Here is a 225,563-nt window from a genome sequence, read left to right as displayed (position 1 = left end):
CCCCAACCTGACAGACGACATCTGGCTGCACGGCTGGGGCGAGGCCGCCATTGTGAATATCATCAACAACGGCAAGACCAACGAAATGCCGGCGCAGAAGGACAAGCTGACCGATGCGCAGATCAACGTGTTGACGGCCTACGTCTGGGGCCTGTCCAACAAGGCTGGCGGCGCCCGCTGATTACCTGTTTGCTGTGCGGCCGGCAGTCCCGCCATGGGTGGGACTGACGGCCGTTTTGTCGTTTTCAAGAAGGCCTGGCCTGAGCCATGCCCTCGCCTGGAGAACCTGGATCCATGAAGCCCGCTGACGGCCAGCCACCGCGCAAGAAAGTCATCCCCATCGTCCCTGCAGCGCAAGGCAACTCGCAAGGGGAGATGGTCTCGCTGTACGAGGCGCAAAAGAAGATTTATCCCCGCTCGATCAGCGGCCTGTTCGCGCGCTGGCGCTGGGCCATGGTGTACCTCACGCAGCTCATCTTCTACGGCCTGCCCTGGCTGCAGTGGGGCGAGCGCCAGATGGTGCTGTTCGACCTGGGAGCGCGGCGCTTCTACATCTTCGGCCTGGTGCTGTATCCGCAGGATTTCATCTATCTGACGGGCCTGCTCATCATCTCGGCGCTGTCGCTGTTCCTGTTCACGGCGGTGGCCGGGCGCCTGTGGTGCGGCTTTGCCTGCCCGCAGACGGTCTATACCGAGATCTTCATGTGGATCGAGCACAAGATCGAGGGTGACCGCAGCGCGCGTATGCGCCTGGACAACGGCCCGTGGACGTTCGAAAAAATCTGGAAGAAGACCGCCAAGCAGATCGTCTGGATCGCGGTGGCCTTCTGGACGGGCTACACCTTCGTCGGCTACTTCGTGCCGATCCGCGAACTGGGCGCTGAGCTGATGCAGTTCCAGGGTTCCTGGCAGATTTTCTGGGTGCTCTTCTACGGCTTTGCCACCTACGGCAACGCTGGCTTCCTGCGCGAGCAGGTGTGCAAATACATGTGCCCCTACGCGCGCTTCCAGAGTGCGATGTTCGACAAGGACACGATGATCGTGACCTACGACCCCGAGCGTGGCGAGCCGCGCGGGCCGCGCAACAAGACCGTGGACTACAAGGCCAAGGGCCTGGGCGACTGCATCGACTGCACCCTGTGCGTGCAGGTCTGCCCCACGGGCATCGACATCCGCAACGGTCTGCAGTACGAGTGCATCGGCTGCGGCCTGTGCGTGGACGCCTGCGACACCGTGATGGACAAGATGAAGTATCCGCGCGGCCTGATCCGGTTTTCCACGCAAAACGGCGTGGCCAACCACTGGACGCAGTCGCAGATGCTCAAGCGCGTCTTCCGCCCGCGCGTGCTGCTGTACTCGGGCGTGCTGGTGCTGCTGTGCGTCGCCATGCTGACCAGCCTGGTGGTGCGCACCCCCTTCAAAGTGGATGTCGTGCGCGACCGGGCAGCCCTGTCGCGCATCGTCGCCGGAGGCAAGCTGGAGAACATCTACCGCCTGCAGATCATGAACGCCACGGAAAAGCCGCAGACCTACACGCTCAGCGCGCGCGGACTGGAAGGCCTGGAGCTGGCTTCGGAGGCACAGGTGGAAATCGGCGCTGCCGAGTCGCGCTGGGTCTCGGTGCGGCTGCACATCCCCTACGGCTCGGCAGCCCCGGGCTCGCACACGGTGTACTTCGACATCCGCGCCGAGGCCACCGGGGCGCAGGTGTCGGAAAAATCCGTTTTCCTGGTGCCGCGCTGATGTGGCATCGATTTTCGGCCCGGATGGCCTGACGCCGATCCGGGCCTGAACGGCCCCGCCTGCGGGGCCTCAAGGACACAGCAATGGCTTCTCCAGCTCCTTCTCCCGTTACGCCCATGCAGGCTCCCGCCTCTCAGCCCTGGTGGAAATACGGCCATGTCTGGCTGATCATTGCCGGGCCGGCGATTGTCGTCGTGGCCGGCTTCTTCACGTTGTGGCTGGCCGTAAGCCAACCCGATCCGGTGATTGCCGAGGACTACTACCAGCGCGGCCTGGACATCAATAAGACGCTGGCCGAGGAAGGCCGGCAATCGAACATGCAGCCGGCCATCAAGGGCCGCAACCATGCAGCGACACCCGAGAAGGATCAGCCACGCTGAATCCAGTGCCTGCCTGCCCTGACCGGGGCGTTTTGCGGCCTGGTCTGACACAACATCCGGGTCAGCCACCTTGGCATGGCACGCCTTGCGGTGCTAGTCTTTGACGCATCGCAAGGAGGCTGATGATGCTAATGCAACGGATGATGTGGATTGCCTGGCCCGCCTTTCTGATGGCGGGCGTGATGGAGATGGTGGTCTTTGCCTTTGTCGATCCCGGGGCCTTGTACTGGTTCGATGAGCCGTTGCAGCTGTCGCGCCAGGGCATCTACACGATTGCCTTCTTCGTCTTCTGGGCGGTCATCATGGCCTCCAGCGCCCTGACCACGCTGCTGACCGTCTCGCCCTTCGAGATGAACCGCTGCCCGGTGCCCACCGGCGAGCGGCCCCTCGATTGCGCCAAGTACTCGCTGTGAATTTCTCCGGCCGGGGCAGCTCAGCCCCGGCTGAGGGCCGCCGCTATCGCCCTGCCGACCTCGGCAGTGCTGGCGTTGCCCCCCAGGTCAGGCGTGCGCGGGCCGCTGCGCAGCACGCTCTCGATGGCCTGCACGATGGCGTCGTGCGCGGCCCGGCCTGATCCTTCGCCGTGCGTCAGAAAATCCAGCATCAGCGCGCCTGACCAGATCATGGCGATCGGGTTGGCAATGTTCTGGCCGTAGATGTCGGGCGCCGAGCCATGCACCGGCTCGAACAGGCTGGGGAACTGGCGCTCGGGATTCAGGTTGGCCGAAGGCGCCAGTCCGATCGTGCCGGTGGTCGCCGGCCCCAGATCGCTCAGGATGTCGCCAAACAGATTGGTTGCCGCCACCACGTCGAAGCGCTCGGGCTGCAACACGAAGCGGGCCGCCAGGATGTCGATGTGCTGCTTGTCCAGGCTGACTTGCGGATGACGCTGCGCGGCCTCGTCGGCTCGCCTGTCCCACCAGGGCATGCTGATGGCGATGCCGTTGCTCTTGGTGGCCAGCGTGACATGCCGGCGCGCCCGACCGGCAGCCAGCTCGAAGGCGAAATCGAGCAGGCGCTCGGCGCCGTGGCGTGAATAGACCGATTCCTGGATGACGATCTCGCGCGGCGTGCCCTCGAACATGACGCCGCCCAGGGCGGTGTATTCGCCCTCGGTATTCTCGCGCACCACCACGTAGTCAATGTCGCCGGGCTTCTTGCCGGCCAGCGGGCAGGGCACGCCCTCGAACAGGCGCACCGGGCGCAGGTTGATGTATTGGTCGAACTCGCGGCGCATTTTCAGCAGCGAACCCCACAGCGACACATGGTCGGGCACCGTGGCCGGCCAGCCCACTGCCCCGAAATAAATGGCATCCATGCCGCACAGCTGCGCCTTCCAGTCGGTGGGCATCATCTGGCCATGCTGCAGGTAGTAGTCGCAATGCGCCCAGTCGAAGGTGTGCAGTTCCAGAGCGATGCCAAAACGCTGCGCCGCAGCCTGCACGGCGCGCAGGCCTTCGGGCATGACCTCGCGGCCAATGCCGTCGCCGGCGAGTACTGCAATCTGGAAGGGGCGTGGCATGGCTGTGGCCTCCGGAATGGATGGGCTTGTTGCTATAATAATTATAGCTGATTGCGCTTGCTATGTCTCGTTTTCAGGCATGAAACATGTTGAAAACGTTGACTGGCAAGCGCAAGCAGCTATCGATAAAGGAGTAAATCAGACTGCGGGTGCGGGTGCATCAGCGCGCCAGGGCAGCCTTGACGGCTGCCGAGACCTGGCCCATGTCGGCCTTGCCGGCCAGGCTGGCCTTGGCCGCGCCCATCACCTTGCCCATGTCGCCCGGGCCGCCGGCGCCCAGCTCGGCCACGATGGCACGCACGGCGGCTTCGATCTCCTCGGCAGACATGCGCTCGGGCAGATAGGCCTGCAGCACGGCTGCCTCGGCCTGCTCCCGCTCGGCCAGATCCTGGCGCCCGGCGGCCTCGAAGGCCGCGATGCTGTCCCGGCGCTGCTTGAGCAGCTTGTCCACCACGGCGACCACGGCGGCGTCGTCCAGCTCGATGCGCTCATCGACCTCGCGCTGCTTGATGGCGGCCTGCAACATGCGGATGGTGCCCAGGCGCTCGCTGTCCCGGGCGCGCATGGCTGTCTTCATGTCTTCGGTGATGCGGTTTTTCAGGCTCATGAACTGACTCTCCGAAAGGTGCAGAAGGTGTAGAAATGAAAAACAAAAAAACCCGCGCTCGGCGTCCCCAGCGCGGGTTTGGCAGGTGCCGGTCGCAGGCCGATCAGTACAGCTTCTTGGGCAGTTGCATGCTGCGCACGCGCTTGTAGTGGCGCTTGACGGCAGCGGCCTTCTTGCGCTTGCGCTCGGCAGTGGGCTTTTCGTAGAACTCGCGGGCGCGCAGGTCGGTCAGCAGGCCCAGCTTTTCGATGGTGCGCTTGAAGCGGCGCAGGGCCACGTCAAAGGGTTCGTTCTCTTTTACTCGGATGGTGGTCATCAGGTGGTTGATTCCAAAATTATGCCGCCAGAGGGTTGTCGGGAAGATCGGGCCCGAAAGCCATGGACGGCGGTTTTGCCCGTCTGTAACTAGTATTGGCCGACGGGCTTTTGCCAGCAAAGCCGGGCATTATAGCGTATCGACCCACGCCCCTCGCTGGGCCTCAGCGCTGCGCGCAGAAGCCGAACTCGGTGCTGGCGCCCGGTGCCAGGGTGCGGTTCCAGTCCAGGCCGATGGCGCCCAGCAGGTTGTCCTGCTGCAGCCACAGCGCGCTCCACAGGCTGTTGACGTGCCCCTCGATGGGCGTGATCAGCAGCCACTCGCCGGCTGTGGAGCCGGTGTTGCGCACCTTCACGCGCTGGCAGTAGCCCGTCCCCCAGTCGTTGTCCACGATGTGCTCGAAGGCGAACGCTGCCTCGACCGGGGCCTGCGGCGGGGCTGGCTGCGGCTCGGGTGGCGCCGGCGTCGAGGGCGCCGGAGCCGTGGGCGCGCCGCCGCCCACATTGCCCCACAGCCGCTGCAGCAGCTGCACCTTGTCGCTGCGTACCGTCTGCCAGTCGTCCTGCAGGATGCCGCCGGTGTCGCCGCTGTTGGGGTTCCAAGACCAGTAGAAGCCGCTGCGCATGTCCTTGGCGATCAGGTAGTCCACCAGCTTGTTCTGCCAGGCTACGTCGCCCGGATGGCCCTGGCCGTACTTGCCGCCGAACTCGCCCAGCATCAGCGTGTAGCCCTTTTGCACGAAGCGGCCGAACTGCTGCTCCCAGATGGCCGGCATGTTGTCCGGGAAGTTCGGCGCGCTGAAGTACGGCTGCTCATGGACATCGGGGCCGTAGGTGTGCGGCGTCAGCAGCAGCTGGCTGGCCGGGATGGCCAGCGGCTGGCACTCCAGCGGCTCGATGTTGCTGCCCCAGAAGTGGGGCTCCTGGCTGGAGCAGTGGGCGCTGGCGCCTATGCCCTCCACGGCGATCAGCCAGTGCGGCGCGATCGGCAGGATGCGGGCTGCGGCGCGCTCGGCGGCCAGGTTCCAGTCGGTGGCCGGGTTGCCTGTGCCCCAGGTGGCAGCGCCATGCGGCTCGTTCTTGATGTCCAGGCCGATGACGCCGGGCACCTCGCGGTAGCGCCGGGCGACGAAGGCCAGGTCATCGAGCCACTGCGCCTCGCTGTAGCCGGGCGTGTACCACAGCTCGCTGATGGTCTGGCAATCGGGGGTGTGGTGGTCGAGCAGCACGTACATGCCACGGCGGCTGAGCTCCAGCACCACGGCATCGAGCACCTGCAGCGAGTCCAGCCCCTGCAGGTCGGGGTTGCGGCTGTAGTCGATGGCTGATGGCACCACGCCCTGCAGCGTGGCCGGGCAGAACGGCAGGCGCACGGCGTTGAAGCCCTGCTGCTGCATCTGATCGATCATGTCCTGCCAGTTGCGCGCCCACAGGCCATGCACCACGTTGGTGGCGGTTTCGGCGCCGAACCAGTTCACGCCGCGCAACTGGATGCCGTTGCCAGCGGCATCGACGATGCCACCGGCGCGCGCCTCATAGCTCCAGGCGGGCAGGGCGCCCATCAACATGCTGGCCACCAGGGCCGCGCCGCCAAGCAGGCGGGAGACGGAGAAAGAGTGGGGAAACAAGGTCGAACGCTTGAAATACATGGTGCCCGTGGCGGTGGAGAGTGTCTGCGACGAAATCGCGGGCCGGGGATGCGCCCGCACGGAGCGCAGCCGCGATTGTCCCAGCCGGGCCTGGTTTGGCCCATTCGCTTTTGGCTAACGATTGACGCGAATCAATCGCCGCTGCGCAATGCGACCGCCCGGTGCGGCCGCTCAATGCGCCACCAGCGCCTGCGCGCAGGCCGCCGCGCTGGCCCAGGCCCACTGGAAGTTGTAGCCGCCCAGCCAGCCGGCGATGTCCACCACCTCGCCGATGAAATGCAGCCCGGGCTGCGCCTTGCACTCCAGGGTGTGCGCCGACAGTGCGCGCGTGTCCACGCCGCCCAGGGTGACTTCGGCTTTTTTGTAGCCCTCGGTGCCGGTGGGCGTCAGCTCCCAGCGGCCCAGGTGCTCGGCCAGGCGCGCCAGGGCCTTGTCGCTGGCCTCGTTGATGGGACGCTGCCATTCAGCGCTTTGGCTGACCCAGGCGTCGGCCAGCCGGGCCGGCAGCAAGCTGGCCAGCTCGTTGGCCAGCAGCCGGCGCGAGCGTGCCTTGGCCTGCAGCAGTGCCTCGCGCAATTGCTCCCGAGGCGCCAGGTCGATGGCCAGCGGCGTGCCTGGCTGCCAGTAGCTGGAGATTTGCAGCACCGCCGGCCCGGACAGGCCGCGATGGGTGAACAGCAAGTCCTCGTCGAAGCTGGTGCGGCCCTTCTTGCTGCCGGTGCTGATGGCCACCGGCAGGGCCAGCCCGGCCAGGTGGGCGTAGGGCGCCCAGGCCTGGCCGTCGAAGGTCAGCGGCACCAGGCCGGGGCGGCGCTCGACCAGCGGCACGCCGAACTGCTGCGCCACGCGGTAACCAAAATCGCTGGCGCCGATCTTGGGGATCGACAGGCCGCCGGTGGCAATGACCACCTGCGCCGCCTGCACCAGGCCCCGTTCGGTATCGATTTGATAGCTGTCAGCGCTTGTCCCACCTGGGTTTGAGGCCAAAAACACTATATTTTTGACGCTGCATGGCTGCCAGCGCTCGACGCGCCCGTCGGCGCATTCGGCCAGCAGCATGGCGATGATGTCCTCGGCCGAGCGGTCGCAAAACAGCTGGCCCTTGTGCTTTTCATGGAAGGCAATGCCGTGGCGCTGCACCAGCGCGATGAAGTCCTGCGGCGTGTAGCGCGACAGTGCGGCGCGGGCGAACTGCGGGTTGTGGCCGACAAAGTGGCGCTGCGGCGCCTGGGCATCGAGGCTGCGGTTGGTGAAGTTGCAGCGGCCCCCGCCCGAGATGCGGATCTTTTCCGCCACGCGCGCGCTGTGGTCGATCAGCAGCACGCGCAGGCCGCGCTGGCCGGCCCGGGCGGCGCAAAACAGGCCGGCAGCGCCGGCGCCGATGATGACGGCGTCGAAGAAAGGAGAAAGCTGGGGCACGGCAGGCAGCGGTGGTGCAAGGGGCGGCGATTGTCGCCCAGGCGCCGCTGCCGCTGCGCCTGGCCTCAGCGCAGGTACTGTCCGCCCGGGCCGATGACGGCGATGTCCACGTAGCGCGAGCCGTGGCGCTGGCCGGGGCCGAAGCGGTAGGTCATGCCGCCCAGGTCGAGCTGGCCCAGGCCCTCCATGGCGCGCGCCACCTCGGCGCCGCTGCTGGCCGCAGGGCCGGCGGCGCGCAGGCCTTCCAGCAGCACGCGCGCATCCAGATAGCCGACATAGCGGTCGTAGTCGGCTTCCAGGTTGTGGCGCTTCATGGACGCCTGGAACTCGCGCGTGATCTGCAGATTGGCCCGGCGCGGCGAGGGTGTCGAGCGTGCCACGGCCAGGCCGCGCGCGTCGTCGCCCAGGGCGCGGATGACCTGCGCCCCGGCGCCCAGCGACAGCGTGTACAGCGGCACCCCGACGTGCGCCCGGTGGGCGCGCACATAGGCCACCACGGGCGGGCCGGCGGCGATCATCAGCACCGCCTGGGGCTGCTTGGCCGCCAGCGCCCGGGCGGCGTCGGCGGCGTTGTCGCCCTTGCTGCGCACGGCCTGCGTGCCGACGATGCTGGCGCCCTCGGCGGCAATGGCCTGCTCGGCCAGTGGCAGCGTCAGCTTGCCGAACTCGTTGTCCTCGTAGGCGATGCCGATGCGCGTGGTCTGGATGGAGACCAGGTTGCGCACGATCTGGTGCAGCTCATCGACATAGCTCGGGCTGGTCGTGAACAGCCAGGCGCTGCCGGCAGTGCGCGGCGCCGGGCTGCCGGTATAGACGGCAATCAGGGGCGTGCGGGCGCGCTCCAGATAGGGCAGTAGGCCCATGACCTGGGAGGTGCCGGCCTGGCTGAACAGGGCGATCACGCCCTGTTGCTCGACCAGTTGGCGGGCGTTGTCCAGGGCGCGCTGGGCCTCGAAGCCATCGTCGAGCGTGACCAGGCGCACCTTGCGCCCGCCCACGCCGCCCTGGGCGTTGAAATCGGCCACGGCGGCGTCCTGCCCCTCGTGGATGGGCACCAGGAAGGGTGCCAGCGGGCCGCTCAGGGCGGTGGAGCGGCCCACCAGGATGTCGCCGCGCGCATCGCCGGAGCGCGCCGTCTGCGCCATGAGCGTCGGCACATGCAGCAGGGTCAGCAGGGCGGCGGCGCTGGCCGCCGCGCCACGCAGCACGCTGCGCCGGCCGTCATCGGGGGAGGCGCATGAATCGCGCTGTGGATCTGTGGGCACGCATGTCTCCTGAAGCTCCCGGGGAGCAGGTTGAGGCCGGATGCAGGCTGGCTGGCAGGCCGTGGCAGACCTCCAGCATGGCCCCCCAGCGGGCTGGGCGCCGATTGTTCCGGCATGTCCCCGGCTGCGGGGCGGGGAATAACCCGGGTGTGCTGATGCGTGCGCGACGCTCTCAGCCAGCCATGCACAGCGGCTGCGGCGCAGCGGCGCGATCCGCCAGCGCCTGCGCGCCGCGCACCACGTCGCCGATGACGATCACGCTGGGGCTGGCCAGTCCTTCGCGGACGATGCTCTGGTGCAGTCCGGCCAGCGTGGTCAGCGCCTGGCGCTGGTGCGCCAGCGTGGCGTGCTGCACCACGGCCACCGGGGTGTGTGCCGGCAGGCCGCCGGCCAGCAGGCCGTCCTGGATGGCCTGCGCGCCGCGCATCCCCATGTAGATGACCAGCGTGAGGCGTGCCTGGTGCGCCGTCGCGCCCAGCAGCGTCCAGTCGGTGGGGGCGCTGCCCGGCTGGCCCTGGCCGGTCAGCAGCAGCACGCCCTGGGCGTGTTCGCGCTGCGTCAGCGGCACGCCCAGACTGGCCGGCCCGGCCAGGCCGGCGGTGATGCCGTTGATGACCACCGGCTCGATGCCGGCGGCGCGCAGTGCCTGCACCTCCTCGCCGCCACGGCCAAAGATGAAGGGGTCGCCCCCCTTGAGGCGCACCACGCGCTCGCCGCGCTGCACCTGCGCCACCATGAGTTTTTCGATGAAGGCCTGCGAGGTGCTGGGCCGACCGCCGCGTTTGCCCACATGGACGATGCGCGCGCCCGGGCTGGCCAGGGCGACGATGTCCTGGCCCACTAGGTCATCGACCAGCAGCACGCTGGCGGCAGCGATGGCGCGCACGGCCTTGAGCGTCAGCAGCTCGGGGTCGCCCGGGCCGGCGCCCACCAGGGTGCAGCTGCCGGCAGAGGGGTGGAGGGTGGATTGCATGGCGTCGTTCGTCTTTCGGCGGTGGAGGAGCGCCAGTGAAGGCGGGGCCGATTGTGCGACGCGCGTGATGACGCCGGGTTATATGGTTCTGCAGCGTCAGATTTTAGATAAAAAATGCCCGAAACCCTTGCCAGGAAAGCGCTGGCAGCTATCAATAAGATAGTTTGTATTCACTCGCGATCTGCCGCAGCCACCTGCCACTGCCCGCCCAGCGCCCGGTACAGGGCCACGCGGTTGGCCTGCTCGGCCAGCTGCAGGGCGATCAGGCCGTGCTGTGCGGCGTACAGGGCGCGCTCGGCGTCCAGCACCGCCAGGTAGTTGTCCGCGCCCAGCCGAAAGCGTGCCTGCGACAGCACCAGCGTGCGCTGCGTGGCATCGACCAGCGAGCGCTGCGCGGCCAGCCGCTCGTCCAGCGTGGTGCGCTCGGCCAGGGCGTCCATGACCTCGCGAAAGGCCACCTGGATGACGCGCTCGTACTGCGCCAGGGCTGTCTCGCGCGCCACCTCGGCCACGCGCAGATTGGCCTGGTTGCGCCCGGCGTCGAAGATCGGCAGGCGAAGCTGCGGCGCAAAGCTCCAGGTGCCGTTGCCGCCGGCGAACAGGCCGGACAGGGCGTTGCTGGCCGTGCCGGCGCTGGCCGTCAGGCTGATGGAGGGGAAGAAGGCCGCGCGCGCCACGCCGATCTGCGCCTGGCTGGCGGCCAGCGTGTGCTCGGCAGCGCGCACGTCGGGCCGCGCCAGCAGCAGGTGCGAGGGCGCGCCCGCCGCCAGGGCGGGCAGGGCGGTGGCGGGTGCAGCCGCTTCGGGCAGGCGCGGGACGGCCTGCTGCGTATCGGGTGTCTCCTGTGTCTCCTGTACGTTCTGTGCGCTGTGCCCGTCTGGCCCCTCCGGCGCTGGCGGTGGCTGGCTGACGCTGGCCGGCAGCAGGTTGTCCGGCACCGGGCGACCGGCCAGCAGTGCCAGCGCGTTGCGCCCGCGTGCCACCTGCGCCTGGAAGGCGGCAGCGTCGGCGCGCGCGCCGTCCACCGTGGTCTGCACCTGCGCCAGCGTCAGGCCCGAGGCGGCGCCCAGCTCGTGCGTGCGCTGCGTCAATGCCAATTGACGTTCGCGCGTGGCCAGGGTGGCGCGCGCCAGTTGCAGGCGGCGCGCGTCGGCATCCAGGTTCAGCCAGGCCAGCATCAGCTCGGCAGCCAGGGCCACGCGCACGCTGTCGCGGCTGGCCTGGCTGCGCAGGAAGTCCTGCAGCGCTGCTTCGTTGAGGTTGCGCACGCGGCCCCAGAAGTCGATCTCCCAACTGGCCAGGCCGATGCTGGCGCTGTAGAGGCTGGCCGTGTTGCCGCGCCCGGCAGCGGCCAGGTCGTCGGCTGTGCGCGTGCGGCTGGCGCTGGCGGCGGCGCTCAAGGTGGGCAGGCGCTCGGCCTGGGCGATGCCGTACTGGGCGCGCGCGCGCTCCACCGCCAGCATGGCCACGCGCAGTTCGCGGTTGTCCGCTAGCGCCAGGCCCAGCAGGGTGCGCAGGCGCGCGTCCAGCACAAAGGACTCGCGGGCGGTCAGGCCCTTGGGCGTCCAGGCCGGCGCTATCGGGTCTGGGTCTGCGGTGGCCGCATCGAAGGTGGCCGGCACGGGCAGCGCTGGCGTCTCGTACGGCGGCGCCAGCGAGGTGCAGGCGCCCAGCAGCAGCGGTGCCGCCAGCAGCGCAGCGCGCAAAGCCGGGCGCAGGGCGCGGGCGGGAAGGGGCGGGAGCAGACGCAGCGCTGTCATGGCGTGGCACAAGAGGATGGGGCAGCGGCAGGCGCACTGCCGCGCGTGAACAGCCGGCGCACCACCAGGAAGAACACCGGCACGAAGAAGATGCCCAGCAGCGTGGAAAACACCATGCCGCCCAGCACCGCCGTGCCGATGGCCTGGCGCCCGCCGGCGCCCGCGCCGCTGCCCAGGGCCAGCGGCAGCACGCCGAAGCCGAAGGCCAGCGAGGTCATCAAAATGGGCCGCAGGCGCAGGCGCACGGCCTGCACCGTGGCATCGACCAGGCTGGCGCCGCGCTCCTGCAGCTGCACGGCGAACTCGACGATCAGGATGGCGTTCTTGGACGCCAGGCCCACGGTGGTCAGCAGGCCGACCTGGAAATACACGTCATTGGCCATGCCGCGCGTATAGGTGGCGACGAGCGCACCGATCACGCCCAGCGGCACGGCCAGCATGACCGACACCGGCACGCTCCAGCTCTCGTACAGCGCGGCCAGGCACAGGAACACGAACAGGATGGACACGGCGTACAGCATGGGCGCCTGCGAGCCGGACTGGCGCTCCTGCAGCGAGGCGCCCGTCCACTCGAAGCCGATGCCCGGCGGCATCCTGGCCATGATGGCCTCGACGGCAGCCATGGCGTCGCCCGAGCTGGCGCCGGGGGCGGTATTGGCCTCCATCTCCAGCGCCGGACTGCCGTTGTAGCGCATGAGCTGGGGCGAGCCGCTGCTCCACGCCGTGGTGGCGAACGAGGCAAAGCGCACCATCTCGCCGTCACGGTTGCGCACCGCCCATTGGCCGATGTCCTGGGGCAGCATCCGATACGGCGCATCGCCTTGCAGATAGACGCGCTTGACGCGGCCCTGGTGGATGAAGTCGTTGACGTAGCTGCCGCCCAGGGCGGCGGACAGCACGCCGTTGATGTCGGCGGTGGCCAGGCCCAGGGCGGCGGCCTTGCGGTCGTCCACCTCCACCTTCAGCTCCGAGGTGTCGTCAAAGCCGGTGGTACGCATGTTGGCCAGCTGCGGCACCTCGCGTGCGGCGGCGATCATGTCGTCCTTGGCCTGCATCAGCGCCTCGTGGCCCAGGCCGTTCAAGTCCTTGAGCACGAAGTTGATGCCGGCGCTGGAGCCCAGGCCGCGCACCGGCGGCGGCAGGGTGACGAAGATGCGCGCATCGCGGATGGAGGCCAGCGCCTGGTTGGCTGCGCGGGCGATCGATTCGGCGGACTGGCTGGGCAGCGGGCGCTCGGCCCAGGTCTTCAGGCGCACGAACATGCTGCCCGAGCTTTGGTTGCCATTGAAGCCCAGGATGGCGTTGGTGCTGAAGACCTCGGGCCGATCCTTGAAGTACAGCCGCACCTGATCCATGACATCGGCCAGCCGCGCATCGGTGGCGCCCGAGGGCAGGGTCACGTTGACGCGCACAAAGCCCTGGTCTTCGTTGGGCAGAAACGACGTGGGCAGGGTGCGGAACATGATGGCCACGGCTGCCAGCACCACGGCAAACAACAGCCCCATGCGCAGCGTGCGCGCGAGCAGCCGCGCCACCGCGCCCTGGTAGCGCGCCGCGCTGGCATCGAAGCGCCGGTTGAAGCCGTTGAAGAAGCGATCCACCCAGCCCAGCACCCCCGGGCGCGGCGTGCGCCCGGCCTTGCCGTGGGCGATGGGCCTGAGCAGCGTGGCGCACAGCGCCGGCGTGAGCGTCAGCGCGACGAACACCGACAGCGCCATGGCCGCCACGATGGTCACCGAGAACTGCCGGTAGATGACGCCCACCGAGCCGGCGAAGAAGGCCATCGGGATGAACACCGCCGACAGCGTCAGGCCGATGCCGACCAGCGCCGGCGTGATCTCGCGCATGGACTTGCGCGTGGCCTCCTTGGCCGGCAGGCCCTCCTCGCTCATCACGCGCTCGACGTTTTCCACCACCACGATGGCGTCGTCCACCAGCAGGCCGATGGCCAGCACCAGGGCGAACATGGTCAGCATGTTGATGGAGTAGCCCATGGCGGACAGCACACCCAGCGTGCCCAGCAGCACCACCGGCACGGCAATCGCCGGGATCAAGGTGGCGCGCAGGTTCTGCAAAAAGATGAACATGACCAGGGTGACCAGCAGCATGGCCTCGGCCAGGGTCTTGACCACCTCGTGCAGCGAGGCGCGCACAAAGGGCGTGCTGTCGGAGCTGACGAAGCCGGTGATGCCGTCCGGGAAATAGGGCGCGAGTTCGGCGATCTTGGCCGCCACGGCATCAGCCACCTGCATGGCGTTGGCGCCGTCGGCCAGCACGATGCCCAGGCCGGCGCCGGGCTGGCCGTTCAGGATGGAGCGCACCGTGAGGTTGTCGGCTTCCAGCGCCACGCGCGCCACGTCGGCCATGGTGACCACCGAGCCATCGGGCAGGGCGCGCAGCACGATGTCCTGGAATTCCTGCACGGTCTGCAGTTTGGAGCGCGCCGTCACCGTGGCGTTGAGCATCTGCCCGGGCACGGCGGGCAGTGCGCCGAGCTGGCCGGCGGAGACCTGCACGTTCTGCGCGTTGAGTGCGGCCACCAGGTCGGAGGGCATCAGCGCGTACTTTTCCAGCAGCTGCGGATCCATCCAGATGCGCATGGCGTAGTTGGTGCCGAACACCGTCACATCGCCCACGCCATCGACGCGGGCGATGACATCGACTACGTTGCTGGTCAGGTAATCGCCGATGGTGACCTGCGACACATGCGGGTCGGGCGAGGTGAAGACGTAGGTCACCAGGTAGTCCTGCCCGCCCTTGTTGACGAACACGCCCCGGCTTTTCACGGCGTCGGGCAGGCGGTTGAGCGCACCCTGCAGCTTGTTTTGCACCTGCACCTGGGCCACGTCGATGTTGGCGCCGGGGGCAAAGGTCAGCGTGGTGCGCGAGCGCCCCGCCGAGTCGCTGGTGGACTGCATGTACAGCAGGTTGTCCAGGCCCTTGAGCTGCTGCTCGATGACCTGGGTGACGGAGTTTTCCACCGTCTCGGCCGAGGCGCCGGTGTAGGTGGTGTTGATGGTCACGCGCGGCGGGGCGATGTCGGGGTACATCTCCAGCGGCAGCGTGAAGATCGACAGCGCGCCGGCCAGCATGGTGACGATGGCCAGCACCCAGGCAAAGACCGGGCGGTTGATGAAGAACTGGGCCATGGCGCGTCAGCGGGCCGGTTGCGCGGATGGGGCGGCGGGGGCGCTGGCCGGGGCTGCGCCATCCCCTGCGCCGTTGCTGCGCTGGTACGGCGTCCAGGGCACGGGCCGCACGGCATCGCCCGGGCGCACGCGCTGGCTGCCATCGACCAGCACGCGCTCGCCCGCGCTCAGGCCCGAGAGCACCTCCCAGCGCTCGCCCACGGCGGCGCCGGTGACGATGCGCCGGCGCTCGACCTTGTTCTCGGGCGTGACCACCAGCACGCTGGCATTGCCCGCCGGGTCGCGTGTGACGGACTGCTGCGGCGCCAGCAGCGCCTGCTCGCGCGTGCCGGTCTCCAGCAGCGCGCGCACGTACATGCCGGGCATCAGCAGGCCGTCCGGGTTGGGCAGCACGGCGCGCAGCGTGATGGCGCCGGTGGCGGGGTTGACCTGCACGCCGGCAAACTGCAGCCGCCCCGCGTGGGCGTAGGTGCTGCCGTCGTCGAGCCTGATGCTCACGCGCGCTGCGCCATCCTGGCCGCCCTGGCCATCGTCGATGCGCTGGATGCGGCCACTGGCCAGGTCGGCCTTGAGGCGCAGCAGCTCGGCGCTGGTCTGGGTGATGTCCACGTACAGCGGATCGGTCTGCGTCACCGTGGTCAGCGCCGCCGCCTGGTGGGCCGTGACCAGCGCGCCCGGGGTGACGGTGGAAGTGCTGGTGCGCCCGGCAATGGGCGACTTGATGCGCGTGTAGCCCAGGTTGATGCGCGCGGCCTGCACGGCGGCGCTGGCCACGGCGACTTCGGACTTGGCCTGCGCGGCGGCGGCCTGGCTGTCGTCGAAGACCTGGCGGCTGATGGCGTCGATCCTGACCAGCTCGGCATTGCGCCGGGCGTTGGTCTCGGCACTGGCCAGCAGCGTGCGCGCCTTGGCCAACTGCGCCTCGGCGGCTGCCAGGGCGACCTCGAAGCTGGCGGCGTCGAGCTGGTACAGCGCCTGCCCGGCGCGCACGTTGCTGCCCTCGGTGAACAGGCGCTTTTGCACGATGCCGCCGACCTGCGGGCGGATCTCGGCGGACAGGGAGGCGCTGGTGCGCCCGGGTAGCTCGGTGGTGAGGGTCTGGCGCTCGGGCTGGATTTGCAGCACGCCCACTTCCGGGGCGGCCTGCGCGGCTGGTGCGGCCGCGCTCTTGCCGCTCGGCTGGCAGCCAGCCAGGGCCATGAGCAGACCCAGCAGCGCCATGCCTGCGATCCGCCCTGGGGCAAGAAAAGCCTTGCCGGGCCGGCGGGTGCCGGAGTGAGCGAGCTTGGCAAGGGGCGGTGCAACCGTGCTGGCTGAGGTCTCTGGGGTCATGGATGGCTGGAGGCGAGGGCAGCAGCCCGGGGCGGGCTGTAGGCTGGCGGGCAAAAGGCCGTACTGTCGCACGCTCCGGCCTGGCAGGCTGCCACTGCCGGCGGGCTTCATCCTTCTTTACACGATCCGGCCCTGGTGCCTGCGGGTGGCGCTCGTGGGCAGGAAAATGCCACCGATATGCCTGAAATTTATGCAAAAAGCGGCTCAAGCCCTTGTCTGGCAAGCGTTGTCAGCTATCAAAAGGATATCAAGACAAGTGGGTTGCTTCGTCAACATTCGTGCTGGCTGTGGCCGGATTGGCAGATCGGGGGCGCGGCGCGCCTACCATGCGGCACCGATGCATCTCCAGGGCCTGACCATGAACACCTCTGTTGACAACACCAACACCCTCCCCCTGACCGAGCAGCTCATGCAGCATCTGCAGGGCCAGCCGCTGGCGCAGATTGCCGGCCAGCTCGGCATAGCTCCCGAGCAGGCGCGCAGCGCCGCCGCCCTGGCCGTGCCCCTGCTGCTGGGGGCGCTGGGGCGCAATGCCCAGCAGCCGCAGGGCGCGCAGGATCTGCTGCAGGCGCTGCAGCGCGACCACATGCCGCAGCCTGCTGCCGGGCTGGATCTGGGTGGCCTCCTGGGCTCGGTGCTGGGCGGCATGGCCGCTGGCCGCCCGGGCGGCGCTGGCCCGCTGGGCGATGGCGCGGCCATCCTGGGCCACATCCTGGGCGGCGCGCGAGCGCAGGCCGAGACCGGCCTGGGCCAGGCCAGCGGCCTGGGCAGCCATGCCGGCCAGTTCCTGCAGTTGCTGGCGCCCATTGTCATGGCCTTTCTGGCGCAGCGCGTGCGCGGCGCTGGCCTGGGCGCCGACGGCCTGGGCAGCCTGCTGGGGCGCGAGCAGGCGCACACGCGCCAGGCCAACGCCCCGGCCGCCGACCTGCTCACGCGCGTGCTCGACCAGGATGGCAATGGCCGGGTCGATCTGGGCGACTTGCTCAAACTCGGCGCCGGCTTGCTGGGCGGGCGGCGCTGAACGAGCGCTGCCGCGCCAGGCTCCTAGGAGGCTGTCGGACTTGGAGCGTCGATAGCGAAAATCGGCCCCAGCGAGCACAGTTTTTGCTGGATTTGCAGCCCAATAGCCGAGCTATTGGGCAAAAAGACGGTAAAAAATGGGCCGCTGCGGTCGATTTGCAGCCGACGAATTCCAAGTCCGACAGCCTCCTAGGGTTCGCAGCCGGTTGCGTTGGCGGCCCTGTCCGGTTAACACTGCGCCTTGCAAGTCTGCCCTTCGTTCTCTACAGCCACCGGGAGGTCTTCACTCATGACAACTGTTGCAGAAATCCTGAAAACCAAGCCCGACGCCCAGATCTACAGCGTCGCCCCGTCGGACAGCGTGCTCGCGGCGCTGCAGCTCATGGCCGACAAGGGCATAGGGGCGCTGCTGGTGCTGCAGGACGGCGCCATCGTCGGCATCTTCACCGAGCGCGACTACGCCCGCAAGGTGGTGCTGCACGGGCGCGCCTCGGGCGACACGCCGGTGCGCGAGGTCATGACCCACGCCGTGCGCTTCGTGCGGCCAGGGCAGAGCAGCGAGCAGTGCATGGCGCTGATGACGGAAAACCGCCTGCGCCACCTGCCCGTGGTTGACGAGGAGGGTGCGCTGCTGGGCCTGGTATCCATCGGCGACCTGGTCAAGAGCGTGATCTCGCAGCAGCGCTTCATCATCGAGCAGATGGAGCAATACATCACCGGGCGCTGATTTTCTCGCCCGTGCCTGCGCCGACACCACCGGATGCCCCGGCCTGCGGGCGTATCCTGTGGTGTTTTTCGTTGGCTTGCCGAAACCCGCTGCCCGGCGCCGACCGATGCCTGGCGGCCATGACCACATATGTACAAGGAGGTAGGGAGTGACTCACAGCATGGATAGGCGCCGTTTTGCCACGGGCGCTGCGGCCCTGGGTGCGGGCATTTGGCTGGGCGGCTGCAGCAAGGTGCCCGACACCGTCCGGATCGGCGTGGCACAGCCCCTGTCCGGGCCGCTGGCGGCGCTGGGGCAGGATCTGCTCAACGGCGTGCAGCTGGCGGTCAAGGAGCTGAACGCGGCGGGCTATTCGGTGGGCGGCAAGCGCGTCACGCTGGAAGTGCTGGCGCAAGACGACAAGGCCGATGCCGCTACCGGGCGCGCGGTGGCGCAGCAGTTGGTCGAGGCCGGTGTAGCTGCCGTCATTGGCCACCTGAACTCGGGCGTCAGCCTGGAGGCTGCGCCGGTCTATGCGGCCAGGCATGTGCCGCAGCTCATCATCTCGACCAACCCGAAGATCACCCAGCTGGGCCTGCCGACCACCTTGCGCATCGTCGCCAACGATGCGCTGCAGGCGCGCGCCATCGGCAACTTTGCCGCCACCCAGGTCAGCGGCTCCGGCTATGCTGTGGTCGATGACGGCACGCCCTACGGCAAGGGTCTGGCCGATGGCGCTGCTGCCGAGCTGCAGAAAGCGAAGAAGGACATCACCCTGCGCCAGAGCCTGGACGACAAGACGGTGGACTTCGCCGAGCTGGCAGGCAAGCTCAAGCAGGCGCAGGTGGGTGCGCTGGTATGCACGCTCAATGACTTCCAGGTTCTGGCGTTGCTGCAGGAGCTGGCCAGGATCGGCCACACCCGCATGGCGCTGCTGGGTGGCGATCTGGTCAAGACGGCCAGCATGATCCAGGGCGCCGGGCTGATCGATGAGATCTATGCCACCTCGCCAGTGCTCGACGTCACCGAATTCACCACCGGCCAGCAGTTCCTGCAAAAGTACATCGCCGCCTTCCAGAAACCCCCGGCCTACGGCGGCCACTACACCTATGACGCCATGTATGTGGTCAGCGAGGCCATGCGCAAGGCCGGCTCGGCCAACCCCGAGGACATCACCAAGGCACTGCATGGCCTCAACGGCTACGCGCCGGTGACCGGCACCATGACCTGGGACGAGCGCGGCGAGCAGCGCTATGGCGCCGTCGGCGTCTATGAGCTGCGCCGGGGCAGCTGGGACTTGCGCATGCGCTCGGATCGCTGGTAGGCGCCCTGGATGCAGGCCCTACACTCGCCGCCATGAGCGAGCTGATCCTGGGCATTGAATCTTCCTGCGACGAAACCGGCGTGGCCCTGGTGCGCACCAGCGCGCCGGGGCGCACGCCCGAACTGCTGGCGCACGCCCTGCACAGCCAGATCGAGATGCATCAGGCCTACGGCGGCGTGGTGCCCGAGCTGGCCAGCCGCGACCACATCCGCCGCGTGCTGCCGCTGACCCGCCATGTGCTGCAGCAGGCCAGCTGCACGCTGGCCCAGGTCGATCTGGTGGCCTACACGCGCGGGCCGGGCCTGGCCGGCGCGCTGCTGGTGGGCGCCGGCGTGGCCTGCGCGCTGGCGGCAGCGCTCGATCGCCCGGTGCTGGGCGTGCATCACCTGGAAGGGCATTTGCTGTCGCCCTTCCTGAGCGCCGACCCGCCGCAATTTCCCTTCGTCGCGCTGCTGGTCTCGGGCGGCCACACCCAGCTCATGCGCGTCGATGGCGTGGGCCGCTACGAGTTGCTGGGCGAGACCATCGACGACGCCGCCGGCGAAGCCTTCGACAAGTCGGCCAAGCTGCTGGGCCTGGGCTACCCTGGCGGGCCGGCGCTGGCGCGGCTGGCAGAAAAAGGCGACGAGCGCGCCTTCAAGTTGCCCCGTCCGCTGCTGCACAGCGGCGACCTGGATTTTTCCTTTGCCGGCCTCAAGACCGCCGTGCTGACCCAGGCGCGCAAACTGGGCGCGCAACTGCCTGAGCGCAGCGCCGACCTGGCCGCCAGCACGCAGGCCGCCATCGTCGAGGTGCTGGTCAGGAAGACCTTGAAGGCGCTGGATGCCACTGGGCTGCAGCGCGTCGTGGTGGCCGGCGGCGTGGGCGCCAACCGGCAACTGCGCACCCAGCTCGATGCAGCGTGCGCGCAGCGCGGCGTGCGCGTGCATTACCCCGAGCTGCATCTGTGTACCGACAACGGCGCCATGATCGCCATGGCCGCCGCCATGCGCGTGCAGGCTGGCCTGGCGCAGCCCCAGCGCGACTACCAGTTCGATGTCAAGCCGCGCTGGGCATTGGATGCCATTTCGGCCTCAAACCATTGACTGGCAAGCGCTGGAAGCTATATTTAAAATAGCAAAAGCAGAGGCCTGAAAACTGCCGGGCAGGTCGGCAGGACGCACAATCGGCGTCGCATCCCGTTGCCGATGACATCCATGTCCTGCCTGAACCGCCCTGTACTGCCTGCCCACTTCCCGCTGCGGCGTGCCGCGCCCCTCATATTGATCCTGCTGGGTGGCTGTGCTGCCCTGCCCGAGAGTGTCTCCGGCCTGGATCGCCCGCTGCCGGCCTTCACGCCCAACGATTTCGACAGCGCCAGCATCTACATGCGCCACATCCTGGCCTCGCAGGAGCAGACCTGCGAGGCAGCGCGCCGCGCCCTGCTCAGCCAGGGCTATGTGGTGCAGTCGGCCAGCCCCGAGCTGGTCACGGCGCGCAAGTTCTACCAACCCACTGCCGACACGCACTACACGGTGGAGATGCGCGTGGTCTGCGCTGCCGAAGATGGCCAGGACGGGCGCGCCTCGGCCTTTGCCAGCGCCGTGCAGGATCGCTACGTCATCAAGAAGGTCAACAACTCGGCCTCGCTGGGCGTGGGCGGGCTGGGCTCGGTTTCGCTGCCCTTCAGCGCCACCGAGGACAACCTGGTCAAGGTGGGCAGCGAAACCATCAGCGATGCGCGCTTCTACGCCAGCTTCTTCCAGCTCTTCGAGCGCTATGTGCGGGTGCTGCCCGCTGCCAGCGGGGCCGTGGTGCGCCCGCTGGCCAGCCAGACTCCCCTGCACGAGCGCGAGGCCGTGCCCCGGGACAGCCGGGAGCGGTAGGACTGCCGCCGTTGCCTAGAAAACCAGCCTTTCTGTCGGTTTCCTGCCGTCTTTTGACTGCTTTTGACGGCGTAGGCGCGTCAGTTGGCTGCTGATGGTGGAATTGCCTCCTGCGGTGGTCAAAAACCATTCTTTTGCCGGCAAGATGCGTCATTTGTCTTTAAAAATAGGATCATTTGCCTGTTTTTACCGACACTTGGTGCAGGTCGGATTTATTTGCCGCAAGGCGTGCAAAAGCCCGGTGCGGGCTTTCACAATCACTGCTGACCCGGCGCTCCATGCGCCATTTGCTTTTCATGAGCTTTCTTTTGCAGTGATTTGTCATGATCTTTCCTGATCGTCGTCTTGTTCTCCGGGCTGGTGCTGCTGCGCTGGCCTCTGGTTCGGCTCTCTGGCCAGGCCTGCTACGGGCTGCATCGGCCCAGGGCGGCCAGCCCATCAGGCTGGCCCTGGTGGAAAGCCTGTCGGGCAGTTTTGCCAACACCGGCGAGGCCGTGTTTCGCAATATCGCCTGGGCCGTGGAGCGGGTGAATGCGCGCGGCGGCGTGCCGCTGCCCGCCGCTGCCGCAGGCGCCCGGCCCCTGCAGCTGGCACGCTACGACAGCAAGGGCTCCAGCGAGGAGGCGCTGTCGGCGCTGCGTGCGGCCATCGACGACGGCGCGCGCGTCATCCTGCAGGGCAACTCCTCGGCCATCGCCTCGGTGCTGGTCGAGGCCATCAACAAGCACAACCAGCGCGAGCCGGACAAGCGCGTGCTGCTGCTGAACTACTCGGCGGTCGAACCCAGCCTGACCAATGACAAATGCAGCTTCTGGCACTTTCGCTTCGACGCCCACGCCGACATGCGCATGGCGGCGCTGATGGACGTGCTGCGCGAGGATGCCAGCCTGTCCCAGGTCTATCTGATCGGGCAGGACTACAGCTTCGGCCAGGCGGTGCTGCGCGAGGCGCGGCGCCAACTCGGTCAGTTGCGCCCGGATGTCGCCATCGCTGGCGAGGAGCTGCACGCCGTGGGCCGCATCAAGGACTTCGCGCCCTACGCCGTCAAGATCAAGGCCAGCGGCGCGCAGGCCGTCATCACCGGCAACTGGGGCAACGACCTGACGCTGCTGGTCAAGGCGGCGCGCGAGGTCGGCTGGAGCGGCATGTTCTACACCTTCTATGGCAACGCCCTGGGCGCGCCGGCGGCGCTGGGCGAGGCCGGCGTGGGCAAGGTCGTTGCCGTGGCCGACTGGCTGCCCAACATGCCCACTGCCGCCAGCGCGGCCTTCTACCGCTCGTTTCGCGAGCGCTTCCCCGACCCGCGCGATGACTATGTGCATATGCGGATGCAGCTCATGGTCGAGGCGCTGGCCCAGGCCATCGAGCGCGCCGGCAGCACCGAGGCCCTGGCTGTGGCGCGGGCGCTGGAGGGGGCGGATGTCTCCCTGGCCGGCCAGCATGGCCGGATGCGCGCCGTGGATCACCAGTTCCAGCAGCAGCTGGTGGTCGGCGTCATGGATCGGCTGGGCGCGCCGGGCGTGCAGTTCGATGTCGAAGGCTCGGGCTACGGCTTTCGCGTGGTGCGCCAGATCAGCGCCGAGCAGGCGCGGATGCCGACCAGCTGCCGCATGGTGCGGCCCTGAGGCTGGCTCAAGCCGTGCGCTGCCCGGGCCAGCGCAGACGCCGCCATTGCCGGCGCAGCTGTGGCAGGGCCTGGCGGGGCTGGGGCGCGTAGCGGGCCTGCTCCAGGCGCAGCAGCCACTGCGCCAGCGGCTGGGCCGGGGCGCCGAAATGCGCCAGCGCCTGCTGCGCCATGGCGCGCGGCGGCAGGTGCGCCGGCAGGCCCAGGCCGCTGCGTGCCAGGCGCTGGCGGGTGCGCGTCAGCAGGCGCTGCCAGGGGTCGTGCCGCTGGCGCTGCCAGGCTGCCCAGGCCGCGCCCAGGCCGGCGGCCAGCGCCGCCAGAATGCCCAGCACGCGCACCAGGTCGCGCCAGTCGGGCGTCTGCAGCCCCAGCTCCTGCAGCAGGCCGAGCTGGCGCTCTTGCGTGTAGTTGAGCACCCACTGGTTCCAGCGGTTGTTCGTCGCCTCCCACACGGCGCGCAGGTGCTGCAGCGCGCTCAGGCTGACCACCCCCGCCATGGCGCTGCCCAGCGCGCCGCGCGCCGGCTGCAGGCGCAGCGGCAGGCCGATGCGGTCGGGCGAGACCGAGGCCGTGGGATCGACGCGCAGCCAGCCGCGCCCCTCCAGCCAGACCTCCGACCAGGCGTGGGCGTCGCTCTGGCGCACTGTCCAGTAGCCGTCCACGTTGTTCATCTGCCCGCCCTGGTAGCCGGTCACGATGCGCGCCGGCACGCCGCCAGCGCGCATCAGCACCACGAAGGCCGAAGCGATGTGCTCGCAAAAGCCCTCCTTGCGGTCGAACCAGAATTCGTCGGCGGTGTGCGTGCCATAGATGCCCGGCTCCAGCGTGTAGCGGTAGCCGCCGGTCTTGAGGCGGGCCAGCGCGGCCTGCACGAAGTCCTGCGGCGCGCCGCCCGGCGGGTGCAGCTGCTGCGCCAGCTCCAGCGTGCGCGGGTTCAGGTTCTGCGGCAGCTGCAGATAGGGCTGCAGCACGCGCGTGCTCTGGCGCGGGCCGTGGCTGAACTGCAGGTGGCTGCTGGCGCGGTAGCGCAGCACGCTGGTCACCGGGCGCGAGGTCAGCCATTGCAGCTCGGGCGTCATGAAGGCGCGAAAGCCCTCGGGCAGCTCAGGCGGCTGCTCGGCTGCGTCCAGCACCAGCAGCCAGGGCCGGTGGCTGGGCTCCAGCGTGACCTCGTAGGGCAGGCCCTGGCCCCGCACCTGCAGTTGCGCCGGAGCAGGGTGCGCCCACACCAGGGCCTGGGCCTCGGGCCGCGACAGCGCCAGCCACTCCTGCCCATCGAAGACCGTCAGCACCGGGCCGCGAAAGTACAGCTCGCTTTGCGGCGGCGGCTGGCCACCCGGGGTATCGAAGCGCACGCGCAGGGCAATGCTGTCGTCCAGCGCCAGCTGCGCCACGCTGCCCACGCGCATCTGCGCCGACAGGCCGCTGCGCCCGCTGGCCATGTCGGCAGGCACGCCCCACAGCGGCGGCAGGCGTGGAAAGAACAGGAACAGCGCCAGCATGACCGGCGCGCCCAGCAGTGCCATCCAGCCGGCGGTGCGCAGCGCCTCGGTCAGCGGCGGGCGGCCCACCGGCATGTGGGCGTTGACCAGGGCGGTGAGCAGGCCCAGCAGCGCCACCAGCGTGGCCAGCGCCGTGGGCAGTGACTGCGAGAAGAAGAAATTGGCCACCAGGGTGAAGAAGCCCAGGAAGAAGATGACCATGGCGTCGCGCCGGGCGCGCAGCTCCAGGGTCTTGAGCGCCAGCAGCATGACGATGAAGGTCACCCCGGCTTCGTAGCCGACGATGGTGCGAAAACGCAGAAAGGTCAGCACCACCGCCAGCACCAGCAGCAGCACGCGCAGCCAGCGCCCGGGCAGGGGCCGCGCGCGCCAGGCCAGCAGGCCGCGCCACAGCAGCAGCACGCCGGTCAGCGCACTGGCCCAGGGCGGGATGTGGCCGATCAGCGGCGCCACGCACAGGGCGATGACCAGCAGCAGGAACAGCGTGTCGCGCGTATCGCGCGGCAGGGCGGCGAGGGTGGCCGGCAGGCTCATGGCTGCGCCTTCCTGCATGTCGTCAGCATGTCTGTAGTATCAAAAGCATAGCTGACAGCGCTTGCCTGCATTGGGTTTGGGCCGTATTTGACTGATATTCTCAGCACAGTGCCAGTGCCTCCAGGCAGGCGCGGCGGTGGGCGGCTCCGCTGTCCGGTGCGATGTGCCGGCCCGGCAGGCGCAGGCCATATTCCAGGCCCAGCCGGTCGGCCTGCAGCACCCAGGCGGCCAGCCGTGCCAGCCGCGCCTCGGGGTCGGCCAGGCCGGTGGCGGCGGCGTCCAGCCACAGCTCCAGGCTCTGGCTGCGCTGGGCATCGCGGCTGACCAGCTCGCCACTGCCGCTGGCCAGTACGCTGGCGGCTTTCTTCCAGACCACCTGGCGCAGCGTGTCGCCCTGGCGCCAGGCGCGCACGCCGTCGAACTCGCCGCTGCCCTGCTGGCTGGCGCTGGCGCCGCTGCCGGCGCGCGGCGCACCCACCGGCAGGGGCGGCGGGTGGGTCTCGGGCTGCGGATAGACCAGCAGCTGGGCAGCCGGCCGCCACAGCGTCCAGACGCGGAAGGCGCCCAGCGGGTACAGCGTCTGCGCCGTCAGCGTGGGCAGCTCGTGCAGGCCGCGCCGCTGCGGGGCAAAGGCGATCTGCACCGTGCTGCTGCCGCCGGCGGGCACATCGGCCAGCGCCCACTGCTCGGGCTGGCCGCTGCCGCGCACGGCCAGGGCGATGGCGCGGCGCGGGCGCCGGCGCGTGCTGTGCAGTTGCACCTCCAGCACGGCGGCGCTGGCGGCGAATTGCGGCTCGGGCGCGAGCAGGTGCAGCGTCAGCCCGCGCAGCGTGCCGTGGCAGACGTGGACGCTGGCGGCAGCGCTGCCGGCCAGCAGAAAGGTCAGCACATAGCCCAGGTTGAGCTGGAAATTGATGGACGCCACCAGCAGCACCAGCAGCGTCAGCGCCAGCATCCAGCCGGAGGCGGTGGGCAGGATGTAGAGGTTGCGCTGGGTCAGCTCCAGGGTGTCGGTGCGCGGCAATCGGGCCTGCCACCAGCGCTGCCAGCGCGCGGCCAGGGCGGTGCGCGGGCCGCGCAAGGTGGAGGCGGCTGACGTGGCAGCCATCACGACAGGGGCACGGCCTCGACCATGGCGCGCACCTGCTCGGCGGCGCCGCGCCCGGCGTCGCCCACGGGCACCAGGCGGTGCGCCACGGTCTGCGCCAGGATGGCCTGCACGTCGTCGGGTGCCACGTAGTCGCGCCCCTGCACCAGCGCCTGCGCCTTGGCCGCGCGCATCAGGGCGATGCCGGCGCGCGGCGACAGGCCCTGCAGGAACCAGCGGCCCGAGCGGGTCGCGGCGATCAAGTCCTGCACGTAGTTGAGCAGCGGCTCGGCGGCGTGCACGGCTAGCACCTGCTGCTGCAGCGCCGCCAGCTCGGGCACGCTCAGCAGCGGCTGCAGGCTGTCGACCATGTCGCGCCGGTCGTGCCCGGCCAGCAGCAGGCGCTCGGCGGCGCGGTCGGGGTAGCCCAGCGAGATGCGCATCAGAAAGCGGTCGAGCTGGCTCTCGGGCAGGGCGTAGGTGCCCAGCTGGTCATGCGGGTTCTGCGTGGCGATGACGAAGAACGGCTCGGGCAGGTTGCGCGTCGTGCCTTCGATGGAGACTTGCTTTTCCTCCATGGCTTCGAGCAGCGCGCTTTGCGTCTTGGGGCTGGCGCGGTTGATCTCGTCGGCCAGCAGCACCTGGGTGAAGACCGGGCCGGGGTGGAAGACGAAGGACTGGCTGGCGCGCTCATAGACCGACACGCCGGTCAGGTCGCTGGGCATCAGATCGGCGGTGAACTGCACGCGGGCAAACTGCAGCCCGAAAGTGCGCGCCAGGGCGTGCGCCAGCGTGGTCTTGCCGACGCCGGGAACGTCCTCGATCAGCAGGTGGCCGCCCGCCAGCAGGCAGGCCACGCAGTCCTGCACCTGCGCCTTTTTGCCCACGATCACCGTGTTAAGCTGATCCAGGAGCGCCTTGATCTTGTGGTGTACATGCATGGCGCGACGTTAGCCGAAAAATACAAGGGGGCTTGAACAATGACTACGGGCAGGACGGGCTATTACACCCACAGAGATTGCTGGAAACATGACATGGGCGCGGGCCACCCCGAATGCCCGGCGCGGCTCGATGCCATCGAAGACCGGCTGCTGGTCACTGGCGTGGCCGACTGCCTGGATCGGCGCGAGGCGCCACTGGCTTCGCTCAATGACATCGAGCTGGCGCACGACCGCATGTACGTTGCGGCGCTGCGCGGCCTGAATTTGCGCCTGATCGAGGAGGAGGACGCCGGCGGCCCGGCGCACGCGCAGATCGATACCGACACCGCCATGAACCGCCACACCTGGACGGCGGCGCTGCGCTCGGCGGGCGCGGCCCTGGCAGCCACCGATGCGGTCATGAGCGGCGAGCTGGAGAACGCCTTTTGCAGCGTGCGCCCGCCCGGCCACCATGCCGAGCGGGGCAAGTCCATGGGCTTTTGCTTCTTCAACAACGTGGCCGTGGCGGCCAAATACGCGCTGGAGCGCCACAACCTCAAGCGCGTGGCGGTGGTGGACTTCGACGTACACCATGGCAACGGCACGGAAAACATCCTCTCGGGCGACCCGCGGGTGCTGATGGTGGGTATCTTCCAGCACCCCTTCTACCCCTTCAGCGGCGACCAGAATCCGGCCGAGAACATGCTCAACGTGCCCGTGCCCGCCTACACCCGGGGCATGGACGTGCGCGACATCATCGAGATGATGTGGATGCCGCGCCTGGAGGCCTTTGAGCCGGAGATGATCTTCATCAGCGCCGGCTTCGACGCGCACCGCGAGGACGACATGGGCCAGCTCGGCCTGACCGAGCAGGACTACACCTGGATCACTATGCGCATCAAGGACGTGGCGCGGCGCTTTGCCAACAACCGCATCGTCTCCTGCCTGGAGGGCGGCTACATGATGGGGCCGCTGGCGCGCAGCGTGGAGGCGCATCTGCGCGTGCTGGCCGATCTGTGATGTGATGCACGAGGAACCCATGACCCCACCCACCATGACACAGACCGAGCGCCCGCCCCTGGTGCTGGCCGAGCGCGATGCGCGCGGCGTCTATACCCTGACGCTCAACGACCCCCGGCGCTTCAACGCCCTGGGCAGCGAGATGCTGGACGCGCTGCAGCACGCGCTCGATGAAGTGGCGCACGACGACGAGGCGCGCGCCGTGGTGCTGGCCGCCAATGGCAAGGCGTTCTGCGCCGGGCACAACCTCAAGGACATGGCGGCCAACCCCGACCTGGCGTGGTACCAGCAGTTGTTTGGCCAGTGCAGCCGTGTCATGCTGAGCATCCACAAGCTGCCGGTGCCGGTGATCGCGCGCGTACACGGCATGGCCACGGCGGCGGGCTGTCAGCTGGTCGCCCAGTGCGACCTGGCGGTGGCTACCTATGAATCGAGTTTTGCCACCAGCGGCATTCACTACGGCCTGTTCTGCTCCACGCCCAGCGTGCCGCTGGTGCGCAACGTGCCGGCCAAGCGCGCCATGGAGATGCTGCTCACGGGCGACTTCATCGATGCCCAGACGGCGCTGGCCGAAGGCCTGGTCAACCGCGTCGTGGCCCCGGGCCGGCTGGATGCCGAGATCGAGGCGCTGGTGCAGTCCATCGTGGAAAAGCCCCAGGTGGCGATTGCCATGGGCAAGGCGCTGGTCTATCAGCAGCGTGAGCTGGGGCTGGATGCCGCCTACCAGCTGGCTGGCCAGGCCATGGCCACGAACATGATGGACGACGCCGCCCAGGAGGGCGCGCGCGCCTTTGCCGAAAAGCGCCAGCCCGCCTGGAAGGCCGCGCACGGCGGCTGAAACGCACAGTCGCGCACCTGCCAGACAGCTCTCGACCTGGCAGGGTTGCGCTGGCATAATCGGCAAAAAGCACGATCGTTCGTTTTTGTGGGGCGCCGCTTTCTGCTGCGGTGCGACATAAAATCAGGCGGGTTTACGTAAACGTCAATTCATCAACAACCAGCATTTCTAGGAGCCGCAGCAATGAAGGTCTTGGTCCCCGTCAAGCGCGTGGTGGACTACAACGTGAAAGTCCGGGTGAAATCGGATGGCAGCGGTGTGGACACGGCCAACGTCAAGATGAGCATGAACCCCTTTGACGAGATCGCCGTGGAGGAGGCGGTTCGCCTGAAGGAAAAGGGCGTGGTCACGGAAGTGATCGCCGTCTCGTGCGGGGTGGCGCAGGCGCAGGAGACGCTGCGCACCGCCATGGCCATCGGCGCCGACCGGGCCATCCTGGTGGAGACGCCGGCGGACGCCGAGCTGCAGCCGCTGGCGGTGGCCAAGCTGCTCAAGGCCGTGGTGGACAAGGAGCAGCCCCAGCTGATCATCCTGGGCAAGCAGGCCATCGACGACGACGCCAACCAAGTCGGCCAGATGCTGGCCGCGCTGGCCGAGCTGCCCCAGGGCACCTTCGCCAGCAAAGTGGAAGTGGCCGACGGCAAGGCCAGCGTCACGCGCGAAGTCGATGGCGGGCTGGAGACCGTGCAGCTGTCGCTGCCGGCGGTGGTCACCACCGACCTGCGCCTCAACGAGCCGCGCTACGTCACGCTGCCCAACATCATGAAGGCCAAGAAAAAGCCCCTCGAGACGCTCAAGCCCGAAGAGCTGGGCGTCGATGTCGCCCCGCGCCTGAAGACACTCAAGGTGGCCGAGCCGGCCAAGCGCGGCGCTGGCGTCAAGGTGCCCGACGTGGCCACGCTGGTGGCCAAGCTGCGCGGCGAAGCCAAGGTCATCTAAGGGATAAGGACAAGGACACAAGACATGACAGCACTCGTCATTGCCGAACACGACAACCAAAGCCTCAAGAGCGCCACGCTCAACGCCGTCACCGCCGCCGCTGCCTGCGGCGGCGACGTCCACGTGCTGGTCGCTGGCGAGAACGCCCAGGCCGCCGCCGACGCTGCGGCAAAAATTGCCGGCGTCGCCAAGGTACTGCTGGCCGACGGCGCCAGCCTCAAGGACGCGCTGGCCGAGAACGTCGCTGCCCAAGTGCTGCAAATTGCCGGCCACTACAGCCACATCGTGTTCCCGGCCACCGCCAGCGGCAAGAACGTCGCGCCGCGCGTGGCCGCCAAGCTGGACGTGGCGCAAATCAGCGACATCACCAAGGTGGTCAGCAGCGACACCTTCGAGCGCCCCATCTACGCCGGCAACGCCATCGCCACCGTGCAAAGCGTGGACAGCGTCAAGGTCATCACCGTGCGCGGCACCGGCTTTGATGCCGCCGATGCAAGCAGCGGCAGCGCCAGCGTGGACAGGATCGACGCCGTGCAGGACTCTGGCAAAAGCGCCTTCGTGGGCCGCGAAGTCACCAAGAGCGACCGCCCCGAGCTCACCGCCGCCAAGGTCATCGTCTCCGGTGGCCGGGCGCTGGGCAGCGCCGAGAAGTTCCAGGCCGTGCTCACGCCGCTGGCCGACAAGCTGGGCGCGGCCATCGGCGCCAGCCGCGCCGCAGTCGATGCCGGCTACGCGCCCAACGATCTGCAGGTCGGCCAGACCGGCAAGATCGTGGCGCCCCAGCTGTACATCGCCGTGGGCATCAGCGGGGCCATCCAGCACCTGGCGGGCATGAAGGACTCCAAGGTCATCGTGGCCATCAACAAGGATGCGGAAGCGCCCATCTTCAGCGTGGCCGACTACGGCCTGGAGGCCGATCTGTTCGAGGCCGTGCCCGAGTTGATCAAGGCGCTGTAAACCGGCCTGCCGCCCTCAAGGCATCGCTTGCGATGCCTTTTTTTTGACTTTTTGACTTCTTCCCACCCTTTTTCGCGTTTTGCGTTCGCCGAGGTTCCCCATGAGTTACACCGCCCCCGTCAAGGACATGCTGTTTGCCATCGAGCATCTGGCAGGGATCGAGCAGGTTGCCCAGCTGCCCGGCTTCGAGGATGCCGGCCTGGACACTGCCGCTGCCGTGCTGGAAGAGTGCGCGCGTTTCAACGAGGGCGTGGTGGCGCCGCTGAACGTTGCCGGCGACCTCAACCCGTCCACCTGGAAGGACGGCCAGGTCAGCACCACGCCGGGCTTCAAGGAGGCTTTTGCCCAGTTTGCCGAAGGCGGCTGGCAGGGCCTGCAGCATCCGCAGGACTTCGGCGGTCAGGGCCTGCCCAAGACCATCGGCGCGGCCTGCGTGGAAATGCTCAACAGCGCCAACCTGAGCTTTGCCCTGTGCCCGCTGCTGACGGATGGCGCCATCGAGGCGCTGCTCACCGCCGGCAGTGATGAACTCAAGGCCGCCTACCTGGAAAAGCTGATCTCCGGCCAGTGGACTGGCACCATGAACCTGACCGAGCCCCAGGCCGGCTCGGATCTGGCGCTGGTGCGCACACGCGCCGATGCCCAGCCCGATGGCACCTACAGGATCTTCGGCACCAAGATCTTCATCACCTACGGCGAGCACGACATGGCCGAGAACATCGTCCATCTGGTGCTGGCGCGCGTGGCCGGTGCGCCCGAGGGCGTCAAGGGCATCAGCCTGTTCGTCGTGCCCAAGTTCCTGGTCAATGCCGACGGCTCGCTGGGTGCGCGCAACGACGCGCATTGCGTGTCCATCGAGCACAAGCTGGGCATCAAGGCCTCGCCCACGGCGGTGCTGCAGTTCGGCGACCATGGCGGTGCCGTGGGCTACCTGGTCGGTGAGGAAAACCGTGGCCTCGAATACATGTTCATCATGATGAATGCCGCGCGCTACGCCGTGGGCGTGCAGGGCATCGCCGTGGCCGAGCGCGCCTACCAGCACGCCGTCGCCTACGCCCGCGAGCGCGTGCAAAGCCGTCCGGTCGATGGCTCGGTGGCGGGCAGCGCCACCATCATCCACCACCCCGACGTGCGCCGCATGTTGATGACCATGCGCGCCTATACCGAAGGCTGCCGCGCCATGGCCACGGTGGCTGCCGCCGCCTATGACGCCGCGCACCACCACCCGGACGCCCAGGCGCGCAAGGACAACGCCACCTTTTACGAGTTCATGGTGCCACTGGTCAAGGGCTTTTCCACCGAGATGAGCCTGGAGGTCACGTCCCTGGGCGTGCAGGTGCATGGCGGCATGGGCTTCATCGAGGAAACCGGCGCCGCCCAGTACTACCGCGACGCCCGCATCCTGCCCATCTACGAGGGCACGACGGCCATCCAGGCCAATGACCTGGTGGGCCGCAAGACTGGGCGCGACGGCGGCCAGTCGGCGCGCGCCATCGCCGCGCAGATCGAAAAGACCGAGGGTGAGCTGCGCCAAAGCAGCAGCCCTGCCGCAGCCAGCATGGCCACGCGCCTGCAGGCCGCGCGCCAGGCCTTCCTGGAAGTGGTGGACTTCGTCGTTGCCCAGGGCAAATCCGACCCCAACGCCGTGTTCGCCGGCAGCGTGCCCTACCTGATGCTGACGGGCAACCTGGTGGCCGGCTGGCAGATGGCGCGCGCGCTGCTGGTGGCGCAAAAGCTGTCCTCCGAGGGACAGGACGTGGCCTTCATGCAGGCCAAGATCGCCACTGCGCAGTTCTACGCCGAGCACATCCTGGTCAAGGTGCCGGCGCTGCAGGCCGAAATCGTGCAGGGCGGTGCCAGCGTCATGGCACTGCCGCTCGAAGCGTTCTGACCACCCCTGCCGGAACTATGGAAAAGATAGCTGTCAGCGCTTGCCTGGCAAGGGCTGGCGGCTGTTTTCATTGAAAAAACCAGCACACCCGTGCCTTACCAACCCCCTGGAGACTCCATGCCCTTGCCGCCCGTCCTGCAAAAGCTGCGCCTGCCCATCATTGGCTCGCCGCTGTTCATCATCAGCAACCCCCAGCTCGTGATCGAGCAGTGCAAGGCCGGCATCGTCGGCTCCATGCCGGCGCTCAACGCCCGTCCGGCGGCGCAGCTCGACGACTGGCTGGCCGAGATCACCGAAACCCTGGCCGCCTGGGACAAGGCCAACCCGGAACGGCCTTCGGCACCGTTCGCCATCAACCAGATCGTCCACAAGAGCAACGACCGGCTGGAGCACGACATGCAGGTCTGCGCCAAGTACAAGGTGCCCATCGTCATCACCAGCCTGGGCGCACGCGAGGACGTGAACCAGGGCGTACACGGCTGGGGCGGCGTGGTGCTGCACGACATCATCAACAACAAGTTTGCGCACAAGGCCATCGACAAGGGCGCCGACGGCCTGATCGCCGTGGCCGCTGGTGCGGGCGGGCACGCCGGCGTCAAGAGCCCGTTTGCGCTGGTGCAGGAAATCCGCCAGTGGTTCGATGGCCCGCTGGCGCTGTCGGGTGCCATTGCCACGGGCGATGCCGTGCTGGCCGCGCAGGCTTGCGGAGCCGACTTCGCCTACATCGGCTCGGCCTTCATCGCCACGCACGAGGCGCGCGCGCAGGAGGCCTACAAGCAGGCCATCGTCGAAGGCACTTCGGACGACATCATCTACAGCAACCTGTTCACCGGTGTACACGGCAACTACCTGGCGCCATCGATCCGCGCCGCCGGGCTGGATCCGGACAACCTGCCCGAGTCCGACCCGAGCAAGATGAACTTCGGCGGCGACGCCAAGAAGGCCTGGAAGGACATCTGGGGCTGCGGCCAGGGCATTGGCGCTGTGGACGCAATCGTTCCTGCCGCCGAGCTGGTCGAGCGCCTGGGGCGCGAGTACCAGGCCGCCAGAAAGCGCCTGGCGCTGGGTTGATCGCTCCCGGTCAGCGGCCCGGTGCATGAACAAGAAAAGGCAGCCTCGGCTGCCTTTTCTTTTGCGGCCCGCCGCAGGGCGGTGCGGGGGTGTCAGCGGTGCAGCTCGCCTGCGCTCTCGGGCTGGAAGGTGATCGAATCGACCCGCACCGTGACCTGGCCGGTGGGGCTGGGCATCTCGAACTCGTCGCCCACGGCCAGGCCCAGCAGGGCGATGCCCACGGGGGCAAAGATGGACACCTTGTCGCCCGAGCCATCCATCTCCCGGGGATAGACCAGGGTCAGGGTGCTGCTTTTTTTCGTCTCCAGGATGGTGAACTGCACGGTGGAGTTCATGGTCACCACGTTGGGCGGCATGTCCTTGGGGTCGAGCACGTCGGCGCGGTCGAGTTCGGCCTCCAGTTGGTCGCGGCCCGGGAAGGGCGTGGTGCTTTTGTCCAGCAAGGCCTCGATGCGATCCATGTCCAGGGACGACAGGGTGATGGCGGGTTTGCGCAGCATGATGGGCTCCCTTTCGGGTGGTGGTTGTTCGGATGGTGGGGACGCGCGGCGGCGCTCCAGGGCAGCTTGCCAGACGGACAAAAGCCCGGGCAACGGGGTTGTCCGGGCCTGGGCAAGGTGCTGTGGGGGGCGCCTTGGGCGCAATGCCTGCGATTGTGCGGCCCGGCCCGGGCTTTGCCAAGGAATGCCGTACAGGCGTGCTGCGAATTGCGCGCGGCTTGCCAAGCAACGGCAAAGCCCGTAGGCCGGCGGTGGCCCGGGCGCTGGGCCGTTCAGCCATTCAGCCGCTCAGCCCATGAGCTGGCGTGCGTGGTGGCGCAGGTGCTCGTCCATGAAGGTCTGCACGAAGTAGTAGCCGTGGTCGTAGCCGGCGTGGCGGCGCAGCGTGAGGGGCTGGCCGGCAGCCTGGCAGGCGGCCTCGAACAGGTGCGGGTGCAGCTGCTCGGCCAGGAATTTGTCGTCCAGGCCCTGGTCGATCAGGATGCCGGCCGGCCAGGGCGCGCTGCGGTGGCCGCTCATCAGTTCGGTGGCGTCGTGCGCGCTCCAGGTACTGCGATCGGCGCCTAGGTAGCCGGTGAAGGCTTTTTCGCCCCAGGGGCAGCGCGTGGGCGCGCAGATCGGCGCGAAGGCCGAGACGCTCCTGAAGCGCCCCGGGTGGCGCAGCGCCAGGGTCAGTGCGCCGTGCCCGCCCATGCTGTGGCCGGTGATGCCCAGGCGCTGGCCGTCGATGGGCAGCGCATCGGCCAGCAGCGGCAGCAGCTCGGCCAGCAGCCAGCTTTCCATGCGCCAGTGCGCCGACCAGGGGGCCTGCGTGGCGTCCAGGTAAAAGCCCGCGCCGATGCCGAAGTCCCAGGCGTCGGCCTCGCCGGGCACGCCCGCGCCGCGCGGGCTGGTGTCCGGGGCGATCAACGCCAGGCCCAGCTCGGCGGCCAGTCTTTGCGCGCCGGCCTTGGTCGGGAAGGTGTCTTCGGTGCAGGTCAGTCCCGCCAGGTAGAGCAGCGCCGGCACGGGTGCGCCGGCCAGCGCCTTGGGCGGCAGGTACACCGCCGCGCGCATGGGCAGGCCGGTGGCCGCCGAGTCGTGGCGGTAGTAGCGCTGCTCGCCGCCAAAGCAGGCGTGGGTGCTGAGAAGCTCCAGTGTGGGCTGGGTCTGCTGTGCTGCAGTCATGTGTACTCCTTGATTGATAGCTGCGAGCGCTTGTCAGCATTGGCTTTCAGAATGAAAAATATCTGAAAACGTTGCAGGACAAGCGCTGGCAGCTATGGTTTTTGCCTGCCTCAGTCTGCGTTCATGGGGCGTAATGCACTACCGAGCGGATGGATTCGCCCCGGTGCATGAGGTCGAAGGCCTCATTGATATCGGTCAGCGGCATGGTGTGCGTGACAAACGGCGCCAGCTGGATGCGCCCGGCCATGGCGTCCTCGACCATGCCGGGCAGCTCGCTCCTGCCCTTGACGCCGCCAAACGCCGTGCCCAGCCACTTGCGCCCGGTGACCAGCTGGAAGGGCCGGGTGCTGATCTCCTGGCCGCTGCCGGCCACGCCGATGATGACGCTCTGGCCCCAGCCACGATGCGCGCATTCCAGCGCCGCACGCATGACATGAACGTTGCCGATGCACTCGAAGCTGTGATCCACGCCCCAGCCCGTCATCTCGACGATGACCTGCTGGATGGGCTGCTCGTAGTCCTTTGGGTTGACGCAGTCGGTGGCGCCGAAGGTGCGCGCCAGCTCGAACTTGGCGGGGTTGGTGTCGATGGCGATGATGCGCCCGGCACCGGCGAGCTTTGCGCCCTGCACCACGGCCAGGCCGATGCCGCCCAGGCCGAACACGGCCACGCTGTCGCCGGGCTGCACGCGGGCGGTGTTTTTCACGGCGCCCAGGCCGGTGGTCACGCCGCAGCCCAGCAGGCAGACCTGCTCGGGGTTGGCCTCGGGGCTGACCTTGGCCAGCGAGACCTCGGCCACCACGGTGTATTCGGAGAACGTCGAGCAGCCCATGTAGTGGTAGATGGGCTGGCCGTTGTAGGAAAAGCGCGTGGTGCCGTCGGGCATCAGGCCCTTGCCCTGGGTGGCGCGCACGGCCACGCACAGGTTGGTCTTGCCGCTCTTGCAAAACAGGCACTCGCCGCATTCGGCGGTGTACAGCGGGATGACGTGGTCGCCCGGCTGGACGCTGGTCACGCCCTCGCCGACTTCCACGACGATGCCCGCGCCCTCGTGGCCCAGCACGGCGGGGAAGACCCCTTCCGGGTCGTCGCCCGAGAGGGTGAAGGCGTCGGTGTGGCATACGCCGGTGTGCGTGATGCGCACCAGCACTTCGCCAGCCTTCGGGGGTGCGACATCGATCTCGATGATTTGCAAGGGTTGGCCAGCGGCAAAGGCGACGGCGGCGCGTGATTTCATGGCAGACCTTTTCTGTCGGATGTTGGAGGGAGGCGGAAGCTGGCACTGTAGGCCACGGTCGCCCAAAACGAAAAAGCCCGCAGGCATGACACCTGCGGGCCGGGGGCAAGGGCGCGCGGCCCCTGCGGGTGTGGCGGATGGTGGTGCGTGGCCGGCAGCCGGTTCAGCGCTGGCCCAGCTCGGGCACGTCGCGGCGCGGTGCGCCGACGAAGAGCTGGCGCGGGCGGCCGATCTTGTACTCGGGGTCGGCAATCATCTCGTTGAGCTGCGCGATCCAGCCCACGGTGCGCGCCAGCGCGAAGATGCCGGTGAACAGCTTGGTCGGGATGCCGATGGCGCGCTGCACGATGCCCGAGTAGAAGTCCACGTTCGGGTAGAGCTTGCGCTGCACGAAGTAATCGTCCTCCAGGGCGATCTGTTCGAGCTTCTTGGCCAGGGCGAACAGCGGGTCGTTGTGCAGGCCCAGGGCTTCGAGCACCTCGTTGGTGGTCTCCTGCATCAGCTTGGCGCGCGGGTCGTAGTTCTTGTACACGCGGTGGCCAAAGCCCATCAGGCGCACGCCCGAGTTCTTGTCCTTGACCTGCTCCATGAACTCGCCGACCTTGGCGATGCCGCCGTTGGCCTGGATGTCTTCGAGCATGTTCAAGCAGGCCTCGTTGGCGCCGCCGTGCGCCGGGCCCCACAGGCAGGCCACGCCGGCGGCAATGGCGGCGAACGGGTTGGTGCCCGAGCTGCCGCACAGGCGCACGGTGGAGGTGGAGGCGTTCTGCTCGTGGTCGGCGTGCAGGATGAAGATGCGATCCATGGCGCGCTCCAGCACCGGATCGACCTTGTAGTCCTCGCACGGTGTGCCGAACATCATGCGCAGGAAGTTGCCGGCATAGCTCAGCTCGTTCCTCGGGTACATGTACGGCTCGCCCTTGCCGTACTTGTAGGCCATGGCCACCAGCGTCGGCATCTTGGAGATCAGGCGGATGGCGGCGATGTGGCGGTGCTCGGGATTGTTGATGTCGGTGCTGTCGTGATAGAAGGCCGACAGCGCGCCCACCAGGCCCGTCAGCACGGCCATGGGGTGGGCGTCGCGGCGAAAGCCCCGCAGGAAGAACTGCATCTGCTCGTTGACCATGGTGTGCTTGAGCACCAGGCGATGGAACTCGTCGCGCTGGCCGCCATTGGGCAGCTCGCCGTTGAGCAGCAGGTAGCAGGTGTCCAGGTAGTCGCACTTGGTGGCCAGCTGCTCGATGGGGTAGCCGCGGTACAGCAGCTCGCCCTTGTCGCCATCGATGTAGGTGATGGACGACTGGCAGGAGGCCGTGGACAAAAAGCCCGGGTCGTAGGTGAACATGCCGGTCTGGCCGTAGAGCTTGCGGATGTCCACCACGTCCGGGCCGATGGTGCCTTGATAGACCGGTAGCTCCACGCTCGGGTTGCCATTGCTGAACGAGAGCGTCGCTTTGTTGTCGGCCAGTTTCATTTCCGGTTTCCTTGGGGGTTGTGTTGGCTTGGGCAAAAGGGAGGAGGGCGGCGCCCTCAGGGGCGCTGGCGCATTTGCGCCAGCACGCCGCGCACTTCCTCGGTGTCCAGCTCGCCGCTGGGCTCGGTGCGAACCAGCAGCAGGTCGAGCAGGTCGTTGTCGGACAGATCCATGAGCTGCGCCAGGCCGCGCGCCTGGGCGTGGCTCAGCTGGGCGCCGTGGGTGTTGAAGAAACGCTCGATGAACAAGTCGTTTTCCACCAGGCCGCGCCGGCAGCGCCAGCGCAGCACGGAGGTTTCGCGCTCGGTCAGCAGCGTCTCGCCGGAGTCGGCCATGCGTCCCGCCTTCAGGGGGTCAGATGGCGCGACGCACCATCAGCTCGCGTATCTTGCTGATGGCGGCTGCAGGCTTGAGGCCCTTGGGGCACACGTCCACGCAGTTCATGATGGTGTGGCAGCGGAACAGCCGGTACGGGTCTTCCAGGTTGTCCAGGCGCTCGCTGGTGGCCTGGTCGCGGCTGTCGGCGATGAAGCGGTAGGCCTGCAGCAGGCCCGCCGGGCCGACGAACTTGTCCGGGTTCCACCAGAAGCTCGGGCAGGCCGTGGAGCAGCTGGCGCACAGGATGCACTCGTACAGGCCGTCGAGCTCCTCGCGCTCCTCGGGCGACTGCAGGCGCTCCTTGGACGGTGAGGTCGGCGTGTCGTTGATCAGGTAGGGCTTGATCGAGTGGTACTGGTTGAAGAACTGCGTCATGTCCACGATCAGGTCGCGGATCACCGGCAGGCCGGGCAGGGGCTTGAGCACGATGTCGCCGGTCAGCGACTTCATGTTTGTGAGGCACGCCAGGCCGTTCTTGCCGTTGATGTTCATGGCGTCCGAGCCGCACACGCCCTCGCGGCAGGAGCGGCGAAACGACAGCGTCGGGTCTTGCTTCTTGAGCTTGACCAGCGCGTCCAGCAGCATCCGCTCATGGCCGTCCAGCTCCACCTGCATGGTCTGCATGTAGGGCTTGGCGTCCTTGTCCGGGTCGTAGCGATAGATCTTGAAGGTGCGTTGCATGGCTTGTGTCTTTCGTGGCGGCGACCAGGTCAGAAGGTGCGAACCTTGGGCGGAATGCTCTCCACCGTCAGGGGCTTCATGGTCACCGGCTTGTAGGTCAGGCTGTTGGTGGCGCTGTGCCACAGCGTGTGCTTGAGCCAGTTGGCGTCATCGCGGCCCAGCGGGGCCGTGGGGTGGTCAGCGGGGTGCTCGTAGTCGTCCACGGTGTGGGCGCCGCGGCATTCGTGGCGCGCGGCGGCCGAGACCATGGTGGCCTGCGCGGCCTCGATCAGGTTGTCCACCTCCAGCGCCTCCATGCGCGCGGTGTTCCAGACCTTGGAGCTGTCCTTGAGGCCGATGGCGGCGACTTTCTTGCGGATCTCGGCGATCTTGGCCACGCCCTCGTCCATGCTCTTTTGCGTGCGGAACACCCCGGCGTGCTGCTGCATGGTCTGGCGGATCTCATTGGCCACGTCCTGGGCGTAGATGCCGTCCTTGTTGCCCTCGATCTGGTTGAGGCGCGCCAGCGTGCGCTCGGCAGCATTGGCCGGCACGTCGTGGTGCTCGCCGAACTCGCGCACGAACTGCACGATGTGGCGGCCCGCCGACTTGCCGAAGACCAGCAGATCCAGCAGCGAGTTGGTGCCCAGGCGGTTGGCGCCATGCACCGACACGGCGGCGCACTCGCCCACGGCGTACAGGCCGGGCACGACGTTGTTGCTCTCGCCGTCCCAGGTCACGACCTGGCCGTGGATGTTGGTCGGGATGCCGCCCATCTGGTAGTGGATGGTGGGCACGACGGGGATGGGTTCCTTGGTGATGTCCACGTTGGCGAAGTTGTGGCCGATCTCCTCCACCGAGGGCAGGCGCTTCCTGATGGTGTCGGCGCCCAGGTGGTCGAGCTTCATCAGGATGTAGTCCTTGTTGGGGCCGCAGCCGCGCCCTTCCTTGATCTCCTGATCCATGGAGCGCGAGACGAAGTCGCGCGGCGCCAGGTCTTTCAGCGTCGGGGCGTAGCGCTCCATGAAGCGCTCGCCGTTGCTGTTGAGCAAAATAGCGCCCTCGCCACGGCAGCCCTCGGTCAGCAGCACGCCGGCGCCGGCCACGCCGGTGGGGTGGAACTGCCAGAACTCCAGATCCTGCAGCGGGATGCCGGCGCGCGCTGCCATCCCCAGGCCGTCGCCGGTGTTGATGAAGGCGTTGGTCGAGGCGGCGAAGATGCGGCCCGCGCCGCCCGTGGCCAGCAGCACGGCCTTGGCGTGCAGCTCGTACAGGTCGCCCGTCTCCAGCTCGATGGCGGTGACGCCGACGACCTCGCCGGCGCTGTTGCGGATCAAGTCCAGCGCCATCCACTCGACGAAGAAGTTGGTCTTGGAGGCCACGTTCTGCTGGTACAGCGTGTGCAGCATGGCGTGGCCGGTGCGGTCGGCGGCGGCACAGGCGCGCTGCACGGGCTTTTCGCCGTAATTGGCGGTGTGGCCGCCGAAGGGGCGCTGGTAGATGGTGCCGTCGGGGTTGCGGTCGAACGGCATCCCGAAGTGCTCCAGCTCGATGACCACCTTGGGCGCCTCGCGGCACATGAACTCGACCGCATCCTGGTCAGAGAGCCAGTCGCCGCCCTTGATGGTGTCGTAGAAGTGGTAGTGCCAGTTGTCCTCGCTCATGTTGCCCAGCGACGCGGACACGCCGCCCTGGGCGGCCACGGTGTGCGAGCGGGTGGGGAACACTTTGGACAGGCAGGCAACCGACAGGCCGGCGCGCGAGAGTTCGAGCGAGGCGCGCATGCCCGAGCCGCCGGCGCCGACGATGACGACGTCGAACTTGCGGCGGGCGATATCTTTTTGGGTGTAACTCATGGTCGTGGGGACGGTGTGCGGTGGATTTCCGGAAGGAGGGCGGTGGTGGGCGTGGCGCGCGTGCGATCGCGTGGGCGGATCACAGGCGCCACAGCACCTGCACGGCCCAGCCGCCGCAGGCCACCAGCCAGATGGCCGTGAGCGCCTGCAGCAGCAGACGCACGCCAGCGGGCTTGCCGTAGTCGTACCAGATGCTGCAGGCGCCCACCCAGGCGTGCCAGATCAGCGCGACGATGACGGCGAAGGTGAGCGCCTTCATCCACTGCGGGGCGAAGATGGCGGCCCAGGTGTCGTAGCCGATGGGGCCGGCGGTGAACAGCACCTTGGTCAGGATCAGCAGGGTGAACACAAGCATCAGCACGGCGCTGATGCGCTGCACCAGGAAGTCGCGCCAGCCATAGTGGGCGCCGACGGCGGTGCGCTTGTAGCCATAGGTTGCGGCCATGTGGTTTCTCCTCGGGTACGGGTTGTGGGGTGCGGGCGATCAGTACAGGCCGAACAGCTTGGCGCCCAGCACCAGCGTCAGCACGACGGCGGCCACCAGCGTGGCGGCGGCAGTCTGGCGGCCAAAGTCCTTGGTGGTCTTGTGCGTCACGTCCAGCCACAGGTGGCGCACGCCGGCAAACAGGTGGTGCAGGTACGACCAGATCAGCGCCAACACGACCAGCTTGAGCAGCCAGGCGGGCACGAAGCCGATGCCCACCTCGAAGGCCGCCCGGAAGGTGCCGAACGAGATCTCGGAGGTGAGCGACTTGTCGAACAGCCAGATGATCAGCGGCAGCAGGATCAGCATCAAAAGGCCGCTCACCCGGTGCAAGATGGATACCAGCGCGGCCAGCGGCAGGCGGTAAGTCGGTATGTCGCCGAACAGGTTGAGGTTGCGAAATTCAGGCCGTTTCTTGGCACTCTCGTTCATGGCGTGGATCCTTGTCGATGTAACTGCGTTGTAATTGCACGCGGGCAGACAACCCAAAATTCTATTGCAATGCAACACGCAGCGACTGCGACAATTGCTTACGTGGGGTTGTCAGGCGCATGGAAGCTGCATCGGTTCAGCTTGCCGGCTTCAATTCAGCTCGTTGCGGTAGTGGTGCGTATCGGTGCGGTACAGGCCGCGACGCAGCTCCATCGGCACATCGTTGTAGGTGTGTGACAGGCGCTCGACGCTCAGCACCGGCGTGGCGCTGCTGATGGCCAGCCAGTGCGCCTGCTGCTCGTCAGGCAGCACGGCGCGCAGCCGCTCTTCGGCGCGCACCATGCGCACCCCGAACTCCAGCTCGAACATGGCATAGGTCGGGCCAGGGTAGCTGGCCATCTGCTCGGCAGTCAGGCCCTTGAAGGCGTGGCCGGGCAGCCAGATGTCCTCCAGGATGGTCGGCACGCCGGAAAACGACAGCACGCGCCGCACCTGGATCACGGCGTCGCCCGAGCGCAGGGCCAGCGCGCGCGCCACGTCGGCGCTGGCGCGCAGGCGCCGGCACTCCAGGATGGTGCGCTGCGCCGGCGCTTCGCCGCGCGCATCGCCGCTGTCGGGCTGCAGCTTCAGGAAGCGGTACTGGACCTGGCGCTCGGCGTGCGTGGCGACAAAGGTGCCCTTGCCCTGGCGGCGCAGCAGCAGGTTGTCGGCGGCCAGCTCGTCGATGGCCTTGCGCACCGTGCCCTGGCTGACGCGAAAGCGCGCGGCCAGCTCCATCTCGCTGGGGATGGCCTCGCCGGGCTTCCACTCGCCGTGCTGCAGGCTGTTGAGGATCAGGCCCTTGATCTGCTGGTACAGCGGGCTGAAGGCGGGCGCCGGCGGCGAGGCGCCGGCGCCGGTTGCGGCGCCGGATTCGGCAGCGGGCAGGGGCAGGGAGGACATGGCAATCGCGGATAGGCAGGAGCGCGTGGGGGCAGGGCGCAGATGCGGGGGCGCCGGGCTTGGCGGCTGGCGTGCGCCACAGGGCTGGACAGTCGGGACAGCCGGGCAAGCGCCGCGTAAGCAAGCCATCATAATCTTATATAAGACATAAGACAAATTGACCATGCACGGTTTTCGGCAGTAAACTCGCGCGCTGTTTCTGCGGGGCACAAAAGCTGCTGATGACGCGCTGGTGCTGCCTTGCACCACTCACCCATCCCACCTGAGTCATCTGGAGTTTTCCCATGAGCAAGAACCCCGTCCGCGTTGCAGTCACCGGTGCCGCCGGCCAGATCGGTTACGCCCTGCTGTTTCGCATCGCCTCCGGCGAGATGCTGGGCAAGGATCAGCCCGTCATCCTGCAGTTGCTCGAAATCCCGGATGAAAAAGCACAGAACGCCCTCAAGGGCGTGATCATGGAACTGGAAGACTGCGCCTTCCCGCTGCTGGCTGGCATCGAGGCCCACTCCGACCCCATAACCGCTTTCAAGGACACCGACTACGCCCTGCTGGTGGGCGCGCGCCCGCGCGGCCCCGGCATGGAGCGCGCCGATCTGCTGGCTGCCAACGCGCAAATCTTCACCGCCCAGGGCAAGGCGCTCAACCAAGTCGCCAGCCGCGATGTCAAGGTGCTGGTGGTGGGCAACCCGGCCAACACCAACGCCTACATCGCCATGAAGAGCGCGCCTGACCTGCCGCGCGAGAACTTCACCGCCATGCTGCGCCTGGATCACAACCGCGCGGCCTCGCAGCTGGCGGCCAAGGGCGGCTTCAAGGTTGGCGACATCAAAAAGCTCACTGTCTGGGGCAACCACTCGCCGACCATGTACGCCGACTACCGCTTTGCCACCGCCGCTGGCAAGAGCGTCAAGGACGCCATCGGCGACGCCGAGTGGAACAAGGACGTGTTCCTGCCCACCGTGGGCAAGCGCGGCGCGGCCATCATCGCCGCGCGCGGCCTGTCCTCGGCAGCGTCTGCGGCCAATGCCGCCATCGACCACATGCGCGACTGGGCGCTGGGCAGCGGCGGCGAGTGGGTGACCATGGGCGTGCCCTCCAACGGCGAATACGGCATCCCCAAGGACATCGTGTTCGGCTTCCCCGTCACGACCGAGAACGGCAAGTACCAGATCGTCGAAGGCCTGGCCATCGACGCCTTCTCGCAGGAGCGCATCGACGCCACCCTGGCCGAGCTGCAGGGCGAGCAGGACGGCGTCAAGCACCTGCTGTAAAAAGCATAGCTGCCCGCGCTTGATGGGCTTGGCTTTGCGATAGTTTTCTATCGCAAAGCCGCTCCAGGCAAGCGCCAGCAGCTATTGTTTTTGTAGTTCCTCCTGCTGTCCCCTTCTTGCCGAGCCTGCCCGCGCCCATGACCCCTGCACCTGCCCATCCCCGCGATGTCCTGCTGGACGCCCAGGCCGCTGGCCTGCACCTGCCGGTATGCGACCACTACAGCGGCGTCGAGGTGCGGATGCGCAAGAGCCTGCAATTGCAGCAGGAGCTGATGCAGGAGTTCGGCCACTGCGTCTTCGACGTGACGCTGGACTGCGAGGACGGCGCGCCCGTGGGACAGGAGCGCCAGCACGCCGAGCTGGTGGCGCAGCTGGCCACTGCCGCCGCCCCCGGCGCCCGCGTGGCGGCGCGTGTGCATACCGTCGATCACCCGGCCTTTGCCGCTGACGTGGCCATCATCGCCGGGCGCGCCGGCGCGCGCCTGTGCCACCTCATGCTGCCCAAGGTCGAATCGGTTGACGACGTGCTGGCGGCCGAGCGGCTGCTGGACGCTGCCGGCGCGCCGGATCTGGCGCTGCACGCGCTGATCGAGTCGCCCGCCGCCGTGCAGCGCGCCTTCGAGATCGCCGCCCACCCGCGCATCCAGAGCTTGAGCTTTGGCCTGATGGATTTCGTCTCGGCGCACGGCGGCGCCATCCCCGTCTCGGCCATGGGTGTGCAGGGCCAGTTCGAGCATCCGCTGGTGGTGCGCGCCAAGCTGGAGATCGCCGCCGCCTGCCATGCCCACGGCAAGGTGCCCGCGCACTGCGTGGTCACGGAATTCAACGATGCCGCCGCGCTGCAGGCCGCCGCCACGCACGCCGCCCGGCAGTTCGGCTACACGCGCATGTGGAGCATCCACCCGGCGCAGATCCGCCCCATCCTGGCAGCGCTGGCGCCCGATGCGCGCGAGGTCGAGGACGCTGCGCGCATCCTGGCTGCCGCCCAGGCTGCCGACTGGGCGCCCATCAGCGACGCCGGCACATTGCACGACCGCGCCAGCTACCGCTATTTCTGGCAGGTGCTCGAACGCGCGCACCGCACGGGCCGGGCGCTGCCGCCATGTGCGCAGCCCTGGTTTGCCCAGGAGGCGACAATGGCGCCCTGACGCCGTTGTCCCTCCCCCCGTTTGCCGCAGGAGTTCCCCATGAAGATGCTCGCCGCTACCGTCCTGATGCTGTTGGCCCCCGCGCTGGCCTGGTCGCAAAGCGCTCCGGCTGCGTCCGCCAAGGCAGCGCCCAAGGCCAGCGCCAAGGCGGCCCCGGCCAAGTCCGCCGGCACCAAGAGCGCCGTAGCCAAGAATGCCCCCGCCAAGAGCACGAGCGCCAAGGCACCGAAGAAAAGCACCGCCGTGGCCAAGGCCAGCCCGCCCAGCAGCCGTACCCAGCTGCACAGCGGCGCTGTGCAGGCTGCTGCCGGCCTGGCGGCCGCCGCCGCCGCGCTGACGCCCGAGGAGCTGGCGATTGCCGAGCGCGTACACACCGGCCACATCGCCTGCGAGCTGGGCGCCTCGGTGGATATCCAGCCCGATGCCCAGTCGCCCGGGCGCTTCCACGTCCAGGGCAAGGGCTTCAAGTACCACATGGCGCCTGTGGCCACCTCGACCGGGGCCGTGCGCCTGGAGGATTCCAGCGCCGGCGCCGTGTGGCTGCAGATCGCCAACAAGTCCATGCTCATGAACCAGAAACTCGGCCAGCGCATGGCTGACGAGTGCATGAGCCCGCAGCAGTTCGCCGTCGCCGAAGGCTTCAAGAAGAACCCGCCGCAAAGCCTGCTGGACAACCCGCTCGGCAGCCGCTGACCACCCCTGAGCACCCCTGACCCTCAGCCGGGGCCGCCCGGCCAGCGCGCCGCGCAAAGGCGGCGTGCGGGCTGCACTTGCGCCCGGCTTGGGCTTTTTCACACAGACATCAAACCCGAGGAGTACCACGATATGTTGAAAGCCTACCGCGACCATGTGGCCGAGCGCGCCGCTTTGGGCATCCCGCCGCTGCCGCTGGATGCCAAGCAGACCGCCGAGCTGATCGAGCTGATCAAGAACCCGCCTGCCGGTGAGGAGGCTGCTCTGCTGGAGCTGCTGACGCACCGCGTGCCGCCGGGCGTGGACGACGCCGCCAAGGTCAAGGCCTCCTTCCTGGCCGCCGTGGCGCATGGTGACGTGCAGGTCGATCTGATCTCGCGCGCCAAGGCCACCGAGCTGCTGGGCACCATGGTCGGCGGCTACAACGTCGAGCCGCTGATCGAGTTGCTCGACGATGCCGAGGTGGCAGGCGTGGCCGCCGAGGCGCTGAAGAAGACGCTCTTGATGTTCGACTTCTTCAACGATGTGGCTGCCAAGGCCCGCGCCGGCAACGCCCGCGCGCAGGAAGTCATGCAAAGCTGGGCCGATGCCGAGTGGTTCACCAGCCGCCCCGAGGTCGAGAAGAAGATCACCGTCACGGTGTTCAAGGTGCCCGGCGAGACCAACACCGACGACCTGTCGCCCGCGCCCGACGCCTGGAGCCGCCCGGACATCCCGCTGCACTACCTGGCGATGCTGAAGAACACCCGTCCCGATGCGGCCTTCAAGCCCGAGGAGGACGGCAAGCGCGGCCCCATGCAGTTCATTGAAGACCTGAAGAAAAAGGGCCACCTGGTGGCCTACGTGGGCGACGTGGTGGGCACCGGCTCAAGCCGCAAGTCGGCCACCAACAGCGTCATCTGGGCCACGGGCCAGGACATCCCCTTCGTGCCCAACAAGCGCTTTGGCGGCGTGACGCTGGGCGGCAAGATTGCGCCGATCTTCTTCAACACCCAGGAAGATTCGGGCGCGCTGCCCATCGAGGTCGATGTGTCCAAGATGGACATGGGCGACGTGATCGACATCTTTCCGTATGACGGCCGCATCGAGAAGAACGGCGAGAACATTGCCGACTTCGCCCTCAAGAGCGACGTGTTGCTCGACGAAGTGCGCGCCGGCGGCCGCATCAACCTGATCATTGGCCGCTCGCTCACGGCCCGCGCCCGCGAGTTCCTGGGCCAGCCGGCCTCGACCGCCTTCCGCCTGCCGCAGCCGCCCGCCGAGTCCAAGGCCGGCTTCACGCTGGCGCAGAAGATGGTGGGCCGCGCCTGCGGCCTGCCTGAGGGCCAGGGCATCCGTCCCGGCACCTACTGCGAGCCGCGCATGACCACCGTGGGCAGCCAGGACACCACCGGCCCCATGACGCGCGACGAGCTCAAAGACCTGGCCTGCCTGGGCTTCTCCGCCGACATGGTCATGCAGTCGTTCTGCCACACGGCGGCCTACCCCAAGCCGGTGGACGTCAAGACGCACCGCGAGCTGCCCCAGTTCATCAGCAACCGCGGCGGCGTGGCGCTGCGCCCGGGCGACGGCGTGATCCACAGCTGGCTCAACCGCCTGCTGCTGCCCGACACCGTGGGCACCGGCGGCGACTCGCACACGCGCTTTCCCATCGGCATCAGCTTCCCGGCAGGCTCGGGCCTGGTGGCCTTTGGTGCCGCCACCGGCGTGATGCCGCTGGACATGCCCGAGTCCGTGCTGGTGCGCTTCCGTGGCGAGATGCAGCCCGGCGTGACGCTGCGCGACCTGGTACATGCCATTCCGCTGTACGCCATCAAGGCGGGCCTGCTGACGGTGGCCAAGGCCGGCAAGAAGAACGTCTTCTCGGGCAAGATCCTGGAGATCGAGGGCCTGCCGGATCTGAAGGTCGAGCAGGCCTTCGAGCTGTCCGACGCCTCGGCCGAGCGCAGCGCCGCCGGCTGCACCATCAAGCTCAACCCCGAGCCGATCAAGGAGTACCTGCGCTCCAACATCGTGCTGATGAAGAACATGATTGCCGACGGCTACCAGGATGCCAAGACGCTGGCGCGCCGCATCGAGAAGGTGCAGGCCTGGCTGGACAAGCCCGAGCTGCTGGAGGCCGACAAGGACGCTGAATACGCCGCCGTGATCGAGATCGACATGAACGAGATCAAGGAGCCCATCGTCTGCTGCCCCAACGACCCGGATGACGCCAAGTTCCTGTCTGAAGTGGCCGGCACCAAGATCGACGAGGCCTTCATCGGCTCGTGCATGACCAATATCGGGCACTTCCGCGCAGCCGCCAAGCTGCTGGGCGGCCAGCGCGATATCCCGGTCAAGCTGTGGGTTGCGCCGCCGACCAAGATGGACGAGGCCGAGCTGATCAAGGAGGGCCACTACGCGGCGTTCGGCACGGCCGGCGCGCGCACCGAGATGCCCGGCTGCTCGCTGTGCATGGGCAACCAGGCGCAGGTGCGCGAGGGCGCGACGGTGATCTCGACCTCGACGCGCAACTTCCCCAACCGCCTGGGCAAGAACACCAACGTGTTCCTGGGCTCGGCGGAACTCGCCGCCATCGCCTCGCGCCTGGGCCGTCTGCCCACCAAGGAGGAGTACCTGGCCGAGATGGGCGTGATCGACGCCGACAAGGACAGCGTCTATCGCTACATGAACTTCGACCAGATCGAGGAATACGCCGAAGTGGCCGAAGGCGTGGAGGTTTGACGGTCTTGCTCGCGTTTGTCAGGAAAACGGCCGCAAACCGTTGCCAGTCAAGCGCGAGCAGCTATCAAAACCATTGCATCTGAACCGCTGACCCGCCAGGCAGACCGTCTGAGCGGGTTTTTTTCTGCCGCGCTCTTTGCATTCTCGATGCCGCCTTGCCCATGAATCCTGTCGCCCCCGCATCCCTGTCACCCGCGGCGCGTCATGGGCGCCTGGACGCCCTGCGCGGCGTGGCCATGGTCTGGATGACGCTGTACCACTTCGCGTTCGACCTGAACCACTTCAAGTTCTGGCAGCAGGACTTCCTGCGCGACCCGCTGTGGACTTGGCAGCGCATCGGCATCGTCAGCCTGTTTTTGCTGTGCGCCGGCTTGGGGCAGGCGGTGGCGGCGCAGCAGGGCGTCGATTGCCAGCGCTTTTTGCGCCGCTGGACGCAGGTGGCAGCAGGGGCCTTGCTGGTCAGCGCCGGCTCGTTTCTGGTCTTTCCCCTGAGCTTCATCCACTTCGGCATCCTGCACGGCGTGGCGGTGATGCTGATTGTGGCGCGCCTGAGTGTCGGCTGGCGCATCGGCTGGCTGCTGCTGGCTGGTGCGCTGGCTCTGGCCCTGCCCAGTGTGGTGCAGGCGCTGCTGACGCCCGGTGCGCTGGCCGATGCGCTCAACGACCGGTCGCACAACTGGCTGGGCCTGGTCACGCGCCGGCCCTACACCGAGGACTATGTGCCGGTCTTCCCCTGGCTGGGGGCGATCTGGTGGGGCCTGGCGTTGGGCCGCTGGCTGCTGCAGCAGCGCCCGCAGGTGCTGACCGGCGCGCTGCCGGCTGCGGCGGAGCCGCTGGCCTGGCTGGGCCGGCATTCGCTGAGCTACTACCTGCTGCACCAGCCGGTCATGTTCGGCCTGCTCATGACCTGGGAGCACTTCATGCGCTGAGAGGCGCTTGCGGCCTGAGAGGTTGAGCGTTGTACGCAGAACGCAAAACGCCCGACGCAAAACGCCGGGCGCTCAATGCTCACACTCAACGCCCGGGGAGCCTCCCCGGGCCTTGTGATATCACTCGACCTTGGCCTTGGCGCGCAGGTCTTCCTGGTACTTCATCAGCTTTTGCTGCTGCAGCTGCTGGGCGATCTGCGGCTTGACCTCGTCGAGCTTGGGCAGCTCGGCCTCGCGCGTGTCGTCCAGGCGGATGATGTGCCAGCCGAACTGGCTCTTGACCGGCTCTTGCGTGGTCTTGCCCTTCTCCAGCTTGGTCAGCGCTTCGCTGAACTCGGGCACGTAGCTGCCCGGGTTGGCCCAGCCCAGGTCGCCGCCGCGTGCGCCCGAACCCGGATCCTTGGACTGCTTCTTGGCGATCTCGTCGAACTTGCCGCCCTTTTTCAGCGCGGCAATGATGGACTTGGCCTCGTCCTCGCCCTCGACCAGGATGTGGCTGGCCTTGTATTCCTTGCCGGCGTTGGCGGCGGCAAACTTGTCGTACTCGGCCTTGATCTCCTCGTCGGTGACCGGGTGGGTCTTCTGGTAGTCGGCAAACAGCTCGCGGATCAGGATGGTCTGGCGCGCCAGCTCCATCTGCGCCTTGTAGTCAGCCGAGGCTTCCAGGCCGCGCTTTTGCGCCTCCTGCATGAAGATCTCGCGGGCGATGACTTCTTCCTTGATCTGGCCTTCGATCTCGGGCGTGATCGGGCGGCCCGAGCGCTCGACCTGCTGCTTGAGCATCTCGGCGCGTTCCTTGGGACGGCCTTGCCGTTGACGACAGCCAGGTTCTGCGCGACAGCGGGCACGGCCAGCGCACCCAGCAGGGCAGCGGCCACCAGGCCGGACAGGAGCTTTTGCTTCATGGGGAATCCAGAACAGAAAGAAAAGAGTGGGGGAGAAAAGACGAACAGCCCCGAGGGCGCCTTGAATGAAGGCAAGGCCGGCAGGGCTGCTTTCACTGGGTTTCGATGGCGATGGCGTGAGCGCCTTGGTCTATGAAAATGCGCAGCGCATCATACACAAGGCGATGCTGCGCCACGCGGCTCTTGCCGGCGAACTGGGGCGAGGCCACGCGCACCCGGAAATGCGTGCCAAAGCCCGTGCCATTGGCGCCCGGATGGCCCTCGTGCTGCCAGCTCTCGTCCAGCACTTCGAGCGTGGTGGGCTGCAGCTTTTCCTGCAGATGCGCCTGCATGGCCTCGGCGGTGATGGCGATGGGTGCGGATGCGGTGTCAGCGGTGTTGGTCATGGTTGCACGTCCTCGGGCCGGGGCTGGCCCGGCTCATCCTTGATGTAGCGGCCCAGGAACAGCGCCTGGGCGATGACGAAGGCGAGCATCAGGCCGATGCCGCCAAAGAGCTTGAAGTTGACCCAGGTGTCGGTGTCGAATTGGTAGGCCACCCATAGGTTGAGCACGCCCATGGCCGTGAAAAAGCCTGCCCAGGCCCAGTTGAGCTGGCTCCACACGGCATCGGGCAGCTCGATCTGCGCGCCCATCAGGCTCTTGATGAAGTTCCTGCGAAACAGCAGCTGGCCGGCCAGCAGCGTGCCGCCCATGAGCCAGTACAGCACCGTGGGCTTCCACTTGATGAAGGTTTCGCTTTGCGCCAGCAGCGTGGCGCCGCCGAACAGCACGATGATGCCCAGGCTCATCCACTGCATGGGCTCGACCTTGCCGTGGCGCAGGCGCAGATACGCGATCTGCACCACGGTTGCAGCGATGGCCACGCCGGTGGCGGCATAAATGCCCCACAGCTTGAAGGCGGCGAAGAACAGGATGATGGGGAAGAAATCGATCAGCAGTTTCATGGCTCAGGTGGCCGGTGGCTCGAAGTCCAGCGAGGCAGAGTTCATGCAGTAGCGCTGCCCGGTGGGCAGCGGGCCGTCGGGAAAGACGTGGCCCAGGTGGGCGCCGCATTGTGCACACACGGTTTCGGTGCGCACCATGCCGTGGCTGCGATCCTCGATCTCGCGGATGGCGCCGGGCACGGCCTCGGAAAAGCTCGGCCAGCCGCAGCCGGCGTCGAACTTGGCTCCCGAGTCGAACAATTTGGCGCCGCAGCAGATGCAGTGGTAGCTGCCATTGGCCCAGTGGCGTTCGTACTTGCCGCTGTAGGGCCGCTCGGTGGCGGCGCGGCGGGTGATCTCGAAGGCGCCCGGCTCGGCGCCGCACTGTGCCAGGTGGGCCTGCCACTGGGCGTCGGTCTTCTGGATGGGGTAGGTCATGAGGAGCAGCTGATGGAGATGCGGGAAGCCCACTCGGGCGGAAAGCCGGCATAGCGCCCAAAGCCCGGGTGCTCGTCAAATGGGCGCGCCAGCAGCGTCTGCAAGGTCTGCAGTTCTTCGAAGTTGCCCTGCCGGGCCTGCGCGATGGCTTGCTCGGCCAGGTAGTTGCGCAACACGTATTTTGGATTGCTTTTCAGCATCAAATCCGGCTCAAAGCCTTGTCCAGCAAGCGCTGTAAGCTCTTTATATCGTAGCAACCAGGCATCGAAGGCCACACGATCCGCGAACAGTTCGCGCACGGCGGCGTAGTCATCCTGCCCGGCAGCCTGCGCCAGGCGGCGCCAGAAGATGCTCCAGTCCACCTGCTCGGCGGCCAGCAGGGCCAGGGTCTGCTGCACCAGATCGGCGTCGCCCGCGCAGGGCCGGGCCAGGCCCAGCTTGGCGCGCAGCAGCGCCACATAGGCCTCGGTGAACACGGCCTCGTAGCTGGCCAGCGCGGCCTCGGCGGCGTGCGCGTCGTCGATCAGCGGCATCAGCGCCTGCGCCAGCGCGTGCAGGTTCCACCAGCCGATGGCCGGCTGGCGATCGAAGGCGTAGCGCCCCTGCGTGTCGCTGTGGTTGCAGATGTGGCCGGGGTCGAAGCCGTCCAGGAACTGGAACGGCCCGTAGTCCAGCGTCAGGCCCAGGATGCTCATGTTGTCGGTGTTGAGCACGCCGTGGCAAAAGCCCACCGCCTGCCATTGCGCGATCAGGCGCGCCGTGCGCTCGCTGACTTCGCGCAGCAGGGCCGCATAGGTGGCGCGGCCCGAGGGGTCGGCCTGTTCGCGGCAGTGCGGGTACCAGCGCTCGATCACGAAGTCGGCCAGCTGGCGCAGTTCGGCGTACTGCCGGCGTGCGGCAAAGTGCTCGAAGTGCCCGAAGCGGATGAAGCTGGGCGCCACGCGGGTGAGCACGGCGGCGCTCTCCAGCTCCTCGCGTGCCACCGGTGCCGGCGAGCCGGTCAGGCACAGCGCCCGCGTGGTCGGCACGGCGAGGGCGTGCATGGCCTCGCTGCACAGGAACTCGCGGATCGACGAGCGCAGCACGGCGCGGCCATCGCCCATGCGCGAGTACGGCGTGCGCCCGCTGCCCTTGAGCTGGACTTCCTGCCCCTGCACCTGCCCCAGCAGCAGCGCGCGCCCATCGCCCAGCTGCCCGGCCCAGACGCCGAACTGGTGGCCGCTGTACACACTGGCCAGCGGCTGGCAGCCGGGCAGCAGGGCGTTGCCGGAAAACGCCTCCAGCAGGTCGTGCGATTGCTGCCAGCCGACGGGCAGTTGCAGCAGCTCGCCCACGGCGGCGCTGGTAGCCACCCAATGCGGGGCGGGCAGGGGCGTGGGCAGGACTTGCCGGACAAAGGCCGGGCCGAGCTGGGCAAAGCCGGCCTGCCAGTGCGGCTGCCAGAAGGCCGGGCGGGGGTGGGCAGGGCGGGGGCGCTCGATGCTGGGGGCAGTCATGGCGGCATTGTCGGCTGGGCCCGTCATTCCCTTGCCGGACAGGGCCTTGATCCGGGCCTGGGCCTGGGTGTTTTCCTGGGTGTTTTCTGATGGCTGCGCGACAGTGGCGGAATTTTTCGCCGCTACCATTTCGCGTTCATTTTTTGTTGCCTTTTCCTACAAGGAGAACTCCCATGCTGGGCCTGATGCAGAACCAACCGCTTTTGATCTCGTCGCTGATCGAGTTTGCCGAGCGCCACCACGGCGATGGCGAGATCGTCTCGCGCCGCGTCGAGGGCGACATCCACCGCTACACCTACCGCGATCTGGCGCGCCGCTCGCGCCAGCTGGCCAATGCGCTCGATGGCCTGGGCCTGGCGCAGGGCGAGCGCGTGGCCTCGCTGGCCTGGAACGGCTACCGGCACATGGAGATGTACTTCGGCGTGTCCGGCTCGGGCCGCGTGCTGCACACCATCAACCCGCGCCTGCACCCCGAGCAGATCGCCTGGATCATCAACCATGCCGAAGACCAGGTGCTGTGCTTCGACCTCACTTTCCTGCCGCTGGTGCAGGCCGTCCATGCCAAATGCCCGACAGTGAAGAAGTGGGTGGCGCTGTGCGATGCGGATCGGCTGCCGCAGGACTCGGGCATCCCGGGGCTTGCCAGCTACGAGGACTGGATCGCCGGCCAATCCGACCAGTACACCTGGCCGCAGTTCGACGAGAACACTGCGTCCAGCATGTGCTACACCAGCGGCACCACGGGCAATCCCAAGGCTGCGCTGTACAGCCACCGCTCCACCGTGCTGCACGCCTACGCGGCCGCCCTGCCCGACGTGATGTGCCTGTCGGCGCGCGATGCCGTGCTGCCGGTGGTGCCCATGTTCCACGTGAACGCCTGGGGCATCCCGTACTCGGCGGCGCTTACCGGCTGCAAGCTGGTCTATCCCGGCCCGGCCATGGACGGCAAGTCCATCTATGAACTGATGGAGGCCGAGGGCGTGACCTACGCCGCCGGCGTGCCCACGGTGTGGCAGATGCTGCTGGCGCACCTGCGCCCGGCGGGCCTGAAGTTCTCGACCTTGAAGCGCACCGTGATCGGCGGCTCGGCCTGCCCGCCGGCCATGATCACCGCCTTCCAGGACGAGTTCGGCGTCGAGGTGCTGCACGCCTGGGGCATGACCGAGATGAGCCCGCTGGGCACCCTGTGTACGCTCAAGAACAAACAGCTCGCCCTGCCCAAGGACGAGCAGATGCAAATCCTGCAAAAGCAGGGCCGGGTGATCTTTGGCGTGGACATGAAGATCGTCGGCGGCGATGGCCGCGAGCTGCCCTGGGACGGCAAGACCTACGGCGATCTGCTGGTGCGCGGGCCGTGGATTCTCGACACTTATTACAAAGGCGAAAGCCCGTTGGTCAAGGACGAGCAGGGCCGGGGCTGGTTTCCCACGGGCGACGTGGCGACCATCGACGCCGACGGCTTCATGCACATCACCGACCGCAGCAAGGACGTGATCAAGTCCGGCGGCGAGTGGATCAGCTCCATCGACATCGAGAACATCGCCATGGCGCACCCGGCGGTGGCCATGGCGGCGTGCATCGGGATGCCGCACCCCAAGTGGGACGAGCGCCCCATCGTCGCCGTCATGAAAAAGCCCGGCGCCGAGGTCACGCGCGAGGATTTGCTGGCCTTCTACGAGGGCAAGACCGCCAAGTGGCAGATCCCCGACGACGTGGTGTTCGTCGAGGCAATCCCGCTGGGCGCCACCGGCAAGATGCTCAAGACGCGCCTGCGCGAGCAGCTGACCGGCTACCGGCTGCCGGGCCTGTAAGGCGTGCGCTCCTGGCGGCAGTCGCCTGGGCGATAGCGGCTAGGGGCAATCCCTGAAGGATTCCCCGGCAGGGGCCTGTAGGCTTGCCGGGTTGTTGGCGACAGACCTATTCCAAGGAGATGAGATCATGAAATTCACTACCAAAATGGTAGCTGCTGGCGCAATGCTGGCCTGGGTTGGCGGCGCTTTTGCCCAAAAAGGCGAAACGGTGAAGATCGCCTGGCTCGATCCGCTGTCGGGCCTGATGGCTGCCGTGGGCACCAACCAGCTCAAGAGCTGGCAGTTCCTGGCCGAGGAGTTCAACAAGAAGAGCGCCTCAGGTGTGAAATTCGAGATCATCGGCATCGACAACAAGCTGTCGCCGCAGGAGACCACCAGCGCACTGCGCTCGGCCATGGATCAGGGCGCGCGCTATGTCGTGCAGGGCAACGGCTCCGGCCCGGCGCTGGCCATCATGGATGCGCTGGACAAGCACAATGCGCGCAACCCCGGCAAGGAGATGCTGTACCTGAACTACGCCGCCGTCGATCCCGACCTCACCAACAGCAAGTGCAGCTATTGGCACTTCCGCCTGGACGCCGATACGTCCATGAAGATGGAAGCCATGACCACCTTCATCAAGGATCACCCCGAGGTCAAGAAGGTCTATCTGATCAACCAGAACTACTCGCACGGCCAGCAGGTCAGCAAGTACGCCAAGGAGATGCTCAAACGCAAGCGCCCCGACGTGCAGATCGTCGGCGACGACTTCGCGCCGCTGGCCCAGGTGCGCGACTTCGCTCCCTACATCGCCAAGATCAAGCAGTCGGGCGCCGACACCGTGATCACCGGCAACTGGGGCTCGGATCTGGCGCTCTTGATCAAGGCGGCCAACGACGCAGGCCTGAACAACGTCAACTTCTACACCTACTACGGCGGCGTGACGGGCAGCCCCACAGCCATGGGCGCGGGCGCTGCCGGGCGGGTGTACATGGTCTCCTACGCCCACCTGAACCTGCCGGGCGACATCGGGCGCGTGGTCTCCGAATACAAGAAGAAATTCAACGACGACATGTACACGGCAGCTGTCTATAGCGGCTTTGCCATGCTGGACGCCGCCTTTGCCAAGGCCAAATCCACCGAGCCGGCCAAGGTTGCGCCGGTGTTGGAGGGCCTGAAGTTCAACAGCTTCAACGGTGAGGTCGAGATGCGCAAGAGCGACCACCAGCTGCAGCAGGGCCTGTTCATCACCCGCTGGGAAAAGGCCGATGGCAAGTACCCCAACGATGCCGAAAACACCGGCCACACCTTTGTCCCGGTGAAGTACTACGAGCCCTATGTGGCCAGCACGCCCACCTCGTGCCAGATGAAGCGGCCTTCCTGAGCGCCTGAGCCCTTGCCATGAGCCCGAGCGTGCTCGGGCTTTTTTTCACCTGCGTGAACGCACTGCCTGCGCGTTCCATGGATTTTTTTCCCCTGGGCCTGACCGATGAATCTTGAGTTTTTCGTGATCTCCCTGCTCAACGGCGTCAGCTACGGACTGCTGCTGTTCATGTTGAGTTCAGGGCTCACGCTGATTTTCAGCATGATGGGCGTGCTCAATTTTGCCCACACGAGCTTCTACATGCTGGGCGCCTACTTCGCCTACACGCTGTCGGGCGTGGTGGGCTTTTGGCCGGCGCTCGTCCTCTCGCCGCTGCTGGTGGGAGCCATGGGCGCGGCCTTCGAGCGCTACAGCCTGCGCCGCGTCCACAAATTTGGCCATGTGCCCGAGCTGTTGGTCACTTTCGGCCTGTCCTACCTGATCCTTGAGGTGGTGCAGCTGGTCTGGGGCCGCTCCACCGTGCCCTACGGCCTGCCCGCAGCGCTGCAGGGGCCGCTGTTCACGCTGTACGGCACGCAGTTCCCCAAGTCGCGCTCCTTCATCATGCTGGTGGCGCTTTTGATGCTGCTGTCGGTGTGGCTGCTGCTCACGCGCACGCGCATCGGCCTGGTCATACAGGCGGCGCTGAAATACCCGCACATGGTCGAGGCCCTGGGCCACAACGTGCCGCGCGTGTTCATGCTGGTCTTTGGCGGTGGCTGCGCCCTGGCCGGCCTGGCCGGCGTGATCGGCGGCAACACCTACATCACCGAGCCGGCCATGGCGGCCTCGGTAGGCTCCATCATCTTCGTGGTGGTGGTGGTCGGCGGCATGGGCTCGCTGGCCGGCGCCTTCCTGGCCTCGCTGATCATCGGCGTCGTGCAGACCTTTGCCGTGGCGCTGGACTGGTCGGCTGCCGGCGCGCTGGCCGGCATGGGCATAGAGGTGGGCGAGCAGACCTTCGGCTGGCCGCTGCTCAAGCTCACGGTCTCGCAGGTTGCGCCCATCCTGCCGTATCTGTTTCTGGTGCTGATGCTGATCGTGCGCCCCCGAGGCCTGCTGGGCACACGCGAGGATTGAGAAGACCACTGCCATGACTGCATCCACCGTTTCTTCCGCGCAGGCCACCCGCCCGCGCAATGTCGGCCGCATCGCTGCCTGGGGGCTGTTCGCCCTGGCGCTGATCGCCGCACCCTACGTCTTCACCAGCAGCCTGGCGCTGACCATGCTGTCGCAGATCGGCTACCTGATCATCATCTGCCTGTCCTACAACATCCTGCTGGGCCAGGGCGGGATGCTCAGCTTCGGCCACGCCGTCTATACCGGCCTGGGCTCGTTCATCGCCATCCATGCCATCAACATGGCAGGCCGGGGTGAGCTGCCCATCCCGCTGGTGCTGATGCCCATCGTCGGCGGCCTGGCCGGCGCCTTCTTTGCCGTGTTGCTGGGCTTCGTGACCACGCGCAAATCGGGCACGACATTCGCCATGATCACCCTGGGCATCGGCGAGCTGGTGGCCTCCATGGCGCTGATGTTCCCCGAGTTCTTCGGCGGCGAGGGCGGCATCACCACCGACCGCGTCTATGGCCAGGGCTTCATGGGCATCAGCTTCGGGCCGGCCATCCAGGTGTACTACCTGATTGCCGTGTATTGCTTCATTTGCACGGCGCTGATGTATGCCTTCACCGGCACGCCGCTGGGGCGCATCCTGAACGCCGTGCGCGACAACCCTGAGCGCGTCGAGTTCATTGGCTACAACACCCAGCGCGTGCGCTGGTTTGCCTTCATCATCGCCGGCTTCTTCGCTGGCGTGGGCGGGGCGCTGGCAGCCATCAACTTCGAGATCGTCACGGGCGCCGACAGCGTCAGCACCATCCGCTCGGGCGGCTATCTGCTGTTCACTTTCCTGGGCGGCGCGGGCTTTTTCTTCGGGCCCATCATCGGTGCGGTGCTGCTGGTGTTTGCCTCGGTGCTGCTGTCCGAGCTGTCCAAGGCCTGGCTGCTGTACCTGGGCCTGGTGTTCCTGCTGATGGTCATGTATGCGCCCGGCGGCATCGCCAGCCTGATCATGATGAACGTGCGCGTGGTGCGCTTTGGCCTGTGGCGCCGGCTGGCGCTGCCCTATCTGGGCTGGCCGTCTCGGGCCTGGTGGCGGTGCTGGGTGCGGCGGCCATGGTCGAGATGACCTACCACCTGCAGCTCAACGCCGCCATGGGCAGCGAGCTGGATTTCCTGGGCCGGCACTTGGATGCGGCCAGCACGGCCACCTGGCTGGGCGCCGGCGCACTGCTGGCGGTCGGCGGCGTGGCGCTGGAGGCCTGCCGGCGCGTCTTCGTGCGCCGCTGGAGCACCATCCAGGAGCACATCGAGCAGCAGTTGCAACGCACGGGGGTGGCGGCATGAGCACCAGTCAACAATCCACCGGGTACGCGCTGGAGCTGCGCGAACTGCGCAAGAGCTTTGGCAAGACCGAAATCATCCGGGGTGCCGACCTGGCGGTGCGCGCCGGTGAGCGCGTGGCCATCATCGGCCCCAACGGCGCGGGCAAATCCACGCTGTTCAATTTGATCAGCGGTCGCTTTGCGCCCACCAGCGGCCAGGTGCTGCTGCACGGCGCGCGTATCGATGGCAAGCAGCCCTTCGAGATCAACCGCATGGGGCTGTCGCGCAGCTTCCAGATCACCAACATCTTTCCGCGCCTGTCGGTCTTCGAGAACCTGCGCTGCGGCGTGCTGTGGAGCCTGGGCTACCGCTACGCCTTCTGGCGCTTCCTGTCGCGCCTGAGGGATGCCAACGAGCAGGCCGAGCAACTCATGGTGCGCATCGGCCTGGCCCACAAGCGCGACGTGCTGGCCATGAACCTGACCTACGCCGAGCAGCGCGCGCTGGAGATCGGCATCACCATCGCCGGCGGCGCCAGCGTCATCTTGCTGGACGAACCCACCGCTGGCATGAGCACGACCGAGACGGCGCGCTTCATCGCCCTGATCCGCGAGGTCACCGAGGGGCGCACGCTGCTGACCGTGGAGCACGACATGGGCGTGGTCTTCGGCCTGGCCGACCGGATTGCGGTAGTGGTCTATGGCGAGGTCATCGCCTTCGACACACCCGAGAACGTGCGCGCCAATGCGCGCGTGCAGGAGGCCTACCTGGGTTCGGTGATTGCCGACCAGCAGGCGGAGGGGCATTGACATGCTGAAGATCGAGAACCTGCACGCCTACTACGGCAAGAGCCATGTGCTGCATGGCGTGAACTTCGAGGTGCGGCCCGGCGAGATCGTGGCCCTGCTGGGGCGCAACGGCTCGGGCCGCTCCACCGCCGCCAAGGCCATCATGGGCCTGGTGGACTGGCAGGGCCGGATCGACTGGAAGGGCGCCAACCTAGCCGGCAAGAAGGCCTACGAGATTGCCCACCTGGGCCTGGGCTACGTGCCCGAGAGCCGCGATGTCTTCCCGAACCTGACGGTGCATCAAAACCTGCTGCTGGGCCAGAAGGGCAATGGGCGCGGCAGCCGCTGGAGCGAGGACGACATGTTCGCCATGTTCCCGCGCCTGGGCGAGCGGCGCAACGTGCCGGCAGGCGTCATGTCCGGCGGCGAGCAGCAGATGCTGACCCTGTGCCGCACGCTCATGGGCGACCCCGACCTCATCATCATCGACGAGCCCACCGAAGGCCTGGCGCCGAAGATCGTCGAGCTGGTGGGCGAGTACCTGACCACGCTCAAGGCCAAGGGCATCTCGGTGCTGCTGATCGAGCAGAAACTCACCATTGCCATGACCATTTCCGACCGGGCGCTGGTCATGGGCCACGGCAGCATCGTCTTCGACGGCACGCCGCAGGAGCTGCGCGCCAACGCAGCCGTGCGCAAGGAGTGGCTGGAGGTCTGAACGCAGCCGCTTCAGGCGGGCCGCCCGGAGCCTTGCAGGCGCTGTTGCAGAAACTCCAGAAAGCCCTGGGCAGCCGGCGACAGCGAGCGCGCGCGCCGGGTGAAGATCCAGAAAGAGCGCTCGACCACCGGCTCGCCGACGGGCCGCATGACCAGCCCGTACTGCTCGACCAGCGTGCGCGCATAGGGCATGCACAGCGTCAGACCCAGGCCGGCGCGCACCAGGGCCAGCGCCGTGGTCATGAAGGTGACCTGGGTGAAGGCCTCCTTGTTCAGGTCGCGCGCGGCCTCGCCCACGTCGCTGACCAGCAGCTCGGTGAACTGGCCCTGCAGCGTGATCATGGGCTGGCCGCTCAGGTCGCTCCAGAGCAGGCGCCGGCGCCGGGCCAGCGGGTGCCCGGGCGGCAGCACCGCCATGAAGGGCAGGCGGAACAGCTGCTCGGCCTGGATGTCGGAATTGGTCTGGCGCTCCGGCCCCAGGCCGATGTCCACCTCGCCCGAGAACACCCGCGCCATGACGCTTTCCACGGCGCAGTCCACCACGCGCAGATGCACGCTCGGGTGCTGCGCGTGAAAGTCCGCCATGACCTCGGGCAGCAGCGTGCAGGCCAGCAATTGCGGCACGGCCACGCGCACGCTGCCGCGCGCCAGCGCCTTGAGGTTGCCGACCTCGCTGATCACGCCCTCCAGGTCGTGCAGGATCTTCTCGATCTGCGGGTATAGCTCGCGCCCGGTCTCGGACAGGCGCAGGCGCCGCGTGCTGCGGTCGAACAGGCGCAGGCCCAGCTGCCCCTCCAGCTCCTTGATCAGCGAGCTGAGCGCCGACTGCGTGAGAAACAGCCGTTCGGCGGCCAGCGTGAAGCTGCCGGTGTCAGCCACGGCGACGAAGGCATGGAGCTGGCGCAAGGTGACATTCATAAGGTAATTCTATAAATCGATCATTAAAAAGCGTTTGCCTGATAAATGCAAAGGCGGTTTAATTCCGACCAATCAGTCGTTTTTACCTTTGCTACAGGAGTACCGCGTTGTGAGCGAGAAGAAATTTGCCTCCCATGCCGATCTGGAAGAGAAAAAAATCAGCTGGGAAAAACTCAGCGACAACGCCTATGCCTATACCGCCGAGGGCGACCCCAACACCGGCGTCATCATCGGCGACGACGGCTGCATGATCATCGACGCCACGGCCACCCCCGTGGCCGCCCAGGGTGTCATCGCCAAAGTACGCGAGATCACCGACAAGCCCATCAAGTACGTGGTGCTGACGCACTACCACGCCGTGCGCGTGCTGGGCGCGTCGGGCTATACGGACGAAGGCCTGGAGCAGATCATCGCCAGCCGCGACACCTACGACCTGATCGTCGAGCGCGGCCAGCAGGACATGGACTCGGAGATCGGGCGCTTCCCGCGCCTGTTCCAGGCGGTGGAGAGCGTGCCCGGCCTGACCTGGCCGACCATGACGTTCGAGGGTGAGATGGCCGTCTGGCTGGGCAAGCTGGAGGTGCGCATCAAGCAGATCGGCCGTGGCCACACCAAGGGCGACGCCATCGTCTATATCCCCAGCCAGAACATCTGCTTCTCGGGCGACCTGGTCGAGGCCGACGCCGCCTGCTATACCGGTGACGCCTACCTGGCCGACTGGCCGCAGACGCTGGACAACTTGACGGCCATGAACTTCGACAAACTGGTGCCTGGCCGTGGCCCGGCGCTGCTGACGCCCGATGCCGTGAAAAAAGGCCTGGCCTACACGCGCGATTTCGTCTCGACGCTGTACACCAGCGCCCAGGAGGCCGTGGCCCAGGGCATGGATCTCAAGGCCACCATGGCGCACACGCGCAAGAACATGGATCCGAAGTTTGGCCATGTCTTCATCTACGAGCACTGCCTGCCTTTCGACGTGACGCGCGCGCATGACGAGGCCAGCGGTATCCGCGACCCGCGCATCTGGACGGCTGAGCGCGACCAGCAGATGTGGCACGCCCTGCAACAGGATTGATCATTCAAAAATCATAGCTGCTACCGCTTGCTGGTAAAGGGTTTCAGCCTGTTTTGACCAAAAATGGAGGAGACGCCATGCTCAGTACCTACACCTATCCCAAGTTCGAGTACACCTGCCCGCCGGAGCTGCAAGGGCAGGGCGACGGCCACCATCCGGTGATCGTGATCGGCGCCGGCCCGGTCGGCCTGTCCATGGCCATCGACCTGGCGGCGCAGGGCCAGCGCGTGCTGCTGCTGGACAACGACGACACCGTGTCCATCGGCTCGCGTGGCGTGTGCTATGCCAAGCGCGCGCTGGAGGTGCTCGACCGCATGGGCTGCGGCAACCCCTGCGTGGACAAGGGCGTGTCCTGGAACGTGGGCCGCACCTTCTTTCGCGAGGGCGAGGTGTTCAACTTCAACCTGCGCCCGCAGGAGGGCCACCAGCGCCCGGGCATGGTCAACCTGCAGCAGTACTACCTGGAGCAGTACCTGGTCGAGCGCGCGCGCCAGTTGCCCAATCTGGAGCTGCGCTTCAAGAACAACGTTATCGGCGTCAGCCAGGACGAGCACAAGGCCACGCTGCGCGTGGAGACACCCGACGGCGCCTACACCCTGACCTGCGACTGGCTGGTGGCCGCCGACGGCGCGCGCTCGCCTGTTCGCCAGATGCTGGGCCTGGACATCGAGGGCAAGATCTTCATGGATCGTTTCCTGATCGCCGATGTGGTCATGGCCGCCGACTACCCGGCAGAGCGCTGGTTCTGGTTCGACCCGCCCTTCCACCCCAACCAGTCGGTGCTGCTGCACAAGCAGGCCGACAATGTCTGGCGCATCGACTTCCAGCTTGGCTGGGACGCCGACCCCGAAGCCGAGAAAAAACCCGAGCGCGTCATCCCGCGCATCAAGGCCATGCTGGGCGACGAGCGCGAGTTCGAGCTGGAGTGGGTCAGCGTCTATACCTTCCAGTGCCGGCGCATGGGACAGTTCAACCATAACCGCGTGCTGTTCGTGGGCGACGCCGCCCACCAGGTCTCGCCCTTCGGCGCGCGTGGCGCCAACAGCGGCATCCAGGACACGGACAACTTGGCCTGGAAACTCAAGCTGGTCATCGACGGCAAGGCGCCGGCGGCGCTGCTGGACAGCTATAGCAGCGAGCGCTGCTACGCCGCCGACGAGAACATCCAGAACTCCACGCGCTCGACCGACTTCATCACGCCCAAGAGCGCTGTGAGCAAGGCTTTCCGCAACGCCGTGCTGGAGCTGGCGCAGGACTACCCCTTCGCCCGCGCGCTGGTCAACTCGGGCCGGCTGTCAGTGCCGTCGTGGCTGGTGGACTCGCCTCTGAACACACCCGACACCGACACCTTCGCCGGCGACATGGTGCCCGGCGCGCCCATGGACGACGCGCCGGTGGCCGGTGGCCGCACCGACTGGCTGCTGGGCCATGTGGGCGGACAGTTCCAGCTGCTGTACTACGTGGACGACGCCAGCGCGCTGGACGCCGCCCAGGCGCAGGAGCTCGCCGCGCTGGCGCACGACACCATCGGCGTGCAGGCCATCGTTGTCGCCCAGCGCGGCACGGCACCCGCACCGCTGGCCACGCTGCTGGACGCGCAGGACGCCATCCGCCAGCGCTACGACCTGCAGCCGGGCAGCTGCTACCTGCTGCGCCCGGATCAGCACGTGGCCGCGCGCTGGCGCAACTTCGATGCCGCGCAGGTGCGCGCCGCCGTCGCCCGTGCCACTGCCAATGTCCCGGCCACTGCCGCCGCCTGAGAGCAAGAGGTTTCGCCATGCAAAGAGATGCCATGCCCCTGATCACCCAGCCCAACCTGTACGAGAGCGGCCAGCGCTATTTCCAGGCCTATACGCCCGGCGACGATTTCTACGAGGCCCTGATCGAGACCCACCAGGGCTTGACGGACGAGCAGAGCACGGCGGTGAACGCCCGCCTGATCCTGCTGCTGTCCAACCACATCGGCGACATCGGCGTGCTGCGCGAGGCCATGCGCATCGCCCGGGGCAATTTCTGAATTCCCGACCCGCAGACAACACCCAAGGAGACCATCATGTCCATCGTTCGTGGCGTCCACCATGTCGCCTACCGCTGCAAGAATGCCAAGGAGACCGTCGAGTGGTACAAGAAGTACCTCGACATGGATTTCATCCTGGCCATTGCCGAGGATGAAGTGCCCTCGACCAAGGATCCGGATCCGTACATGCACATCTTCCTGGATCTGGGCGGCGGCAACATCCTGGCCTTCTTCGAGCTGCCCACCAAGGACGAGATGATTGCGCCGTCCGACGCCAACACGCCGTCGTGGACGCAGCACCTGGCGCTCAAGGTCGATTCGGTCGAGGCCATGATGGCCGCCAAGGCGCGCATGGAGGCCGATGGCGTGGAAGTGCTCGGCCCCACGGATCACACGCTGTTCCAGTCCATCTACTTCCGCGACCCCTCGGGCCACCGCCTGGAGCTGGCCGCCGACACCACCACGCCCGAGATGGCCCAGGCGCTGGACAAGGTCAAGTGGGAGATGCTCGACGAGTGGGATCGCACCAAGAAAGCCCCGCAGCACGCCCGCTGGATGCACGACGGCACCGGCAAGCCCAGCTGAGCAGAGCTCCCGCAGTCCAATTACCCCCGACCCTCTGCAGCGCCCGCTGCAGGGGCACCAGTTTTTTCGAGAAAGACGCTCTTCCATGAAACTCGCCACTCTCCAGCAAGGCGGCCGCGACGGCACCCTGGTCGTCGTCAGCCGTGACCTCACGCGCCAGCGTGCCGTTCCTGCCATCGCCCGCACCATGCTTGCCGCGCTGGACGATTGGCACAACGTCGAGCCGCAGTTGCGCCAGGTCTATGAGGCCTTGAGCAGCGGCGCCATCGAGGGCGAGGCTTTCGACGAGGCCGCCTGCCACTCGCCGCTGCCGCGCACCTGGCAGTGGGCCGATGGCTCGGCCTACATCAACCACGTCGAGCTGGTGCGCCGCGCGCGCAATGCCGAAGTGCCCGAGAGTTTCTATTCCGACCCGCTGATGTACCAGGGTGGCAGCGACGGTTTCATCCCGCCGCGCGGCGATGTGGTGGCGCGCCCGGAGTGGGGCATCGACTTCGAGGCCGAGGTCACCGTGGTCACCGGCGACGTGCCCATGGGCGCCAGTCCTGCCGAAGCGGCCAGGGCCATCCGCCTGGTCATGCTGGTCAACGATGTGTCGCTGCGCGGCCTGATCCCGGCGGAGCTGGCCAAGGGCTTTGGCTTCTTCCAGTCCAAGCCGGCCAGCGCCTTCAGCCCCGTGGCCGTCACGCCCGATGAGCTGGGCGAGGCCTGGAGGGACGCCAAGGTGCATCTGCCGCTGCTCGTGCATCTGAACGGCGAGCTGTTCGGCAAGCCCAATGCCGGCGTGGACATGACGTTCGACTTCGGCCAGCTCGTGGCCCACGTGGCCAAGACGCGCAGCCTGTGCGCCGGCTCCATCGTCGGCTCGGGCACGGTGTCGAACAAGCAGGGCAACCTGTGGGGCTCGTCGATCGCCAATGGCGGCGTGGGCTACTGCTGCCTGGCCGAAGTACGCACCTACGAAACCATCGAGCAGGGCAAGCCCAGCACACCCTTCATGCAGCATGGCGATGTGGTGCGCATCGAAATGTTTGACGCCAGCGGCCAGAACATCTTCGGCACCATCGAGAACCGCGTGGATACGGCCAAGGCGCCCTGAATCCCCATTTTCCGGAAAGATCCCCATGAGCAAGCATTTCCTGACCGCCCTCGCCCTGGCCGCCGCCAGCCTGGCCGCCCATGCCCAGCAGCCTGTTGTGCTGAAGGTGGCGCATTTCTGGCCGCCCACCGCTATGAGCCAGCAAAAGGTGCTGGAGCCCTGGTGCGCAAAAATAGCCAAGGAATCCAATAACGAGTTGCAGTGCCAGATCTACCCGGCCATGCAGCTGGGTGGCACGCCGGCACAGCTGATTCAGCAGGCCATCGACGGCGTGGCCGACATCGTCTGGACGCTGCCCGGCTATACGGCAGGGCGCTTCCCGTCCATGGAGGTCATGGAACTGCCCTTCCTGACCAAGGACGCCGAGGGCGGCAGCCGCGCCGCCTGGGAGATCTATGAAAAATACGGCCAGAAGGACTTCGCCGGCGTCAAGCCCCTGGCCTTCAACGTACACGACCGTGGCCAGATCCACAACAACAAGCGCCCCATCACCAAGGTGGCGGACTTCCGTGGGCTGAAGATGCGTGCGCCCACGCGCCTGACCAACAAGATGGTCGCCGCCCTGGGCGCCACCCCGGTGGCCATGCCCATGCCGCAGACGCCCGATGCCGTCTCCAAGGGCGTGGTCGATGGCTACGTGCTGCCCTGGGAAGTCATCCCGACCATGAAGCTGCATGAGATGACCAAGTACCACTCGGAGATCAGCGCGCCGCAGCCGGGCCTGTACACCACGCTGTTCACCATTGCCATGAACCAGGCCAAGTACGACAGCCTGCCGGCCCACTTGAAGAAGGTGATCGACGCCAATTCTGGTGCCGATTTCTCGGCTTCCATCGGCAAGGCCTGGGACGAGTCGGCGCCGCCGGCGCGCAAGCAGGCGCAGGAGCGCGGCAACCAGTTCAACACCATCGGTGCCGCCGAGGTCGAAGGCTTCCAGAAGGCCACGGCGCGCGTGACCGAGGACTGGATCAAGGAAGTCACACCCAAGGGCTACGACGGCAAGGCCATGGTCGAGATGGCGCGCAGCCTGTCGGCCAAGTACGCCAAGTAAGCCGCTCGCTGCAGCGCAGCAACAGCGCAGCGCACCGCCCGTGGCAGGTGTGCGCCAGCGGTGCCTGCCGGCCGGGCGCCGCCTTTTCTCCTTTCACTCACCCATAGGCTGAAACCATGGCCGAAGTCTTCACCGCGCCCGACGAAGGCGTGCCGCCGCCGGCTGCGCCGCAGGATGCGCTGGGCCGCTTCCTGCTGGCCTGGGCCCAACTGTCGGCCCTGGGCGGCGTCGTGCTGCTCGCGCTCGTATGCTTGCTGTCCACCTGGAGCGTCCTGGGCCGCGCGCTGTTCGATTCGCCCCTGATGGGCGACGTGGAAATGGTGCAGGTCGCCTGCTCGCTGGCCATCTCGTCCTTCCTGCCCTACGCGCAGATGAAGAACGCCCATGTCATCGTGGATTTTTTCACGCACAACGCTGGCCCGCGCCTGCGCGCCGTGCTCGATCTGCTGGCCGCCCTGCTGCTGGCTGTGGTCGCAGCCTGGCTGACCTGGCGCAGTGCCGTCGGCGCCTGGGATACCTATCTGTCGGGCGAGACCTCCATGATCCTGGGCTGGCCCCAGTGGTGGGCGCACCTGACCATCGCGCCGGGCTTTGCGCTGCTGTCGCTGTGCGCGCTCTACACCGCCTGGGGCCGTCAGCAGATCCTGCGGGGGCTGGCATGAGCGGGGTGACGATTGGCTTCCTGATGGGCGCGCTGGTGCTGGTGCTGCTGGTGCTGCGCGTACACATCGCCATGGCCATGCTGGTGGCTGGCGGCCTGGGCTATGCCATGGTGTCGGGCTGGGGGCCGCTGGGCAGCTACGTCAAGACGATGGCTTTTGCGCGCTACTCGGTCTATGACCTGTCGGTCGTGCCACTGTTTCTGCTGATGGGCAATATCGCCTCGCGCGGGGGGCTGTCGCGTCGCTTGTTCCAGGCGACCAACGCCTTTCTGGGCCACTGGCGTGGCGGCGTGGCCATGAGCGCCGTGGGCGCCTGCGCCGGCTTTGGCGCGATCTGCGGTTCGTCGCTGGCCACGGCGGCCACCATGGGCCAGGTGGCGCTGCCCGAACTGCGCCGCTACCAGTATTCGCCGGCCCTGGCCACGGGTGCCCTAGCCGCCGGCGGCACTCTGGGCATCCTGATTCCGCCCTCGGTGGTGCTGGTCATCTACGCTGTGCTGGCCGAGCAAAACGTAGCTGCCATGTTCATGGCCGCACTGCTGCCGGGCTTGCTGGCCATGGCCGGCTACATGGTGGCCATTGCCATCTATGTGCGCGTGGTGCCCGGCAGTGGCCCGGCAGCGCCACGCATGAGCTGGCCCGAGCGCTGGAAGACGGTGCGCCAGGTCTGGCCCATCGTGGCGGTGTTCGTCACCGTGATCGGCGGCATCTACGGCGGCATCTTTACGCCCACCGAGGCGGCGGCCATCGGCACCATGGCTACCGGCGCGCTGGCTGTCATTACCCGCGAGCTGACCTGGAAGGGCCTGACACAGGCGGCTTTCGATACCGCCTCTGCCACGGCCATGATCTTCCTGATCCTGCTGGGTGCCGACCTGCTCAATGCCTTCTTTGCCCTGTCGCAGATGCCCACGGCAGTGGCGCAGTGGGTCTTGACCGCCGGCCTGTCGCCCATGCTGGTGCTGCTGGCCATTATCGTGATCTACCTGGTGCTGGGCTGCGTGATGGACAGCCTGTCCATGATCCTGCTGACCATCCCGATTTTTCTGCCCATCGTCATGGGCATGGACTACTGGGGCCTGAACCCCACCGACAAGGCCATTTGGTTCGGCGTGCTGGCGCTGATGGTGGTGGAGATCGGCCTGATCACGCCGCCCGTGGGCATGAATCTGTTCATCATCAACAGCCTGGCGCGCGACGTGCCCATGAAGGAAACCTACCGCGGCACCGTGCCCTTCATCGTGTCCGACCTGCTGCGCACCGCAGTGCTGGTGCTGGTGCCCGGCCTGTCGCTGTGGCTGGTGCATTTACTCAACTGACGCAAGCGCTCCTGTCATGCTCAAGCTTTATTCCTATTTCCGCAGCTCCGCCGCCTACCGGGTGCGCATCGCGCTGGCGCTCAAGGGCCTGCCCTATGAGACCGTGCCGGTGCATCTGCTCGCAGGCGGTGGCCAGCAGCACGCTCCGGCCTACCGCGCCACCAACCCGCAGAGCCTGGTGCCGGCATTGCAGGACGGCCAAGGCGGGGCGGTGCTCACGCAGTCGCTGGCCATCATCGAATATCTGGACGAGGCCCACGGCGGCGCGCCGCTGCTGCCTGCCGACTCCCTGGGCCGGGCGCGCGTGCGGGCATTGGCCCAGGCCGTGGCCTGCGACCTGCATCCGCTGAACAATCTGCGCGTGCTGCGCTACCTCAAGCACGAACTGGGCGTGAGCGACGCGCAAAAGGACGCCTGGTACGCGCACTGGGTGGGCCTTGGCCTGTCGGCCATCGAGGACATGCTGGCCGCCAGTCCGGCCACTGGGCGCTTTTGCCATGGCGACGCGCCCGGCCTGGCCGACTGCTGCCTGGTGCCGCAGGTCTTCAATGCCCGGCGCTTCAATTGCCGGGTGGAGGACTATCCGACCATCGCACGCATCACCGCAGCCTGCGAGGAGCTGCCGGCATTCCAGGCGGCAGCGCCAGACAGGCAGCCGGATGCGCAGTGAGGCTGGCGCGCTGGCCGGCTGAAATGACGGAGGGCGCCGGTGGCGCTCTTTTTTGTTGCACCCCGGCAGCTTTGTCCCACTTGGGACAAACGCCTCTGGCGCCGTGTCGGCCTCTGCCTACAATGGAAAATCGCACGATCGTACTTTTCCAACTCTGACAAAGGAAGACCCGCATGAGCGCTGACTACCAGGTACACGGCGATGTTGCCGTGATCACGCTGAACAATCCGCCTGTCAACGGCCTGGGGCTGTCCACCCGCCGGGCCGTCGTGCAGGGGCTGGAAAAAGCCCAGGCCGACGAGCAGGTCAAGGCCATTGTCATCACCGGAGCCGGCGGCGCCTTCTCCGGCGGTGCCGACATCACCGAGTTCGGCACCGACCGGGCCCTTGCCGAGCCCAATCTGCACTCCGTCATCGCCGCCGTCGAGCAGTCCGCCAAGCCGGTGGTGGCCGCCATCCACAGCGTGTGCATGGGCGGCGGGCTGGAGCTGGCCCTGGCCTGCCATTACCGCGTGGCCGCGCCCGGCTGCAACGTGGCGCTGCCCGAGGTCAAGCTGGGCCTGCTGCCCGGCGCCGGCGGCACGCAGCGCCTGCCGCGCGTGCTCGGCGTGGAGGCCGCGCTGAACATGATCGTCAGCGGCGAGGCCGTCAAGAGCGAGTTCATCGCCTCCGTGCCCGGCCAGAAGCTGTTCGACAAACTGGTCGATTCGCCCGAAGGACTGGCCGAGGGCGCGCTGTCGTTTGCGCGCGGCGTGGCCGATGAACATGCCAAGGGTGGCCCGCTGCCGCTGGTGCGCGATCTGCCGTGCAAGCACCCGCAGGGCGAGGCCTATTTCCAGTTCGCCCGCAACATGGCCCGAGGTATGGCCAAGAACTTTCCCGCGCCGGCCAAGTGCGTCGATGCCGTGGAAGCCGCCACCAAGAGCAGGAAATTCGACGACGGCCTCAAGGCCGAGCGCGACCTGTTCCTGCAGCTGATGTGGACGCCCGAGTCGCGCGCGCTGCGCCACCTGTTCTTTGCCGAGCGCGCCGCCAGCAAGATCCCGGACGTGCCCGCCGATACCCCGAAGCGCGACGTGAAGAAGGTGGCCATCATCGGCGCCGGCACCATGGGCGGCGGCATCGCCATGAATTTCCTGAATGCCGGCATCCCGGTGGTCATGCTGGAGATGAAGCAGGACGCGCTCGATCGCGGCGTGGGCATCATGCGCAAGAACTACGAAGCGCAGGTGGCCAAGAAGAAGTTGAAGCAGGACAAGTACGAGCAGCGCATGGCCCTGCTGTCCACCACGCTGGACTACGCCGACCTCAAGGACGCCGACCTGGTCATCGAGGCCGTGTTCGAGGACATGGGCGTCAAGGAGCAGGTCTTCAAGAAGCTCGACGAGGTCATGAAGCCGGGTGCCATCCTGGCCTCCAACACCTCCACGCTGGACTTGAACCAGATCGCCAACTTCACCCGCCGCCCGCAGGACGTGGTGGGCCTGCACTTCTTCAGCCCGGCCAACGTCATGAAGCTGCTGGAAGTGGTGCGTGGCGACGCCACCGCCAAGGATGTGCTGGCCACCGTGATGGCCGTGGCCAAGAAGATCCGCAAGACGGCCGTGGTCTCGGGCGTGTGCGATGGCTTCATCGGCAACCGCATGATCGAGCAATATGGCCGCCAGGCGGGCTTTTTGCTTGACGAGGGCTGCACGCCGCAACAGGTGGACAAGGCCATCGAGAAGTTCGGCTTTGCCATGGGGCCGTTCCGCATGGGCGACCTGGCCGGCAACGACATCGGCTGGGCGATCAGGAAGCGCCGCGCCGTGGAAAAGCCCGGCATGAAATACAGCAAGACGGCCGACCTGCTGTGCGAGATGGGCCGCTTCGGCCAGAAGGTGGGCAAGGGCTGGTACGACTACGTGCCCGGCAAGCGCGACGCCATCCCCAACGCCGAGGTCGAACAGATGGTCGCCAAGCACCGCGAGAGCCTGGGGCTTGCGCCGCGCAAGATCAGCGACGAGGAAATCGTGCAGCGCCTGGTGTATTCGCTGGTCAACGAGGCCGCGCACATCCTGGAGGAAGGCATCGCCAACAAGGCCAGCGATATCGACGTGGTCTACATCTTTGGCTACGGCTTCCCGGTGCATCGCGGCGGCCCTTTGAGCTACGCCAACGAGGTCGGCCTGTTCAACGTCGTGCAGGCGATGAAGCGCTTTGCCCAGAACCCGCAGGACGACGCCGCCTTCTGGCAGCCTGCGCCGCTGCTGCAAAAGCTGGTGGGCGAGGGCAAGCAATTTTGAGGTTGAGCGTTTGGCGTTGAGCGTTCAGCGCTCGACGCCAACCTGCGAAACGCACAACCCACAACGCACAACAGGAATTTGAAATGACCTCTGCAGTGATCGTCTCCACCGCCCGCACCCCCCTTGCCAAGAGCTGGAAGGGCGCTTTCAACATGACCCACGGCGCCACGCTGGGCGGCCACGCCGTGCGCGCTGCCGTCGAGCGCGCCGGCATCGAGCCGGCCCTGGTCGATGACGTCATCATGGGCTGCGCCAACCCCGAGGGCGCCACTGGCATGAACATCGCGCGCCAGATTGCGCTGATGGCCGACCTGCCGGTGACCACCTCGGGCATGACCATCAACCGCTTTTGCTCCTCGGGCCTGCAGACCATCGCCACCGCCAGCCAGCGCATCATCGCCGGCGAGGGCGACGTGTATGTCGCTGGCGGCGTGGAGAGCATCTCCTGCGTGCAGCAGGAGATGAACATGCACATGATCTTCGACCCGGCGCTGAAGAAGAAAAAGCCCGAGATCTACTGGTCTATGTTGCAGACCGCCGAGCAGGTAGCCCAGCGCTACGGCATTGGCCGCGACGCCATGGACGAGTACGGCGCCGCCAGCCAGCAAAAGGCCTGCGCCGCGCAGGCTGCCGGCTTGTTTCAAGATGAGATTGCGCCCATCGAAGTCACCATGGGCGTGGCTGACAAGACGCTGGGCCTGATCACCAAAAAGGTGACCGTCTCCAAGGACGAGGGCACGCGCGAGGGCACGACCTTCGAGGGCATCCACGGCCTGCGCTCGGCGCTGCCGGGCGGCCTGGTGTCTGCCGGCAACGCCAGCCAGTTCTCCGACGGCGCCGGTGCCTGCGTGGTGGTGAGTGAGGAGTTCGCACAGAAAAATGGCCTCAAGCCCCTGGGCCGCTTCCTGGGCTTTGCCGTGGCCGGCTGCGAACCCGACGAGATGGGCATCGGCCCGGTCTTTGCGGTGCCCAAGGTGCTCAAGAAGCTCGGCCTGAGAGTTGAGGACATCGACCTGTGGGAACTCAACGAAGCCTTTGCCGTGCAGGTCATCTACTGCCGCGACAAGCTGGGCATCCCCGCTGACCGCCTGAACGTCAACGGCGGCGCCATCGCTCTGGGCCACCCCTACGGCGTGTCCGGCCAGCGCCTGACCGGCCACGCGCTGATCGAGGGCAAGCGCCGGGGTGCCAAGCGCGTGTGCGTGACCATGTGCATCGGCGGCGGCATGGGCGCGGCCGGGGTGTTCGAGGTGCTGTAAGCACAAGCACGCTGGGCCTCCTGGACACTGGGCGCAACAGGCCCCGGTGTCCTCCACGCCCCGCGCAGGCTCAACGCCTGCGCGGGGTGTTTCGCTTTAAGTTTCGCTTTAATTTTGATAGCTATCAGCGCTTGACTGGCAAGGGTTGGGGCCACTTTTCATCATGATTGGGCGGCGCCTGCAGGCTTTAGGCGCCGGTGATGTCAGGTGCGGGTGCGTGGATGCGCCTGGAATCGCCAGCCGGCCACGCCGCCCATGACCACCACTGCGCTGCAAAAGCACGCCAGCGCCACGTTCATGCCCCAGCGGTCGGCGATCCAGCCGATGCCCAGCATGGGCGCCATCGAGCCCAGGTAGCCCACGACCAGGTAGGTCGACAACAGGCCCGAGCGGTTGTGCGGCGTGGCGATGCGGTTGATCATGGTCATGCCGGTCAACATGCACAGCGCATGGCCTAGCGCCGTCAGCAGCACGCCGCTGAAAAACAGCACGGTGCTGGCCGCCAGCAGGTTGAGCAGCAGCAGGGCGTTGCTCGCGGCCAGCGCCGCCATGCCGGCAAAGCCCGCCCAGCGCACCGGCATGTGCCGCGCCAGCAACTGAAGGCCCGAGGAGGCGAACAGAATCAGCGCCACGGCCGTGCCGCTCACCACCGGGCCATGCCAGGGGATCATCTGATCCAGGAACAGCGGGAGCATGGACGCATACAGGCCAAACACCCCAAAGGCCACGAAGGGCAGGGCGCAGGTCAGCACGAACACGCCCGAGTCCGCAGCCGCAGGCCAAGTCAGCCGGGGAACGATGTCGGCCCACACCGCCCGGCGCTGGGGCGTGCCGCCCTCGTGGACATGCTCGCGCACTTGGCGCAGGCCCACGATGCCCAGCACGGCCAGCACCAGCGTGGGCAGGTAGGCGGTCACCAGCGGCGCCGGCGCCCACTGCCCCAGGATGCCGCCCATCAGCGGCCCGACCCCGAAGCCGAAGGCGATGAGGATGCTGCTGAGCATGGCCATGCGGTGGCGTTTTTCCGGTGGCGCCACCTGCAAAAAGCCCAGCGACGCGCTCGTGGTGACCATGCTGGAGGCCGCCCCGACGATGAAGCGCCCCACAGACAGCGACACGGCGTTCCACGCCAGCAGGGACACCAGCGTGCCCAGCCAGATCGCCGCCAGGGCCCAGGCCATCGTCGTCTTGAAGCCCAGCACATCCGGCAGCCGCCCGAACAGCAGCAGGGCGCACAGCGCGCCGCCCATGTAGATCACGTAGATCAGCGAGACCTGCACGGTCTGCAGGTGCCAGGCCTCCTGGTACAGGCCGTACAGCGGGCTGATCAGCGCCGTGCCCATCACCCCCACGACCATGGCGAAGCTGAGCAGGCAAAGAGACCGGAAACCAGGGGACATGCAAGAAACACCAAGAGCAGCAGCGGCGCTGCAGGAAGGGAAAAGGACAGGGCGGGGCCACGGAGCCAGGCGGGGCGCGGCGGATGAACGGGCAAGACGCGTATTGTGCTCATGGCTTGACCCAGGCCGGCCCTTGCCCTGCTGGCCCTCGCCGGGGCTGCACTGGCTGGCGTCACCCAGCGGACAGCCACTGGCGCTGGCGGCCTCCCATAATTTCCTGCATGACCACCCCTTTGCGCACCACCCTCGACTTCCTGCTGCACGACTGGCTGCAGGCCTGCAGCCTCACTGACCGTGAACGCTTCGCCGACCATTCGCGCGAGACGTTCGACGCCGTGCTCGATACCTGCGAGCGCATCGCGCGCGAGAAATACGCGCCCTTCAACCGCACCGTGGACACGCAGGAGCCGCAGTTCGACGGCGAGAAAGTCATCCTGCCGCAATGCACCCATGACGCCCGGCGCGCCTATGCGGACAGCGGAATGCTCAGCGCCGCGCAGGACTATGCCCTGGGCGGCATGCAGCTGCCCTACGTGGTCGAGTCGGCGGCCAATGCGTTCTTCGGCGTCGCCTCCATCAGCATCGGCTCCAACTTGCTGACCACCGGCAACGCCAACGCCATTTTGGTGCATGGCACGCCGGCGCAGCAGCAGGTCTTTGCCGCCAATGAATTCAATGGCCGCTGGGCCGGCACCATGTGCCTGTCCGAGCCGCAGGCCGGCTCGTCGCTGTCGGACATCGCCACGCGCGCCGAGCCCGATGGCGCCGATTTTGCCGATGACCCGCTGGGCCCGCGCTACCGCCTCACCGGCAACAAGATGTGGATCAGCTCGGGCGAGCATGAGCTGACGGAAAACATCGTGCATCTGGTGCTGGCCAAGATCCCCGGCCCGGATGGCCGCCTGGTGGCGGGCACGCGGGGCATTTCGCTGTTCATCGTGCCCAAGCAGCTGGTCGATACCGAGGGCCAGCTCACCGGCGAGCGCAACGACGTGGCCCTGGCCGGCCTGAACCACAAGCTGGGTTGGCGCGGCACGACCAATACGCTGCTGAACTTCGGTGAGGGCAGATACCCGGTGCGCGGCGGCGCGGGCGCCATCGGCTACCTGGTAGGCCAGCCGGGCGAGGGCCTCAAGTGCATGTTCCACATGATGAACGAGGCGCGCATCGCCATCGGCATGGCCGCGACCATGCTGGGCCTGGCGGGCTATTACGCCAGCCTGGACTATGCCAAGACCCGCCTGCAAGGCCGCCCGGTCGGCGCCGGCGGCAAGGATGCGACCCAGCCCCAGGTGCCGCTGATAGCGCACGCCGACATCAAGCGCATGTTGCTGGCGCAAAAGAGCTGGTGCGAGGGCGCCCTGGCGCTGAACCTGTACTGTGCGCGCCTGGTCGATGAGGGCCGCACGGGCGAAACCCAGGCCGCCGCCAACGCCCGGCTGCTGCTGGAGGTGCTGACCCCGATTGCCAAGAGCTGGCCCAGCGAAAACTGCCTGGAGGCCAACAGCCTGGCCATCCAGATCCACGGCGGCTACGGTTACACGCGCGACTTTCCCGTCGAGCAGTACTGGCGCGACAACCGCCTGAACATGATTCACGAGGGCACGCACGGCATCCAGGCGGCCGACCTGCTGGGGCGCAAGGTGGTCATGCAGGGCGGCGCCGGCCTGACGCTGCTGGCCGAGACCATCAGCGCCACCATGGAGCGCTCGCGCCAGCACAAGGCGCTGGCCCCGTGGGCCGACCAGCTGGCCGTGGCGCTGCAGGACGTGCTGGCGGCCACGCAGGCGGCCTGGGCGTCGGGTGATCCGCAGGAGGCGCTGGCCAACGCCGTGCCCTACATGCAGGCCTTTGGCCATATGGTGCTGGCCTGGGTCTGGCTGGACGTGGCCGCCAGCGTGCTGGAGCGCGACCCGGCGCTCCACGATGCCGCCAATGCTGGTCGCATGGGCGCAGCGCGCTACTTCTTCGGCTACGAGCTACCGCGCATCACGCCCTGGCTGGCCGTGGCGGCGCGGCGCGACATGACCTGCGCGCAGATGGCGCCGGACATGTTCTGATGCTGGGTGGCCGTCTTTCTACAATCGTCCGATGGCCCGCAAGCAACTCCCCATCGGCATCCAGACCCTGGCCAAGATCCGTGCCAAGGACTGCTACTACGTGGACAAGACGCCGATTGCGCTGCGGCTGATAGCGCAAGGCTCGTACTTTTTCCTGTCGCGCCCGCGGCGCTTTGGCAAGAGCCTGTTCCTGGACACGCTCAAGGAGCTGTTCGAGGGCAACCGGGCGCTGTTCGAGGGGCTGCACGCCGAGCAGCACTGGGATTGGTCAGTCAAGTACCCGGTGCTGCGCTTCAGCTTTGGCGGTGGCTTGCTGGGCAGCGTGGAGGACTTGCGCGCCAGCCTGGACGAGCAACTGGGCACCTTCGAGGCGCGCCACGGCCTGCCCGCCGAATACCCCGATGCGCGCAGCCGCTTCAAGCGCCTGATCCTGCGCCTGGCCGAGCAGACCGGCCAACGCGTGGTGGTGCTGATCGACGAATACGACAAGCCCATCCTCGACCGCATCGAAGACCAGGACGTGGCGCTGCAGCTGCGCGAGGTGCTCAAGGACTTTTATTGCGTCATCAAGGACAGCGATGCGCACATCCGCTTTGCCTTTCTCACGGGCGTATCCAAGTTCAGCAAGGTCAGCATTTTCTCGGGCCTGAACAACCTGGAAGACATCACCATCAGCCCCGAGTACAGCAGCATCTGCGGCTACACCGATCATGATGTGGACACCGTGTTCGCGCCCGAGCTGCCGGGTCTGGATCGAGGCGAGATCCGGCGCTGGTACAACGGCTACAGCTGGCGCGGCGAGTCGGTCTACAACCCCTTCGATGTGCTGCTGCTGTTTCGCAACCGCCAGTTCCAGCCCTACTGGTTCGAGACCGGCACGCCCACCTTTTTGGTCAAGCTGCTCACGCGGCGGCGCCAGTTCACGCCCGCGCTGGAAAACGTCTTCGAGTCGGCCACGCTGCTGTCGAGCTTCGAGGTGGACAACATCGCCACCGAAGCGCTGCTGTTCCAGGCCGGCTACCTCACCATCACCGGCGAGCGCTACCGCCCCGGGCGGCTGGCGCTGCAGCTGTCCTATCCCAACCTGGAAGTCAAGACCAGCCTGAACAACAGCCTGCTGGGCGCACTGTGCGGCGCCACCGAAGTGCCCGAGCGCTACATCAACCCGGTCTATGACCTGCTCGAAGCGGGCGACCTCGCGGGGCTGCAGCAACTGCTGCACAGCTTCTTTGCCAGCATCCCGCACGACTGGTACCGGGGCAACCCCATCGCCCAATACGAGGGCTACTGGGCCAGCGTCTTCTACAGCTACTTTGCTGCGCTGGGGCTGGACATGGTGCTGGAGGACGCCACCAACCAAGGCCGCATCGACATGGCGCTGCGCTGGCTGGGGCAGACCTGGCTGTTCGAGTTCAAGGTCGTGGAGCTGGTGCCTGAAGGGCGGGCCATCGAGCAGCTGCAACAGAAAAACTACGCCGACAAATACCGCGCCAGCGGGCCGGTGCATCTGGTGGGCGTGGAGTTCAGCCGCGAGAGCCGCAACATCGTGGCATTCGATACGCTGACCGTGGGTAGCTGAGGCGCTTGCTTCCTCTGCCTCTTGAGGGTGCGTCTTCACCCCCTCATCCTTTGAGGAGCACCTCTTCCCCCCTCCCCCCCTGGGGGAGGGCTGGGGTGGGGGCCAGCGACGCTGGCCGCACGGCATGGCGCGCCAGAACCAGCCGGCCCCCATCCCGGCCTTCCCCCAGCGGGGGAAGGAGCCAGGACAGCGCACGCCTGCATCGGGCGCAGCGCATGGCAGCACACCGCCTGCATCAGCCCCGCAGAACTCCTGTTTTGATAGCTGTCAGTGCTTGCCCGGCAAGGGTTTGCAGCCGATTTGACCTGAAAATCAGCAAAAAAACGCCGCAAAACCCCGCCTCCAGACCCCAGGCCGCCCCAAAACCGTCCGAAGCAGCCTGTTTCCGCTCTGTTTTAACAATCAAATCAGCCTGAAAGCCCCGTCTGGCAAGCGCTGATAGCTATTATTTTTGATAATTCTTCACCCCCGCATCGATGGTGCCTGCCGGGATGCGCCGATGCTGCCTGAGCACCGGGCCGGGCAATCGCCCATGCGACAGGGGCGCCCGTACCCGGGCCGGCACAATGATTGCCGCTTGTTTTCCCTCACTCACAACCCTACGGAGACCCCCACCATGGCACGCACGGTGCAGCAACTTTTCGATCTTTCCGGCAAGACTGCCCTGGTCACGGGCGGCTCGCGCGGCCTGGGCCTGCAGATGGCCCATGCCCTGGGCGAGGCCGGCGCGCGCATCGTGCTCAGCTCGCGCAAGGCGCAGGACTTGCAGGAGGCCGCCGCCGAACTGCAGGCCGCTGGCATCGACGCCCAGTGGATCGCCGCCGACTGCGCCAGCGAGGACGACATCCAGCGCCTGGCGCGCGAGACGCTGGCCCTGCTCGGCCACGTGGACATCCTGGTCAACAACGCCGGCGCCAGCTGGGGCGCACCGGCCGAAGACCACCCCACCGCCGCCTGGGACAAGGTCATGAACCTGAACGTGCGCGGCTACTTCCTGCTGTCGCAGGCGATTGCCAAGGGCAGCATGATCGGGCGCAAGGGCGGGCGCATCATCAACATTGCCTCCATTGCCGGCCTGGGCGGCAACCCGGCGCAGATGAAGACCATCGCCTACAACACCTCCAAGGGCGCAGTCATCAATTTCACGCGCGCGCTGGCCGGCGAGTGGGGCGGCTACGGCATCACCGTCAACGCCATCTGCCCGGGCTTCTTCAAGACCAAGATGGCCACTGTGCTGATCGAGCAGCTGGGCGAGGAAAAAATGGCCCTCCAGGCGCCGCTGCGCCGCCTGGGCGACGACGAAGACCTCAAGGGCATCACGCTGCTGTACGCCAGCGACGCCGGCAAGCACATCACCGGCCAGTGGCTGGCGGTGGACGGCGGCGTGAGCGCGCTGGTCGGCTGATGGCAATGGACATGCAGACGCAGGCGCAAGGGTCGCAGCAGCCCGGGCGCGACGTGCTGGACTTCGGCGCCGACATCCCCTTCATCCGCGAGCTGGGTGTCACGCTGCACCACATGGCCGATGGCGAGTCCGAGCTGCGCTACCAGGTGCAGCCGCGCCACACCAACTCCTTTGCCGTGGCGCACGGCGGCGTCACCATGACGCTGCTGGACGTGGCCATGGCCGTGGCGGCGCGCAGCGTGACGCCCGACATGGGCGTGGTCACCATCGAGATGAAGACCAGCTTCATGCAGCCCTCGCGCGGCGCCCTGGTGGCGCGCGGGCGGCTGCTGCACCGCACGCGCTCGACGGCCTTTGCCGAGGCCACCGTCCACGACCAAGAGGGGCGCCTGTGCAGCCAGTCCACCGGCACCTTCCGCTACGTGCCGCGCGCCGACGCCAGCGCCCAGCCGGCCACCGACTGAAACCGCCCGAAACCTGGGATTCCCCTCCGGGTTATGGGTCAAAAGTGCTGGAAAGCCTTGCCAGGCAAGCGCTGATAGCTATCAATTTTGAATATCATTGTGCAACTCAAGGAGTGACCATGCCACGCAATCAGCAAATCCTGCTCGACAACCGCCCCAGGGCGAGGCCACGGCGGCCAACTTCAAGCTGGTCACCACCGACACCCCGGCGCTGGCGCAGGGCCAGGTGCTGGTGCGCCACCACTACCTGAGCCTGGATCCCTATATGCGCGGGCGCATGAACGACGCCAAGAGCTACGCCGCCTGCCAGCCGCTGGGCGAGGTCATGCAGGGCGGCACCGTAGGCGAGGTGGTCGAGAGCCGCCACCCCGACTACCACAGCGGCGACCAGGTGGTCGGCATGGGCGGCTGGCAGGAGTGGAGCGTGGTCGATGCCGGCCAGCCCGGGATGCTGCGCAAGGTGGACACCACGCACGTGCCGCTGTCGTACTACCTGGGCGCCGTGGGTATGCCCGGCGTCACCGCCTGGTATGGCCTGACGCAGATCATCGACCCCAAGGAGGGGCAAACCGTGGTGGTCAGCGCGGCCACCGGCGCCGTGGGCAGCGCCTTCGTCGCCCTTGCCAAGGCGCGGGGCTGCCGCGTGGTCGGCATTGCCGGCGGGCCGGACAAGTGCCGCTACGCCACCGAGGAGCTGGGTTTTGACGAGTGCATCGACCACCGCCAGCACCCGGACTTGAAATCCATGTCCGCCGCCCTGAAGGCCGCCTGCCCGAACGGCATCGATGGCTACTTCGAGAACGTCGGCGGCCACATCCTGGACGCCGTGCTGCTGCGCTCCAACGCGTTTGCCCGCGTGGCCGTGTGCGGAATGATCGCCGGCTACGACGGCCAGCCGCTGCCGCTGCAAAACCCGGCGCTGATCCTGATCAACCGTATGCGGGTCGAGGGCTTCATCGTCAGCGAGCACATGCAGCTGTGGCCGCAGGCGCTGCGCGAGCTGGGCGCCCTGGTGGCAGCCGGCAAGCTGCGTCCGCGCGAGAGCGTCGCTGAAGGCCTGGCCGCAGCGCCCGAGGCCTTTCTGGGCATGTTGCGCGGCAGGAATTTTGGCAAGCAGCTGGTCAAGCTGGTCTGACGGGAGGCGCCATGATCGAGAACTTCGAAGGCAAGGTGGCACTGCTCACGGGCGCCGGATCGGGCTTCGGCCTGGAGTGCGCGCGCATCGGCGCGCGCCGGGGCATGAAGCTGGTGCTGGTCGATGTGCAGCGCGATGCGCTGGACGCCGCCGCTGCCGAGATGCAGGCCCTGGGCGCCGAGGTGCTGGCGCGGCGCGTCGATGTGTCCGATGCCCAGCAGATGGAGCAGCTGGCAGCCGACGTGCAGCAGCACTGGGGCGCGCCGCACCTGGTGTTCAACAACGCCGGCGTCGGCTCGGGCGGGCTGGTCTGGGAGAACTCGGTGCGCGACTGGCAGTGGGTGCTGGGCGTGAACCTGTGGGGCGTGATCCACGGTGTGCGCCTGTTCACGCCCATGATGCTGGACGCCGCCCGCGCCGATCCGGCCTGGCGCGGCCACATCGTCAACACCGCCAGCATGGCCGGCCTGCTCAACCCGCCCAACATGGGCGTCTATAACGTCAGCAAGCACGCCGTGGTCAGCTTGAGCGAGACGCTGTACCACGACCTGTCGCTGGTCACGACCCAGGTGGGCGCCAGCGTGCTGTGCCCCTACTTCGTGCCCACCGGCATCATCGCCAGCGAGCGCAACCGCCCCGCCGACATGGCGGATGAGCAGCTGACACCCAGCCAGCGCATCAACGCGGCGATGACCGTGAAGGCGGTCGAGAGTGGCCGCGTCAGCGCCGCCGAGGTGGCGCAAAAGGTCTTCGACGCGGCGGCGGCAGGCCAGTTCTACATCTACAGCCACCCGCAGGCGCTGGGCAACGTCAGCAGCCGCATGGACGCCATCGTGCAGGGCGCCAACCCGCCCGACCCGTTTGCCGAGCGGCCCCAGGTGGGCGAGCAGCTGCGCGCGGCGCTGCGCGGGCAGTGATGCCGGGCGGTTGAGTCAGAACACAAGGACGGGCCGTTTGCAAGGCCCGTTTTTTTTGGTCAAAAACGCTGTAAACCCTTGTCCAGTAAGCGCTGACAGCTATCTTTTTTGAGAATCTGGCAGCTTTTGCTGGAATACGGGAAACCCTGAGTCCAAGGCTTGAGCAGGTTGTGTCGTGGAACCGGGCGCGGGTGTGCCGTTACCCATGCGTGCGGCAGTGCCTTGCCTGCGTCTTGCCGATCCGCAGGCGCTCTGCCCATCGGTGTTTTCCAGACAGACCCTTATCCATTCTTGCGTTGGCAGGAGCTTTTTCATGACCATCCCCTACGACTCCGTTGAAGGCCGTGCGCGCTACATCGACCAGGCCATCCTCTACGTGGACGCGCGCGAAAGCTGGAAGGTGGGCGACTTTGGCCAGACCATCGCCGAGTACCGCGCCATCACCTACCAGGGCGTGCCCCTGAGCGATGCCATCGGCGTGGTGGCCCTGGCGGTGGACAAGACCGCCGACGGCTACACCCTGTATGCCACCTCGACCAGCGGCACGCGCGAGTTCTACAGCGCCCGCCTGGATCACGCGGGCAGCGTGCTGGAGGTGCGCGCGCTGGACGACCGTGAGCTGATCCAGGCCGAGATCGCCCTGGGCACCGACCTGAACGGCAATGGCGGCATCGGCGGCGGCACCGTGCTCTACACCGACAGCCAGGAACTGGACATCAGCGTCAACGAGCTGGGGCAGCTGTGCATCGACAACGGCCTGGGCACGCTGGTGCCGCTGTTCTTTGGTGGCGCTGCCGTCACCGTGGACACCCTGGGCGATGCGCTGGACATCACCGATGTGCTGGCCACCAGCAACGGCTACCAGCTGTGGGTGGCGGACTACCAGGGCAACGTGGTGCAGGTGGGCTTCAGCACCGGCGGGCACAGCAGCACGGTCACGGCGCTCACGCCCGAGCAGGTGCGCGCCGCCGAGGCTGCGCGCAACGTCGATCTGAACAACCGCACCGACACGCCGCTGACCGAGGGCTGGACGGCCATGCTGCAGACCGAGGCCGTGCGCGGCCTGGTCGAGCAGCTCACCGCCGACGGGCAGCGCCTGGGCCATGCCGACCTGGTCAACATCGTGGCCACCGCCATCGCCAGCGTGCCGCCGGGCCAGCAGGTCGGCGCGGCGCTGGTGGGCGACCTGCGCGCCATCGCAGCGCGCGGCCAGGCGCTGTTCGGCCAGGACGCCGAGAGCACGGACTACCTGAGCTTCGTGTTCGACCAGATGGTCAGCACCAGCCGGGCCAACAGCTTCTATACCGGCGGACAGACGCGCGCCAGCGCCCTGGGCAGCCTGAACGCCGAGTCGAGCGCCGAGCAGCTGCAAAAGCTCGGCGGCAAGTGGCTGCTGGGCCTGGACTTGCCCAACCCCACGACCGAGGGCGACACCGCCAACCCCGAGGCGCGCGCCGCCACCGGGGTGTACAAGGTCTTCGACGCGCCGCTGTTCGGCAGCGCCGGGCCGCAATTTACCGACGTCAACCAAGGCTCGGCGGGTACCTGCTACCTGATGGCTTCGGCGGCGGCGGTGGCGCATTCCAAGCCAGGCGCCATCGAGGCGGTGTTCGTCAGCAATGGCGCCAACGCCCTGGGCCAGCAGACCTATGGCGTGCGCCTGTATGACGGGCGCGGGCAGACGCACTGGGTCACCGTGAACAACCAGCTGGTGGTGGCCAGCGCCGAGGACGACGTGCCGCTGTACTCCAAGCTGGCCAACACGCTGACTCCGCAGGACACCAAGCTGTGGCTGCCGCTGCTGGAAAAGGCCTATGCCCAGATGAACGAGCAGGGCTTCCTGGGCCGCGAGGCCATGAGCAACGGCAAGAACGCCATGTGGGCCATTGAGGGCGGCTTCAGTGAGGCCGGCAGCTATATCCTGGGCACGGGTTCGTGGACATACAGCGACGACGCCGAGGACGTCGGCTACCAGGTCAACCACAACCCCTTGACCACCGTCCAGCTGCTGCCCGAGGGCCTGAGCGATGTGCAGGTGCTGGCGCGATACCTCAACGGTGGCAACACCTTGTTCGTCGGCTCTTCGGCCAACACCCACGATGCCGACCAGCGCATCCTGTTCACCGAAGGCCACGCCTACATCATCATGGACGCCGACCCGGCGGACGCGCACAACACCACGGTCACGGTCTATAACCCCTGGGGCTCGACCACGCCGGACAATCCCAACTACGTCGCCCCCTTTGCCGCCGATATGGCCGACCTGGTCGGCGTCGAAGGTCTGTCGTTCTGGCTGTATGACTTCTGAGCAACCGGGCGGTCGCCCAGGTGGCAGTTAAGCTTGCGGGCTTTGCTCCTGTCTGAGAAAGCCTGCCCATGTCCATCCAGTGGTTCCCCGGTCACATGCACCTGACGCGCAAGGCGATCGGCCAGCGCATCAAGGACATCGACGTCGTGATCGAGCTGCTGGATGCGCGCCTGCCGGCCTCCAGCGCCAACCCGCTGCTGGCCGAGTTGACCGAGGGCCGGCCCACGCTCAAGGTGCTCAACAAGCAGGATCTGGCCGATGCCGCGCGCACGCCGGCCTGGCTGGACTGGTACAACGCCCGCCCCGGCACGCGCGCCATTGCGCTCGACGCTTCGGACACGGCCCCGGCGCGCCGGCTGATCGAGGGCTGCCGGCAATTGGCGCCCACGCGCCGGGGCATGGCGCGGCCCATGCGCGTGCTGATCGTGGGCGTGCCCAATGTCGGCAAGTCCACGCTGATCAACACCCTGTCGGCCCGGCGCGAGGCCAGGACTGGCGACGAGGCCGGCATCACCCGGCAGGAGCAGCGCATCGTGCTGGACGATGACTTCTACCTCTGGGACACGCCCGGGATGCTGTGGCCGCGCATCGTCGTGCCCGAAAGCGGCGAGCGCCTGGCTGCCAGCGGCGCCGTGGGGCGCAACGCCTATGACGAGGAGGAGGTGGCCATGGCGCTGCTGGCCTACCTCAAGCAGCACTACGCCGCCTTGCTGGTGGCGCGCTACAAGCTGGCCCGGCCCGAAGCCGAGATCGCTGCGCTGCACGACGATGAGCTGCTGGATTTGATCGCACGCAAGCGCGGCGCGGTCATGAGCGGCGGGCGGCTGAACCTGCAAAAGGCCGCCGAGATCGTGCTGACCGACCTGCGCAGCGGCAGCATCGGGCGCGTGACGCTGGAGACGCCGGACGAATATGCCGCCTGGCTGGCGGCTGCACACGAGCGCGAGGCCGAGCGCGCCGAGCGCCGCGCCGAGCAGCGCAAGCGCGACGAACGCCGGGCGCGCCGCACGGGCGAGTGAGGCGCGGGCGCGGCGCTGCCGCCGTGCCCCCGAAGCCTGGGCAGGGCCGCAGGGCGTGCTCGCGCGCAGGGGTGTGGTGCGTTATGCGTCGGACGCGCGGATCACCACGCCAGCGCCGTGCCGGCATCGTCCCAAAATAGGATGCGGCGCACCTCCTGATAGCGCGAGGTGGCGGGCGCCAGCGCATCCGGGGCGGCGCGCTTGCGCAGCAGGACGACATGGCCGGCCTGGGTGCCGACGGCCAGCAGGCCGCCATCGTCCGGTGCCAGCGCCAGGCAGGTCGGCGTTGCCCCCAGGTGGTGGCGCCACAGCGTCTGCCCAGCGGCGCCGTGACCCGCCAGGTCGCCGCCGGCATCGGCCTGCAGCACCACGTCGTGCCAGGTGGCCCGGGTGGTGGCTGGCGGGGCGGGCGGCGGCTCGTCCACCGGGGCGATGTCCAACCCCTGCGCCGCGATGCGCCAGCACGGCGGCCACTGCCGGGATGCGTCCGGCTGCAGCCAGCACAGCAACGCCCCATCAGCCTGCCAGCGCAGCGCCTGCACACGCAGGCCGTGGCGCGCTGCGTGGGCGGCATAGGCGGCCGGGGCGAAGACGAAGCGCTGGTGCAGGCGTTCGCTCAGGCCGGCGTCGCCCAGCGCCTGGATGCGACGGCGCAGCCGCAGTACGGAAGCGGCCTGCAAGGGGGTGCGGGTGTCGCGCACAGCGGGAGCTGGCGGCCCGGGCGGCTCCTGTGGCGCCGGCGGCTGCGGCGGCTGCGGCGCTGCCGCTGCTGCAGCACCTGCTGCGCCGTCTGCTGCATCGCTTGCCGCGTCATCTGCCGCCGCAATCCGATCCGCCTGCCCGGCCCAGCGGGCGCGCACGGCGGCGGCGTAGCTGCGCCCGGCCTCCTGCCAGACGCGCGACAAGGCCATGATCTGCGGGCCGAGCACCTCCGCATCGCTGGCGTGCGGCGGCAGGGGCGGCAGCAGCGCCGGCTCCAGGGGGGTGGGCGCCAGCGTGTCCAGGCCGGCGTGCAGGCGCTGCTCCTGCTGGGCCTGATCGGCCAGCAGGCGCTGCTCGACCTCGGTGAACAGGGCGCACAGTTGCTGCAGGTGCAGCGCGGCATCGGCAGGCAGGGGCGTGCGCACCTGGCTCTGGCGCTGGCTGTAGCTCAGCGCCAGCCCGGGCGGGTGGGCTGTGCCGGAGGGTAGCGGTGCGTCGTCCGCCAGCACTTCGATCTGGTAGCTGGCGTGGGCGTCGTCCTCGGCGTCGCCGGGGCGCTCCTGGCCGTTGCGCCAGCTCAGCTTGAGAGCCGCGCCCTGGCGCCGGCCACCATGCCAGCCGGGCACGCGCGCCCCTGCCCAGGTGTCGTCCAGCCACAGGCCGGCGCGCTCGGGGTCGCTCCAGTCGTTGAGGCGGTCGGTGAACAGGGGCAATTGCACCAGCGCCATGACGCGCTCGGGCGTCAGGCTGGCGTGCAGCCGGGCGCGCAGCAGCCGACCGCTGCGGCGCTCGTGTTCGGCAGTGCGCCAGTAGTGCAGCACGAGCTGCCACAGGGGCAGTAGGGCCTGGGCAGCGGTGGTGCCAGGGGCAGCAGCGTCCGGGGCCGTGTCGTGGGCGGCAGCGGCAGCGCTGTCCGCCTCCGGCTCCAGCCGGCTCCAGGCGCCGGGCTGGCCGGCTGCGTCGTAGCTGCGCCACTGGCACAGCAGCCCCCAGGCGTTGGCGCGCGGCGCTGGCGCCAGGCGCTGCAGCCAATTGCGCGCCCGGCTGATGCCGCCGGCCCCGGATGGCGGCGGCGCGCTGTCGGGCAGGGCCAGCCAGAAGTCGTGCTGCTTCCAGTCGCTGATAAACAGGCCGTCGTGGAAGGCGTCGCCATCCTCGTCCACATGGCTGCGCGTGACCAGGAAGTCCACCTGCTGCCACCAGCCTGCTGCCTTGTGCCGGCTCTTGTCGGGCAGGGCGGCGTGCAGCAGCCAGCGCAATGCCTGCGGGCTGGGGGGAGTGTGCGCAAAGAGGCCGGTGCCGGCGTCCGGCGAGGTGGTCTGCTCAGGCGGGGAGGCTGCGGGGGCGGGCATGGGGCATGGTAGCCAACTGCCAACCTGCCCAGGTGTGGTGGCGGATCCGCCTTGCTGCGCCTGCAGAAGATGGCGCGTGGCGCGTTGTGCCAGCGCCCAGCGCCGCCCAGCGCACGACCCAAGACCCCCAGGCGGGCGCTGCCGGCAGTCGTTGCCAGCGGACTAGCGGACTATCGTTGCCCCTGCCGGGCCGGCACGATCTGGCCGGCCTGCACGTATTGCTGGTATTGCGCGTGCGTCAGGGCGGCCTGGCCTGCCGAGTCGTCAGGCGTCGTCCAGCGCACGATCACGCTGTCGGCTGCCGGGTACAGCTCCACCCGGCCCGCCGGGATGGTCAACTGCGGGCCGTCGCCCTCGCGGTAGTGAACCTGGCCGTGAAGGGTGGCGCCGTGGTGGTCGGTCTGGCCGCTCTGGCCGCTTGGGCTGGTCTTTTGCTGCATGGGTGTCCTCCTGGAATGGCGGGCAGGTTTGCCTGCGGCCAGTGTGTCCAGGAGCCGACGCCGCACCAGGGCCGGGCGGCGCCAGCGCCGGTAGGACGCCGCCGTCCGCTCCCGCACGCATCGACAGGCAAGTCGGCAAACAAATCGGCAGGCAAGGGCTGGAAAGGGGATTTTTGACATCTTTTTGGCCTCAAAGCCACGCCAGTCAAGCGCTGGCAGCTATGGTTTCGAGAGTTGACCAGCCTGCCAGGGCAGGCCGGTCAGCAGGTGCTGCCAGTCTTGCAGATGCCCGGGCGCCGTGGCTGCACCCAGCTCGGCACCTGGCCAGCTCAGGCCGCTGCTGATGACCAGGGGCTGGCCGGTCACCGGGTGCGCCAGGCTGAGTTGCCAGGCGTGCAGCCACAGCCGGGACTGCCCCAGCCGCGCCGCCCACCAGCGGTTCAGCGGCCCCTTGCCGTGGGTGGCGTCGCCGATGATGGGGTGGGCGATGTGCTTGAGGTGGCGCCGGATCTGGTGGCGCCGGCCCGTGCCCGGCTCGGCCAGCACCAGCGATGCGCGCGTGCTGGCGAAGCGTGCATCGCTGGCCTCGGGCAGCTCCAGCCGCGCCAGGCACGACAGGCGGGTGTGGGCTGGCTGCGCTGCGGCATCGGGCGCGGCGTCGTGCGGGCGCAGGGCGTGATCCACCTCGGCACGCGCCGGCGCCCAGCCACGCACCAGGGCCAGGTAGCGCTTGTCCACGGCCTGCGCGGCAAAGGCTTCGGCCAGGGCGCGGGCGGCCTGGGCGTGCAGCGCCATGAGCAGCACCCCGCAAGTGCCCTTGTCCAGGCGGTGTGCCGGATGGACGCGCTGGCCGAGCTGGTCACGCAGCGTCTGCAGCACGAAGCGCGTCTCGCCGGCATCCAGCCCGGTGCGGTGTACCAGCCAGCCGGCGGGCTTGTGGACGGCCACCAGGTGCTCGTCGCGCCACAGAATGGGTAGGGGCGAGGGCGCGCAGGAGGCTTCTTGCATGGGTTTTTCTGGGCGCATTCTTCGGCTGTGGGTGGGATGGGCAGGGCGGGGCAAGCGTAATCGAGCCGCTGGCGCGCCATTCCTACAGCGCCAGGGCATGGGCGATGGCGTGCGCGGCACCGCGCGCAGCCTACGGTGGCGTCCTGGGTTGCCGACCCCGGGCGGTGCGCGGTGCGCCGCCCGCATCCTGTAAGGAACAGCCGACATGAACTCCTCCGACCTGCGCGAGACCATGAGCAACGTCATCGCCTACGACGATGCGCGCGAGAGCGCTCCGCTGGAGCACGAAATCACCCTGCTGACCGGCGTCGGCCTGATCGCCTGCGCCTTCTTCACGCCCTCGCGCACTCGCGCTGTGCTGCACGCCGTCGTCGGGGGCGCGCTGCTGCTGCGCTCGGCCAGCGGGCGCGATGGGATGCGCAAATGGGCGCGCCCGCAGCGCGAGGCCAAGCCGCGCAGCCGGATACTGGTCACGCCCTGAGTCCCGGCCCTGGTGGGGCGGCGACCGCAGCCGCCACAGCCACCCCGCTGCTGTCCAGGAATTTTTTTCCGGACAGCTGGCGCGCATTGTGCGCTGCAGCACAATGTGTACCGATGACTGCCACTCTGCGCTCCACCCGGCTGCCGCTGTCCCTGCTGCTGGCTCCTTGCCCTGACGATCCCGCACCGCTGGTGCTCTACCACGGGCGCTGCGCCGACGGCTTTGCCGCCGCGCTGGCGGCCTGGCGCTTCTATGGCGGGCGCGCCGAGTGCGTCGGCCTGACGCATGGCCAGGTGCAGTCGCTGCAGGATTTGCCGCCACTGGCCGGTCGCTTTGTCTATGTGCTGGACTTTGCCTTTGGCCCCGAACTGCTGGCTGCCATAGCCGCCCAGGCGGCGCGGCTGGTGCTGCTGGATCACCACAAGAGTGCCGCCGAGCAGTTGGCCGGCTTCGAGTGCCGCTGCGGCGCCGTGCATTTCGACATGGACAAGTCCGGTGCGCGCCTGGCCTGGGACTACTTTTTTCCCGAACAGCCCCTGCCCGATCTGGTGCGCTTCGTCGAGGATCGCGACCTGTGGCACTGGCGCCATGAGCAGACGGCGGGCTTCGTCGCCGCGCTCGATCTGGAACCGTTCGACTTTGCGCGCTGGAGCGAGATCGCCGATTTCTCTGCCCGGCAGGTGCAGGACTTCGTGGCGCGCGGGCGGGCCATGGACGAGAAATTCCGCCACTTGGCGCAGGACGTGGCACGCGCCGCCCAGCCGCTGGTCTTCAACGGCCAGGCCGGCCTGATGGTCAATGCGCCGGGGGCCTTCCACAGTCTGGTGGGCGAGATCGTCTCGCAGCGCAGCGGCAGCTTTGCCCTGATGTGGACGGTGGCCGAGGACGGTCAGGTCAAGGTCGGCCTGCGTTCGCAGCGCGGCTACGACTGCTCGCCGTTGGCGGTGAGCATGGGCGGCGGCGGCCACGCCCAGGCCTGCGGCTTTCGCCTGCCTGCGGCGCGCCTGCCGGAGCTGCTGTCCGGGCGTTTTCAGGCGGTTTCATGAGTGAAAAAGCACTCAAACCCTTGCCAGGAAAGCGTAAGCAGCTATCATTTTTGATAAGAAAAATCGTCCCTTCATAGTCTCTTGTCCGTTTCTTGCTTCCCTTCCACTGAAAGACATCCACCATGGATCAGCACCCCAGCACGCAACCCATCCGCATCGGCATCGTCGGCTACGGCAATCTGGGCCGTGGCGTCGAGGCGGCGATTGCCCGCAACCCCGACATGCGCGTGGCCGGCATCTACACCCGGCGCGCGCCGGCGCAACTGAAAGTCCAGGGCGCGGACGTGCCCGTGCATCACATGGACGAGCTGGCCGGCCACCAGGGCCAGCTCGATGTGCTGATCCTGTGCGGCGGCTCCAAGGACGACCTGCCCGAGCAAAGCCCGCAGCTGGCGGCGCGCTTCAACCTGGTGGACAGCTTCGACACCCATGCGCGCATCCCCGAGCACTTTGCCGCCGTCGATGCCGCCGCGCGCGCTGGCCAGACCACGGCGCTGATCTCCGCCGGCTGGGATCCGGGCATGTTCTCGCTCAACCGCCTAATGGGCGAGGCGCTGCTGCCCGAGGGCGCCACCTACACCTTCTGGGGCAAGGGCCTGAGCCAGGGCCACTCGGACGCCATCCGCCGCGTGCCTGGAGTGGCCGGCGGCGTGCAATACACCATTCCCATCGAGGCGGCGGTGCAGCAGGTGCGCAGCGGCACGCGGCCCGAGCTGACCACGCGCGAAAAGCACCGCCGCGAGTGCTTCGTCGTGCTCGCTGATGGGGCCGACGCCGAGGCCGTGCGCCGCCAGATCGTCGAGATGCCGCACTACTTCGACCAATACGACACCACGGTGAACTTCATCAGCGCCGAGGAGTTGGCGCGCGAGCATTCGACCATGCCGCACGGCGGCTTCGTGATCCGCAGCGGCAACACCTCGGACGGCGTGCAGCAGGTCATCGAGTACGGCCTGACGCTGGGCAGCAACCCGGAGTTCACGGCCAGCGTGCTGGTGGCCTATGCGCGCGCCGTACACCGGCTGCACGCCGCCGGCCAGCACGGCTGCAAGACGGTGTTCGACGTGCCCCCGGGCCTGCTGTCGCCGCGCAGCGCAGCCGAGCTGCGCGCCGATTTGCTCTGAGCGCGCCATTGCCTGGGGAAGGGTGAGCGATGAGTGTTTTGCATGAAAACCCGCCCGACGCCCAACGCTACCGCTTGGCCGGGTAGCGGCGCCGGTAGTCCCACGGCGCCATGGGCCTGGCCTGCGACCACAGGCCGATCCGCGCAGCCTGGGCGCGCGCCTGCAGGGCGGCCAGATCGCGGTATTGCGCCGGCTGGCGCGTGGACAGCCAGGCCAGGCCGGCGGCGACCTGCGCTGTGGCCACGTCCTGCCCGGCGCAGCGCACCCGCGCCAGGTGCCGGCCATAGGCGTCGCGCCCCAGGGTATGGAGTTCAGCGCGCTGGCGAAAGCACAGGCGCTTCAGGTTCTCGCGCGCCTGTCGGCCAAAGGCCTGGCGCAGCTCCGGCGCATCGATGGCGACGATGCGCACGCGCTCGGGGCGGCGCGCGGCGCAGCGCACCGTGAGGGTGTCGCCATCGCTCACGGCGATGACCAGGCACAGCAGGGCGGCGGTGGACATGTGAGGAAGTGGTGGTGCGTCCGGCGGTTTTGCGTCCGGCGTCTTGCGCGCCATGCAGGGCGCACAGCGCGGATGCTGCCGGGCAGCGGCACTGCGGATTGTGCGGCCTGATAATCCGCGCTTTGCCTGGCTGCAGCGGCTCCGGCACCAGTCCCCGGCGCCGGCTGCACGCGCCCTTGCCAGGCTGGGCGCTGCCGTCCAGTTGCTGTCATGCGTGCCCGGGCGTTTTTTCCCGGGCGTGTCTTTTTCTCCCCTCCCAAGCTCGTCTGCCCCCGTGATCAAAGGTCTGGCCGCGTCCATCGCGGCATCCGTGCTGTTTGGCGCCATGTACTACGTGGCGCCTTTTCTTGCGCCGCTCGACGGCGAGCAGATTTTTGGCTGGCGCGTGCTGGCCACGCTACCCTTCACCACGGCGCTGCTGCTGGGCCTGCGCCAGTGGTCGCGCGTGCGCCTGCTAGCGCTGCGCGTGCGCCGCCAGCCGCTGCTGGCGCTGGGCCTGCTGGCCAGCGCCGCCATGCTGGGCGTGCAGCTGTGGCTGTTCCTGTGGGCGCCGCTGCACGGGCGGGCGCTGCCGGTGTCGCTGGGCTATTTTTTGCTGCCGCTGGTCATGGTGCTGGCCGGGCGGCTGCTGTTTGCCGAGCGGCTGTCGGCCTTGCAGTGGACGGCAGCAGCCCTGGCCGGCGCTGGCGTGGCGCACGAGGTGCTGCGCGCCAGCGGCATGGCCTGGGAGACCTGGCTGGTCGCCCTGGGCTACACGCTGTATTTCGTCATGCGCCGGTGGCTGCGCACCGACCACCTGGGCGGGCACTGGCTGGACATGCTGCTGCTGGCTCCGGCGGCGCTGTGGTTCGTGCTGCGTGCGCCGGCCTCCACTGCGCTGGTGGCCGCCAATGTCCACCTGTGGGGCATGGTGCCGGTGCTGGGCCTGGTCAGCGCCGTGGCGCTGGCGCTGTACATGGCGGCGGCGCGCATGTTGCCGTTGGCGCTGTTCGGCCTGCTCAGCTATGTCGAGCCGGTGCTGCTGGCCCTGGTGGCGCTGGCGCTGGGCGAGAGCATCGCGCCGGCGCAGTGGCCTACCTACGGCCCGATCTTTGCGGCCGTGGCACTGCTGGTGCTCGACGGCGCGCTGCAGTTGCGCCGGGTGCGGCTGCGCTGAAGGCTGGCCGGGGCAGCGGCGGTGGCAGGGGCGCATCGGCCCAGCGGCCCGGCTCCAGGCCGTCCAGGCGGTAGGGGCCGATGGCCACGCGCACCAGGCGCAGCGTCGGGTGGCCGACGGCGGCGCTCATGCGCCGCACCTGGCGGTTGCGCCCTTCGTGGATGGTGAGCTCGATCCAGCAGTCGGGGATGCTCTGGCGCACGCGGATGGGCGGCTCGCGCGGCGGCAGGGCCGGGGGTGGCTCCAGCCGGCGCGCCTGGGCCGGCAGGGTGGGGCCGTCATTCAATTGCACGCCGGCGCGCAGCTGCTGCAGTGCCGCCTCGTCGGGCAGGCCCTCGACCTGCACCCAGTAGGTCTTGGCCATCCTGTGGCGCGGGTCGCTGATGCGCGCCTGCAGCCGGCCATCGTCGGTCAGCAGCAGCAGGCCTTCGCTGTCGGCGTCCAGCCGCCCGGCCACGTGTACGCGCGGCACGTCGATGAAGTCCTTCAGCCCGCGCCAGCGCCCTTCGGCGGTGAACTGGCTGAGCACGCCCCAGGGCTTGTGAAAGCGCAACAGGCGGGGTGGGGAGGGGGAGGTCATGCAGAAAAAACCCAAAAAGACAAGGATGCCGGCGCCAACATGCGCCAGCGCATGTCCAGGTTATGCGCTCAAGTGATGACTTCATGCGCGTCCTGTGCATTGGGTCATAATCGCGCCCCATGCCCTGTGCAGCCGTGCGCCCATCGCGCACTACGCCGACAGGGCATTTTCACAGGTGCTGGAGCGCGCACACCGCGCCGTCAGTCCCGTGCGCAGCCCCGGCAGCGCCCAAGAGGCGCACGGCCTGCTGCCATGCCTGAAACATTTTCCGCTGGCGTCCGCTGGCGCCCGGCCCCCTGGCCTAGTGGCGCAGCGGCCCGGCTTGCCGCTTCATCATCTTCAACCGCTGAATTTTTCGACCATGCGCCAAGAACAGGACTTCCTCGGCTCCAAGACCATCCCGCCCGACGCCTACTGGGGCGTACACACGGCGCGCGCCGTGGAGAACTTCCCCATCACTGGCCACAGCGTGGCGCAGATGCCCGAGCTGATCCGCGCCTTCGCCTTCGTCAAGAAGGCCGCCGCCCAGGCCAACTTGCAACTGGGCGCACTGAACCAGCAGCAGGCCGACGCCATCTCGCGCGCCTGCGACGACCTGATCGCCGGCCAGCTGCACGAGCAGTTCGTGACCGACGTGATCCAGGGCGGTGCCGGCACCTCGACCAACATGAACGCCAACGAGGTCATCGCCAACCGCGCGCTGGAGCATCTGGGCCTGGAGCGTGGCCGCTACGACGTGATCCACCCCAACGACCACGTCAACGCCTCGCAAAGCACCAACGACACCTATCCGACGGCGGTCAAGATGGCCACCTGGTTCGGCATCCAGACGCTGCTGGCGTCGCTGGCCAGCCTGCGCGGCGCCTTCGAGGCCAAGGCGCGCGAGTTCGCCCCCATCCTGAAGATCGCCCGCACCCAGTTGCAGGATGCCGTGCCCATGACGCTGGGCCAGGAGTTCGAGGCTTTCGCCAGCATGATTGCCGACGATGAGCGCCGCCTGCGCGATTCGGCCAGCCTGATGTGCGAGATCAACATGGGCGGCACGGCGATTGGCACCGGCATCAATGCGCCGGTGGGCTATGTCGATGCGGTCACGCCCCGGCTGGCCGAGCTGTCCGGCGTTCCGGTCAAGGCGGCGGGCAACCTGATTGCCGCCACCGCCGACACTGGCGCCTTCGTCGATATCTCGGGCGTGCTCAAGCGCATCGCCGCCAAGCTGTCCAAGATCAGCAACGACCTGCGCCTGCTGTCGTCAGGCCCGCAGGCCGGTGTGTGCGACATCAAGCTGCCGGCGCGCCAGGCCGGCTCGTCCATCATGCCGGGCAAGGTCAATCCGGTGATCCCGGAAGTCATGAACCAGGTGTGCTTCGAAGTCATCGGCAACGATGTCGCCATCACCATGGCGGCCGAGGCTGGCCAATTGCAGCTCAACGCCTTCGAGCCGCTGATCGCCTGGGCGCTGCACAAGAGCCTGCGCCACCTCAGCCAGGCCTGCCACACGCTGCAGGTCAACTGCGTGGAGGGCATCGTCGCCAACCACGACCTGCTGGGCGAGCGCATCGCCGCCTCGGTCACGCTGGTGACGGCGCTCAATCCGCTGATCGGCTACGAAAAATCGGCCTCCATCGTCAAGGCGGCGATGGCCTCGGGCAAGCCGATCGCCCAGATCGCCGAAGACCTGGGCATCATGAGCCAGGCCGACATGGCCAAGCTGCTGGTGGCCGAGCGCCTGACGCAGTGCGGCGCATTGACAGCGGCCAATTGATGCTTTGTAGGTCTTGATAAGCTATTGAAATAATAGCTGTCAACGCTTGCTGGACAAGGGCTTGAGGGTGATTTGACCCTCAAACCCTTTTTTTGTGGGAGGCTGTGCGTTGGGTGGTCTGTGGCTGTGCTCGCCCAGCGCCCAGCGCCGAACGCTCAGCGCACCTGCTCGGTCTCGACCACCATGTCCAGCACATAGACCTGGGCCGAGGCGTCGGCAGGCACGGGCTGCGGGCGCTCGAAGCGGTTGAGGCGCAGCACGTTGCGCACGCCCGGCTGGTGGGTGTAGCCCTCGATCTCGCCATGCAGCGGCTGCCAGGCGCCGGCGCTTTGGCGCACGCCGTTGTCGGCAAAACGCACTTCGCGCACCTTCAGGCACTGGGCGTTGGCAGCCGCGCCGTGGCTGCAGGCCATGCGCTCAGGCGCCACCTCCAGGAACACGCGCTCGCCTGGGCCGCCGTATTTGGTTTGCGCTGTGGGTGTGCCGGTCAGCTCCCAGCGGCTGCCGTCGCTGAAGTGCAGCACCAGCAGCGGCGGACCGCCGGCGTTGTTGCGCACTTCGTAGCTGGTGCTGCCCGACAGGTACAGGCCCATGCGCTGCTCCAGCTCCATCAGGCCGGCCTCGGGGCAGGCGCGCTTGGTGACCGCGCCGGGCACGAACAGCATGTTGTTGCCCTGGATCATGTAGCCGCTGTTGATGACGTTGCACAGGTTGCGCACGCTGAGGCGGCCGCTGGCAAACAGCAGTTGCGGTGCGGCGTGGCCGGCCTGGCGCCAGCGGGTGTCGGTGTTGCCCTGGGCATCGCTCATGGCGACCAGCTCCCACTCATGGCCGACCAGCGCCAGCACGGAAGGGGGGATCGGCGGCGGGGCGGACTGCATGAGTTGCGCGCTGCGCTCAGAAGCGGTCGCCGGGGCGGTGGCGGTCGGCTCGGCGGGATTGCCGGCGCAGGCCGCCAAAGCAGCGGCCAGGCCCAACGCGGAAAGGGCCTTGATGGGTGCGTAGAACATGGGTGGAATTCTCCAAGACAAAAAATAGACGCGATGACCGTAACCGACCTGTACCGGGCGACAGGTAGGAAACGGGCGGCTTTGCCTCCAGCAAAGAGGGTGCAAGAAGGCGCAAGAGGGCGGCCGCCCGGCCTGCTGCATAGGACTATTTGCCCCAGGAATCCTTCAAACCGGTGATGCGGTTGAAGACCGGGCGCGCGGCGCTGTGATCGTGCCGGTCGGCCACGAAGTAGCCAAAGCGCTCGAACTGGAACTTGTCGTCGGGCTGGGCGCCGGCCAGCGATGGCTCGACCCAGGCGGTGACGACCTTCAGGCTGTCCGGGTTGAGCAGCGCCAGGTAGTCCTTGCCGCCGGCGTCGGGCTGGGCGTCGGTGAACAGGCGGTCGTACAGCCGCACCTCGGCGGCCAGCGCGTCCTGCGCGCCGACCCAGGTGATGGCGGCCTTGACCTTGACGCTGTCGGCACCGGGTGTGCCGCTCTTGGTGTCCGGCACCACTGTCGCCAGCACGCGGGTGACGTTGCCGGCCTCGTCCTTCTCGCAGCCCGTGCATTCGATGACGTAGCCGCCCTTGAGGCGCACGCGATTGCCAGGGTACAGGCGCTTGTAGCCCTTGGGCGGCACTTCGGCGAAGTCCTCGCGCTCGATCCAGACCTCGCGCCCCAGGGTGAAGCGGCGCAGCGGCACTTCTTGGCCCGCGCGGGCGTGGGGCAGGGCGGGCAGCTCGCAGTGCTCCAGGTGCCCGGGGCTGCCGAAGACCTCGGCCCAGTTGGTCAGCTCCAGCTTGAGCGGCTCTAGCACCACCATGGCGCGGGGCGCGCGCGCTTCCAGGTCATCGCGCAGGCAGGCCTCCAGCAGGGCGTAGTCGATCCAGGCGTAGTCCTTGGTGATGCCGATGCGCTCGCAGAAGTCGCGGATGGCCTCGGGCGTGAAGCCGCGCCGGCGCAGGCCGACGATGGTGGGCATACGTGGGTCGTCCCAGCCGGTCAATGTGCCGCTGTCCACCAGGTGCTTGAGTTTTCTCTTGCTGGTGACGACGTAGGTCAGGTTCAGCCGGGCGAATTCGTACTGGCGCGGCTGCGGCGCGGCGATCAGGCCGCCTTCCCTCAGGTGGTCGAGCAGCCAGTCGTAGAACGGGCGCTGATCCTCGAATTCCAGCGTGCAGATCGAGTGGGTGATGTGCTCCAGCGCGTCCTCGATGGGGTGGGCGAAGGTGTACATCGGGTAGATGCACCACTGGCTGCCGGTGTTGTGGTGCTCGGCGTGCTTGATGCGGTAGATCGCCGGGTCGCGCAGGTTGATGTTGGGGCTGGCCATGTCGATCTTGGCACGCAGCACGGCGGCGCCGTCAGGCAGCTTGCCATCCCGCATCTCGCGAAAACGCGCCAGGTTCTCGGCCACGCTGCGATCGCGATACGGGCTGTCCGTGCCCGGGCGGGTGAAGTCGCCCCGACTGGCGCGCATTTCCTCGGGCGTCTGCTCGTCCACGTAGGCCAGGCCCTGCTGTATCAGGTACTCGGCGGCGCGGTACATGAAATCGAAGTAGTTGCTGGCCCAGTACAGGTTCTCGTGGCCGTCGGCATCCTTCCAGTCGAAGCCCAGCCAGCGCACGGCGTCGATGATGCCGTCCACGTATTCCTGCTCTTCCTTTTCCGGGTTGGTGTCATCGAAGCGCAGGTGGCAGGTGCCGGCAAAGGAGCGCGCCAGGCCGAAGTTGACGCAGATGCTCTTGGCGTGGCCGACGTGCAGATAGCCATTGGGCTCGGGCGGAAAGCGCGTGCGGATGCGCGCCGTGTCCACGCTGCCCTGCAGGTGGTGCTGCGCGTCGCCGGGGCTGCCGCCCCACAGGCGCTGGGCGTGCGTGCCGCGCTCCAGATCGCTCTCGATGATCTGGCGCAGGAAGTTGCTGGGCTTGTGGGCGGTGTCGTTGTCGGGAGGTGTGCTCATGGACGGGGATTTTAGGGAAGCGGCACACAAGGCCCGGCAACATGCCGGTATCTGCCGCCAGTTGCGGCAACCGCAGCTGGCTGCGGCATGGTTACATGCCGTGACCGGGGAACCTACGTCCCGAAACAACAATCCTGCACAGTATTGCCATCCTTTCGGGCATCTCGCGCGTTGTGTCCGGCAGATCGTTCGTTTTCATGGTGGCTGGTGCGGGTTGCGCCGCCACCCAAAGGAGAGTTGTCATGACCGCAAGCCGCTTTCGTTCCCGCTGGGCCATGGCCGCAGTGACACTGGCGCTGCTGGCCGGCGCAGGCGCTGCCCAGGCGCGCAGCGATGTCTATTGGAGTGTCGGCGTCGGCGTGCCCGGCGTGGTGGTCGGGGCCAGCAATGCGCCCTCGTATTCGTACTACACCCCGCCGGTCTATTACACGCCGCCACCGCCGGTCTATTACGCCCCGCCGGTGTACCGGGCGCCGGCTCCGGTGTATTACGCTCCGCCGCCGGTCTATTACGCGCCGCGCCCCCACCACTACCGGCCTCCGGTGCATCACGGGCGCGGCAATCACCACGGTGGCGGCCATCGCAACTGGCGTTGAGGCCGGCTGCTGCCGGCAGGCCTGGCCGCGCAGACTCCTGCCCCCACGGAAACGGCCCGCCATGCAGCGGGCCGTTTCTGTTGGCGCACCGGCCCGGGATAATGGCCGCCAGCCCCTGGCCTGCGTCCGTCCTGCCCAGCCTTTCCTTTTCTTCCTTTTTTCTGCATGACCTCGAATCCCGGCAAGACCGTCTTCGTCCTCAATGGCCCCAACCTGAACCTGCTGGGCACGCGCGAGCCGCAGATCTACGGCGCGCACACCCTGGCCGATGTGCAGGAGCTGTGCCGCACAGCTTGCCAGCGCCACAGCCTGCAACTGGTCTTTCGCCAGAGCAACCACGAGGGCGAGCTGGTGGACTGGGTACACGAGGCCGGGCGGCTGCACGCGCAGCAGCAACTGGCGGCGCTGATCTTCAATGCCGGTGCCTATACGCATACCAGCGTGGCGCTGCTCGATGCCGTCAAGGGCACGGGCGTGCCGCTGGTGGAGCTGCACATCAGCAACGTCCACGCGCGCGAGGCGTTTCGCCACCACTCCTATCTGTCGGCAGCGGCACGTGCCGTGCTGTGCGGTTTTGGCGTGCAGGGCTATCAGCTTGCCATCGACGCCGTGGCGCAGTGGTGATGCTGCCAGCGCATCCCGATCCTGCCCGCGTCCATCCTGCCCTGGCACGGCTGGCGCAGCAGGCGCGCCGCATCGAACTGCCCTGCGGCAGCGGCATGATGGTCTGGCATGTCTGGGAGGCGGGGCCGGCGCAGCAGGGCGGTGCTTCGGCGCCGCTCCTCCCACTGTCCCCCCTGCCATCCCTTGCGCCGCTGGTGCTGCTGCACGGCGGCAGCGGCAGCTGGACGCACTGGGTGCGCAACATCGAGGCGCTCACCGCTGCCGGGCGCAGCGTCTGGGCGGCGGATCTGCCCGGCTTTGGCGACTCGGCCCTGCCGCCTGCCGGCATTGGCGGGGCGCAGGCCATGGCCGGGCCGCTGGCGCAGGCGCTGCAGCAGTTGTTCGGCGGGCTGGCCTGCGATCTGGTGGGCTTTTCCTTCGGCGCCCTGGTGGCTGCGGCGCTGCTGGCCGGGCATGGCAGTCTGGCGCGGCAATTGGTGCTGGTGGGCGCGCCGGCCATGGGCGTGGCGCCGCAGCGCCAGTTCACCCTGCGCGGCTGGCGCCACCTGCCGCCTGCGCAGCACGAAGCGGTGCATCGGCACAACCTGGCCGAGCTGATGCTGGCCGACCCTGCGCTGATCGACGCCGACGGTGGCCTGGCCCTGCAGCTGCACACCGCCAACGTGCAGCGCGACCGCCTGCCGCGTCGGCGCGCTGCGGCCAGTGATGCGCTGGCGCGGCTGCTGGGGCAGGTGGCCTGCCCAGTCCACGCCATCTACGGCCAGTGCGATGCCCTGTACCGGCAATGGATTACGGAGCTGGAGACCGCCTATGCCGCCGCTGCGCCGGACTTCCGGGGGTTGGCGCTGATCCAGGATGCCGGCCACTGGGTGCAGTTCGAGCGCCCGCAGGCCTTTCACCAGGCCCTGCTGCTGGCCCTGCAGCGAGGCGCCAGGCCATGAGTGCGGCACCCCTGCCGCGCCGCGCGCCGCTGCTGCCGGTGGATCTGGCCGAAGTCAGCCTGAGCGCCGTGCGCGCCCAGGGGCAGGGGGGCAGAACGTCAACAAGGTCAGCAGCGCCGTGCATCTGCGCTTCGACATCCCGGCCTCGTCGCTGCCCGACGAGGTCAAGCAGCGCCTGCTGGCCTTGCCCGACGGGCGCATCACCCGGGACGGCGTGCTGATCCTCAAGGCGCAGCAATACCGCACGCAGGAGGCCAACCGGCACGCTGCCCTGCAGCGGCTGCAGGTGCTGGTGGACAGCGTGGCCCATGCGCCCAGGGAGCGACGCCCCACGCGCCCCACGCTGGCCTCGCAGCAGCGCCGCCTGCAGGCCAAGAGCCGGCGTGCCGAGGTCAAGTCCCAGCGGCGGGGCCGGCAAGGGCCGGAGGGCTGGTAGGCGCCAGGCGGACAAAAAAGGGTTTGAAGGTCAAATCACATTCAAACCCTTGCCCAATAAGCGCTGACAGCTATATAAAAAGTAGCAAAATGCGCTTCACTGGCGTACTTCATCGACGAGCGCGCGGAATTCATCCACGTGCTCGAAGCTGCGATAGACGCTGGCAAAGCGCACGTAGGCCACCTGGTCGAGCTTTTGCAGCTCACGCATGACCAGCTCGCCCAGGGCGCTGGACAGCAGTTCGCGCTGGCCCAGGTGCAACAGCTTTTCCTCGATGCGCTCGATGGCGCTGTCGATCTGCACGGTGCTCACGGGGCGCTTGCGCAGCGCCAGCTTGAAGGAGGCCAGCAGCTTGGCGCGGTCGTACTCGACGCGCCGGCCATCCTTTTTCACGATGGCCGGAAAGTTGACCTCGGGCCGCTCGTAGGTCGTGAAACGCTTGTCGCAAGCGGCGCAGCGCCGGCGCCGGCGCACCAGGGCGCCGTCCTCGGACACGCGGGTCTCGGCGACCTGCGTGTCCGGGTGGCTGCAGAAAGGGCACTTCATGGCCGGCCTGGCTGTGGAAGAAAGCGCCCGGGCCGGTCAGCGATAGACCGGGAAGCGGCTGGTGAGTTGGTGTACCTTCTCGCGCACGGCGGCCAGGTGCGCCTCGTCGTGCGGGTTCTCCAGCACGTCGGCCAGCAAGTTGGCGGTGATGCGCGTTTCCTCTTCCTTGAAGCCGCGCGTGGTGATGGCCGGCGTGCCCACGCGGATGCCGCTGGTCACCATGGGCTTTTCCGGGTCGTTGGGGATGGCGTTCTTGTTGATGGTGATGTGAGCTTTGCCCAGAGCGGCCTCGGCATCCTTGCCGGTGATGCCCTTGGCGCGCAGATCCACCAGCATGACGTGGCTTTCCGTGCGGCCGCTGACGATGCGCAGGCCGCGCTCGATCAGGGTTTCGGCAAACACGCGGGCGTTCTTCACCACCTGCTGCTGGTAGGCCTTGAACTCGGGCGCCAGTGCCTCCTTGAAGGCCACGGCCTTGGCGGCGATGACGTGCTCCAGCGGGCCACCCTGCAGGCCGGGGAAGATGGCCGAGTTCAGCGCCTTCTCGTGCTCGGCCTTCATGAGGATGATGCCGCCACGCGGGCCGCGCAGGCTCTTGTGCGTGGTCGAGGTCACCACGTCGGCAAACGGCACGGGGTTGGGGTATTCGCCTGCCACCACCAGGCCGGCATAGTGGGCGATGTCCACCCAGAAGATGGCGCCGACTTCCCTGGCGATCTTTGCAAAGCGCTCGAAGTCGATGCGCAGGGCGTAGGCCGAGGCGCCGGCGATGATGATCTTCGGCTTGTGCTCGCGCGCCTTGGCTTCCATCGCCTCGTAGTCGATCTCCTCCTTGGCGTCCAGGCCGTAGGAGACGACGTTGAACCACTTGCCGCTCATGTTCAGCGCCATGCCGTGCGTGAGGTGGCCGCCCTCGGCCAGGCTCATGCCCAGGATGGTGTCGCCGGGCTTGGCAAAGGCCATCAGCACCGCCTGGTTGGCCTGCGAGCCGGAGTTGGGCTGCACGTTGGCGGCTTCGGCGCCGAACAGCTCCTTGATGCGGTCGATGGCCAGCTGCTCAATGACATCGACGTTCTCGCAGCCGCCGTAGTAGCGGCGGCCGGGGTAGCCCTCGGCGTACTTGTTGGTCAGCTGCGAGCCCTGCGCGGCCATGACGGCGGGCGAGGCGTAGTTCTCGCTGGCGATCAGCTCGATGTGTTCTTCCTGGCGGCGGTCTTCGGCCTGGATGGCGGCCCACACCTCGGGGTCGGTTTGTTCGACAAGGATGTTGCGTTGGTACATGGTGGCGTTGCGGTGAACGTGTGGCCCTTGTGGAGCCAAGGGCTGCCCAGGCGAACGACGGATCGCGGCAGGGCATCATCGCTGCGCCTGGCGCGGCACGCTTCCCAGTGGTTGGCAGGAACTGCGCCCTTCTTGGGGCCTTCCTGCGGCATTTCCACGTCAGCGGCGGCACCCTGGAGTCCAGGGGCCGCGCCTATCGCCAGTCGCGTGCCCGGCGAGTGTAGCCCAGCGGCAGGGCCGGCCAGGGCAAGGCTGAAAGGAGTGGCAGGCGCGCTCAGGCACCGGCCAGCAGGGCCACCTTGTCGCTGTCGGCGGGCAGGGTGGCCGAGGGTGTGCCGCTGGTATCGGCGGGCGCCTTGGTGGACAGCACCGGCTTGCCTGCCGGCGCCGCTGCCGCGCGGCTGCCAGCGACCTGGCGCAGACGGAAATGCTCGGCCAGCACCTTGGCCGCGTAGCCGCCGTCATGGGGCAGATTGGCGGCGCCGACGTAGTAGCGCAGCCCCCTTCGAGGGAGCCGGCACGGGCGATGCACTCCTGCAGCACCTTGGCGCCGACCCGCAGGTTGACCAGCGGATTGAAGGCTGCCAGATGGCCACCGACTTCCTGGTATTTGTCGGTATGCACGCGCGTCATCACCTGCATCAGGCCCTGGGCGCCGACCGCGCTTTGTGCGAACGGGTTGAAGCTGGACTCGATGGCCACGATGGCCAGCAGCAGCATGGGGTCGAGCTTGGCGCGGGCGCCAATGTCATAGGCTTCGGTGACCAGGGCGGCGATCGGCTCGGGCGCCACGCGGTATTTTTTGCTCAGCCAGTAGGCCACAGCGGCCTGTTCGCGCGGCAGCTCCTTGGGGTTGATGGCGATGGGGCGGTTGGCAGGGGGCACCAGTTCGGGCTCGGGGGCGGCTTCGAGCTGGGCCACCACGGGCTGGCGCGCCTGCAGCCAGCCCATCAAGCGCTGCTCGCCGGCCTGGCGCAGTTCGGGCCGCGCCAGCAGGGCGATGGCGGCAAAAGCCACGGCCAGGCCCAGCAGGGCAAAGCTGCTGTGCGTGACCTTGACGAAGCCGTTGATGACATTGGTGACAAAGGTGCGAACGCTGGCGGTCATTTTTCCTGACGCAGTCATGGCTCATCCTTCTTGCAAAAAAAACGTCCCGGCAAGGCAGGGCCGCACCTGGGCGTGCAGCCGACTGGAAAACTTGCTTGCGGGCCGGGCATCCATGCCCGTAGTGGGTTGTCTTGGAGTCCGTGCCGTGCGCGCGGCGCAGCGGAAACTTGCGGACTGTCGAAGCCGGAACCGGCAGTGGTCGATCCTGACGACCTAAGGGTTTGTACGAGGCAGTACGTGAGACAGGCGGATTCTAGAAGCGCTCAAAATTCACAGTCAACACTAATAATAATGTTTTTGAGACAAATAAAGAATATAAAGACTGTTTTTGATACCAGGAAATTGACTGGCGAGGACTCCTCGAAGGGTTGACGGCTGACATGCCCCATCCTGCGGATGGGCTTGATCTACGCTGCTCTTGCCTTGTGGGGCGGCTCTTGCTAGCCTTGCATTCGTCCGGCCTGAGCCGGGCGTTTCAAGGAGGCAATCCCTTGCCTCCGCACAGCGGACAGAATCCTCCGCATGTGCAAAAAAACGACGGCAACTGGACTTTGCGTCCGCCGTCAGGCCCGGTGGCAGGACTCCCTCCACCGGGCTTTTTGCATCTGTCCTGCCCGCTCCGTGGCTCCCCGGCTCCGTGGCTCCCGCCCATCCTGAGTACAGGCCTGTGTGCCCAAGGCGGGCATGGGGCAGCAGATACACATATATATAAGAGAAGAGTCGAGGAAGGTGGCTGCGCCGCAGCTGCCTGACTGCCCGTGAGCAAGGTGGCGGCGGCACCTCCTGTCCTTGCCTGTGGCCCTGGCCGACAGGGGCGCTATCGGTCTGCCAGCAAAACCGGGCCAAAATAGCAACCCATGAGCAGCGTGCAGCAAGCCGCTTGCCCAGTCCTCTTCTTCTCGAGCACGCCGGCGTTCTGTCTGTTGAACGGCAGTGTCGAGCCCTCATCTCCTGCCAGAACCATGTTTCCTTCTTCCTCCCGCAACAACATGTCCGACGTCCCCGAGACTCCTGCGCCGCAGGGCAAGGCCAGCGAGCCGCATCCGCTCGACTCCCTGACGGGTGGCGCCTTTTCGGCAGCAACCTCGGGTGAGCGCGCCGCGCGCATCCGTGAGTGGCTGACCAGCAACCCGCCTGCAGAGCGCCTGCAGGAAGTCTTCAAGGAATTGAGCGCACGCGACAAGGGCGCGGCGCGCGCCGTGCGCGAGCGGCTCGATGAAATCCGCCGCGCCCAGGCCCAGGAAGCCATTGCCGCCGAATGGGCCGGCAAGGCCGAGGCATTGCTGGCCGCACCCCGGGTCAACATCGCCGACGCCATGGCTTGGCAGCGCGACGCCGCCAAGGCCGGTGCGCCGCTGTCACGCGAGCCGCTGTCATCGCTTAAAAGCCAATTGGCCGAGCGCATCAAGACCATCGAAGACCTGCAGCACCGCGTGCAGGTGCAGCGCGAGGCAGCAGTCTTGCTGGCGCAGCGCATCGAGGTGCTGTCCACCAAACCCTGGGCCAGCGCCCAGGAGGCGCTGCCCCTGCTCAGCGCCGACGTGCAGCGCTGGCAGGCGCAGGCCGAGGAGCTGTCGGGCGATGCCGCCTGGCCCAGCGTGGAGCCGCGCTTTCCGGCGCAGCTCGAGTCCTCGCGCACGCAGCTGCTGGTCGTCTGGGAGGCTTTCCAGCAGGCCTTGCAGCAGACTGTTGCTGCCGCCCAGGATGCCAATGCGCCGCTGCCGCCCGTGCCGGTCTGGGCCGATGAGTTGCGCCAGGCGCGTGGTGAGCCCACCGAGGCGGAAAAGGAGCAGGCGCGCACTGCCTCTGCCCCACCGCGCCCCAAGGTCGATCCGGCCCAGCGCGAAGCCGCCCGCCAGGCCGTGCAGCAGGCGCTCGCCCGGCTCGAAGAAGAAACCGCGCAAGGCCACGGCAAGGCCAGCGCCGGCGCGGCCACGGCGCTGCGTGCCGTGCTCAAGGTACACGGCAAGCTGATCGATGGCGAGTTAGAGCACAGGGTTCATGCCGCCCTGGTGGCGGCGGGCGAACTCGAAGGCTGGCAGCGCTGGAGCGCCGATCAGGTGCGCGAGGAGCTGGTGGCGCGCGCCGAGGGTCTGGCCAACCGCCCCGAAGGCCAGGCGCTGGGCGGGCGCAAGATGCAGGAAACCTTGCGCCAGCTGCGCGAGCAGTGGAAACAGGCCGACCAGGGCGCGCCGGCCAACCATGCCCTGTGGAAGCGCTTCGACGAGGCCTGCAACAACGCGCACAAGGTGGTCGAGGCCTGGCTGGACAAGGTACGCAGCGAAAGCGCCCAGCACCGTGCGCAGCGTCTGGCATTGATTGACGAGCTCAAGGCCTGGGCGGCGCAGCAGGCCGAGGCCGCTACGCCCGACTGGAAGGGCGCCAGCCGCGCGCTGCACCAGTTCGGCGAGCGCTGGCGCCTGGGTGGCCACGTGAGCGAGAAAGTCTTTGCCGAGCTGCAGCCGCTGTGGAAGCAGGCGCTGGCCGACGCTGGCGCGCCCCTGGCGGCCGCGCAAAAGGCCAGCCTGGCGCAGCGCCACGCCATGATCGACGAGGCTGCGGCCCTGGGCGGCGCGCCGCAACTGCGCATCGACGCCATCAAGGCGCTGCAGCAGCGCTGGCAGGCCGAGGCGCAGGCCGTGCCGCTCGATCGCCGGCAGGAACAGAAGCTGTGGGATGCTTTCCGCAAGCCTATCGACGAGGCCTTCTCGCGCAAGAGTGCAGCGCGCGAGCGCGACACAGCCCAGCTCGGCGCCCGCGACCTTGCGGTGCTGGAGGCGTCCAAGGCGTTGGAAGCTGCCAATGCCCAGGGCGATGCCCAGAAGATCCGCGAGGCCATGGCGGCCCTGGATGCGGCATTGAAAGCCCAGCCTGGCCAGGATGCAGAGGCAAAAGTGCCTGAAACTGGCTCCCAGCAAGCGCAGGCAGCTATTGATTCAGGAGTTGGCCAGGCTGCTGCGGCAGAGTTGGGGGCTGATGCAGAAGCGGCTCCCGCCCCTGCGGCTGCTCCTGCCCGCCCGGTTGTGGCTGTGCGCGGCGATGACCGGCCCCAGGCACGCAAGCCGGCCACACCCGCACCGGAGCCCCGGGGCCGGTTTGGCGACAGACGCGGCAGTGACGGTGCGCGTGGCGCGCGCGATGGCAGCTGGGAGCGCGGACGTGGCCGCGACGGCGGGCGCGATGGCGGTGCCTTTGCGCCGCGCGCCCCTCGTCTGGGCGACACGGCTTTTCGCGCCCAGCGCGAGGCTCTGGAGCAGGCGCAGACCACGTTGCGCAAGCTCGCTGCCCAGGCCCACGGCGAGGCACTGACGCAGCTCATGACCGCCTGGAAGAGCCGCGATGCAGCGCAGATGCCGGGCGCGCAGGAGCTGGGCGGCAAGGTGTCGTCCAGTGGACGTTCTGCCTGGGCCCAGGCTTTGTCGTCCCCGGCTGCCGGCGACGCTGCCGAGGCACTGCTGCGCCTGGAGATTGCTGCCGAGGTGCCGACTCCGGCGGAGCAGATCGCTGCGCGTCGCGCCCTGCAGCTGCAGCTGCTGACGCGCCGCAACGATCCGTCGCCGCAGCAGACCTGGGAGCAGGACGCTGCCCGCGTGCTGTCCAGTGCCAGTGACGAGGCGCAGGCGCGCCGCCTGCAGCAGGCACTCAAGGTCTTGCTGCGCAAGTAATGCGAACGCCAGGCCTGCCCAGACAGGCCGTCCACGGGCGTTGCCGGCGCACAGGGCCCTGCGCCGGCAACGTTTTCTGATGTGTGGCAGGCTGGCTTGGCGCCGCCTTGCCGGCGCAGGGAGAAGCAAAATAAAGCAAAAAAGCCGCTGATGATTGAATCATCAGCGGCTTTCGCTTGTCTTGGTGCCCAGGAGAGGACTCGAACCTCCACGCCTCTCAGCGCTAGTACCTGAAACTAGTGCGTCTACCAATTCCGCCACCTGGGCATTTCAGGGAAGCCGCAAGTATAAGCTGTTTTTTTTGGTTTTTTGGAAAATTTCCAGCTCACGGCAAAAAAACTCCTTGCCATTCGGCTTGCCGCTTTTCGGCAGCGGCAAGCCCGCTTTCCAGCACTTTCCTGCGGGTGCAGGAAACAAAAAAGCCGCTTTGCGAAGAAAGCGGCTTTTGCTGTCAAGACCCGGGTGGGTTCTCGTTAAACTTGGTGCCCAGGAGAGGACTCGAACCTCCACGCCTCTCAGCGCTAGTACCTGAAACTAGTGCGTCTACCAATTCCGCCACCTGGGCATTTCAGGAAAGAACGAGATTGTACAACCAAAAAAAACACCCGGGCACAGCGGCTGCTCAAATTTCTTCCGACGAGATCGAGGGAAGCGTCCAGGGCCACCGTGATGGTCATGGCTTCGTGTTGCCCGATGGCGGTGGTCAGGACATCTATCTGCCGCCCAACGAGATGCGCGCCGTGTTGCACAAGGACAGGGTGCGCGTGCGCGTGGTGCGCCACGACAGGCGTGGCCGGCCCGAGGGGCGCGTGCTGGAGATCGTCGAGCGGGCACCGCAGCCCATCATTGGGCGGCTACTGCAGGAAAGCGGCGTCTGGCTGGTCGCGCCCGAGGACAAGCGCTATGGCCAGGATGTGCTGATCCCCAAGGGTGCCACCGGCTCGGCCAAGGTCGGGCAGGTGGTCGTGGTGCAGTTGACCGAGCCGCCTGCGCTTTACGGCCAGCCGGTGGGTCGGGTGATCGAGGTGCTGGGCGAAGTCGATGACCCGGGCATGGAGGTCGAGATTGCAGTGCGCAAATATGGCGTGCCGCATGAATTCTCCGAAGCCGCCCTGGCTCAGGCCAAGGCATTGCCCGACAAGGTGCGCGCGCAGGACAGGCGCCAGCGTGTCGATCTGAGGGATATCCCACTGGTCACCATCGATGGCGAGGATGCGCGCGACTTCGACGATGCCGTCTATTGCGAGCCGGCCCGCGTGGGCCGCAGCAAGGGCTGGCGCCTGCTGGTGGCGATTGCCGACGTCAGCCACTATGTGGAAACCGGCAGCGCCATCGACGTGGACGCCTATGACCGCGCCACCAGCGTGTATTTCCCGCGCCGCGTGATTCCCATGCTGCCGGAGAAGCTCTCCAACGGCCTGTGCTCGCTCAACCCCCATGTCGATCGCCTGAGCATGGTCTGCGACATGCTGATCACGGCCAAGGGCGAGATCCATGCCTACCAGTTCTACCCGGCAGTCATGTGCAGTCATGCACGCTTTACCTATACCGACGTGGCAGCCATCCTGGGCAATACCCGCGGGCCGGAGGCTGCGCGCCACCAGGAGCGCGTGCCTGATCTGTTGAACCTGCACGATGTCTATCGCGCCCTGCTGGCGGCGCGCCATGCGCGTGGTGCAGTGGACTTCGAGACCGTGGAGACGCAGATCATCTGCGACGACAACGGCCGTATCGACAGAATCGTGCCGCGCGTGCGTACCGAGGCGCACCGCTTGATCGAGGAGGCCATGCTGGCTGCCAATGTCTGCAGCGCCGACTTCATCGGCGAAGGCAAGCGCGCCGGCCTGTACCGTGTCCACGAAGGCCCGACGCCGGAAAAACTGGAAATCCTGCGCGGCTATCTCAAGGCTATGGGCGTGGGCATGACACTGGGCGACGAGCCCCGGCCTGGCGACTTCCAGTCCATCGCCGAAGCCACCAAGGATCGCCCGGACGCCCAGCAGATCCACACCATGCTGCTGCGCTCCATGCAGCAGGCCATCTACACGCCCAGCAACAGCGGCCACTTCGGCCTGGCGTTTGATGCCTATACGCATTTCACCAGTCCCATTCGCCGCTACCCCGATCTGCTGGTACACCGCGTCATCCGCTCCATCCTGAATGGCACGCGCTACACGCTGCCGGCCTTGCCCACGCCGGGCGAGGCGCAATTCAAGCTGGCCAAGCGCCTGGCAGCCAAGGTGGCTGCGCCCACCCAGCAGCCGCACAGGGCGCAAAATCCGGCCAGCCTGCGTGAGATGCAGGCCTGGGAAGCTGCCGGCCTGCACTGCAGCGCCAACGAACGTCGCGCCGACGAGGCCAGCCGCGATGTCGAAGCCTGGCTCAAGTGCCAGTACATGCGTGAGCATCTGGGCGAGGAGTACAGCGGCACCGTCAGCACGGTGACCAGTTTTGGCTTGTTCGTGACCCTGGATGCGTTGTATGTCGAGGGCCTGGTGCATATCACTGAACTGGGGGGGAGTATTTCAAGTTCGACGAGGCCCGCCAGGAGCTGCGCGGCGAGCGCACCGGCATCCGCTACGGCATCGGCACACGCGTGCAGGTGCAGGTCAGCCGGGTCGATCTGGACGGGCGGCGCATCGACTTCCGGCTGGTGCGCGACGAACTGGCTAGCCTGCAGGGCGCCGAGAATCGCCCGCGCAACGGTGACAGACGCAGAAAGGACGCCGGCCAGGACGGTGGCGGCAAGCCGGCGCGAGCGGCGCGCGACAAACCAGGCGAGAACGGAAAAGCTGCGCAGAAAACTGTCAGGAAAACCGCCCCCAATGGCAAATCAGACCCAGCAGGCCGCAGTCGTGCAGCCAGCGACGGCAAGCCGGCAGGTCGCAAGCGCAGCTGAAGCTCGTGAGCATGCGCTGAAGCCGCCGCTGGCGGCCCTTTTTTTGCTGAATAAGTCATGGAAAAGAAAGACATGTCCAGTACGGACAAACCGGCGCGTGTTGCGCTGGTCACCGGTGCAGGCACCGGCATAGGTCGCGCTGCGGCCCTGGCCTTGCTCGCCGATGGCTGGAGCGTGGCTCTGCTTGGGCGGCGAGCGCCGCTCCTGCATGACGTGGTGCGTGATGCTGGCGCTGCCGGCGCGCGCGCCTTGGCAGTGCCTGCCGATGTGACCGATCCAGCCGCCGTGCGTGCTGCGTTCGACCAGACCGTGCAGCACTTTGGCCGGCTGGATGTGCTGTTCAATAACGCCGGCATGGGCGCTCCCGCCGTGCCGCTGGAGGAGCTGGCCGTCGAGCACTGGAAGGCCGTTGTCGATGTCAATCTCAACGGCATGTTCTATTGCATCCAGAATGCCTTTCGCGTCATGAAGGCGCAGTCGCCGCGCGGCGGGCGCATCATCAACAACGGCTCGATCTCGGCGCACACGCCGCGCCCGCAGTCCGTCGCCTATACCGCCACCAAGCACGCTGTCATGGGCTTGACCAAGACGGCGGCGCTCGATGGGCGCAACTGGGACATCGCTGTCGGGCAGATCGATGTCGGCAACGCCCGCACCGAGCTGGCCGAACGCATGACCCAGGGCGTGCTGCAGGCCAGCGGCGCCATCGCCTCCGAGCCCATGATGGATGTGGACATCGTTGGCCAGTCAGTGCTGTACATGGCCAATCTGCCCCTGTCGGCCAACGTGCTGTTTCACACCGTCATGGCGACCAAGATGCCATTCGTCGGACGTGGCTGACGGCCACGGTGCGCAGGGCAGGCGCTGGCGGCTGTCGGCGAGGCTGCTGTCGGGCGCCCTGGCGGTGGCCCTGGCCTCGGTGCTGGGCACAGCGCCGACCCGGGTGTGCGCTGCCGTGCAAGCTGCCGAGGCTGCGCCCGGCATGGGCGAGCGGGTGCTGGCCTGCACGGCCTGCCACGGCGAGCAGGGCCGGGCAACGCCGGGTGGCTACTTTCCGCGCATTGCCGGCAAGCCGACCGGCTATCTGTACAACCAGTTGCTCAATTTCCGCGATGGCCGGCGCAGCTACCCGCAGATGTCCTGGCTGCTGGAGCACCTGACGGACGACTATTTGCAGGACATCGCCCGGCATTTCGCCGGCCTGCAATTGCCCTATGCACCAGCGCCGGCAGCACCGGTGCCACAAGCCCTGCTCGAACGGGGCCAGCAGCTGGTGCGTCGGGGCGACGCCCAGCGTGACATTCCGGCCTGCACCAGCTGTCACGGCGAGACGCTGGCGGGCGTCCAGCCCTGGCTGCCTGGCCTGCTTGGCCTATCGCGCGACTACATCGCCAGCCAGTTGGGGGCCTGGCAGACTGGTCAGCGGCGAGCTCATGAGCCCGATTGCATGGCCAGCATTGCCCGGCGGCTCAGTGCCCAGGATGTGGGCGCCATCGCGGCATGGCTGGCGGTGCAGCCGCCACCCGCGCGGATCGAGCCCGCCGAACATCTGCCGGAGCAACTGCCGCTGCGCTGCGGCGGCCTGCAGGCCGGCTCCGGCCTCGGGACTGCTGTCAGGGCCAGAGTTGGAGGGCCGCCATGAAGGCGCTGCATCGGCGGCGGCTGCAGGTGCTGGCCGTCCTGGCCCTGCTGCTGGCAGGTCTGGCGCTGGCTGTGGTGGTACTCAACCGGCTCGACGAGAGTCCGCTGCCTGCGCACCAGGTGAGCGTGCCGGCCACGCCTGAAGTGCTGGCGCGTGGCCGCTATCTGGCGCGCGTGGGCAACTGCGCCGTCTGCCATACCGCACGCGGTGGCCCGGCCTACGGTGGCGGTCGCGCCATTGAGACGCCTTTTGGCCTGGTGCAGGCGCCCAACTTGTCCCCGCATGTGCAGCACGGCCTGGGCGGCTGGACAGCAGCCCAATTCTGGCGCGCCCTGCACAACGGCCGCTCGCGCGATGGGCGGCTGCTCTACCCGGCGTTTCCCTATCCCAGCTACACGCATGTCACCCGCGAGGACTCGGATGCCATCTTCGCCTATCTGCAGAGTCTGGAGCCGGTGGACAGCGCTCGCGAGCCCCATGCCCTACGCTTTCCATTCAGCACCCAGGCCGCTCTGGCGGTGTGGCGGGCCTTGTTCTTTCGCCCTGGCCGCTCCGACACGCTGGTGCAACAGGCTGGCACCCCGGAGCAGACGGCCCAGCGCAATCGCGGCGCCTACCTGGTGCAGGGACTGGGCCACTGCGCTGCCTGCCACACTCCGCGCAACGCCTGGGGGGCTTCGATAGCCAAGGCCAGCCTGGGAGGCGGTCTGATTCCGGTGCGCAACTGGTATGCGCCTGCGCTGGACGTGGAAGCCGAAGCCGGCCTTGCCGGCTGGCCTGAGGAGGAAGCAGTGGCATTGCTCGGTACTGGCATATCGCCACGCGCCGGTGTCTCCGGCCCCATGGCTGAGGTGGTCTTCCACAGCCTGCAGCACTGGAGCGATGCCGACCTGCGCGCGGCAGTGGCCTATCTGCAGGCTTTGCCGCAACGCCAGGCGCCAGCCGCTGCCGGGCCGGCGCCCGAGGCTGCTGCGCTGCTGCGCGGGCAGCAGGTCTACGAGCGCCACTGCCTGGATTGCCACGGCCAGCAGGGCGAGGGGCAGCCCGGCGCCTTCCCCCCTCTCGCGGGCAACCGGGCCGTGCTGCTGCGCGATCCGACCAACCTGGTGCATGTGGTGCTGCGTGGTGGCTATGCCCCGGCCACGGCTGGCAACCCCCGGCCCTTTGGTATGCCGCCCTTCATGCAGACGCTGAGCGATGGCGAAGTTGCCGATGTGCTGTCCTTCATCCGCAATGCCTGGGGCAACCAGGCGGCCAAAGTCGATACCATCGCCGTCCACCGCGCACGCGAGCGCGGTGGCTTCTGACCCGGTGCGCGGCAAGCCCCGCTGTTCAGGCCGGGGAAGGATAGCGCGGACGGCATAGCCGTCCTCAAACAACTGTAGATTTAGCCAGCCATGCAACGCCTGCAAGCCTTCAAATATGAACTGCGCCCAGACGGCCAGCAAGCACGCCAGATGGTGCGTTTTGCTGGCTCGTGCCGCTTCGTGTTCAACAAGGCGCTGGCGTTGCAAAAAGAGCGCTATGAGCGGGGCGAGAAGAAGCTCGGCTATGCAACTCTGTGCAAGCTGCTCACCGAGTGGCGCAACGGTGCGGATACGACATGGCTTTCTGATGCGCCTGTTCACCCGCTGCAGCAGACGCTCAAGGACTTGGAGCGGGCATACAGCAACTTCTTCGCCAAGCGGGCGGCATTCCCGCGCTTCAAGAAAAAAGGTCAGCGGGACAGCTTTCGCTACCCCGACGCCAAGCAGATCAAGCTCGACCAAGCGAGCAGCCGCATCTTCCTGCCCAAGCTGAGCCGGCTGCGCTATCGGCAAAGCCGCGAGGTGCTAGGCGCGGTGAAAAACATCACCGTGAGCCAGTCCTGCGGCAAATGGTTCGTCAGCATCCAGACCGAGCGGGAAGTCGAACAACCCATCCCACAAGCCAGCAGCGCTATCGGCATAGACGTAGGGGTGGCCCGCTTCGCCACCTTCAGCGACGGCTCCTATCTGGAGCCGCTGGCCTGTTTCAAGAAACACGAAGCCCGCTTGCGTAGATACCAGCGGGCCATGAGCCGCAAGCAAAAATTCAGCAGCAACTGGAAAAAGGCCAAGGCCCGCGTCCAGCGCATCCATTGCCGCATCGGCAACGCCCGGCGCGACTACCTGCACAAGGCCACGACAGCCATCAGCCAAAACCACGCGATGGTCGTCATTGAGGACTTGCAGGTGAGGAGCATGTCCAAGTCAGCCAAGGGCAGCGCCGAGCAGCCGGGCAACAACGTGCGTGCCAAAAGCGGCCTGAACAAAAGCATCCTCGACCAGGGCTGGTACGAGTTCCGTCGCCAGTTGGAATACAAGCTGGCCTGGACTGGGGGAATGCTGATTGCCGTGCCGCCGCACAACACCAGCAGAACCTGCCCCGAGTGCGGCTGCGTGAGCGCGGACAACCGCAGGGCGCAGGCCGTGTTCAGGTGCATCGAATGCGGGTGCGAAGGCAACGCCGATCACATCGGCGCGATCAACATACTGGCGCGGGGACACCGCGTAGCAGCCTGTGGAGAGGACGTCAGCCGTGCAAGGCCCGCAAGGGCCAAGCGTGCAGCCTCGGTGAAGCAGGAACCCGCCGAGGCGATTGGTTCAGGCGTTGCGCCTGCAATGAGCGCGGTAGGAATCCCACGCCTTTAGGCGGGGGAGGATGTCAAGGACGCACGAGAATTTTCGATGAGCATGGATGATCAGGCTGGATCGGCACTGCACAGCCTCGACGGGCAGGCCTGGTGGGTCGTGTGCTTCTGCGCCCAGTGGTGCGGCGTCTGCCGCGAATTCCGCGCCACGTTCGATGCCCTGGCGCACGAGCGCCCGCAGTTGCGCATGGCGTGGGTGGATGTGGAGGACGAGGAGGAGATCGTCGGCGATCTGGATGTGGAGACCTTCCCCACCATCCTGGTGGCCGGAGGCGGGCGGGCGCGGTTTTTCGGCCCCGTCCTGCCCCAGGCCGGCGTGCTGGGCCGGCTGATCGACAGCCTGCAGGCCGATGCCGGCGGCAGCCGCCACGATGCACAAGCGCAGGCCCTGCTGGAGCGGGTGCTGGAAAGCCGCTGAACGCTGGAAGCCGGCCTGCCAAAGCCGGCATCTGGATCCGGGCCGGCCATGCAAGATACATGCCGCCGGCCTTTGCATTGCGCCAGATTCCGGGCTACAATGCCGGCTTCACGACCAAATGGGCGGGTATTCACCGCCCTTTTTTTTTGGCGTTTGTTTTTTGGCCCCGGCAAAAAAGCCGGCGCGGCCTGATTGACTGGAACCGGACAGAGCGCATACACGTGGCATTGCAGCAAATCGTTGAACAGACCGTTGCCGGGCTGGGTTATGACCTGGTGGAGATCGAGCGCTCCGCAGGAGGCTTGCTGCGCATCACCATCGATATGCCCTGGACGGCGCCCCAGGACGGCGAGACGCCTGCACCCGAACAGTTCATCACCGTCGAGGATTGCGAAAAGGTCACGCGGCAATTGCAGTTTGCCCTGGAGGTCGATGGGATCGACTACCAGCGCCTTGAAGTCTCCTCGCCTGGTATCGACCGGCTACTGCGCCATGAGCAGGACTTCATCCGTTTCCAGGGCGAGGTGGTCGATCTGACACTCAAACAGCCCATAGGCGCGGCGGCGGGCGGGGCGGTGGCGGCCAATCGCAAGAAATTTCGTGGTGCGCTGGAGCGCGCCGCAGACGGTGGCTGGCAGATCGTCTGGAGCGATGCGCCACCTCCCAAGCCTGGCCAGCGCGTCAGCAGCAAACGTGCTCCGGTGCCGCTGCAGGTCATGGGCTTCGCGCTCGATGAGCTGCGCGAGGCCAGGCTGGCTCCCATCGTGAATTTCAAGGGCCGGGGGCCAGGGGCACGCCAGGCGCGGACTGACCGGTCTTGCCAAAAAGGATTCGGGCTACCGCCATGGGCGTACAGCCAGCGCGTGCTCGCAGGGAAAGAGAAACAGGAGAGTCGCCTTTATGAACCGCGAATTGTTGATGTTGGTGGATGCCATTTCGCGCGAGAAGAACGTCGAGCGCGATGTGGTGCTGGGCGCTGTCGAGGCCGCGCTGGCGCAGGCCACCAAGAAGCTCTACCAGGGCGAGGTGGATATCCGGGTGGCCATCGACCGCGACAGCGGCGAGTACGAAACCTTCCGCCGCTGGCTGGTGGTGCCCGATGACGCCGGGTTGCAGAATCCCGACGCCGAAGAGCTGCTGATGGACGCGCAGGAGCGTGCCGAAGGCATCGAGGTGGGCGAATACATCGAGGAGCAGGTCGAGTCCGTGCCCATCGGGCGCATCGGTGCCATGGCGGCCAAGCAGGTCATCTTGCAGAAGATCCGCGACGCCGAGCGCGAGATGCTGCTGAACGATTTCATGAGCCGGGGCGAAAAAATCTTCACCGGCACTGTCAAGCGCATGGACAAGGGCGACATCATCGTCGAGAGTGGCCGCGTCGAAGGCCGCCTGCGCCGCGGCGAGATGATCCCCAAGGAAAACCTGCGCAACGGCGACCGCGTGCGCGCCATGATCATGGACGTGGACTTGACGCTGCGCGGCGCGCCCATCATCTTGTCGCGCTCGGCGCCTGAATTCATGATGGAGCTGTTTCGCAACGAGGTGCCTGAGATCGAGCAGGGCCTGCTGGAGATCAAGAGCTGCGCGCGCGACGCGGGCAGCCGCGCCAAGATTGCCGTGCTCAGCCACGACAAGCGCGTCGATCCCATCGGCACCTGCGTCGGCGTGCGCGGCACGCGCGTGAATGCCGTGACCAACGAGCTGGCCGGCGAGCGCGTGGACATCGTGCTGTGGTCGGATGATCCGGCCCAGTTCGTAATCGGCGCGCTGGCGCCGGCCAACGTGCAGTCCATCGTGGTCGATGAGGAAAAGCACGCCATGGACGTGGTGGTCGATGAGGAAAATCTGGCGATTGCCATTGGCCGAGGCGGGCAGAACGTGCGCCTGGCGTCCGACCTCACGGGCTGGAAGATCAACATCATGGATGCAGCGGAGAGCGCGCAGAAGCAGGCCGAGGAGTCCAGCACGCTGCGCCAGCTGTTCATGGAAAAGCTGGATGTGGACGAGGAAATCGCCGACATCCTGATTGCCGAAGGCTTCGAGAGCCTGGAAGAGGTGGCCTATGTGCCGCTGTCGGAAATGCTGGAGATCGAGAGCTTCGACGAGGACACCGTGAACGAGCTGCGCGCCCGTGCCAAGGGCGCGCTGCTGACCATGGAAATCGCTCGCGAGGAAACCGTGGGCCGAGTGTCCCAGGACTTGCGCGAGCTGGAAGGCCTGACGCCCGAGCTGATCGAGAAGCTGGCCGCCGGCGGAGTCAACACACGGGACGACCTGGCAGACCTGGCCATCGACGAGCTGACCGAGCTGACCGGTCAGACCGAGGACGAGGCCAAGGCGCTGATATTGAAGGCGCGCGAGCACTGGTTTGCTGCGGGGCAGGAATAAAGGTCAGGGGAGATCGAAACGCATATGTCGAACAACACTGTCGCGGAGTTCGCCTCCGAACTCAAAAAATCGCCTGAAACCCTGCTGGCCCAGCTCAAGTCTGCCGGCGTGAGCAAGAAGTCCGCCGCCGATGTGCTGACTGAGGGTGACAAGCAGGCCTTGCTGGCGCACTTGCAGGCGGCCCATGGAACGGCGGGCGCAGACCGCAAGAAAATCACGCTGACCAAGAAATCCACCAGCGAGATCAAGCAGGCGGATGCCTCGGGCCGTGCCCGCACCATCCAGGTCGAAGTGCGCAAGAAGCGCACTTTCATCCGCCGCGATGACCCGGCCGAGGCGCCTGCCGCCCCGGCGCCGGCGCCTTCCGCCGAGGATCAGGAACTGGCCCGCCGCGCCGAAGAGGCCGGGCGCCAGGCCGAGCTGATCCAGCGTCAGGAGCGTGCCTTGGCCGAGGAGCGCGCCGAGCGCGAGCGCCGTGAACAGCGCGAGCGCGAGGCCGAGGAGCGTGCCGCCGCCTACGCCGCCCAGCAGGCCGAGAAGAAGGCTCAGGAAAGCGCCGAGCGCGAGGAGGCGCGCCGCGAGGCCCAGGCCGAGGCTGAGGCCCGCGCTGCCGCGCAGGCCGAGGCCCGCGCCAAGGCCGAGGCCGAATCGCAGGCGCGCGCCGCCGAAGAGGCTGCCCGCGCCGCTGATCTTGAGGATCGCCGCCGCAAGGCGCTGGCCGAGGCCGAGGCGATCCGCGCCATGATGGCCGCGCCGCGCAAGGTGCTGGTGGCCAAGAAGCCCGAAGAGCCCAAGCCTGCCGCCGCTGCCGCCAAGACGGCGGCAGGCGGCGCCGACGCCAAAAAGGGCACGCTGCACAAGCCTGCCGGTGGAGCCGCAGGCGCACGCACGGGCGCCGCTGCCGGTGCCGGCAAGGAGGTCAAGTCGGCCAAGCTGTCGTCCAGCTGGGCCGGCGACGCCGCCAAGAAGAAGGAGATCAAGACGCGCGGCGACAGCAGCGGCGGCGTCGGGCGCAACAGCTGGCGTGGCGGGCCGCGTGGCCGCCGGGGCGAGCGGGGCGACGAGCGCCAGCAGGCCCAGGCGCCCGCCGAGTTCCGCGCCCTGGAAGTCCACGTGCCCGAGACCATCACCGTGGCAGAACTCGCGCACAAGATGGCCATCAAGGCCTCCGAGCTGATCAAGGTGCTGATGAAGATGGGCCAGATGGTCACCATCAACCAGCCGCTGGATCAGGACACGGCCATGATTGTGGTCGAGGAGATGGGCCACACCGCCAAAGTGGCGGCGCTGGACGACCCGGAAGCCTTCACCGACGAGGAAATGTCCGGCCAGCAGGCCGAAGCGCTGCCGCGCGCTCCAGTGGTCACCGTCATGGGCCACGTCGATCACGGCAAGACCTCGCTGCTGGACTACATCCGCCGCTCCAAGGTGGCGGTGGGCGAGGCGGGCGGCATCACGCAGCACATCGGCGCCTACCACGTCGAGACGCCGCGCGGCATCGTCACCTTCCTGGACACGCCCGGCCACGAGGCCTTCACGGCGATGCGCGCCCGTGGGGCGCAAGCCACCGACATCGTCATCCTGGTGTGCGCTGCCGACGACGGCGTGATGCCGCAGACGCGCGAGGCCATCAAGCACGCCAAGGCGGCTGGGGTGCCCATCGTCGTGGCCATCACCAAGTCGGACAAGCACGAGGCCAACCCGGAAAAGGTCAAGCAGGAGCTGGTGGCCGAGGAGGTTGTGCCCGAGGAGTACGGCGGCGACTCGCCCTTCGTGGCCGTGTCGTCCAAGACCGGCCTGGGCATCGACGAACTGCTGGAGCAGGTGCTCTTGCAGGCCGAGGTGCTGGAGCTCAAGGCTCCGGTGGAAGCCATGGCCAAGGGCCTGGTCATCGAGGCGCAACTGGACAAGGGCCGAGGCCCCGTGGCCACGGTGCTGGTGCAGTCGGGCACGCTCAAGGTTGGCGACATCGTGCTGGCCGGCCAGACCTATGGCCGAGTGCGCGCCATGACCGACGAGGATGGCCGCACCACCAGGGAGGCCGGCCCCTCCATCCCGGTGGAAATCCAGGGCCTCACGGAAGTGCCGCAGGCCGGCGACGAATTCATGGTGCTGTCCGACGAGCGCCGCGCCCGCGAGATCGCGACCTATCGCGCCGGCAAGTTCCGCAACACCAAGCTGGCCCGCCAGCAAGCCGCCAAGCTGGAGAACATGTTCGCCGACATGCAGGCCGGCGAGGTGCAGCAGCTGCCCATCATCATCAAGGCCGATGCGCAGGGTTCGCAGGAGGCGCTGGGCCAGTCGCTGCTCAAGCTCTCGACCGACGAAGTCAAGGTGCAGCTGGTCTATGCCGGCGTGGGCGGCATCAGCGAGTCCGACGTGAACCTGGCGCTGGCCTCCAAGGCCATCGTCATCGGCTTCAACGTGCGCGCCGACGCTGGCGCGAGGAAGCTCGCCGAGTCGCACGGCGTCGATCTGCGCTACTACAGCGTCATCTATGACGCAGTGGAAGAGCTGAAAGTCGCCATGTCCGGGATGCTGGCGCCCGAGCAGCGCGAGGAAGTCATCGGCAGTGCCGAGATCCGCACCGTGTTCGTGGCCTCCAAGATCGGCACCGTGGCCGGCTCCTACATCACCTCGGGCTTCGTGCATCGCAACGCGCGTTTCCGCCTGCTGCGCGACAACGTGGTCATCTATACCGGCGAGGTCGAGTCGCTGCGCCGCATGAAGGACGACGTCAAGGAAGTGCGCGAGGGCTTCGAGTGCGGTATCAAGTTGAAGAACTACAACGATATCCGCGAGGGCGACCAGCTCGAATTCTTCGACATCAAGGAAATCGCGCGCACGCTGTGAGGCGTGGCGTGAGCGATACAGCGGACGAAGAACGACGATGGCTGCACGCAAGTCTCCCTCGGCCCAGCACCGCGGCTTCAAGGTCGCGGATCAGATCCAGCGCGACCTCACGGAGCTGATCCGCGAGTTGAAAGACCCGCGCATCGGCATGGTGACCCTGCAGGGCGTGGAGGTCACGCCCGACTACGCCCACGCCAAGGTGTTCTTCAGCGTGCTGGTCGGCGATGCCGAGGCCTCGCAGGAGGCGCTCAAACAGGCCGCCGGCTTTCTGCGCAACGGCCTGTTCAAGCGCCTGCACATCCATACTGTGCCGACGCTGCATTTCGTCTATGACCGCACGACCGAGCGCGCAGCCGACATGAACGCGCTGATCGCCCGCGCCGTGGCCTCGCGTTCCAAGGACGACGAAGCACCATGACCGCGCGCGCTCCCCGCATCCGGGTGCAGCGGCGCCCGGTGCACGGAGTGCTGCTGCTGGACAAGCCCCTGGGCCTGTCTTCCAACGACGCCCTGCAGAAGGCCAAGTGGCTGCTGCGCGCCGAAAAGGCCGGCCACACCGGCACGCTCGACCCGCTGGCCACCGGCGTGCTGCCGCTGTGCTTTGGCGCGGCGACCAAGTTCAGCGCGCTGCAGCTCGATGCCCCCAAGACCTACGAAGCCATCGCCCTGCTGGGCACGACCACCAGCACCGGCGACGCCGAGGGCCAGGTGCTGCAGCAGCGCAGCGTCGATGCGGCGCAGCTTGCGCCCGAGCGCCTGGAGGCGGTGCGCCGGCAGTTCCTGGGCCGCATCCGCCAGGTGCCGCCCATGTACAGCGCGCTGAAAAAAGAGGGCCGCGCCCTGTATGAGTACGCGCGCGCCGGCATCGAGGTCGAACGCCCCGCCCGTGAAGTCGAGATTTTTGAGCTGAATCTGGCTCAAACCCTTGCAGGACAAGCGCTGCCAGCTATAAAAATAGTAGTTCGCTGCAGCAAGGGCACCTACATCCGCACGCTGGCCGAGGACATCGGCAACGCACTGGGCTGCGGCGCGCACCTGGCGGCCCTGCGCCGCATCGAGACCGGCGGCCTGGACGCGGCGCGCTGCATCACCCTGGCCGAGCTGGAGGCTCTGTCCGAGCCGGCACGCCTGGCGCAGGTGCTGCCGGTGCAGACGTTGCTCAGCCGCCATGTGCCCATCACCCTGGATGAAGAGGATGCTGGGCGCTTTTTGTCCGGCCTGCGCCGGCGCGGCCCCTGGCCCGATGCAGCGGCCGTGGCCGTATATGGCCGCCAGCCCCAGGCGCTGCTGGGTGTGGGCCATGTGCGCGGCGGCGAACTGATTGCCGACCGGCTGCTCAGCCCGCTGGAAATCCAACAGATGCTGCAGCCCCCGGAGCATCCGCCGCCCGAGCGTCCGCCTGATCGCCCGCCCGAATCTGCGCCTGCCAGCGCCGCCCCTGAAACTTTGTCCAGACATCCAAACAGACCCCTGGCACCCGCCACGTCACGACACTGCCATGAGCAAACAAATCCGCAACATCGCCATCATTGCCCACGTTGACCACGGCAAGACCACCATGGTCGATCAGCTGCTGCGCCAGTCCGGCACCTTCGCTGCCCACGAAAAAGTGGTCGATACGGTGATGGACAACAACGCCATCGAGCGCGAGCGCGGCATCACCATCCTGGCCAAGAACTGCGCCGCCTCCTGGAAGGGCACGCACATCAACATCCTGGACACCCCTGGCCACGCGGACTTCGGCGGCGAGGTCGAGCGCGCGCTGTCCATGGTGGACGGCGTGGTGCTCTTGATCGACGCGCAGGAAGGCCCCATGCCGCAGACGCGCTTCGTGACCAAGAAGGCGCTGGCGCTGGGCCTCAAGCCCATCGTCGTGGTCAACAAGGTGGACAAGCCCGGCGCCAATCCCGACAAGGTGGTCAACGCCGCCTTCGACCTGTTCGACAAGCTGGGCGCGACCGACGAGCAGCTGGACTTTCCGGTGGTCTATGCCTCGGGCATCAACGGCTGGAGCGCGCTGGAGCAAGGCCAGCCGGGCGAGCAGTGGGGGCCGGACATGTCGGCTCTGTTCGACACCATCCTGAGCCATGTGCCGGTAGCCGGCGGTGATGCCAGCGCGCCGCTGCAGCTGCAGATTTCGGCGCTGGACTACTCCACCTTCGTCGGCCGCATCGGCGTGGGCCGCATCAACTCGGGCGTGCTCAAAGCCGGCCAGGACGTGCTGGTCATGCACGGCATCGATGGCGACAGCTATCGTGGCCGCGTGAACCAGATCCACCAGTTCCAGGGCCTGGATCGGGTGCAGGTCAGCGAGGCCGGCCCCGGCGAGATCGTGCTCATCAACGGCATCGAGAACGTGGGCATCGGCGAGACCATCACCGACCCGGCCAGGCCCCATCCGCTGCCCATGCTCAAGATCGATGAGCCGACGCTGACCATGAACCTCGGCGTCAACACCTCGCCCCTGGCCGGGCGCGAGGGCAAGTTCGTCACCAGCCGCCAGATCTGGGATCGGCTGCAAAAGGAGCTGCGCTCCAACGTCGCGCTGCGCGTGAAGGAAACCGCCGAGGACGGCGTGTTCGAGCTCGCCGGCCGCGGCGAGCTGCACCTCACCATCTTGCTGGAGGAGATGCGCCGCGAGGGCTATGAGATGGCCGTTGGCAAGCCGCGCGTGGTCTTCAAGGAAATCGACGGCGAGCGCTGCGAGCCGATCGAGCTGGTCACCGCCGACATCGAGGAAGGTCACCAGGGCGGCGTGATGCAGGCGCTGGGCGAGCGCAAGGGCGAGCTGGTGAACATGGAAAGCGATGGCCGGGGCCGCGTGCGCCTGGAATACCGCATCCCGGCGCGTGGCCTGATCGGCTTCACCAACGAATTTTTGAACCTGACGCGCGGCTCGGGCCTGATCAGCAACATCTTCGACGGCTACGAGCCGCACCGTGGCGACATCGGCGGGCGCAAGAACGGCGTGCTGATCAGCATGGACGACGGCGAGATCTTCACCTATGCCCTGGGCAAACTCGACGACCGGGGCCGCATGTTCGTGCGCGCCAACGACCCGGTCTATGAGGGCATGATCGTCGGCGTCCACAACCGCGACAACGACCTGGTGGTGAACGCCACGCGCACCAAGCAGCTGACCAACTTCCGCGTGTCCGGCAAGGAAGACGCCATCAAGGTCACCCCGCCCATCGACCTGACGCTGGAGTACGGCGTCGAATTCATCGAGGACGACGAGCTGGTCGAGATCACCCCAAGAGCATTCGCCTGAGAAAGCGCCACCTCAAGGAGCACGAGAGGAAGCGCGCCAGCCGCGAAGGCGCCTGAGGCCGGCCCGCACCTTCGGCCCGAACTTCCAGCCCAAGCCCCAGCCTGCCGAAAGCGCCCGCCATGACTGCTGCTGCTGCCACCGCTGCACTGCCCGCCAAAGCTGGCCTGACCCATGGCCGCGCTGTCTGGCTGATGGCTGCGGCGGCGCTGATGTGGTCGATCGCCGGCGTGGTCACGCGCCACCTGGAGCAGGCGCGCAGCTTCGAGATCACCTTCTGGCGCAGCTTCTTCATGCTGCTGTCGCTGCTGGTCATATTGCCGCTGCTGCGCGGGCGCACGGCCTTTGCGCCACTCCTGCGCGCCGGCCTGCCGCTATGGGTCTCGGGCGTGTGCTGGAGCGTCATGTTCACCGCCTTCATGGTCGGCATCACCCTGATGCCGGTGGCCAACGTGCTGGTGACCATGGCGGCTGCGCCGCTGCTCACGGCGCTGGTAGCGCGCGTGTTCATCGGCCACCGCATCGCGCCGCGCACCTGGGGGGCGATTGCCGCCGCCGGCGTGGGCATGGTCTGGATGTATGGCGCCGAAGTCGGCCAGCTCTCGCCCGTGGGCCTGGGCGTGGCGCTGTGCATTCCGATCGCCGCCGCCATCAACTGGACGGTGGTGCAGCGCGCCCAGGGCCAGGGCCTGGCGGTCGATCTGGTGCCGGCGGTGTTCATCGGCGCGTTGCTGTCGGCGCTGGCCACGCTGCCCTGGGCGCTGCCCTTTGCCGCCTCGGCGCGCGACCTGGCGCTGCTGGGCCTGCTGGGCCTGGTGCAGCTGGCCATCCCCTGCGTGCTGGTGGTCTATTGCGGCCGCGTGCTCAAGGCACCGGAAATTGCGCTTTTGGGCCTGCTGGAGGTCATCTTCGGCATCCTGCTGGCCTGGGTCGGTGCGGGCGAACAGCCCGCGCCCGCCGTGCTGATGGGCGGTGCGCTGGTCATCGCCGCCCTGGTTTTCAACGAACTGCTTGGATGGAAGGAGCAACAACCATGACGGACAACAACCACAACAACAACCAAGGCGCCAGCAAGAACGCCAGCGACATCGTGGCCGAGGTGCGCGGGCGCGTCGGCTGCATCACGCTGAACCGGCCCCGCGCGCTGAACGCCCTGTCGCTGCAGATGGTGCGCGACCTGATGGCCGCGCTGCTGGCCTGGCAGCACGACGAGCAGGTGCTGGCCGTGGCCATTCGCGGCAATGGCCGCGACGGTGCCTTCGGGGCGTTTTGCGCTGGTGGCGACATCCGCTTCCTGCACGCCGCCGGCACCAGTGGCAACCCCGAGCTGGAGGACTTCTTCACCGAGGAATACGCCCTCAACCACCTGATCCACACCTTTGGCAAGCCCTACATCGCCTTCATGGACGGCATCGTCATGGGCGGCGGCATGGGCATCAGCCAGGGCGGCAGCCTGCGCATCGTGACCGAGCGTACCAAGATGGCCATGCCCGAGACCATCATCGGCCTGTTCCCGGACGTGGGCGGCGGCTATTTCCTGTCGCGCTGCCCGGGCCGGGTGGGCGAGTGGCTGGCGCTCACCGGCGAGACCATAGGCGCGGCGGACGCCATCGATTTCAAGCTGGCCGATGGCTTCCTGCCGTCCGATCAGCAGGCCGCCGTCTGGGAGCAGCTCGGCACCCAGCAGTTCGCCAACGGCCAGGCGGTGCAGGATTTTGTCGCTTCCAAATTCGTAGCTGCTGGCGCAGGCCAGACAAGCGCTGTAGCCCAGATCGACCAGTATTTTGCGCTGCCCGATGCCACCGCCATCGTGCAGGCGCTGGAGGCTGCCGACGGTGAGTGGGAGCGTGCCACCGCCGCTCTGCTGCGCAAGCGCTCGCCGCTGATGCTGCATGTGGTGCTGGAGCAGATCCGCCGCGCGCGCGACATGTCGCTGGCCGACGACCTGCGCATGGAGCGCGACATGGTGCGCCACTGCTTCTACCTGCGCCCGGGCCAGAGCGAGACCGTGGAGGGCATCCGCGCCCTGGCGGTGGACAAGGATCACAGCCCGAAGTGGCAGCCCGCGCGCGTCGAGGACGTGGCGCCCGAGCTGGTGCAGGCCTTCTTCGACAGCCCCTGGCCGGCGCACGCGCATCCGCTGGCGGCGCTATCGTAAGAATAGCTGTCGGCGCTTGCTGTATAAGGCTTTGAGCCGGTTTTGATGAAAAAAGCAGTCCAATCGGACTGCTTTTTTCATGGCTTGTTTGCTGGGCGCGCCGCCTGGCGTCGCTTAAGCTGGCGCCATGGCCCACATCACTTTTTCCCCGCCCTATGTTCCGCCCTGCCATGTCGTGCAGCAACTGCGCGACCGGGGCTATGCCGTGCTGCGCCCGGCGGACACGGCGGCCTGGGCCGGCTGCAGCCTGGAGCAATTGCAGGCCCTAGAGCCAGACTGGGACGACCTGCCGCCCGATGAATACCTCAGGGACGGGGGCCGCTACCGCAACCGGCGCCATGCCAGCTTTGTCTGGCAGGCCGGCGCGCTGCAGCAGGCGGCGCACCGCGCGCACTACCAGCCGGTCGAATACAACGCGCTGCACGGCGGAATGCGCCGCTGGTTTGCGCCCATGCTGGCTGCCAGCACGGCGCTGCCCGGCTGGCAGGCGCTGCTGCAGGCGGTGGCCGACACCACGCGCCAGGCGCTGGCGCCGCAGGAGCAGCGCTGGTTCGTCGAGGCGCACCAATTCCGCATCGACACCGAAGGCGGCATTGGCCGGCCCACGCCCGAGGGCGCGCACCGCGATGGCGTCGATCTGGTGGCCGTTTTCCTGGTCGCGCGCCAGGACGTCAAGGGCGGGGAGACGCGCATCTTCGAGGCCGCCGGCCCCAATGGCCAGCGCTTCACCCTGAGCGAGCCCTGGTCGGTCATGCTGCTCGATGACGCGCGCATGATCCACGAGACCACGCCCATCCAGCCCGAGGACGGGCATGGCTGGCGCGACACCCTGGTGCTGACCTGCCGCAAGGGTGCTTTTCTGGGCGATGATGTTTCTTCAATCCACGCCCCTGGCGCGGCGCAGCCCTGATCGGCCCTGCAGCTTTCCTGCCGCACACACCGCAATTGCAACAACGAAGGAGGTAACAACCATGTTCCAGAACATCCTGGTGCCAGTCGATGGCTCGGAGACATCCATGAAGGCCGTGGCCAAGGCCGCTGGCCTGGCCAAGGCCTTTGGCAGCCGGGTCACGGTGATGTATGTCATCGACCCCTATCCGTTCACCGGCGTCGGCGCCGACTTTGCCTACGGCCAGGCGCAATACCTGAGCGCCGCCACGGCAGAGGCCAATGCCGCGCTGGATGCGGCCCGGGCAGCGCTGACGCAGGCCGGCGTCGAGCGCGTGGAAACCACGGTGGGCGAGGGCCACGCCATCCACGACGGCATCATGCGCGCCGTCGAGAGTGCTGGCGCCGACCTGATCGTCATGGGCTCGCATGGCCGGCGCGGCCTGGAAAAGCTGGTGCTGGGCAGCGTGACCCAGCGCGTGCTGGGGTGGTGCATGTGCCGGTGCTGGTGGTGCGCGACTGACGCCGTGCGCGGCTGATGGCCAGTCCCCTGGCCACAACGAAAACGGCTGCCGAGGCAGCCGTTTTTCATGGGTGCTCCAGGAGGTGATCCTGGCGGCGCGCCATCACATGCGCTCGAAGATGGCGGCAATGCCCTGGCCGCCGCCGATGCACATGGTCACGAGGGCGTAGCGGCCCTGGATGCGCTGCAGTTCGTGCAGCGCCTTGACGGTGATCAGCGCGCCGGTGGCGCCGATGGGGTGGCCCAGCGAAATGCCCGAGCCGTTGGGGTTGACGCGGGCCGGATCCAGCCCCAGGTCGCGCGTGACGGCGCAGGCCTGGGCGGCAAAGGCCTCGTTGGCCTCGATCACGTCCAGGTCGGCAGCCGTCAGACCGGCCTTTTTCAGCGCTGCCTGCGTGGCCGGCACCGGGCCTATGCCCATGTACTTGGGATCGACGCCGGCGTGGGCATAAGCCACCAGGCGCGCCATAGGCTTGGCGCCGCGCGCCTGGGCGGCCTTGGCGTCCATCAGCACCAGGGCAGCGGCGGCGTCGTTGATGCCCGAGGCGTTGCCAGCCGTCACCGTGCCGTTTTCCTTGGCGAACACCGGTTTGAGCTTGGCCATGTCATCCATGGTCGCGCCGCTGCGGAAATGCTCGTCGGTGGCGTACTGGACTTCGCCCTTTCTGCTCTTGAGCACGACCGGCACGATCTGCTCCTTGAAGTAGCCCGCCGCCGTGGCGCGCTCGGCGCGGTTGTGGCTCTCCACGGCCAGGCGATCCTGATCCTCGCGCGTGATGCCCCACTTGGCGGCGATGTTCTCGGCCGTCACGCCCATGTGGATGTTGTGGAAGGGGTCGTGCAGGGCGCCGATCATCATGTCGATCATCTTGAAGTCGCCCATGCGCGCGCCCCAGCGGCTGGTGAGACTCGCATACGGCGCGCGGCTCATGACCTCGGCGCCGGCGCCGATGGCGATGTCGGCGTCGCCCAGCAGGATGCTTTGCGCCGCCGAGACCACGGCCTGCAGGCCCGAGCCGCACAGGCGGTTGACGTTGAAGGCCGGCGTGGATTCGGCGCAGCCGCCCTCGATGGCGGCCACGCGCGAGAGGTACATGTCGCGCGGCTCGGTGTTGACGACGTGGCCGAAGACCACGTGGCCCACGTCCTTGCCCTCGACCTGGGCGCGCGCGAGCGACTCGCGCACCACAGTGGCGCCCAGCTGGGTGGGCGGCACGTCCTTGAGACTGCCGCCAAAGGTGCCAATGGCGGTGCGCACGGCGCTGACGACGACGACTTCACGGGTCATGGTTTCTCTCCTGTTGTGATGAAAAGAGTGATGAAAAATGGCGCAAAGCCTTGTGTGGCAAGCGCTGGCAGCTATGATTTTTGCTGATTGTTGCTCAGGCGTCGCGCACGTCGGCGACAGGCTGCTGGCCAAAGTCGGGGCGCGCCAGCCAGGCCAGCACGCGCCGCGCCGCCTCGTCGGGCGAGGTCAGCAGGCCGCCGGCCTTGAGCTGGGCGAAGTTGCCGGCATCGGGAAAGTGCGCCGGCTCGGCGCTGCGCAGCTGCACCTGCATGTCGGTGTCGATGACGCCTGGCGCCAGCGAGCACACGCGCGCGCCGTGCGGCTTGCCGGCCTCGTCCAGCGCCAGGCAGCGGGTGAAGTGATCCATGCCGGCCTTGGCTGCGCAGTAGGCGGACTGCGAGGCCATGGCACGCCGGCCCAGGCCCGAGGAGATGTTGAGCACCTTGCGCGGTACGCCCCAGCCTTCGGTGGCGCCCAGGAAGGCGGCGCTCAGCAGCATGGGCGCCTCTAGGCCGACGCGCAGGGCGCGCGCCAGCTCCAGCGGGTCGCTGGCCGACAGCGGGGCGATGGCCGGGATGACGCCGGCGTTGTTGATCAGCGTGGCGCTGGCCCAGGGTGCGGCACGCTGCGCCTGCAGCCATTGGCGCAGCTGCTGCGCCGCCGCAGCGCCATCGCTCAGGTCCAGCGTCCACTGCTCCAGGGCGCTGCCGGCGCTGGCCTGCAGCCCGGCGTTGGTCTGGCGGGCGATGCTGATGACGTGGTGGCCAGCGTCCAGTAACTGGCGCGCCAGGGCCAGGCCCATGCCGCGCGAGCCGCCGGTGAGGATGGTCAGATGAGGGGGGAGGTCTGGGGAGCAGTCATGGCGCAATGGTAGCCGCGGCGGCTGGTGCCCTGGCGGGCTGCCAAGGTGGCGGCGAGGGGGGCGACAGCGAAGGTAGCGGCGACGACAGGAAGGGGCAGGGCGAGGCCAGCCGCAGCACGCCGCCATGCACCGGATGCGCCAGCTCCAGCGCGCTGGCGTGCAGCAGCAGGCGCGGTGCGCGTGCCTGCGCGGCAGCGCCGGCATACAGTGCATCGCCCAGGATGGGGTGGCCGATGTGCGCCAAGTGGACGCGCAGCTGGTGCGTGCGTCCGGTCAGCGGCTGCAGCTCCAGCAGCGCGGCGCTGCCATCGCTGGCCAGCATGCGCCAGCGCGTGCGGCTGGCCTTGCCCTGGGCGTGATCGACCTTTTGCCGGGGCCGCTGCGGCCAGTCGGGCATCAGGGGTGCGTCGATCTCGGCCCAGCCGCCCTCGCCGGCGTAATCTTCTGGCGGGGCTGGGCAGCCCTGCACCACGGCGAGGTAGCGCTTGGCGATCTGCTGCGCGGCAAAGGCCTGGCCCAGGGTGCGCTGCACGGCGGGGCTGCGCGCCATCAGCACCAGGCCGGAGGTGGCCTGATCCAGGCGATGCACGATGAGCGCATCGGGCCAGCGCTGCTGGGCGCGTGCGCTCAGGCAGTCCTGCTTGTCGGCGCCGCGCCCGGGCACGCACAGCAGCCCGGCGGGCTTGTCCAGCGCCAGCACATGGTCGTCGGCGTACAGGCAGACCAGGTCTGCAGGGGCGGCCCCATCCGCAGCCAGCGCCGGCAGCATTCGCTTACCCGCCATGGATCAGCCGATCCACCGTGGCGCACAGCTCCTGCACGTCGTTGGGCTTGTGGATCAGCGCGCGCGCGCCCTCGGCCAGGGCTTGCTGCTCGATGTCGGTGCTGACGTAGCCCGAGGCCAGGGCGATGGGCAGGTCGGCGCGGATGGCGTGCGCCGCGCGCACCAGCTCCAGCCCGGAGAAGCCCGGCATGTTGTAGTCGGTCACCAGCAGGTCGTAGCGGGCGGGCGCCTCGCGCAGCGCCTGCAGCGCTTGGCGCGGGTCGGTGAAGCCGCTGACCACGTAACCCCGGCGGCGCAGCAGGCGCTGTAGCAAAAACACCAGTGCTTCGTCGTCATCGACGTACATGACGTGGCGCTTACTGTCGGGCGCCGGCAGCGGCGCCGGGGCGGGCGCAGCCGGCAGGGCGGGCGGGGCAGCGGCCAGGGCCTCGGCCTGGGAGCCTGGGGAGATGGCCGGAAAGTACAGCGTGAAGCAACTGCCCTGCCCGGGCGTGCTCTGCACGTCCACCGCGCCCTGGTGGGTGCGCATCACGCCATGCACCACGGCCAGGCCCAGGCCGGTGCCCTGGCCGACCGGCTTGGTAGTGAAGAACGGCTCGAACACGCGCGACAGCATGGCCGCGTCCATGCCCGGGCCGTCATCGCGCACAGTGAGGGTCACGTAGCGCTCGGCGCTCAGGCCCAGGCGCTCGCGCAGGCGCTGGGGCGGCTGGGCCGTGGCCACTTCGACCTGGATGTGGCCGTGGCGGCTGCCGATGGCGTGGACGGCGTTGGTACACAGGTTGAGCAGGGTCTGCTCGACCTGGGTGGCGTCGGCCAGCACGATCGGCAGATCCGGCGCTTCGTGCAGCGACAGCTCGATCTGCGGCGGCAGGGTCACGCGCAGCAGGCGCTGGGCCTCGTGCGCCACCGTGCCCAGGGCGACGGCGCTGCGCGCGGGCGGCTCGTTGCGGCTGAAGGTGAGGATCTGGCGCACCAGGTCGCGTGCGCGCCGGCCTGCCTTGTCGATCTCCAGCAGGCTCTCGTAGGTGGCGCTGCCGGGCTGGCAGCCCTCGCGCGCCAGCGCCACGTTGCCCAGGATGGCGTGCAGGATGTTGTTGAAGTCGTGCGCGATGCCGCCGGCCATGGTGCCCATGGCCTGCATCTTGTGCGATTCGCGCAGCTGCGACTCCAGCTCGCTGCGCCGCGCTTCCTCGCGCTTTCTGGCCGTCAGGTCGCGCGCGAACACGGTGGTGGTCTCGCCCTCGGCGTGGCGCTCGAAGGACACGCTGATCTCCACCGCCAGCTCGCGCCCGGAGGCGGTGAGCGCCGTCATCTCGCCCAGCACGGCCTGGGTGGTGAGCTGGGCGAAGGCCAGCATCTGCCCGGCCTTGGGGATGAAGCGGGTGATGGGGCTGCCCAGGGCGTCGCTGGCCGCGCACTGGAACAGCATGGCCGCCGTGGGATTGAAGACCGTGATGCGCTGGTGCTGATCGACGCAGATGATGGCGTCCAGCGCCGAGTTGATCACGGCCTCCAGCCGGCTCTCGCTGGCGTGCAGCTGGGCGTTGCGCTCTTGCAGTTCGGTGGCGCTTTTTTGCAGCGCGCGGCGCTCGGCCAGCAGCGGCCCCTGGTCAATGACGGCGCACAGGAACTGCGCCTGCGGCGCTTCGTCCTCGCTGCTGGGTGCCTCGATGCTGGCGATGTGCAGATCGCCCGTGATCTGGCGCTGCTGGTCGATGCGCAGCACGACTTCGGTGGCCTCGGCGCGGCCCTGCTGCAGTGCCTGCGCGAAGGCGGCGCGCACGCGCTCGGTGTGCGCCGGATGCACAAAGGGCAGCAGGGCCGTGAGGGGGCGATCCTCCTCGCGCGGCTGGAAGGAGCGGTGCGCCATGGAGTTGGCCTGGATGACCACATCGTGTTCGTCGAGCACCATCAGCGCCAGCGGCACGTTGGCAAACAGCGCCTCGAAGCGCTCGCCGGCGCTCTCGGCCACGGCCTGGCTGTAGCGCAGGATGCGGTTGTGCGCCTCCAGCTCGGCCTTGGAGGCGCGCAGCTCCTGGATCAGCATGGCCACGTCGCCGTGTACGCGCCCGGTGCTGCGGCGCTCCACCGGCCTGGGCGGCCCCTGGGCTTCACCCTGCGCGGCCTGCGACTGGAACAGGGGCGTCAGGTCGGGGCGCTGGTGCATGGCAGGCGCAGGCGCGGCGGGCGGTTCAGCGCACCGACAGCAGCTCGACCTCGAAGGTCAGCGTGGCGTTGGGTGGGATGACGCCGCCGGCGCCGCTCGTGCCGTAGGCGATGGCCGGCGGGCAGGTCAGGCGGGCCCTGCCGCCGGGCTTCATGTGCTGCAGGCCTTCCGTCCAGCAGGGGATGACGCGGTTGAGCGCAAAGTCGATGGGCTGGTCGCGCTTGTAGGAGCTGTCGAACTCCTTGCCGTCGGCCAGCGTGCCCCGGTAATGCACCCGCACGGTGTCGGTGGCCTTGGGCGAGGTGCCGCTGCCCTCCTTGAGCGATTCATAGACCAGGCCGCTGGGCATGGTCACGGGGGCTGCGGCAATGGGGGCGCTCTCGGCAAAGGCGGTGGAGCTGGCCAGCAGGGTGCCGGCAAGGGCGAAGTGGATCAGGCGCATGGGTTGGAGCATGGGGTGGGGCATGGAATGCGGCAGATTGCCAGAAAAGAAACGGGGCCACGATGGTATGGCCCCGCAGGATGTCATGCAGCGCGCTGCGCCATTGCCGTCATTCGGGTTCGCTCAGCGGCACGCACGAGCAAAACAGGTTGCGGTCGCCATGCACGTTGTCCACGCGGCCCACCGGGCTCCAGTATTTGCTGCGGCGCAGACTGGGTACGGGATAGGCGGCGATTTCGCGCGGGTAGGGGCGCGTCCACTCGGCGCCCAGCAGGCTCTCGGCAGTGTGCGGGGCGTTCTTGAGCGGGTTGTCGCCCTGTGGCCAGACGCCTTGCTCGATCTGCCGGATCTCGCCCCGGATGGCGATCATGGCGTCGATGAAGCGATCCAGCTCGGCCAAGTCCTCGCTCTCGGTCGGCTCGACCATCAGCGTGTTGGCCACCGGAAAGCTCAGCGTGGGCGCGTGAAAGCCATAGTCGATCAACCGCTTGGCCACGTCCTCGGCCATGACGCCGCTGGACTCCTTGAATTGGCGCAGGTCGAGGATGCACTCGTGCGCGACGTGGCCGTTGGCGCTGGCGTACAGCGTGGGGTAGTGATCCTTCAGGCGCGCGCTGATGTAATTGGCGCTCAGGATGGCGACTTCGGTGGCCGCCGTCAGGCCCGGCGCGCCCATCATGCGGATGTACATCCACGAGATCGGCAGCACGGCGGCGTTGCCCAGCGGCGCGGCGCTGACGGCTCCGACCGTGCCGGCCATGCCCGCCGTGGCGTGCCCGGGCAGGTAGGGCACCAGGTCTTGCACCACGCACACCGGCCCCACGCCCGGGCCGCCGCCGCCGTGCGGGATGCAGAAAGTCTTGTGCAGGTTCAGGTGGCTCACGTCGCCGCCGAACTCACCCGGTGCGGCCACGCCGACCAGGGCGTTCATGTTGGCGCCATCGACATAGACGCGCCCGCCGTGCCGGTGTACCAGCTCGCACAGCTGCTTGACCTCGGTCTCGAACACGCCGTGCGTGCTGGGGTAGGTGATCATCACGCAGGCCAGGCGTTCGCTGTGCTGCTCGCACTTGGCCTTGAGGTCGGCCATGTCCACGTTGCCGTTGTCGTCGCACCTGGTGACCACGACCTGCATCCCGACCATCTGCGCGCTGGCCGGGTTGGTGCCGTGCGCGCTGCTGGGGATCAGGCAGATGTTGCGCTGCGTGTTGCCCTGGGCCTCGTGCCAGGCGCGAATGGCCAGCAGGCCGGCGTATTCGCCCTGGCTGCCGGCGTTGGGCTGCAGGCTCACTCCGGCGTAGCCCGTAGCCTCGCACAGCCACTGGCGCAGCTGCGCGTCCAGCTCGTGGTAGCCAGCCAGCTGATCGACCGGGGCGAAGGGATGCACGAGCGCAAACTCCGGCCAGGTGATGGGGATCATCTCGCTGGTGGCGTTGAGCTTCATGGTGCAACTGCCCAGCGGGATCATGGTGCGATCGAGCGCCAGATCCTTGTCCGACAGGCTGCGGATGTAGCGCAGCATGGCCGTCTCGCTGTGGTGCGTGTTGAACACCGGGTGCGTCAGGAAGGCGCTTGCGCGGCGCTGCGCCGGCGCGATCAGCGTGTCCACGCCCATCTCGAAGTCGGCGAACTGCGGTGCGTTCTGGCCGTCCTGGGCGAAGACCTGCCACAGCAGCTCGATGTCGGCGCGGGTGGTGGTCTCGTCCAGCGCGATGCCCAGCCGGTTGTCGGCATGGATTCTCAGGTTCGCGCCCATGGAGACAGCGCGGGCAGCTATTGTTTCGGTAGCGTTTCCGGTGTCCAGCAGCAGCGTGTCGAAGCTGGCCTGCGGGCGCAGCGGCGCGCCCAGGCTTTGCAGGCCCTGCGCCAGGATGGCGGCGTAGGTGGCGATGCGCCGGGCGATGCGCGCCAGGCCCCCGGGGCCGTGATAGACAGCGTACATGCTGGCGACGACGGCGGGCAGCACCTGCGCCGTGCAGATGTTGGAGGTGGCCTTTTCGCGGCGGATGTGCTGCTCGCGCGTCTGCAGCGCCAGGCGGTAGGCCGGCTTGCCATGCACGTCCACGCTGACCCCCACCAGCCGCCCGGGTAGCGAGCGCTTGTAGGCATCGCGGCAGGCCATGTAGCCGGCGTGCGGGCCGCCTGCTCCCATCGGCATACCGAAGCGCTGCGTGCTGCCGACGACGATGTCCGCGCCCCATTCACCGGGCGGCACGATCAGGGTCAGCGCCAGCAGGTCGGCGCAGGCGATCACGGCGGCGGCGCGTGCATGGGCCTTTTCGGCAGCGGCGCGCAAGGACTGCACCTCGTCGATGCGCCCGCAGGTCGCCGGGTACTGCACCAGCAGCGCGAAATACTCGCCTTGCACCGCCGTGTCCCACTCCTGGCCGGCGCTGGCCAGCACGACCTCGATGCCCAGGGGCGCCGCGCGCGTGCGGATGACTTCGATGGTCTGCGGATGGGCATCTGCGGACACGATGAAGCGGTTGCTGGCCGCCTTGACCGAGCGGCGCGCCAGTGTCATGGCCTCGGCGGCGGCAGTGGCCTCGTCGAGCATGGAGGCATTGGCGATGTCCATGCCCGTCAGGTCGGTGACCATGGTCTGGAAGTTGATCAGCGCCTCCATGCGGCCCTGGCTGATCTCGGCTTGGTAGGGCGTGTAGGCGGTGTACCAGGCGGGGTTTTCCAGCACGTTGCGCAGGATGACGCCGGGTGTGTGCGTGCCGTGGTAGCCCTGGCCGATGAAGCTCCTGAGCAGACGGTTCTTGCCGGCGATTTTTTTCAGCTCGGCCAGCGCGGCTGCCTCGGTGGTGGGGGCGGGCAGCGCCATGCTGCTGGCGCGGGCGATCGAGCGCGGCACGATGGAGTCCACCAGCGCCCGGCGCGAGGCCACGCCGATGGCGGACAGCATGTGCGCTTGGTCGGCAGCATCCGGGCCGATGTGCCGGGGCAGGAACTCGGCGGCGTTTTCCAGCGCGGCCAGGGGCAGGGCGTCGGGCATCTGCATGATGGAATCTCGATTTTGCTATGTAAAAAATAGCTGCCAGCGCTTGTCTGGCAAGGGTTTAAGCGGGTTTTGACTATAAAACCAATGGCTGCCGCCTGGTGTGGGTACGGGGCAGCCAGGCCGGTGCATCAGGCGTTGGCGGCGAACTCGGCGTAGGTGGTTTCGTCCATCAGGCCGGCCAGCTCCTGCTCGTTGCTCAGCTTGACCTTGAAGAACCAGCCGGCACCCAGCGGGTCGGAGTTGGCCAGCGAGGGGTCGGCGCGCAGCGCCTCGTTGACCTCGACGATCTCGCCCGAGACTGGCATATAGACGTCCGCCGCCGCCTTGACCGACTCGACCACGCCGGCCACTTCGCCCTGCTGGAAAGTGGCGCCCACGGCGGGCAGATCGACGAACACCACGTCGCCCAGCGCGTCCTGCGCGTGCAGCGTGATGCCGACCACGGCAGCGGTCGGCTCGGCGGTGTTGATCCACTCGTGATCCTTGGAATACTGGATGCTCATCGCGGGTTCTCCGGAAAGTCAGAAAAGAAAAGAAGAAGGGAAGGGAAAGGAAAAACAGATCGCAGGCGGACGCGGTGCGGCGTCCGCTGGCACTGTAGCGGCGCTGGGCGCAGCTTTTCAGCCCCGGTGGTAGCGCGGTGCGACAAAGGGCGTGGGCGCTACCCGCATGGGCACGCGCTTGCCACGCACGATGGCAAACAGCTCGGTGCCGACCTTGGCGTGGGCCGGCTGCACATAGCCCAGGGCAATGGGCTGGTCGAGCACCGGGCTGAGCAGGCCGCTGGTGACCTGGCCGATCGGCTGGCCGTCGGCATCCTGCAGCTCGCTGCCCTCGCGCACGGGGATGCGCTCGCTGGCCAGCAGGCCGACGCGCTTGCGCTGCAGCCGGCTGGGGTCGTCGAGTTGTGCCAGCACCACGTCGGCGCCCGGAAAGCCGCCGGCGCGCGCGCCGCCCGTGCGGCGCACCTTCTGGATGGCCCAGCCCAGCGCGGCCTCGGGCGGGGTGGTGCTGGTGTCGATGTCGTTGCCGTACAGGCACAGGCCGGCTTCGAGCCGCAGCGAGTTGCGCGCGCCCAGGCCTATGGGCTTGACCTCGGGCTGCTCCAGCAGCGCGCGCGCCAGTGCCTCGGCGTTCGCGGCGGGCACGGAAATCTCGAAGCCATCCTCGCCGGTATAGCCGCTGCGCGTGATGAACAGCGGCACGCCCTGCCAGTCGAACAGCGCGCCGCTCATGAAGACCAGTTGCTGCACATCCGGCACCAGCCGCGCCAGGGCGGCAGCGGCCTGCGGGCCCTGCAGCGCCAGCAGGGCCTGGTCGGGCAGCGGGCGCACTTCGCAGCGGCTGCCGATGCGCTCGCGGATATGGGCGATGTCGCCCACCTTGCAGGCGCCGTTGACGATCAGGAACAGGATGCCCTCGCCCTGGTTGAAGAACATCAGGTCGTCGATCACGCCGCCGGCATCGTTGAGCAACAGGCCATAGCGCTGGCGGCCCACCGGCAGGTCGATGACATCGACGGGCATCAGGCTCTCCAGCGCGGCGGCGGCATCCGGGCCGGCCAGCAGCAGCTGGCCCATGTGCGACACGTCGAACAGGCCGGCCTGCTTGCGCGTGTGCTGGTGCTCGGCCAGCAGGCCGCTCGCGTACTGCACGGGCATGGAATAGCCGGCAAAGGGCACCATGCGTGCGCCCAGCTCCAGGTGCAGGGCGTGCAGCGGCGTCTTGAGCAGCGAATCGGCGGCGGGGGCGGTGGTCATGCGGAACAGGCTCCGAGGCAAATGGTGGTGCGGCCCGCCCTGCGGCGCGCCACGGTATTTGCCCGGCTGTCCTCTTGACCTGAGAGATTCACCCGCTGAGGGTCTGGCCCCGGGGTTTGCTCCTTCGGTGGGCCGGCTCAATCGTGCGCGTCCGGCCTCTCTCCAGCAAGGGAAACGCCCGCATCCCTGCGCGCGCCTGGTCAGTCCTTTTGCCTGAGCGTTCGGCTGCTGCCTGCGCCTTCGGCGGTGCCGCATACAGCACTCTCTCCTGACGCGGCGGATTCTAAGCGTGCCGCCGCTCAGATTTCCAGTCTTCTTGGCTGGCGGGGATAACGCACAGTTGACAAGGCCGGACAACAGCCCCGGACAGGCTTTTTGCCAAGCCCCCACCCGGCGGTAACCGGGCGGGGCTGTGGTCAATGTCTTGCGCCCCGGTAAGAGCGCCTTGATGGGGATGAAGTATGCGCGCCGGCGCGTGGATGGATTTGCCGAATTTCCATGAATTCATGCGCTTCATAGAAAAATTTTCTTCAAATAATGAAATTCATGAATAATTTGCTTCATGGATCGCCTCGATAGAAAAATCCTCTCCGTCCTGCAGCGCGATGCGCGCGCCAGCCTGCAGGAGATCGGCGCCGCCGTGGGCCTGTCGCCCTCGCCCTGCTGGGGGCGTATCAAGAAGATGGAGGAGGCCGGCGTCATCCAGGGCTACACCGTGCGGCTTGATCCGCTGGCGCTCGGCCTGGGCGACACGGTGCTGGTCATGGTGACGCTGGACAGCCACTCGGACAACACGCTGGAAAAATTCGGCGAGGTGCTGGCCAGCATTCCCGAGGTGGTCGAGGCGCACCTGGTCTCGGGCGACTATGACTACCTGCTGCGCGTGGTGGTCAAGGACACGCGCGACTACGAGCGGCTCCTGCGCGAGAAGCTCTACAAGATCCGCGGCATCCGCCACAGCCGTTCGAGCTTTGTGCTGCGGACATTGAAGAGGGCTGATCTGCCCCTCGGAGCGTGAGCAGGAGGGTTATGGCGCATGATGGGCGCCGCCTCCGCCTTACTTCGCCGCTGCTTTGTGCGCCTGCTTTCGCAGCGTGTCGGCGGTGACGCGCACGGGTTTGCCGTCCTGCACGATCACGATGGCGGTTTCGGTCTGCAGGGCGGTCTGGCGCGCCAGCTCGGCGGCCCGCCGCATGGCCTGCACCGATGCGCGCAAGTCCGGATTGCGCGCCTTGGAGATGTCTTGCGGGTTCATGGATTTTCTCCCCACTGCAAAAGAACGGGTGTCGATCCTGAATTGTCGTATACCGCCCAATCATCGACCGCATCGCGGTAAAAGCGCTCGAAGTTCTGCCAACCCGCAGCAAAGCGGCGCCGGATGACGGCTGCAGGGATGTCGTGCCCACCCTGGCGGACACGCTCGGCCACGCGTGCGATGGCGGTGCCTGTGTCAGGCAGTTTCAGGAAGAACAGACTGACGCGATAGCTCTGGGCTCGCCACTGGGCGATGTGGCGCAGGTAGCCCATGCCCGACAGCGTGGTTTCGATGGCGAAACTCTGGTTCGTCCGGACTGAGTGTTCGATTTCCTGAAGCATCAGCCGCCCGGCTCTCACCGCTGCCGTCTCCGGTGCGAATGGGGCGAGGCCCGCTGCAATCAGATCGGCATTGATGAAGCGCGGCAGCTGCGCCTCCGCTGGCAGGAATGACCGTGCAAAAGTCGTTTTGCCAGCCCCATTGGGGCCGGCGATCACGATGACTTTCTTGACGGGCTGCGCCATGTCTGTGCCTGCGTGCCAGGCCCTAGCCCAGCAGCAGCGCGTCGTCCGCGAGCTTCTCCCCGCGCACGCGCTCGAACATCTGCAGCAGGTCGGGCACGTCGGTGCGCGCGCGGGCCTCGCCCGAGATGTCCAGCACGACCTGGCCCTGGTGCAGCATGACGGTGCGCTGGCCCACGTCCAGCGCCTGGCGCATGCTGTGCGTGACCATCATGGTGGTCAGCTTGTTCTCGGCCACGATGCGCGCGGTGAGCTGCAGCACAAAATCCGCCGTGCGCGGGTCGAGCGCCGCGGTGTGCTCGTCCAGCAGCAGGATGCGCGACGGTTGCAGCGCCGCCATGAGCAGGCTCACGGCCTGGCGCTGGCCGCCCGAGAGCAGGCCGATGCGGTCGGTGAGGCGGTTTTCCAGCCCCAGGCCCAGCGTGGCCAGGCGTTCGCGGAACATGGCGCGCTCGGCGGCCTTGACGGCGCCGCGCAGGCTGCGGCGCGTGCCGCGCTGCTGGGCCAGCGCCATGTTCTCCTCGATGGTCAGGTCTTCGCAAGTGCCGGCCATCGGGTCTTGAAAGACGCGCGCCACGCGCTCGGCGCGCTCCCACACCGGGCGGTGCGTCACGTCCAGGCCGTCGATGGCGATGCGGCCCATGTCCACCGGCAGATCGCCCGAGATGGCATTCAAAAAGGTCGATTTGCCCGCGCCGTTGGAGCCGATGACAGTGACGAACTGCCCGGCGGGGATGTCCAGCGACATGCCGCGCAGCGCGCGTGTCTCGATGGGCGTGCCGGGGTTGAAGGTGATGTGCAGGTCTTGTGCGCTCAGCATGGTGCTTGTCTCCCGGCGGTCACAGGCTCTTGGGGGTGTCGGCCAGGCGCTTGCTGCGCAGGCGGCGCTTGATTTGCGGGATGACCAGGGCAATCGTCACCAGCACGGCGGTGACCAGGTTCAAGTCCTGCGCCTTGAGGCCGATGAAGTCGCTGTTGAGCGCGGCGGCGATGAAGAAGCGATAGACGATAGCGCCGATGATGACGGCCAGCGTGGCATAGACAATGCGCCGCGAAGGCAGGATGGACTCGCCCACGATCACGGCAGCCAGGCCGATGACGATGGTGCCTATGCCCATGGAGATGTCCGAGCCGCCCTGGGTCTGGGCAAACAGCGCGCCGGCCACGCCGACCAGGGCGTTGGACACGGCCATGCCCAGCAGCACCATGGCGCCGGTGTTGATGCCCTGGGCGCGCGCCATGCGGGCGTTGGAGCCGGTGGCGCGAATGGCCAGGCCGCGCTCGGTGGCGAAGAACCAGTCCATGGCCAGCTTGGCGGCAATCACGATGACCAGCAGCAACAGCGGGCGCCACCAGTAGTCCTCCAGCCCCTCGGGCTGCAGCAGGGTGAAGACCGTGGGATCGTTGATCAGCGGGATGTTGGGCCCACCCATGATGCGCAGATTGACCGAGTACAGCGCGATCATCATCAGGATGGAGGCCAGCAGATCCATGATCTTCAGGCGCACGTTCAGCCAGCCGGTGACCAGGCCGGCGATGGCGCCGGCAGCGGCAGCGGCCACGGTGGCCACGAAGGGGTTGGCGCCGCTGGCGATCAGCACGGCGCACACCGCGCCGCCCAGCGGAAAACTGCCGTCCACCGTCAGGTCGGGAAAGCGCAGCAACCGGAACGAAATGAAGACGCCCAGAGCAACCAGACTGAAGATCAGGCCGATCTCGACCGCGCCAAGCAGGGAGAACAGGGACATGGCAGGAGGGGAAAGGTCAACAAAAAACAGGAGCCCCGGCTTCAGGGCTCCTGCGTGGTGGTGGAGCTTAAGGACTCCGGGGCTTCAGGGCCGTGCCTTACTGGATGACTTGCGCGGCCGACTTGACCAGCGCGTCGGACAGCTTGACGCCCTGCTTTTCGGCAGCGCCAGGGTTCACGAACAGCTCCATCTTGGTGCTGACTTCTGGCTTGATGTCGCCGGGCTGTTCGCCCTTGAGGATGCGCACCACCACACGGCCAGTTTGCTCGCCCAGGTCGCGGTAGTTGATGCCTAAGGCGGCGATGGCGCCGCGCTTGACGCTGTCGGTGTCCGAGGCCACCAGCGGCAGCTTGGCTTCCTGGCCGACTTTCACCAGCGCCTCGTAGGCCGAGACCACGTTGTTGTCGGTGTTGGTGTAGATCACGTCGGCCTTGCCGATCAGGCTGCGCGCGGCGCTGCCCACGTCCACCGAGCGCGGCGCCGAGGCCTCGACCAGCGTCATGCCATTCTTGGCCAGCAGCTCCTTCATCTCCTTGACCACGACCACCGAGTTGGCCTCGCCCGGGTTGTAGACCATGCCCACGCGCTTGGCATTGGGCACCACCTGCTTGATCAGCTCAAGCTGCTTGTCCAGCGCCAGCAGGTCGGACACGCCGGTCACGTTGTTCTTGGACGGCTCCCAGCTGGCCACCAACTTGGCGGCCACCGGGTCGGTCACGGCGGAAAACACCACCGGCACGCTCTTGGTGGCGGCCACGACGGCCTGTGCCGATGGGGTGGCAATGGCGACGATGGCATCCGGCTTGTCGCCGACGAACTTGCGCGCGATCTGCGCGGCCGTGCCGGTGTTGCCCTGGGCGCTCTGGTATTGCCACTTGAGGTTCTTGCCCTCCTCGTAGCCGGCAGCCTTAAGGGCGTCCTTGACGCCATCGCGCACCGCATCGAGCGCCGGGTGTTCGACGATGGCCGTCACGGCCACGGATTTGGTGTCGGCGGCGTGTGCGGCAGGCGCGAGGGCTGCGGCGGCCAGGGCCAATGCGCTCAGGGGCGCCCAGGACAGGCTTTTCATGTGCTATCTATCTCCAGTTGACGAGCTTGGGTTCTCTTGCTTGTTGTATAGGGCCGGCGTGGAACCACTTGCCGGCCTTGCAGTAAAGCGCGCGATTGTTGCGCCAAATCACATGCCGGTGTAATTAGGGCCGCCCCCACCCTCGGGTGTGACCCAGACGATGTTCTGCGTCGGATCCTTGATGTCGCAGGTCTTGCAGTGCACGCAGTTCTGCGCGTTGATCTGCAGGCGCTGGGCATTGCCGCCCTTGGCCTCGTCGGGCACGAACTCATAGACGCCTGCCGGGCAATAGCGGCTCTCGGGGCCGGCATAGCGGGGCAGGTTGATCTCGGTGGGCACCTTGGCATCTTTCAGCTTCAGGTGCGCGGGCTGGTTTTCGGCGTGGTTGGTGTTGCTCACGAACACGCTGGACAGGCGGTCGAACGTCAGCTTGCCATCGGGCTTGGGATAGACGATGGGCTGGCACTCGGCAGCGGGCTTGAGCGTGGCGTGGTCTGGCGTGTCGCGGTGCAGCGTCCAGGGGATGTGGCCCTTGAGCACGAATTGCTCGATGCCGTTCATCAGCGTGGCCGTGGTCAGGCCCTTCTTGAACCAGGACTTGAAGTTGCGCGCCTTGTTCAGCTCCTCGTGCAGCCAGCTGGCCTCGAAGGCCTTTGGGTAGGCCGTCAGCTCGTCGCCCTGGCGGCCTGCCACTACGGCGTCATAGGCCGCCTCGGCGGCCATCATGCCGGTCTTGATGGCGGCATGGCTGCCCTTGATGCGGCTGGCGTTCAGAAAGCCAGCGTCGCAGCCCACCAGCGCACCGCCGGGGAAGACGAACTTGGGCAGGCTCAGCAGGCCACCGGCGACGATGGCGCGCGCGCCGTAGCCCAGGCGCTTGGCCGGCTTGATGCCCTTGGCCTCGTCGCCCTCCAGGTACCAGCGGATGTTGGGGTGTAGCTTCCAGCGCTGCATCTCCTCGAACGGGCTGAGGTAGGGGTTGGCATAGTCCAGACCGGTGATGAAGCCCAGCGTGACCTTGTTGTCCTCCAGGTGGTAGAGGAAGCCGCCGCCATAGGTGTCGCTGGCCAGTGGCCAGCCGGCGGTGTGCAGCACGAAGCCTGGCTGGTGGCGCTTGGGGTCGATCTCCCACAGCTCCTTGACGCCGATGCCGTAGGCCTGCGGGTCGCGTCCCTCGTCGAGCCTGTAGCGGGCGATCAGCTGTTTGCCCAGGTGGCCGCGCGCGCCTTCCGCAAAGATGGTGTACTTGCCGTGCAGCTCCATGCCCAGCTGGAATTCGTCCGTGGGCTGGCCCTCCTTGTCGAGGCCCATGTTGCCCGTGGCCACGCCCTTGACCGAGCCGTCGTCGTGGTAGATGACCTCGGCAGCGGCAAAGCCGGGGAAGATCTCGACCCCGAGCGCCTCGGCCTGCTCGGCCATCCAGCGCACCACGTTGCCCAGGGCCACCACGTAGTTGCCGTGGTTCTGGAAGCACTGGGGCAGCAGGAAGTTGGGCGTGCGAAATGAACCCTTCTCGCCCAGGAAGACCATCGCGTCGTCGGAGACGGGCTGGTTCAGCGGCGCGCCCTTGGCCTTCCAGTCGGGGATCAGCTCGGTCAGCGCCTTGGGATCCATGATGGCGCCCGACAGGATGTGCGCGCCCGGCTCCGAGCCTTTTTCCAGCACCACCACCGAGATGTCCTGGCCATTGGCCTCGGCCATCTGCTTGAGGCGAATCGCCGTAGCCAGGCCGCCCGGGCCGCCGCCGACGATCACCACGTCGTATTCCATGGCCTCGCGCGGGCCGTACTGCTGCAGGATCTCTTCGTTCGTCATGGGTTGTCTCGTATGCGGGATGGTGGAAAAAGCGAAGGCGGCGCGCTGCGGGCCGGCGATGGCGGACGATTGTATGCATCCGGCAACAATAAAAACGCACGGTCGTTCAATTCCGTGCCTGGCAGGGGACAGCACAGGCGACAGCGCCCACCTGGCGGCGCGGGTCAGAATCGCCCCCATGAAAATCTCTCTGCCTGAACACAAGAAGCTGGTACACCAGATGCACTTGGACGTGCGCTGGGGCGACATGGACGCCATGGGCCATGTCAACAACGCCATGTACTTTCGTTACCTGGAGAGCATCCGCATCGACTGGATGACGGCTGTAGGGGCCAATCCCCAGCCCCAGGGCCAGGGGCCGGTCATCGTGAACGCTTTTTGCAGCTTCCTGCGCCAGATCGAGTATCCGGCGCGGCTGCTGCTGAAGCTCTATGTGAGCGACCCGGCGCGCACCACCTTCGAGACCTGGATCACCATCGAGCGTGAAGACCAGCCCGGCGTGATCTATGCCGAAGGCGGCGCCACCACCATCTGGGTGGACTTCCCGCAGCAAAAGGCCGTGGCTCTGCCGGACTGGATGCGCGCCATCGTCAGTTGAAGGCGGACGGCGCCGGCAGGGCGGGCAGCTCCAGTCGTGCTTCGAAGCCGTGCGCCAGCCCGGGCGGCGGTGAGGACAGCCGCAGCCTTGCCCCGTGCTTGTGTGCAATGGTGCTGGCGATCGACAGGCCCAGGCCATAGCCGGCCCGGCTGGCACTGTGGCGCACATGGCGCTGCTGCAGTCTCGCCAGCCGCTCGGGCGGCACGCCAGGGCCGTGGTCGCGCACCGCCAGCGTGGTGCCCGGGCCGGCGACGATCTCCACGCTGCTGCCCGCGCTGTAGTGCAGGGCGTTTTCCACCAGATTGCGCAGGGCGATGGCCAGGGCATCGAAGTCGCCCGGCACGCACAGCGGGGCGTCTTGCGGCGCCACCGCCAGCGTCAGCTCCAGCCGATCGACCACACGGTCGTCCTGCCAGAACTCCTGCGCCACGGCTTCGGCCAGCTGGGCCAAATCGACCGGTTCGCGTGCCAGCGGGGCGCTGGATTCGGCGCGCGACAGCTGCAGCAGCTTTTCTGTGCGCTGGGCCAGCGTCTGCAGCGCCGTCAGTGCGGCCTGCACGTCGCTGCGCGCCAGACCATGCTCCAGGGCAGTCTGCAGCCGCAGCCGGGCCGCCGCCAGGGGTGTACGCAGTTCGTGCGCGGCATTGGCAGCCAGGGCGCGCTCCACGTCGAGCGCCTGAGACAGGCGCTCCAGCAGACGGTTGACATGGTCTTCCACGCCGCGCAATTCGCGCGGCAGGGCGGGCAGCTCGATAGGTTGCAGCAGTTGGCCGTCGCGCAGGCTGATCTCGTGCGCCAGGACGTCTAGCACACGCAGCTCGCGCCGGGCGATGCGTCGCAGCAGCCAGGCCAGCAGCGGCAGCACGGCCACCAGGGGCACCAGCAGCCCGATCAGCGTGCGGTTGAGGGTTTCGCGGCGCTCGTCCAGCGGATCGGCCACCTGCAAGAAGACCTCGCGCGCCGGATGGCGCAGCGTGTACACGCGCCAGCCGCCGGCCTGGGCAAAGCCGGGTGCCAGCGGCACGTCAAACTGTGCGGCGCTAGCGCTGGCCGAGCGCGCCAGCACGCGCGCATCCAGACTGACGAGCTGATAGGGCACGTCGGATTCGGCAAAGGTGACGGGAGCGGCAATGGTCAGGGGCGCTGTGCCCGGCTGTGCCGGGGCCGCATCCAGGCGATCCAGGGCGATGTCGAACAGGCGATGCGAGACCTCCACCAGTTCGCTGTCGAAGTTGTGATTGATCTCACTATCGACATACCAGACCACGGCCAGCACGCAGGCCAGCCAGACGCCGCCCACCCAGACGATGAGGGTGCGCGCCAGCCGACCAGCCAGGGTTTCGGCACGGGGCGGCAGCGATTCCTGGGCGGAGTTCATCCGATGGAGGGTGGGTTCAGACGGGTTCCGATTCACGCGCCCGCGCCAGGAGCTGGCGTCAGCCGATAGCCCAGGCCACGCACGGTCTCGATGCGCTCGCGCCCGAGCTTTTTGCGCAGGCGGCTGATGAAGACTTCCAGCGTGTTGCTGTCGGACTCGTCGCCCCAGCCGTACAGGGCATCCTGCAGGCTTTCGCGGGTGTGGATGTGCTGGGTGCGCGTGGCCAGCACGCGCAGCAGCGCCCATTCCTTTTGCGTCAGCGCCACCGGTACGCCGGCGCGGCGCACTTGTTCGCGTGCCAGGTCGATCTGCAGCTCGCCCAACTCCAGCACGGGCTGGCTGGCACTGGTGCGGCGGCGCTCCACGGCGCGCAGGCGCGCCAGCAACTCGCCGGGGTCGTAGGGCTTGACCAGATAGTCGTCGGCACCTGCGTCCAGGCCGTGGATGCGGTCGCTGACCTGGTCGCGCGCCGTCAGGACGATCACGCTGGGGCACTCGCGCAGCGCGCGCACCTCGCGCAGCAGCGCCAAACCATCACCATCGGGCAGGTGCAGATCGAGCAGCACGGCAGCGTACTGGGCGGCGTGCAGGGCGGCGCTGGCCTGGGCCAGGGTGGGCGCAGCGTCCACCACGAAAGCCTTGGCGCGCAGGTAGCCACATACGGCTTCGCGCAGGGCGCTGTCGTCTTCCACCAGCAGGATTCGCATGGGCGGCAGTCCTCGGGCTTTGATGCAAATGGGCTGGAAAGTGTAGGGTGCTGCAGGCGGCTCGAAATGCTCGCAGACGTTCAGCGGACGTTCAGCCGCACTGCCTACGCTGCGCGCCCATGTCTGTCCTTTCTTCTACACCTCTGCGCCGGCTGGGTGCGCTCACCCTGCTGCTCTTCACCCTGCTGCTGGCCTGGGATGCCTCGGGGCTGGATTTGCCGCTGGCCCGCCTGTTCGGCACGGCGCAGGGCTTCGCCTGGCGCGATCAGCCGACTTTCGTCTTGTTGCTGCACACCTTGCCGCGCTGGTTCAGCAGCGCACTGCTGCTGGCGCTGTTCATCGGTGCCGTGTGGCCCTGGGGCTTTCTGCGGGCGCTGGCATCGCCCGATCGCTGGCAACTGGCCTTGTCCATTGCCCTGGGCATGGCAGCCATCACGCTGCTCAAGCGCGTCAGCAGCACCAGTTGCCCCTGGGATCTGGCGCAGTTCGGCGGGACGCTGCCCCATTTCTCGCACTGGCTGTGGGGTGTGCGCGACGCCGGGCCGGGGCATTGCTTCCCGGCTGGGCACGCCTCGGCAGCGTTGGCCTATCTGACTGGCTGGTGTGTGCTGCGCCGCAGCCTGGCCCCGGAAGTGGCCCGGCGCTGGCTGGTGGCGGCTTTGCTGGCCGGTGCCGTGCTGGGCCTGGCGCAGCAGATGCGTGGCGCGCATTTCATGAGCCATACCCTGTGGACGGCATGGATTTGCTGGACGCTGGGCCTGGCCATCGAGGGCCTCAGGCGCTGCCTGCCGGCTGGCGTGGCCCGGGTGCCTGCGTCGCTAGCAAGCCTGAACAAAACCTGAACACGCCCTTCAGCCGCGCTTCAGGCAGCGTGCCCACTATGCGCGGCCATGGCTGTTTTCATGCACATACCTTCCCCTGACACTGGCGAGCCACAGTCCGGGCTGCGCTCCCGGGGCGCGCCTGGCTGGCTGCAGTCCTTCGACGCCTGGCTGGCCCAGCCCCTGAACCCGCAGCAGATCGTGCTGCGCCTGTCGCTGTACCTGCTGCTGACGGCCAACGTGCCGCTGTGGCTGCAGCTGGCGCGCATCGGCGGCGCGCCCAGCCTGTATCTGCGTTCGGCGCTGGCCTTGGCGGTGCTGCTGGTGTGCGGCATGGTGGCCATCCTGGCCTGCACCGCCTGGACACGCGGCATGCGCCTGGTGTGGTGGCTGGTGGCCGCCGTGGCGGCGCTGGCGCAGCACTACATGCTGACCTACAGCGTGGTCATGGATCCGGGCATGGCTGCCAATGTGCTGCAGACCGATGCGCGCGAGGTGGCCGACCTGCTGGGCCTGCGCCTGCTGCTGGCCGTAGCCGCCGTGCTGGCGCTGCCGACCTGGTGGCTGCTGCGCGTGCGTATTCCGCCCATGGGGACGCTGCGCCAGGTGGGCCGCAACCTGGTCATGCTGGCGCTGGCGCTGGCGATTGCCACGGCGACGGTGGCCATGGGTTCGCGCGAGCTGGCGCCGCTGATGCGCAACCACCCGCAGCTGCGCTATCAGCTCAATCCATTGGCCAGCCTGTACTCGACGGCGGTGGCCGCCATGCGCCCGGCCTTTGCGCGCAGCCAGGCGCTAGTGCCCATGAGCGCTGGCGCGGCCCTGGGCGCCACGCACGCGGCTGGTGCCCGGCCCCAGCTGTTCGTGCTGGTGGTGGGCGAGACGGCGCGCGCCGACCACTTTGCCCTCAACGGCTATGCCCGCGACACCACACCGCAGCTGGCCGCGCAGCAGGGCGTGCTGTCGTGGCGCAACGTGTACTCGTGCGGCACCAGCACGCTGGCCTCGCTGCCGTGCATGTTCTCGCCGCTGGGCAAGGAAAGATTCGAGGCGCGCAAGGGCGAATATGAAAACCTGCTCGATGTCGTGCAGGCCGCCGGCATGGCCGTGCTGTGGCTGGACAACCAGTCGGGCTGCAAGGGCGTGTGCGAGCGCGTGCCGCACGCCCAGGCTGCCGACGGCCTGACACCCGAGCAGCGCCGCCAGTGGTGCGACGCCAGCGGCGAATGCCGCGACATGGCGCTGCTGACCAATCTGGACGAGCGCCTGGCCGCCATCCCGGCGCAGCAGCGCGAGCGGGGCGTGCTGCTGGTGCTGCACCAGATGGGCAGCCACGGCCCGGCCTACTACAAGCGTTCGGCGGCCGGGGACAAGCGCTTTGTCCCGGAATGCCGCACCGAGGTGCTGGCCGACTGCGCCCACGGCGAGCTGGTCAATGCCTATGACAACAGCATTGCTGCCACCGACGCCTTCCTAGTGCGCACTATCGACTGGCTGCGGGCGCGTTCGAGCGAATACGACAGCGGCCTGCTGTATGTGAGCGACCACGGCGAATCCCTGGGTGAGTACGGCCTATTCCTGCACGGTCTGCCCTACGGCATGGCGCCGGACGTGCAAAAGCACGTGCCCCTGATCGCCTGGCTGGATGCGCGGCTGCAGCAGCGCCAACAGCTATCGACGGACTGCCTGCGCGCCGGCCTGGATACCCCGCTAACGCACGACAGCCTGTATCACACCATGCTGGGCGTGCTGGACGTGCGCTCGCCCAGCTACCGACCGGGGCTGGATATGCTGGCCGACTGCCGACGGTCGGAGTGACGACTCAAGATTTTGCAGCTGCAGGCGCCCTTCATGGCGGATGGCGTCGGCGGCTGAGGCCGCAGCTGACCGCAGTCAGATGTCCTCCAGCAGCGCGTAGGGCAGAGGCTGAATGATCAGCGGCAGGCCCTCTGCCTGCAGTGATTGGCTCGCAGCCGCAATTTGCATGGAGATCAGGGCATTGACGCCCCCGACCGGGCTGACAGCCGACTGCACGACCAGCCCCACGGGCTGCTCGGCATCGTCTGCGGCAAAGACCTCGGTGCCGGCGGCCAGTGCCTGCGCCGCCGCTGGCACATGCACCAGATAGGTGCGGCGCTTGAGCGTGCCGCGAAACTGGCTGCGCGCCACCACCTCCTGGCCGGGGTAGCAGCCCTTCTTGAAGTTGACCCCGCCGATGGACTCGTAATTGAGCATCTGCGGCACGAAGGCTTCGGCCACCGGTGCGCTCAAGGTCGCTACGCCAGCGCGCACCTCGCCCCACAGCCATGGCTCGGCTGCAAGCGCTGCTCCCTGTGGCGCTGGCGCATCCAGCGGCGCCAGCCACAGCGCGCGCGGCTGGCCGTCCGCCGGATACAGCGCCACCACGCTGGCCGCACCGTGCTGCACCAGCGTCCAGGGCGGTGCGTCGGCAGGCAGCAGCTGGCGGGCGGCGGTACCGGCCAGGCCGTGCAGTTGGAACTCTGCCGTGGCGTCGCTGATCCTGGCCTTGGCACGCAGCACGAACATGGACAGGCGCTTGAGCGTGGGCGCCAGCAGGTCGCGCGAGCACACCAGCAGCACTTCGGCGTCGCTGCGCCTGAAGCCGATGAAGCTGGCCAACATGCGCCCCTTGGGCGTGAGCAGGGCCGCCAAGCGGGCGTGCTGCAAGTCCAGCAGCGCGAAATCCTGGCTCAGCTGGCTGTGCAGAAAGCTGGCCGCGTCCTCTCCGGCGACGCGGATTACGCCCAGATGGAGCAGGGGAGCGACGCCTTCCAGCGGTGCTGCTGCGGCGGCTGTCGGGGCGGGATGGTGGGTCTGTGGGTCGATCATGCGTCCATTATCATGAGCGGCTTTTGTCCGCCCCCGGGCTGCTGTTTCTTGGCTGATTCTTCCCCCGTGCGCCGTCTTTTCCTGATGCTCCTGCTCGTGCTGATCGCTGCGGGCGCGGCTGCCGCCTGGTGGCTGCAGGCGCCCCTGCCGCAGCGCGCCGGCGCCGCTGTGGGCGGTGCGCCGCTGGAGCTGGAGATCGAGCCCGGCACTACCCCGCGCGGCGTGGCGCGCGCAGCCGTGCAGGCCGGCCTGGACGTGCGCCCTGACCTGCTGTACTGGTGGTTTCGCCTGTCCGGCAAGGATCGCGACATTCGCGCGGGCAACTACGAGATCCCGCGCGGCACCAGTCCGCAGGCGCTGCTGCAGAAACTGGTGCGCGGCGAGGAAGCCCTGCGCGCCGTGACCCTGGTCGAGGGCTGGAACTGGCGCCAGGTGCGCCAGGCGCTGGCGCGCGCCGAGCAGCTGCGCCCCGACAGCGCCGCCCTGAGCGATGCCGAGCTGATGGCCGCCCTGGAGCGTCCCGGCGTGCCGCCCGAAGGGCGCTTCTTCCCCGACACCTACACCTACGCCAAGGGCAGCAGCGACCTGAACGTGCTGCGCCGGGCGCTGCACGCCATGGATCGCCGGCTGGAGGCCGCCTGGGCGCAGCGCGCGCCGGACACGCCGCTCAAGTCGGCCGAGCAGGCGCTGATCCTGGCCAGCATCGTGGAAAAGGAGACCGGTCGCGCCGAAGACCGCGCCCAGGTCGCCGGCGTGTTCGCCAACCGGCTGCGCATCGGCATGTTGCTGCAGACCGACCCCACCGTCATCTACGGCCTGGGCGAAAGATTCGACGGCAACCTGCGCCGGCGCGACCTGACCACCGACACCCCCTTCAACACCTACACCCGCACCGGCCTGCCGCCCACGCCGATTGCCATGCCCGGCAAGGCCTCGCTGCTGGCCGCCGTGCAGCCGGCGGATACCCGGGCGCTGTACTTCGTCGCACGCGGCGACGGCAGCAGCCACTTCAGCACCACGCTTGACGAGCACAACCGCGCCGTCAACCGCTACCAGCGCGGCCAGAAATGACGACTCCTTCGACCCAGCCCGGCCTGTTCATCACCTTCGAGGGCATAGACGGCGCCGGCAAGAGCTCGCACATCGCCGAGCTGGCCGGCGCCTTTGCCAATGCCGGGCGCAGCGTGACGTTGACGCGCGAGCCCGGCGGCACGCCGCTGGCGGAAAAGCTGCGCGCGCTGCTGCTGCACGACGCCATGGACGCGCTGACCGAGGTGCTGCTGGTCTTTGCCGCGCGGCGCGACCACCTGTGCCGCGTCATCGAGCCGGCGCTGGCGCGCGGCGAGGTCGTGCTGTGCGACCGCTTCACCGATGCCACCTTTGCCTACCAGGGCGCAGGGCGTGGCTTCGACTGGCAATCGCTATTAAAATTGGAGCTGCTTACGCAGACTGGGTGCGGGCTGGAGCCAGATTTGATGCGAAACCCTGATCTGACGCTGTGGTTCGACCTGCCGCCCGCCGTGGCCGCCGAGCGCCTGGTGGCGGCGCGGGCGCCGGATCGCTTCGAGGCGCAGCCGCTGGAGTTCTTCACCCGCGTATCGGGCGGCTATGCCGAGCGCGCCCGCCAGGCGCCGCAGCGCTTTGCCCGCATCGACGCTGCCCTGGCGCGCGAGCAGGTGGCTGCCCAGGTGCTGCAGCAGGTAACGGCGCGCGGCTGGCTGGCCGCTGCCGGAGGCGCCGCATGAGCGAGGCGCCGTCCGCCGTGGCGCCGTGGATCGCCAGCCAGCGCGACCAGCTGCTGGCCCAGCGCGGCCACGCCTGGCTGCTGCACGGCCCGGCTGGGCTGGGACAGTACGAGCTGGCGCTGGAGCTGGTGCGCGCCTGGCTGTGCGACGCGCCCACGGCGCAGGGCGCCTGCGGCCAGTGCGCCAGCTGCCACGGCGTGAACGTGCGCACCCACGCCGACCTGTGCGTGCTGCTACCCGAGACGGTGGCGCTGCAGCTGGGCTGGCCGCTGCCGGAAAAAGCCCAGGCCGACATCGACGACAAAAAGCGCAAACCCAGCCGCGAGATCCGCGTGGAAGCCATGCGCGATGCCGTCGAATTCGCCCAGCGCACCAGCAGCCGCGGGCGCGGCAAGGCGGTGCTGGTCTTTCCTGCCGAGCAGATGAACCACATCACCGCCAACGCCCTGCTCAAGACGCTGGAGGAGCCTCCGGGCGACGTGCGCTTCGTGCTGGCCACCGAGGCTGCGCACGAGCTGCTGCCGACGATCCGCAGCCGCTGCCTGGCGCACACCATGGTCTGGCCGCAGCCGCAGCAGATGCAGCAGTGGCTGGCTGCGCAGGGTGTGGCGCCCGATGCTGGCGCCACCTGGCTGCGTGCCAGCGGCGGGCGGCCCCATGACGCACTGGCGCTGGCCCGCTCCGGGCGCAGCCCTGCCGCCTGGGCCTTGATCCCGCAGGCGCTGGCGCGCGGCGATCCCTCGGCCCTGGCCGGGCTGGAGCCGGCGCAGGCCGTGCAGGTGCTGCAAAAACTCTGCCACGACCTGCTGGCACAGCACCTGGGCGCTGCGCCGCACTACTTTGCCGCTGCCGACCTGCCCACCGGGGCCACCCTGGGGGCGCTGACGCGCTGGTCGCGCGCCCTGGTGCAGCACGCGCGCACGGCAGAGCACCCCTTCAACGCCGGCCTGATGCTGGAGGCGCTTGCGGCGCAGGCGCATCAGGCCATCTACTCTCCACCCCGCAGCCGCAGCGTTGCCGCACCGGAAAGACAGGCATGAGCACTTCCCCTTCCGCTCCACGCCCCAGCGTGATGCAGCTCAACATCAAGGAAAAGGCGGCGCTGTATGCCGCCTATATTCCGTTCCTGGACAGCGGCGGCATTTTCGTGCCCACGGCGCGCGAGTACCGCCTGGGCGAGGACGTCTATGTGCTACTCAGCCTGCCCGACGACCCGCAGCGCTACCCGGTTGCCGGGCGCGTGGCCTGGGTGACGCCGGCACGCGCTGCCGGCAACCGCACACAAGGCATAGGCGTGCAATTCCCCAAGGACGACAAGTCCCGCCAGCTGCGCCACAAGATCGAGGAAATCCTGGGCACCAGCCTGGCCTCGGACAGGCCGACGCAGACCATCTGAGCCCCGTTTGCGGCTTTTCCATGTTTGTTCCATGTTCGTTGATTCGCATTGCCACCTGAACTTCCCCGAGCTGCGCGAGCAGTTGCCCGCCATCCGCCAGGCCATGGCCGAGGCGCACGTCGATCGGGCGCTGTGCATCTGCACCACCCTGGAGGAGTTCGGCGAGGTACACGCCCTGGCGCTGGCGCATGACAACTTCTGGGCCACCGTCGGTGTGCATCCGGACACCGAAGGCCTGCGCGAGCCTGCCGCAGCCGATCTGGTGCAGCGCGCCCGCCTGCCGCGCGTGGTCGCCGTGGGCGAAACCGGGCTGGACTACTACGGCATGGAAGAGCGCAAGGGCGGGCGCAGCATCGCCGACCTGGGCTGGCAGCGCGAGCGCTTTCGCACGCACATTCGCGCCGCGCGCGAGGTCGGCAAGCCCCTGGTCATCCACACCCGCAGCGCCGCTGCCGACACCCTGGCCATCCTGCGCGAGGAGGGCGAGGACGGTGCTGGCAACCGCGCCGGCGGCGTCTTCCACTGCTTCACCGAATCCGCCGACGTGGCCCGCGCAGCGCTGGATCTGGGCTACTACATCTCGTTTTCCGGCATCCTGACCTTCAGGAATGCGCAAGACCTGCGCGACATCGCCGCCTTCGTGCCGCTGGATCGGCTGCTGATCGAGACCGACAGTCCCTACCTCGCCCCCGTGCCGTATCGCGGCAAGGTCAACAGCCCGGCCTATGTGCCTTACGTGGCGCAGCAGCTGGCGCAAGTGCGGCAATTGCCGGTCGAGGACATCGCAGCGGCCACCAGCCGCAACTTCGAGCAGCTTTTCCTGCGCCAAGAGGAGGCTGCGTGATCGCCCGTCGCCCTCTGGTGGCGCTGTTGGCCCTGGGCGCTGCCGGCTGCGCCCACGCTGGCGCCCACGAGGACTTCTTTCGGGCCATCGAGCTGGACAACAGCCGCCAGATCACCGAGTTGCTGCGCCGGGGCATGGACGCCAACACCCGCAATGCCAAGGGCGAGCCGGCACTGGTGCTGGCCCTGCACGGCGAGTCCTACCAGGCAGCGGCCGCCCTGCTGCAGGCGCCGCGCCTGGACGTGAATGCGCGCAATGCCAAGGGCGAGACGCCGCTGATGATGGCGGCGCTGCGCGGCCATCTGCCCAGCGCCCGCGCCTTATTGGCACGCGGCGCCGACGTGAACCAGGAGGGCTGGACGCCGCTGCACTACGCCGCCTCGTCCACTAGCGACGATGCGTCCGCCATGGTGGCGCTGTTGCTGGGCCACCATGCCTACATCGACGCTGCCTCGCCCAATGGCACGACGCCGCTGATGATGGCCGTGCGCTACGGCAGTGCGCCAGCAGCGCGGCTGCTGGTGCAGGAGGGGGCGGATCCGACCACCCGCAATGACTTGCGTCTGACGGCACTGGACTTCGCCCGCCAGGCTGGACGCGACGACATGGTCGAGCTGGTGGCGCAAAGCCTGCGCCGACGCCAGCCCCAGCGCGGGCGCTGGTAGCGCCAGGCAAGGCCAGGTCAGCACCACCAGAATTTATATGAAAAGTGCTTGAAATCCGCTCCAGGCAAGCGCTGACAGCTATTATTAAAGTAGCAAAAAAGGCTTGTCAGGCACCTGTCGGGCGCACCTGCAGCCGCGCATACAGCCCGCCCAGCGCCAGCAATTCGGCGTGCGTGCCCTGCTCGGCGATCTGGCCGCGCTCCATGACGACCACGCGGTCGGCGTGCTCGATGGTGGACAGCCGGTGCGCGATGACCAGTGTGGTGCGCCCGCGCATCAGCTGCTGCAGGGCGTCCTGCACCAGGCGCTCGGACTCGGTGTCCAGCGCCGAGGTGGCCTCGTCCAGGATCAGGATGGGCGCATCGCGGTACAGTGCCCGGGCAATGGCCAGGCGCTGGCGCTGGCCGCCCGACAGCTGCGTGGCGTTGTGCCCGACCACGGTGTGCATCCCCTGGGGCAGGGCGGCGACGTGCTCGGCCAGATTGGCCGCCGCCAGGCACTGCTGCACGCGCTGCTCGTCGATGGCCGCGCCCAGCGCCACGTTGGCGGCGATGCTGTCGTTGAACATGACCACATCCTGGCTGACCAGCGCGAACTGCGCGCGCAGCGCATCGAGCCGCCAGTCCTGCAGCGCCACGCCGTCGAGCAGCACACGGCCACCCGACGGCACGATGAAGCGCGGCAGCAGGTTGACCAGCGTGGTCTTGCCCGCGCCAGAAGGGCCGACCAGCGCCACCACCTCGCCCGGCGCGATGGCCAGCGACACCCCGTGCAGAGCGCGCGCCTCGCTGCCTTCGAAGTGGACGGATACGCCCTGCAGCTCGATGGCCCCGCACGCGCGCTGCACCTGGTACGTGCCGCTGTCCTCGGGCTGGGTCTGGCTGATGAGCAGCAGGCCGCGTTCGAGCGCAGCCACGCCGCGCGTGATCGGGTTGGCCACGTCGGCCAGGCGGCGGATGGGCGCGATCAGCATCAGCATGGCGGCGATGAAGGAGGCAAAGCCGCCCACCGTGACCTCGCTGGCGCTGCCGGCGCTGCCGTGGCTTTGCCACAGCGCAATCACGATGACCGCCGACAGGGCGCCGGCGGCCAGCAGCTGGGTGGTCGGCGTCATGGCCGCCGAGGCGATGGTGGACTTGATGGCCAGGCGGCGCAGCTGCTGGCTCAAGGCGCCGAAGCGCTCGGCCTGCTGCGCCTGCGCGCCGTGCAGGCGCACCATACGATGCGCCAGCACGTTTTCCTCGACCACGTAGGCCAGGTCGTCGGTGGCCTGCTGGCTGGTCTTGGTGATGCGGTAGAGCCGGCGCGACAGCGTCTTCATGATCCAGGCCACGCCCGGCACCATGATGGCGACGATCAGGGTGAGCTGCCAGTTCAGGTAGATCAGATAACCCAGCAGCGCCACCAGCGTGAAGCCGTCGCGCGACAGGCCCATCAGCGCCTGCACCAGAGCGGTGAAGCCGGTCTGCACCTCATAGACCACGGTGTTGGACAGCGTGCTGGCCGACTGGCGGGCAAACAGCTCCATCTGCGCCACCATCAGCCGCTCGAACAGCGCGGTGCGCAGGCGCAACATGCCCTCGTTGGCGATGCGCGCCAGCGCGTACTGGCCGGAGAACTGCGCCAGCCCGCGGATGAAGAACACCCCGATGATGGTCACCGGCACCATCCACAGCTGCAGCGAGCCATCGGTGAAGCCCTGGTCGAGCAGCGGCTTGAGCAGCGCCGGGATCAGCGGCTCGGTGGCCGCGCCCACCAGGGTGGCCAGCAGGGCCAGGCCCCAGGCCAGGCGCTGGTGGCCGAAGTAGGCGTGCAGGCGCCTGAGGCGCTGCAGCAGGGGCAGCGGCGGCGCTCCGGGGGCTGGCGCGGCGCTATGATTCTTTTCTTGCATGAGGGGCGGATTCTACGGACGCACAAATGGCTTCAGCGGGGCGACAAAGCGGCGCAGTCTGGCACGGGCCGGGCAGCGCGATGTGTAACATGCACGGCTCTGTCGTCCTCTCTGTCGCCCTGCTTCGAAGGTCTTGCACTCCATGGATTCACAGACGCCCATGCGTACCGTCCGCTCCCCTCTCTCTTTCCCATCTTCGCCTGTCTCCTCTGCCGTGGACTCTCGCCCTTGCTCCCTGCCAGCTCTGTCGCGGCGCGGCGCGGCGCTGGCCTTGGCTGCCGGCTGCGCCCTGCCGGCGCTGGCGCAGTTCCGCGTGGAGATCACCGGTGTCGGGCTGACGCAGCTGCCCATTGCCCTGGCGCCGTTTCGCGGCGAGGCACAGTCGCCGCAGAAGATTTCCGCCATCGTGCAGGCCGACCTGGAGCGCAGCGGTCGCTTCGTCGGCGTGGATGCCGCCGGCGTGGCGCTGGATGAGACCTCGCGCCCCGACCTGGCCCTGTGGCGCCAGCGCCGCGCCGATGCGCTGGCATCGGGCAGCATCACGCGGCTGGCCGATGGGCGCTTCGACGTGCGCTTTCGCCTGTGGGACGTGGTCAAGGGCCAGGATCTGGGCGGGCAGAGCTTCACCGTCACCCAGGCCGACCTGCGCCTGGTGGCGCACCGCATCGCCGACTACATCTATGAAAAGCTGACGGGCGAGCGCGGCGTGTTCTCCACGCGCATCGCCTACGTCACCAAGGTGGGCGGACGCTACAGCCTGTGGGTGGCCGACTCGGACGGCGAGAACGCCCAGTCGGCCCTGTCCAGCCCTGAGCCCATCATCTCGCCGGCCTGGTCGCCCACCGGCGCGCAACTGGCCTATGTGTCCTTCGAGTCGCGCAAGCCCGTGGTCTATGTACACGACGTGGCCAGCGGCCGGCGGCGCCTGATCGCCAACTTCCGCGGCTCCAACAGCGCCCCGGCCTGGTCGCCCGATGGCCGCCAGCTGGCCGTGACGCTGAGCCGCGACGGTGGCTCGCAGCTCTACACCATCGACGCCGGCGGCGGCGAGCCGCGCCGCCTGATGCAAAGCAGCGGCATCGACACCGAGCCGGCTTTCTCCAGCGACGGGCGCAGCATCTACTTCGTCAGCGACCGGGGCGGCTCGCCGCAAATCTACCGCGTGGCTGCCAGCGGCGGCGGCGCCGAGCGCGTGACCTTCCAGGGTTCCTACAACATTTCTCCGGCCATCAGCCCCGATGGTCAGTGGCTGGCCTACATCTCGCGCGTCGGCGGCGGCTACAAACTGCACGTCATGGACTTGAAATCTGGCACCGTGGCTGCAGTCACCGACACGGCGGCGGACGAAAGCCCCAGCTTCGCCCCCAATAGCCGCCTGATCGTCTATGCCACCCAGCAGCAGGGCCGCGATGCCCTGATGACCACCACGCTGGACGGCAAGATCAAGGCGCGTCTGGCCGGGCAGGGCGGGGACATCCGCGAACCCGACTGGGGGCCTTTCCCCCGTCAGTGATCCGCAGCAGCGACCAGTGCCGCCAGGCCACCGCATCCTTTTCCACGAACCTGTTTTCCTTTCATTCCCAGGAGCATCCAGATGATCCAGTTTTCCCTCAAGCGTACCGGTGCTGCGCTAGCGATTGTGGCCTTGGTGGCCGGTTGCAGCTCCGGCGTCAAGCTCGACGATGTTCCGGTCGAAGATCGCGGCGCGACCTCCACCATGCCCGCCGCCCCTGGCGCCGATGCCGGCAGCATGGGCCAAAGCGGTGTCGCTCCGGTCGATCTGACGCAAGCGGGCCAGGGCGATGGCGGCCCGGTGGGGGTGGCGCGCATCATCTACTTCGACTTCGACAGCTATGCCGTCAGGCCCGAGTACCAGTCGGTGCTGGAAGGCCACGCGCGTTTCCTCAAGGCTGCGCCCGGGCGCAAGGTCATGATCGAAGGCCACACTGACGAGCGCGGTGGCCGCGAGTACAACTTGGCACTGGGCCAAAAGCGCGCCGAGGCCGTGCGCCGCTCACTGGCGCTGCTGGGCGTGACCGATGTCCAGATGGAGGCCGTGAGCTTCGGCAAGGAAAAGCCCGCCGTGTCCGGCTTCAATGAGGACGCCTACTCGCAGAACCGCCGCGCCGAGCTGTCGTACCGCTGATGGCAAGTCCCGCCTTGACTCCTGCATTGACTGCAGCGCGGCAACGCACTGCCGTGCTGGCCGCCATGTTCGTGGCCGCCCTGTCGTGGTCGGCGCCCAGCCATGCACTGTTCGAGGACTCCGAGGCGCGCCGCGCCATCCTGGAGCTGCGCCAGCGCATGGACAGCCTGGGCCAGGCCAGCCAGCGTGCCGGCGAGCGTTCGGGCGACGAAGTCTCGCAACTGCGCCGCAGCCTGCTGGATCTGCAGACGCAGATCGAGGCGCTGCGTACCGAGCAGGCCATGCTGCGCGGGCAAAACGAGCAGCTGCAGCGCGAGGTGGCCGAGCTACAGCGCCGGCAAAAGGACATCGCCCAGGGCGTGGACGAGCGGCTGCGCCAGTTCGAGCCAGTCAAGGTCAGCCTCGACGGGCGCGAGTTCCAGGCCGACCCGGCAGAAAAGCGCGACTTCGAGGCTGCCCTGGCGGTGTTCCGCTCGGGCCGCTTCGCCGAGGCCGGCACGGCTTTCAGCGCCTTCATCAAGCAGTACCCGCAGTCGGGCTACCAGCCATCGGCGCTGTTCTGGCTGGGCAATGCCCAATACGCCACGCGCGACTACAAGGAAGCCATCAACAATTTCAAGGCCCTGCTGGCGGCCGCGCCCAGCCATGCGCGCGCGCCCGAGGCCGCGCTGTCGATTGCTAACTGCCAGATCGAGCTCAAGGACACGCGCGCTGCCCGCAAGACGCTGGAAGACCTGGTGCGCACCTATCCGAACTCCGAAGCCGCCACTGCGGCCAAGGAGCGCCTGGCGCGCCTGAAGTGACCCGCTTGAGTGACGCCGGTCGTGCCGATCCCGCGCCATCGCTGCCTCCACTGGCTGGCAAGACGGACTTGGAGCGCCGCTTCGGCGGCCTAGCGCGCCTGTACGGCGTGGCGGGGGCGACTGCCATCCGCGCCGCCCATGTGGCGGTGGTGGGCATAGGCGGGGTCGGCTCCTGGGCCGCCGAGGCGCTGGCGCGCAGCGGTGTCGGGCAACTGACGCTGATCGACCTGGATCATGTGGCCGAGTCCAACGTCAACCGGCAGATCCACGCCCTGACACCCACGCTGGGCCAGTCCAAGGTGCAGGCCATGGCCGAGCGCATCGCCCTGATTCACCCGCAATGCCGGGTGCATGGCGTGGAGGAATTCGTCGAGCCGGGCAACTGGCCGCAAATCCTGCCGCCGGGCGTGCAGGCCGTGATCGACGCCTGCGACCAGATTCGCGCCAAGACGGCCATGGCCGCCTGGGCGCTGCGCACGCGCCTGCCCTTCATCAGCGCCGGGGCTGCCGGCGGCAAGCGTCAGGGCCATCTGGTGGAAGTGGACGACCTGGCGCACGCCACGCACGACCCGTTGCTGGCGCAGTTGCGCTACCGCCTGCGGCGCGAGCACAGCGCTGCGCAGGGCGGCAAGCGCATCGGTCTGCCCTGCGTCTTCAGCCGCGAGGCGGTGGCGCCGCCCCATGCCTCCTGCGAGTTGGAAGGCGCCGATGGCACGCTGAACTGCCATGGCTATGGCTCCAGCGTGGCGGTGACGGCGACTTTCGGCTTGTGCGCTGCCGGCTGGCTGCTCGATCGCATCGCCCGCGCTGCTGCCCCGAGCGCGTAAAAAATATTGCTATACTCTGTGGCTTCGCTGGAGCTGCAGCGAGCCTTTTCATGAAGGCCGTGGGTCGTTAGCTCAGCCGGTAGAGCAGCGGACTTTTAATCCGTTGGTCGCAGGTTCGAATCCTGCACGACCCACCAATGAAATCAAGCACTTGGGCCAGTTCTTCGGGACTGGCCTTTTTGTTTGCCGGCAGCTTGTAGGCAATTTTGTAGGCACTTTCGCCACGGCCTGGGGCTGGGTTGTGGCCCGGCAGGTGTCTATCAACCGTTCTGCAATACCTACGCAAATCTAATCATTACTGACTAGGGCGTGTCATCAATCAACGCCGCTACAGTTGAAAGCTACGGCCCCGGCGGCAAGTAAAGGCGATGCAAGTAAAGGCGATGAGTAAGGATTTATCCGTAAATAATATTAACGGGCAGGTGGATTTTCCGCAGCGCGATGATGGCGGCGGCGAGATGGTTGAGTGCGAGGAACGTGTGCTCCAGCTTCTCGTAGCGCACCAGTAATTTCCTGAACCGGTTGAACCAGCCATGGCAAGCCTGCACAACCCAACGGCGCGCTTTTTTCTTCGGATCACGCTTTTTGTGCTCTGCCTCGCTTTTGCGGCCCACCACATGCGGGATATAGCCGTGGGCCAGAATGATCTTCATGGCGTTCTTGCCCGGGTAGCCCGCATCAGCACATAGGTGCTTGCTGCGCCGCTGCTTGGGCGTGGGGCGTTTGACCATGCAGCAAGACAACACGGCCTCAAGTTGCGTCACGTCGTGCGCGTTCGCCCCGGTCACGACGAGCGACAACGGGACGCCACGCCCGTCCACCAGCAGGTGACGCTTGCTGCCTTTTTTTTCCCCGATCCGTCGGGTTGCGCCCCACAGCTTCCTGCGCCAAGGGCGCCTTGAACATGGCGCCGTCGATGCTCTGCCAGCGCCAGGCGATGCCTTCACAGTCGTCGTATTCGGCCAGCCCTGCCTTCCACAGGTTCTCGAAGAACCCGGCCTTGGACCACAGCATGAACTTGTGATGGATCGCGCTGGCGCTGCCAAAGCGTTCAGCCGGCAGCGCCTTCCACTGGCAGCCTGTGCGCAGCACATACATGATGGCCTCGAACACCAGCCGTGGCGGTTTTGCGGGGCGGCCCGCCCCGGCTGCGCGTTCGTAGTGCTTGCCTGGATCGCGCACTGGCTGTGGCACCAGCGGCTCTACCAGTTTCCAGAACTCGTCCGTTACCTCCCACGAATTGGCATGCGCCTTGGCCATTTATCGCTCCTTCGTCGCATCACGGGCGACTCGGGAGAATTTTAATTTACGGACAAATCCTAAGAGATATGCCCTCAGTGATGTGCAGTGGGCGCGCATCAAAGACCTGCTACCGGGTCAGGCAGGACATTCCGGAGCCACGGCAAAAGACAACCGGCTGTTCGTGGACGCGGTGCTATACCGCTACCGAGCAGGGATTGCTTGGCGAGATCTGTCGACGCGCTTTGGCGACTTTCGTGTCGTGCATACCCGTCACTCTCGCTGGAGCGACAAAGGTGTTTGGCAACGGGTGTTGGAGGCCTTGGCGCAGGACGCGGACGATGAGTACGCGATGATCGACGCCACCATCGTGCGGGCCCATCAGCACAGCGCTGGTGCAAAAGGGGGGATCCGGATCAGCAGGCTCTTGGGCGCAGCCGAGGAGGCCTGAGCACCAAGATCCATGCGACGGTCGATGCGCTGGGCAACCCGACAGGATTTGTCCTCACCCCTGGGCAGGCGCATGACCTCAAGGGCGCCGATGTCCTGCTCAAGGACACGCCCGCACAGACCATCCTCGCCGACAAGGCCTATGACGCCCAGGCCCGACTGATCGGGCCGCTGCTGGACAAGGGAAAAGCGGTTGTCATTCCGCCTCGGGCGACCAACAGACAGCCGCGTGCATATGACCGAGACTTGTACAAGGCGCGCCATCTGATCGAAAACTTCTTCGCACGCTTGAAGCAGTACCGCGCCATCGCTACGCGCTACGACAAGACCGCGCGCAACTTCCTGGGGGCCATTCACCTGGCCGCATCCATGGTGTGGCTGGCGTGAGCGGTAGCAACCCTGCCATGCTCTCGGGATTGATTGATGACACGCCCTAGTACACATGCCCAGCACGAAGGATTTGTCGATTTTCAGGCGGTGGGCGATGAAGCGGCGCAAGTACACCAGGCTGGAGTAGCCGGTGCCGAAGTCGTCGATGGCGATGCGGATGCCGCGCGCACAGGCGCTGCAGCACTTCGGCAAAGTGCAGTGTGTCCGCTAGCAGCAGCGACTCGGTCAGCTCCAGCTCCAGGGCGCTGGCCGGCAGGCCGCTTTCGGCCAGGGCGGTGGCGATGTCGCGCTCGATGGTGCCGCACTGGAGCTGCATGGACGAGACATTCACCGACACCGGCACCCCGGCAAAGCCCTGATCCAGCCAGTGCCGGGCGTCCCGGCAGGCTTGGCGCAAGGCCCATGCGCCCAGCTCATTGATCAGGCCGCTTTGCTCGGCAATCGCGATGAAGCGCTGCGGCGCCACCGCGCCCAGTGTGGGATGGTGCCAGCGCATCAGGGCTTCGGCGCCGACCACGAGACCGCTGGCCAGGTCGATCTGCGGCTGGTAGTGCAGTTGCAGCTGGCCTTCCTGGATGGCCACGCGCAACCCGGCAGACAGTTGCAGGTACTCCAGCACGCTGGCGTCCCTGTCGGGGGTGAAGAAGCGAAAGTTGTTGCGCCCGGTTTCCTTGGCACGGTACATGGCGCGGTGGGCGTTCTTGAAAAGTTCGGTCGGATCGGTGCCATCGCGTGGTGCCACGGCGATGCCCATCGAGGCCGTGACCATGACGTCGATGCTGGCAAGCCTGAAGGGCTGCTTCGGGAGATCTGGCCACGGCGGTTGCACGCCTGGGCCAGCCCCAGCAGGGCGACGCAGCCGAGGTTGATGGCAATGTTCAGTCACAGGCCGCGCCAGACATTGAGCACGGCCACCATGCAAAAAACCGCGCCGATGGACAGCAGGATCTGGCGAAACAGTCAACAAGCGTCTGCTGCAGCGCCTGCAGCGGTGCCGGCGCCAGGCATCGAGGGTCAGCGCTGCCTGGGCAGTGGTGGGTTGCGGTAGCTGCGGATGGATTCGACCAGGCCCTCGACCTCCGCGCCAAACAGCGCCACGGCCCGGGCCAATTGTTCTATGTAGGCCTCATCGCGCCCGATGCGCCGCACGATCAGCCGGGCGTTGGCCGGAAAGGCCGGGTTGAAGCTGACGAAATCCCACCAGGCGCGGCCTGTGATCCACAGGCAGCCCTGGATCTGCGCGGTGTAGGCCGGTGGCTCGGCGGGCAGGGTCAGGTATTCGGCGTGCGTGCGCTCGCGCGGGCACTTGATCTCCAGGCCGCCGTCCGCATCGACCAGCCCGTCGGGCGAGACGCCGCAGGGCAGGCTGTCGTGCAGACAAAAGCCCACTTCGGTGACGAAATTGCCCGTCAGCACTTCATATTCCGACCGGGCGATGGGTTCGCGCTCGATGCCCAGCTCCATGGCGGGCGTGGTGCAGGTTTCGGTCGGCCGGCCGGTGATGATCTCCAGGGCCAGTTGCGTGGCATAGGCGCGGCGGGTCAGGCCACGCCCGCCTGCCAGCACATCGGCAAAGCGGCTGCCCGTAGCCTTACCCAGGCGCAGGGCAAACCATTCGGCGCTGCCCTGCGGAGCATCACTGACCCGCATTCCGGCCATCCGTGACACGCTGCGCCAGGGCTTTCAGCTCGGCGTGGCGGCTGGCCAGGGCCATGCGCTCGTCGGGCATGGAGCTTTGCCAGAAGCTGCGGTAGGCGTCCAGGCCGGCGCTGGCTGCCGTGGTGGCCGCCTCCAGCAGGTCGGAGGAGGGGGCCGGGCCTATGGGCAGCTCCTCGTCGTTGGGGTCAATGTAGGACTCGGGATCCATGGCCATGGTGGGCACGACGAACTGCTGGAACAGGGCCGTGCGAAAGGCGATCGACTGCGCCTTGGTCACGGCCTTGTCGCCACTGTCCATGGCCTCGCCGTAGCACTCGCTGCTCACGAAGGAGCCATCCTCGGCAGTGAATCTGAAAGTGCCCTTGAGGGTGCAGAAGCGGATGGCGCGCCCGTCCTTGGGATCGCCCCGCAAGCGCTCGTGGACGAGCAGCTCGGAGTAGCTGGGCGTGACCGTGATGCCGTGCTTGACCAGCAGCGGCGACAGCTCGTTCATCGCCGATTCAATGCCGCGGAAGGTGTAGCCCTGCTGCACGTTGCGCTGCAGCTTGGCGATGCCGGTGGTGGCGATGTCCTTCATGACGCCAAGGACGGCGGCCTGGATCTTGCTCATGGTGGAGGTTCCGGAAAAAAAGGCGGCGGGGCGATGCTGCGGACAAGGGCAACTGACAAGGGCAATTTAGGCAACTATGCCGCCCCGCCCTGTAGTCCTAGCCTCATTGGCCGGGTACGCCGCCGGCGCAAGCATCCGGCTGCCGGCCCCTTCCTACCTGTTTGCTGGCCCTGTCCCCACTGCGGCAGGCGCTGGCTGCGGCCAAGCTGCGCAGCATTGCCATTCAGCAGGAGATGACACATGCAACCGAAGCCACCGCAGAGCATTCCCGGCTCGCTCGACGCCGATACGCCGGAGCAAGCCACCTCCCAGGCCGACACCGCCGCCGAAGCCAACACCGTGCTGAGCGCCGAGACGGATGTCTCCGACGGCATGGACGACATCACCGCGCACGCCTTCGACGACATCCCGCAGGATGGCCCGCTGGACTTCGACGACGGCAGCATGGAGCGCCCGCGCAGCGACACCCAGCGCATGGACGGCACCTGGGACGCTGCGGGCAGCGACAGCGGCGCCATTGCCCCCCGGCGGAAATCATGTCCGACCGGGTGGAACCCAGCGACGAGCCCGACCGGCGTGAGATCCGGGGCAGTTGAGCCGATTGGCGAGCGGCGCTTCAACCCGCCTTCTGCCCGGTCTTGACCATCTGCATGGCCGAGCCGATCAGGGCCGAGACCTCGCTCATGTTGCTGGGCACGATGAGCGTGGTCGTGGCGTCCGCTGCCACATGGCTGTAGGCCTCGACGGCTTTTTCTGCGACGCGCAGCTGCACGGCCTGCTCGCCGCCGGGCTGGCGGATGGCACCGGCCACGCGCTCGATGGCCTGGGCCGAGGCCGAGGCGACGGTCAGCAGCGCCGTGGCCTCGCCCTGCGCCTTGTTGATGGCGGCCTGTTTTTCGCCTTCGGAGCGGGCGATGAAGGCCTCGCGCTCGCCGGTGGCGATGTTGATCTGCTCCTGGCGCCGGCCTTCGGAGGCGGCGATCAGCGCGCGCTTTTCCCGCTCGGCGGTGATCTGCGCCTGCATGGCGCGCAGGATTTCGGCGGGCGGGGTCAAGTCCTTGATCTCGTAGCGCAGCACCTTGACGCCCCAGTTGAGCGCCGCCTCGTCGATGGCCGATACCACCTGGGCGTTGATCATGTCGCGTTCCTCGAAGGTCTTGTCGAGTTCGAGCTTGCCGATGACGCTGCGCAGCGAGGTCTGCGCCAGTTGCGTCACCGCCATGATGTAGTTGGACGAGCCGTAGCTGGCGCGCATGGGGTCGGTGACCTGGAAGTACAGGATGCCGTCCACCTGCAGCTGGGTGTTGTCCTTGGTGATGCAGACCTGGCTGGGCACATCCAGCGGGATCTCCTTCAAGCTGTGCTTGTAGGCGACGCGGTCGATGAAGGGGATGATGAATCTTGGCCCGGGCGAGAGGGTGCCGGCGTATTTGCCCAGGCGCTCCTTCACCCAGGCGTGCTGCTGGGGCACGATCTTCACGGCGCGCACGATGAAGATCACGGCGATGACGAACAGGACGATGGCGATTTCCATGGCGGGGCTCTTTGGTTGAAGCAGTGGATGCGGTGGCGGGGCAGGGTGTTACAGCGGCTCGACCAGCAGGCGGTTGCCGACCAGTTCAGCCACGCGGTGCGGGCCGGGCAGCGGATGGGCGCCAGGGCGGTAGATGGCTGTCCAGTTGGCGCCCCGGTAGCGCACGCTGGCCGTGCCGTCGGCCTGCCAGGCGTCGATCTGGATGACCTCGCCCACGTCCAGGTTGACGCTGCGATCGGCGCGTGCCGAGGGGTCGCCGGGCCGCTGGCGCCGGCGCAGGTAGGCGGCCAGCACGGTGGCCGAGCCGACCACGGCAGCAGCCAGTATCTGCGCCGCAGCGCCCAGGCCGGCATGGGCCGCCAGCGCACCCGCCGCCAGACCGGCGGCCAGCATCAGCAGATAGAAAGTGCCCGTGAGCAGCTCGGCCACGACGGCCACGCCGGCCATCAGCCACCACAGGGTCGAGGCTTCCAGTATCACTTGAGGGCTCCTTGTATCGAGGGGCAATCTGGTGGGGGCCAGCGCTGCAGCCATTTCGTGCAGTATGGCGCTGCCGGCCCGCTGCAGTGCAGCATATTCCGTACACTTCGCCCCTTTCCCGTTTCTCCACCCGCAGCCAGGGAGGCAGCGCATGAAATTCCGCTTTCCCATCGTCATCATCGACGAGGACTATCGCTCGGACAACACGTCCGGCCTGGGCATCCGCGCCCTGGCGCAGGCCATCGAGGCCGAGGGCTTCGAGGTGCTGGGGGTGACCAGCTACGGCGACCTGACGCAGTTCGCCCAGCAGCAAAGCCGCGCCAGCGCCTTCATCCTGTCCATCGACGACGAGGAATTCACCCTGGGTACGGGCCATGACCCGGTGGTACACAGCTTGCGCAATTTCATCAGCGAAGTGCGCAGGAAGAATGCCGACGTGCCGATCTACGTGCATGGCGAGACCAAGACCGCGCGCCACCTGCCCAACGACATCCTGCGCGAGCTGCACGGCTTCATCCACATGTTCGAGGACACGCCGGAGTTTGTCGCGCGCCACATCATCCGCGAGGCCAAGAGCTACCTGGAGGGCGTGCAGCCGCCGTTCTTCAAGGCGCTGCTGGACTATGCCGAGGACGGCTCGTACTCCTGGCACTGCCCGGGCCACTCGGGCGGCGTGGCCTTCCTGAAAAGCCCGGTGGGCCAGATGTACCACCAGTTCTATGGCGAGAACATGCTGCGCGCCGACGTGTGCAACGCGGTGGAGGAGCTCGGCCAGCTGCTCGACCACAACGGCGCCATTGGTGAGTCCGAGCGCAATGCGGCGCGCATCTTCAACGCCGACCACTGCTTCTTCGTCACCAACGGCACCAGCACCAGCAACAAGATCGTCTGGCATCACACGGTGGCCCCGGGCGATGTGGTCGTCGTGGATCGCAACTGCCACAAATCCATCCTGCACGCCATCATCATGACGGGCGCGGTGCCGGTGTTTTTGAAGCCCACGCGCAACCACTTCGGCATCATCGGCCCGATTCCGCAAAGCGAATTCGAGCCGGCCACCATCCAGGCCAAGATCCGCGCCAACCCGCTGCTCAAGGGCGTGGATGCCAAGAAGGTGAAGCCGCGCGTGCTGACACTCACGCAGTCCACCTATGACGGCGTGCTCTACAACACCGAGACCATCAAGCAGATGCTCGACGGCTACGTGGACAACCTGCATTTCGACGAGGCCTGGCTGCCGCACGCGGCCTTCCACCCGTTCTACGGCAGCTTCCACGCCATGGGCAAGAAGCGCGCGCGCCCGCAGCAGTCGGTGGTCTATTCGACGCAGTCCATCCACAAGCTGCTGGCCGGCATCAGCCAGGCGTCGCATGTGCTGGTGCAGGACAGCCAGACCACCAAGCTGGATCGGCACCTGTTCAACGAGGCGTACCTGATGCACACCAGTACCTCGCCGCAATACAGCATCATCGCCAGCTGCGACGTGGCCGCCGCCATGATGGAGCCGCCCGGCGGCACGGCGCTGGTGGAGGAATCCATCCTGGAGGCGCTGGACTTCCGCCGCGCCATGCGCGAAGTCGAGGAAGACTTCGGCAAGGATGACTGGTGGTTCAAGGTCTGGGGGCCGGATGGTCTGGTCGAGGAGGGCATTGGCCGCGCCGACAGCTGGATTTTGCGCAGCGACGCCAAGGGCAAGAAGGGCAAGGGCCGCTGGCACGGCTTCGGCCAGCTGGCCGATGGCTTCAACATGCTCGATCCGATCAAGTCCACCATCGTCACGCCGGGCCTGAACCTGGACGGCAAGTTCGACAAGACCGGCATCCCGGCGTCCATCGTCACCAAGTACCTGGCCGAGCATGGCGTGGTGGTTGAGAAGACCGGCCTGTACAGCTTCTTCATCATGTTCACCATCGGCATCACCAAGGGCCGCTGGAACACGCTGCTGGCGGCGCTGCAGCAGTTCAAGGACGACTACGAGAAGAACCAGCCCATGTGGCGCATCCTTCCGGAGTTCTGCGCGCAGCACAAACGCTACGAGCGCATGGGCCTGCAGGACTTGTGCCAGCACGTCCATGAGCTGTATGCAAGGTTCGACGTGGCGCGCCTGACCACCGAGATGTACCTGTCGGACTTGACGCCGGCCATGAAGCCCAGCGACGCCTACGCCCACATTGCCCAGCGCCGCACCGAGCGCGTGCCCATCGACGAGCTGGAGGGGCGCATCACGACCAGCCTGATCACGCCCTACCCGCCGGGCATCCCGCTGCTGATCCCGGGCGAGGTCTTCAACAAGAAGATCGTGGACTACCTGAAGTTCTCGCGCGAGTTCTCCAAGCTGTGCCCGGGCTTCGAGACCGACATCCACGGGCTGGTGGAGATCGAGGACGAGGACGGCGTGGTGCGCTACTACGCCGACTGCGTGACTGCCGAAGTCACGGACATCCCGAAGTCGCGCAGCAACGCCGGCAAGGGCAAGAAGCTGGTGCAGGTGGGCGACGACGGAGCCTACAGCCGCATCATCTGAGGCGCGCGCGCTGTGCCGCTGGCCGCCCGCCCCTTGCAAGGGGGGCGGTGCGCCAGCCTTGCGTGCGCTGCCGGGCGGTTGTGCGTCGAGCGTTGATCGCTTGGCATGAACTTCCGAAAAACGCGCGACGCCCAACACAACGCCCGACGTTTTTTTTGATAGCTGCCAGCGCTTGCCAGCAAAGGGTTTGAGGCCGATTTGGCTCAATTTCCGGGGGCTGCTGCGGGTGTCTGCCGGGCATCGGACATGCCTGGCACGTCCGGCACGGTATCTGGCGCGCGCGGCGCATCGGCGCGCACCCGCCACAAGCGGGCAAAGCGCGGCAGGCCGCCGGCGTGCGTGCCGTTGTAGCGGTAGGTGACGGTGCTGCCCAGCGGTGGCGGCGTGCGGCGCTGCTCGTCGCTCAGGCCGCTGCCCAGGCGCAGGCGGCGGCCATCGGGCAGGGCCACCAGCAGCGCGCCGGTCAGGCCAACGTATTTGCCCTGGCCGGGCAGGTGGGCGACGACCACGGCCTCGGCGTCGTCGAAGGATTTGACTTTCAGCAAGTCGGCGCTGCGGCCACTGCGGTGCAGCGCGTCGCCGCGGCGCAGCATCAGGCCTTCGGCGCCGGCTTTTTCGTGCTGGCGCAACTGCGCCATCAGCTCGTCATGGCCGGCCACGCGCCACTGCGCCACGGCCTGTACCCAGGGCTGGCCCAGGCGGGCGACGTGGGCCTGCAGGGCAGGCAGACGGGCGTCGAAGTCGCCGCCATGCGCCGGCAGGTCGAAGACCATGTAGCGCAGGGCGCGCCACTGGGCATCGACCGGCTGCGTCTGGGCCACGGCGGCCTGCGCGGCGGCAAACTGCCCGCGCCCGGCCCACAGTTCGCCATCCATGGGCGTGGCCGGCCAGCCTGCCGTGAACCAGCCGGGCGCACGGATGGGCAGGCCCTGGCGCGTGTGCAGCTGCTGGCCGTCCCACAGGGCGCGCACGCCGTCGTATTTCTCGCTGACCCAGTAGGCCGGCAGGTCGATGCCGCGCTGGTAGGACTGCGCCAGGGCGGGGGTGGGGCGGGCTGGGCGAGGGCGCTGCAAGCCGGCAGGACGGAGCCAAGCAGGGCGGCGAGGATGAGGCCGACCGACGCCCCACCAGGCCGCATCAGAAAACAGAGCTGCTCACGCATGGCTGGCGAGGGTTTGCTGTCGAAATCGGCCATTGGGTTGCTGCTTTCGCGCACCGCACAGGGGGTGGTTCAGACGCGACGCCTATTGCAGGCCCCCTCACCCCAACCCTTTCCCGCACGCGGGAGAGGGAGCGGCACTCCCTGGCAGGGGCGGGCCAAGGCTCAGACCTGATCCGCCGACAGCCCGGCCGTCTGGCTGAAGCCGCCATCGACATAGGTGATCTCCGCCGTCACGCCGCTGGCGAGGTTGGACAGCAAGAAGGCGGCGACGTTGCCCACGTCCTCGATGGTCACGTTGCGGCGCAGCGGGGCGGCGTCGGCCACGCGGCCCAGCAGCTTGCCGAAGTCCTTGATGCCGCTGGCGGCCAGCGTCTTGATGGGGCCGGCGGAAATGCCGTTGACGCGGATGGCGCGCCCGTCCTCGGTGCGGCCCACGGCTTCGGCGAGATAGCGCACGGACGCCTCCAGGCTGGCCTTGGCCAGGCCCATGGTGTTGTAGTTGGGTATCGAGCGCAGCGCGCCCAGGTACGACAGCGTCAGCAGCGCGGACTTGTCGTTCAGGTGCGGCAGGGCCGCCTTGGCCATGGCCGGGAAGCTGTAGGCGCTGATGTCGTGCGCGACGCGGAAAGCCTCGCGGCTCAGGCCATCGAGGAAGTTGCCGGCAATGGCCTCGCGCGGCGCAAAGCCGATGCTATGCACGAAGCCGTCGAACGTCCCCCAGGCCTCGTGCAGGCCGGCCATCATGCGCTCGATCTGCGCGTCCTCGGCCACGTCGCAGTCAAAGACCAGCTCAGAGCCGAACTCGGCGGCAAACTCGGTGATGCGCCCTTTGAAACGTTCGCCGACATAGCTGAAGGCCAGCTCCGCCCCCTGCTCGTGGCAGGCGCGGGCGATGCCGTAGGCGATGGAGCGGTTGGACAAAACGCCCGTGACGAGCAGCTTCTTGCCGGCGAGGAAACCCATGGTGGTGCTTTCTGAAAAACGATGGCGCAAGGGCCGATTGACAAGGAGGTTGACAGCAAAACAGCGCGAAAAACGCGCTGCTGCAGTGGGGCAGAATTGTCGCATGTGCTCCTGGCTGACCCGCGCCCTCTCCTTGCCCGTCTCCCTGTGCCTGGCCCTGGCCAGCCCCGCTGCGCTGGCCGCGCACGCCTATGCCCTGTGGGGCGATCCGGCGCTGCCGGCCGACTTCACGCACCTGCCCTATGTCAACCCGCAGGCGCCCAAGGGCGGCGAGTTGCGCTTGGTCAGCAACCTGCGCACCTCCACTTTCGACAAGTACAACCCTTCACCATTCGCGGCAGCGCGCCGGCCTACCTGGCGGCGCTGATGTTCGACACGCTGCTGGCCGGCTCGCTCGATGAGACCGCCACCGGCTACGGCCTGCTGGCCGAGGACGTGAGCGTGGCGCCGGACGGCCTGTCGGCCACTTTCCGCCTGCGCCCCGAGGCGCGCTTTCACAACGGCAAGCCGGTCACGGCGCAGGACGTCAAGCACAGTTTCGACACGCTGGTCGGCCCGCACACCTCACCCGGCTACAAGACGCTGCTGATCGAGGTGGCCGGCGTCGATGTGCTGGACGCGCGCAGCGTGCGCTACCGCTTCCACAAGCCCAACCGCGAGCTGCCGCTCACTGTGGGCGGCTTGCCGGTGTTCAGCCGCGACTGGGGGCTGGACGAGGCCGGCCAGCCCAAGCCCTTTGATCAGGTGGTCATGGACGTGCCCATCGGCAGCGGGCCGTACCGCATCGGGCCGGTCAACTTCGGCAAGGACATCACCTATGTGCGCGACCCCGGGTACTGGGCGCGCGACCTGCCGGTGCGCCGGGGCACGGCCAACTTCGACCGGGTGCTGGTCAAGATCTACAAGGACAGCACGGCGCGGCTGGAGGCGCTCAAGGCGGGCGAGTTCGACCTGATGCGCTTTTTCAGCGCCGGCGACTGGGCGCGGCGCGTCAACGGCAGGAAGTTCGACAGCGGCGAGCTGGTCAAGGGCGAATTCGCCAACCGGCTGCCCTCGGGCTTCCAGAGCTATGTGCTGAACACGCGCCGGCCTTTCTTGCAGGATCGGCGCGTGCGCGAGGCGCTGGGCCTGGCGTTCGATTTCGAGTGGCTGAGCCGGCGCCTGTTCTACGGCGCCTATCAGCGCGTGCATGGCCTGTTCGGCAATACGATGTGCGAAACCCGCGGCGTGCCCACGCCCGAGGAGCTGGCGCTGCTGGCGCCGTACCGCGCGCAGTTGCCGGCCAGCGTCTTCGGCCCCATGTTCGTGCCGCCCGAGCCGCAGGACGCCGCCGAACTGCGCGCCAATCTGCGCCGCGCGCAAGGTCTGCTCAAGGATGCCGGCTGGCAGGTGGGCGAGGGCGGGCTGCTGCGCAACGCCCAGGGCCAGGCGCTGGTGCTGGAGTACATGGACAGCAGCGAGGGCGGAATGCGCACGCTGTCGTCGTGGCTGCACAACCTGCAAAAGCTGGGCATCACCTTGAGGTTCCGCTCGGTGGACTTTGCGCTGTACCAGCAGCGGCTGCAGAAGTTCGACTTCGACATCACAACAATCGCCTACCAGGGCACGAACAACCCGGGGCAGGAGTTTGCCGACCTGTTCGGCAGCGCGGCGGCCGATCAGGAGGATTCGGGCAACTTCCCCGGCGTGAAGAATCCGGCGGTGGATGCAGCCATCAATGCCATGGTCAGCGCCCGGACGCTTGGGCAGATGCTGCCCGCCTGCCATGCGCTGGAACGCATCATTGCCCACGAGCACTACCTGATCCCGCAGTGGTCAGCCGGCACGCACCGCATGGCCTACAACGCCTGGCGCCTGGCCCGACCCGAAGCGGTGCCGCCATATTCGCCCGGCGAGATGTGGGCGGTGGAAACCTGGTGGGCAAAAAAATGATAGCTGTCAGCGCTTGACTGCATTGGGTTTACAGCCATTTTGACCAATATTTCATGACCTGCAACACGCCACCATCCGCATGAAACTGCTGGAGCACCGCATCCCCCCGCCGCTGATCGGCCTGCTGTGCGCGCTGCTGGCCTGGGCGCTCGATGGCGCCTGGCCGGCGGCGCGGCTGGACTTTGCCCTGCGCTTGCCGCTGGCTGTGCTGTGCCTGCTGGCGGGCGCGGCGCTTGATGGCTGGAGCCTGTGGAACTTCCGTCGCCAGCGCACTACGGTCAACCCGCTGGCACCGGCGCGCGCCGGCAGTCTGGTGATCGCCGGGCCGTACCGCTTCACGCGCAACCCCATGTACCTGGGCATGGCGCTGATCCTGCTGGCCTGGTGCCTGTGGCTGGGCAACGCCGCAGCGTTGCTGGCGCTGGCGGCGTTCGTCGGCTACATCACGCGCTTTCAGATCGTGCCCGAGGAGCACGCGCTGGCCGGGCGCTTCGGGGCGGCCTATGAGGACTACCGGCGGCGGGTGCGGCGCTGGGTGTGAGATCGAGTGAAAGACTCCTGTTTGTATCGCGTGGGGATACAATCACCTGTGATCAAGTCTTTCCGTCACAAGGGCCTGCAGGCGTTCTTCGAACACGGCAGCAAGGCTGGCATTCAGGCGTCGCACGCCCCCAGGTTGGCACGTCAACTGGCACGCCTGGATCAAGCAGCGCAGCCCCAGGACATGAATCTGCCGGGCTGGAGGCTGCACAGCCTGCAGGGCGATCTTGCCGGACACTGGTCGGTGACCGTCAATGGCAATTGGCGCATGACTTTCCTTTTCGACGGAGTGGACGCCATATTGGTGGATTACCAGGATTACCACTGAGAGGAGCAGACCCATGACCTCCATGTTCGCCCCGCCCCACCCCGGCCTGACCCTGCGCGATGACGTGCTGCCTGCCCTGGGCCTGACGGTGACGCAGGCGGCCCAGCAACTGGACGTGTCGCGTGTGGCCCTGTCGCGCGTGCTCAATGGCCGTGCTGCCATTTCCCCCGAGATGGCACTGCGCCTGCAGGCCTGGCTGGGCCTGGAGCGTGGCGGTGATGCGCGTCTGTGGCTGGCCGAGCAAAGCGCCTACGACATGTGGCAGGCTGCCCAGCGCTTCAAGGACAGTCTCCTGCAGGTGCAACCCGCCCCGATGATCTGACGCCATGCCTGCCTATATCCTCAAGCGCCTGCTGCTCATGCTGCCCACGCTGCTGGGCGTGCTGCTGCTGACTTTCGTCGTCATCCAGTTCGTGCCCGGCGGGCCGGTGGAGCAGTATCTGGCCGAGGCCAAGGCCGGCATGGGGGCGGGCGGAGCAGGGGGCGGCGCCGGCGAGGGCGGCGGCATGGCCTACCGGGGCGCGCAGGGCGTCGATCCGCAGCGCCTGGCGCAGATCAAGCAGCTCTACGGCTTCGACAAGCCGGCGCACGAGCGCTTCATCCAGATGCTGGGCCAGTTCGCGCGCTTCGACCTGGGGCGCAGCTTCTTCCAGAACAAGGACGTGTGGCAGCTCATCAAGGAGAAGTTGCCCGTGTCCATCAGCCTGGGCCTGTGGACATTTTTGATCAGCTACCTGGTTGCCGTGCCGCTGGGCGTGGCCAAGGCGGTGCGCGCCGGCTCGCGCTTCGACTTCATCACCACGCTCATCATCCTGGTGGGCTATGCCATCCCGGGCTTTGTGCTGGGCGTGGCGCTGCTGGTGATTTTTGGCGGGCAGCTCCAATGGTTTCCGCTGCGCGGCCTGACCTCGGCCAACTGGGAGGAGCTGTCGTGGGGCGCGCGCATCGTGGACTACCTGTGGCACATCGCGCTGCCGGTGACGGCCATGGTCGCGGGCAGCTTTGCCGTCACCGCCATGCTGACCAAGAACGCTTTCCTGGAGGAAATCCGCAAGCAGTACGTGCTGACGGCGCGCGCCAAAGGGCTCACCGAGCGCCAGGTGCTGTATCGCCATGTCTTTCGCAACGCCCTGATCCCCATCGTGACCGGCTTTCCGTCGGCCTTCATCGGCGCATTCTTCGCCGGCTCGCTCCTGATCGAGACGCTGTTCTCGCTCGACGGCCTGGGCCTGCTGAGCTACGAGAGCGTGATCCGGCGCGACTATCCGGTCGTGCTGGGCACTTTGTTCCTGTTCACGCTGATCGGGCTGGTGACCAAGCTGATCTCCGACCTGTGTTACGTGTGGGTCGATCCGCGGGTCAAGTTTGATTGAGGAGAAGAGGTGGACGAAGCAACGACCATGGACAAGAGCCTGACAGCGCGGCTGATCGCTTTGGTGCAGCAAAGGCTGCCGGGGCTGTTGGGGGTGTACGGCTTCGGCAGCCGTGTGCAGGGGGGCGCTCGACCCGACAGCGACCTGGACATGGCTGTTCTGGTCGAGGGCTACGCCGATCCCCTGATCCTGTGGGATCTGGCCGGTGAACTGGCTGACGTCGCCGGGGTTGCCGTGGATTTGCTGGATTTGCGCGCCGCTTCCACCGTCATGCAATACCAGATCGTGACCCGGGGCCAGCGCTGGTGGGCGCGCGACAGTCAGGCTGCTCTGTATGAGGCGGCCATCCTGAGTCAAAAGACTGATCTCGATGCGGCACGCTCCGGGCTACTCGAAGGCATCCTGCGAAGCGGACAGGTCTATGGCTGACGACGTATTGCTCAACAAGGCTGCCACCATAGAGCGCTGTGTGGCGCGCGCCCGCGAAGAATACTTTCGTGACCCGGACAGTTTTGCTACCGACTTCACGCGCCAGGATGCTGCCATCCTGAACATCCAGCGTGCCTGCGAAGCTGCGCTGGACATGGGTCAGCACCTGGTGCGCCGTGACCGCCTGGGCGTGCCGCAGAGCGACCGCGATGTGTTTGCCCTGCTGGCACGGGCAGAGGCGATCACGCCAGGGCTGGCCGAGGAGTTGCCGCGCATGGTCGGCTTTCGCAACATCGCCGTGCATGATTATCAAAAGCTGCAACTGCCCATCACGGTGGCCATCATCAAAACCCATCTGGATGGCTTTCTGCGCTACAGCCAGACCCTTTTGCTGCGCGATGCCCGCTGAATTCGCCCCACGGCCTGCCGCCTCCAGTGCCTCCCCGCGCCGCCGCGCCTGGCAGCGCTTCAAGCGCAACCGCCTGGGCCTGTGGAGCCTGGTGCTGTTTTGCACCCTGGTGCTGCTCAGCCTTGCCGCCGAGCTGCTGAGCAACGACCGGCCCCTGGTCGTGCGCTATGGCGGCGAGTTCTACTTCCCGCTGCTGCGCGACTACCCCGAGACCACCTTCGGCGGCGACTTCCCCACGCCCGCCGACTACCTCGACCCCTTCGTGCGCCAGCGCATCACCGAAGGCGGCAACTGGGCGCTGTATCCGCCCAACCGCTATGGCGCCGGCACGCTGAACTACTTCGCCACCGAACCCAATCCCGCGCCGCCCTCGCGCGAGAACTGGCTGGGCACGGACGACCGGGGCCGCGACATGCTGGCGCAGCTGATCTACGGCTTTCGCGTCAGCGTGCTGTTTGCCCTGGCGCTGACGGCAGTGGGCGTGGTGCTGGGGGTGGCGGCGGGCGCGGTGCAGGGCTTTTTTGGCGGCAAGGTGGACTTGGCCTTCCAGCGCTTCATCGAAATCTGGGGCTCCATGCCCGAGCTGTACCTGCTCATCATCTTCAGCGCGGTGTTCGCGCCCAGCCTGGCGCTGCTGCTGGTGCTGCTGTCGCTGTTTGGCTGGATGGGCTTGTCGGACTACGTGCGCGCCGAGTTCTTGCGCAACCGCCAGCTCGACTACGTGAAGGCGGCGCGCGCGCTGGGAGTGACCAACGGCCCCCTCATCTGGCGCCACATCCTGCCCAACAGCATGGTGCCGGTGGTGACTTTTCTGCCATTTCGCATGGGCGCGGCCATCCTGGCGCTGACTTCGCTGGATTTTCTCGGCCTTGGGGTGCCGCCGGGCACGCCCAGCCTGGGGGAATTGCTCAGCCAGGGCAAGAACAACATCGATGCCTGGTGGATTTCGCTGTCCACCTTTGCCGTGCTGGTCGGCACGCTGCTGCTGCTCACCTTCATGGGCGACGCACTGCGCGACGCGCTCGACCCGCGTAAGGCCGCTCAATGACTGCTATTGCAAACGACCAGCCCCTGCTGCAGGTGCAGGACTTGCGCGTGGCCTTTGGCGCCAAGCCGGTGGTGCATGGCGTGAGCCTGGACATCCGCACCGGCGAAAAACTTGCCCTGGTCGGCGAGTCCGGCTCAGGCAAGACGGTCACGGCGCTGGCGCTGCTGCGCCTGGCGGGCGACGCCCAGGTGCAGGGCCGGGCGCTGCTGCAGGGGCGTGGCGACCTGCTGGCCCTGCCCGAGCGCGAACTGCGCGGCGTGCGCGGCGGCGATATCGCCATGATCTTCCAGGAGCCCATGACGGCGCTCAACCCGCTCATGAGCGTGGGTGATCAAGTGGCCGAGGTTTTGGTGCTGAAACAGGCGCTGAGCCGCTCCCAGTCAGCGCAAGCAGCTATTGAATTGCTAGCGATAACGGGCATCCCCGAGCCAGCGCGGCGCGCGCAAAGCTTTCCGCATCAGCTCTCGGGCGGGCAGCGCCAGCGCGCCATGATCGCCATGGCGCTGGCCAGCCGCCCGCGCCTGCTGCTGGCCGACGAGCCGACCACGGCGCTGGATGTCACGCTGCGTGGGCAGATCCTTGAGCTGCTGTCCGATCTGCAGCGCCAGACCGGCATGGCGGTGCTGCTCATCACCCATGACCTGCAATTGGTGCGCCGCTTTGCCGACCGCGTGGCCGTCATGGAGCACGGCCATCTGGTCGAGCAGGGCGCGGTGGCGCAGGTCTTTGCCGCGCCGCAGCACGCCTATACGCGCCGGCTGATCCACAGTGCGCCGCAGCGCGATGTGCTCGATGCGCCCCTGCCGCCCGGGGTGCCGGCGGCCCGGGCGCAGGGCCTGCGCGTGGCCTATCCGGTGGCGCTGCCGGGCGTGCGCGGCTGGTTTGCGCGCGGCGAGTTCGTCGCTGTGCGCGACGCGGCCTTCTCCCTGCCGCAGGGCCGCACTCTGGGCGTGGTGGGCGAGTCGGGCTCGGGCAAGTCCACGCTGGCGCAGGCGCTGCTGGGCCTGCTGCCCAGCCGGGGCGAGCTGGCGGTGGCCGGCCAGGCCTGGCAGCAGCCCGCGCAGCGCAACAGCGCACACAACCAGGTGCTGCGCCGGCGGGTGCAGGTGGTGTTTCAGGATCCGTTTTCCTCGCTGTCGCCGCGCCTGACGGTGGCCCAGATCGTCGGCGAGGGCCTGCGCGTACACGAGCCGCAACTGGCGCCCCAGGCGCAACGCGCGCGCGTGGCCGCCATGCTGGCCGAGGTTGGCCTGACCGAAGCCCAGTTCCCCGGCCTGCTCGATCGCTACCCGCACGAGTTTTCCGGTGGCCAGCGCCAGCGCCTGGCCATTGCCCGCGCCCTCATCGTGCAGCCGCAGCTGCTGGTGCTCGACGAGCCGACCAGTGCGCTGGACGTGACCATCCAGCAGCAGGTGCTGGCGCTGCTGCAGCGCTTGCAGCGCGAGCGCGGCCTGTCCTATCTACTCATCACACACGACGTGGCCGTGGTGGCGGCCATAGCACACGAGGTGCTGGTCATGAAGGATGGCGCGGTGGTGGAGTCCGGCCCGGTGGCACAGGTGCTGCGCGCGCCGCGCCAGGCCTATACCCGGCAGCTCGTGGCGGCTGCGGCGCTGCCGGATGCTGCTTCGTGAGGCCACGAATCTGAAGGTTGTGCGTCTGGCGTTGAGCGTATTGCGACCGTCAACGCACAACCCACAACCCACAACGTCCCCCACCATGCCCCGTTTCGCTGCCAACCTGTCCATGCTCTACCCGGAGCACGCCTTCCTCGACCGCTTTGCCGCCGCTGCCGGGGACGGTTTTGCCGGGGTCGAATACCTGTTCCCCTACGACTGGACGGCGGCGGACATCGCCCAGCGGCTGGCCGAGCACGGCCTGGAGCAGGTGCTGTTCAACGCGCCGCCGGGCGACTGGGCGGCTGGCGAGCGCGGCCTGGCCTGCCTGCCGGGGCGCGAGGCCGAATTCCAGGACGGCCTGGGCCGGGCGCTGGAATATGCCCGGGTGCTGCAATGTCCGCGCATCCACGTCATGGCCGGCATCGCCCCGGAGGGCGTGGCGCCGCAGGCCCTGCTGGAGTGCTACGTGCAGCGCCTGCGCTGGGCGGCGGCGCAGGCGGCAGGGCAGGGCGTGCGCCTGATGATCGAGCCCATCAATGGCCGTGACATGCCGGGCTACTTCCTGCAGGGACAAAGACTGGCCCACGCCCTGCTGGCCGACATCGGCGCGCCCAACGTGCAGGTGCAGCTCGATCTGTACCATCTGCAGATCATGGAGGGCGACGTGGCCATGACGCTGCGCCGCGACCTGCCCACGGGCCGCGTCGGCCACCTGCAGATCGCCGGTGTGCCCGACCGGGGCGAGCCTGACCAGGGCGAATTGAACGGCCCCTACCTGCTGGGCGTCATCGACGAGCTGGCGCAGGACTGCGGCTGGGATGGCTGGGTGGGCTGCGAGTACCGGCCACGCGACAGCGCGCCCGGGGGCACCTCGCGGGGCCTGGATTGGCTGCGCAGAATTTGAATGAAAAACGGCTTTTGCCCTTGCTGGGCAAGCGCTTCCAGCTATCAATAAGATAGTTTTGGGTTCGGGTTCAGCGCAGCACCACCACCGGCACGTTGCTCAGGCGCAGCAGCGCCGTGGTCGTGCTGCCCACGATGAGCTGGCGGATGCGCGAGTGGCCATAGGCGCCCAACACCAGCATGTCGTCGGGGCGTTCGTCCATCAGCGCCGGCAGCGCCTCCTCCGGCGCCCCGGGGATGATGCGCGTGGCCACCTCGAAGCCGGCGGCGCGCAGCTGGGCCTGCGCCTCGTGCAGGCATTGCTGCGCCTGCTCGCCAGGCTCGCCGGCCAGCGCCAGCAGGCCCGGCAGGCCGCGCAGCAGCGGGCTGCGGCCCACGGTGCGCAGCGCCTGCTGCGCCGTGGCGCTGCCGTCGTAGGCGAGGACAAAGCCCGTGGGGGTGTGAACTGCGGCCCCGGCATGACCATCACCGGCTGGCGCACCGAGCGCACCACGCTCTCGACGTGGTGATCCAGGCGCAGCTTGCGCGCGCTGCTGGGGCGGCGGTTGCTGCCCAGCACGAACAGCCGCGCCTGCGGCTCGTGCTCCAGCAGCACGTCGGTCAGCTCGCCGTGGCGCAGCAGCAGCTGTAGCTGCTCGCCCTGCGGGTTGGCCAGGCGGGCGTGGGCGGCATCCAACATGCGCCGCGCGGCCTCGTGCGCCAGCTGGGTGCGCTCCTCGTCCAGGGCGTTCAGGCGCTCCAGCAGCAAGTCCTGCGCGCCCATGCCGATCACGCCGCTGTAGTCGCCCACGGGCGGCAGCGGCTCGGGCTGCTGCAGAGTGTGCAGCAGCGCCAGCGGGGCGCCCAGGCGCTGCGCCGCCCAGGCTGCGCCATCGACCACGGCGGGCGTGGTGGCCAGGCCGTCGATGCAGGCAAAAACGGTGTCGGGCCTGATCGGCTGGACCGCTTCAGGCGTGCTTTGGTCATTCATGGTGGCTCCCTTGTAGCTCGACGGTGCGCGGCGGAGCGAACAGATCCCACACCGCCATGAACAGGGCAGCGATGGCCGGGCCGATGACGAAGCCCGTCAGGCCGAACAGCGCCATGCCGCCCAGGGTGGAAATCAGCACGATGTAGTCGGGCATCTTGGTGTCCTTGCCCACCAGCAGCGGGCGCAGCAGGTTGTCCACCAGGCCGATCACGCCGACGCCGAAGGCCGTCAGCACCACGGCCTGCCAGATGGCGCCGGTGGCAAGGAAGTAGATGGCCACCGGCCCCCAGATCAGGCTGGCGCCCACGGCGGGCAGCAGCGATAGAAAGGCCATCAGCACACCCCACATGATTGGCCCCTGGATGCCCAGGATCCAGAAGATCAGCCCGCCCAGGGCGCCCTGCACGGCAGCCACCACCAGGTTGCCCTTGACGGTGGCGCGGATCACGGTGGTGAATTTCTCCGCCAGCTGGCGCTTGTGGCCGGCGTCCAGCGGGATGGCGTTGCGGATGCGCGCCACCAGCGCCACGCCGTCGCGCAGCAGAAAGAACAGCAGATACAGCATGACGCCCAGGGCGACGATGAACTGCAGGGTGTTCTGGCCCATGTCCAGCGCACGCGTGGCCAGTACCTTGCTGGCCTGCGTGCCCAGCTCGGTCAGGCGCTCCTGCACCTCGCTCATCGAGGTGAGGTGAAAGCGCTCCAGCAGCGACAGCGCCCAGGGCGGCAGTGCATCGAGCACCTGGCGCACGTACTCGCCGAAATTGGCCTGGCCCGAGCGCAGCCGCGCGTAGGTGGCGCCGGCCTCCTGCACCACCGAGGCGGCGATCAGCGCCGTCGGGATGATGACGATCAGCAGGCACAGGCACAGCGTCAGAAAGGCCGCCAGATTGCGCCGGCGCGGCATGTGCGCCAGCAGGCGCCGGTGCAGCGGGGTGAACAGGATGGCCAGCACCACGCCCCAGAAAACTGCTCCGGCAAAGGGCCACAGGATGGCGCCGAAGGCCAGGGTCACGGCGATCAGCAGGAACAGCAGCGTGCGGCTTTGCAAGGAGGAGGGATTCATGGGACAGCCCGTATGCGACCCGGCAACTGTAAGCCAGTCGCGTGCGGGACGCCGCAGGCATCGGTGGCACAATGGCGCCCGCAACCCCGGCCCTTCCCCTGCCACAGTCGCATCCGCCAACCGGTTCAGCCGTGACGCGGAAGGTTTCCAGATAACCAGCTAAAGCTTCCCTGAGGGAAGCGGAGGTCAGCGCAGCAATGAGTGAACCCACGTCCGTCTATCAGGCCTACCAGGGCAATACCTATCTCTTCGGCGGCAACGCCCCCTATGTCGAGGAGATGTACGAGAGCTATCTCGCCAACCCCGGTAGCGTGCCGGACTCGTGGCGCGAGTACTTCGATGCCCTGCAGCACGTCCCCGCCGTCGATGGCAGCGAGGCGCGCGACATCCCGCACCAGCCCGTCATCAACGCCTTTGCCGAGCGTGCCAAGCAGGGCGGCACCCAGGTCGTCATCGCCACCGGCGCCGACTCCGAGCTGGGCAGGAAGCGCGTGGGCGTGCAGCAGATCATTGCCGCATACCGCAACGTCGGCCAGCGCTGGGCCGACCTCGATCCGCTCAAGCGCCAGGAGCGCCCGGGCATTCCCGAGCTGGAGCCGTCCTTCTACGGTTTCACCGACGCCGACCAGGAAACCGTCTTCAACGTCGGCAACACCTTCTTCGGCAAGGAGAGCATGCCGCTGCGCGAGTTGATCAACGCGCTGCGCGAGACCTACTGCGGCACCATCGGCGCCGAGTACATGTACGCCTCCGATCAGAACCAAAAGCGCTGGTGGCAGCAAAAGCTCGAATCGATCCGCGCCAAGCCGCAGTTCGACGCCGAGAAGAAAAAGCGCATCCTGGAGCGCCTGACGGCCGCCGAGGGCCTGGAGCGCTTCCTGCATACCAAGTACGTCGGCCAGAAGCGCTTCTCGCTGGAAGGCGGCGAGAGCTTCATCGCCGCCATGGACGAGCTGATCAACTCCGCTGGCAGCGTCGGCATCCAGGAGCTGGTCATCGGCATGGCGCACCGTGGCCGCCTGAACGTGCTGGTCAATACCCTGGGCAAGAGTCCCAAGGACTTGTTTGCCGAGTTCGAGCACACCGCCCCCGAAGACCTGCCGGCCGGCGACGTGAAGTACCACGCCGGCTTTTCCTCCGATGTGTCCACTCCCGGCGGCCCGGTGCATCTGGCACTGGCCTTCAACCCCTCGCACCTGGAGATCGTCAACCCGGTGGTCGAGGGTTCGGTGCGCTCGCGCATGGATCGGCGCGGCGACCCCAAGGGCAAGCAGGTGCTGGCAGTGCTGGTGCATGGCGACGCGGCCTTTGCCGGCCAGGGCGTGAACCAGGAGACGCTGGCGCTGTCGGAGACGCGCGGCTACACCACCGGCGGCACCGTCCACATCATCATCAACAACCAGATCGGCTTCACGACCAGCGATCCGCGCGACCTGCGCTCGACGCTGTACTGCACCGACATCGTGAAGATGATCGAGTCGCCCGTGCTGCACGTGAACGGCGACGACCCGGAAGCCGTGTGCCTGGCCATGCAGCTGGCGCTGGAGTACCGCATGGAGTTCGCGCGCGACGTGGTGGTGGACATCATCTGCTACCGCAAGCTGGGCCACAACGAGCAGGACACGCCCATGCTCACCCAGCCGCTGATGTACAAGAAGATTGCCCAGCACCCGGGCACGCGCAAGCTCTACGCCGACAAGCTGGCTGCGCAGGGCCTGGGCGAGAGCCTGGGCGACGACATGGCCAAGGCCTACCGCGCAGCGCTGGAGGAGGGCAAGCACACGGTCGATCCGGTGCTGACCAACTTCAAGGGCAAGTACGCGGTCGATTGGAGTCCCTTCCTGGGCAAGACCTGGACGGACGCCGCCGACACTGCCATCCCGCTGGCCGAATGGCGCCGCCTGGCCGAGCGCATCACCACGCTGCCCGAGGGCGTGACGCCGCACATGCTGGTCAAGAAGGTGCTGGACGACCGCGCCGCCATGGGCCGGGGCGAGCTGAACGTGGACTGGGGCATGGGCGAGCACATGGCGTTCGCCTCGCTGGTGGCCTCGGGCTACCCGATCCGCCTGTCGGGCGAGGACAGCGGGCGCGGCACCTTCACGCACCGCCATGCCGTCATCCATGACCAAAAGCGCGAGAAGTGGGACGAGGGCACCTATGTGCCGCTGCAAAACGTCGCCGAGAACCAGGCGCCGTTCGTCGTCATCGACTCCATCCTGTCCGAGGAGGCCGTGCTGGCCTTCGAATACGGCTACGCCTCCAACGACCCCAATACACTGGTCATCTGGGAGGCGCAGTTCGGCGACTTCGCCAACGGCGCGCAGGTGGTCATCGACCAGTTCATCGCCTCGGGCGAGGTGAAATGGGGCCGCGTCAACGGCCTGACGCTGATGCTGCCGCACGGCTACGAGGGCCAGGGCCCGGAGCACAGCTCGGCGCGTCTGGAGCGCTTCATGCAGCTGGCCGCCGAGGCCAACATGCAGATCGTGCAGCCGACCACGGCCAGCCAGATCTTCCACGTGCTGCGTCGCCAGATGGTGCGCAACCTGCGAAAGCCCCTGGTCATCATGACCCCGAAGTCGCTCTTGCGGAACAAGGACGCGACCTCGCCGGTGGCCGAGTTCACCGAAGGGGCCTTCCGCACCGTGCTGGGCGAACAAAGCGAGGCAATCGCCAAGAATGCCGCCAAGGTCAAGCGCGTGATTGCCTGCTCCGGCAAGGTCTATTACGACCTGGTCAAGAAGCGTGCTGAGGCCGAGCGGGGCGATGTGGCCATCATCCGTGTCGAGCAGCTCTACCCCTTCCCGCACAAGGCCTTCGCCGCCGAGCTGAAGAAGTACCCAAAGCTCACGGAAATCGTCTGGTGCCAGGACGAGCCGCAGAACCAGGGCGCCTGGTTCTTCATCCAGCACAACATCCACGAGAACATGGCTGATGGCCAGAAACTCGGCTACGCCGGCCGCGCCGCCTCGGCCTCGCCCGCCGTGGGCTATGCCCACCTGCACCAGGAGCAGCAGAAGTCGCTGGTCGAAGCGGCCTTTGCCAAGCTCAAGGGCTTTGTCCTGACCAAGTAAGGCCGCAAACCCACGCTCTACACGTCAAGCACCGACAAAACCCTTTTTGGAAAGCATTCACAAATGTCCATCGTTGAAGTCAAGGTTCCCCAGTTGTCCGAGTCCGTGGCCGAGGCCACGCTGATGTCGTGGAAGAAAAAGGCCGGCGAGGCCGTCGCGCAGGACGAGATCCTGATCGAGATCGAGACCGACAAGGTCGTGCTGGAAGTGCCCGCGCCCGCCGCCGGCGTGCTGGCCGAGATCGTGCAGGCCGACGGCGCCACCGTCGCCTCCGAGCAGGTCATCGCCCGCATCGACACCAACGCCGTGGCCTCCGCTGCCCCGGCTGCGGCTGCCGCTGCCGCGCCTGCTGCCGCCGCCTCGGCGCCTGGCGCAGCGGCTGCTCCTGCCGCCGGCGGCAGCAAGGGCGGCGTGGCCATGCCGGCTGCGGCCAAGATCCTGTCGGAAAAGGGCCTGTCGCCCGCCGACGTTGCCGGCAGCGGCAAGGATGGCCGCGTGACCAAGGGCGATGCGCTGGCGGCGTCCGCCGGTGGCGTGAAGTCCACCGCCGCCGTCATCCCCACGGGCGTGCCGACCAAGGCCCTGCCCCAGGTGGCCGCTCCGGTGGCCGCCCCCGACCTGGGCAACCGCCCCGAGCAGCGCGTGCCCATGACGCGCCTGCGCGCGCGCATTGCCGAGCGGCTGCTGCAGTCGCAGTCCACCAACGCCATCCTGACCACCTTCAATGAGGTCAACATGGCCCCGGTGATGGAGCTGAGGAAGAAATTCCAGGATCAGTTCACCAAGGAGCACGGCGTCAAGCTCGGCTTCATGAGCTTCTTCGTCAAGGCCGCCGTCCATGCGCTCAAGAAGTTCCCGGTGCTCAATGCCTCGGTCGATGGCAACGACATCGTCTATCACGGCTACTTCGACATCGGCATCGCCGTGGGCTCGCCCCGCGGTCTGGTCGTGCCCATCCTGCGCAACGCCGACCAGATGAGCTTTGCCGACATCGAAAAGAAGATCGGCGAGTTCGGCAAGAAGGCGCAAGAGGGCAAGCTGGGCATCGAGGACATGACCGGCGGCACCTTCTCGATCAGCAATGGCGGCACCTTCGGCTCCATGATGTCCACGCCCATCATCAACCCGCCGCAGTCGGCCATCCTGGGCGTACACGCCACCAAGGATCGCGCCGTGGTGGAGAACGGCCAGGTCGTGGTGCGTCCGATGAACTACTTGGCCATGTCGTATGACCACCGCATCATCGATGGCCGCGAGGCCGTGCTGGGCCTGGTGGCCATGAAGGACGCGCTGGAAGACCCCTCGCGCCTGCTGTTCGATATCTAAGCCGCGACAGGGCTGCGCTTTTCTGCCGTAAAACCCACAGAACCCACCCTTGGCCCGGCCCTGCGGTGGGTTTTTCATTCCAACAAGAAATTCCCGAACACACCATGAGCAAGCAATTCGACGTCATCGTCATCGGCGCCGGCCCCGGCGGCTACATCGCGGCCATCCGCGCAGCGCAACTCGGGATGCAGGTCGCCTGCATCGACGCCTGGACTAATGACAAGGGCGGCCCCGCACCCGGCGGCACCTGCACCAACGTGGGCTGCATCCCGTCCAAGGCGCTGTTGCAGTCGTCCGAATACTTCGAGCACGCCAACAAGCACTTTGCCGAGCACGGCATCAGCACCGGCAAGGTCAGCATGGACGTGCCCACCATGATTGGCCGCAAGGACACGGTGGTGAAGCAAAACAATGACGGCATCCTGTACCTGTTCAAGAAGAACAAGGTCAGCTTCTTCCACGGGCGCGGCTCGTTTGCCAAGGCGGTGGAGGGCGGCTACGAGATCCAGGTGCAGGGCGCCAGCAACGAGACGCTGATCGGCAAGCAGGTCGTGGTGGCCACTGGCTCCAATGCGCGCGCGCTGCCGGGCGTGGACTTCGACGAGATCAACATCCTGTCCAACGACGGTGCGCTGGCGCTGGAGACCGTGCCCAAGCGCCTGGGCGTGATCGGCTCGGGGGTGATCGGGCTGGAGATGGGCAGCGTCTGGCGCCGCCTGGGCTCCCAGGTGACGGTGCTGGAGGGCCTGCCCACTTTCCTGGGCGCCGTCGATGAGCAGATCGCCAAGGAGGCCAAGAAAGCCTTCGACAAGCAGGGCCTGAAGGTCGAGCTAGGCGTGAAGATCAGCGAAGTCAAGAGCGCCAAGAAGGGCAAGGAGACGCGCATCAGCGTGGCCTACGCCAATGCCAAGGGCGAAGAGCAGAAGCTCGAAGTGGACAAGCTCATCGTCTCCATTGGCCGCGTGCCCAACACCATCGGCCTGAACCCGGAGAACGTCGGCCTGCAGCTCGACGAGCGCGGCGCCGTGGTGGTCGATGAGCAGTGCCGCACCAACCTGCCCGGCGTCTGGGCCGTGGGCGACGTGGTGCGCGGCCCCATGCTGGCGCACAAGGCTGAGGAAGAAGGCGTGGCCGTGGCCGAGCGCATTGCCGGCCAGCATGGGCACGTCAACTTCAACACCATCCCCTGGGTCATCTACACCAGCCCGGAGATCGCCTGGGTGGGCCGCACCGAGCAGCAGTTGAAAGCCGATGGCGTCAAGTACAAGGCCGGCAGCTTCCCCTTCATGGCCAATGGCCGCGCGCGCGCCCTGGGCGACACCACCGGCATGGTCAAGTTCCTGGCCGATACCGAGACCGACGAGATCCTGGGCGTGCACATGGTCGGCCCGCTGGTCAGCGAGCTGATCGCCGAGGCCGTGGTGGCCATGGAGTTCAAGGCCAGCAGCGAGGACATCGCGCGCATCTGCCACGCCCACCCCTCGCTGTCCGAGGCGACCAAGGAAGCCGCGCTGGCCGTGGACAAGCGCACGCTGAACTTCTGACCTGCCTGCCCGTGCAGCGCCGCCAGCGGGCAGGCCGCAGGATGGTGCCGCACAGGCTGTTTCGTCCATTTTTATAAGCCAAATCAGGCTCAAACGCTTGTCAGGCAAGCGCTGACAGCTATCAAACTGATAGTAAGGATTTCCGGTGAAAGTCAGGCAGGCCTATGAGGCGGAACTCGCCGCCAAGGGCTTTTCGAGCGATCCGGCGCAACTGCGCGCCGTTCAGGCTCTGGAGCGCTGCGCGCAGGAGTGGGGTGCCTACAAGCAGCGCCGCTCCAATGCGCTGAAAAAACTCATCAACCGCCCGGACATCCCCCGGGGCGTCTATATGTACGGCGGCGTGGGGCGCGGCAAGAGCTTTCTCATGGACTGCTTCTTCAACGCCGTGCCGCTCAAGCGCAAGACGCGCCTGCACTTTCACGAGTTCATGCGCGAGGTGCATCGCGAGCTGGCCGGCTTGCAGGGGCAGCAAAACCCGCTGGATGTGCTGGGCGCGCGCATTGCACGGCGCTACAAGCTGATCTGCTTCGACGAGTTCCACGTCGCCGACATCACCGACGCCATGATCCTGCACCGCCTGCTGGTGGCGCTGTGGGACAACGGGGTGGGCTTCGTGACCACCTCCAACTTCAAGCCCGACGAGCTGTACCCGGATGGCCTGCACCGCGACCGCATCCTGCCGGCCATCGCGCTGCTCAATGAGCGCATGGAAGTGGTGAACGTGGACAACGGCACCGACTACCGCTCGCGCGCGCTGGAAAACGCCCGGCTGTACCACTGCCCGCTCGGCCCCGAGGCCGAGGCTGCCATGGCCGAGACCTTCGAGCTGCTGGCCGCCAGCCGCGACGAAGACCCGGTGCTGCACATCGAGGCGCGCGAGATCCGCGCCATCCGCCGCGCCGGCGGCGTGGTCTGGTTCGACTTTCGCGAGTTGTGCATGGGCCCGCGCTCGCAGAACGACTACCTGGAGATTGCCTCGCAGTTCCACACCGTGCTGCTGTCCAACGTGCCGCACATGCCGGTCAACATGGCCTCGCCCGCGCGGCGCTTCACCTGGCTGGTGGATGTGCTATACGACCGGCGCGTCAAGCTGATCCTGTCGGCTGCCGTGCCGCCCGAGCAGCTCTACACCGAAGGGCCGCTGGCGCATGAATTCCCGCGCACGGTCTCGCGCCTCAACGAGATGCAGTCCAGGGAATTCCTGGCGCTGGAGCGCCGGGTGGTGGATACCTCGCTGACCTGATGCCCCTGCCGATGCCGCCACTCATCCCGTGCTGTAACCGGACGCTGGCCCTGCTTGTCGCCTGCGCCTGTGCCTGCGCTGGCGCACTCGCCCAGGAGCCACCGGCCACGCCAGCGATGCCCGCCACATCAACAGGCGAGCTGCCGGCCCGCGCGCGCATCCAGCAGCAGCGCCAGGCCGTGCAGGCGCAACTGCAGCAGCAGGAGGCAGCCTGCCGCCAGCGCTTTGCCGTGGAGGACTGTCTGCGCAAGGCGCGCAGTGCCGCCCGGGCGCAGGACAACCTGCTGTGGCGCCAGGAGCTGGAACTCGACGAAGCCGAACGCCGCGACCGGGCCGCGCAGCGCCTGCGCGCCATCGAGGAGCGCAGCGGCAGCCAGGAGCCGCCCGCTGCGGCGCCAGAAGGGCGGTTGCCGCCTCCCGGCGGGCCTGGCGGACATGAGGCCGAAGCACAATTGCGCGCGCGCCAGGCCAGCGAACGCGCCAGCCAGGCGCGCCAGCGCCAGCAGGCGCACGAGGCGGCGCAGCAGCAGCGGGCGCAGCAGCAGGCCGAGCGGCTGGAGCAGTCGCGCCAGCGCTACGAGGCGCGCCAGCAAAAGGCGCGCGAAAGGCGTGCCGAACATGAGCGCCAGCGCGCCCAGGACGCTGCCGAGGGCCGCCCGGCAGCGCGCCCGCTGCCCTCGCTGGGGGATTGAGGCTCATCTCTTTCAAGAGGTGTTGCGGCGAACAAGCCTTTCATGTGCCAAATGCCAAGCCTTTGAAAGGGATGGGGTCGAGGCCCGGCACGCCTCAAGTGCGTGCAGTTCAGGAGCCGTTCAGCTCAGGGCCTCGACCTTGACGATGGCCAGCGATAGGTTGTCGCCCCCGCCCTGGGCGCGGATGCGGGCCTTGTCGATCAGGAATTCGCTGGCCTCGCGCGGCGTCAGCCGGGTCAGCACGGCGGCCAGCTCTTCTGTCGAGAAGTAGTGCCACACGCCATCGCTGCAGGCCATCAGCACATCGCCGGGCTGTATCTGCGGGATGAAGTGCAGCGTGACCGGCGGGTCGTTTTCCGTGCCCAGGCAGCCCACCAGGATGTTGGACTGGGGATGCGTCAGGGCCTGCTCCTCGGTGAGCTGGCCGCGATCGACCAGGCCTTGCACGTAGGAATGATCCTTGGTGCGGTGGATCAGCTGCCCGTTGCGCAAGTGGTAGATGCGCGAGTCGCCCGCGTGTACCCAGTGGCAGTCGCCGCGCGGGTTCAGCAAGAACGCCGCCAGGGTGCTGTGCGGCTCCTGCTCGGCGGCAATGGCCGTCAGGCGGATTACCATGTGCGCCTCCTGCGCCAGGTGGGTCAGCAGGCTGGCCGGGTCGTCGCCGTCCACGCTGTAGCGCTCGAACAGCTGGCGCGCCGTCAGCATGACCTGGTCGGAGGCCTTGCGCCCGCCGCTGCGCCCGCCCATGCCGTCGGCCAGGACGGCCAGCAGGCAGCCATTGGTGCGTGCGTGCGACAGCAGGGCCACCTGATCCTGCTGGTATTCCCGGTCGCCCCGGTGGATGCCCGTCGAGGCGAGCAGACGATAGGCCTTGCTCATGTCTGATGCACCGATTGCGTCCTGTGTCTGGTGGCCAAGAACAGGTGGGAGTGGGTCAGCATGTCACCACAGCTTCCACCAGGGGTCGGACTTGGCACGGAAGCCCTGGTTCAGCAAGGTGGTCTGCGGATAGCTGGCCAGCAGCACGCGGCGTGCGTCGTCGCGCAGCTGCGGCATGTCCAGCGCGTCGTAGGAGCGCACCAGGATGTACAGCGCCTCCTCGGTGGCGGGCACGTCCTTGTATTCGGCAATGGCGTTCTGCGCCCGGCTGACGGCAGCCACGTAGGCGCCGCGCTCGAAGTAGTAGCGCGCCACGTGTACCTCGTACTGCGCCAGCGAGTTGACGATGTAGGTCATGCGCTGGCGCGCGTCCGGCGTGTAGCGCGAATCGGGAAAGCGCGTGCTCAACTCCCGGAAAGCCTCGAAGGAATCCTTGGCGGCGCGCTGGTCGCGCTCGGACAGATCCTGGCGCGAGACCCAGGAAAACAGCCCCAGGTCGTCGTTGAAATTGACCAGGCCCTTGAGGTACAGCGCGTAGTCGTAGGCGGGGCTGGCCGGGTGCAGCTTCATGAAACGATCCAGCGTGGCCACGGCCTGGGCCTTGTCGCCGCCCTTGTACTGGGCGTAGGCTTTTTCCAGCTGCGCCTGCTGTGCCAGCGGCGTGCCGGCGGCGCGGCCTTCGAGCTTTTCCAGCAGCGGCACGGCCTTGTCGTAGGCGTTGCTGTTCATCTCGTCGCGCGCCTCGGCATAGATCTTGTCGGGACTCCAGCCAGCGGTCTTGTCTTCATTGGTGCTGGAACAGGCGGCCAGGGTGCCGGCCAGCACCAGGGGCAGAACAACAGGCAGTAAACGTGGCATGGCTTTCGGGGGTGAGGTGGCAGGCGGCGGCAGGTGCGGCCTGCATGGGAGGGTGGCGGCGTCGAAGCGCGATTGTATGTAGCGGTGCCCGGCGCCGGGCGCGGGCATGGCCCGGTTTTTACAATGCGCGGATGTTTGTCCACTTGCGCCTGCACACCGAATTTTCCGTCGTTGACGGCACCATCCGCATCGGCGAGGCCATGCGCGCGGCGGCCCGCGACGCCCAGCCGGCCCTGGCGATCACTGATCTGAACAACCTGTTTGGCGCCGTCAAGTTCTACCGCGAGGGCCGCAGCAAAGGAGTCAAGCCCATCATCGGCGTCGAGGTCATGCTCGAAGGCGACACCGGCCCGGCCCCGGCACGCCTGCTGCTGCTGGCACAGAATCGCCAGGGCTACCTGAACCTGTGCGAACTGCTGGCCCGGGCCTGGACAGGCAACGTGGTCAAGAATCTGCCGCTGTGTACCTGGGCGTGGCTGCAAGAGTTGAACGCTGGCCTGATCGCCCTGTCCGGCGCGCAGGCCGGCCCGGTTGGCCAGGCGCTGATGAAGGGTGCCGACGACGTCGCCCAGGAGCTGGCGCAGCGCCTGGCGCAGATCTATCCGCAGCGCTTTTACCTGGAGCTGCAGCGCGCAGGCCGGCCCGACGATGAGGCGCATGTCGCCGCTGCTGCGCAACTGGCCGCCCGGCTGGGCCTGCCGGTGGTCGCCACGCACCCCATCCAGTTCGCCACGCCGGACGACCATGAGGCGCACGAGGCGCGTGTGTGCATCGCCGAGGGCGAAATCCTGGCCAATCCGCGCCGGGTGCGCCGCTTCACGCGCGAGCAGCATTTCAAGAGCGCTGCGCAGATGCACGAGCTCTTTGCCGACCTGCCTTCGGCGTTGGCCAATAGTGTCGAGATCGCCCGCCGCTGCAGCCTGACGCTGGTGCTGGGCAAGCCGCAATTGCCGGACTTCCCGACGCCGGGCGGTATGCCCATCGACGAGTACTTCCGCCTGGCCTCGCACGAGGGCCTGAAGGAGCGCTTGGCGCAGCTGTACCCCGATGCTGCCGAGCGCGAGCGCCAGCGCCCACGCTACGAGGAGCGCCTGGAGTTCGAGCTGGGCACCATCCTGAAGATGGGCTTCCCGGGCTACTTCCTGATCGTGGGCGACTTCATCCAGTGGGCCAAGGCCAATGGTTGCCCGGTGGGGCCGGGCCGGGGTTCGGGGGCTGGCTCGCTGGTGGCCTATGCGCTCAAGATCACCGACCTCGATCCGCTGCAGTACAACCTGCTGTTCGAGCGTTTCCTGAACCCGGAGCGGGTGTCCATGCCCGACTTCGACATCGATTTCTGCCAATCCAACCGCGACCGGGTCATCGAATACGTCAAGGACAAGTATGGCCGGCAGGCCGTCAGCCAGATCGCCACCTTCGGCACCATGGCGGCCAAGGCGGCGATCCGCGACGTGGGCCGGGTCATGGATCTGAGCTACAACTTCTGCGACGGCATCTCCAAGCTGGTGCCCGGCAAGCCCGGCCAGACCTACACCCTGGCCTATCCGCCCGAGCCGAGGAAGGAGGGTGACAAGAACAACTACGCCCTGGAGCTGGAGCCGCTGCTGTACGAGCGCGTGCGCAGCGAGGAGGACGTGCGCACCGTGATCGAGATGGCGCAAAAGCTCGAAGGCATGACGCGCAACATCGGCATGCACGCCGGCGGCGTGCTGATCGCGCCGGGCAAATTGACGGATTTTTGCCCGCTGTACCAACAGCCGGGCAGCGAGTCGGCAGTCAGCCAGTACGACAAGGATGACGTGGAGGCCATCGGCCTGGTCAAGTTCGACTTCCTGGGCCTGGCCACGCTGACCATCCTGGAGATTGCCCGCGAGCTGATCCAGCAGCGCCACAAGGGCCAGGAGAATTTCGCCTTCGAGCAAGTGCCGCTCGATGATGCGCGCACCTACCGGCTGTTTTCCGAGGGCAAGACCGAGGCCGTGTTCCAGTTCGAAAGCCGCGGAATGCAGGGCATGTTGAAGGAAGCCCGCCCCAGCCGGCTGGAAGACCTGATCGCCCTCAACGCCCTGTACCGCCCCGGGCCGATGGATCTGATCCCCAGCTTCGTGAACCGCAAGCACGGCAAGGAGGTGGTCGAGTACCCGCACCCGCTGGTCGAACCGGTGCTGGCCGAAACCTACGGCATCATGGTCTATCAGGAGCAGGTCATGCAGACTGCGCAGGTGCTGGGTGGCTACTCGCTGGGCGGCGCCGACATGCTGCGCCGTGCCATGGGCAAGAAAAAGCCCGAGGAGATGGCCGAGCACCGCATCATCTTCAGGAAGGGCGCTGCCGAGAAAGGCATCCCCGAGGCCCAGGCCGACGAGGTCTTCGACCTGATGGAAAAGTTCGCCGGCTATGGCTTCAACAAGTCGCACGCCGCCGCCTACTCGCTGCTGGCCTATCACACCGGCTGGCTCAAGGTGCATTACACGGCCGAGTTCTACTGCGCCAACATGACCGTGGAGATGGACGACACGGACAAGCTCAAGGTGCTGTACGAGGATGCCGTCAAGCATTTCGGCATCCGCTTCGAGCCGCCGGACATCAACCGGGGCTGTACCGCTTCGAGCCGGTGACGGATCAGGTCATCCGCTACGGCCTGGGCGCCGTCAAGGGCACGGGCCAACAGGCTATCGAGGCCATCATTGCTGCGCGCGAGGGCCGGGGCACGGGGCCGCAGGGCGACGTGTGCGGGCCGTTCAAGAGCCTGTTCGATTTTTGCGTGCGCGTCGATCGCACGCGCCTGAACAAGCGCACCGTGGAGGCGCTGATCAAGGCCGGCGCCTTCGATGCCGTCGAGCCGAACCGGGCGGCGCTGGTGGCGTCCATCGACCGGGCCTTCGACTACGCCGCCGCGCAACTGGCCAACGCCAACCAGGGCGGGCTGTTCGACATGATGGGCGAGGACGCCATCGGCGCCAGCACCGAGGAGCCGGCCCTGGCCGATGTGCCCGAGTGGGGCGTCAAGGAGCGGCTGACGCAGGAAAAGACCGCCGTGGGCTTTTACCTGTCGGGCCACCTGTTCGACGAGGTCGAGGCCGAGGTGCGCCGCTTCGTGCGCACACCCATCGCCGAGCTGGCCGACAGCCGCGAGCCCCAGCTCATGGCCGGCATCCTGAGCGACTGCCGCGTCATCAATGGCCAGCGCGGCAAGCTGGCGCTGTTCAAGCTGGATGACAGATCGGGCGCTATCGAGGCCTCGGCCGACGAGGCCGTGATCGCTGCCAGCGCCGGTCTGCTGCGCGATGATGAGTTCGTGGTCGCCAGCGGTCGGCTGCAGCTGGATCACTTCAGCGGCGGCCTGCGCCTGAAGGTGCAGCAGTTGTGGAGCCTGGCCGGCGCGCGCGCGCGCTTTGGTCGCTATCTGCACGTGGACAGCAGCGTGCAGCCGGACGTGGCGGCCATCGTGCGCGCCTACCCGCCGCAGCGCGAGGAGAGCGGACAGGGCGAGCCGCTGCTGCATGGCCTGCGCGTGCGCCTGGCCGTGCGCTGCAGCGACCCAGCGGGCGGCGCACCGGCGCTGGCCGAGCTGCAGCTGGGCGACGCCAGCCGCTTCTTTCCCTGCGACCAGGCTCTGGCCGCGTGGGCGCAGCAAGTCGGCGCCGGCAGCCTCAGCGTGATCTACGAGATGGCGTGAGCGGCTTGAAATAAGCCGCCAAGCTGCCAGTTTCCCCAAGACCGTGCCCGGGCGCGGCTCGATAGAATGAATTTCAACATGGCAACCATCCGTCCCCCAAGGCGCCCACCAGGCCTTCGATTGCACCGCCCGACACCGGCGGAGCAGCCGTGGTCGAGCGCCGAGCGCAAAAAACCACACCGCCGCAGATGCATCAGGTGGTCATGCTCAATGACGACTACACCCCCATGGAGTTCGTGGTGGTCGTCCTACAGGAGTTCTTCCACAAGGATCGCGAGGCCGCTACACAGATCATGCTCAAGATTCATCTCGAAGGTAAGGGCGTGTGCGGGGTGTACAGCCGCGACGTGGCGGCCACCAAGGTCGAGCAGGTGCTGGACGCGGCACGCCACGCCGGCCACCCGCTGCAATGCCTGAGCGAGCCTGTTGAATAACAGGTCTTCGTCCCTGAAATACAGTTGTTTCCACACGCAAGCACAAAGGAGTTCTCACATGATTGCCCAGGAACTGGAAGTCAGCTTGCACATGGCCTTCGTCGAGGCCCGCCAGCAGCGCCACGAGTTCATCACCGTGGAGCACCTGCTGCTGGCTTTGCTGGACAACCCCAGCGCCGCCGAGGTGCTGCGCGCCTGCGCCGCCCACATTGACGACCTGCGCGCCTCGCTGACGCATTTCATCAAGGACAACACGCCCCAGGTCGCTGGCGAGGGCGAGGTTGACACCCAGCCCACGCTGGGCTTCCAGCGCGTGATCCAGCGTGCCATCATGCACGTGCAGTCCACCGGCAACGGCAAGAAGGAAGTCACCGGCGCCAACGTGCTGGTGGCCATCTATGGCGAGAAGGATTCGCACGCCGTCTATTACCTGCATCAGCAGGGCGTGACGCGCCTGGACGTGGTGAATTTCATCGCCCACGGCATCAGAAAGGGCGAGCCCCAGGAGCCGGCCAAGCAGGAAGGCCAGGCCGAAGCCGAAGAGGGCAGCGCCCAGGGCGAGAGGAACGAAAAGGCCTCGCCGCTGGAGCAGTACACGCAAAACCTCAACCAGTCCGCCAAGGACGGCAAGATCGATCCGCTGATCGGCCGCAACTACGAGGTCGAGCGCACCATCCAGATCCTGTGCCGCCGGCGCAAGAACAACCCGCTGCTGGTGGGCGAGGCCGGCGTGGGCAAGACGGCCATTGCCGAGGGCCTGGCCTGGCGCATCACCCAGGGCGACGTGCCGGAGATCCTGGCCGAGGCCACGGTGTATTCGCTGGACATGGGCGCGCTGCTGGCGGGCACCAAGTACCGGGGCGACTTCGAGCAGCGCCTCAAGGGCGTGCTGAAAAGCCTCAAGGACAAGCCCAATGCCGTGCTGTTCATCGACGAGATCCACACGCTGATCGGCGCCGGTGCCGCCTCGGGCGGGACGCTTGATGCCAGCAACCTGCTCAAGCCCGCACTGTCGTCGGGCCAGCTCAAGTGCATCGGCGCGACGACCTTCACCGAGTACCGCGGCATCTTCGAAAAGGATGCAGCGCTGTCGCGGCGCTTCCAGAAGGTGGATGTGGTCGAGCCGACGGTGGCCGAGACCATCGACATCCTCAAGGGCCTGAAGTCGCGCTTCGAGGAGCACCACAGCGTCAAGTACGCCGCTGCCGCCCTGCAGGCTGCAGCCGAGCTGTCGGCCAAGTACATCAACGATCGGCATCTGCCCGACAAGGCCATCGACGTGATCGACGAGGCCGGCGCGGCGCAGCGCATCCTGACGCCCTCCAAGCGCAAGAAGACCATCGGCAAGACCGAGATCGAGGAGATCGTGGCGAAGATCGCCCGCATCCCGCCCGCCAACGTCAGCAACGACGACCGCAGCAAGCTGCAGACGCTGGAGCGTGACTTGAAGAGCGTGGTCTTCGGCCAGGACAAGGCGCTGGAGGTGCTGGCTGCCAGCGTCAAGATGGCACGCTCAGGGCTGGGCAAGGGCGACAAGCCCATCGGCAGCTTTTTGTTCTCCGGCCCCACTGGCGTCGGCAAGACCGAAGCGGCTAAGCAGCTGGCCTACATCATGGGCGTCGATCTGGTGCGCTTCGACATGTCCGAGTACATGGAGCGCCACGCCGTGAGCCGCCTGATCGGCGCGCCCCCAGGCTATGTCGGCTTCGACCAGGGCGGTCTCTTGACCGAGGCCGTGACCAAGAAGCCGCACTGCGTGCTGCTGCTCGACGAAATCGAAAAAGCGCACCCGGACATTTTCAACGTGCTGCTGCAGGTCATGGATCACGGCACGCTGACGGACAACAACGGACGCAAGGCCGACTTCCGCAACGTCATCATCATCATGACGACCAACGCGGGCGCTGAGACCATGAACAAGGCGACGATTGGCTTCACCAACCCGCGCCAGGCAGGCGACGAGATGGCCGACATCAAGCGCCTGTTCACGCCCGAGTTCAGGAACCGCCTGGACGCCGTGGTCAGCTTCAAGCCGCTCGATGAGCAGATCATCCTGCGCGTGGTGGACAAGTTCCTGCTGCAGCTCGAAACCCAGCTGGCCGAGAAGAAGGTCGAGGTCACCTTCACCGACACCCTGCGCAAACACCTGGCCAAGAAGGGCTTCGATCCGCTGATGGGCGCGCGCCCCATGCAGCGCCTGATCCAGGACTTGATCCGCAAGGCGCTGGCCGACGAGCTGCTGTTCGGTCGCCTCACCGATGGCGGGCGCCTGACGGTGGACATCGACAACCCGGTGGGCGAGGACGATGGCAAGGACGCCCCGGCGCCCGAGATCAGGCTGGACATCCAGCCCCTGCCCAAGAAGGAGCGCGGCGTCAAGGCCGAGCCGGCCGAGCCGGAGGAAGCCACCGCCGACTGAGACCGGCGCCGAGACCAGCAAAAACCGCAGCCCCGGCTGCGGTTTTTTGTGACATTTTGAGCATCAAATCTGCCTCAAAGCCAATACAGGCAAGCGATGGCAGCTATCATAAAAAGAGCGAATCCCGGGGGCGATGAGGGATGAGCGATGAGCGTTCTGCGTGAGCATCACGCCCAACGCCCAACGTTCAGAGCCCCTGCAGCCGGCGCAGCAGTTCGCCCGTGGCGTAGCCGTCCGCCGGCAGGCCCAGGCTTTGCTGCAGGCGGCGCACGCCGGCGCGCGTGGCCGGCCCCAGCACGCCATCGGCCACGCCGGCATCCAGGCCACGGGCATTCAGGCCCTGCTGCAGCTCCAGCACCTCGCTGCGCGACAGCGGCTTGAGGTCGCGCGGCCAAGGCGCCTGCAAGCCGGTGCCGCCATCGATCTGCTGCGCCAGCAAGGCTACGGCCAGGGCGTAGCTGACCGAGTTGTTGTAGCGCAGCAGGGCGCGGAAATTCGGCCCGACCAGTACCGCCGGCCCGCGCGCCCCGGCGGGCGCCAGGATGGAGGCGCCCGGCAGGGACGGCAAGGCTGAGCCATCCCAGGCGCGCACGCCCTCGGCGGCCCAGGCGCTGCTGTCCTGGCGCGTGGTCAGCTCGGCGCGGGCGTAGTCGAAGTCTGCCGGCAGGCGCACTTCCACGCCCCAGGGCTGGCCCTTCGCCCAGCCCGAATGCGCCAGAAAATTGGCCGTCGAGGCCACCACGTCCGGCACGCTGGCCCAGATGTCGCGCCGGGCATCGCCATCGGCATCGACGGCGTGCTCCAGGAACACCGATGGCAGAAACTGCGTATGCCCCATGGCGCCGGCCCAGGAGCCTTTCAGAGCATCCGGGCGGATCTCGCCGGTCTGGGCGATGCGCAGTGCCGCCAGCAACTCCTTGCGCGCCCACTCGGCACGCCGGCCCTCGTAGGCCAGCGTGGCCAGGGCATCGATGGTGCGGAAGTTGCCGAAGTTGCGGCCAAAGTCGCTCTCCATGCCCCAGATGGCGACCACGATGCTGGCCGGTACACCGTAGCGCGCAGCCGCAGCGTTGAGCGCGCTGGCGTTGGTGCGCTGGCGCGTGCGGCCCTCGGCAACGCGCTCGCGCGACAGCGCGCCGTCCAGATAGACCCAGGGCGGGCGGGTGAACTCGGGCTGCGCGCGGTCGAGCTGCAGCACCTGCGGCAGAAACTGCGCCCGGCCCAGCGTGGCCTGCAGCGTGGCTGCGCTGATGCCGGCAGCAGCGGCTTCGGGCATGAAGGCCTCGACCCAGGCGCGAAAGCCGGCGGCATCGGGCGGGGTGCTGGGCGAGTGCTGCGCTGCTGGCCCGGGGGCGCCTTGTGCGGCTGTCCGGACGAGTGTGCGGCTGTCCGGCGCTGGCGCAGCGGCTGGCAGGGCAGCGGGCCGGGGGGCTGGCAGGGCAGCGGGCGGCTGCAGCTGTGCAGCGGCACCCGCTGCCGGCATGACCACCGCCGCCATCGGCATGGCATCGCCCCGGGCCGGCACCTGGGTGCAGCCCAGGGCAGCGCTCAGGCCGGCCAGGGCTACGGCCAGATGCGTCAGGCGCGCCAGGCGCAGCGGCTGCGGGCGCAGGGAAGGGGAGAGGCGCGCGGCAGGGCTGGGGGCGCAGGACGCAGTGCGGACAGACGTGGAACGAGGACAGTGCATGGCGCCAGATTGTGCCGCTGCCAGGGCGGGCATACTTCGGGCGGCCCGCTTCCGGCGCACCCATCCACACCCGCCATGCACACCTTCCTCTGGCACGACTACGAGACTTTCGGCGTCGAGCCGCGCCGCGACCGACCGGCGCAGTTCGCCGCCATCCGCACCGACGCCGAGCTCAACGAGATCGGTGAACCCCTGATGCTGTACTGCCAGCCGCCGCCGGACTATCTGCCCGACCCGGCGTCCTGCCTGTTGACCGGCATCACCCCGCAGCTGTGCCAGCAGCGCGGCCTGCCCGAGCACGAATTCGCCCGCCGCATCGAGGCCGAGCTGGCGCGGCCCGGCACCATTGGCGTGGGCTACAACACCATCCGCTTCGACGACGAGGTCACGCGCTTCATGCTCTGGCGCAACCTGATGGATCCGTATGCGCGCGAGTGGCAGAATCAGTGCGGGCGCTGGGATCTGCTCGATGTCGTGCGTCTGGCCTACGCGCTGCGTCCGCAGGGCATCCAGTGGCCGATCGATGCCGAAGGCCGGCCCAGCTTCAGGCTGGAGGCGCTCACGCACGCCAACGGCCTGGCGCACGAGGCCGCGCACGACGCCCTGTCCGACGTGCGCGCCACCATCGCCCTGGCGCGGCTGATCCGCGAGCGCCAGCCGCGCCTGTTCGACTTCGCCCTGTCGCTGCACAAAAAGGATGGCGTGGCCGCCGAGCTGCGCCTGCCGACCCTGCCCGAGGTGGCGCGGCCCTTTTTGCATGTCTCGGGCATGTTCCCCGCCGAGCGCGGCTGCCTGGCGCTGATGTGGCCGCTGGCCAACCACCCGAGCAACCGCAACGAGCTCCTGGCCTGGGATCTGGCGCACGACCCGTCCGTGCTGGCCGGCCTGGGCGTGGCCGAGCTGCGCCAGCGCCTGTTCACCCGCAGCGCCGAGCTGCCCGAGGGCATGATGCGATTGCCAATCAAGAGCGTGCATCTGAACCGCTCCCCCATGGTGGTGAGCAACCTCAGAACGCTCACGCCCGAGCTGGCTGCGCGCTGGCAGATCGACCTGGAACAGGCCGCCCGCCACGCCGAGGCCGCCCGCGCCCTGCCCAACATGGATGCCATCTGGGCCGAGGTGTACGACCGCCCGCAGCCGGCCTGCGATCCCGAGCAGGACTTGTACGGCGGCTTCCTCGGCCATGAGGATCGCCGTCGCCTGCAGCGCCTGCGCGCCTTGTCGCCCGAGGAGCTGGCGCTGGAGCGCGCCGGTTTTGATGATCCGCGCCTGGCCGAGCTGCTGTGGCGCTACCGAGCGCGCAATTTCCCGCACACGCTCAGCGAGGCCGAGCAGCAGCGCTGGCAGGCGCACTGCGCCGCCGTGCTACTGGACGGGCAGGGCGGCGGCCTGACCTTCGACGAGCTGTTCGCCCGTCTGGACAGCCTGAGCGAGCAGGCCGACGAGCGCGGCATGGCCATCCTGGAGGCGCTGCACGAGTGGGCCGAGAGCATCGCGCCCGAGCCTGTCTGACAGCGTATTGAGCGCTGTGCGTGGAGCGCCAGACGCGCAGCCTCCCCTGGCGCCCTGGCCTACACCCGGGCGGCAGGCTGCTGGCCAACAATCGCGCGATAACTTCTGGCCCGCCCTCCATGTCCCGCAGCGACCACCCGAACGGCACCAACCCGCCCCAGCGTTTCCGGTAGGCGCCAGCGCCCGCGAGGCTGCCAGCCTGCTTGTGCTGGCGCCCAGCCTGCGCTTCATGGTCGGCCTGGTCATCGCCGCGCTGATCATTGCCGGCCTGTACGCCGGGCGCACCATCCTGGTGCCGCTGGCGCTGGCCTTCCTGCTCAGCTTCGTGCTCGATCCGCTGGTGGTGCGCTGCAAGCGCCTGGGCCTGCCGCGCCTGCCCTCGGTGCTGCTGGTGGTGCTGCTGACGCTGTCGGTGCTGGGGGTGACGGCGGTTTTTGTGGCCAACGAGGCGCGCGTGCTCAGCGAGCAACTGCCGCAGTACCAGCACACCATCCGCAAGAAGCTGCGCTCGCTGGGCCAGCAACTGCGCGCCCCCGGCATGTTCGAGGGCGCCAAGCGCACCCTGGACATCGTGCAAAGCGAGGTCGAGGCGGCCACGCCGCCGGCCAGCAGCAGCGGCTCCGGCAGCCGCAGCGCCAGCGTGCAGAAGGTGCAGGTGCAAGAGGCCAAGCTGTCGCCCGCGCAACAGGCGCTGGCGGCCTTCGATGCGCTCAAGCGGCCCCTGACCGATGCCGGCCTGGTGCTGGTCTTCGTGATCTTCATCCTGCTGGATCGGGTGGACTTGCGCGACCGGCTGCTGCGCCTGCTCGGCGGCGAGTTGCACCGCGCCACCGACGCCATGGACGAGGCCGGCGAGCGCATCTCGCGCTACCTGACCATGCAGCTCATGGTCAACGTCAGCTACGGCATTCCAATGGCGCTGGGCCTGTGGGCCATCGGCGTGCCGGGGGCGTTTCTGTGGGGCGCGCTGGCCGGGCTGATGCGCTTTGTGCCCTACGTCGGCGCTTTTGTGGCGGCGCTGTTTCCGGTCACGCTGGCCTTTGCCGTACACCCGGGCTGGAGCCTGGTGCTGTGGACGCTCGCCCTGATCGTGGTGCTGGAGCTGATCAGCAACAACGTCATCGAGCCCTGGCTGTACGGCGCCAGCACCGGGCTGTCCATCCTGTCGCTGATCGTTGCCGCCACCTTCTGGGCCGCGCTGTGGGGGCCGGTGGGGCTGATCATGTCCACGCCGCTCACGGTGTGCCTGCTGGTCATTGGCCGCTACCTGCCGCAGCTGGCTTTCCTGGACGTGCTGCTGGGCAGCCAGCCGGTGCTCGACGAGCCCACGCGCATCTACCAGCGCCTGCTGGCCGGCGACCCTGAAGAAGCCATCGAGCTGAGCGTGACGCAGATCGAGGCCTTCAAGGGTTCGGTGCCGGCCTTCTACGGCCAGGTGGCGCTGCCGGTGCTGCGCATGGCCATGGGCGACCATCTGCGCGTGGCCACGCCCGAGCATCGCCTGCGGCTGTTCGAGGGCTTGGATGCGCTGCTCGACGATCTGCAGGAGCAATATCCGCCGCCCGCAGCGACGGTGATCGCCGGCGCGCACCAGGGCCAGCCCATCGTCTGCCTGGGCGGCAAGTGGGAACTCGATCACATTGCCGCACGCATGGCGGCGCACGCCTTAACGTTGCAGGGCTGGCCGGCGCAGACGCGCTCGCTGGGCACCTTCAGCGCCGGGCACCTCGACGAGCTGGCGCTCGATGATGTGCAGGTGGTGTGCGCGGTCTGGCTGGCCAGCGACCCAGTGGCGGCGGCACGCCATTTCTGCCGCCGCCTGCACCGGCGCTGGCCGCATGTGCGCATCGTGCTGGCGCTGTGGGGCGAGCCGCTGGAGCCGCTCAGCGGGGCAGATGCCGCGCAGGCCTTGGGCGCCGACGCCGTAGCGCTGTCGCTGGCCGAGACCGTGGCGCGCGTGGGCGAATTGCAGGGTGTGAGCGTGGACAGCACCTTCGAGGAGGCGCCCGTACCCGAGGGCGACGCCTTGCGCGTGCAGGCTCTGCTGGCCAGCGGCTTGCTGGACGGCGACGGCGCGCGCCAGATCTGTCTGCACGCTGCCAAGCGCGCTGCCGACATCTTCGACATGCCGCAGGCCCTGGTCACGCTGATCGACGGCGAGCACCAGGTCGTCCTGTGCAGCCACGGCGCGCTGGCCCCGGACGATGCGCCCCAGGAGAGCGTGCCGGTGCCCGTGGCTGCCACCAGCGCCGTCCACCAGCAGCGGATGCCGCGCCGGCTGTCGCTGTGCGCCCACGTGGTGGCGCTGCGCCAGGCGCTGGTGGTGCCCGACATCGCCCGCGATGCGCGCTTTGCCGGCAACCCGGCGCTGCGCGAACGCGGCGTGCGCTTTTATGCCGGCGCACCGCTGCGCGATGCGGGCAAGCATGTGCTGGGCGCGCTGTGCCTGCTGGACACGCGGCCACGCACTTTCGATGCGCGCGAGCTGCGCCTGCTGCAGGCCCTGGCCGATGATCTGGCGGGCAACTGGCGCGAGACTGGCGCTGCCCCGGCGCCAGCACCGGTGCCGCAGCCACCCGAGCCTCCGGCCTCGGCCACGGTGGGGCAGGTCATGCCTTGATCGGCGTTGTGCGTTTGGTGTTTAGCGAACAAGGATGCTGCACACAAGACGCCAAGCGCCCAACGCCCAACGCCCAACGCCTACTTGGTGCCGAAGATGCGGTCGCCCGCGTCCCCCAGGCCAGGCAGGATGTAGCCGTGCTCGTTGAGCTCGCGGTCGATGGCGGCGGTGTAGATGGGCACGTCGGGATGTGCGCCCTGCAGCGTGGCGATGCCTTCGGGCGCGGCCAGCAGGCAGACGAACTTGATCGAGCGCGGCTGCAGCTGTTTGAGGCGCGCCACGGCAGCGGCGGCCGAGTTGCCCGTGGCCAGCATGGGATCGACCACGATGATGTCGCGCTCGTGCATCTCGGACGGCATCTTGAAGTAGTACTCGACGGGCTGCAGCGTCTCGGGGTCGCGGTACAGGCCGATGTGGCCGATGCGCGCGCCGGGCACGACGTTGAGCATCCCGTCCAGAAAGCCGTTGCCGGCGCGCAGGATGGACACCAGCACCAGCTTCTTGCCGTCGATGACCTTGGCGGTCATGACCTCCAGGGGCGTCTCCACCTGCACCTCCTGCAGCGGCATGTCGCGCGTCACTTCGTAGGCCATCAGGGTGGACAGCTCGCCCAGCAGGCGCCGGAAGCTGTTGGTGCTGGCATCCTTTCTGCGCATCAGCGTCAGTTTGTGCTGCACCAGGGGGTGGTCGATGAGGTGGACGTTGCTCATGGGAGATGTCTGCGGGGGTATCGAAAAGAGGTTTTCAGTCTGCCAGAAAGCGTGCGTAGCGCGGCAAGTCCACGTTGCCGCCGCTGATGACGATGCCCACGCGCTTGCCCCGGATGTCCACGCCGCCGTGCTGCGCGCCGGCAAAGCCCAGCGCGCCGGTGGGCTCGACGACGATCTTCATGCGCTCGGCCATGAAGCGTAGCGCCTGCATCAGCTGCAGGTCGCTGGCCGTGAGGATGCCCTCGGCGTGCTGGCGGATGATGTCGAACGTGAGCGGCCCCAGGGCGTTGGCCTGCGCGCCGTCAGCGATGGTGCGCGGGTTGTCGATGCGCACGATATGGCCGGCGCGCAGCGATTGCTGGGCGTCGTTGGCCGTCTCCGGCTCGACGCCGTGGATCTCGCACTGCGCGCCCAGCGCCTGCGCCGCCAGCAGGCTGCCCGACAGCAGGCCGCCGCCGCCCACGGGCACGAACAGGTAGTCCAGGCGCGGCACCTCCTGCAGCAGCTCCAGCGCCGCCGTGCCCTGGCCGGCGATGACGTGCGGATGCTCGGACGGCGGGATCAGCGTCATGCCGCGCTGCTCGGCCAGTTGCAGCGCCAGCGCCTCGCGGTCTTCGCGCTGGCGGTCGTAGGTCACCACCTGGGCGCCGTACTGGCGCGCCGCCGCCATCTTGGAGGCTGAGCCGTCCTCGGGCATCAGCACCAGCGTGGGCGCGTCGTGCAGCCGCCCGGCCAGAGCGATGGCCTGGGCGTGGTTGCCGGCGGAAAAGGTGAGGGCGCCGCGCTCGCGCGCCTCGGGCTCCAGCAGGGCCAGCGCGTTGCAGGCACCGCGGAACTTGAACGAGCCGGTGCGCTGCAGGCTCTCGCACTTGAAATGCACCTGCGCGCCCAGCAGCCGGTCAGCCATGCCCGAGCGCAGCACCGGCGTGCGATGCACCATGCCCTGCAGGCGCTGGGCGGCGTCCAGGACATCTTGCGGGGTGGGGGCGGGCAGGTTGGCGGCGTGCATGGCGGGTTCCTGTAGGAAAAGCAGGGCAGGGCTGGGGCTGGCCAGCCCCATGAAAGAGGGTGAAAACGGCTTTTTGCCTTGCCAGTCAAGCGATAGCAGCTATTATTTTTGCACTTCCGCAAAAGGTGTCAGCGGCGCCAGCGGCGGGAACTCGGGGCTGCGCCGCTGCTGCTGGGCGGTGACGGCCTCGTGGACATGGCGGTTGCTCCAGATGGCGCCCTGCAGCCAGCCCATCTGGCGCAGGCTGTCCTCGGTGCTGTGGTCGCGCGCGTAGTTCAGCGCCTGCTTGCTGCCCCACAGGGCCACGGGCGGCTTGGTGGCCATCTCGCGGGCGCACGCGAGCGCGCCCTGCACCAGTGCCTCGTGCGTGTCGAACAGCTCGGTCACCAGGCCGCTGGCCAGCGCGCGCTCGGCGCCCAGGCGTCGCCCGGTGTAGGCCAGCTCCTTGAGCAGGCCCATGGGCATGAGTCCCGGCAGGCGCTGCAGCGAGCCGACATCGGCCACCATGCCGATGTTGATCTCCTGGATGCAAAAGAAAGCGTCGCGCGTGGCATAGCGGATGCAGGCTGCGGCCACCATGTCCAGCGCGCCGCCGATGCAGCCGCCGTGGATGGCGGCGACGACCGGGATGCGCAGCTCCTCCAGCCGGCTGAAGGTGGCCTGCATCCCGCCCAGCAGGTCGAACACGGCGGCGCGCCCCTCGGGGCTGCGGTCGTCCAGCGTGATGGCGCCGCCAAAGGTGTCCAGCGCCATGCCGGCGCTGAAATGCTTGCCGGTGCTGCTGATCACCAGCGCCCGGGCCTCGCTGCCCCGGTGCAGTTGCTGCAGCACCTGATCGAGCTCGCGCCAGAACGTCGGGTTCATGGTGTTGAGCTCCTGCGGACGGTTCAATACCAAGTGGGCCACATGGTCGGTGATGTCGAGGCGAAAGTAAGTCAGGTCGGTCATGGGTGAGGTTGCCAGGGTTGAAGAAAAAAAGAGGTGAAAGCAGCAGTCAATCATCAAAATTCATAGCTGCCAGCGCTTGTCAGTATTGGGTTTGGGGCCGATTTGATGCTGAATACAGGACTTGGGGCCTGTTCATGTCGCACAACCGTCTCCTCAGCGCCGCTTGCCGCCCCCGCCCAGCAGGCCGCCGAGCACGCCGCGCAGGATCTCGCGGCCCAGGCCGGTGCCCACGGTGCGCATGGCGGACTTGGCCACGGTCTGCACCAGCCCGTCCTTCTTGCCGCCGCGTGGGCCGGTGCTGCCGAACAGCAGGTCGTTCAGGCCAGCACTCAGGCCGCCAGCCGGGGCTGCTGCCGGCGCTGCGCCGACAGCACTGCCCGGATTGCCCGGATGGCCCGCCCGCGCCCGCAGGACTTCATAGGCCGATTCGCGGTCGATGGCCGTGTCGTAGCGCCCGGCCACCAGCGAGCCGGCCAGCAGCGCGCGCCGCTGCTCATCGCTGATCGGCCCGATCTGGCTGCCCGGCGGGATGACCCAGGCGCGCTCGGTCTCGCTGGGGCGGCCCTTGGCGTCCAGCAAGCTGACCAGCGCCTCGCCCACGGCCAGCTCGGTGATGGCGGCCTCGACGTTCAGCCCGGCCTTGGGCCGCATGGTGCTGGCCGTGGCCTTCACGGCCTTCTGGTCGCGCGGGGTGAAGGCGCGCAGCGCGTGCTGCACCCGGTTGCCCAGTTGCGCCAGCACGCTGTCGGGGATGTCCATCGGGTTTTGCGTCACGAAGTACACGCCCACGCCCTTGGAGCGCACCAGACGCACCACGAGTTCGATGCGCTCGATGAGCACCTTGGGCGCGTCGGCAAACAGCAGGTGCGCCTCGTCGAAGAAGAACACCAGCTTGGGTTTTTCCGGGTCGCCGATCTCGGGCAGGCGCTCGAACAGCTCCGACAGCAGCCACAGCAAAAACGTCGCATACAGGCGCGGTGCGTTCATCAGCCGGTCGGCGGCCAGGATGTTGACCACGCCCAGGCCGTCCTCGGTCTGCAGCAGGTCGTCGATGTCCAGCATGGGTTCGCCAAAGAACTGGTCGCCGCCCTGTTGCTCTATGGTCAGCAGCGCGCGCTGGATGGCGCCGATGCTGGCGCTGCTGACGTTGCCGTACTCGGTGGTGAACTGCTTGGCGTTGTCGCCCACGTGCTGCACCATGGTGCGCAGGTCTTTCAGATCCAGCAGCAGCAGGCCTTGGTCGTCGGCAATCTTGAACACCAGATTGAGCACGCCCAGCTGCGTGTCGTTGAGCGCCAGCATCCGTCCCAGCAAGAGCGGCCCCATGTCCGAGATGGTGGCGCGCACCGGGTGGCCCTGCTGGCCGAACACGTCCCACAGCGTGGTCGGGCAGGCCATGGGTTCGGGGGCCGGCACGCCGCGCTCGGCCAGCACGGCGGCCAGCTTGCCTTCGATGCGCCCGCGCTGGCTGATGCCCGTGAGGTCGCCCTTGACGTCGGCCATGAACACCGGCACGCCGATGCGCGAGAACTGCTCGGCCAGGGTCTGCAGGGTCACGGTCTTGCCGGTGCCGGTGGCGCCGGTGATGAGGCCGTGGCGGTTGGCCAGGCCGGGCAGCAGATGGCATTCGGTCTGGGCGTTGCGGGCGATGAGCAGCGGTGGGGCCATGGCGGGCAAAGGTCTCTGTAGTCAAACGTAGAATCGAACGCTAGGTTAATTCAATCCCGAGAACATAAACATAAGGACGTTTTGCAGTGGCAGGACACAGCAAATGGGCCAACATCCAGCACAGGAAGGGCCGCCAGGACGAAAAGCGCGGCAAGGTCTGGACCCGCATCATTCGTGAAATCATGGTGGCAGCGCGCCAGGGTGGGGGCGACATCGCCGCCAATCCGCGCTTGCGCCTGGCCGTGGACAAGGCGCGTGCGGCCAACATGCCGGCCGACAACATCAAGCGCAACATCGACAAGGCCACCGGCAACCTCGAAGGCGTGAGCTACGAGGAAATCCGCTACGAGGGCTATGGCATCGCCGGCGCGGCCATCATCGTGGACACCATGACCGACAACCGCGTGCGCACCGTGGCCGAGGTGCGCCATGCGTTTTCCAAGCACGGCGGCAACCTGGGCACGGAAGGCTCGGTGGCCTTCCAGTTCCAGCACGTCGGCCAGCTCATCTTCGCCCCCGGCACCGATGAGGAGCGCGTCATGGAGGTGGCGCTGGAGGCCGGCGCCGAGGACGTGGTGACCGGCGACGACGGCGCCATCGAGGTGCTGACGGCGCCGGGCGATTTCGAGGCCGTCAAGGACGCGCTGGTGGCCGCCGGGCTGCAGCCCGACCTGGCCGAGGTCACCATGCGCGCCGACAACACCATCGCCCTGGAGGGCGACGACGCCGCGCGTATGCAAAAGCTCCTGGACGTGCTCGAAGACCTCGACGACGTGCAGGAGGTCTATCACAACGCCGAGCTTTGACCCCATGAAGATTCTCGTCATCGGCGGCGGCGGCCGCGAGCACGCGCTGGCCTGGAAGATCGCCCAGTCGCCCCGCGCCACCCGGGTCTATGTGGCGCCGGGCAACGGCGGCACGGCCCTCAGCCCCAAGCTGGAAAACATCGCCATCACCGACGTGGTGGCCCTGCGCGAGTGGGCGCAGGAAGAAAAGATCGGCCTGACCGTGGTCGGCCCCGAGGCGCCGCTGGCTGCCGGCGTGGTCGATGAATTCCGCGCCCACGGCCTGCGCATCTTCGGCCCCACCCGGGCCGCCGCGCAGCTGGAAAGCTCCAAGGCTTTTTCCAAGGCCTTCATGCGCCGCCACGGCATCCCCACGGCGGACTACGACACCTTCACCGACCCGGACGCCGCGCACGCCTTCGTCAATCGCCTGGGCGCGCCCATCGTCGTCAAGGCCGACGGCCTGGCTGCCGGCAAGGGCGTGGTCGTGGCCATGACGCTGGAGGAGGCGCACGCCGCCATCGACGACATGCTGCAGGCCAACACCCTGGGCGTGGCACACAACGAGGGCGGCGCGCGCGTGGTCATCGAGCAGTTCCTGGAGGGTGAGGAGGCCAGCTTCATCGTGCTGTCCGACGGCAAGGGCGTAGTCGCCCTGGCCACCAGCCAGGATCACAAGCGCCTGAAGGATGGCGACGCCGGCCCCAACACCGGCGGCATGGGCGCGTACTCGCCGGCGCCGGTGGTCACCGCCGATGTCCACGCGCGCGCCATGCGCGAAGTCATCCTGCCCACCGTGCGCGGCATGGAAAAGGACGGCATTCCCTACACCGGCTTCCTGTATGCCGGCCTGATGATCGACGCGGCCGGCCAGCTCAAGACGCTGGAGTTCAACTGCCGCATGGGCGACCCGGAAACCCAGCCCATCCTGGTGCGCCTCAAATCCGACCTGGTGGAGCTGCTGGGTGCTGGCGTCGATGGCAAGCTGGCCGAGGTCGAGCTGCAGTGGGATCGCCGCACCGCGCTGGGCGTGGTCATGGCCGCGCACGGCTACCCCGAGGCGCCGCGCAAGGGCGACGCCATCACCGGCATCCCGCCCGAGTCCGACGACGCCATGGTCTTCCATGCCGGCACGCAGCTCGATGAGGGCGGCACGCTGCGCGCCAGCGGCGGGCGCGTGCTGTGTGTGACCGCGCTGGCCGACAACGTGCGCCAGGCCCAGCAGCGCGCCTACGACGTGGTGCGCGCCATCCATTTCGACGGCGCGCAGTGGCGCAGCGACATCGGCCACCGGGCGGTCAAGAGCTGATGGCTTCCTCCATCCTCGCCGCCAACCCCGCCGTGGCCCAGGTGCGCGGCTACCTGCAGCAGTTGCAGGCACGCATCACCGATGCCCTGGAGGCCGTCGAAGGCCCGGCGCAGCAGGGCGGCGCGCGCTTTCGCAGCGACCCCTGGCAGCGCCCGCCCGAGTCCCCGCTGCAAGGCGAGGGCATCACGCGCATCCTGGAGGGCGGGCGCGTGTTCGAGCGCGCCGGCTGCGGCTTCTCGCACGTCAGCGGGCCGCAGCTGCCGCCCTCGGCCACACAGCACCGGCCCGAGCTGGCCGGCGCCCCGTTCGAGGCCATGGGCGTGTCGCTGGTCTTCCACCCGCGCAACCCCTATGTGCCTACGGTACATATGAACGTGCGCATGATCGCCGCCGGGCAGCCGGGCGGCGAGCCGGTGTGCTGGTTTGGCGGCGGCATGGATTTGACGCCCTACTACGGCTTCGAGGACGACGCCGTGCATTTCCACCGCGCCTGCCGGGACGCCCTGGCGCCCTTCGGAGCCGACCTGTACCCGCGCTTCAAGCAGTGGTGCGACGAGTATTTCTATCTCAAGCACCGTGATGAGCAGCGCGGCGTGGGCGGCATCTTCTTCGACGATTTTTCCGAGCTGGGCTTTGCGCGCAGCCTGGCCCTGACGCAAAGCGTGGGGGACGCCTTTCTGGACGCCTACCTGCCCATCGTGCAGCGGCGCCTGGACACGCCCTTTGGCGCGCGCGAGCGCGATTTCCAGCTCTACCGGCGCAGCCGCTACGTCGAATTCAACCTGGTCTGGGATCGGGGCACGCACTTCGGCCTGCAGTCGGGCGGGCGCACCGAATCCATCTTGCTGTCCATGCCGCCGCTGGCCGGCTGGAGCTATCGTCGCGAAGACCCGCCCGGCACGCCCGAGGCCGAGTTGACCACGCGCTTTCTGGTGCGGCGCGACTGGCTTTGAGCGCCCACTTCTGACGCCCTGCCTCTGCAGGATGCCGACTACAGCCGCCCGCCACCCGCATGGCTATAGTGCCACCCATCATCCCCCACACACCTCCACGCCCGATGAGCACATCTCCCAAGTCGGAAAAATCGGCAACCGCCGCCAAGCGCGACGTCACCAAACTCCAGCGCGCCATCGTCGATGGCCTGGAGGACGTCAAGGCGCAGGACATCCAGGTCTTTGACACCGAGCACCTGTCGCCGCTGTTCGAGCGCGTCATGGTGGCCACCGGCTCGTCCAACCGCCAGACCAAGGCGCTGGCCGCCAGCGTGCGCGACGCCGTGCGCGAAGCCGGCTTTGCCAAGCCCCGCACCGAGGGCGAGGAAAACGGCGAGTGGATCATCGTGGACTGCGGCCAGGCGGTGGTACACATCATGCAGCCGGCTATCCGCCAGTACTACCGGCTGGAGGAAATCTGGGGCGAAAAGCCCGTGCGCCTGAAACTGGGCGCCGCCAAGCCGCGCAAGACCATGGCGTCCGAGGATGCTTCGGCAGAGCAGCCCGCCAAACCTGCCGCCAGGAAGGCGGCGCGCAAGGCCGCCCCGGCCAAGGCGGCTGCCCAGGTGTCTGCCGAAGCGGCGGATGGCGCACAGCAGCCCGAAACTGCGGATACAGCGCAGGCCGAGGCGGCGGTGAGTGGGGCAGACGTGGCGCCGGCCCCGGCCCGCACGCCCAGCCGCAAGAGTGCCGCTCCCCGCAAAACCGCTGCCAAGACTGCTGCCGACAGCCCATCCCCCGCAGCGAAAAAGCCCGCCGCCCGAAAGACCGGCGCTGGCGCAGCCAAGGCCGAGGCGCCGGCCAGCGCCGCAGGGAAATCGGCAGTGAAGAGGCCGGCAGCCAAGCCGGCAGCCGTCAAGACCGTGGTCGTCAACGAGCCGGCAGCCAAGAAGGCCCCGGCCAGGACGGCCGCCAAGACCGCCGCAAAAACGGCGACCAGGACGGCCGCCAAGACGCCTGCCAAAAAGGCCGCCACCAAGACCACGGCCCGGGCCGCCGCACGCAAGGCCTGAGCGGCCCGGGCGCGGCGCTGAGCCACAACCGCCACCATGAAGCTGCTGATCGTCGCCGTCGGCCAGCGCGTGCCCGAGTGGGCCGCCACGGCCTACGAGGACTATGCCAAGCGCTTCCCGCCCGAGCTCAAGGTCGAGCTGCGCGCCGTCAAGACCGAGCCGCGCGGCTCCAAGTCGCTGGAGACGCTCCATGCCGCCGAGCGCGAGCGCATCGAGGCGGCCATCGCCTCGGGCGCCGGGCGCGGCGCGCGCATCGTGGCGCTGGACGAGCGCGGCACCAGCCTGACGACCAAGGCTTTGGCCGAGCGGCTGCAGGGCTGGCAATGGCAGGGCGACGACGTGGCCCTGGTCATCGGCGGCCCGGACGGCCTGCAGCCGGCCTTTCGCCAGGCCGCGCACGAGCGCATCCGCCTGTCTGACCTGACGCTGCCGCACGCCATGGTGCGCGTGCTGCTGATCGAGCAGCTCTACCGCGCCTGGTCGGTCAACGCCGGCCACCCCTACCACCGCGAGTAAGCCCGTAGGCTCGTAGGCCCGGCAGGGCGTCTGCGCCAGCCTGTGTTCATTCTCAAGATTGATAGCTGTCAGCGCTTGCTGGGCAAGGGTTTGCGGCTGTTTTCATCATGAAAAAGCTGGATTTTCTCTACCTCGCCTCGCAAAGCCCGCGCCGCAGCCAGCTGCTGGAGCAGATCGGCGTGCGCCACGAACTGCTGCTGGCCAACGCCGCAGGTGATGCGCCCGAGGATGCCGAGGCCATCGAGGCTGTGCTGCCGCAGGAGCTGCCTGCCGACTACGTGCAGCGCGTCACGGCCCTCAAGCTGGACGCCGCCGTGGCCCGCCACCGGCGCCGGGCGCTGCCGGTGGCGCCCATCCTGTGCGCCGACACCACCGTGGCCCTGGATGCGCTGATCCTGGGCAAGCCCGAGGATGCGGATGACGCCGCGCGCATCCTGGCCCTGCTGGTCGGGCGCCGGCATCAGGTGCTCACAGCTGTGGCCCTGGCGCTGCCCGATGGCCGCAGGCTGGCTGCGCTGTCGGTCTCGCAGGTGTGCTTTGCCGCCCTGACGCCGGCGCAGATAGCAGCCTACGTCGCCACTGGCGAGCCGCTGGGCAAGGCCGGCGCCTATGGCATCCAGGGCCATGCTGCGGCGCATATCGAGCGCATCGAGGGCAGCTACTCGGGCATCATGGGCCTGCCGCTGTTCGAGACCGCCGAGTTGCTGCGCCGCGCCGGGGCTGGCTGCCTGGCCGGCCCTGAACAGGCGGTGAAATAAACACTAAAACCGGCTGAAACCGTTGTCCATCAAGCGCTTGCAGCTATCAATTAAATAGTGCCGCAGGGTGGCGGAACTGACGTCAGATCGCCGCCTCGTCCAGCTCGCCGGTGCGGATGCGCACCACGCGCTCGACGGCGGTCACGAAAATCTTGCCGTCGCCGATCTTGCCGGTGCGCGCCGCAGCCACGATGGCATCGACGCAGCGCTCCACCTCGCTGCCCCGCACGACGACCTCCACCTTGACCTTGGGCAGGAAATCCACCACATACTCGGCGCCGCGATAGAGTTCTGTATGGCCCTTTTGCCTGCCAAAGCCCTTGACCTCGGTCACGGTCAGGCCGTTCACGCCACACTCGGCCAGCGCCTCGCGCACCTCCTCCAGTTTGAAGGGCTTGATGATGGCGGTGATCATGTGCATGGAGCGCTCCTGGCGGTTGTGGCAAAAAAACAGGCCGGATTATGCGCATGTCGCGCCCTGGCTTATCCCCACCGGCATTGGAAAGGCCTGTGGATAAGTCCCTGGAAGTGTTGAATCATCCATGCAAGTAATTGATTTATCTGGGTTTGTTGGGCGTTGCCTGTTTTTTGTGCAGTTGCGTGCCGGCGCTGCCGGCGGCCTGGCGGGGGGCAGGCGGTGAGGCCGCTGGCCCAGGACTTCCCCCCGTGCAGGACGCATCCAGCCCCTGGCGGCTTGACCTGCACGCTACGGCCAGCGGGGTGGATGCCGCCGCCTGGGATGCGCTGCTGGCACGCCAGGCGCACCCCACGCCCTTCATGCGCCATGCCTATCTGGCGGCGCTGGAGGACAGCGGCAGCGCCACGCCGGACACGGGCTGGCTGCCGGTCTATTTCACGCTCGCGCAGGCGGATCAGCTAGATCAGCCGCATCAGCTGGGTGCGGCCTGCGTGCTCTACGTCAAGACGCATTCGCGCGGCGAGTACGTGTTCGACTGGGCCTGGGCGCAGGCCTATGCGCGCCACGGCCTGGATTACTACCCCAAAGCGGTGCTGGCCGTGCCCTTCACGCCCGTGCCCGGCGCGCGCCTGCTGGCGCAGGACGAAGCGGCGCGCACGGCCTTGCTGCAGGCTGTGCTGCAGTGGTCGGCGCACCAGGGCCTGTCGTCGCTGCACCTGCTGTTCGGTGCCGAGGATGACCTGGCCGCCGCCCGGCGCTGCGGCCTGATGCTGCGCCAGACGGTGCAGTTCCACTGGTGCAACGTCCACCCGGCAACCGGCCAGCCGTTTGCCGATTTCGAGGATTTCCTGGCCAGCCTGAGCCAGGACAAGCGCAAGAAGATCCGCCAGGAGCGCCGGCGCGTGCGCGATGCCGGCGTTGAATTCCGTGCGCTGCAGGGCCGGGCCATCGGGCCGGACGAGTGGGATTTCTTCTACCGCTGCTACGAGCGCACCTATCTGGAGCACGGCAACCCGCCCTATCTGGCGCGGGATTTTTTCACCCGCATGGCGCAGCACCTGCCCGAGGCCTGGGTGCTGTTCATTGCACGGCGCGCGGGCCGGGACATCGCTGCCAGCCTGGTGGCCCTGGATACCCCGGCGCCGGGCGGGGTGCAGCCGCCGCAGCGCGCCGCTTATGGCCGCTACTGGGGCGCGCTGGAGCGCGTGGACAGCCTGCATTTCGAGGCCTGCTACTACCAGCCGCTGGCCTGGTGCATCGCCCAGGGGGTGCAGCGCTTCGAGGGCGGCGCCCAGGGCGAGCACAAAATGGCGCGCGCCCTGCTGCCGGTGCCCACGGCCAGCGCGCACTGGCTGGCGCACCCGGCCTTTGCTGACGCCGTGGAGCGTTTCCTGGAGCGCGAGGATCAGGCCATCGGGCACTACCTGCAGGACTTGCAGGCGCGCAGCCCGTTTCGCGCCGCGCCTTGAGGCCAGCGGCTCAGGCGTCGGTGGCCGCGACCGACTTTAGCATCCCCATCTCGGAGCTGCTGAGCAGCGATTCGATGTCCACCACGATCAACATGCGCTCGCCCAGCGTGGCGATGCCGCGCACGAAGGAGGCATCCACCTGGCCCTGGAACTGCGGCGCCGCCTTGATGGCATTGGCCGGCAGGGCCACCACGTCGGCCACGGCATCGACCACTGCGCCCAGCACGGTGCCGCCCACGTTCAGGATGATGACCACCGTGAAATCGGTGTATTCGACCTTCTCGCAGCCCAGCTTCAGGCGCAGATCGACGATGGGCACGATGACGCCGCGCAGGTCGATCACGCCCTTGATGAAGTCCGGCGCGTGCGCCAGCCGGGTGGGCTGCTCATAGGAGCGGATTTCCTGCACGCGCAGGATGTCGATGCTGTACTCCTCCTCGCCCAGGCGGAAGGTCAGGTATTCGGCAACGCTGGCAGCCGCTGCGGCAGACTGGGAACGCTGGGCGGACGAGGTCAGCATGGCGCAATGCTCCTTCAAGAACCTACGGAAAAATCAGGGTGCCAGCATAGCAGCCCGGCGTTACCAATACTGACAATTGGCCCCGGCCACTGCCGGCTTGCAGAGGAGCCGACGCTGCAAGGGTCGGGAGCCATTTTTGGCGAAAACCCTTGCTAGGAAAGCGTTGACAGCTATTTTATTTATAGCAAATCAGCCCTGTGTCTTGGCGTAGTTGGCCACGCCGTCCATGATTTCCTTGTGCGCGGCCTCGACGCCGTCCCAGCCCAACACCTTGACCCACTTGCCTTCTTCCAGATCCTTGTAGTGCTCGAAGAAGTGGGTGATGGATTTCAGGCGCATGGCGTTCACGTCCTCGACGCTCTGCCAGCTGTCGTACATCTTCAGGATCTTGCTGGTCGGCACGGCCAGCACCTTACCGTCCACGCCGGCCTCGTCTTCCATCTTAAGGATGCCCAGGGCGCGGCAGGGCACGACCACGCCGGGCAGCAGCGGATACGGCGTGATGACCAGGACATCGACCGGGTCGCCGTCGCCCGACAGGGTCTGCGGCACGTAGCCGTAGTTGCACGGGTAGTACATGGCCACGGTGAGGAAGCGATCCACGAACACCGCGCCGGAGTCCTTGTCCACCTCGTACTTGATGGGGTCGGATTCGGCAGGGATCTCGACCACGACGTTGAAGGATTCGGGCAGCTTGGTGCCGGGCGTGACTTTGTTCAGCGACATGATGTTTGCTAGGTAGAAAAAATGATGCCTGGCGCCCCGCAGCGCTGCGGTTGCAGGACGTGCGGGGCGCCGGGCGCAGGCCGGGATTCTAGGCCCTGGCCCTTGCATGACCCTTGCAGCCGCGCCGCGCCGGCGCACAATGGCGCGCCATGCAACTGCACTACATCGCCAACGCCGCCGTGCCCTCCAGTTCGGGGCGCACCATCGCCATGATCGATCCCTCGGACGGCCAGCCCTTCGACGAGATCCAGCGCGGCACGCCCGAGGACATCGGCGCCGCCGTCCATGCCGCGCGCCAGTGCTTTGACAGCGTCTGGAGCCGCATGGCGCCCGCCGAGCGTGGCCGCCTGCTGGCGCGCCTGTCGGTGCTGGTCAGCGAGCACGCCGAGGAACTGGCGGCGCTGGAGCAGCGCGACTGCGGCAAGCCCACGCGCCAGGCGCGCGCCGATGCGCTGGCGCTGGCGCGTTACTTCGAGTTCTACGCCGGCGCCTGTGACAAACTGCACGGCCAGACCATCCCCTATCAGGACGGCTTCAGCGTGCTGACCTGGCGCGAGCCGCATGGCGTCACCGGCCACATCGTGCCGTGGAACTATCCCATGCAGATCTTTGGCCGCTGCGTCGGCGCGGCGCTGGCGGCGGGCAATGTCTGCGTGGTCAAGCCCGCCGAGGACGCCTGCCTGTCGCTCTTGCGCGTGGCCCGGCTGGCCGCCGAGGCGGGCTTTCCAGCCGGGGCGCTGAACATCGTGACCGGCTATGGCCACGAGGCGGGCGATGCGCTGGCGCGCCACCCGGGTATCCAGCACCTGAGCTTCACTGGCAGCCCGAAGGTCGGCACGCTGATCCAGCAGGCCGCCGCCGAGCGCCACTGCCCGGTCACGCTGGAGCTGGGCGGCAAGAGCCCGCAGATCGTCTTTGCCGATGCCGATCTGGATGCCGCCGTACCGGCCATCGTCAATGCCATCGTGCAAAACGCCGGCCAGACCTGCTCGGCCGGCTCGCGCGTGCTGATCGATTCCATGATCTACGAGCCGCTGCTGGAGCGCCTGGGCCGGGCCTTCGAGGCGCTGCGCGTCGGGCCGGCGGCCATGGATCTGGATCTGGGCCCGCTGATCCGCCAGAGCCAGCAGCAGCGCGTGTGGGATTTCCTGTCGGACGCGCAGGTCGCCGGCATCCCGCTGGTGGCGCAGGGCAGCGTGGTCGAGGAGGCGCCCGACACCGGCTTCTATCAGGCGCCGGCCCTCTTGCGCGATGTGCCGCCTGGCCACCGGCTGGCGCAGGAGGAGGTCTTCGGCCCAGTGCTGGCCGCCATGCCCTTTGACGATGAGGAGCAGGCCGTGCAACTGGCCAACGGCACGCGCTACGGCCTGGTGGCGGGCGTGTGGACGCGCGACGGCGCGCGCCAGCTGCGCCTGGCGCGGCGGCTGGCTTCGGGCCAGGTCTTCATCAACAACTACGGCGCCGCCGGCGGTGTGGAGTTGCCTTTTGGCGGCGTGAAATCCAGCGGCCACGGGCGCGAGAAGGGTTTTGAGGCGCTGTACGGCTTCACCACGCTCAAGACCGTGGCCATACGCCACGGCTGAGGCGGGCCTGCCCGGCTGCGATGATGCTACTCAAAGCATAGCTGTCATCGCTTGCTGGAAAAGGGTTTGAGCCGGATTTTGCTGGTATTTACTGGTGTTTTCCGGTATCCGGCCAGCCTCAGCCCAGGATTTCCTGGAGCGCCGCCTCGTACTGGGCGGTCAGCTCGTCCATGACCTCCAGCATACGTTCGCTGGCCTTGGCCACGTCTTCCAGGGCGCGGGCCTCGGGCGGGCGCTTGAGGGTGGTCTCCAGGAAGATCCACTGCGCCTGCCCCAGCTCCAGCGTGCCCCGGATGGCCGAGGTGCTGACCGGCGCCTTGGCCAGATCGGCCAGCGAGGTCTGGAACAGCGCCGCATCCTGCGCCATCTGCTCGCGCACGCCGCTGCCGGCCAGGCCGGACATGACAAAGCCGTAGTTGCGCGCCAGGCGCTGCGACAACATGCGCTGACGCCCCGCGATGTTGACCAGGCGCGCCGTGGGCACGGGCGAGAGCTGCTCCAGCGCCTGCGTGGCCTTGTCGGCCGCATCCAGCATGGCTTCGGACTGCTTGATGACGGCCAGATAGCCGTCCTTGGAGACGGGTTGGTCGAGCAGCGCATCCAGCTGCTGCGCGGCCTGGCGCAGGCTGGCCAGCAGGCGCGCCACCTCGGCGGGCCAGCTTTGCTCGTTCAACTCGCGCAGCCCCGCCTTGATCTGCTTGCGCGAGTGCTCCAGCCAGTCGCGCGAGCGCCCGGGCAGCACCTGCAGATACATCTGGCCATAGACCTTGGCCACCCGCTGCGACAGCGCGCGAAAGCGCGCCGTTCGGTTGATGGTCGAGGCCAGGGCCGGGCGCGCCGGAGCCTGGGCTGGAGCAGGCGCCTGGGCGCGCGCGCCCAGGCTGGGCAGCAGGGCAAGCGCTGCAAGCTGCAGCACGACCTGCCGCTTCGAGCGATGCACAGACGAGCCCGGCAGTGCTGCCGGGGGCGTATGGAGGCGGGAGCAGTGAACGTGTTGCATGGCCGGAAATTATCTGGAGGCACTGCCGACGATGCTTGAGGTACGTCAAAGCGGCAAAGCCCTGCGGCGGCTGCGTGCAAAAACGATACGGCACAATTTGTGCCCATGGCCGAAAGAGTCATCCCCATCGCGGATCAGCGCGCGCCGGTGCTCCAGCCCGTGGTGCCGGTCGTTGATGCCTGCCAGGCTCCTAGCGGCCTGCTGCTGGACGCCCGGGGCCGGCCACTGCGCGATCTGCGCATCAGCGTGACCGACCGCTGCAACTTCCGCTGCAGCTACTGCATGCCAAAGGAAGTCTTCGACCAGCACTACCGCTATCTGCCGCACGGCGATCTGCTGAGCTTCGAGGAGATCACCCGCGTGGCGCGGCTGTTTCTGGCGCACGGCGTGCGCAAGCTGCGCCTGACGGGCGGCGAGCCGCTGCTGCGCAAGGATCTGGAGCGCCTGGTCGAGCAGCTGGCGGCGCTGCGCACCGTCGATGGCCGCGCGCCCGACCTGACGCTGACCACCAACGGCTCGCTGCTGGCGCGCAAGGCGCGCGCGCTCAAGGCGGCTGGCCTGTCGCGCGTCACTGTGAGCCTGGACAGCCTGGACGACGCGGTGTTCCGGCGCATGAACGACATGGATTTTCCGGTGGCCGGCGTGCTGGAGGGCATCGCCGCTGCCAGGGACGCCGGCTTTGATCACCTCAAGGTCAACATGGTGGTCAAGCGCGGCACCAACGACCATGAGATCCCGGCCATGGCGCGCTACTTCCGCGGCACCGGCATCACGCTGCGCTTCATCGAATACATGGACGTGGGCGCCACCAATGGCTGGCGCATGGATCAGGTGCTGCCGTCCGCCCAAGTCATCGCTCGGCTGCAGGCCGAGCTGCCGCTGGTGCCGCTGGCGGCCAGCGCCCCTGGCGAGACCGCCAAGCGCTGGGGCTGGGCCGGCCCGGACGGTCGCCACGACCCGGCGCTGGGCGAGATCGGCGTCATCAGCAGCGTGACCCAGGCGTTTTGCGGCGACTGCAACCGCGCCCGCCTGTCCATGGAAGGGCGGCTGTACCTGTGCCTGTTTGCCAGCCAGGGCTGGGATTTGCGCAGCCTGCTGCGCGGCGGCGTGAGCGACGAGCAGCTGCTGGGCGCGGTGGCCGGCATCTGGGGCCAACGCAGCGACCGCTACTCGGAGCTGCGCGCCAGCCTGCCCGCCGACAGCGGCAGCAGTGGCACGCGGCGCATCGAGATGAGCTACATCGGCGGCTGATCGGCGCGCTCCGGGCCGGTGCTGCCCGGCCCGTCCATCCAGCCCATCCCCGCGCCCCCATGCCGCCCCAATCCACCCGCATGATCGCGTTGCAGGACATCGCGGCGCAAGATATCACCGCGCTGGTGCTGGCCGGCGGGCGCGCCACGCGCATGGGCGGCGTGGACAAGGGCCTGCAGCCCTTTCGCGGCACGCCCCTGGCGCTGCACGCCGCGCGGCGCGTGCAGCCGCAGGTGGGCAGCGTGCTGATCAACGCCAACCGCCATCTGGACACCTACCGCAGTTGGGGCCTGCCCGTGGTCAGCGACGCCGACGAGAGTTTTGCCGGGCCGCTGGCCGGCTTCGCTGCCGGCCTGGCGCATTGCCGCACGCCCTGGCTGCTGGCGCTGGCCTGCGACACGCCGCTGTTTGCGCATGACCTGGCGCAGCGCCTGGCGGCAGCGGCCTGCGGGGCCGGCGCGCCCATCGCCATTGCTGCCGCACCGCAGCACGGGCAGGAGGCAGGCAACGGGGCAAGAGAGGCAGCGCAAGATGGGGCAGGGCCGCCGCTGCACATGCATCCGGCGCTGTGCCTGCTGCACGTCTCGCTGCTGCCCGACCTGCAGCAGTTCCTGGCCGGCGGGGGCCGGCGCGTGCGCCAGTGGGGTGCGCGCCACGGCTGCGCCATCGCCGTCTTCGATCAGCCGGGCGATTCGCCCCAGGCCTTTGCCAATGCCAACACGCTGGAGCAACTGCGGGCGCTGGAAGAACAGGCGGCTGGCTGACGGGCGTGCACCACGAGTGCGCTTAAGCTCGGGCGCAAATTTTTCCGTTTCACTTGCCGAGGATTGCCACATGCCCTACGCCGCCACCCATCTGCAAACCCCGCCCGAGCGCGCTGAAGTCGATCAGCTGACCGGCGCCACCGTGCTGGAATTCGGCACGCCCTGGTGCGGCCACTGCCAGCGCGCCCAGGTGCTGATCGAGCAGGCGCTGCAGGACAGGCCGCAGGTGCAGCACATCAAGGTCGAGGATGGACCGGGCCGCCCGCTGGGGCGCAGCTACCGCGTCAAGCTGTGGCCGACGCTGGTCTTTCTACGTGATGGCCAGGAGATGGCCCGCGTCGTGCGCCCGCAGACGGCGCAGGAGCTGCAGGATGCGCTGGCGCCACTGGCAGGCTGAGGCAGGCCGAACTGTGCTCCGTGCCACCGAATGGGCGTCCACCCCGGCCCGTTGCAGAGGGTGCGGGTGTGAAAGGCCCGGGCCGGTGGTCGGCAGGCTGTTGATTTGCTACTTTAATAATAGCTATTGACGCTTGCCAGTATTGGGTTTACGGCAGATTTGCCCATTTTTTCGTCAAATGACGCTGCGCAGCGGCTCGGTGCCGGCCTGGCGCACGCCGGCCTGCTCGACCAGGCCGGCCAGCAGCGTGTCCACATCGTCGCCGCTGCGGATCAGGCCCATCTGCCACTGGCCCATCAGACCGTCCGTGACGCTGCGCTGCAGGAAGGCCAGCAGCGGGTCGTAGTAGCCATCGACGTTGAGCAGGCCGACCGGCTTGTCGTGGTAGCCCAGCTGGCGCCAGGTCCAGACCTCGAACAGCTCCTCCAGCGTGCCGATGCCGCCGGGCAGGGCGACGAAGGCGTCGCTGCGCTCGGCCATCATGGCCTTGCGCTCGTGCATGGTCTGCACGATGTGCAGTTCGTCGCACAGCTGGTTGGCCAGCTCCTTGTCCACCAGGGACTGCGGGATCACCCCGACCACGCGCCCGCCGGCCAGCCGCGTGGCCTCGGCCACCACACCCATCAGGCCGCTGCGCCCGCCGCCATAGACCAGCTGGCCGCCGTGGCGGCCGATGAAGCGGCCCACGGCGCTTGCCATGTCGGTGAAGTGCGGGTTGTGGCCCGGGCGCGAGCCCAGATAGACGCAGATGGAGAAGGAAACGGAAACGGGGGCAGGAGCGGGAGCGGGAGCGGCGGCATCAGCCATGAGAAAGAATCCTTTGGATCAGAGCGGCAGCAAAACTGCCAGCGCACAGCAGCAGGCTGAGCAGCACGGCAGCGCTGCCCATGTCCTTGGCACGGCGCGACAGTTCGTGCCATTCGGGGCCGATGCGGTCGATGGCCGCCTCCAGCCCCGAGTTGAGCAATTCCACGATCAGCACCAGCACCACGGTGGCAGCCAGAAAGGCCGTCTGCAGCCAGTCGCGCCCCAGCCAGATGGCGGCTGGCAGCAGCGCCAGCGCCAGGCAGGCTTCGAGGCGAAAGGCTTTCTCGCCCCAGCCATCGGCCAGGCCGCGCCAGGAGTGGCGCGTGGCGTGAAGCAGCCGGCTCGGGCCGGTGCGGCGCTTGTGCCGGGCGGCTGGGCCGAGGTCAGTCACGCTGGGCCTGCTCCCTGGCCTTCTTCCTGCGGCGGGCGTGCGGTGCGATCTCCTGGTGGATCAGGCGCGTGCCGGCCAGCGCGTCGTGCAGGAACTGGCGCTGCGGATGAAAGCGGCTGAGCAGCGCCCATACCGCCACCCAGCCGGTCAGGATGACCAGTGCCTCGCCCATGGGCAGGGCAAAGGCCGTGGCCACGGCCAGCGGCGGCAGGAACCACAGCCAGCTCAGCACGTAGCGCGCCAGGGCGCGCGGCTGGCTCAGGCGCTGGCCGGCGCGATCGACCACGCGGATGTGCCAGGTCTTCATGGCCAGGGTGTGGCCGCGCGACCAGAACCAGGTGAAATAAATCCCGAAGACGACGAACAGAAAGGCCTGCAGGGCATGGCGGTTGTCCAGGCCGTGGCGCGTCTGTGTGAGCGTGCTGAACAGATAGCCGGCGATGAAGACCACGCCGAACATCAGCATCCCTTCGTACAGCCAGCAGGCCATGCGCCGGCGCAGCGGCGGGGCCATGGGGGACAGAGGCGCTGGGAGCGGCGCCGGCAGGTCGGTGGGGACAGTGGATGCCGGCGGACGGAAAGTGGTCATGGACGGAAAGGCTGGAGCTGCCTGGCAGAGCTGGAGTGTGCCCATCAACTGCCACCCGGCGCTGGCGCCTCGGGGCGGCAGCGCTATTGGGGCGGATGCAGGGGCGGCGCGCTGCCACTCATCGGCGGCGGCTCCTGGGGCGCTGCAGGTTCTTCCAGCGGCAGCGCGGGCAGCGCCGTGGGGGTGGCAGATGGGGTTTCGACGGGCCTGGTTTCTACCACAGCCGGCGCGGGCACCGGCGTGGCGATGACCGGGGCGGGCACCGGCAGCGCCTGCGGCACATGGGTGCTGTCGGGCCGGGGAATCTTGGGCGGATTGGGCAGCGCCGCCGGCATGTTGCTGGCCGCCGGCACCTTGGCCAGGCGCTTGCTGGCGGGCCGCACTGCTGGCGCTGCGCCCGATGTGCGCGGCGCTGCGGCCCGCTCGGCCAGGCGTTGGCGCTGCGCTTCGCTCAAGGCTTGGTAGGCCTGCCACTTGGCGCGCTTGCTGTCCGGCGGCAAGGTGCTGGTGGCTGCGTAGTTCAGCCGTGCCTGGCTGCGCTGCTGGGCGCTGAGGCTGGCCCAGTCGCTCAGGCGCGCCAGCAGCCACTCCTGTTCCTGCGGCGCCAACGACGGAAAACCTGCGGCCAGCTTGAGCCAATGGTGCTTTTGCGCTTCGTTGAGTCCGCTCCAGTGGTTGGCCAGGGGATACAGGATTTGCTTTTGCGCCGTGGTGAGCTCGCGCCAGGGCTGGCCTACCTCGGGGCGCTCGGCCAGCGCCTGGGGGGGACCGCCGTGCTGGGCGCCATGCGCATCCAGCCGACGACGCGCACCCCGGTAGCCGCCAGGCCCACCAGCAACGCCAGCGCCAGCACGTAGGCCGGCAGGTTTAGGGTAGGGCGTTGCGGGCGTGAAGCGGTCATGCAGTGGAGTCAGGGGCGCGCAGGCTCACAGTCCCGAGCCCGAGGAGCGCAGATATTGCACGAAACCGGGGTCGGCATAGGCTGAGGGCGGCAGGTCGTCGGCCAGCAGGGCGGCATCGACCTCGGCCATGTCCGAGGCCAGCGATGCGTCCTGCGTGGCATTGATGAAGGCCAGCCCGAGCAGCAGGGCCAGCAGCGGCACGGCAGAGGCCAATGTGCGCCACCAGCCCGTCGGCCCGGCGCCGCCGGGGCTGCTGCCCAGCACGGCCGCGCCGCCGCCGGCGTGCAGCACAGCGCTGGCGCCGAGTGGCTGCACGGCTGCCTGTGCGGCAGGGCGCTTGCGCCGGGCCAGCGCCTGCATACGCCCGGCGCGCAGGCGCTCGGTGATGTCGTGGGGCAACTCGTCGCTGGCTTCGGTCAACAGCGCGGTGATGCGCCGTGCATAGGCGTCGCCGGCCAGCAGGGCCTCGGCAGGCGGCTCGGGGAGGCGGTTCATAGGGTGATTCCTTTGGCTTTCAATGCCCGGCTGAGGGCTTGTACGGCGCGAAAGCAGTGCGTCTTGACGCTGCCTTCGGAGCAGCCCATGGCGCTTGCCGTTTCGGCGACATCCATTTCCTCCCAGTAACGCAGCAAAAAAGCCTCGCGTTGACGCGCCGGCAAGGCCTGGATCTCGGCCTCTATGCCTTGCAGCACCTGGCG

The 225,563-nt window shown here is 67.7% G+C and carries 195 protein-coding genes, 3 tRNA genes, 13 pseudogenes and 2 riboswitches (2 of these 213 only partly in view); of the genes and pseudogenes, 122 read left to right on the top strand and 89 right to left on the bottom strand.

From position 1 onward, the window contains the following. From ccoP to IDM45_RS07855, 4 genes are all read left to right on the top strand, one after another. On the top strand, positions 1-181 hold the 3' portion of the coding sequence (ccoP, locus tag IDM45_RS07870) for a cytochrome-c oxidase, cbb3-type subunit III (protein WP_209422345.1). The gene continues 734 nt to the left of window position 1, outside the view; only the last 181 of its 915 coding nucleotides appear in the window; the start codon falls outside the window, past its left edge; its stop codon occupies positions 179-181. 113 nt (positions 182-294) lie between these two features. Next, positions 295-1,743 carry a cytochrome c oxidase accessory protein CcoG gene (gene ccoG, locus IDM45_RS07865; RefSeq protein ID WP_209422344.1) on the top strand — a complete coding sequence of 483 codons (1,449 nt, stop codon included), beginning with the start codon at positions 295-297 and terminating at the stop codon, positions 1,741-1,743. 116 nt (positions 1,744-1,859) lie between these two features. Beyond that, positions 1,860-2,123, top strand: coding sequence for a FixH family protein (locus tag IDM45_RS07860; RefSeq protein WP_209422343.1), 264 nt, complete (start codon positions 1,860-1,862; stop codon positions 2,121-2,123). 125 nt (positions 2,124-2,248) lie between these two features. After that, positions 2,249-2,536 carry a hypothetical protein gene (locus IDM45_RS07855; protein WP_209422342.1) on the top strand — a complete coding sequence of 96 codons (288 nt, stop codon included), beginning with the start codon at positions 2,249-2,251 and terminating at the stop codon, positions 2,534-2,536. 20 nt (positions 2,537-2,556) lie between these two features. Here IDM45_RS07855 and IDM45_RS07850 read toward each other — a convergent pair whose 3' ends face one another. The 10 genes from IDM45_RS07850 to IDM45_RS07805 form a co-directional block, all read right to left on the bottom strand. Then, positions 2,557-3,645, bottom strand: coding sequence for a tartrate dehydrogenase (locus tag IDM45_RS07850; RefSeq protein ID WP_209422341.1), 1,089 nt, complete (start codon positions 3,643-3,645; stop codon positions 2,557-2,559). A gap of 160 nt (positions 3,646-3,805) precedes the next feature. Continuing rightward, positions 3,806-4,252 carry a GatB/YqeY domain-containing protein gene (locus IDM45_RS07845; RefSeq protein ID WP_209422340.1) on the bottom strand — a complete coding sequence of 149 codons (447 nt, stop codon included), beginning with the start codon at positions 4,250-4,252 and terminating at the stop codon, positions 3,806-3,808. Positions 4,253-4,355: 103 nt separating this feature from the next. Further along, positions 4,356-4,568, bottom strand: a complete 213-nt coding sequence (gene rpsU, locus IDM45_RS07840) for a 30S ribosomal protein S21 (protein WP_007833691.1) — start codon at positions 4,566-4,568, stop codon at positions 4,356-4,358. Between the two features lie 163 nt (positions 4,569-4,731). After that, positions 4,732-6,195, bottom strand: a complete 1,464-nt coding sequence (locus IDM45_RS07835) for a cellulase family glycosylhydrolase (RefSeq protein ID WP_232654179.1) — start codon at positions 6,193-6,195, stop codon at positions 4,732-4,734. Between the two features lie 192 nt (positions 6,196-6,387). After that, entirely contained in the window at positions 6,388-7,635 is a 1,248-nt protein-coding gene (locus tag IDM45_RS07830; protein WP_209422339.1) for a BaiN/RdsA family NAD(P)/FAD-dependent oxidoreductase, read from the bottom strand. A gap of 65 nt (positions 7,636-7,700) precedes the next feature. Beyond that, positions 7,701-8,900 carry an ABC transporter substrate-binding protein gene (locus IDM45_RS07825; RefSeq protein WP_232654181.1) on the bottom strand — a complete coding sequence of 400 codons (1,200 nt, stop codon included), beginning with the start codon at positions 8,898-8,900 and terminating at the stop codon, positions 7,701-7,703. 172 nt (positions 8,901-9,072) lie between these two features. Beyond that, on the bottom strand, positions 9,073-9,873 hold the full coding sequence (cobA, locus tag IDM45_RS07820) for a uroporphyrinogen-III C-methyltransferase (RefSeq protein ID WP_209422338.1): 801 nt from the start codon (positions 9,871-9,873) through the stop codon (positions 9,073-9,075). Between the two features lie 170 nt (positions 9,874-10,043). Next, complete coding sequence (locus IDM45_RS07815) at positions 10,044-11,633, bottom strand: TolC family protein (RefSeq protein ID WP_209422337.1); 1,590 nt, start codon at positions 11,631-11,633, stop codon at positions 10,044-10,046. Next, positions 11,630-14,782 carry an efflux RND transporter permease subunit gene (locus IDM45_RS07810; protein ID WP_209422336.1) on the bottom strand — a complete coding sequence of 1,051 codons (3,153 nt, stop codon included), beginning with the start codon at positions 14,780-14,782 and terminating at the stop codon, positions 11,630-11,632. The genes IDM45_RS07815 and IDM45_RS07810 overlap by 4 nt, the downstream gene beginning before the upstream one ends. Before the next feature lie 6 nt (positions 14,783-14,788). Next, positions 14,789-16,003 carry an efflux RND transporter periplasmic adaptor subunit gene (locus tag IDM45_RS07805; protein ID WP_232654184.1) on the bottom strand — a complete coding sequence of 405 codons (1,215 nt, stop codon included), beginning with the start codon at positions 16,001-16,003 and terminating at the stop codon, positions 14,789-14,791. 469 nt (positions 16,004-16,472) lie between these two features. Between IDM45_RS07805 and IDM45_RS07800 the strand changes: the two genes are divergently transcribed. From IDM45_RS07800 to IDM45_RS07770, 7 genes are all read left to right on the top strand, one after another. Then, the gene (locus tag IDM45_RS07800; protein WP_209422334.1) at positions 16,473-17,135 is read left to right on the top strand and encodes a DUF937 domain-containing protein; all 663 of its coding nucleotides are present in this window, start codon (positions 16,473-16,475) and stop codon (positions 17,133-17,135) included. Between the two features lie 288 nt (positions 17,136-17,423). Next, on the top strand, positions 17,424-17,861 hold the full coding sequence (locus tag IDM45_RS07795; protein ID WP_209422333.1) for a CBS domain-containing protein: 438 nt from the start codon (positions 17,424-17,426) through the stop codon (positions 17,859-17,861). Positions 17,862-18,021: 160 nt separating this feature from the next. Then, positions 18,022-19,164, top strand: coding sequence for a branched-chain amino acid ABC transporter substrate-binding protein (locus IDM45_RS07790; protein ID WP_209422332.1), 1,143 nt, complete (start codon positions 18,022-18,024; stop codon positions 19,162-19,164). Positions 19,165-19,196: 32 nt separating this feature from the next. Beyond that, positions 19,197-20,249: a tRNA (adenosine(37)-N6)-threonylcarbamoyltransferase complex transferase subunit TsaD gene (gene tsaD / locus IDM45_RS07785; RefSeq protein WP_209422331.1), complete on the top strand. Its 1,053-nt coding sequence runs from the start codon at positions 19,197-19,199 to the stop codon at positions 20,247-20,249. A 111-nt stretch (positions 20,250-20,360) separates the two neighbouring features. Beyond that, entirely contained in the window at positions 20,361-21,029 is a 669-nt protein-coding gene (locus IDM45_RS07780) for a DUF2242 domain-containing protein (protein ID WP_209422330.1), read from the top strand. 97 nt (positions 21,030-21,126) lie between these two features. After that, entirely contained in the window at positions 21,127-21,366 is a 240-nt protein-coding gene (locus IDM45_RS07775; protein WP_209422329.1) for a hypothetical protein, read from the top strand. Then, a complete protein-coding gene (locus IDM45_RS07770) occupies positions 21,353-22,654 on the top strand; it encodes a branched-chain amino acid ABC transporter substrate-binding protein (RefSeq protein WP_209422328.1) in 1,302 nt (433 codons plus the stop codon). The genes IDM45_RS07775 and IDM45_RS07770 overlap by 14 nt, the downstream gene beginning before the upstream one ends. Before the next feature lie 7 nt (positions 22,655-22,661). Here the strand turns inward: IDM45_RS07770 and IDM45_RS07765 are convergent, their stop codons facing one another. The 3 genes from IDM45_RS07765 to IDM45_RS07755 form a co-directional block, all read right to left on the bottom strand. Next, the gene (locus tag IDM45_RS07765; RefSeq protein WP_209424048.1) at positions 22,662-24,689 is read right to left on the bottom strand and encodes a transglutaminase family protein; all 2,028 of its coding nucleotides are present in this window, start codon (positions 24,687-24,689) and stop codon (positions 22,662-22,664) included. A gap of 100 nt (positions 24,690-24,789) precedes the next feature. Then, positions 24,790-25,797, bottom strand: coding sequence for a DUF58 domain-containing protein (locus IDM45_RS07760; RefSeq protein WP_209422327.1), 1,008 nt, complete (start codon positions 25,795-25,797; stop codon positions 24,790-24,792). After that, positions 25,797-26,717, bottom strand: a complete 921-nt coding sequence (locus tag IDM45_RS07755; protein ID WP_209422326.1) for an AAA family ATPase — start codon at positions 26,715-26,717, stop codon at positions 25,797-25,799. The genes IDM45_RS07760 and IDM45_RS07755 overlap by 1 nt, the downstream gene beginning before the upstream one ends. A 39-nt stretch (positions 26,718-26,756) precedes the next feature. Between IDM45_RS07755 and IDM45_RS07750 the strand changes: the two genes are divergently transcribed. From IDM45_RS07750 to IDM45_RS07725, 6 genes are all read left to right on the top strand, one after another. Continuing rightward, positions 26,757-27,716 carry a histone deacetylase family protein gene (locus tag IDM45_RS07750; RefSeq protein WP_209422325.1) on the top strand — a complete coding sequence of 320 codons (960 nt, stop codon included), beginning with the start codon at positions 26,757-26,759 and terminating at the stop codon, positions 27,714-27,716. A 19-nt stretch (positions 27,717-27,735) separates the two neighbouring features. Beyond that, entirely contained in the window at positions 27,736-28,554 is an 819-nt protein-coding gene (locus tag IDM45_RS07745; RefSeq protein ID WP_209422324.1) for an enoyl-CoA hydratase, read from the top strand. 183 nt (positions 28,555-28,737) lie between these two features. Beyond that, positions 28,738-29,493 carry an electron transfer flavoprotein subunit beta/FixA family protein gene (locus IDM45_RS07740; protein WP_209422323.1) on the top strand — a complete coding sequence of 252 codons (756 nt, stop codon included), beginning with the start codon at positions 28,738-28,740 and terminating at the stop codon, positions 29,491-29,493. A gap of 24 nt (positions 29,494-29,517) precedes the next feature. Beyond that, the gene (locus IDM45_RS07735) at positions 29,518-30,450 is read left to right on the top strand and encodes an electron transfer flavoprotein subunit alpha/FixB family protein (protein ID WP_209422322.1); all 933 of its coding nucleotides are present in this window, start codon (positions 29,518-29,520) and stop codon (positions 30,448-30,450) included. 100 nt (positions 30,451-30,550) lie between these two features. Continuing rightward, entirely contained in the window at positions 30,551-32,341 is a 1,791-nt protein-coding gene (locus IDM45_RS07730; protein WP_209422321.1) for an acyl-CoA dehydrogenase, read from the top strand. A gap of 117 nt (positions 32,342-32,458) precedes the next feature. Further along, positions 32,459-33,412 (top strand): NAD(P)H-dependent flavin oxidoreductase, encoded by a 954-nt coding sequence (locus IDM45_RS07725; protein WP_209422320.1) that lies wholly within the window; start codon positions 32,459-32,461, stop codon positions 33,410-33,412. 92 nt (positions 33,413-33,504) lie between these two features. On the opposite strand, the gene rnk is transcribed toward IDM45_RS07725, so the two are convergent. The 10 genes from rnk to IDM45_RS07675 all read right to left on the bottom strand — a co-directional run bounded on the left by rnk (position 33,505) and on the right by IDM45_RS07675 (position 42,542). Continuing rightward, the gene (rnk, locus tag IDM45_RS07720) at positions 33,505-33,912 is read right to left on the bottom strand and encodes a nucleoside diphosphate kinase regulator (RefSeq protein ID WP_209422319.1); all 408 of its coding nucleotides are present in this window, start codon (positions 33,910-33,912) and stop codon (positions 33,505-33,507) included. A 288-nt stretch (positions 33,913-34,200) separates the two neighbouring features. Beyond that, positions 34,201-35,079: an S-formylglutathione hydrolase gene (fghA, locus tag IDM45_RS07715; RefSeq protein WP_209422318.1), complete on the bottom strand. Its 879-nt coding sequence runs from the start codon at positions 35,077-35,079 to the stop codon at positions 34,201-34,203. Between the two features lie 121 nt (positions 35,080-35,200). Continuing rightward, entirely contained in the window at positions 35,201-36,316 is a 1,116-nt protein-coding gene (locus tag IDM45_RS07710) for an S-(hydroxymethyl)glutathione dehydrogenase/class III alcohol dehydrogenase (protein WP_209422317.1), read from the bottom strand. 163 nt (positions 36,317-36,479) lie between these two features. Beyond that, on the bottom strand, positions 36,480-37,790 hold the full coding sequence (locus IDM45_RS07705; RefSeq protein WP_209422316.1) for a citrate synthase: 1,311 nt from the start codon (positions 37,788-37,790) through the stop codon (positions 36,480-36,482). A gap of 56 nt (positions 37,791-37,846) precedes the next feature. Beyond that, complete coding sequence (locus tag IDM45_RS07700; RefSeq protein WP_209422315.1) at positions 37,847-38,125, bottom strand: FAD assembly factor SdhE; 279 nt, start codon at positions 38,123-38,125, stop codon at positions 37,847-37,849. Positions 38,126-38,144: 19 nt separating this feature from the next. Further along, complete coding sequence (locus tag IDM45_RS07695) at positions 38,145-38,849, bottom strand: succinate dehydrogenase iron-sulfur subunit (protein WP_209422314.1); 705 nt, start codon at positions 38,847-38,849, stop codon at positions 38,145-38,147. 29 nt (positions 38,850-38,878) lie between these two features. Then, positions 38,879-40,684, bottom strand: coding sequence for a succinate dehydrogenase flavoprotein subunit (sdhA, locus tag IDM45_RS07690; RefSeq protein WP_209422313.1), 1,806 nt, complete (start codon positions 40,682-40,684; stop codon positions 38,879-38,881). Between the two features lie 79 nt (positions 40,685-40,763). After that, a complete protein-coding gene (sdhD, locus tag IDM45_RS07685; RefSeq protein ID WP_209422312.1) occupies positions 40,764-41,129 on the bottom strand; it encodes a succinate dehydrogenase, hydrophobic membrane anchor protein in 366 nt (121 codons plus the stop codon). A gap of 39 nt (positions 41,130-41,168) precedes the next feature. After that, positions 41,169-41,600 (bottom strand): succinate dehydrogenase, cytochrome b556 subunit, encoded by a 432-nt coding sequence (gene sdhC, locus IDM45_RS07680; protein ID WP_209422311.1) that lies wholly within the window; start codon positions 41,598-41,600, stop codon positions 41,169-41,171. A 150-nt stretch (positions 41,601-41,750) separates the two neighbouring features. Continuing rightward, complete coding sequence (locus IDM45_RS07675; protein WP_209422310.1) at positions 41,751-42,542, bottom strand: GntR family transcriptional regulator; 792 nt, start codon at positions 42,540-42,542, stop codon at positions 41,751-41,753. Positions 42,543-42,826: 284 nt separating this feature from the next. On the opposite strand from IDM45_RS07675, the gene IDM45_RS07670 reads away from it, so the two are divergent. From IDM45_RS07670 to IDM45_RS07650, 5 genes are all read left to right on the top strand, one after another. After that, positions 42,827-43,813 (top strand): malate dehydrogenase, encoded by a 987-nt coding sequence (locus IDM45_RS07670; protein WP_209422309.1) that lies wholly within the window; start codon positions 42,827-42,829, stop codon positions 43,811-43,813. 137 nt (positions 43,814-43,950) lie between these two features. Beyond that, on the top strand, positions 43,951-44,961 hold the full coding sequence (locus IDM45_RS07665; RefSeq protein ID WP_209422308.1) for an HpcH/HpaI aldolase/citrate lyase family protein: 1,011 nt from the start codon (positions 43,951-43,953) through the stop codon (positions 44,959-44,961). Positions 44,962-45,000: 39 nt separating this feature from the next. Then, positions 45,001-45,654 carry a hypothetical protein gene (locus IDM45_RS07660; protein WP_209422307.1) on the top strand — a complete coding sequence of 218 codons (654 nt, stop codon included), beginning with the start codon at positions 45,001-45,003 and terminating at the stop codon, positions 45,652-45,654. A 132-nt stretch (positions 45,655-45,786) separates the two neighbouring features. After that, the gene (gene acnB, locus IDM45_RS07655) at positions 45,787-48,378 is read left to right on the top strand and encodes a bifunctional aconitate hydratase 2/2-methylisocitrate dehydratase (protein ID WP_209422306.1); all 2,592 of its coding nucleotides are present in this window, start codon (positions 45,787-45,789) and stop codon (positions 48,376-48,378) included. Between the two features lie 161 nt (positions 48,379-48,539). Continuing rightward, on the top strand, positions 48,540-49,307 hold the full coding sequence (locus IDM45_RS07650; RefSeq protein ID WP_209422305.1) for a heparan-alpha-glucosaminide N-acetyltransferase: 768 nt from the start codon (positions 48,540-48,542) through the stop codon (positions 49,305-49,307). 120 nt (positions 49,308-49,427) lie between these two features. Here IDM45_RS07650 and IDM45_RS07645 read toward each other — a convergent pair. From IDM45_RS07645 to IDM45_RS07625, 5 genes and pseudogenes are all read right to left on the bottom strand, one after another. Then, positions 49,428-50,212, bottom strand: a pseudogene (locus tag IDM45_RS07645) (peptidylprolyl isomerase). A 92-nt stretch (positions 50,213-50,304) separates the two neighbouring features. After that, entirely contained in the window at positions 50,305-50,598 is a 294-nt protein-coding gene (locus IDM45_RS07640) for a BolA family protein (protein ID WP_209422304.1), read from the bottom strand. After that, positions 50,595-51,158: a septation protein A gene (locus IDM45_RS07635; RefSeq protein WP_209422303.1), complete on the bottom strand. Its 564-nt coding sequence runs from the start codon at positions 51,156-51,158 to the stop codon at positions 50,595-50,597. The genes IDM45_RS07640 and IDM45_RS07635 overlap by 4 nt, the downstream gene beginning before the upstream one ends. A 3-nt stretch (positions 51,159-51,161) precedes the next feature. Further along, positions 51,162-51,575 (bottom strand): peptide-methionine (R)-S-oxide reductase MsrB, encoded by a 414-nt coding sequence (gene msrB, locus IDM45_RS07630; RefSeq protein WP_209422302.1) that lies wholly within the window; start codon positions 51,573-51,575, stop codon positions 51,162-51,164. Next, positions 51,572-53,071: a protein adenylyltransferase SelO gene (locus tag IDM45_RS07625; RefSeq protein ID WP_232654189.1), complete on the bottom strand. Its 1,500-nt coding sequence runs from the start codon at positions 53,069-53,071 to the stop codon at positions 51,572-51,574. Before IDM45_RS07625 ends, msrB begins: the two co-directional genes overlap by 4 nt. A gap of 173 nt (positions 53,072-53,244) precedes the next feature. On the opposite strand from IDM45_RS07625, the gene IDM45_RS07620 reads away from it, so the two are divergent. The 6 genes and pseudogenes from IDM45_RS07620 (at position 53,245) to IDM45_RS07595 (ending at position 60,112) form a co-directional block, all read left to right on the top strand. Next, complete coding sequence (locus IDM45_RS07620; RefSeq protein WP_209422300.1) at positions 53,245-54,882, top strand: 3-(methylthio)propionyl-CoA ligase; 1,638 nt, start codon at positions 53,245-53,247, stop codon at positions 54,880-54,882. 127 nt (positions 54,883-55,009) lie between these two features. Then, the gene (locus IDM45_RS07615; RefSeq protein WP_209422299.1) at positions 55,010-56,245 is read left to right on the top strand and encodes a branched-chain amino acid ABC transporter substrate-binding protein; all 1,236 of its coding nucleotides are present in this window, start codon (positions 55,010-55,012) and stop codon (positions 56,243-56,245) included. 105 nt (positions 56,246-56,350) lie between these two features. Continuing rightward, on the top strand, positions 56,351-57,304 hold the full coding sequence (locus IDM45_RS07610) for a branched-chain amino acid ABC transporter permease (RefSeq protein WP_209422298.1): 954 nt from the start codon (positions 56,351-56,353) through the stop codon (positions 57,302-57,304). A 13-nt stretch (positions 57,305-57,317) separates the two neighbouring features. Then, positions 57,318-58,627, top strand: a pseudogene (locus tag IDM45_RS07605) (branched-chain amino acid ABC transporter permease). Beyond that, entirely contained in the window at positions 58,624-59,415 is a 792-nt protein-coding gene (locus IDM45_RS07600) for an ABC transporter ATP-binding protein (RefSeq protein WP_209422297.1), read from the top strand. Before IDM45_RS07605 ends, IDM45_RS07600 begins: the two are co-directional and overlap by 4 nt. Before the next feature lies 1 nt (position 59,416). After that, positions 59,417-60,112 (top strand): ABC transporter ATP-binding protein, encoded by a 696-nt coding sequence (locus IDM45_RS07595; protein WP_209422296.1) that lies wholly within the window; start codon positions 59,417-59,419, stop codon positions 60,110-60,112. Between the two features lie 11 nt (positions 60,113-60,123). Here the strand turns inward: IDM45_RS07595 and IDM45_RS07590 are convergent, their stop codons facing one another. Continuing rightward, the gene (locus tag IDM45_RS07590) at positions 60,124-61,029 is read right to left on the bottom strand and encodes a LysR family transcriptional regulator (RefSeq protein ID WP_209422295.1); all 906 of its coding nucleotides are present in this window, start codon (positions 61,027-61,029) and stop codon (positions 60,124-60,126) included. A gap of 109 nt (positions 61,030-61,138) precedes the next feature. On the opposite strand from IDM45_RS07590, the gene IDM45_RS07585 reads away from it, so the two are divergent. The 11 genes from IDM45_RS07585 (at position 61,139) to IDM45_RS07535 (ending at position 73,051) form a co-directional block, all read left to right on the top strand. After that, positions 61,139-62,104 carry an MBL fold metallo-hydrolase gene (locus IDM45_RS07585; protein WP_209422294.1) on the top strand — a complete coding sequence of 322 codons (966 nt, stop codon included), beginning with the start codon at positions 61,139-61,141 and terminating at the stop codon, positions 62,102-62,104. A 77-nt stretch (positions 62,105-62,181) separates the two neighbouring features. Further along, entirely contained in the window at positions 62,182-63,864 is a 1,683-nt protein-coding gene (locus IDM45_RS07580) for an FAD-dependent oxidoreductase (protein WP_209422293.1), read from the top strand. 32 nt (positions 63,865-63,896) lie between these two features. Then, positions 63,897-64,121, top strand: coding sequence for a DUF2783 domain-containing protein (locus tag IDM45_RS07575; protein ID WP_209424047.1), 225 nt, complete (start codon positions 63,897-63,899; stop codon positions 64,119-64,121). Between the two features lie 36 nt (positions 64,122-64,157). Next, on the top strand, positions 64,158-64,706 hold the full coding sequence (locus IDM45_RS07570; RefSeq protein ID WP_209422292.1) for a VOC family protein: 549 nt from the start codon (positions 64,158-64,160) through the stop codon (positions 64,704-64,706). Positions 64,707-64,791: 85 nt separating this feature from the next. After that, positions 64,792-65,805, top strand: coding sequence for a fumarylacetoacetate hydrolase family protein (locus IDM45_RS07565; protein ID WP_209422291.1), 1,014 nt, complete (start codon positions 64,792-64,794; stop codon positions 65,803-65,805). A 25-nt stretch (positions 65,806-65,830) separates the two neighbouring features. After that, positions 65,831-66,856: a TRAP transporter substrate-binding protein gene (locus IDM45_RS07560; RefSeq protein ID WP_209421148.1), complete on the top strand. Its 1,026-nt coding sequence runs from the start codon at positions 65,831-65,833 to the stop codon at positions 66,854-66,856. 116 nt (positions 66,857-66,972) lie between these two features. Then, a complete protein-coding gene (locus IDM45_RS07555) occupies positions 66,973-67,518 on the top strand; it encodes a TRAP transporter small permease (RefSeq protein ID WP_209421149.1) in 546 nt (181 codons plus the stop codon). After that, a complete protein-coding gene (locus IDM45_RS07550) occupies positions 67,515-68,837 on the top strand; it encodes a TRAP transporter large permease (protein ID WP_209422290.1) in 1,323 nt (440 codons plus the stop codon). The genes IDM45_RS07555 and IDM45_RS07550 overlap by 4 nt, the downstream gene beginning before the upstream one ends. A 16-nt stretch (positions 68,838-68,853) precedes the next feature. Beyond that, entirely contained in the window at positions 68,854-69,507 is a 654-nt protein-coding gene (gene maiA, locus IDM45_RS07545) for a maleylacetoacetate isomerase (RefSeq protein ID WP_209422289.1), read from the top strand. Between the two features lie 173 nt (positions 69,508-69,680). Then, positions 69,681-71,792, top strand: a complete 2,112-nt coding sequence (locus IDM45_RS07540) for a 3-hydroxyacyl-CoA dehydrogenase NAD-binding domain-containing protein (RefSeq protein ID WP_209421151.1) — start codon at positions 69,681-69,683, stop codon at positions 71,790-71,792. A gap of 83 nt (positions 71,793-71,875) precedes the next feature. After that, the gene (locus IDM45_RS07535; RefSeq protein WP_209422288.1) at positions 71,876-73,051 is read left to right on the top strand and encodes an acetyl-CoA C-acyltransferase; all 1,176 of its coding nucleotides are present in this window, start codon (positions 71,876-71,878) and stop codon (positions 73,049-73,051) included. A 203-nt stretch (positions 73,052-73,254) separates the two neighbouring features. Here IDM45_RS07535 and IDM45_RS07530 read toward each other — a convergent pair whose 3' ends face one another. After that, the gene (locus IDM45_RS07530; protein ID WP_209421152.1) at positions 73,255-74,451 is read right to left on the bottom strand and encodes an MFS transporter; all 1,197 of its coding nucleotides are present in this window, start codon (positions 74,449-74,451) and stop codon (positions 73,255-73,257) included. Positions 74,452-74,672: 221 nt separating this feature from the next. On the opposite strand from IDM45_RS07530, the gene IDM45_RS07525 reads away from it, so the two are divergent. From IDM45_RS07525 to ylqF, 8 genes and pseudogenes are all read left to right on the top strand, one after another. Further along, positions 74,673-76,511: an acyl-CoA dehydrogenase gene (locus IDM45_RS07525; protein WP_209421153.1), complete on the top strand. Its 1,839-nt coding sequence runs from the start codon at positions 74,673-74,675 to the stop codon at positions 76,509-76,511. 31 nt (positions 76,512-76,542) lie between these two features. Beyond that, on the top strand, positions 76,543-78,090 hold the full coding sequence (locus IDM45_RS07520; protein WP_209422287.1) for an ATP-binding protein: 1,548 nt from the start codon (positions 76,543-76,545) through the stop codon (positions 78,088-78,090). Between the two features lie 616 nt (positions 78,091-78,706). Next, the gene (locus tag IDM45_RS07515; RefSeq protein WP_209422286.1) at positions 78,707-79,495 is read left to right on the top strand and encodes an SDR family oxidoreductase; all 789 of its coding nucleotides are present in this window, start codon (positions 78,707-78,709) and stop codon (positions 79,493-79,495) included. A gap of 53 nt (positions 79,496-79,548) precedes the next feature. After that, complete coding sequence (locus IDM45_RS07510) at positions 79,549-79,959, top strand: PaaI family thioesterase (protein WP_209424046.1); 411 nt, start codon at positions 79,549-79,551, stop codon at positions 79,957-79,959. A 119-nt stretch (positions 79,960-80,078) separates the two neighbouring features. Beyond that, positions 80,079-81,094: pseudogene (locus tag IDM45_RS07505) on the top strand (NADP-dependent oxidoreductase). An 11-nt stretch (positions 81,095-81,105) separates the two neighbouring features. After that, positions 81,106-82,011 (top strand): SDR family oxidoreductase, encoded by a 906-nt coding sequence (locus IDM45_RS07500; protein ID WP_209422285.1) that lies wholly within the window; start codon positions 81,106-81,108, stop codon positions 82,009-82,011. A gap of 313 nt (positions 82,012-82,324) precedes the next feature. Further along, positions 82,325-84,319 (top strand): C2 family cysteine protease, encoded by a 1,995-nt coding sequence (locus IDM45_RS07495; protein WP_209422284.1) that lies wholly within the window; start codon positions 82,325-82,327, stop codon positions 84,317-84,319. A 68-nt stretch (positions 84,320-84,387) separates the two neighbouring features. Beyond that, the gene (gene ylqF, locus IDM45_RS07490; RefSeq protein WP_209422283.1) at positions 84,388-85,338 is read left to right on the top strand and encodes a ribosome biogenesis GTPase YlqF; all 951 of its coding nucleotides are present in this window, start codon (positions 84,388-84,390) and stop codon (positions 85,336-85,338) included. A gap of 101 nt (positions 85,339-85,439) precedes the next feature. Here the strand turns inward: ylqF and IDM45_RS07485 are convergent, their stop codons facing one another. The 3 genes from IDM45_RS07485 to IDM45_RS07475 all read right to left on the bottom strand — a co-directional run bounded on the left by IDM45_RS07485 (position 85,440) and on the right by IDM45_RS07475 (position 88,840). Then, a complete protein-coding gene (locus IDM45_RS07485; RefSeq protein ID WP_209422282.1) occupies positions 85,440-87,392 on the bottom strand; it encodes a hypothetical protein in 1,953 nt (650 codons plus the stop codon). A gap of 170 nt (positions 87,393-87,562) precedes the next feature. Next, positions 87,563-87,832: a hypothetical protein gene (locus IDM45_RS07480; protein ID WP_209422281.1), complete on the bottom strand. Its 270-nt coding sequence runs from the start codon at positions 87,830-87,832 to the stop codon at positions 87,563-87,565. A gap of 219 nt (positions 87,833-88,051) precedes the next feature. Beyond that, complete coding sequence (locus tag IDM45_RS07475) at positions 88,052-88,840, bottom strand: pseudouridine synthase (RefSeq protein WP_209422280.1); 789 nt, start codon at positions 88,838-88,840, stop codon at positions 88,052-88,054. A gap of 205 nt (positions 88,841-89,045) precedes the next feature. Between IDM45_RS07475 and IDM45_RS07470 the strand changes: the two genes are divergently transcribed. The 3 genes from IDM45_RS07470 (at position 89,046) to IDM45_RS07460 (ending at position 91,491) form a co-directional block, all read left to right on the top strand. Continuing rightward, a complete protein-coding gene (locus tag IDM45_RS07470) occupies positions 89,046-89,321 on the top strand; it encodes a hypothetical protein (protein WP_209422279.1) in 276 nt (91 codons plus the stop codon). Positions 89,322-89,434: 113 nt separating this feature from the next. Further along, on the top strand, positions 89,435-90,367 hold the full coding sequence (locus tag IDM45_RS07465) for a DHH family phosphoesterase (RefSeq protein WP_209422278.1): 933 nt from the start codon (positions 89,435-89,437) through the stop codon (positions 90,365-90,367). 122 nt (positions 90,368-90,489) lie between these two features. Further along, positions 90,490-91,491, top strand: a complete 1,002-nt coding sequence (locus IDM45_RS07460; protein ID WP_209422277.1) for a diaminopimelate dehydrogenase — start codon at positions 90,490-90,492, stop codon at positions 91,489-91,491. A gap of 67 nt (positions 91,492-91,558) precedes the next feature. Here IDM45_RS07460 and IDM45_RS07455 read toward each other — a convergent pair whose 3' ends face one another. Then, positions 91,559-91,990, bottom strand: coding sequence for a thermonuclease family protein (locus IDM45_RS07455; protein WP_209422276.1), 432 nt, complete (start codon positions 91,988-91,990; stop codon positions 91,559-91,561). 274 nt (positions 91,991-92,264) lie between these two features. Between IDM45_RS07455 and rarD the strand changes: the two genes are divergently transcribed. Next, positions 92,265-93,146: an EamA family transporter RarD gene (rarD, locus tag IDM45_RS07450; protein WP_209422275.1), complete on the top strand. Its 882-nt coding sequence runs from the start codon at positions 92,265-92,267 to the stop codon at positions 93,144-93,146. On the opposite strand, the gene IDM45_RS07445 is transcribed toward rarD, so the two are convergent. After that, positions 93,064-93,726, bottom strand: coding sequence for a pseudouridine synthase (locus IDM45_RS07445; protein WP_209422274.1), 663 nt, complete (start codon positions 93,724-93,726; stop codon positions 93,064-93,066). The genes rarD and IDM45_RS07445 overlap by 83 nt on opposite strands. 361 nt (positions 93,727-94,087) lie before the next feature. Between IDM45_RS07445 and IDM45_RS07440 the strand changes: the two genes are divergently transcribed. After that, positions 94,088-95,491 carry an aspartate ammonia-lyase gene (locus IDM45_RS07440; protein WP_209422273.1) on the top strand — a complete coding sequence of 468 codons (1,404 nt, stop codon included), beginning with the start codon at positions 94,088-94,090 and terminating at the stop codon, positions 95,489-95,491. Positions 95,492-95,646: 155 nt separating this feature from the next. Here the strand turns inward: IDM45_RS07440 and IDM45_RS07435 are convergent, their stop codons facing one another. Together IDM45_RS07435 and IDM45_RS07430 are read right to left on the bottom strand one after the other, a co-directional pair. Then, positions 95,647-96,501 carry an META and DUF4377 domain-containing protein gene (locus IDM45_RS07435; protein WP_209422272.1) on the bottom strand — a complete coding sequence of 285 codons (855 nt, stop codon included), beginning with the start codon at positions 96,499-96,501 and terminating at the stop codon, positions 95,647-95,649. A gap of 145 nt (positions 96,502-96,646) precedes the next feature. Beyond that, positions 96,647-98,446 (bottom strand): glutamine--tRNA ligase/YqeY domain fusion protein, encoded by a 1,800-nt coding sequence (locus tag IDM45_RS07430; RefSeq protein WP_209422271.1) that lies wholly within the window; start codon positions 98,444-98,446, stop codon positions 96,647-96,649. Between the two features lie 242 nt (positions 98,447-98,688). Here IDM45_RS07430 and IDM45_RS07425 point away from each other — a divergent pair, with 242 nt between their 5' ends. The 4 genes and pseudogenes from IDM45_RS07425 (at position 98,689) to arfB (ending at position 101,043) form a co-directional block, all read left to right on the top strand. Further along, entirely contained in the window at positions 98,689-99,042 is a 354-nt protein-coding gene (locus IDM45_RS07425; protein WP_209422270.1) for a hypothetical protein, read from the top strand. Between the two features lie 165 nt (positions 99,043-99,207). Next, on the top strand, positions 99,208-99,666 hold the full coding sequence (gene aroQ / locus IDM45_RS07420; protein WP_209422269.1) for a type II 3-dehydroquinate dehydratase: 459 nt from the start codon (positions 99,208-99,210) through the stop codon (positions 99,664-99,666). Further along, complete coding sequence (locus tag IDM45_RS07415) at positions 99,666-100,607, top strand: alpha/beta fold hydrolase (protein WP_209422268.1); 942 nt, start codon at positions 99,666-99,668, stop codon at positions 100,605-100,607. Before aroQ ends, IDM45_RS07415 begins: the two co-directional genes overlap by 1 nt. Next, positions 100,604-101,043, top strand: a pseudogene (gene arfB / locus IDM45_RS07410) (alternative ribosome rescue aminoacyl-tRNA hydrolase ArfB). Before IDM45_RS07415 ends, arfB begins: the two are co-directional and overlap by 4 nt. A 96-nt stretch (positions 101,044-101,139) precedes the next feature. On the opposite strand, the gene nrdR reads toward arfB, so the two are convergent. The 3 genes and pseudogenes from nrdR to IDM45_RS07395 form a co-directional block, all read right to left on the bottom strand. After that, positions 101,140-101,589: a transcriptional regulator NrdR gene (gene nrdR / locus IDM45_RS07405; RefSeq protein ID WP_209422267.1), complete on the bottom strand. Its 450-nt coding sequence runs from the start codon at positions 101,587-101,589 to the stop codon at positions 101,140-101,142. A 36-nt stretch (positions 101,590-101,625) separates the two neighbouring features. Continuing rightward, positions 101,626-102,870, bottom strand: a complete 1,245-nt coding sequence (gene glyA, locus IDM45_RS07400) for a serine hydroxymethyltransferase (RefSeq protein ID WP_209422266.1) — start codon at positions 102,868-102,870, stop codon at positions 101,626-101,628. Between the two features lie 274 nt (positions 102,871-103,144). After that, a pseudogene (locus IDM45_RS07395) lies at positions 103,145-103,995 on the bottom strand (transglycosylase SLT domain-containing protein). Positions 103,996-104,966: 971 nt separating this feature from the next. On the opposite strand from IDM45_RS07395, the gene IDM45_RS07390 reads away from it, so the two are divergent. Further along, the gene (locus IDM45_RS07390; protein WP_232654195.1) at positions 104,967-107,642 is read left to right on the top strand and encodes a DUF349 domain-containing protein; all 2,676 of its coding nucleotides are present in this window, start codon (positions 104,967-104,969) and stop codon (positions 107,640-107,642) included. 182 nt (positions 107,643-107,824) lie between these two features. Here the strand turns inward: IDM45_RS07390 and IDM45_RS07385 are convergent. Both IDM45_RS07385 and IDM45_RS07380 read right to left on the bottom strand, forming a co-directional pair. Further along, positions 107,825-107,909 (bottom strand) — tRNA-Leu (locus IDM45_RS07385). Positions 107,910-108,122: 213 nt separating this feature from the next. Then, a tRNA-Leu gene (locus IDM45_RS07380) sits at positions 108,123-108,207 on the bottom strand. A gap of 19 nt (positions 108,208-108,226) precedes the next feature. On the opposite strand from IDM45_RS07380, the pseudogene rnr reads away from it, so the two are divergent. The 16 genes and pseudogenes from rnr to IDM45_RS07300 all read left to right on the top strand — a co-directional run. Next, positions 108,227-110,308: pseudogene (rnr, locus tag IDM45_RS07375) on the top strand (ribonuclease R); the annotation flags it as partial. Between the two features lie 305 nt (positions 110,309-110,613). Beyond that, positions 110,614-111,381: an SDR family oxidoreductase gene (locus IDM45_RS07370; RefSeq protein ID WP_209422264.1), complete on the top strand. Its 768-nt coding sequence runs from the start codon at positions 110,614-110,616 to the stop codon at positions 111,379-111,381. A 142-nt stretch (positions 111,382-111,523) separates the two neighbouring features. Then, the gene (locus tag IDM45_RS07365) at positions 111,524-112,183 is read left to right on the top strand and encodes a c-type cytochrome (protein ID WP_209424045.1); all 660 of its coding nucleotides are present in this window, start codon (positions 111,524-111,526) and stop codon (positions 112,181-112,183) included. Beyond that, positions 112,180-113,490 (top strand): cytochrome c, encoded by a 1,311-nt coding sequence (locus IDM45_RS07360; RefSeq protein WP_209422263.1) that lies wholly within the window; start codon positions 112,180-112,182, stop codon positions 113,488-113,490. Before IDM45_RS07365 ends, IDM45_RS07360 begins: the two co-directional genes overlap by 4 nt. A 90-nt stretch (positions 113,491-113,580) precedes the next feature. Next, positions 113,581-114,855, top strand: a complete 1,275-nt coding sequence (locus IDM45_RS07355; protein ID WP_209422262.1) for an RNA-guided endonuclease InsQ/TnpB family protein — start codon at positions 113,581-113,583, stop codon at positions 114,853-114,855. A gap of 42 nt (positions 114,856-114,897) precedes the next feature. Then, complete coding sequence (locus tag IDM45_RS07350; protein ID WP_209424044.1) at positions 114,898-115,272, top strand: thioredoxin domain-containing protein; 375 nt, start codon at positions 114,898-114,900, stop codon at positions 115,270-115,272. Positions 115,273-115,493: 221 nt separating this feature from the next. Next, positions 115,494-116,060 (top strand): annotated as a pseudogene (gene rimP / locus IDM45_RS07345) (ribosome maturation factor RimP); the annotation flags it as partial. A 112-nt stretch (positions 116,061-116,172) separates the two neighbouring features. Next, a complete protein-coding gene (gene nusA / locus IDM45_RS07340) occupies positions 116,173-117,660 on the top strand; it encodes a transcription termination factor NusA (RefSeq protein WP_209422261.1) in 1,488 nt (495 codons plus the stop codon). 24 nt (positions 117,661-117,684) lie between these two features. Beyond that, positions 117,685-120,513, top strand: coding sequence for a translation initiation factor IF-2 (gene infB, locus IDM45_RS07335; protein WP_209422260.1), 2,829 nt, complete (start codon positions 117,685-117,687; stop codon positions 120,511-120,513). A 37-nt stretch (positions 120,514-120,550) separates the two neighbouring features. Further along, a complete protein-coding gene (gene rbfA / locus IDM45_RS07330) occupies positions 120,551-120,931 on the top strand; it encodes a 30S ribosome-binding factor RbfA (RefSeq protein WP_209422259.1) in 381 nt (126 codons plus the stop codon). Further along, a pseudogene (gene truB / locus IDM45_RS07325) lies at positions 120,928-121,896 on the top strand (tRNA pseudouridine(55) synthase TruB); the annotation flags it as partial. The gene rbfA and the pseudogene truB, both read left to right, overlap by 4 nt. A 115-nt stretch (positions 121,897-122,011) precedes the next feature. Continuing rightward, positions 122,012-123,840 (top strand): annotated as a pseudogene (typA, locus tag IDM45_RS07320) (translational GTPase TypA). 63 nt (positions 123,841-123,903) lie between these two features. Further along, on the top strand, positions 123,904-124,818 hold the full coding sequence (locus IDM45_RS07315) for a DMT family transporter (RefSeq protein ID WP_232654204.1): 915 nt from the start codon (positions 123,904-123,906) through the stop codon (positions 124,816-124,818). Further along, positions 124,815-125,939 carry an enoyl-CoA hydratase/isomerase family protein gene (locus tag IDM45_RS07310; RefSeq protein WP_209422257.1) on the top strand — a complete coding sequence of 375 codons (1,125 nt, stop codon included), beginning with the start codon at positions 124,815-124,817 and terminating at the stop codon, positions 125,937-125,939. The genes IDM45_RS07315 and IDM45_RS07310 overlap by 4 nt, the downstream gene beginning before the upstream one ends. Before the next feature lie 127 nt (positions 125,940-126,066). After that, the gene (locus IDM45_RS07305) at positions 126,067-126,849 is read left to right on the top strand and encodes a 2OG-Fe dioxygenase family protein (RefSeq protein ID WP_209422256.1); all 783 of its coding nucleotides are present in this window, start codon (positions 126,067-126,069) and stop codon (positions 126,847-126,849) included. Positions 126,850-126,910: 61 nt separating this feature from the next. Beyond that, positions 126,911-127,350, top strand: a pseudogene (locus tag IDM45_RS07300) (universal stress protein). A gap of 103 nt (positions 127,351-127,453) precedes the next feature. Here the strand turns inward: IDM45_RS07300 and bktB are convergent. The 8 genes from bktB to gcvT all read right to left on the bottom strand — a co-directional run bounded on the left by bktB (position 127,454) and on the right by gcvT (position 137,663). Further along, on the bottom strand, positions 127,454-128,638 hold the full coding sequence (bktB, locus tag IDM45_RS07295) for a beta-ketothiolase BktB (RefSeq protein WP_209422255.1): 1,185 nt from the start codon (positions 128,636-128,638) through the stop codon (positions 127,454-127,456). 94 nt (positions 128,639-128,732) lie between these two features. Continuing rightward, positions 128,733-129,506, bottom strand: coding sequence for an SDR family NAD(P)-dependent oxidoreductase (locus IDM45_RS07290; RefSeq protein ID WP_267912105.1), 774 nt, complete (start codon positions 129,504-129,506; stop codon positions 128,733-128,735). After that, positions 129,496-130,284 (bottom strand): RluA family pseudouridine synthase, encoded by a 789-nt coding sequence (locus IDM45_RS07285; protein ID WP_232654208.1) that lies wholly within the window; start codon positions 130,282-130,284, stop codon positions 129,496-129,498. Before IDM45_RS07285 ends, IDM45_RS07290 begins: the two co-directional genes overlap by 11 nt. Then, the gene (locus tag IDM45_RS07280) at positions 130,274-132,454 is read right to left on the bottom strand and encodes a PAS domain-containing hybrid sensor histidine kinase/response regulator (RefSeq protein ID WP_209422254.1); all 2,181 of its coding nucleotides are present in this window, start codon (positions 132,452-132,454) and stop codon (positions 130,274-130,276) included. The genes IDM45_RS07285 and IDM45_RS07280 overlap by 11 nt, the downstream gene beginning before the upstream one ends. 25 nt (positions 132,455-132,479) lie before the next feature. Then, entirely contained in the window at positions 132,480-132,896 is a 417-nt protein-coding gene (locus IDM45_RS07275; RefSeq protein WP_209424041.1) for an FKBP-type peptidyl-prolyl cis-trans isomerase, read from the bottom strand. A 109-nt stretch (positions 132,897-133,005) separates the two neighbouring features. Further along, positions 133,006-135,903: an aminomethyl-transferring glycine dehydrogenase gene (gene gcvP / locus IDM45_RS07270; RefSeq protein ID WP_209422253.1), complete on the bottom strand. Its 2,898-nt coding sequence runs from the start codon at positions 135,901-135,903 to the stop codon at positions 133,006-133,008. A 128-nt stretch (positions 135,904-136,031) separates the two neighbouring features. Next, positions 136,032-136,406, bottom strand: a complete 375-nt coding sequence (gcvH, locus tag IDM45_RS07265; protein WP_209422252.1) for a glycine cleavage system protein GcvH — start codon at positions 136,404-136,406, stop codon at positions 136,032-136,034. A 117-nt stretch (positions 136,407-136,523) separates the two neighbouring features. After that, positions 136,524-137,663 carry a glycine cleavage system aminomethyltransferase GcvT gene (gene gcvT / locus IDM45_RS07260; RefSeq protein ID WP_209422251.1) on the bottom strand — a complete coding sequence of 380 codons (1,140 nt, stop codon included), beginning with the start codon at positions 137,661-137,663 and terminating at the stop codon, positions 136,524-136,526. Between the two features lie 56 nt (positions 137,664-137,719). Next, positions 137,720-137,839, bottom strand: a riboswitch (glycine riboswitch). A gap of 15 nt (positions 137,840-137,854) precedes the next feature. Then, positions 137,855-137,944, bottom strand: a riboswitch (glycine riboswitch). Between the two features lie 281 nt (positions 137,945-138,225). Between gcvT and IDM45_RS07255 the strand changes: the two genes are divergently transcribed. Beyond that, a complete protein-coding gene (locus IDM45_RS07255) occupies positions 138,226-138,681 on the top strand; it encodes an Lrp/AsnC family transcriptional regulator (protein WP_209422250.1) in 456 nt (151 codons plus the stop codon). Between the two features lie 39 nt (positions 138,682-138,720). Here IDM45_RS07255 and IDM45_RS07250 read toward each other — a convergent pair whose 3' ends face one another. The 6 genes from IDM45_RS07250 to IDM45_RS07225 all read right to left on the bottom strand — a co-directional run bounded on the left by IDM45_RS07250 (position 138,721) and on the right by IDM45_RS07225 (position 144,071). Further along, positions 138,721-138,918, bottom strand: a complete 198-nt coding sequence (locus tag IDM45_RS07250; RefSeq protein WP_209422249.1) for a hypothetical protein — start codon at positions 138,916-138,918, stop codon at positions 138,721-138,723. Further along, complete coding sequence (locus IDM45_RS07245; protein WP_209422248.1) at positions 138,915-139,442, bottom strand: AAA family ATPase; 528 nt, start codon at positions 139,440-139,442, stop codon at positions 138,915-138,917. The genes IDM45_RS07250 and IDM45_RS07245 overlap by 4 nt, the downstream gene beginning before the upstream one ends. 22 nt (positions 139,443-139,464) lie before the next feature. Further along, on the bottom strand, positions 139,465-140,259 hold the full coding sequence (locus IDM45_RS07240; protein WP_209422247.1) for an ABC transporter ATP-binding protein: 795 nt from the start codon (positions 140,257-140,259) through the stop codon (positions 139,465-139,467). Between the two features lie 19 nt (positions 140,260-140,278). After that, the gene (locus IDM45_RS07235; RefSeq protein ID WP_209422246.1) at positions 140,279-141,187 is read right to left on the bottom strand and encodes an ABC transporter permease; all 909 of its coding nucleotides are present in this window, start codon (positions 141,185-141,187) and stop codon (positions 140,279-140,281) included. 97 nt (positions 141,188-141,284) lie between these two features. Further along, positions 141,285-142,256, bottom strand: a complete 972-nt coding sequence (locus tag IDM45_RS07230; protein ID WP_209422245.1) for an ABC transporter substrate-binding protein — start codon at positions 142,254-142,256, stop codon at positions 141,285-141,287. A 108-nt stretch (positions 142,257-142,364) separates the two neighbouring features. Further along, positions 142,365-144,071 (bottom strand): electron transfer flavoprotein-ubiquinone oxidoreductase, encoded by a 1,707-nt coding sequence (locus tag IDM45_RS07225; RefSeq protein ID WP_209422244.1) that lies wholly within the window; start codon positions 144,069-144,071, stop codon positions 142,365-142,367. A 178-nt stretch (positions 144,072-144,249) separates the two neighbouring features. On the opposite strand from IDM45_RS07225, the gene IDM45_RS07220 reads away from it, so the two are divergent. Further along, the gene (locus tag IDM45_RS07220; RefSeq protein WP_209422243.1) at positions 144,250-144,669 is read left to right on the top strand and encodes an acyl-CoA thioesterase; all 420 of its coding nucleotides are present in this window, start codon (positions 144,250-144,252) and stop codon (positions 144,667-144,669) included. On the opposite strand, the gene IDM45_RS07215 is transcribed toward IDM45_RS07220, so the two are convergent. Next, positions 144,662-146,047 carry a sensor histidine kinase gene (locus IDM45_RS07215; protein ID WP_209422242.1) on the bottom strand — a complete coding sequence of 462 codons (1,386 nt, stop codon included), beginning with the start codon at positions 146,045-146,047 and terminating at the stop codon, positions 144,662-144,664. The genes IDM45_RS07220 and IDM45_RS07215 overlap by 8 nt on opposite strands. A 32-nt stretch (positions 146,048-146,079) precedes the next feature. Next, the gene (locus IDM45_RS07210; RefSeq protein WP_209422241.1) at positions 146,080-146,754 is read right to left on the bottom strand and encodes a response regulator; all 675 of its coding nucleotides are present in this window, start codon (positions 146,752-146,754) and stop codon (positions 146,080-146,082) included. Positions 146,755-146,873: 119 nt separating this feature from the next. Between IDM45_RS07210 and IDM45_RS07205 the strand changes: the two genes are divergently transcribed. Then, complete coding sequence (locus IDM45_RS07205) at positions 146,874-147,596, top strand: phosphatase PAP2 family protein (protein WP_209422240.1); 723 nt, start codon at positions 146,874-146,876, stop codon at positions 147,594-147,596. Positions 147,597-147,656: 60 nt separating this feature from the next. Next, entirely contained in the window at positions 147,657-149,393 is a 1,737-nt protein-coding gene (locus tag IDM45_RS07200; RefSeq protein ID WP_209422239.1) for a phosphoethanolamine transferase, read from the top strand. A 75-nt stretch (positions 149,394-149,468) separates the two neighbouring features. Here the strand turns inward: IDM45_RS07200 and ygfZ are convergent, their stop codons facing one another. Further along, the gene (gene ygfZ / locus IDM45_RS07195) at positions 149,469-150,425 is read right to left on the bottom strand and encodes a CAF17-like 4Fe-4S cluster assembly/insertion protein YgfZ (RefSeq protein WP_209422238.1); all 957 of its coding nucleotides are present in this window, start codon (positions 150,423-150,425) and stop codon (positions 149,469-149,471) included. A gap of 84 nt (positions 150,426-150,509) precedes the next feature. On the opposite strand from ygfZ, the gene mltG reads away from it, so the two are divergent. From mltG to IDM45_RS07165, 6 genes are read left to right on the top strand one after another with little or no spacing between them, the layout of a single operon-like run. Continuing rightward, positions 150,510-151,496 (top strand): endolytic transglycosylase MltG, encoded by a 987-nt coding sequence (gene mltG, locus IDM45_RS07190; RefSeq protein ID WP_209422237.1) that lies wholly within the window; start codon positions 150,510-150,512, stop codon positions 151,494-151,496. Continuing rightward, positions 151,493-152,170, top strand: coding sequence for a dTMP kinase (gene tmk, locus IDM45_RS07185; protein ID WP_209422236.1), 678 nt, complete (start codon positions 151,493-151,495; stop codon positions 152,168-152,170). The genes mltG and tmk overlap by 4 nt, the downstream gene beginning before the upstream one ends. Then, positions 152,167-153,210, top strand: coding sequence for a DNA polymerase III subunit delta' (locus IDM45_RS07180; protein WP_209422235.1), 1,044 nt, complete (start codon positions 152,167-152,169; stop codon positions 153,208-153,210). The genes tmk and IDM45_RS07180 overlap by 4 nt, the downstream gene beginning before the upstream one ends. Beyond that, a complete protein-coding gene (locus IDM45_RS07175) occupies positions 153,207-153,566 on the top strand; it encodes a PilZ domain-containing protein (RefSeq protein ID WP_209422234.1) in 360 nt (119 codons plus the stop codon). The genes IDM45_RS07180 and IDM45_RS07175 overlap by 4 nt, the downstream gene beginning before the upstream one ends. A gap of 31 nt (positions 153,567-153,597) precedes the next feature. Then, positions 153,598-154,410 (top strand): TatD family hydrolase, encoded by an 813-nt coding sequence (locus IDM45_RS07170; protein ID WP_209422233.1) that lies wholly within the window; start codon positions 153,598-153,600, stop codon positions 154,408-154,410. Next, positions 154,410-155,075, top strand: coding sequence for an ankyrin repeat domain-containing protein (locus IDM45_RS07165; RefSeq protein ID WP_408631678.1), 666 nt, complete (start codon positions 154,410-154,412; stop codon positions 155,073-155,075). Before IDM45_RS07170 ends, IDM45_RS07165 begins: the two co-directional genes overlap by 1 nt. Before the next feature lie 106 nt (positions 155,076-155,181). On the opposite strand, the gene msbA is transcribed toward IDM45_RS07165, so the two are convergent. Further along, a complete protein-coding gene (msbA, locus tag IDM45_RS07160) occupies positions 155,182-156,966 on the bottom strand; it encodes a lipid A export permease/ATP-binding protein MsbA (RefSeq protein ID WP_209422231.1) in 1,785 nt (594 codons plus the stop codon). 160 nt (positions 156,967-157,126) lie between these two features. Between msbA and tolB the strand changes: the two genes are divergently transcribed. The 5 genes from tolB to IDM45_RS07135 all read left to right on the top strand — a co-directional run bounded on the left by tolB (position 157,127) and on the right by IDM45_RS07135 (position 160,879). Beyond that, the gene (tolB, locus tag IDM45_RS07155; RefSeq protein WP_232654211.1) at positions 157,127-158,479 is read left to right on the top strand and encodes a Tol-Pal system beta propeller repeat protein TolB; all 1,353 of its coding nucleotides are present in this window, start codon (positions 157,127-157,129) and stop codon (positions 158,477-158,479) included. Between the two features lie 81 nt (positions 158,480-158,560). After that, entirely contained in the window at positions 158,561-159,112 is a 552-nt protein-coding gene (gene pal, locus IDM45_RS07150) for a peptidoglycan-associated lipoprotein Pal (RefSeq protein WP_209422230.1), read from the top strand. A 65-nt stretch (positions 159,113-159,177) separates the two neighbouring features. Then, the gene (ybgF, locus tag IDM45_RS07145) at positions 159,178-159,915 is read left to right on the top strand and encodes a tol-pal system protein YbgF (RefSeq protein WP_232654349.1); all 738 of its coding nucleotides are present in this window, start codon (positions 159,178-159,180) and stop codon (positions 159,913-159,915) included. A gap of 5 nt (positions 159,916-159,920) precedes the next feature. Further along, a complete protein-coding gene (locus IDM45_RS07140) occupies positions 159,921-160,742 on the top strand; it encodes a tRNA threonylcarbamoyladenosine dehydratase (protein WP_209422228.1) in 822 nt (273 codons plus the stop codon). 61 nt (positions 160,743-160,803) lie between these two features. Further along, positions 160,804-160,879 (top strand) — tRNA-Lys (locus IDM45_RS07135). Positions 160,880-161,137: 258 nt separating this feature from the next. Here the strand turns inward: IDM45_RS07135 and IDM45_RS07130 are convergent. Further along, positions 161,138-162,002 (bottom strand): IS5 family transposase gene (locus IDM45_RS07130; RefSeq protein ID WP_209422227.1). Its coding sequence is split into 2 segments (ribosomal slippage): positions 161,138-161,585 and positions 161,584-162,002, totalling 867 coding nucleotides; the frame shifts between segments, so codons are not numbered across the junction. An 82-nt stretch (positions 162,003-162,084) separates the two neighbouring features. Between IDM45_RS07130 and IDM45_RS07125 the strand changes: the two genes are divergently transcribed. Further along, positions 162,085-162,818 (top strand): IS5 family transposase gene (locus tag IDM45_RS07125; RefSeq protein ID WP_411828435.1). Its coding sequence is split into 2 segments (ribosomal slippage): positions 162,085-162,396 and positions 162,399-162,818, totalling 732 coding nucleotides; the frame shifts between segments, so codons are not numbered across the junction. 184 nt (positions 162,819-163,002) lie between these two features. Here IDM45_RS07125 and IDM45_RS07120 read toward each other — a convergent pair. The 3 genes and pseudogenes from IDM45_RS07120 to IDM45_RS07110 all read right to left on the bottom strand — a co-directional run. Next, positions 163,003-163,650: pseudogene (locus tag IDM45_RS07120) on the bottom strand (EAL domain-containing protein); the annotation flags it as partial. A 185-nt stretch (positions 163,651-163,835) separates the two neighbouring features. Further along, entirely contained in the window at positions 163,836-164,471 is a 636-nt protein-coding gene (locus tag IDM45_RS07115) for a lambda exonuclease family protein (protein WP_209422225.1), read from the bottom strand. Beyond that, positions 164,458-165,090, bottom strand: coding sequence for an ERF family protein (locus IDM45_RS07110; RefSeq protein WP_209422224.1), 633 nt, complete (start codon positions 165,088-165,090; stop codon positions 164,458-164,460). The genes IDM45_RS07115 and IDM45_RS07110 overlap by 14 nt, the downstream gene beginning before the upstream one ends. A gap of 240 nt (positions 165,091-165,330) precedes the next feature. Between IDM45_RS07110 and IDM45_RS07105 the strand changes: the two genes are divergently transcribed. After that, positions 165,331-165,732, top strand: coding sequence for a hypothetical protein (locus IDM45_RS07105; protein WP_209422223.1), 402 nt, complete (start codon positions 165,331-165,333; stop codon positions 165,730-165,732). Here IDM45_RS07105 and IDM45_RS07100 read toward each other — a convergent pair. Together IDM45_RS07100 and IDM45_RS07095 are read right to left on the bottom strand one after the other, a co-directional pair. Then, complete coding sequence (locus IDM45_RS07100; protein WP_209422222.1) at positions 165,707-166,624, bottom strand: SPFH domain-containing protein; 918 nt, start codon at positions 166,622-166,624, stop codon at positions 165,707-165,709. The two genes, IDM45_RS07105 and IDM45_RS07100, sit on opposite strands and share 26 nt — an antisense overlap. A 48-nt stretch (positions 166,625-166,672) precedes the next feature. Then, positions 166,673-167,104 carry an NfeD family protein gene (locus IDM45_RS07095; RefSeq protein ID WP_209422221.1) on the bottom strand — a complete coding sequence of 144 codons (432 nt, stop codon included), beginning with the start codon at positions 167,102-167,104 and terminating at the stop codon, positions 166,673-166,675. 151 nt (positions 167,105-167,255) lie between these two features. Between IDM45_RS07095 and IDM45_RS07090 the strand changes: the two genes are divergently transcribed. After that, on the top strand, positions 167,256-169,628 hold the full coding sequence (locus tag IDM45_RS07090) for an arginine/lysine/ornithine decarboxylase (protein WP_209422220.1): 2,373 nt from the start codon (positions 167,256-167,258) through the stop codon (positions 169,626-169,628). 203 nt (positions 169,629-169,831) lie between these two features. Here IDM45_RS07090 and IDM45_RS07085 read toward each other — a convergent pair whose 3' ends face one another. Both IDM45_RS07085 and fabI read right to left on the bottom strand, forming a co-directional pair. Beyond that, entirely contained in the window at positions 169,832-170,701 is an 870-nt protein-coding gene (locus tag IDM45_RS07085) for a DNA ligase (protein ID WP_233457482.1), read from the bottom strand. Between the two features lie 251 nt (positions 170,702-170,952). Further along, positions 170,953-171,753: an enoyl-ACP reductase FabI gene (gene fabI / locus IDM45_RS07080; RefSeq protein ID WP_209422219.1), complete on the bottom strand. Its 801-nt coding sequence runs from the start codon at positions 171,751-171,753 to the stop codon at positions 170,953-170,955. A 103-nt stretch (positions 171,754-171,856) separates the two neighbouring features. On the opposite strand from fabI, the pseudogene IDM45_RS07075 reads away from it, so the two are divergent. From IDM45_RS07075 to otnI, 10 genes and pseudogenes are all read left to right on the top strand, one after another. Continuing rightward, positions 171,857-173,685: pseudogene (locus IDM45_RS07075) on the top strand (extracellular solute-binding protein). A gap of 79 nt (positions 173,686-173,764) precedes the next feature. Next, positions 173,765-174,226, top strand: a complete 462-nt coding sequence (locus tag IDM45_RS07070; protein WP_209422218.1) for a methyltransferase family protein — start codon at positions 173,765-173,767, stop codon at positions 174,224-174,226. Between the two features lie 48 nt (positions 174,227-174,274). Then, entirely contained in the window at positions 174,275-174,553 is a 279-nt protein-coding gene (locus tag IDM45_RS07065; protein WP_209422217.1) for a type II toxin-antitoxin system RelE/ParE family toxin, read from the top strand. A 13-nt stretch (positions 174,554-174,566) separates the two neighbouring features. Beyond that, complete coding sequence (locus tag IDM45_RS07060; RefSeq protein WP_209422216.1) at positions 174,567-174,875, top strand: HigA family addiction module antitoxin; 309 nt, start codon at positions 174,567-174,569, stop codon at positions 174,873-174,875. Positions 174,876-174,879: 4 nt separating this feature from the next. Beyond that, positions 174,880-175,926 (top strand): microcin C ABC transporter permease YejB, encoded by a 1,047-nt coding sequence (locus IDM45_RS07055; protein ID WP_209422215.1) that lies wholly within the window; start codon positions 174,880-174,882, stop codon positions 175,924-175,926. Between the two features lie 27 nt (positions 175,927-175,953). Continuing rightward, positions 175,954-176,355 (top strand): type VII toxin-antitoxin system MntA family adenylyltransferase antitoxin, encoded by a 402-nt coding sequence (mntA, locus tag IDM45_RS07050; protein ID WP_209422214.1) that lies wholly within the window; start codon positions 175,954-175,956, stop codon positions 176,353-176,355. Continuing rightward, positions 176,348-176,764 (top strand): type VII toxin-antitoxin system HepT family RNase toxin, encoded by a 417-nt coding sequence (gene hepT / locus IDM45_RS07045; RefSeq protein WP_209422213.1) that lies wholly within the window; start codon positions 176,348-176,350, stop codon positions 176,762-176,764. The genes mntA and hepT overlap by 8 nt, the downstream gene beginning before the upstream one ends. Beyond that, a complete protein-coding gene (locus IDM45_RS07040) occupies positions 176,754-177,812 on the top strand; it encodes an ABC transporter permease (protein ID WP_232654215.1) in 1,059 nt (352 codons plus the stop codon). Before hepT ends, IDM45_RS07040 begins: the two co-directional genes overlap by 11 nt. Further along, complete coding sequence (locus IDM45_RS07035; RefSeq protein ID WP_209422211.1) at positions 177,809-179,446, top strand: ABC transporter ATP-binding protein; 1,638 nt, start codon at positions 177,809-177,811, stop codon at positions 179,444-179,446. Before IDM45_RS07040 ends, IDM45_RS07035 begins: the two co-directional genes overlap by 4 nt. A gap of 85 nt (positions 179,447-179,531) precedes the next feature. Beyond that, complete coding sequence (gene otnI, locus IDM45_RS07030; protein ID WP_209422210.1) at positions 179,532-180,335, top strand: 2-oxo-tetronate isomerase; 804 nt, start codon at positions 179,532-179,534, stop codon at positions 180,333-180,335. 70 nt (positions 180,336-180,405) lie between these two features. Here otnI and IDM45_RS17585 read toward each other — a convergent pair whose 3' ends face one another. Genes IDM45_RS17585 through IDM45_RS07020 form a run of 3 tightly spaced genes read right to left on the bottom strand, consistent with a single transcriptional unit; the run spans position 180,406 to position 182,370 of the window. Beyond that, a complete protein-coding gene (locus IDM45_RS17585; RefSeq protein WP_325168955.1) occupies positions 180,406-180,588 on the bottom strand; it encodes a universal stress protein in 183 nt (60 codons plus the stop codon). Continuing rightward, positions 180,537-181,304 (bottom strand): universal stress protein, encoded by a 768-nt coding sequence (locus tag IDM45_RS07025; protein WP_233457481.1) that lies wholly within the window; start codon positions 181,302-181,304, stop codon positions 180,537-180,539. The genes IDM45_RS17585 and IDM45_RS07025 overlap by 52 nt, the downstream gene beginning before the upstream one ends. Then, positions 181,297-182,370, bottom strand: a complete 1,074-nt coding sequence (locus tag IDM45_RS07020; RefSeq protein ID WP_209422209.1) for an AI-2E family transporter — start codon at positions 182,368-182,370, stop codon at positions 181,297-181,299. Before IDM45_RS07020 ends, IDM45_RS07025 begins: the two co-directional genes overlap by 8 nt. Positions 182,371-182,567: 197 nt before the next feature. Between IDM45_RS07020 and IDM45_RS07015 the strand changes: the two genes are divergently transcribed. The 5 genes from IDM45_RS07015 to IDM45_RS06995 all read left to right on the top strand — a co-directional run bounded on the left by IDM45_RS07015 (position 182,568) and on the right by IDM45_RS06995 (position 190,252). Next, positions 182,568-185,447: a 2-oxoglutarate dehydrogenase E1 component gene (locus IDM45_RS07015; RefSeq protein WP_209422208.1), complete on the top strand. Its 2,880-nt coding sequence runs from the start codon at positions 182,568-182,570 to the stop codon at positions 185,445-185,447. Between the two features lie 63 nt (positions 185,448-185,510). Beyond that, positions 185,511-186,773 carry a 2-oxoglutarate dehydrogenase complex dihydrolipoyllysine-residue succinyltransferase gene (gene odhB, locus IDM45_RS07010; RefSeq protein WP_209422207.1) on the top strand — a complete coding sequence of 421 codons (1,263 nt, stop codon included), beginning with the start codon at positions 185,511-185,513 and terminating at the stop codon, positions 186,771-186,773. Positions 186,774-186,877: 104 nt separating this feature from the next. After that, positions 186,878-188,317, top strand: coding sequence for a dihydrolipoyl dehydrogenase (gene lpdA, locus IDM45_RS07005; protein ID WP_209422206.1), 1,440 nt, complete (start codon positions 186,878-186,880; stop codon positions 188,315-188,317). 145 nt (positions 188,318-188,462) lie between these two features. Further along, positions 188,463-189,560 (top strand): cell division protein ZapE, encoded by a 1,098-nt coding sequence (gene zapE, locus IDM45_RS07000; protein ID WP_209422205.1) that lies wholly within the window; start codon positions 188,463-188,465, stop codon positions 189,558-189,560. Between the two features lie 116 nt (positions 189,561-189,676). Continuing rightward, positions 189,677-190,252, top strand: coding sequence for a hypothetical protein (locus IDM45_RS06995; RefSeq protein WP_209422204.1), 576 nt, complete (start codon positions 189,677-189,679; stop codon positions 190,250-190,252). 120 nt (positions 190,253-190,372) lie between these two features. On the opposite strand, the gene IDM45_RS06990 is transcribed toward IDM45_RS06995, so the two are convergent. Both IDM45_RS06990 and IDM45_RS06985 read right to left on the bottom strand, forming a co-directional pair. Next, positions 190,373-191,131, bottom strand: a complete 759-nt coding sequence (locus tag IDM45_RS06990) for a PP2C family protein-serine/threonine phosphatase (protein WP_209422203.1) — start codon at positions 191,129-191,131, stop codon at positions 190,373-190,375. Positions 191,132-191,194: 63 nt separating this feature from the next. Further along, the gene (locus IDM45_RS06985) at positions 191,195-191,989 is read right to left on the bottom strand and encodes an outer membrane protein assembly factor BamD (protein ID WP_209422202.1); all 795 of its coding nucleotides are present in this window, start codon (positions 191,987-191,989) and stop codon (positions 191,195-191,197) included. A 131-nt stretch (positions 191,990-192,120) separates the two neighbouring features. On the opposite strand from IDM45_RS06985, the pseudogene dnaE reads away from it, so the two are divergent. From dnaE to clpA, 3 genes and pseudogenes are all read left to right on the top strand, one after another. Then, positions 192,121-195,668: pseudogene (dnaE, locus tag IDM45_RS06980) on the top strand (DNA polymerase III subunit alpha). A 119-nt stretch (positions 195,669-195,787) separates the two neighbouring features. Continuing rightward, positions 195,788-196,102: an ATP-dependent Clp protease adapter ClpS gene (gene clpS / locus IDM45_RS06975; protein ID WP_209424038.1), complete on the top strand. Its 315-nt coding sequence runs from the start codon at positions 195,788-195,790 to the stop codon at positions 196,100-196,102. A gap of 58 nt (positions 196,103-196,160) precedes the next feature. After that, a complete protein-coding gene (gene clpA / locus IDM45_RS06970) occupies positions 196,161-198,521 on the top strand; it encodes an ATP-dependent Clp protease ATP-binding subunit ClpA (RefSeq protein ID WP_209422201.1) in 2,361 nt (786 codons plus the stop codon). Positions 198,522-198,708: 187 nt separating this feature from the next. On the opposite strand, the gene IDM45_RS06965 is transcribed toward clpA, so the two are convergent. Further along, complete coding sequence (locus IDM45_RS06965) at positions 198,709-200,025, bottom strand: lytic murein transglycosylase (protein ID WP_209424037.1); 1,317 nt, start codon at positions 200,023-200,025, stop codon at positions 198,709-198,711. Positions 200,026-200,283: 258 nt separating this feature from the next. Between IDM45_RS06965 and sbcB the strand changes: the two genes are divergently transcribed. Both sbcB and IDM45_RS06955 read left to right on the top strand, forming a co-directional pair. Further along, entirely contained in the window at positions 200,284-201,720 is a 1,437-nt protein-coding gene (gene sbcB, locus IDM45_RS06960; RefSeq protein ID WP_209422200.1) for an exodeoxyribonuclease I, read from the top strand. A gap of 205 nt (positions 201,721-201,925) precedes the next feature. Continuing rightward, positions 201,926-204,340, top strand: a complete 2,415-nt coding sequence (locus IDM45_RS06955; RefSeq protein WP_325168954.1) for an AI-2E family transporter — start codon at positions 201,926-201,928, stop codon at positions 204,338-204,340. Positions 204,341-204,420: 80 nt separating this feature from the next. Here IDM45_RS06955 and upp read toward each other — a convergent pair whose 3' ends face one another. From upp to IDM45_RS06935, 4 genes are all read right to left on the bottom strand, one after another. After that, entirely contained in the window at positions 204,421-205,050 is a 630-nt protein-coding gene (gene upp / locus IDM45_RS06950) for a uracil phosphoribosyltransferase (protein WP_209422199.1), read from the bottom strand. Positions 205,051-205,084: 34 nt separating this feature from the next. Continuing rightward, positions 205,085-206,059, bottom strand: coding sequence for a threo-3-hydroxy-L-aspartate ammonia-lyase (locus IDM45_RS06945; RefSeq protein ID WP_209422198.1), 975 nt, complete (start codon positions 206,057-206,059; stop codon positions 205,085-205,087). 102 nt (positions 206,060-206,161) lie between these two features. Further along, on the bottom strand, positions 206,162-207,007 hold the full coding sequence (locus IDM45_RS06940; protein WP_209422197.1) for an enoyl-CoA hydratase-related protein: 846 nt from the start codon (positions 207,005-207,007) through the stop codon (positions 206,162-206,164). Between the two features lie 153 nt (positions 207,008-207,160). Next, on the bottom strand, positions 207,161-208,675 hold the full coding sequence (locus tag IDM45_RS06935) for a helicase HerA-like domain-containing protein (RefSeq protein WP_209422196.1): 1,515 nt from the start codon (positions 208,673-208,675) through the stop codon (positions 207,161-207,163). 86 nt (positions 208,676-208,761) lie between these two features. Between IDM45_RS06935 and IDM45_RS06930 the strand changes: the two genes are divergently transcribed. The 6 genes from IDM45_RS06930 (at position 208,762) to IDM45_RS06905 (ending at position 214,048) form a co-directional block, all read left to right on the top strand. Next, positions 208,762-209,481 (top strand): YebC/PmpR family DNA-binding transcriptional regulator, encoded by a 720-nt coding sequence (locus tag IDM45_RS06930; protein ID WP_209422195.1) that lies wholly within the window; start codon positions 208,762-208,764, stop codon positions 209,479-209,481. Positions 209,482-209,485: 4 nt separating this feature from the next. Further along, positions 209,486-210,769, top strand: coding sequence for a phosphoribosylamine--glycine ligase (gene purD / locus IDM45_RS06925; RefSeq protein WP_209422194.1), 1,284 nt, complete (start codon positions 209,486-209,488; stop codon positions 210,767-210,769). Beyond that, positions 210,769-211,722 carry an oxygen-dependent coproporphyrinogen oxidase gene (hemF, locus tag IDM45_RS06920; RefSeq protein WP_209422193.1) on the top strand — a complete coding sequence of 318 codons (954 nt, stop codon included), beginning with the start codon at positions 210,769-210,771 and terminating at the stop codon, positions 211,720-211,722. The genes purD and hemF overlap by 1 nt, the downstream gene beginning before the upstream one ends. A 104-nt stretch (positions 211,723-211,826) precedes the next feature. After that, entirely contained in the window at positions 211,827-212,774 is a 948-nt protein-coding gene (rsfS, locus tag IDM45_RS06915) for a ribosome silencing factor (protein WP_209422192.1), read from the top strand. Positions 212,775-212,810: 36 nt separating this feature from the next. Next, positions 212,811-213,290 (top strand): 23S rRNA (pseudouridine(1915)-N(3))-methyltransferase RlmH, encoded by a 480-nt coding sequence (gene rlmH, locus IDM45_RS06910; protein ID WP_209422191.1) that lies wholly within the window; start codon positions 212,811-212,813, stop codon positions 213,288-213,290. Between the two features lie 107 nt (positions 213,291-213,397). Next, the gene (locus IDM45_RS06905) at positions 213,398-214,048 is read left to right on the top strand and encodes a Maf family protein (protein ID WP_209422190.1); all 651 of its coding nucleotides are present in this window, start codon (positions 213,398-213,400) and stop codon (positions 214,046-214,048) included. Between the two features lie 82 nt (positions 214,049-214,130). On the opposite strand, the gene IDM45_RS06900 is transcribed toward IDM45_RS06905, so the two are convergent. Further along, a complete protein-coding gene (locus tag IDM45_RS06900; RefSeq protein WP_209422189.1) occupies positions 214,131-214,469 on the bottom strand; it encodes a P-II family nitrogen regulator in 339 nt (112 codons plus the stop codon). A 245-nt stretch (positions 214,470-214,714) separates the two neighbouring features. Here IDM45_RS06900 and IDM45_RS06895 point away from each other — a divergent pair, with 245 nt between their 5' ends. Next, entirely contained in the window at positions 214,715-215,935 is a 1,221-nt protein-coding gene (locus tag IDM45_RS06895; RefSeq protein WP_209422188.1) for a GNAT family N-acetyltransferase, read from the top strand. A gap of 10 nt (positions 215,936-215,945) precedes the next feature. Here IDM45_RS06895 and IDM45_RS06890 read toward each other — a convergent pair whose 3' ends face one another. Both IDM45_RS06890 and ppa read right to left on the bottom strand, forming a co-directional pair. Then, positions 215,946-216,455 carry a chemotaxis protein CheW gene (locus IDM45_RS06890; RefSeq protein ID WP_209422187.1) on the bottom strand — a complete coding sequence of 170 codons (510 nt, stop codon included), beginning with the start codon at positions 216,453-216,455 and terminating at the stop codon, positions 215,946-215,948. Positions 216,456-216,644: 189 nt separating this feature from the next. Continuing rightward, positions 216,645-217,181: an inorganic diphosphatase gene (ppa, locus tag IDM45_RS06885; RefSeq protein ID WP_209422186.1), complete on the bottom strand. Its 537-nt coding sequence runs from the start codon at positions 217,179-217,181 to the stop codon at positions 216,645-216,647. Between the two features lie 149 nt (positions 217,182-217,330). Here ppa and IDM45_RS06880 point away from each other — a divergent pair, with 149 nt between their 5' ends. Continuing rightward, entirely contained in the window at positions 217,331-218,764 is a 1,434-nt protein-coding gene (locus tag IDM45_RS06880) for an aldehyde dehydrogenase family protein (protein WP_209422185.1), read from the top strand. A gap of 118 nt (positions 218,765-218,882) precedes the next feature. Here the strand turns inward: IDM45_RS06880 and IDM45_RS06875 are convergent, their stop codons facing one another. Further along, a complete protein-coding gene (locus IDM45_RS06875; protein WP_325168953.1) occupies positions 218,883-219,680 on the bottom strand; it encodes a type IV pili methyl-accepting chemotaxis transducer N-terminal domain-containing protein in 798 nt (265 codons plus the stop codon). A gap of 189 nt (positions 219,681-219,869) precedes the next feature. On the opposite strand from IDM45_RS06875, the gene moaA reads away from it, so the two are divergent. The 3 genes from moaA (at position 219,870) to IDM45_RS06860 (ending at position 222,176) form a co-directional block, all read left to right on the top strand. Next, positions 219,870-221,015, top strand: coding sequence for a GTP 3',8-cyclase MoaA (gene moaA, locus IDM45_RS06870; RefSeq protein WP_209422183.1), 1,146 nt, complete (start codon positions 219,870-219,872; stop codon positions 221,013-221,015). Between the two features lie 59 nt (positions 221,016-221,074). Next, positions 221,075-221,779, top strand: a complete 705-nt coding sequence (mobA, locus tag IDM45_RS06865; protein WP_232654226.1) for a molybdenum cofactor guanylyltransferase MobA — start codon at positions 221,075-221,077, stop codon at positions 221,777-221,779. A 70-nt stretch (positions 221,780-221,849) separates the two neighbouring features. Then, a complete protein-coding gene (locus IDM45_RS06860) occupies positions 221,850-222,176 on the top strand; it encodes a thioredoxin family protein (RefSeq protein WP_209422182.1) in 327 nt (108 codons plus the stop codon). Between the two features lie 174 nt (positions 222,177-222,350). Here the strand turns inward: IDM45_RS06860 and IDM45_RS06855 are convergent, their stop codons facing one another. From IDM45_RS06855 to IDM45_RS06830, 7 genes are all read right to left on the bottom strand, one after another. After that, positions 222,351-222,983, bottom strand: coding sequence for an LOG family protein (locus IDM45_RS06855; RefSeq protein ID WP_209422181.1), 633 nt, complete (start codon positions 222,981-222,983; stop codon positions 222,351-222,353). Beyond that, a complete protein-coding gene (locus tag IDM45_RS06850) occupies positions 222,976-223,374 on the bottom strand; it encodes a diacylglycerol kinase (protein WP_209422180.1) in 399 nt (132 codons plus the stop codon). The genes IDM45_RS06855 and IDM45_RS06850 overlap by 8 nt, the downstream gene beginning before the upstream one ends. Beyond that, positions 223,367-223,963, bottom strand: a complete 597-nt coding sequence (locus tag IDM45_RS06845) for an RDD family protein (RefSeq protein ID WP_209422179.1) — start codon at positions 223,961-223,963, stop codon at positions 223,367-223,369. The genes IDM45_RS06850 and IDM45_RS06845 overlap by 8 nt, the downstream gene beginning before the upstream one ends. An 83-nt stretch (positions 223,964-224,046) precedes the next feature. Further along, positions 224,047-224,646 (bottom strand): DUF3106 domain-containing protein, encoded by a 600-nt coding sequence (locus IDM45_RS06840; protein WP_233457592.1) that lies wholly within the window; start codon positions 224,644-224,646, stop codon positions 224,047-224,049. Positions 224,647-224,696: 50 nt separating this feature from the next. Continuing rightward, the gene (locus IDM45_RS17580) at positions 224,697-224,864 is read right to left on the bottom strand and encodes a hypothetical protein (RefSeq protein ID WP_233457480.1); all 168 of its coding nucleotides are present in this window, start codon (positions 224,862-224,864) and stop codon (positions 224,697-224,699) included. Positions 224,865-224,889: 25 nt separating this feature from the next. Beyond that, positions 224,890-225,360 (bottom strand): DUF3619 family protein, encoded by a 471-nt coding sequence (locus IDM45_RS06835; protein ID WP_209422178.1) that lies wholly within the window; start codon positions 225,358-225,360, stop codon positions 224,890-224,892. Continuing rightward, a protein-coding gene (locus IDM45_RS06830; RefSeq protein ID WP_209422177.1) for an RNA polymerase sigma factor crosses the window boundary here: on the bottom strand, positions 225,357-225,563 show its 3' portion. The gene runs 363 nt beyond the window's last position; 207 of the gene's 570 nt are visible here — the last part of the coding sequence; its start codon lies beyond the right edge, outside the window; it ends in the stop codon at positions 225,357-225,359. The genes IDM45_RS06835 and IDM45_RS06830 overlap by 4 nt, the downstream gene beginning before the upstream one ends.

The sequence above is a fragment of the Melaminivora jejuensis genome (genome assembly GCF_017811175.1).
Taxonomy (GTDB): Bacteria; Pseudomonadota; Gammaproteobacteria; order Burkholderiales; family Burkholderiaceae_C; genus Melaminivora; species Melaminivora jejuensis.
The sequence above is the reverse complement of the archived record's forward strand: the minus strand, read 5'-3'. Positions and strand labels throughout refer to the sequence as shown.

Coding starts and splice junctions, on each gene's coding strand:
- ccoG (WP_209422344.1), top strand. CDS start 295: ATGAAGCCCGCTGACGGCCAGCCACCGCGCAAGAAAGTCATCCCCATC.
- IDM45_RS07860 (WP_209422343.1), top strand. CDS start 1,860: ATGCAGGCTCCCGCCTCTCAGCCCTGGTGGAAATACGGCCATGTCTGG.
- IDM45_RS07855 (WP_209422342.1), top strand. CDS start 2,249: ATGCTAATGCAACGGATGATGTGGATTGCCTGGCCCGCCTTTCTGATG.
- IDM45_RS07850 (WP_209422341.1), bottom strand. CDS start 3,645: ATGCCACGCCCCTTCCAGATTGCAGTACTCGCCGGCGACGGCATTGGC.
- IDM45_RS07845 (WP_209422340.1), bottom strand. CDS start 4,252: ATGAGCCTGAAAAACCGCATCACCGAAGACATGAAGACAGCCATGCGC.
- rpsU (WP_007833691.1), bottom strand. CDS start 4,568: ATGACCACCATCCGAGTAAAAGAGAACGAACCCTTTGACGTGGCCCTG.
- cobA (WP_209422338.1), bottom strand. CDS start 9,873: ATGCAATCCACCCTCCACCCCTCTGCCGGCAGCTGCACCCTGGTGGGC.
- IDM45_RS07815 (WP_209422337.1), bottom strand. CDS start 11,633: ATGACAGCGCTGCGTCTGCTCCCGCCCCTTCCCGCCCGCGCCCTGCGC.
- IDM45_RS07810 (WP_209422336.1), bottom strand. CDS start 14,782: ATGGCCCAGTTCTTCATCAACCGCCCGGTCTTTGCCTGGGTGCTGGCC.
- IDM45_RS07805 (WP_232654184.1), bottom strand. CDS start 16,003: ATGGCGCTGCTGGGTCTGCTCATGGCCCTGGCTGGCTGCCAGCCGAGC.
- IDM45_RS07800 (WP_209422334.1), top strand. CDS start 16,473: ATGAACACCTCTGTTGACAACACCAACACCCTCCCCCTGACCGAGCAG.
- IDM45_RS07795 (WP_209422333.1), top strand. CDS start 17,424: ATGACAACTGTTGCAGAAATCCTGAAAACCAAGCCCGACGCCCAGATC.
- IDM45_RS07790 (WP_209422332.1), top strand. CDS start 18,022: ATGGATAGGCGCCGTTTTGCCACGGGCGCTGCGGCCCTGGGTGCGGGC.
- tsaD (WP_209422331.1), top strand. CDS start 19,197: ATGAGCGAGCTGATCCTGGGCATTGAATCTTCCTGCGACGAAACCGGC.
- IDM45_RS07780 (WP_209422330.1), top strand. CDS start 20,361: ATGTCCTGCCTGAACCGCCCTGTACTGCCTGCCCACTTCCCGCTGCGG.
- IDM45_RS07770 (WP_209422328.1), top strand. CDS start 21,353: ATGATCTTTCCTGATCGTCGTCTTGTTCTCCGGGCTGGTGCTGCTGCG.
- IDM45_RS07765 (WP_209424048.1), bottom strand. CDS start 24,689: ATGAGCCTGCCGGCCACCCTCGCCGCCCTGCCGCGCGATACGCGCGAC.
- IDM45_RS07760 (WP_209422327.1), bottom strand. CDS start 25,797: ATGGCTGCCACGTCAGCCGCCTCCACCTTGCGCGGCCCGCGCACCGCC.
- IDM45_RS07755 (WP_209422326.1), bottom strand. CDS start 26,717: ATGCATGTACACCACAAGATCAAGGCGCTCCTGGATCAGCTTAACACG.
- IDM45_RS07750 (WP_209422325.1), top strand. CDS start 26,757: ATGACTACGGGCAGGACGGGCTATTACACCCACAGAGATTGCTGGAAA.
- IDM45_RS07745 (WP_209422324.1), top strand. CDS start 27,736: ATGACCCCACCCACCATGACACAGACCGAGCGCCCGCCCCTGGTGCTG.
- IDM45_RS07740 (WP_209422323.1), top strand. CDS start 28,738: ATGAAGGTCTTGGTCCCCGTCAAGCGCGTGGTGGACTACAACGTGAAA.
- IDM45_RS07735 (WP_209422322.1), top strand. CDS start 29,518: ATGACAGCACTCGTCATTGCCGAACACGACAACCAAAGCCTCAAGAGC.
- IDM45_RS07730 (WP_209422321.1), top strand. CDS start 30,551: ATGAGTTACACCGCCCCCGTCAAGGACATGCTGTTTGCCATCGAGCAT.
- IDM45_RS07725 (WP_209422320.1), top strand. CDS start 32,459: ATGCCCTTGCCGCCCGTCCTGCAAAAGCTGCGCCTGCCCATCATTGGC.
- rnk (WP_209422319.1), bottom strand. CDS start 33,912: ATGCTGCGCAAACCCGCCATCACCCTGTCGTCCCTGGACATGGATCGC.
- fghA (WP_209422318.1), bottom strand. CDS start 35,079: ATGACTGCAGCACAGCAGACCCAGCCCACACTGGAGCTTCTCAGCACC.
- IDM45_RS07710 (WP_209422317.1), bottom strand. CDS start 36,316: ATGAAATCACGCGCCGCCGTCGCCTTTGCCGCTGGCCAACCCTTGCAA.
- IDM45_RS07705 (WP_209422316.1), bottom strand. CDS start 37,790: ATGAAACTGGCCGACAACAAAGCGACGCTCTCGTTCAGCAATGGCAAC.
- IDM45_RS07700 (WP_209422315.1), bottom strand. CDS start 38,125: ATGGCCGACTCCGGCGAGACGCTGCTGACCGAGCGCGAAACCTCCGTG.
- IDM45_RS07695 (WP_209422314.1), bottom strand. CDS start 38,849: ATGCAACGCACCTTCAAGATCTATCGCTACGACCCGGACAAGGACGCC.
- sdhA (WP_209422313.1), bottom strand. CDS start 40,684: ATGAGTTACACCCAAAAAGATATCGCCCGCCGCAAGTTCGACGTCGTC.
- sdhD (WP_209422312.1), bottom strand. CDS start 41,129: ATGGCCGCAACCTATGGCTACAAGCGCACCGCCGTCGGCGCCCACTAT.
- sdhC (WP_209422311.1), bottom strand. CDS start 41,600: ATGAACGAGAGTGCCAAGAAACGGCCTGAATTTCGCAACCTCAACCTG.
- IDM45_RS07675 (WP_209422310.1), bottom strand. CDS start 42,542: ATGTCCTCCCTGCCCCTGCCCGCTGCCGAATCCGGCGCCGCAACCGGC.
- IDM45_RS07670 (WP_209422309.1), top strand. CDS start 42,827: ATGAGCAAGAACCCCGTCCGCGTTGCAGTCACCGGTGCCGCCGGCCAG.
- IDM45_RS07665 (WP_209422308.1), top strand. CDS start 43,951: ATGACCCCTGCACCTGCCCATCCCCGCGATGTCCTGCTGGACGCCCAG.
- IDM45_RS07660 (WP_209422307.1), top strand. CDS start 45,001: ATGAAGATGCTCGCCGCTACCGTCCTGATGCTGTTGGCCCCCGCGCTG.
- acnB (WP_209422306.1), top strand. CDS start 45,787: ATGTTGAAAGCCTACCGCGACCATGTGGCCGAGCGCGCCGCTTTGGGC.
- IDM45_RS07650 (WP_209422305.1), top strand. CDS start 48,540: ATGAATCCTGTCGCCCCCGCATCCCTGTCACCCGCGGCGCGTCATGGG.
- IDM45_RS07640 (WP_209422304.1), bottom strand. CDS start 50,598: ATGACCAACACCGCTGACACCGCATCCGCACCCATCGCCATCACCGCC.
- IDM45_RS07635 (WP_209422303.1), bottom strand. CDS start 51,158: ATGAAACTGCTGATCGATTTCTTCCCCATCATCCTGTTCTTCGCCGCC.
- msrB (WP_209422302.1), bottom strand. CDS start 51,575: ATGACCTACCCCATCCAGAAGACCGACGCCCAGTGGCAGGCCCACCTG.
- IDM45_RS07625 (WP_232654189.1), bottom strand. CDS start 53,071: ATGACTGCCCCCAGCATCGAGCGCCCCCGCCCTGCCCACCCCCGCCCG.
- IDM45_RS07620 (WP_209422300.1), top strand. CDS start 53,245: ATGCTGGGCCTGATGCAGAACCAACCGCTTTTGATCTCGTCGCTGATC.
- IDM45_RS07615 (WP_209422299.1), top strand. CDS start 55,010: ATGAAATTCACTACCAAAATGGTAGCTGCTGGCGCAATGCTGGCCTGG.
- IDM45_RS07610 (WP_209422298.1), top strand. CDS start 56,351: ATGAATCTTGAGTTTTTCGTGATCTCCCTGCTCAACGGCGTCAGCTAC.
- IDM45_RS07600 (WP_209422297.1), top strand. CDS start 58,624: ATGAGCACCAGTCAACAATCCACCGGGTACGCGCTGGAGCTGCGCGAA.
- IDM45_RS07595 (WP_209422296.1), top strand. CDS start 59,417: ATGCTGAAGATCGAGAACCTGCACGCCTACTACGGCAAGAGCCATGTG.
- IDM45_RS07590 (WP_209422295.1), bottom strand. CDS start 61,029: ATGAATGTCACCTTGCGCCAGCTCCATGCCTTCGTCGCCGTGGCTGAC.
- IDM45_RS07580 (WP_209422293.1), top strand. CDS start 62,182: ATGCTCAGTACCTACACCTATCCCAAGTTCGAGTACACCTGCCCGCCG.
- IDM45_RS07575 (WP_209424047.1), top strand. CDS start 63,897: ATGCCCCTGATCACCCAGCCCAACCTGTACGAGAGCGGCCAGCGCTAT.
- IDM45_RS07570 (WP_209422292.1), top strand. CDS start 64,158: ATGTCCATCGTTCGTGGCGTCCACCATGTCGCCTACCGCTGCAAGAAT.
- IDM45_RS07565 (WP_209422291.1), top strand. CDS start 64,792: ATGAAACTCGCCACTCTCCAGCAAGGCGGCCGCGACGGCACCCTGGTC.
- IDM45_RS07560 (WP_209421148.1), top strand. CDS start 65,831: ATGAGCAAGCATTTCCTGACCGCCCTCGCCCTGGCCGCCGCCAGCCTG.
- IDM45_RS07555 (WP_209421149.1), top strand. CDS start 66,973: ATGGCCGAAGTCTTCACCGCGCCCGACGAAGGCGTGCCGCCGCCGGCT.
- IDM45_RS07550 (WP_209422290.1), top strand. CDS start 67,515: ATGAGCGGGGTGACGATTGGCTTCCTGATGGGCGCGCTGGTGCTGGTG.
- maiA (WP_209422289.1), top strand. CDS start 68,854: ATGCTCAAGCTTTATTCCTATTTCCGCAGCTCCGCCGCCTACCGGGTG.
- IDM45_RS07540 (WP_209421151.1), top strand. CDS start 69,681: ATGAGCGCTGACTACCAGGTACACGGCGATGTTGCCGTGATCACGCTG.
- IDM45_RS07535 (WP_209422288.1), top strand. CDS start 71,876: ATGACCTCTGCAGTGATCGTCTCCACCGCCCGCACCCCCCTTGCCAAG.
- IDM45_RS07530 (WP_209421152.1), bottom strand. CDS start 74,451: ATGTCCCCTGGTTTCCGGTCTCTTTGCCTGCTCAGCTTCGCCATGGTC.
- IDM45_RS07525 (WP_209421153.1), top strand. CDS start 74,673: ATGACCACCCCTTTGCGCACCACCCTCGACTTCCTGCTGCACGACTGG.
- IDM45_RS07520 (WP_209422287.1), top strand. CDS start 76,543: ATGGCCCGCAAGCAACTCCCCATCGGCATCCAGACCCTGGCCAAGATC.
- IDM45_RS07515 (WP_209422286.1), top strand. CDS start 78,707: ATGGCACGCACGGTGCAGCAACTTTTCGATCTTTCCGGCAAGACTGCC.
- IDM45_RS07500 (WP_209422285.1), top strand. CDS start 81,106: ATGATCGAGAACTTCGAAGGCAAGGTGGCACTGCTCACGGGCGCCGGA.
- IDM45_RS07495 (WP_209422284.1), top strand. CDS start 82,325: ATGACCATCCCCTACGACTCCGTTGAAGGCCGTGCGCGCTACATCGAC.
- ylqF (WP_209422283.1), top strand. CDS start 84,388: ATGTCCATCCAGTGGTTCCCCGGTCACATGCACCTGACGCGCAAGGCG.
- IDM45_RS07485 (WP_209422282.1), bottom strand. CDS start 87,392: ATGCCCGCCCCCGCAGCCTCCCCGCCTGAGCAGACCACCTCGCCGGAC.
- IDM45_RS07480 (WP_209422281.1), bottom strand. CDS start 87,832: ATGCAGCAAAAGACCAGCCCAAGCGGCCAGAGCGGCCAGACCGACCAC.
- IDM45_RS07475 (WP_209422280.1), bottom strand. CDS start 88,840: ATGCAAGAAGCCTCCTGCGCGCCCTCGCCCCTACCCATTCTGTGGCGC.
- IDM45_RS07470 (WP_209422279.1), top strand. CDS start 89,046: ATGAACTCCTCCGACCTGCGCGAGACCATGAGCAACGTCATCGCCTAC.
- IDM45_RS07465 (WP_209422278.1), top strand. CDS start 89,435: ATGACTGCCACTCTGCGCTCCACCCGGCTGCCGCTGTCCCTGCTGCTG.
- IDM45_RS07460 (WP_209422277.1), top strand. CDS start 90,490: ATGGATCAGCACCCCAGCACGCAACCCATCCGCATCGGCATCGTCGGC.
- IDM45_RS07455 (WP_209422276.1), bottom strand. CDS start 91,990: ATGTCCACCGCCGCCCTGCTGTGCCTGGTCATCGCCGTGAGCGATGGC.
- IDM45_RS07445 (WP_209422274.1), bottom strand. CDS start 93,726: ATGACCTCCCCCTCCCCACCCCGCCTGTTGCGCTTTCACAAGCCCTGG.
- IDM45_RS07440 (WP_209422273.1), top strand. CDS start 94,088: ATGCGCCAAGAACAGGACTTCCTCGGCTCCAAGACCATCCCGCCCGAC.
- IDM45_RS07435 (WP_209422272.1), bottom strand. CDS start 96,501: ATGTTCTACGCACCCATCAAGGCCCTTTCCGCGTTGGGCCTGGCCGCT.
- IDM45_RS07430 (WP_209422271.1), bottom strand. CDS start 98,446: ATGAGCACACCTCCCGACAACGACACCGCCCACAAGCCCAGCAACTTC.
- IDM45_RS07425 (WP_209422270.1), top strand. CDS start 98,689: ATGACCGCAAGCCGCTTTCGTTCCCGCTGGGCCATGGCCGCAGTGACA.
- aroQ (WP_209422269.1), top strand. CDS start 99,208: ATGACCTCGAATCCCGGCAAGACCGTCTTCGTCCTCAATGGCCCCAAC.
- IDM45_RS07415 (WP_209422268.1), top strand. CDS start 99,666: ATGCTGCCAGCGCATCCCGATCCTGCCCGCGTCCATCCTGCCCTGGCA.
- nrdR (WP_209422267.1), bottom strand. CDS start 101,589: ATGAAGTGCCCTTTCTGCAGCCACCCGGACACGCAGGTCGCCGAGACC.
- glyA (WP_209422266.1), bottom strand. CDS start 102,870: ATGTACCAACGCAACATCCTTGTCGAACAAACCGACCCCGAGGTGTGG.
- IDM45_RS07390 (WP_232654195.1), top strand. CDS start 104,967: ATGTCCGACGTCCCCGAGACTCCTGCGCCGCAGGGCAAGGCCAGCGAG.
- IDM45_RS07370 (WP_209422264.1), top strand. CDS start 110,614: ATGTCCAGTACGGACAAACCGGCGCGTGTTGCGCTGGTCACCGGTGCA.
- IDM45_RS07365 (WP_209424045.1), top strand. CDS start 111,524: ATGGGCGAGCGGGTGCTGGCCTGCACGGCCTGCCACGGCGAGCAGGGC.
- IDM45_RS07360 (WP_209422263.1), top strand. CDS start 112,180: ATGAAGGCGCTGCATCGGCGGCGGCTGCAGGTGCTGGCCGTCCTGGCC.
- IDM45_RS07355 (WP_209422262.1), top strand. CDS start 113,581: ATGCAACGCCTGCAAGCCTTCAAATATGAACTGCGCCCAGACGGCCAG.
- IDM45_RS07350 (WP_209424044.1), top strand. CDS start 114,898: ATGGATGATCAGGCTGGATCGGCACTGCACAGCCTCGACGGGCAGGCC.
- nusA (WP_209422261.1), top strand. CDS start 116,173: ATGAACCGCGAATTGTTGATGTTGGTGGATGCCATTTCGCGCGAGAAG.
- infB (WP_209422260.1), top strand. CDS start 117,685: ATGTCGAACAACACTGTCGCGGAGTTCGCCTCCGAACTCAAAAAATCG.
- rbfA (WP_209422259.1), top strand. CDS start 120,551: ATGGCTGCACGCAAGTCTCCCTCGGCCCAGCACCGCGGCTTCAAGGTC.
- IDM45_RS07315 (WP_232654204.1), top strand. CDS start 123,904: ATGACTGCTGCTGCTGCCACCGCTGCACTGCCCGCCAAAGCTGGCCTG.
- IDM45_RS07310 (WP_209422257.1), top strand. CDS start 124,815: ATGACGGACAACAACCACAACAACAACCAAGGCGCCAGCAAGAACGCC.
- IDM45_RS07305 (WP_209422256.1), top strand. CDS start 126,067: ATGGCCCACATCACTTTTTCCCCGCCCTATGTTCCGCCCTGCCATGTC.
- bktB (WP_209422255.1), bottom strand. CDS start 128,638: ATGACCCGTGAAGTCGTCGTCGTCAGCGCCGTGCGCACCGCCATTGGC.
- IDM45_RS07285 (WP_232654208.1), bottom strand. CDS start 130,284: ATGGCGGGTAAGCGAATGCTGCCGGCGCTGGCTGCGGATGGGGCCGCC.
- IDM45_RS07280 (WP_209422254.1), bottom strand. CDS start 132,454: ATGCACCAGCGCCCCGACCTGACGCCCCTGTTCCAGTCGCAGGCCGCG.
- IDM45_RS07275 (WP_209424041.1), bottom strand. CDS start 132,896: ATGCGCCTGATCCACTTCGCCCTTGCCGGCACCCTGCTGGCCAGCTCC.
- gcvP (WP_209422253.1), bottom strand. CDS start 135,903: ATGCAGATGCCCGACGCCCTGCCCCTGGCCGCGCTGGAAAACGCCGCC.
- gcvH (WP_209422252.1), bottom strand. CDS start 136,406: ATGAGCATCCAGTATTCCAAGGATCACGAGTGGATCAACACCGCCGAG.
- gcvT (WP_209422251.1), bottom strand. CDS start 137,663: ATGACCACCGCCCCCGCCGCCGATTCGCTGCTCAAGACGCCGCTGCAC.
- IDM45_RS07255 (WP_209422250.1), top strand. CDS start 138,226: ATGGATCGCCTCGATAGAAAAATCCTCTCCGTCCTGCAGCGCGATGCG.
- IDM45_RS07250 (WP_209422249.1), bottom strand. CDS start 138,918: ATGAACCCGCAAGACATCTCCAAGGCGCGCAATCCGGACTTGCGCGCA.
- IDM45_RS07245 (WP_209422248.1), bottom strand. CDS start 139,442: ATGGCGCAGCCCGTCAAGAAAGTCATCGTGATCGCCGGCCCCAATGGG.
- IDM45_RS07240 (WP_209422247.1), bottom strand. CDS start 140,259: ATGCTGAGCGCACAAGACCTGCACATCACCTTCAACCCCGGCACGCCC.
- IDM45_RS07235 (WP_209422246.1), bottom strand. CDS start 141,187: ATGTCCCTGTTCTCCCTGCTTGGCGCGGTCGAGATCGGCCTGATCTTC.
- IDM45_RS07230 (WP_209422245.1), bottom strand. CDS start 142,256: ATGAAAAGCCTGTCCTGGGCGCCCCTGAGCGCATTGGCCCTGGCCGCC.
- IDM45_RS07225 (WP_209422244.1), bottom strand. CDS start 144,071: ATGACGAACGAAGAGATCCTGCAGCAGTACGGCCCGCGCGAGGCCATG.
- IDM45_RS07220 (WP_209422243.1), top strand. CDS start 144,250: ATGAAAATCTCTCTGCCTGAACACAAGAAGCTGGTACACCAGATGCAC.
- IDM45_RS07215 (WP_209422242.1), bottom strand. CDS start 146,047: ATGAACTCCGCCCAGGAATCGCTGCCGCCCCGTGCCGAAACCCTGGCT.
- IDM45_RS07210 (WP_209422241.1), bottom strand. CDS start 146,754: ATGCGAATCCTGCTGGTGGAAGACGACAGCGCCCTGCGCGAAGCCGTA.
- IDM45_RS07205 (WP_209422240.1), top strand. CDS start 146,874: ATGTCTGTCCTTTCTTCTACACCTCTGCGCCGGCTGGGTGCGCTCACC.
- IDM45_RS07200 (WP_209422239.1), top strand. CDS start 147,657: ATGCACATACCTTCCCCTGACACTGGCGAGCCACAGTCCGGGCTGCGC.
- ygfZ (WP_209422238.1), bottom strand. CDS start 150,425: ATGATCGACCCACAGACCCACCATCCCGCCCCGACAGCCGCCGCAGCA.
- mltG (WP_209422237.1), top strand. CDS start 150,510: ATGCTCCTGCTCGTGCTGATCGCTGCGGGCGCGGCTGCCGCCTGGTGG.
- tmk (WP_209422236.1), top strand. CDS start 151,493: ATGACGACTCCTTCGACCCAGCCCGGCCTGTTCATCACCTTCGAGGGC.
- IDM45_RS07180 (WP_209422235.1), top strand. CDS start 152,167: ATGAGCGAGGCGCCGTCCGCCGTGGCGCCGTGGATCGCCAGCCAGCGC.
- IDM45_RS07175 (WP_209422234.1), top strand. CDS start 153,207: ATGAGCACTTCCCCTTCCGCTCCACGCCCCAGCGTGATGCAGCTCAAC.
- IDM45_RS07170 (WP_209422233.1), top strand. CDS start 153,598: ATGTTCGTTGATTCGCATTGCCACCTGAACTTCCCCGAGCTGCGCGAG.
- msbA (WP_209422231.1), bottom strand. CDS start 156,966: ATGCAAGAAAAGAATCATAGCGCCGCGCCAGCCCCCGGAGCGCCGCCG.
- tolB (WP_232654211.1), top strand. CDS start 157,127: ATGCGTACCGTCCGCTCCCCTCTCTCTTTCCCATCTTCGCCTGTCTCC.
- pal (WP_209422230.1), top strand. CDS start 158,561: ATGATCCAGTTTTCCCTCAAGCGTACCGGTGCTGCGCTAGCGATTGTG.
- ybgF (WP_232654349.1), top strand. CDS start 159,178: ATGTTCGTGGCCGCCCTGTCGTGGTCGGCGCCCAGCCATGCACTGTTC.
- IDM45_RS07115 (WP_209422225.1), bottom strand. CDS start 164,471: ATGCGGGTCAGTGATGCTCCGCAGGGCAGCGCCGAATGGTTTGCCCTG.
- IDM45_RS07110 (WP_209422224.1), bottom strand. CDS start 165,090: ATGAGCAAGATCCAGGCCGCCGTCCTTGGCGTCATGAAGGACATCGCC.
- IDM45_RS07105 (WP_209422223.1), top strand. CDS start 165,331: ATGCAACCGAAGCCACCGCAGAGCATTCCCGGCTCGCTCGACGCCGAT.
- IDM45_RS07100 (WP_209422222.1), bottom strand. CDS start 166,624: ATGGAAATCGCCATCGTCCTGTTCGTCATCGCCGTGATCTTCATCGTG.
- IDM45_RS07090 (WP_209422220.1), top strand. CDS start 167,256: ATGAAATTCCGCTTTCCCATCGTCATCATCGACGAGGACTATCGCTCG.
- fabI (WP_209422219.1), bottom strand. CDS start 171,753: ATGGGTTTCCTCGCCGGCAAGAAGCTGCTCGTCACGGGCGTTTTGTCC.
- IDM45_RS07070 (WP_209422218.1), top strand. CDS start 173,765: ATGAAACTGCTGGAGCACCGCATCCCCCCGCCGCTGATCGGCCTGCTG.
- IDM45_RS07060 (WP_209422216.1), top strand. CDS start 174,567: ATGACCTCCATGTTCGCCCCGCCCCACCCCGGCCTGACCCTGCGCGAT.
- IDM45_RS07055 (WP_209422215.1), top strand. CDS start 174,880: ATGCCTGCCTATATCCTCAAGCGCCTGCTGCTCATGCTGCCCACGCTG.
- mntA (WP_209422214.1), top strand. CDS start 175,954: ATGGACAAGAGCCTGACAGCGCGGCTGATCGCTTTGGTGCAGCAAAGG.
- hepT (WP_209422213.1), top strand. CDS start 176,348: ATGGCTGACGACGTATTGCTCAACAAGGCTGCCACCATAGAGCGCTGT.
- IDM45_RS07040 (WP_232654215.1), top strand. CDS start 176,754: ATGCCCGCTGAATTCGCCCCACGGCCTGCCGCCTCCAGTGCCTCCCCG.
- IDM45_RS07035 (WP_209422211.1), top strand. CDS start 177,809: ATGACTGCTATTGCAAACGACCAGCCCCTGCTGCAGGTGCAGGACTTG.
- otnI (WP_209422210.1), top strand. CDS start 179,532: ATGCCCCGTTTCGCTGCCAACCTGTCCATGCTCTACCCGGAGCACGCC.
- IDM45_RS07025 (WP_233457481.1), bottom strand. CDS start 181,304: ATGAATGACCAAAGCACGCCTGAAGCGGTCCAGCCGATCAGGCCCGAC.
- IDM45_RS07020 (WP_209422209.1), bottom strand. CDS start 182,370: ATGAATCCCTCCTCCTTGCAAAGCCGCACGCTGCTGTTCCTGCTGATC.
- IDM45_RS07015 (WP_209422208.1), top strand. CDS start 182,568: ATGAGTGAACCCACGTCCGTCTATCAGGCCTACCAGGGCAATACCTAT.
- odhB (WP_209422207.1), top strand. CDS start 185,511: ATGTCCATCGTTGAAGTCAAGGTTCCCCAGTTGTCCGAGTCCGTGGCC.
- lpdA (WP_209422206.1), top strand. CDS start 186,878: ATGAGCAAGCAATTCGACGTCATCGTCATCGGCGCCGGCCCCGGCGGC.
- IDM45_RS06995 (WP_209422204.1), top strand. CDS start 189,677: ATGCCCGCCACATCAACAGGCGAGCTGCCGGCCCGCGCGCGCATCCAG.
- IDM45_RS06990 (WP_209422203.1), bottom strand. CDS start 191,131: ATGAGCAAGGCCTATCGTCTGCTCGCCTCGACGGGCATCCACCGGGGC.
- IDM45_RS06985 (WP_209422202.1), bottom strand. CDS start 191,989: ATGCCACGTTTACTGCCTGTTGTTCTGCCCCTGGTGCTGGCCGGCACC.
- clpA (WP_209422201.1), top strand. CDS start 196,161: ATGATTGCCCAGGAACTGGAAGTCAGCTTGCACATGGCCTTCGTCGAG.
- IDM45_RS06965 (WP_209424037.1), bottom strand. CDS start 200,025: ATGCCGATGGCGGCGGTGGTCATGCCGGCAGCGGGTGCCGCTGCACAG.
- sbcB (WP_209422200.1), top strand. CDS start 200,284: ATGCACACCTTCCTCTGGCACGACTACGAGACTTTCGGCGTCGAGCCG.
- upp (WP_209422199.1), bottom strand. CDS start 205,050: ATGAGCAACGTCCACCTCATCGACCACCCCCTGGTGCAGCACAAACTG.
- IDM45_RS06945 (WP_209422198.1), bottom strand. CDS start 206,059: ATGCACGCCGCCAACCTGCCCGCCCCCACCCCGCAAGATGTCCTGGAC.
- IDM45_RS06940 (WP_209422197.1), bottom strand. CDS start 207,007: ATGACCGACCTGACTTACTTTCGCCTCGACATCACCGACCATGTGGCC.
- IDM45_RS06935 (WP_209422196.1), bottom strand. CDS start 208,675: ATGGCCCCACCGCTGCTCATCGCCCGCAACGCCCAGACCGAATGCCAT.
- purD (WP_209422194.1), top strand. CDS start 209,486: ATGAAGATTCTCGTCATCGGCGGCGGCGGCCGCGAGCACGCGCTGGCC.
- hemF (WP_209422193.1), top strand. CDS start 210,769: ATGGCTTCCTCCATCCTCGCCGCCAACCCCGCCGTGGCCCAGGTGCGC.
- rsfS (WP_209422192.1), top strand. CDS start 211,827: ATGAGCACATCTCCCAAGTCGGAAAAATCGGCAACCGCCGCCAAGCGC.
- rlmH (WP_209422191.1), top strand. CDS start 212,811: ATGAAGCTGCTGATCGTCGCCGTCGGCCAGCGCGTGCCCGAGTGGGCC.
- IDM45_RS06905 (WP_209422190.1), top strand. CDS start 213,398: ATGAAAAAGCTGGATTTTCTCTACCTCGCCTCGCAAAGCCCGCGCCGC.
- IDM45_RS06900 (WP_209422189.1), bottom strand. CDS start 214,469: ATGCACATGATCACCGCCATCATCAAGCCCTTCAAACTGGAGGAGGTG.
- IDM45_RS06890 (WP_209422187.1), bottom strand. CDS start 216,455: ATGCTGACCTCGTCCGCCCAGCGTTCCCAGTCTGCCGCAGCGGCTGCC.
- ppa (WP_209422186.1), bottom strand. CDS start 217,181: ATGTCGCTGAACAAAGTCACGCCCGGCACCAAGCTGCCCGAATCCTTC.
- IDM45_RS06880 (WP_209422185.1), top strand. CDS start 217,331: ATGCAACTGCACTACATCGCCAACGCCGCCGTGCCCTCCAGTTCGGGG.
- moaA (WP_209422183.1), top strand. CDS start 219,870: ATGGCCGAAAGAGTCATCCCCATCGCGGATCAGCGCGCGCCGGTGCTC.
- mobA (WP_232654226.1), top strand. CDS start 221,075: ATGCCGCCCCAATCCACCCGCATGATCGCGTTGCAGGACATCGCGGCG.
- IDM45_RS06860 (WP_209422182.1), top strand. CDS start 221,850: ATGCCCTACGCCGCCACCCATCTGCAAACCCCGCCCGAGCGCGCTGAA.
- IDM45_RS06855 (WP_209422181.1), bottom strand. CDS start 222,983: ATGGCTGATGCCGCCGCTCCCGCTCCCGCTCCTGCCCCCGTTTCCGTT.
- IDM45_RS06845 (WP_209422179.1), bottom strand. CDS start 223,963: ATGACCACTTTCCGTCCGCCGGCATCCACTGTCCCCACCGACCTGCCG.
- IDM45_RS17580 (WP_233457480.1), bottom strand. CDS start 224,864: ATGACCGCTTCACGCCCGCAACGCCCTACCCTAAACCTGCCGGCCTAC.
- IDM45_RS06835 (WP_209422178.1), bottom strand. CDS start 225,360: ATGAACCGCCTCCCCGAGCCGCCTGCCGAGGCCCTGCTGGCCGGCGAC.